209 protein-coding genes, 2 tRNA genes, 2 pseudogenes and 2 riboswitches (2 of these 215 cut by a window edge) are annotated in these 224,300 nt (G+C 62.8%); of the genes and pseudogenes, 134 read left to right on the top strand and 79 right to left on the bottom strand.

All coding sequences use genetic code 11. The annotated features are described in order from the left end of the window. The 14 genes from phrB to galE all read left to right on the top strand — a co-directional run. Window positions 1-193, top strand: the end of a protein-coding gene (gene phrB / locus I6L45_RS01590) for a deoxyribodipyrimidine photo-lyase (protein WP_216983264.1). The gene continues 1,247 nt to the left of window position 1, outside the view; the window shows 193 of its 1,440 coding nt (coding positions 1,248-1,440); its start codon lies beyond the left edge, outside the window; the stop codon is at window positions 191-193. A gap of 1 nt (window position 194) precedes the next feature. Next, entirely contained in the window at window positions 195-623 is a 429-nt protein-coding gene (locus tag I6L45_RS01585) for a nuclear transport factor 2 family protein (protein WP_216983263.1), read from the top strand. Further along, the gene (locus I6L45_RS01580) at window positions 620-1,354 is read left to right on the top strand and encodes an SDR family NAD(P)-dependent oxidoreductase (RefSeq protein ID WP_216983262.1); all 735 of its coding nucleotides are present in this window, start codon (window positions 620-622) and stop codon (window positions 1,352-1,354) included. Before I6L45_RS01585 ends, I6L45_RS01580 begins: the two co-directional genes overlap by 4 nt. Beyond that, entirely contained in the window at window positions 1,351-2,610 is a 1,260-nt protein-coding gene (locus I6L45_RS01575) for an NAD(P)/FAD-dependent oxidoreductase (RefSeq protein WP_216983261.1), read from the top strand. Before I6L45_RS01580 ends, I6L45_RS01575 begins: the two co-directional genes overlap by 4 nt. Next, complete coding sequence (locus I6L45_RS01570) at window positions 2,607-3,383, top strand: DUF1365 domain-containing protein (RefSeq protein ID WP_216983260.1); 777 nt, start codon at window positions 2,607-2,609, stop codon at window positions 3,381-3,383. Before I6L45_RS01575 ends, I6L45_RS01570 begins: the two co-directional genes overlap by 4 nt. Further along, entirely contained in the window at window positions 3,383-4,639 is a 1,257-nt protein-coding gene (locus I6L45_RS01565) for a cyclopropane-fatty-acyl-phospholipid synthase family protein (protein ID WP_216983259.1), read from the top strand. The genes I6L45_RS01570 and I6L45_RS01565 overlap by 1 nt, the downstream gene beginning before the upstream one ends. 2 nt (window positions 4,640-4,641) lie before the next feature. Further along, complete coding sequence (locus I6L45_RS01560) at window positions 4,642-5,121, top strand: DUF2878 domain-containing protein (protein ID WP_216983258.1); 480 nt, start codon at window positions 4,642-4,644, stop codon at window positions 5,119-5,121. Then, the gene (locus tag I6L45_RS01555; protein ID WP_216983257.1) at window positions 5,118-5,336 is read left to right on the top strand and encodes a TIGR02450 family Trp-rich protein; all 219 of its coding nucleotides are present in this window, start codon (window positions 5,118-5,120) and stop codon (window positions 5,334-5,336) included. The genes I6L45_RS01560 and I6L45_RS01555 overlap by 4 nt, the downstream gene beginning before the upstream one ends. After that, window positions 5,293-5,835, top strand: coding sequence for a chalcone isomerase family protein (locus I6L45_RS01550; RefSeq protein WP_216983256.1), 543 nt, complete (start codon window positions 5,293-5,295; stop codon window positions 5,833-5,835). Before I6L45_RS01555 ends, I6L45_RS01550 begins: the two co-directional genes overlap by 44 nt. Before the next feature lie 11 nt (window positions 5,836-5,846). Beyond that, the gene (locus I6L45_RS01545; protein WP_216983255.1) at window positions 5,847-6,389 is read left to right on the top strand and encodes a DUF3833 domain-containing protein; all 543 of its coding nucleotides are present in this window, start codon (window positions 5,847-5,849) and stop codon (window positions 6,387-6,389) included. 130 nt (window positions 6,390-6,519) lie between these two features. Further along, window positions 6,520-6,987, top strand: a complete 468-nt coding sequence (locus I6L45_RS01540) for a Dps family protein (RefSeq protein WP_043758554.1) — start codon at window positions 6,520-6,522, stop codon at window positions 6,985-6,987. A 230-nt stretch (window positions 6,988-7,217) separates the two neighbouring features. Continuing rightward, complete coding sequence (gene hcp / locus I6L45_RS01535) at window positions 7,218-8,867, top strand: hydroxylamine reductase (protein ID WP_216983254.1); 1,650 nt, start codon at window positions 7,218-7,220, stop codon at window positions 8,865-8,867. A gap of 101 nt (window positions 8,868-8,968) precedes the next feature. Further along, on the top strand, window positions 8,969-9,976 hold the full coding sequence (locus tag I6L45_RS01530; protein ID WP_216983253.1) for a hybrid-cluster NAD(P)-dependent oxidoreductase: 1,008 nt from the start codon (window positions 8,969-8,971) through the stop codon (window positions 9,974-9,976). 83 nt (window positions 9,977-10,059) lie between these two features. After that, window positions 10,060-11,073: a UDP-glucose 4-epimerase GalE gene (gene galE, locus I6L45_RS01525; RefSeq protein WP_216983252.1), complete on the top strand. Its 1,014-nt coding sequence runs from the start codon at window positions 10,060-10,062 to the stop codon at window positions 11,071-11,073. A 99-nt stretch (window positions 11,074-11,172) separates the two neighbouring features. Here galE and I6L45_RS01520 read toward each other — a convergent pair whose 3' ends face one another. Next, entirely contained in the window at window positions 11,173-11,922 is a 750-nt protein-coding gene (locus tag I6L45_RS01520; protein WP_210548059.1) for a DsbA family protein, read from the bottom strand. A 200-nt stretch (window positions 11,923-12,122) separates the two neighbouring features. Here I6L45_RS01520 and I6L45_RS01515 point away from each other — a divergent pair. After that, window positions 12,123-12,210 (top strand) — tRNA-Ser (locus tag I6L45_RS01515). Between the two features lie 433 nt (window positions 12,211-12,643). Here the strand turns inward: I6L45_RS01515 and I6L45_RS01510 are convergent. Next, a complete protein-coding gene (locus tag I6L45_RS01510) occupies window positions 12,644-15,772 on the bottom strand; it encodes a multidrug efflux RND transporter permease subunit (protein WP_216983251.1) in 3,129 nt (1,042 codons plus the stop codon). Window positions 15,773-15,786: 14 nt separating this feature from the next. Then, window positions 15,787-16,944, bottom strand: a complete 1,158-nt coding sequence (locus tag I6L45_RS01505) for an efflux RND transporter periplasmic adaptor subunit (protein WP_216983250.1) — start codon at window positions 16,942-16,944, stop codon at window positions 15,787-15,789. A gap of 155 nt (window positions 16,945-17,099) precedes the next feature. Between I6L45_RS01505 and I6L45_RS01500 the strand changes: the two genes are divergently transcribed. Further along, window positions 17,100-17,828, top strand: coding sequence for a response regulator (locus I6L45_RS01500; protein ID WP_216983249.1), 729 nt, complete (start codon window positions 17,100-17,102; stop codon window positions 17,826-17,828). Next, the gene (locus I6L45_RS01495; protein ID WP_216983248.1) at window positions 17,825-18,904 is read left to right on the top strand and encodes an ATP-binding protein; all 1,080 of its coding nucleotides are present in this window, start codon (window positions 17,825-17,827) and stop codon (window positions 18,902-18,904) included. The genes I6L45_RS01500 and I6L45_RS01495 overlap by 4 nt, the downstream gene beginning before the upstream one ends. 208 nt (window positions 18,905-19,112) lie before the next feature. Here I6L45_RS01495 and I6L45_RS01490 read toward each other — a convergent pair whose 3' ends face one another. Then, a complete protein-coding gene (locus I6L45_RS01490) occupies window positions 19,113-20,195 on the bottom strand; it encodes a permease (protein ID WP_216984156.1) in 1,083 nt (360 codons plus the stop codon). Window positions 20,196-20,302: 107 nt separating this feature from the next. On the opposite strand from I6L45_RS01490, the gene I6L45_RS01485 reads away from it, so the two are divergent. The 8 genes from I6L45_RS01485 (at window position 20,303) to arsB (ending at window position 27,225) form a co-directional block, all read left to right on the top strand. Further along, on the top strand, window positions 20,303-20,599 hold the full coding sequence (locus tag I6L45_RS01485; RefSeq protein ID WP_025327982.1) for a helix-turn-helix transcriptional regulator: 297 nt from the start codon (window positions 20,303-20,305) through the stop codon (window positions 20,597-20,599). 87 nt (window positions 20,600-20,686) lie between these two features. After that, window positions 20,687-21,055 (top strand): helix-turn-helix transcriptional regulator, encoded by a 369-nt coding sequence (locus I6L45_RS01480; RefSeq protein ID WP_043758581.1) that lies wholly within the window; start codon window positions 20,687-20,689, stop codon window positions 21,053-21,055. A gap of 4 nt (window positions 21,056-21,059) precedes the next feature. Further along, window positions 21,060-21,431: an arsenite efflux transporter metallochaperone ArsD gene (gene arsD, locus I6L45_RS01475; RefSeq protein WP_216983247.1), complete on the top strand. Its 372-nt coding sequence runs from the start codon at window positions 21,060-21,062 to the stop codon at window positions 21,429-21,431. Window positions 21,432-21,492: 61 nt separating this feature from the next. Then, window positions 21,493-23,301, top strand: a complete 1,809-nt coding sequence (arsA, locus tag I6L45_RS01470; RefSeq protein WP_216983246.1) for an arsenical pump-driving ATPase — start codon at window positions 21,493-21,495, stop codon at window positions 23,299-23,301. A gap of 92 nt (window positions 23,302-23,393) precedes the next feature. Further along, window positions 23,394-23,891 (top strand): tyrosine-protein phosphatase, encoded by a 498-nt coding sequence (locus I6L45_RS01465; protein WP_254204361.1) that lies wholly within the window; start codon window positions 23,394-23,396, stop codon window positions 23,889-23,891. A 10-nt stretch (window positions 23,892-23,901) separates the two neighbouring features. Further along, entirely contained in the window at window positions 23,902-24,918 is a 1,017-nt protein-coding gene (locus I6L45_RS01460) for an ArsJ-associated glyceraldehyde-3-phosphate dehydrogenase (RefSeq protein WP_216983244.1), read from the top strand. Window positions 24,919-24,925: 7 nt separating this feature from the next. After that, on the top strand, window positions 24,926-26,167 hold the full coding sequence (gene arsJ / locus I6L45_RS01455) for an organoarsenical effux MFS transporter ArsJ (RefSeq protein ID WP_216983243.1): 1,242 nt from the start codon (window positions 24,926-24,928) through the stop codon (window positions 26,165-26,167). Further along, on the top strand, window positions 26,164-27,225 hold the full coding sequence (arsB, locus tag I6L45_RS01450) for an ACR3 family arsenite efflux transporter (RefSeq protein WP_216983242.1): 1,062 nt from the start codon (window positions 26,164-26,166) through the stop codon (window positions 27,223-27,225). Before arsJ ends, arsB begins: the two co-directional genes overlap by 4 nt. A 76-nt stretch (window positions 27,226-27,301) precedes the next feature. On the opposite strand, the gene I6L45_RS01445 is transcribed toward arsB, so the two are convergent. Together I6L45_RS01445 and I6L45_RS01440 are read right to left on the bottom strand one after the other, a co-directional pair. Next, the gene (locus I6L45_RS01445; RefSeq protein WP_216983241.1) at window positions 27,302-27,877 is read right to left on the bottom strand and encodes a DJ-1 family glyoxalase III; all 576 of its coding nucleotides are present in this window, start codon (window positions 27,875-27,877) and stop codon (window positions 27,302-27,304) included. Between the two features lie 35 nt (window positions 27,878-27,912). Further along, entirely contained in the window at window positions 27,913-28,860 is a 948-nt protein-coding gene (locus I6L45_RS01440; RefSeq protein ID WP_216983240.1) for a ketopantoate reductase family protein, read from the bottom strand. Between the two features lie 213 nt (window positions 28,861-29,073). On the opposite strand from I6L45_RS01440, the gene I6L45_RS01435 reads away from it, so the two are divergent. Next, window positions 29,074-29,556, top strand: a complete 483-nt coding sequence (locus I6L45_RS01435) for a YajQ family cyclic di-GMP-binding protein (RefSeq protein ID WP_010673357.1) — start codon at window positions 29,074-29,076, stop codon at window positions 29,554-29,556. A 102-nt stretch (window positions 29,557-29,658) separates the two neighbouring features. Here the strand turns inward: I6L45_RS01435 and I6L45_RS01430 are convergent, their stop codons facing one another. From I6L45_RS01430 to I6L45_RS01405, 6 genes are all read right to left on the bottom strand, one after another. Next, window positions 29,659-30,465 (bottom strand): outer membrane protein OmpK, encoded by an 807-nt coding sequence (locus tag I6L45_RS01430; protein WP_043758617.1) that lies wholly within the window; start codon window positions 30,463-30,465, stop codon window positions 29,659-29,661. A 156-nt stretch (window positions 30,466-30,621) separates the two neighbouring features. Next, window positions 30,622-31,923, bottom strand: coding sequence for an MFS transporter (locus tag I6L45_RS01425; protein ID WP_254204387.1), 1,302 nt, complete (start codon window positions 31,921-31,923; stop codon window positions 30,622-30,624). A 186-nt stretch (window positions 31,924-32,109) separates the two neighbouring features. Next, complete coding sequence (locus I6L45_RS01420) at window positions 32,110-32,439, bottom strand: hypothetical protein (RefSeq protein ID WP_043758621.1); 330 nt, start codon at window positions 32,437-32,439, stop codon at window positions 32,110-32,112. A 112-nt stretch (window positions 32,440-32,551) separates the two neighbouring features. Further along, on the bottom strand, window positions 32,552-33,103 hold the full coding sequence (locus I6L45_RS01415; protein WP_104451740.1) for a peptidylprolyl isomerase: 552 nt from the start codon (window positions 33,101-33,103) through the stop codon (window positions 32,552-32,554). Between the two features lie 15 nt (window positions 33,104-33,118). Continuing rightward, the gene (locus I6L45_RS01410; protein WP_043758626.1) at window positions 33,119-33,691 is read right to left on the bottom strand and encodes a YajG family lipoprotein; all 573 of its coding nucleotides are present in this window, start codon (window positions 33,689-33,691) and stop codon (window positions 33,119-33,121) included. A 24-nt stretch (window positions 33,692-33,715) separates the two neighbouring features. Further along, complete coding sequence (locus I6L45_RS01405) at window positions 33,716-34,849, bottom strand: methyltransferase (RefSeq protein ID WP_216983238.1); 1,134 nt, start codon at window positions 34,847-34,849, stop codon at window positions 33,716-33,718. Window positions 34,850-35,057: 208 nt separating this feature from the next. On the opposite strand from I6L45_RS01405, the gene I6L45_RS01400 reads away from it, so the two are divergent. The 9 genes from I6L45_RS01400 (at window position 35,058) to nqrM (ending at window position 42,895) form a co-directional block, all read left to right on the top strand. Beyond that, window positions 35,058-35,366: a BolA family transcriptional regulator gene (locus tag I6L45_RS01400; RefSeq protein WP_216984155.1), complete on the top strand. Its 309-nt coding sequence runs from the start codon at window positions 35,058-35,060 to the stop codon at window positions 35,364-35,366. Between the two features lie 431 nt (window positions 35,367-35,797). Next, entirely contained in the window at window positions 35,798-37,141 is a 1,344-nt protein-coding gene (locus I6L45_RS01395; protein ID WP_216983237.1) for a Na(+)-translocating NADH-quinone reductase subunit A, read from the top strand. Window positions 37,142-37,144: 3 nt separating this feature from the next. Next, on the top strand, window positions 37,145-38,374 hold the full coding sequence (locus tag I6L45_RS01390) for an NADH:ubiquinone reductase (Na(+)-transporting) subunit B (protein ID WP_210548076.1): 1,230 nt from the start codon (window positions 37,145-37,147) through the stop codon (window positions 38,372-38,374). Continuing rightward, window positions 38,364-39,152: a Na(+)-translocating NADH-quinone reductase subunit C gene (locus I6L45_RS01385; RefSeq protein ID WP_043758633.1), complete on the top strand. Its 789-nt coding sequence runs from the start codon at window positions 38,364-38,366 to the stop codon at window positions 39,150-39,152. Before I6L45_RS01390 ends, I6L45_RS01385 begins: the two co-directional genes overlap by 11 nt. Next, window positions 39,145-39,777 (top strand): NADH:ubiquinone reductase (Na(+)-transporting) subunit D, encoded by a 633-nt coding sequence (locus I6L45_RS01380; RefSeq protein ID WP_005303545.1) that lies wholly within the window; start codon window positions 39,145-39,147, stop codon window positions 39,775-39,777. The genes I6L45_RS01385 and I6L45_RS01380 overlap by 8 nt, the downstream gene beginning before the upstream one ends. 3 nt (window positions 39,778-39,780) lie before the next feature. Next, a complete protein-coding gene (nqrE, locus tag I6L45_RS01375; protein ID WP_005303538.1) occupies window positions 39,781-40,377 on the top strand; it encodes an NADH:ubiquinone reductase (Na(+)-transporting) subunit E in 597 nt (198 codons plus the stop codon). Window positions 40,378-40,394: 17 nt separating this feature from the next. Further along, on the top strand, window positions 40,395-41,618 hold the full coding sequence (nqrF, locus tag I6L45_RS01370) for an NADH:ubiquinone reductase (Na(+)-transporting) subunit F (RefSeq protein ID WP_005330715.1): 1,224 nt from the start codon (window positions 40,395-40,397) through the stop codon (window positions 41,616-41,618). A 3-nt stretch (window positions 41,619-41,621) separates the two neighbouring features. Then, window positions 41,622-42,659 carry an FAD:protein FMN transferase gene (locus tag I6L45_RS01365; RefSeq protein WP_216983236.1) on the top strand — a complete coding sequence of 346 codons (1,038 nt, stop codon included), beginning with the start codon at window positions 41,622-41,624 and terminating at the stop codon, window positions 42,657-42,659. Window positions 42,660-42,670: 11 nt separating this feature from the next. Continuing rightward, on the top strand, window positions 42,671-42,895 hold the full coding sequence (gene nqrM / locus I6L45_RS01360) for a (Na+)-NQR maturation NqrM (protein ID WP_043758642.1): 225 nt from the start codon (window positions 42,671-42,673) through the stop codon (window positions 42,893-42,895). A 75-nt stretch (window positions 42,896-42,970) separates the two neighbouring features. Here the strand turns inward: nqrM and I6L45_RS01355 are convergent, their stop codons facing one another. Next, window positions 42,971-43,183 carry a hypothetical protein gene (locus I6L45_RS01355; protein WP_043758644.1) on the bottom strand — a complete coding sequence of 71 codons (213 nt, stop codon included), beginning with the start codon at window positions 43,181-43,183 and terminating at the stop codon, window positions 42,971-42,973. 190 nt (window positions 43,184-43,373) lie between these two features. Here I6L45_RS01355 and dinB point away from each other — a divergent pair, with 190 nt between their 5' ends. The 6 genes from dinB (at window position 43,374) to rlmM (ending at window position 50,015) form a co-directional block, all read left to right on the top strand. Then, entirely contained in the window at window positions 43,374-44,426 is a 1,053-nt protein-coding gene (gene dinB / locus I6L45_RS01350) for a DNA polymerase IV (protein WP_216983235.1), read from the top strand. Between the two features lie 67 nt (window positions 44,427-44,493). Beyond that, window positions 44,494-46,629, top strand: coding sequence for a methyl-accepting chemotaxis protein (locus I6L45_RS01345; protein WP_216983234.1), 2,136 nt, complete (start codon window positions 44,494-44,496; stop codon window positions 46,627-46,629). Window positions 46,630-46,911: 282 nt separating this feature from the next. Then, window positions 46,912-47,832 (top strand): transcriptional regulator GcvA, encoded by a 921-nt coding sequence (locus tag I6L45_RS01340; RefSeq protein ID WP_029313926.1) that lies wholly within the window; start codon window positions 46,912-46,914, stop codon window positions 47,830-47,832. A 30-nt stretch (window positions 47,833-47,862) separates the two neighbouring features. Beyond that, window positions 47,863-48,498 (top strand): alpha/beta fold hydrolase, encoded by a 636-nt coding sequence (locus I6L45_RS01335; RefSeq protein ID WP_216983233.1) that lies wholly within the window; start codon window positions 47,863-47,865, stop codon window positions 48,496-48,498. A 43-nt stretch (window positions 48,499-48,541) separates the two neighbouring features. Continuing rightward, on the top strand, window positions 48,542-48,928 hold the full coding sequence (locus tag I6L45_RS01330; RefSeq protein ID WP_216983232.1) for a DUF423 domain-containing protein: 387 nt from the start codon (window positions 48,542-48,544) through the stop codon (window positions 48,926-48,928). Next, the gene (gene rlmM / locus I6L45_RS01325) at window positions 48,921-50,015 is read left to right on the top strand and encodes a 23S rRNA (cytidine(2498)-2'-O)-methyltransferase RlmM (RefSeq protein ID WP_216983231.1); all 1,095 of its coding nucleotides are present in this window, start codon (window positions 48,921-48,923) and stop codon (window positions 50,013-50,015) included. Before I6L45_RS01330 ends, rlmM begins: the two co-directional genes overlap by 8 nt. 67 nt (window positions 50,016-50,082) lie before the next feature. On the opposite strand, the gene I6L45_RS01320 is transcribed toward rlmM, so the two are convergent. From I6L45_RS01320 to queF, 7 genes are all read right to left on the bottom strand, one after another. Then, window positions 50,083-50,526, bottom strand: a complete 444-nt coding sequence (locus I6L45_RS01320; protein ID WP_216983230.1) for a hypothetical protein — start codon at window positions 50,524-50,526, stop codon at window positions 50,083-50,085. Between the two features lie 119 nt (window positions 50,527-50,645). After that, on the bottom strand, window positions 50,646-51,653 hold the full coding sequence (locus tag I6L45_RS01315; protein ID WP_210548081.1) for an isocitrate dehydrogenase: 1,008 nt from the start codon (window positions 51,651-51,653) through the stop codon (window positions 50,646-50,648). A 143-nt stretch (window positions 51,654-51,796) separates the two neighbouring features. Next, entirely contained in the window at window positions 51,797-52,606 is an 810-nt protein-coding gene (gene xni, locus I6L45_RS01310; protein ID WP_216983229.1) for a flap endonuclease Xni, read from the bottom strand. A gap of 123 nt (window positions 52,607-52,729) precedes the next feature. Next, on the bottom strand, window positions 52,730-54,085 hold the full coding sequence (gene ppnN, locus I6L45_RS01305; protein ID WP_043758673.1) for a nucleotide 5'-monophosphate nucleosidase PpnN: 1,356 nt from the start codon (window positions 54,083-54,085) through the stop codon (window positions 52,730-52,732). 156 nt (window positions 54,086-54,241) lie between these two features. After that, a complete protein-coding gene (locus I6L45_RS01300; RefSeq protein WP_216983228.1) occupies window positions 54,242-55,843 on the bottom strand; it encodes a diguanylate cyclase in 1,602 nt (533 codons plus the stop codon). A gap of 85 nt (window positions 55,844-55,928) precedes the next feature. Beyond that, complete coding sequence (locus I6L45_RS01295) at window positions 55,929-58,199, bottom strand: hypothetical protein (protein ID WP_216983227.1); 2,271 nt, start codon at window positions 58,197-58,199, stop codon at window positions 55,929-55,931. 110 nt (window positions 58,200-58,309) lie between these two features. After that, a complete protein-coding gene (gene queF, locus I6L45_RS01290) occupies window positions 58,310-59,158 on the bottom strand; it encodes an NADPH-dependent 7-cyano-7-deazaguanine reductase QueF (RefSeq protein WP_216983226.1) in 849 nt (282 codons plus the stop codon). Between the two features lie 105 nt (window positions 59,159-59,263). Here queF and syd point away from each other — a divergent pair, with 105 nt between their 5' ends. Then, entirely contained in the window at window positions 59,264-59,812 is a 549-nt protein-coding gene (syd, locus tag I6L45_RS01285) for a SecY-interacting protein (RefSeq protein WP_134696486.1), read from the top strand. Window positions 59,813-59,890: 78 nt separating this feature from the next. Here syd and I6L45_RS01280 read toward each other — a convergent pair whose 3' ends face one another. From I6L45_RS01280 to I6L45_RS01260, 5 genes are all read right to left on the bottom strand, one after another. After that, complete coding sequence (locus I6L45_RS01280; RefSeq protein ID WP_216983225.1) at window positions 59,891-60,676, bottom strand: Zn-ribbon-containing protein; 786 nt, start codon at window positions 60,674-60,676, stop codon at window positions 59,891-59,893. A 9-nt stretch (window positions 60,677-60,685) separates the two neighbouring features. Then, window positions 60,686-60,985 (bottom strand): DNA-binding protein, encoded by a 300-nt coding sequence (locus tag I6L45_RS01275; RefSeq protein WP_134696484.1) that lies wholly within the window; start codon window positions 60,983-60,985, stop codon window positions 60,686-60,688. Window positions 60,986-61,062: 77 nt separating this feature from the next. Continuing rightward, window positions 61,063-61,299, bottom strand: a complete 237-nt coding sequence (locus I6L45_RS01270) for a DUF2789 domain-containing protein (protein ID WP_043758684.1) — start codon at window positions 61,297-61,299, stop codon at window positions 61,063-61,065. Window positions 61,300-61,344: 45 nt separating this feature from the next. Continuing rightward, window positions 61,345-61,641: a DUF3301 domain-containing protein gene (locus tag I6L45_RS01265; protein ID WP_039039421.1), complete on the bottom strand. Its 297-nt coding sequence runs from the start codon at window positions 61,639-61,641 to the stop codon at window positions 61,345-61,347. A gap of 72 nt (window positions 61,642-61,713) precedes the next feature. Beyond that, a complete protein-coding gene (locus I6L45_RS01260; RefSeq protein ID WP_216983224.1) occupies window positions 61,714-62,742 on the bottom strand; it encodes a DUF3549 family protein in 1,029 nt (342 codons plus the stop codon). 198 nt (window positions 62,743-62,940) lie between these two features. Here I6L45_RS01260 and I6L45_RS01255 point away from each other — a divergent pair, with 198 nt between their 5' ends. The 6 genes from I6L45_RS01255 (at window position 62,941) to ptsG (ending at window position 69,453) form a co-directional block, all read left to right on the top strand. Further along, a complete protein-coding gene (locus I6L45_RS01255; RefSeq protein WP_043758692.1) occupies window positions 62,941-63,276 on the top strand; it encodes a YqcC family protein in 336 nt (111 codons plus the stop codon). After that, window positions 63,273-64,052, top strand: coding sequence for a tRNA pseudouridine(65) synthase TruC (gene truC, locus I6L45_RS01250; RefSeq protein ID WP_216983223.1), 780 nt, complete (start codon window positions 63,273-63,275; stop codon window positions 64,050-64,052). The genes I6L45_RS01255 and truC overlap by 4 nt, the downstream gene beginning before the upstream one ends. A 179-nt stretch (window positions 64,053-64,231) precedes the next feature. After that, a complete protein-coding gene (locus I6L45_RS01245) occupies window positions 64,232-64,672 on the top strand; it encodes a flavodoxin (RefSeq protein ID WP_216983222.1) in 441 nt (146 codons plus the stop codon). A gap of 525 nt (window positions 64,673-65,197) precedes the next feature. Continuing rightward, entirely contained in the window at window positions 65,198-66,529 is a 1,332-nt protein-coding gene (locus I6L45_RS01240) for a maltoporin (protein WP_302054804.1), read from the top strand. A 90-nt stretch (window positions 66,530-66,619) separates the two neighbouring features. Then, window positions 66,620-67,591 carry a MalM family protein gene (locus I6L45_RS01235; RefSeq protein WP_216983220.1) on the top strand — a complete coding sequence of 324 codons (972 nt, stop codon included), beginning with the start codon at window positions 66,620-66,622 and terminating at the stop codon, window positions 67,589-67,591. Window positions 67,592-68,019: 428 nt separating this feature from the next. Then, window positions 68,020-69,453 (top strand): PTS glucose transporter subunit IIBC, encoded by a 1,434-nt coding sequence (gene ptsG, locus I6L45_RS01230; RefSeq protein WP_043758701.1) that lies wholly within the window; start codon window positions 68,020-68,022, stop codon window positions 69,451-69,453. Window positions 69,454-69,604: 151 nt separating this feature from the next. On the opposite strand, the gene I6L45_RS01225 is transcribed toward ptsG, so the two are convergent. From I6L45_RS01225 to map, 4 genes are all read right to left on the bottom strand, one after another. After that, window positions 69,605-69,988 carry a DUF3461 family protein gene (locus tag I6L45_RS01225; protein WP_042074730.1) on the bottom strand — a complete coding sequence of 128 codons (384 nt, stop codon included), beginning with the start codon at window positions 69,986-69,988 and terminating at the stop codon, window positions 69,605-69,607. 272 nt (window positions 69,989-70,260) lie between these two features. Continuing rightward, window positions 70,261-71,088: a 2,3,4,5-tetrahydropyridine-2,6-dicarboxylate N-succinyltransferase gene (dapD, locus tag I6L45_RS01220; RefSeq protein WP_025327920.1), complete on the bottom strand. Its 828-nt coding sequence runs from the start codon at window positions 71,086-71,088 to the stop codon at window positions 70,261-70,263. Between the two features lie 180 nt (window positions 71,089-71,268). Then, window positions 71,269-73,911, bottom strand: a complete 2,643-nt coding sequence (glnD, locus tag I6L45_RS01215) for a bifunctional uridylyltransferase/uridylyl-removing protein GlnD (protein ID WP_210548093.1) — start codon at window positions 73,909-73,911, stop codon at window positions 71,269-71,271. Window positions 73,912-73,996: 85 nt separating this feature from the next. Continuing rightward, window positions 73,997-74,785, bottom strand: a complete 789-nt coding sequence (gene map / locus I6L45_RS01210; protein ID WP_043758708.1) for a type I methionyl aminopeptidase — start codon at window positions 74,783-74,785, stop codon at window positions 73,997-73,999. Window positions 74,786-75,144: 359 nt separating this feature from the next. On the opposite strand from map, the gene rpsB reads away from it, so the two are divergent. The 17 genes from rpsB to accA all read left to right on the top strand — a co-directional run bounded on the left by rpsB (window position 75,145) and on the right by accA (window position 94,441). Beyond that, window positions 75,145-75,873: a 30S ribosomal protein S2 gene (gene rpsB / locus I6L45_RS01205; protein WP_005343780.1), complete on the top strand. Its 729-nt coding sequence runs from the start codon at window positions 75,145-75,147 to the stop codon at window positions 75,871-75,873. 104 nt (window positions 75,874-75,977) lie between these two features. Continuing rightward, on the top strand, window positions 75,978-76,859 hold the full coding sequence (tsf, locus tag I6L45_RS01200; RefSeq protein WP_010673404.1) for a translation elongation factor Ts: 882 nt from the start codon (window positions 75,978-75,980) through the stop codon (window positions 76,857-76,859). A 71-nt stretch (window positions 76,860-76,930) separates the two neighbouring features. Continuing rightward, on the top strand, window positions 76,931-77,665 hold the full coding sequence (gene pyrH / locus I6L45_RS01195) for a UMP kinase (RefSeq protein WP_043758712.1): 735 nt from the start codon (window positions 76,931-76,933) through the stop codon (window positions 77,663-77,665). A gap of 93 nt (window positions 77,666-77,758) precedes the next feature. Further along, window positions 77,759-78,316 (top strand): ribosome recycling factor, encoded by a 558-nt coding sequence (gene frr, locus I6L45_RS01190; RefSeq protein ID WP_043758714.1) that lies wholly within the window; start codon window positions 77,759-77,761, stop codon window positions 78,314-78,316. A gap of 72 nt (window positions 78,317-78,388) precedes the next feature. Continuing rightward, window positions 78,389-79,165 (top strand): polyprenyl diphosphate synthase, encoded by a 777-nt coding sequence (gene uppS, locus I6L45_RS01185; protein ID WP_134695735.1) that lies wholly within the window; start codon window positions 78,389-78,391, stop codon window positions 79,163-79,165. Between the two features lie 27 nt (window positions 79,166-79,192). Beyond that, a complete protein-coding gene (locus tag I6L45_RS01180; protein WP_216983219.1) occupies window positions 79,193-80,050 on the top strand; it encodes a phosphatidate cytidylyltransferase in 858 nt (285 codons plus the stop codon). A 67-nt stretch (window positions 80,051-80,117) separates the two neighbouring features. Further along, a complete protein-coding gene (gene ispC, locus I6L45_RS01175; RefSeq protein WP_216983218.1) occupies window positions 80,118-81,314 on the top strand; it encodes a 1-deoxy-D-xylulose-5-phosphate reductoisomerase in 1,197 nt (398 codons plus the stop codon). A gap of 52 nt (window positions 81,315-81,366) precedes the next feature. Beyond that, window positions 81,367-82,719, top strand: a complete 1,353-nt coding sequence (rseP, locus tag I6L45_RS01170; RefSeq protein ID WP_216983217.1) for a sigma E protease regulator RseP — start codon at window positions 81,367-81,369, stop codon at window positions 82,717-82,719. A 34-nt stretch (window positions 82,720-82,753) separates the two neighbouring features. Continuing rightward, a complete protein-coding gene (gene bamA, locus I6L45_RS01165) occupies window positions 82,754-85,177 on the top strand; it encodes an outer membrane protein assembly factor BamA (protein WP_043758723.1) in 2,424 nt (807 codons plus the stop codon). A gap of 144 nt (window positions 85,178-85,321) precedes the next feature. After that, window positions 85,322-85,834 (top strand): OmpH family outer membrane protein, encoded by a 513-nt coding sequence (locus I6L45_RS01160; protein WP_043758725.1) that lies wholly within the window; start codon window positions 85,322-85,324, stop codon window positions 85,832-85,834. Between the two features lie 3 nt (window positions 85,835-85,837). Beyond that, the gene (gene lpxD / locus I6L45_RS01155) at window positions 85,838-86,857 is read left to right on the top strand and encodes a UDP-3-O-(3-hydroxymyristoyl)glucosamine N-acyltransferase (RefSeq protein WP_043758734.1); all 1,020 of its coding nucleotides are present in this window, start codon (window positions 85,838-85,840) and stop codon (window positions 86,855-86,857) included. A 24-nt stretch (window positions 86,858-86,881) separates the two neighbouring features. Next, the gene (fabZ, locus tag I6L45_RS01150; RefSeq protein ID WP_010673414.1) at window positions 86,882-87,343 is read left to right on the top strand and encodes a 3-hydroxyacyl-ACP dehydratase FabZ; all 462 of its coding nucleotides are present in this window, start codon (window positions 86,882-86,884) and stop codon (window positions 87,341-87,343) included. A gap of 2 nt (window positions 87,344-87,345) precedes the next feature. Then, window positions 87,346-88,137, top strand: coding sequence for an acyl-ACP--UDP-N-acetylglucosamine O-acyltransferase (gene lpxA / locus I6L45_RS01145; RefSeq protein ID WP_081843632.1), 792 nt, complete (start codon window positions 87,346-87,348; stop codon window positions 88,135-88,137). Continuing rightward, window positions 88,130-89,269, top strand: coding sequence for a lipid-A-disaccharide synthase (gene lpxB / locus I6L45_RS01140; protein WP_043758728.1), 1,140 nt, complete (start codon window positions 88,130-88,132; stop codon window positions 89,267-89,269). The genes lpxA and lpxB overlap by 8 nt, the downstream gene beginning before the upstream one ends. 72 nt (window positions 89,270-89,341) lie before the next feature. Further along, window positions 89,342-89,932 (top strand): ribonuclease HII, encoded by a 591-nt coding sequence (gene rnhB / locus I6L45_RS01135; RefSeq protein WP_216983216.1) that lies wholly within the window; start codon window positions 89,342-89,344, stop codon window positions 89,930-89,932. A gap of 62 nt (window positions 89,933-89,994) precedes the next feature. After that, window positions 89,995-93,474 carry a DNA polymerase III subunit alpha gene (gene dnaE / locus I6L45_RS01130; protein WP_216983215.1) on the top strand — a complete coding sequence of 1,160 codons (3,480 nt, stop codon included), beginning with the start codon at window positions 89,995-89,997 and terminating at the stop codon, window positions 93,472-93,474. Between the two features lie 16 nt (window positions 93,475-93,490). Then, window positions 93,491-94,441: an acetyl-CoA carboxylase carboxyl transferase subunit alpha gene (gene accA / locus I6L45_RS01125; RefSeq protein WP_216983214.1), complete on the top strand. Its 951-nt coding sequence runs from the start codon at window positions 93,491-93,493 to the stop codon at window positions 94,439-94,441. Window positions 94,442-94,511: 70 nt separating this feature from the next. Here the strand turns inward: accA and I6L45_RS01120 are convergent, their stop codons facing one another. Both I6L45_RS01120 and I6L45_RS01115 read right to left on the bottom strand, forming a co-directional pair. Next, complete coding sequence (locus I6L45_RS01120; RefSeq protein WP_216983213.1) at window positions 94,512-95,909, bottom strand: MATE family efflux transporter; 1,398 nt, start codon at window positions 95,907-95,909, stop codon at window positions 94,512-94,514. Window positions 95,910-96,009: 100 nt separating this feature from the next. Then, window positions 96,010-96,918: a LysR family transcriptional regulator gene (locus I6L45_RS01115; protein WP_210548101.1), complete on the bottom strand. Its 909-nt coding sequence runs from the start codon at window positions 96,916-96,918 to the stop codon at window positions 96,010-96,012. Here I6L45_RS01115 and I6L45_RS01110 point away from each other — a divergent pair. The 3 genes from I6L45_RS01110 to yjeH all read left to right on the top strand — a co-directional run bounded on the left by I6L45_RS01110 (window position 96,917) and on the right by yjeH (window position 100,126). Further along, on the top strand, window positions 96,917-97,093 hold the full coding sequence (locus tag I6L45_RS01110) for a hypothetical protein (protein ID WP_216983212.1): 177 nt from the start codon (window positions 96,917-96,919) through the stop codon (window positions 97,091-97,093). The two genes, I6L45_RS01115 and I6L45_RS01110, sit on opposite strands and share 2 nt — an antisense overlap. A gap of 327 nt (window positions 97,094-97,420) precedes the next feature. Beyond that, complete coding sequence (locus I6L45_RS01105) at window positions 97,421-98,713, top strand: HAAAP family serine/threonine permease (protein ID WP_043758752.1); 1,293 nt, start codon at window positions 97,421-97,423, stop codon at window positions 98,711-98,713. Between the two features lie 135 nt (window positions 98,714-98,848). Further along, the gene (yjeH, locus tag I6L45_RS01100) at window positions 98,849-100,126 is read left to right on the top strand and encodes an L-methionine/branched-chain amino acid transporter (RefSeq protein ID WP_216983211.1); all 1,278 of its coding nucleotides are present in this window, start codon (window positions 98,849-98,851) and stop codon (window positions 100,124-100,126) included. 42 nt (window positions 100,127-100,168) lie between these two features. Here the strand turns inward: yjeH and I6L45_RS01095 are convergent, their stop codons facing one another. From I6L45_RS01095 to I6L45_RS01080, 4 genes are all read right to left on the bottom strand, one after another. Then, window positions 100,169-100,708 (bottom strand): GNAT family N-acetyltransferase, encoded by a 540-nt coding sequence (locus I6L45_RS01095; protein WP_216983210.1) that lies wholly within the window; start codon window positions 100,706-100,708, stop codon window positions 100,169-100,171. 72 nt (window positions 100,709-100,780) lie between these two features. Beyond that, window positions 100,781-102,514 carry an ABC-F family ATP-binding cassette domain-containing protein gene (locus tag I6L45_RS01090; RefSeq protein ID WP_216983209.1) on the bottom strand — a complete coding sequence of 578 codons (1,734 nt, stop codon included), beginning with the start codon at window positions 102,512-102,514 and terminating at the stop codon, window positions 100,781-100,783. 352 nt (window positions 102,515-102,866) lie between these two features. Then, window positions 102,867-103,304 (bottom strand): PliI family lysozyme inhibitor of I-type lysozyme, encoded by a 438-nt coding sequence (locus tag I6L45_RS01085; protein ID WP_216983208.1) that lies wholly within the window; start codon window positions 103,302-103,304, stop codon window positions 102,867-102,869. 111 nt (window positions 103,305-103,415) lie between these two features. Next, window positions 103,416-105,446, bottom strand: a complete 2,031-nt coding sequence (locus I6L45_RS01080; protein ID WP_216983207.1) for a M13 family metallopeptidase — start codon at window positions 105,444-105,446, stop codon at window positions 103,416-103,418. 128 nt (window positions 105,447-105,574) lie between these two features. On the opposite strand from I6L45_RS01080, the gene tilS reads away from it, so the two are divergent. Next, window positions 105,575-106,912 carry a tRNA lysidine(34) synthetase TilS gene (gene tilS, locus I6L45_RS01075; RefSeq protein ID WP_216983206.1) on the top strand — a complete coding sequence of 446 codons (1,338 nt, stop codon included), beginning with the start codon at window positions 105,575-105,577 and terminating at the stop codon, window positions 106,910-106,912. 31 nt (window positions 106,913-106,943) lie between these two features. On the opposite strand, the gene I6L45_RS01070 is transcribed toward tilS, so the two are convergent. Beyond that, complete coding sequence (locus I6L45_RS01070; protein ID WP_043758762.1) at window positions 106,944-107,846, bottom strand: GGDEF domain-containing protein; 903 nt, start codon at window positions 107,844-107,846, stop codon at window positions 106,944-106,946. Between the two features lie 233 nt (window positions 107,847-108,079). On the opposite strand from I6L45_RS01070, the gene I6L45_RS01065 reads away from it, so the two are divergent. Beyond that, complete coding sequence (locus I6L45_RS01065; protein WP_216983205.1) at window positions 108,080-110,032, top strand: monovalent cation:proton antiporter family protein; 1,953 nt, start codon at window positions 108,080-108,082, stop codon at window positions 110,030-110,032. Window positions 110,033-110,060: 28 nt separating this feature from the next. Here the strand turns inward: I6L45_RS01065 and I6L45_RS01060 are convergent, their stop codons facing one another. The 4 genes from I6L45_RS01060 to I6L45_RS01040 all read right to left on the bottom strand — a co-directional run bounded on the left by I6L45_RS01060 (window position 110,061) and on the right by I6L45_RS01040 (window position 113,751). Next, window positions 110,061-111,221 (bottom strand): patatin-like phospholipase family protein, encoded by a 1,161-nt coding sequence (locus I6L45_RS01060; protein WP_216983204.1) that lies wholly within the window; start codon window positions 111,219-111,221, stop codon window positions 110,061-110,063. Between the two features lie 117 nt (window positions 111,222-111,338). Further along, the gene (locus tag I6L45_RS01055; RefSeq protein WP_167576682.1) at window positions 111,339-112,196 is read right to left on the bottom strand and encodes an alpha/beta hydrolase; all 858 of its coding nucleotides are present in this window, start codon (window positions 112,194-112,196) and stop codon (window positions 111,339-111,341) included. Between the two features lie 70 nt (window positions 112,197-112,266). Then, window positions 112,267-112,848, bottom strand: coding sequence for a TetR/AcrR family transcriptional regulator (locus I6L45_RS01050; RefSeq protein WP_216983203.1), 582 nt, complete (start codon window positions 112,846-112,848; stop codon window positions 112,267-112,269). A gap of 258 nt (window positions 112,849-113,106) precedes the next feature. Beyond that, window positions 113,107-113,751 (bottom strand): response regulator transcription factor, encoded by a 645-nt coding sequence (locus I6L45_RS01040; protein ID WP_043758774.1) that lies wholly within the window; start codon window positions 113,749-113,751, stop codon window positions 113,107-113,109. A gap of 157 nt (window positions 113,752-113,908) precedes the next feature. Between I6L45_RS01040 and I6L45_RS01035 the strand changes: the two genes are divergently transcribed. Beyond that, window positions 113,909-114,535, top strand: a complete 627-nt coding sequence (locus tag I6L45_RS01035) for a glutathione S-transferase N-terminal domain-containing protein (protein ID WP_216983202.1) — start codon at window positions 113,909-113,911, stop codon at window positions 114,533-114,535. A 63-nt stretch (window positions 114,536-114,598) separates the two neighbouring features. Here I6L45_RS01035 and I6L45_RS01030 read toward each other — a convergent pair whose 3' ends face one another. From I6L45_RS01030 to I6L45_RS01010, 5 genes are all read right to left on the bottom strand, one after another. Further along, window positions 114,599-116,722 (bottom strand): alpha-amylase, encoded by a 2,124-nt coding sequence (locus I6L45_RS01030; RefSeq protein ID WP_216983201.1) that lies wholly within the window; start codon window positions 116,720-116,722, stop codon window positions 114,599-114,601. A 206-nt stretch (window positions 116,723-116,928) separates the two neighbouring features. Further along, on the bottom strand, window positions 116,929-118,095 hold the full coding sequence (locus I6L45_RS01025; RefSeq protein WP_216983200.1) for a hypothetical protein: 1,167 nt from the start codon (window positions 118,093-118,095) through the stop codon (window positions 116,929-116,931). After that, window positions 118,095-118,466: a GtrA family protein gene (locus tag I6L45_RS01020; RefSeq protein WP_043758782.1), complete on the bottom strand. Its 372-nt coding sequence runs from the start codon at window positions 118,464-118,466 to the stop codon at window positions 118,095-118,097. Before I6L45_RS01020 ends, I6L45_RS01025 begins: the two co-directional genes overlap by 1 nt. Beyond that, on the bottom strand, window positions 118,463-119,488 hold the full coding sequence (locus I6L45_RS01015) for a glycosyltransferase family 2 protein (protein WP_216983199.1): 1,026 nt from the start codon (window positions 119,486-119,488) through the stop codon (window positions 118,463-118,465). The genes I6L45_RS01020 and I6L45_RS01015 overlap by 4 nt, the downstream gene beginning before the upstream one ends. A gap of 56 nt (window positions 119,489-119,544) precedes the next feature. Next, window positions 119,545-120,090 (bottom strand): hypothetical protein, encoded by a 546-nt coding sequence (locus I6L45_RS01010; protein WP_042074263.1) that lies wholly within the window; start codon window positions 120,088-120,090, stop codon window positions 119,545-119,547. A gap of 307 nt (window positions 120,091-120,397) precedes the next feature. Here I6L45_RS01010 and I6L45_RS01005 point away from each other — a divergent pair, with 307 nt between their 5' ends. The 4 genes from I6L45_RS01005 to I6L45_RS00990 all read left to right on the top strand — a co-directional run bounded on the left by I6L45_RS01005 (window position 120,398) and on the right by I6L45_RS00990 (window position 123,776). After that, window positions 120,398-121,165, top strand: coding sequence for an ABC transporter substrate-binding protein (locus tag I6L45_RS01005; RefSeq protein ID WP_216983198.1), 768 nt, complete (start codon window positions 120,398-120,400; stop codon window positions 121,163-121,165). Window positions 121,166-121,269: 104 nt separating this feature from the next. Then, the gene (locus tag I6L45_RS01000) at window positions 121,270-122,751 is read left to right on the top strand and encodes a murein L,D-transpeptidase (protein WP_216983197.1); all 1,482 of its coding nucleotides are present in this window, start codon (window positions 121,270-121,272) and stop codon (window positions 122,749-122,751) included. 134 nt (window positions 122,752-122,885) lie between these two features. Continuing rightward, a complete protein-coding gene (locus I6L45_RS00995) occupies window positions 122,886-123,431 on the top strand; it encodes a YcbK family protein (protein ID WP_134695710.1) in 546 nt (181 codons plus the stop codon). 93 nt (window positions 123,432-123,524) lie between these two features. Beyond that, window positions 123,525-123,776 carry a hypothetical protein gene (locus I6L45_RS00990; protein WP_043758794.1) on the top strand — a complete coding sequence of 84 codons (252 nt, stop codon included), beginning with the start codon at window positions 123,525-123,527 and terminating at the stop codon, window positions 123,774-123,776. Between the two features lie 93 nt (window positions 123,777-123,869). On the opposite strand, the gene I6L45_RS00985 is transcribed toward I6L45_RS00990, so the two are convergent. Further along, a complete protein-coding gene (locus tag I6L45_RS00985; RefSeq protein WP_043808986.1) occupies window positions 123,870-124,484 on the bottom strand; it encodes a trimeric intracellular cation channel family protein in 615 nt (204 codons plus the stop codon). A 134-nt stretch (window positions 124,485-124,618) separates the two neighbouring features. After that, complete coding sequence (gene cysZ, locus I6L45_RS00980) at window positions 124,619-125,383, bottom strand: sulfate transporter CysZ (protein WP_210548119.1); 765 nt, start codon at window positions 125,381-125,383, stop codon at window positions 124,619-124,621. A gap of 213 nt (window positions 125,384-125,596) precedes the next feature. Here cysZ and I6L45_RS00975 point away from each other — a divergent pair, with 213 nt between their 5' ends. The 3 genes from I6L45_RS00975 to ligA all read left to right on the top strand — a co-directional run bounded on the left by I6L45_RS00975 (window position 125,597) and on the right by ligA (window position 132,222). Continuing rightward, the gene (locus I6L45_RS00975; protein WP_216983196.1) at window positions 125,597-128,968 is read left to right on the top strand and encodes an AAA family ATPase; all 3,372 of its coding nucleotides are present in this window, start codon (window positions 125,597-125,599) and stop codon (window positions 128,966-128,968) included. A gap of 15 nt (window positions 128,969-128,983) precedes the next feature. After that, complete coding sequence (gene zipA, locus I6L45_RS00970) at window positions 128,984-130,117, top strand: cell division protein ZipA (protein ID WP_216983195.1); 1,134 nt, start codon at window positions 128,984-128,986, stop codon at window positions 130,115-130,117. A 98-nt stretch (window positions 130,118-130,215) separates the two neighbouring features. Further along, entirely contained in the window at window positions 130,216-132,222 is a 2,007-nt protein-coding gene (gene ligA, locus I6L45_RS00965; protein ID WP_216983194.1) for an NAD-dependent DNA ligase LigA, read from the top strand. 66 nt (window positions 132,223-132,288) lie between these two features. On the opposite strand, the gene I6L45_RS00960 is transcribed toward ligA, so the two are convergent. Further along, window positions 132,289-133,272, bottom strand: a complete 984-nt coding sequence (locus I6L45_RS00960) for an ABC transporter substrate-binding protein (RefSeq protein WP_254204360.1) — start codon at window positions 133,270-133,272, stop codon at window positions 132,289-132,291. 439 nt (window positions 133,273-133,711) lie between these two features. On the opposite strand from I6L45_RS00960, the gene nrdD reads away from it, so the two are divergent. The 4 genes from nrdD to I6L45_RS00940 all read left to right on the top strand — a co-directional run bounded on the left by nrdD (window position 133,712) and on the right by I6L45_RS00940 (window position 137,201). Then, window positions 133,712-135,829: an anaerobic ribonucleoside-triphosphate reductase gene (gene nrdD / locus I6L45_RS00955; protein ID WP_216983192.1), complete on the top strand. Its 2,118-nt coding sequence runs from the start codon at window positions 133,712-133,714 to the stop codon at window positions 135,827-135,829. Between the two features lie 97 nt (window positions 135,830-135,926). Beyond that, window positions 135,927-136,457, top strand: coding sequence for an anaerobic ribonucleoside-triphosphate reductase-activating protein (nrdG, locus tag I6L45_RS00950; RefSeq protein ID WP_216983191.1), 531 nt, complete (start codon window positions 135,927-135,929; stop codon window positions 136,455-136,457). 41 nt (window positions 136,458-136,498) lie between these two features. Further along, the gene (locus tag I6L45_RS00945) at window positions 136,499-136,669 is read left to right on the top strand and encodes a YqaE/Pmp3 family membrane protein (RefSeq protein WP_005343870.1); all 171 of its coding nucleotides are present in this window, start codon (window positions 136,499-136,501) and stop codon (window positions 136,667-136,669) included. A gap of 139 nt (window positions 136,670-136,808) precedes the next feature. Then, entirely contained in the window at window positions 136,809-137,201 is a 393-nt protein-coding gene (locus tag I6L45_RS00940; RefSeq protein WP_216983190.1) for an energy transducer TonB, read from the top strand. Window positions 137,202-137,261: 60 nt separating this feature from the next. On the opposite strand, the gene I6L45_RS00935 is transcribed toward I6L45_RS00940, so the two are convergent. The 4 genes from I6L45_RS00935 to slyA form a co-directional block, all read right to left on the bottom strand. Further along, entirely contained in the window at window positions 137,262-137,621 is a 360-nt protein-coding gene (locus I6L45_RS00935; RefSeq protein ID WP_216983189.1) for an MliC family protein, read from the bottom strand. Window positions 137,622-137,816: 195 nt separating this feature from the next. Then, on the bottom strand, window positions 137,817-138,845 hold the full coding sequence (locus tag I6L45_RS00930; protein ID WP_043808989.1) for a DUF2955 domain-containing protein: 1,029 nt from the start codon (window positions 138,843-138,845) through the stop codon (window positions 137,817-137,819). Window positions 138,846-138,855: 10 nt separating this feature from the next. Then, window positions 138,856-139,911: an HlyD family secretion protein gene (locus I6L45_RS00925; protein ID WP_216983188.1), complete on the bottom strand. Its 1,056-nt coding sequence runs from the start codon at window positions 139,909-139,911 to the stop codon at window positions 138,856-138,858. A gap of 1 nt (window position 139,912) precedes the next feature. Continuing rightward, window positions 139,913-140,386: a transcriptional regulator SlyA gene (gene slyA, locus I6L45_RS00920; RefSeq protein ID WP_043758819.1), complete on the bottom strand. Its 474-nt coding sequence runs from the start codon at window positions 140,384-140,386 to the stop codon at window positions 139,913-139,915. Window positions 140,387-140,602: 216 nt separating this feature from the next. Between slyA and I6L45_RS00915 the strand changes: the two genes are divergently transcribed. From I6L45_RS00915 to I6L45_RS00900, 4 genes are read left to right on the top strand one after another with little or no spacing between them, the layout of a single operon-like run. Then, on the top strand, window positions 140,603-141,913 hold the full coding sequence (locus I6L45_RS00915) for a 2-hydroxycarboxylate transporter family protein (RefSeq protein ID WP_216983187.1): 1,311 nt from the start codon (window positions 140,603-140,605) through the stop codon (window positions 141,911-141,913). 10 nt (window positions 141,914-141,923) lie between these two features. After that, window positions 141,924-143,474, top strand: a complete 1,551-nt coding sequence (locus I6L45_RS00910; protein ID WP_216983186.1) for an NAD-dependent malic enzyme — start codon at window positions 141,924-141,926, stop codon at window positions 143,472-143,474. Between the two features lie 17 nt (window positions 143,475-143,491). Next, entirely contained in the window at window positions 143,492-145,057 is a 1,566-nt protein-coding gene (locus I6L45_RS00905) for a sensor histidine kinase (protein ID WP_216983185.1), read from the top strand. Window positions 145,058-145,060: 3 nt separating this feature from the next. Then, complete coding sequence (locus I6L45_RS00900; protein ID WP_043758828.1) at window positions 145,061-145,753, top strand: response regulator; 693 nt, start codon at window positions 145,061-145,063, stop codon at window positions 145,751-145,753. A gap of 83 nt (window positions 145,754-145,836) precedes the next feature. On the opposite strand, the gene I6L45_RS00895 is transcribed toward I6L45_RS00900, so the two are convergent. Beyond that, window positions 145,837-146,724 carry a DMT family transporter gene (locus tag I6L45_RS00895; RefSeq protein ID WP_216983184.1) on the bottom strand — a complete coding sequence of 296 codons (888 nt, stop codon included), beginning with the start codon at window positions 146,722-146,724 and terminating at the stop codon, window positions 145,837-145,839. A gap of 96 nt (window positions 146,725-146,820) precedes the next feature. Here I6L45_RS00895 and I6L45_RS00890 point away from each other — a divergent pair, with 96 nt between their 5' ends. Continuing rightward, window positions 146,821-147,612: a helix-turn-helix transcriptional regulator gene (locus I6L45_RS00890; RefSeq protein WP_216983183.1), complete on the top strand. Its 792-nt coding sequence runs from the start codon at window positions 146,821-146,823 to the stop codon at window positions 147,610-147,612. A 79-nt stretch (window positions 147,613-147,691) separates the two neighbouring features. On the opposite strand, the gene I6L45_RS00885 is transcribed toward I6L45_RS00890, so the two are convergent. Next, complete coding sequence (locus I6L45_RS00885; protein WP_216983182.1) at window positions 147,692-149,209, bottom strand: aldehyde dehydrogenase family protein; 1,518 nt, start codon at window positions 149,207-149,209, stop codon at window positions 147,692-147,694. 231 nt (window positions 149,210-149,440) lie between these two features. Between I6L45_RS00885 and I6L45_RS00880 the strand changes: the two genes are divergently transcribed. The 19 genes from I6L45_RS00880 (at window position 149,441) to I6L45_RS00790 (ending at window position 168,463) form a co-directional block, all read left to right on the top strand. Further along, the gene (locus tag I6L45_RS00880; RefSeq protein WP_216983181.1) at window positions 149,441-151,108 is read left to right on the top strand and encodes a sigma-54-dependent Fis family transcriptional regulator; all 1,668 of its coding nucleotides are present in this window, start codon (window positions 149,441-149,443) and stop codon (window positions 151,106-151,108) included. Between the two features lie 94 nt (window positions 151,109-151,202). Beyond that, window positions 151,203-152,378 (top strand): acyl-CoA dehydrogenase, encoded by a 1,176-nt coding sequence (locus tag I6L45_RS00875; RefSeq protein ID WP_216983180.1) that lies wholly within the window; start codon window positions 151,203-151,205, stop codon window positions 152,376-152,378. Next, complete coding sequence (locus tag I6L45_RS00870; RefSeq protein ID WP_216984154.1) at window positions 152,378-153,532, top strand: CaiB/BaiF CoA-transferase family protein; 1,155 nt, start codon at window positions 152,378-152,380, stop codon at window positions 153,530-153,532. Before I6L45_RS00875 ends, I6L45_RS00870 begins: the two co-directional genes overlap by 1 nt. A 120-nt stretch (window positions 153,533-153,652) precedes the next feature. After that, entirely contained in the window at window positions 153,653-154,063 is a 411-nt protein-coding gene (locus tag I6L45_RS00865) for a VOC family protein (RefSeq protein ID WP_216983179.1), read from the top strand. A 102-nt stretch (window positions 154,064-154,165) separates the two neighbouring features. Beyond that, window positions 154,166-154,855: a phosphate regulon transcriptional regulator PhoB gene (phoB, locus tag I6L45_RS00860; protein WP_043758840.1), complete on the top strand. Its 690-nt coding sequence runs from the start codon at window positions 154,166-154,168 to the stop codon at window positions 154,853-154,855. A gap of 65 nt (window positions 154,856-154,920) precedes the next feature. After that, window positions 154,921-156,216: a phosphate regulon sensor histidine kinase PhoR gene (gene phoR, locus I6L45_RS00855; protein WP_216983178.1), complete on the top strand. Its 1,296-nt coding sequence runs from the start codon at window positions 154,921-154,923 to the stop codon at window positions 156,214-156,216. Window positions 156,217-156,464: 248 nt separating this feature from the next. Then, a complete protein-coding gene (locus I6L45_RS00850; RefSeq protein ID WP_043758844.1) occupies window positions 156,465-157,439 on the top strand; it encodes a PstS family phosphate ABC transporter substrate-binding protein in 975 nt (324 codons plus the stop codon). A gap of 154 nt (window positions 157,440-157,593) precedes the next feature. Further along, a complete protein-coding gene (locus I6L45_RS00845; protein ID WP_216983177.1) occupies window positions 157,594-158,409 on the top strand; it encodes a M48 family metallopeptidase in 816 nt (271 codons plus the stop codon). Next, window positions 158,397-158,903: an N-acetyltransferase gene (locus I6L45_RS00840; protein WP_134695688.1), complete on the top strand. Its 507-nt coding sequence runs from the start codon at window positions 158,397-158,399 to the stop codon at window positions 158,901-158,903. Before I6L45_RS00845 ends, I6L45_RS00840 begins: the two co-directional genes overlap by 13 nt. Window positions 158,904-159,013: 110 nt before the next feature. After that, window positions 159,014-159,916, top strand: coding sequence for an ROK family protein (locus I6L45_RS00835; RefSeq protein ID WP_216983176.1), 903 nt, complete (start codon window positions 159,014-159,016; stop codon window positions 159,914-159,916). Window positions 159,917-159,958: 42 nt separating this feature from the next. Next, window positions 159,959-160,684 (top strand): copper homeostasis protein CutC, encoded by a 726-nt coding sequence (locus tag I6L45_RS00830; protein WP_216983175.1) that lies wholly within the window; start codon window positions 159,959-159,961, stop codon window positions 160,682-160,684. A 155-nt stretch (window positions 160,685-160,839) separates the two neighbouring features. After that, a complete protein-coding gene (locus I6L45_RS00825) occupies window positions 160,840-161,451 on the top strand; it encodes an FKBP-type peptidyl-prolyl cis-trans isomerase (protein WP_043758853.1) in 612 nt (203 codons plus the stop codon). A gap of 147 nt (window positions 161,452-161,598) precedes the next feature. After that, the gene (locus I6L45_RS00820) at window positions 161,599-162,480 is read left to right on the top strand and encodes an ABC transporter ATP-binding protein (RefSeq protein WP_216983174.1); all 882 of its coding nucleotides are present in this window, start codon (window positions 161,599-161,601) and stop codon (window positions 162,478-162,480) included. 76 nt (window positions 162,481-162,556) lie between these two features. Continuing rightward, on the top strand, window positions 162,557-163,570 hold the full coding sequence (locus I6L45_RS00815) for an ABC transporter permease (RefSeq protein WP_216983173.1): 1,014 nt from the start codon (window positions 162,557-162,559) through the stop codon (window positions 163,568-163,570). Beyond that, the gene (locus I6L45_RS00810) at window positions 163,567-163,866 is read left to right on the top strand and encodes a DUF2845 domain-containing protein (protein WP_254204359.1); all 300 of its coding nucleotides are present in this window, start codon (window positions 163,567-163,569) and stop codon (window positions 163,864-163,866) included. The genes I6L45_RS00815 and I6L45_RS00810 overlap by 4 nt, the downstream gene beginning before the upstream one ends. A 467-nt stretch (window positions 163,867-164,333) precedes the next feature. Beyond that, window positions 164,334-165,353: an amino acid ABC transporter substrate-binding protein gene (locus I6L45_RS00805; RefSeq protein ID WP_216983171.1), complete on the top strand. Its 1,020-nt coding sequence runs from the start codon at window positions 164,334-164,336 to the stop codon at window positions 165,351-165,353. 61 nt (window positions 165,354-165,414) lie between these two features. Next, on the top strand, window positions 165,415-166,602 hold the full coding sequence (locus tag I6L45_RS00800; RefSeq protein ID WP_254204358.1) for an amino acid ABC transporter permease: 1,188 nt from the start codon (window positions 165,415-165,417) through the stop codon (window positions 166,600-166,602). Window positions 166,603-166,611: 9 nt separating this feature from the next. Continuing rightward, window positions 166,612-167,706 (top strand): amino acid ABC transporter permease, encoded by a 1,095-nt coding sequence (locus tag I6L45_RS00795; RefSeq protein WP_216983170.1) that lies wholly within the window; start codon window positions 166,612-166,614, stop codon window positions 167,704-167,706. A gap of 13 nt (window positions 167,707-167,719) precedes the next feature. Then, entirely contained in the window at window positions 167,720-168,463 is a 744-nt protein-coding gene (locus tag I6L45_RS00790; protein WP_216983169.1) for an amino acid ABC transporter ATP-binding protein, read from the top strand. 101 nt (window positions 168,464-168,564) lie between these two features. Here I6L45_RS00790 and I6L45_RS00785 read toward each other — a convergent pair whose 3' ends face one another. After that, entirely contained in the window at window positions 168,565-168,780 is a 216-nt protein-coding gene (locus tag I6L45_RS00785; RefSeq protein WP_216983168.1) for a DUF1107 family protein, read from the bottom strand. Between the two features lie 195 nt (window positions 168,781-168,975). Between I6L45_RS00785 and yfcD the strand changes: the two genes are divergently transcribed. The 3 genes from yfcD (at window position 168,976) to I6L45_RS00770 (ending at window position 171,138) form a co-directional block, all read left to right on the top strand. Beyond that, complete coding sequence (gene yfcD / locus I6L45_RS00780) at window positions 168,976-169,476, top strand: NUDIX hydrolase YfcD (RefSeq protein WP_134697259.1); 501 nt, start codon at window positions 168,976-168,978, stop codon at window positions 169,474-169,476. A 96-nt stretch (window positions 169,477-169,572) separates the two neighbouring features. After that, a complete protein-coding gene (locus tag I6L45_RS00775; RefSeq protein WP_134697251.1) occupies window positions 169,573-170,046 on the top strand; it encodes a peroxiredoxin in 474 nt (157 codons plus the stop codon). Window positions 170,047-170,169: 123 nt separating this feature from the next. Next, window positions 170,170-171,138 carry a calcium/sodium antiporter gene (locus tag I6L45_RS00770; RefSeq protein ID WP_216983167.1) on the top strand — a complete coding sequence of 323 codons (969 nt, stop codon included), beginning with the start codon at window positions 170,170-170,172 and terminating at the stop codon, window positions 171,136-171,138. A 67-nt stretch (window positions 171,139-171,205) separates the two neighbouring features. Here I6L45_RS00770 and I6L45_RS00765 read toward each other — a convergent pair whose 3' ends face one another. After that, a complete protein-coding gene (locus tag I6L45_RS00765) occupies window positions 171,206-172,354 on the bottom strand; it encodes a type III PLP-dependent enzyme (RefSeq protein ID WP_216983166.1) in 1,149 nt (382 codons plus the stop codon). Between the two features lie 508 nt (window positions 172,355-172,862). Then, a riboswitch (glycine riboswitch) is annotated at window positions 172,863-172,973 on the top strand. A 107-nt stretch (window positions 172,974-173,080) separates the two neighbouring features. Between I6L45_RS00765 and I6L45_RS00760 the strand changes: the two genes are divergently transcribed. Further along, window positions 173,081-174,457, top strand: a complete 1,377-nt coding sequence (locus I6L45_RS00760) for a sodium:alanine symporter family protein (protein WP_134697252.1) — start codon at window positions 173,081-173,083, stop codon at window positions 174,455-174,457. A 103-nt stretch (window positions 174,458-174,560) separates the two neighbouring features. Here I6L45_RS00760 and I6L45_RS00755 read toward each other — a convergent pair whose 3' ends face one another. Then, window positions 174,561-175,262: a protein ligase gene (locus I6L45_RS00755; RefSeq protein ID WP_216983165.1), complete on the bottom strand. Its 702-nt coding sequence runs from the start codon at window positions 175,260-175,262 to the stop codon at window positions 174,561-174,563. A 242-nt stretch (window positions 175,263-175,504) separates the two neighbouring features. Here I6L45_RS00755 and I6L45_RS00750 point away from each other — a divergent pair, with 242 nt between their 5' ends. Then, window positions 175,505-176,644, top strand: a complete 1,140-nt coding sequence (locus tag I6L45_RS00750) for a diguanylate cyclase (RefSeq protein ID WP_216983164.1) — start codon at window positions 175,505-175,507, stop codon at window positions 176,642-176,644. A 21-nt stretch (window positions 176,645-176,665) separates the two neighbouring features. Here the strand turns inward: I6L45_RS00750 and I6L45_RS00745 are convergent, their stop codons facing one another. Both I6L45_RS00745 and I6L45_RS00740 read right to left on the bottom strand, forming a co-directional pair. Continuing rightward, entirely contained in the window at window positions 176,666-176,914 is a 249-nt protein-coding gene (locus I6L45_RS00745; protein ID WP_043758882.1) for a YciN family protein, read from the bottom strand. Between the two features lie 130 nt (window positions 176,915-177,044). Further along, on the bottom strand, window positions 177,045-178,424 hold the full coding sequence (locus I6L45_RS00740; RefSeq protein WP_043758884.1) for an MATE family efflux transporter: 1,380 nt from the start codon (window positions 178,422-178,424) through the stop codon (window positions 177,045-177,047). 120 nt (window positions 178,425-178,544) lie between these two features. Between I6L45_RS00740 and I6L45_RS00735 the strand changes: the two genes are divergently transcribed. Beyond that, a complete protein-coding gene (locus tag I6L45_RS00735) occupies window positions 178,545-179,402 on the top strand; it encodes an AraC family transcriptional regulator (RefSeq protein ID WP_216983163.1) in 858 nt (285 codons plus the stop codon). A 55-nt stretch (window positions 179,403-179,457) separates the two neighbouring features. Beyond that, complete coding sequence (locus tag I6L45_RS00730) at window positions 179,458-181,152, top strand: NAD-dependent malic enzyme (protein ID WP_043758888.1); 1,695 nt, start codon at window positions 179,458-179,460, stop codon at window positions 181,150-181,152. Between the two features lie 76 nt (window positions 181,153-181,228). Here I6L45_RS00730 and I6L45_RS00725 read toward each other — a convergent pair whose 3' ends face one another. From I6L45_RS00725 to I6L45_RS00710, 4 genes are all read right to left on the bottom strand, one after another. Beyond that, window positions 181,229-182,317: an OmpA family protein gene (locus I6L45_RS00725; protein WP_134697258.1), complete on the bottom strand. Its 1,089-nt coding sequence runs from the start codon at window positions 182,315-182,317 to the stop codon at window positions 181,229-181,231. 230 nt (window positions 182,318-182,547) lie between these two features. After that, complete coding sequence (gene ompA, locus I6L45_RS00720; protein WP_043758892.1) at window positions 182,548-183,549, bottom strand: porin OmpA; 1,002 nt, start codon at window positions 183,547-183,549, stop codon at window positions 182,548-182,550. Between the two features lie 413 nt (window positions 183,550-183,962). After that, the gene (ompA, locus tag I6L45_RS00715; RefSeq protein WP_043758893.1) at window positions 183,963-184,982 is read right to left on the bottom strand and encodes a porin OmpA; all 1,020 of its coding nucleotides are present in this window, start codon (window positions 184,980-184,982) and stop codon (window positions 183,963-183,965) included. Between the two features lie 306 nt (window positions 184,983-185,288). After that, on the bottom strand, window positions 185,289-185,882 hold the full coding sequence (locus tag I6L45_RS00710) for a hypothetical protein (protein WP_216983162.1): 594 nt from the start codon (window positions 185,880-185,882) through the stop codon (window positions 185,289-185,291). A 257-nt stretch (window positions 185,883-186,139) separates the two neighbouring features. Here I6L45_RS00710 and I6L45_RS00705 point away from each other — a divergent pair, with 257 nt between their 5' ends. Both I6L45_RS00705 and I6L45_RS00700 read left to right on the top strand, forming a co-directional pair. Next, the gene (locus tag I6L45_RS00705; RefSeq protein ID WP_005298604.1) at window positions 186,140-186,406 is read left to right on the top strand and encodes a DNA-binding transcriptional regulator; all 267 of its coding nucleotides are present in this window, start codon (window positions 186,140-186,142) and stop codon (window positions 186,404-186,406) included. Between the two features lie 195 nt (window positions 186,407-186,601). After that, window positions 186,602-187,963, top strand: a complete 1,362-nt coding sequence (locus I6L45_RS00700; protein WP_210550179.1) for a sodium-dependent transporter — start codon at window positions 186,602-186,604, stop codon at window positions 187,961-187,963. A gap of 62 nt (window positions 187,964-188,025) precedes the next feature. On the opposite strand, the gene I6L45_RS00695 is transcribed toward I6L45_RS00700, so the two are convergent. Beyond that, window positions 188,026-188,889 carry a patatin-like phospholipase family protein gene (locus I6L45_RS00695; RefSeq protein WP_043758901.1) on the bottom strand — a complete coding sequence of 288 codons (864 nt, stop codon included), beginning with the start codon at window positions 188,887-188,889 and terminating at the stop codon, window positions 188,026-188,028. Between the two features lie 34 nt (window positions 188,890-188,923). Next, the gene (locus tag I6L45_RS00690) at window positions 188,924-190,435 is read right to left on the bottom strand and encodes a sensor domain-containing diguanylate cyclase (protein ID WP_254204386.1); all 1,512 of its coding nucleotides are present in this window, start codon (window positions 190,433-190,435) and stop codon (window positions 188,924-188,926) included. Window positions 190,436-190,690: 255 nt separating this feature from the next. On the opposite strand from I6L45_RS00690, the gene I6L45_RS00685 reads away from it, so the two are divergent. The 3 genes from I6L45_RS00685 (at window position 190,691) to I6L45_RS00675 (ending at window position 197,542) form a co-directional block, all read left to right on the top strand. Continuing rightward, window positions 190,691-191,743 carry an efflux RND transporter periplasmic adaptor subunit gene (locus tag I6L45_RS00685; protein ID WP_216983161.1) on the top strand — a complete coding sequence of 351 codons (1,053 nt, stop codon included), beginning with the start codon at window positions 190,691-190,693 and terminating at the stop codon, window positions 191,741-191,743. Then, window positions 191,743-194,922: an efflux RND transporter permease subunit gene (locus I6L45_RS00680; RefSeq protein ID WP_216983160.1), complete on the top strand. Its 3,180-nt coding sequence runs from the start codon at window positions 191,743-191,745 to the stop codon at window positions 194,920-194,922. Before I6L45_RS00685 ends, I6L45_RS00680 begins: the two co-directional genes overlap by 1 nt. Window positions 194,923-195,118: 196 nt before the next feature. Then, window positions 195,119-197,542, top strand: coding sequence for a YgiQ family radical SAM protein (locus I6L45_RS00675; RefSeq protein ID WP_216983159.1), 2,424 nt, complete (start codon window positions 195,119-195,121; stop codon window positions 197,540-197,542). Window positions 197,543-197,677: 135 nt separating this feature from the next. Here I6L45_RS00675 and I6L45_RS00670 read toward each other — a convergent pair whose 3' ends face one another. Together I6L45_RS00670 and I6L45_RS00665 are read right to left on the bottom strand one after the other, a co-directional pair. Next, window positions 197,678-199,045 (bottom strand): helix-turn-helix domain-containing protein, encoded by a 1,368-nt coding sequence (locus I6L45_RS00670; protein ID WP_216983158.1) that lies wholly within the window; start codon window positions 199,043-199,045, stop codon window positions 197,678-197,680. A gap of 120 nt (window positions 199,046-199,165) precedes the next feature. Next, entirely contained in the window at window positions 199,166-199,834 is a 669-nt protein-coding gene (locus I6L45_RS00665; RefSeq protein ID WP_216983157.1) for a hypothetical protein, read from the bottom strand. Between the two features lie 256 nt (window positions 199,835-200,090). Between I6L45_RS00665 and I6L45_RS00660 the strand changes: the two genes are divergently transcribed. Beyond that, window positions 200,091-200,318, top strand: a complete 228-nt coding sequence (locus I6L45_RS00660; RefSeq protein WP_043758907.1) for a hypothetical protein — start codon at window positions 200,091-200,093, stop codon at window positions 200,316-200,318. A gap of 32 nt (window positions 200,319-200,350) precedes the next feature. Here the strand turns inward: I6L45_RS00660 and I6L45_RS00655 are convergent, their stop codons facing one another. Beyond that, window positions 200,351-200,854 carry a DinB family protein gene (locus tag I6L45_RS00655; protein ID WP_216983156.1) on the bottom strand — a complete coding sequence of 168 codons (504 nt, stop codon included), beginning with the start codon at window positions 200,852-200,854 and terminating at the stop codon, window positions 200,351-200,353. A 214-nt stretch (window positions 200,855-201,068) separates the two neighbouring features. Between I6L45_RS00655 and I6L45_RS00650 the strand changes: the two genes are divergently transcribed. The 3 genes from I6L45_RS00650 to aqpZ all read left to right on the top strand — a co-directional run bounded on the left by I6L45_RS00650 (window position 201,069) and on the right by aqpZ (window position 203,659). Then, complete coding sequence (locus I6L45_RS00650) at window positions 201,069-201,977, top strand: Gfo/Idh/MocA family protein (protein ID WP_216983155.1); 909 nt, start codon at window positions 201,069-201,071, stop codon at window positions 201,975-201,977. A gap of 172 nt (window positions 201,978-202,149) precedes the next feature. Beyond that, entirely contained in the window at window positions 202,150-202,671 is a 522-nt protein-coding gene (gene ruvC, locus I6L45_RS00645) for a crossover junction endodeoxyribonuclease RuvC (RefSeq protein WP_043758913.1), read from the top strand. Window positions 202,672-202,972: 301 nt separating this feature from the next. Then, window positions 202,973-203,659, top strand: a complete 687-nt coding sequence (gene aqpZ / locus I6L45_RS00640) for an aquaporin Z (protein ID WP_134696645.1) — start codon at window positions 202,973-202,975, stop codon at window positions 203,657-203,659. A gap of 183 nt (window positions 203,660-203,842) precedes the next feature. Here aqpZ and I6L45_RS20160 read toward each other — a convergent pair. Both I6L45_RS20160 and I6L45_RS00630 read right to left on the bottom strand, forming a co-directional pair. Further along, a pseudogene (locus I6L45_RS20160) lies at window positions 203,843-203,951 on the bottom strand (lytic transglycosylase domain-containing protein); the annotation flags it as partial. Between the two features lie 17 nt (window positions 203,952-203,968). Then, entirely contained in the window at window positions 203,969-204,730 is a 762-nt protein-coding gene (locus I6L45_RS00630) for a lytic transglycosylase domain-containing protein (protein ID WP_043758924.1), read from the bottom strand. 338 nt (window positions 204,731-205,068) lie between these two features. On the opposite strand from I6L45_RS00630, the gene I6L45_RS00625 reads away from it, so the two are divergent. Beyond that, a complete protein-coding gene (locus I6L45_RS00625; protein ID WP_043759036.1) occupies window positions 205,069-205,527 on the top strand; it encodes a GNAT family N-acetyltransferase in 459 nt (152 codons plus the stop codon). Between the two features lie 4 nt (window positions 205,528-205,531). Here I6L45_RS00625 and I6L45_RS00620 read toward each other — a convergent pair whose 3' ends face one another. Next, window positions 205,532-206,074, bottom strand: a complete 543-nt coding sequence (locus I6L45_RS00620; protein WP_043758926.1) for a DUF1439 domain-containing protein — start codon at window positions 206,072-206,074, stop codon at window positions 205,532-205,534. 96 nt (window positions 206,075-206,170) lie between these two features. Here I6L45_RS00620 and cls point away from each other — a divergent pair, with 96 nt between their 5' ends. After that, window positions 206,171-207,652 (top strand): cardiolipin synthase, encoded by a 1,482-nt coding sequence (gene cls, locus I6L45_RS00615; RefSeq protein WP_216983154.1) that lies wholly within the window; start codon window positions 206,171-206,173, stop codon window positions 207,650-207,652. Window positions 207,653-207,759: 107 nt separating this feature from the next. Then, complete coding sequence (locus I6L45_RS00610) at window positions 207,760-209,025, top strand: DUF945 family protein (protein ID WP_134696647.1); 1,266 nt, start codon at window positions 207,760-207,762, stop codon at window positions 209,023-209,025. A 60-nt stretch (window positions 209,026-209,085) separates the two neighbouring features. Here I6L45_RS00610 and purU read toward each other — a convergent pair whose 3' ends face one another. After that, window positions 209,086-209,922 carry a formyltetrahydrofolate deformylase gene (gene purU, locus I6L45_RS00605; RefSeq protein WP_043758932.1) on the bottom strand — a complete coding sequence of 279 codons (837 nt, stop codon included), beginning with the start codon at window positions 209,920-209,922 and terminating at the stop codon, window positions 209,086-209,088. Between the two features lie 206 nt (window positions 209,923-210,128). Further along, window positions 210,129-210,283, top strand: a riboswitch (FMN riboswitch). 104 nt (window positions 210,284-210,387) lie between these two features. Between purU and ribB the strand changes: the two genes are divergently transcribed. Together ribB and I6L45_RS00595 are read left to right on the top strand one after the other, a co-directional pair. Then, window positions 210,388-211,041: a 3,4-dihydroxy-2-butanone-4-phosphate synthase gene (gene ribB, locus I6L45_RS00600; RefSeq protein WP_043758934.1), complete on the top strand. Its 654-nt coding sequence runs from the start codon at window positions 210,388-210,390 to the stop codon at window positions 211,039-211,041. A 225-nt stretch (window positions 211,042-211,266) separates the two neighbouring features. Next, complete coding sequence (locus I6L45_RS00595; RefSeq protein WP_010634682.1) at window positions 211,267-211,509, top strand: Lpp/OprI family alanine-zipper lipoprotein; 243 nt, start codon at window positions 211,267-211,269, stop codon at window positions 211,507-211,509. Between the two features lie 134 nt (window positions 211,510-211,643). Here I6L45_RS00595 and I6L45_RS00590 read toward each other — a convergent pair whose 3' ends face one another. From I6L45_RS00590 to I6L45_RS00580, 3 genes are all read right to left on the bottom strand, one after another. After that, complete coding sequence (locus tag I6L45_RS00590; protein ID WP_216983153.1) at window positions 211,644-212,492, bottom strand: tetratricopeptide repeat protein; 849 nt, start codon at window positions 212,490-212,492, stop codon at window positions 211,644-211,646. Continuing rightward, complete coding sequence (locus I6L45_RS00585) at window positions 212,489-213,211, bottom strand: 4'-phosphopantetheinyl transferase superfamily protein (RefSeq protein ID WP_216983152.1); 723 nt, start codon at window positions 213,209-213,211, stop codon at window positions 212,489-212,491. Before I6L45_RS00585 ends, I6L45_RS00590 begins: the two co-directional genes overlap by 4 nt. Window positions 213,212-213,307: 96 nt before the next feature. Beyond that, complete coding sequence (locus I6L45_RS00580) at window positions 213,308-213,571, bottom strand: hypothetical protein (RefSeq protein WP_162231332.1); 264 nt, start codon at window positions 213,569-213,571, stop codon at window positions 213,308-213,310. Between I6L45_RS00580 and I6L45_RS00575 the strand changes: the two genes are divergently transcribed. The 3 genes from I6L45_RS00575 to I6L45_RS00565 all read left to right on the top strand — a co-directional run bounded on the left by I6L45_RS00575 (window position 213,489) and on the right by I6L45_RS00565 (window position 216,041). Beyond that, on the top strand, window positions 213,489-213,977 hold the full coding sequence (locus I6L45_RS00575; protein ID WP_010673526.1) for a C40 family peptidase: 489 nt from the start codon (window positions 213,489-213,491) through the stop codon (window positions 213,975-213,977). The two genes, I6L45_RS00580 and I6L45_RS00575, sit on opposite strands and share 83 nt — an antisense overlap. Before the next feature lie 151 nt (window positions 213,978-214,128). Then, complete coding sequence (rlmF, locus tag I6L45_RS00570; protein WP_216983151.1) at window positions 214,129-215,082, top strand: 23S rRNA (adenine(1618)-N(6))-methyltransferase RlmF; 954 nt, start codon at window positions 214,129-214,131, stop codon at window positions 215,080-215,082. A gap of 233 nt (window positions 215,083-215,315) precedes the next feature. Further along, window positions 215,316-216,041: a MaoC family dehydratase gene (locus I6L45_RS00565; protein ID WP_216983150.1), complete on the top strand. Its 726-nt coding sequence runs from the start codon at window positions 215,316-215,318 to the stop codon at window positions 216,039-216,041. Between the two features lie 282 nt (window positions 216,042-216,323). Here the strand turns inward: I6L45_RS00565 and I6L45_RS00560 are convergent, their stop codons facing one another. Further along, window positions 216,324-217,310, bottom strand: coding sequence for a DUF481 domain-containing protein (locus I6L45_RS00560; RefSeq protein WP_216983149.1), 987 nt, complete (start codon window positions 217,308-217,310; stop codon window positions 216,324-216,326). Window positions 217,311-217,331: 21 nt separating this feature from the next. Further along, window positions 217,332-218,249 (bottom strand): L,D-transpeptidase family protein, encoded by a 918-nt coding sequence (locus I6L45_RS00555; protein ID WP_216983148.1) that lies wholly within the window; start codon window positions 218,247-218,249, stop codon window positions 217,332-217,334. A 365-nt stretch (window positions 218,250-218,614) separates the two neighbouring features. Between I6L45_RS00555 and I6L45_RS00550 the strand changes: the two genes are divergently transcribed. Further along, window positions 218,615-218,704 (top strand) — tRNA-Ser (locus I6L45_RS00550). A gap of 243 nt (window positions 218,705-218,947) precedes the next feature. Beyond that, window positions 218,948-219,106: pseudogene (locus tag I6L45_RS20085) on the top strand (helix-turn-helix domain-containing protein); the annotation flags it as partial. A 17-nt stretch (window positions 219,107-219,123) separates the two neighbouring features. Here I6L45_RS20085 and I6L45_RS00545 read toward each other — a convergent pair. Then, window positions 219,124-220,277, bottom strand: a protein-coding gene (locus tag I6L45_RS00545) for an IS3 family transposase (RefSeq protein ID WP_216982260.1) whose coding sequence is annotated in 2 segments (ribosomal slippage) — window positions 219,124-220,040 and window positions 220,040-220,277 — 1,155 coding nt in all. Because the reading frame shifts where the segments join, the coding sequence is not laid out codon by codon here. 119 nt (window positions 220,278-220,396) lie between these two features. On the opposite strand from I6L45_RS00545, the gene I6L45_RS00540 reads away from it, so the two are divergent. Both I6L45_RS00540 and I6L45_RS00535 read left to right on the top strand, forming a co-directional pair. Further along, window positions 220,397-221,236 (top strand): BatD family protein, encoded by an 840-nt coding sequence (locus I6L45_RS00540; RefSeq protein WP_216983147.1) that lies wholly within the window; start codon window positions 220,397-220,399, stop codon window positions 221,234-221,236. Beyond that, the gene (locus tag I6L45_RS00535) at window positions 221,237-222,244 is read left to right on the top strand and encodes an HAD family phosphatase (protein WP_216983146.1); all 1,008 of its coding nucleotides are present in this window, start codon (window positions 221,237-221,239) and stop codon (window positions 222,242-222,244) included. 35 nt (window positions 222,245-222,279) lie between these two features. On the opposite strand, the gene I6L45_RS00530 is transcribed toward I6L45_RS00535, so the two are convergent. Then, window positions 222,280-224,300, bottom strand: the 3' portion of a protein-coding gene (locus tag I6L45_RS00530; protein WP_216983145.1) for a response regulator. It continues 1,417 nt past the right edge of the window; the window shows 2,021 of its 3,438 coding nt (coding positions 1,418-3,438); the start codon falls outside the window, past its right edge — the gene reads right to left on this strand; it ends in the stop codon at window positions 222,280-222,282.

Here is a 224,300-nt window from a genome sequence, read left to right as displayed (position 1 = left end):
ACGATTTGATCCACAAGGGGAGTTTATCCGTACCTGGGTAACTGAACTTGCCGAAATCCCCCCGGCTTATGTGCACCAGCCCCACGACTGGCTGCGGCTCAAGGGGCGGCAGGATTATCCGGCCCCCATGGTAGACCACGCCGTTGCACGGGTGAGGGCCATCGAGATGTTTCGCGAACTGGAGAGAAACTAGCATGGATGAGTCGCTGGCCCGCTTTGTCGCCCTCTATCAGCAGCTGGACAGAGACGAGCTGCACCGCTTGTCCGAGGTCTATGCAAGCGAGGTGCTCTTTACCGATCCCGCCCACCGCATCGAGGGGCTGGCGGCGCTCACCGACTATTTTTCCTGCCTCTATCAGCGCCTGGCCTACTGCCGTTTCGTCATCACCAGCCAGCTGCAGCAGGGGCGGCAGGCCTGGCTCGGCTGGACCATGACCTTCTCCCACCCCAGGCTGCGCGGCGGCACCCCGGTGACGGTGGAGGGGGCCACCCGCCTCGAGTTCGACGAGGCAGGCAAGGTGTGCTTGCACCGGGACTACTTCGATCTCGGCGCCATGCTCTACGAACAGTTGCCGCTGTTGGGCCCCGTGGTCCGCACCCTCAAGGGAAGGCTGGGCGCATGAGCGGCCGGGTGCTGATCACCGGTGCCACTTCCGGTATCGGCCGCCAGCTGGCGCTGGATTATCGGCGTGAGGGCTGGGAAGTGTGGGGCTGCGGCCGGGACGAGGCGCGCCTGCAGGCACTGGCCGACGAGGGGGTCACGCCCCTGGGGTTCGACACCCGCGACAGCGCGGCCATGACGGGGATCGCCGCCAGCCTGCCCCCCCTTGACCTGCTGATCCTCAATGCGGGCAACTGCGAATACATGGACCCGGCAGAGGGCTTTGACGGCGCCCTGTTTGCCCGGGTCATCGAAACCAACCTCATCGCCACCGGCAACGCCCTGGCCGCCTTTTTGCCGCGGTTGGGGCAGGGGGCACGGCTGGCCATCGTCAGCTCCTCGGTGAGCTGGCTGCCCCTGCCAAGGGCGGAAGCCTATGGTGCCTCCAAGGCCGCCCTCGACTATCTGGCCCATACCCTGCGCCTCGATCTCGCGGGCAAGGGGATAGGGGTGACCCTGATCCGCCCGGGTTTCGTGCAGACGCCGCTCACCGACAAGAATGATTTTCCCATGCCCTGTCTGGTGACGGTGGAAGAGGCTTCCCGCGCCATCATGGCGGGGCTGGCAGCGGGCCGCCACCAGATCCACTTTCCCCGCCGCTTCATCTGGCTGCTGCGCCTGCTCGGCGCCCTGCCGACGGGGCTCTGGCTGCGCCTTGGCCGCACACTCGTTTCGAAAGGACGCCCTTCATGAAGAAAAAGATCGCCATCGTCGGCTCCGGTATTTCCGGTCTCACCGCCGGTTTTCTGCTCCACAAGCTGCACGATGTCATCCTGTTCGAGGCAGCACCGACCCTGGGAGGCCACACCGCCACCGTCGAGGTGGAGCAGGGTGGGCGAGGTTACGCCATCGACACCGGCTTCATCGTCTTCAACGACCGCACCTACCCCAACTTCCTCAAATTGCTGGCACGGATCGGGGTGGGGCGCCAACCCGCCGAGATGAGTTTTTCGGTCAAGAGCCCCGAGGGACTGGAGTACAACGGCCACAACCTGGACACCCTGTTCGCCCAGCGCAGCAACCTGCTGAGTCCGCGTTTCTATCGCTTCGTCGCCGAGATCCTGCGCTTCAACCGGGAGGCGCGGGCCTGGCTGGCCGATGGGCCGCAGCAGGGGGCTGGCCTCGCGCTGACCCTGGGGGACTTTCTGCAGGCGGGGGCGTTTAGCGACTACTTCGCCCGTCACTACATCCTGCCCATGGGGGCGGCCATCTGGTCGTCCACCCTGGCGGACATGCGCGCCTTCCCCTTGAGTTTCTTCCTGCGCTTTTTCGCCAACCACGGCTTGCTCGAGGTGGCGAACCGGCCCCAGTGGTATGTGATCCCCGGCGGTTCGCGGGAATACATAGGCCCGCTCACGGCCGGTTGGCAGTCACAGATCCGCCTCGCCTGTCCGGTGCAGGGGATCCGGCGCCAGGCGGACGGGGTGCTGATCCAGAGCAGCCATGGGGAGGAGCGGTTTGACGAGGTGATCCTCGCCTGCCACAGCGATCAGGCGCTGACCCTGCTGACGGATGCGAGCGACGGTGAGAGGGCCATTCTCGGCGCCATGCCCTATCAGGCCAACGATGTCTGGCTGCACACCGATGCCTCCTGCCTGCCCGTGCGCCGCAAGGCGTGGGCGAGCTGGAATTACCGGCTCGGCGAGGATGACGGGGCGCGGCCCCTGGTGAGCTACAACATGAACATCTTGCAGGGGGTGAGTTCGGCAGAGCCCTTCTGCGTCAGCCTCAATCCCCGTGGGTGGGTGGACGAGCGCAAGGTGCTGCGCCGTTTCGTCTATCATCATCCGGTATTCAATCAGGCCTCCATAGCCGCCCAGCAGCAACGGGGGGAGATCTGCGGCCGACAGCACACCCACTTCTGCGGTGCTTACTGGTACAACGGGTTTCATGAGGACGGGGTGCGCAGCGCCCTGGATGTGGCCAGACGCTTCGGGGCCGAGCTATGAGCGGCGCCGCAGTCTTGACGCAAGGGGACGAGGAAATGGGGGAGGGGGTCAGCGCCATCTGGCAGGGCTCGGTGCGCCATCGCCGCTTCGCCCCCAGGGCTCACGCTTTTTCATACAGCCTCTTCATGCTGGGGCTGGATCTGGACGAACTGCCCGGGCTCGAGCAGGGGCGCTGGTTTGCCGTGGAACGGACGGGGCTGCTTTCGTTTCGCCGCGAGGACTACCTGAGAGGCAGCGAGGGGCCCCTCAAGCAGGCGGTCTGGGACAAGGTGGCCGAACTGGGTGGCGAGGCCGAGCCCGGGGGGCGGGTGCTGCTGCTTGGCAACGTGCGCTGCCTCGGGTTTTATTTCAGCCCGGTCAACTTCTACTTCTGCGATCGGGCGGGAGAGACCCGCTACCTGCTGGCGGAGGTGTCCAATACCCCCTGGAACCAGCGTCACTACTACCTGCTGGATCTGGTGGCGCTCGTCCCCCACGACAAGGATTTTCACGTTTCCCCCTTCATGGGACTGGCCATGCGCTACCACTGGCGCATCCGGCCGCCGAAGGAGGAGGCATTGATCCATATCGAGAGTCACCCCGTATCCGGTGAGGCGAAGCTGTTTGACGCCACCCTGGCCCTGCGCCGGGCACCGCTGTCGCGCCAGGGGCTGGCGGCGCTGCTGGCCCGCTGGCCCTGGATGACCCTGAGGGTGCTGCTCGGGATCTACTGGCAGGCCCTGCGCCTTTTCATCAAACGCATGCCCATCTTCACCCACCCGGAGAGCCGCTAATGGAACTTGCTCAATCAACCCTCTCTGCCTCTTTCATCGACAAGGTGGCCAGGCAATTGTTGCTAAGGCTGCTTGGGCGCCTCGAACATGGCCAATTGCTGCTGCGCGATGGCGGCGAGCGTCAGAGCTTCGGCGCAGTAGGCAGCGATCTGCACGCCGAGGTGGTGGTGCAGGATCCCGCGTTTTATCGTCGCCTGCTGCTGGGGGGCAGCATCGCCGCCGGGGAAACCTGGGTAGAGGGGCTCTGGACCAGCCCGGATCCGGTCGCGCTGGTGCGACTGCTGGCCCGCAACCTGGCGCTGCTCGACAACCTGGAGCGGCGCCTCGGCTGGCTCAGCTTCCCCTTCAACAAGGTGCGTCACTGGCTTAACCGCAATACCCTGACCGGGTCGAGATCCAACATCGCCGCCCACTACGATCTCGGCAACGCCCTCTATCAGGGCTTTCTCGACAGCCACATGCAGTATTCGAGCGCCATCTACCCGAGTGTCGATGCCACTCTGGAGGAGGGGCAGCAGGCCAAGCTGCGCACCATCTGCGAGCGGCTCGAACTGGGGCCGGATGATCACCTGCTGGAGATAGGTACCGGCTGGGGCGGGCTTGCCGTCTATGCCGCCCGTCACCATGGTTGCCGGGTCACCACCACCACCATCTCCCGGGCCCAGCACGACTATGCCAAGGCGTGGATCGAGCGGGAGGGGCTGGGGGATCGCATCACCCTTCTGCTGGAAGACTACCGCAAGCTGGAAGGCACCTATGACAAGTTGGTCTCCATCGAGATGATCGAGGCGGTGGGGCACGCCTTTCTGCCCGACTACTTCCGCCAGCTGTCGCGCCTGCTCAAACCCGGTGGCCGCCTGCTGATCCAGGCCATCACCATCGCCGATCAGCGTCACGCCCAGTATCTGCGCGGGGTGGACTTCATCCAGCGCTACATCTTCCCGGGGGGTTGCCTGCCCTGCGTCTCCCAGATGGCGGGGTTGCTGGCGCGGGAGACTGACATGCAGCTGGTGCGGCTGCATGATCACGGCCACCACTATGCCCGCACCCTGGCCCACTGGTGCGAGCGCTTCCTGGCGCTGGCCCCGGAGCTGCCGAGGCTCGGCTACAGCCAGGACTTCATCCGGCTGTGGCACTTCTACTTCGCCTATTGCGAAGGGGGCTTCTGGGAGCGGGCCATCAGCCTGGTGCAGCTGGAGGCGGCCAAGCCGGGGCCCCATGGCTGGACCGGAGACCTGCCAGTAAGCGGTCGCTGACCATGTGGCAGTGGGCCCACCTGCTGGGGTTCAACCTTTACTGGTTGCTGGCGGTGAAATGGCAGCAACCGGGCCTGCTGCTGGGGATGTTGCTGCTCCATTTTCTCTTCTCCCCCCGTCGCCAGCAGGACTGGCGGCTCATTTCCGTCGCCCTGGCTGGCTGCCTGCTCGATCTCCTGCTCTGGCGGCTCGGCCTGTTTCACTTCCCGTCCGGTTTCCCGCTCTGGCTGGTGCTGCTCTGGTGCGGTTTCGCCCTGACCCTCTCCCACGGCCTGCGCTGGCTTCGCCCCCTGCCGCGCTGGCAGCAGGGGCTGTTCGGCATGGTGGGGGGCGCCTCTTCCTATATGGCGGGGGCCGCCATGGGGGCAGTAAACTTACCCTGGGGCATCTGGATCAGCACAGCACTGCTGGCGGTGATCTGGATGTGGTGGTTACCCGTACTCCTGTGGGTAACGGTCAAGCTGGAGGGTGAGACGAGATGAACACCTTTTCGACCGACGCCTTGTTGTTTTCCAAGTGGACCAGGGATGGCCAGTGCGAGCTGGCCGAGCGTTTCTATCTGGTGGTGGCCTGTCAGCGCGATGCCCGGGGGCAGCTGGCGAGCGTGGTGATGCAGGATATCAACACCCTGCAGGAACAGGAGATGGACTGGCATGAACTGGAGGATCCCGCCCGTTGGCACATGGGGTGGAGCTAGCCTGCTGCTGGCGGCCTTGACTCTGCCCCTGTTGGCAGCCGCCCAGGGCTCTGCCCCCCCCTGGCAGGGACTGCGCACCGTGGGGCAGGGGGAGATGCGCTGGCTCTGGTTCAAGCTCTATGACGCCACCCTCTACAGCGAGAGCGGCCGTTATCAGCCGGGGCGCTACCCGCAGGCTCTCAGCCTCACCTATGCAAGGGCCATCGAACGTCAGGATCTGCTGGAGGCCACCGCCGCCGAGTGGCAGCGGCTCGGCCTTGGCAGCGAGAGTGAGCGCCAACGCTGGCTGGCTCGACTGGCCACTCTCTGGCCGGATGTGGTCCCCGGTGACAGGCTGGTTTTCTATGTGGACGCGCAAGGGAGAGGTCATTTCTGGTTGCGTGAACGGCTGCTCGGTACCCTCGATGATCCCGCTTTCGCCCCCGCGTTTCTTGCCATCTGGCTGACCGATGACAGCCGGGATCCCGCCCTGACACGCCGCCTGCGCGGCCAATCCTGATGGAGTTCTCCATGTCGTTGAAGCGTACCTGTCGTCTGTTGATGCTGTTGCCGCTGCTGTGGCTCTCCGGTTGTGGCGCCAGTCTCGAGGATTATCGCGGACAGCAGCCGGGCTGGGATCTCGCCCGTTTCTTTGATGGCAAGCTGGTGGCCCACGGCCTGGTGACGGACCGCAGCGGCGAAGTGACCAGTCGCTTTCGGGTCGAGATGCAGGGGCGCTGGCAGGATAGCAAGGGGGAGCTGTTCGAGCAGTTCTACTTCGATGATGGCCGTCGGCAGACCCGCACCTGGTTTTTGAGCAAGGGGGCGGACGGTCACTGGCGTGGCACCGCCGCTGACGTGGTGGGAGAGGCCGTGGGCAAGAACGCCGGTTTTGCTCTCAACTGGCGCTATCAACTCGATCTGGCGTTGCCGGATGGCGAGGTGGTGCGGGTGAGCTTCGACGACTGGATGTACCTGCTGGATGAAGATCGCCTGATCAACCGCGCCGCGATCAGCAAGTTCGGCATTCACCTCGGCGAGGTGATCCTCTATATCGAACGGCTTGAGCGATGATGGGGTGACTTTCTCTTGTTGTCGATAGCCAGTCTCTATTGATCAGCAAGGGAGGGACGATTGTCCTTTGAGTCTATGCGGGGATATGCTGACCTCATTCCCGATAATGCTTACCACCTGGAGGTGAATCATGAAGAGCCCCATTGGTCTTGATACCGTTCAATCACAAGCCCTGGCCGCCGAGCTGAACAGGCTGCTGGCAAGCTACCAGATCCTCTACATGAACGTCCGTGGTTTTCACTGGAACATCCGCGGCCATCAGTTCTTCGAGCTGCACCTGAAGTTCGAGGAGATCTACAACGATCTGTTGCTCAAAGTCGATGCTTTAGCGGAGCGTATCCTCACCCTGGACGGGGTGCCGTTGCACAGCTTCAGCGACTACCTGAACATCTCTGCCATCCCCGAGCAGAAAGGGCTGCACGACGGCCGTGCCTGCATCGAATCCCTGCTGGAAAGCTTCCGCGAATTGCTGGTGGCCCAGCGCCGCATCCTGGGTCAGGCCGCCGAGGCCGGTGACGAGGGGACGGCGTCCATCCTCTCCGACTATGTACAGCAGCAGGAGAAACTGGTCTGGATGCTGCGAGCCTACCTGGCCTGATGCTTTGAAAGAGGGGGTGGCGCCTTGATCCGGCCCGTTTCTCCACTACCCGATCCCTGAGTTGTCTCTCCATTTATCCACCCGCTTGCCGCCCCTCTGGGCGGCTTTTTTGTTTTTGATCTGCATCAATGAAATATTAATTGGTAAATTGAATGCCTATTAAGTTTCGGGCCGGAGGAATAGAATCGCCACAAAACAGACAACTGAAATGTCCAATTAGGAGAGGCATGATGTTTTGTGTGCAATGTGAACAGACAATTCGTACCCCCGCAGGCAATGGCTGCGCTTACGCACAGGGCATGTGCGGCAAGACGGCCGAAACCTCGGATCTGCAGGATGTGCTGATCTATACCTTGCAGGGCCTCAGCGCCTGGGCGCTGGCCGCCCGCGAGCACGGCATCATCGACAGCGAAATAGACGCCTTCGTGCCCAAGGCCTTCTTTGCCACCCTCACCAACGTCAACTTCGACTCTGACCGCATCGTTGGCTACGTCAACCAGGCCCTGGCCTATCGCCAGCAGCTGGCTGCCAAGCTGGTACCGCTGGCCGTGACTGTTGGCGAGCTGCCCGCTGCGGCCCGCTTCGAGCCGGGTAGCGAGCTGCTGGAACAGCTGTCCCAGGCGCCCCAGACCGCGGTCAACCGCGGCAAGAACGAGGTCAACGAGGATATCATGGGGCTGCGCCTGCTCTGCCTCTATGGTCTCAAGGGGGCCGCCGCCTACATGGAGCACGCCCGGGTGCTGGATCAGCAAGACAGCGAGGTCGCCGCCGAATTCCACCGCATCATGAGCTGGCTGGGTACGGATCCGAGCGACCTGGATCCCCTGTTCAAGTGCGCCATGGACATCGGCCTGCTGAACTTCAAGATCATGGAGATGCTGGATCTCGGTGAAACCACCGCCTTCGGCCATCCGGAACCGACCCAGGTGCGCGTCACCCCGGTGCCGGGCAAGTGCATCCTGGTCTCCGGCCACGACATGGTGGATCTCAAGCTCATCCTGGAGCAGACCGCAGGCACCGGCATCAAGGTCTACACCCACGGCGAGATGCTGCCGGCCCTGGCCTATCCCTTCTTCAAGCAGTACCCGCATCTGGTGGGCAACTACGGCTCCGCCTGGCAGAACCAGCAAAAAGAGTTCGCGAACTTCCCGGGCGCCGTGGTGATGACCTCCAACTGCATCATCGACCCGAACGTGGGCAACTACAGTGATCGCATCTTCACCCGCTCCATCGTCGGCTGGCCCGGCGTGACTCATCTGGAAGGGGAAGATTTCTCCGCCGTTATCGCCAAGGCCCAGGCGCTGGACGGCTTCAAGCACGTTGAGCTCGAGCACTTCATCACCATCGGCTTTGCCCGCAACGCCCTGATGCAGGCGGCCCCGGCGGTGATCGACAAGGTCAAGGCCGGGGAGATCAGCCACTTCTTCCTGGTGGGCGGTTGCGATGGCGATCGCGCCGAGCGCGCCTACTACACCGAGTTTGCCAAGGCGGTGCCGCAAGACAGCCTGCTGCTCACCCTGGGCTGCGGCAAGTACAAGTTCAACAAGCTCGATTTTGGCGACATCGGCGGCATTCCCCGTCTGCTGGACGTGGGTCAGTGCAACGATGCCTACTCCGCCATCCAGCTGGCGCTGGCGCTCAGCGAGGCGTTCGAGTGCGGCGTCAACGATCTGCCCCTGACCCTGGTGCTCTCCTGGTTCGAGCAGAAAGCCATCGTCATCCTGCTCACCCTGCTGGCGCTCGGCGTGAAGGACATCCGTACCGGCCCGACCGCCCCGGCCTTCCTCACCCCGGCCCTGCTCAAGGTGCTGGAGGAGCAGTTCGGTCTCAAGGGCACCACGACGGCAGAGGCGGATCTCGCCGAGATCCTGGCGGCCTGACTCGAGACACAGCCTGACACGCTCAGCATGTTGTAAGCCTTTGGCGAGCCTGATGGCTCGCCTTTTTTCGACGCCATTCTTTCAACAAGAGGAGCCTTGCGATGACTTCCACCTCTTTCACCCTGCGCTGCGTTGGCCGCCTGGCGGATACTCACGACGTGGCGAGCTGGCGGTTTGTTCCGCAGGAAGGCACCCTGCCTCCCGTGCTGGCCGGCCAGTGTGTCACCCTGCACACCGAGATTGACGGTCAGCCCCACTGCCGCGCCTACACCCTCTCCTCCAGCCCGCAGGATCCCTTCTGGCAGGTCACCATCAAGGACGTGGGGCTGGTCTCCCACCATCTGCACCAGAGCCTGCAGGCCGGGGACGAGATCCGGGTCGACGGCCCCTTCGGCGACTTCCACCTGACCGCCTTGCCCTGCGAGCGGCCGCTGCTGCTCAGCGCCGGCTCCGGCATCACCCCCATGTGGGCCATGCTGCGAGACGAGCTCGCGAGGCGGCCCGAGGCGGATATCCGCTTTATCCACAGCGCCAGATCCCCCGAGGACGTGATCTTCGCAAATGAACTCGCTGCGCTGGCTGCGGCCCATGCCGGCGTCCGGCATGCCCTGATACTGGAAGAGGCGCCGGCCGATCACCCCTGGGCAGGCCGGCTCACGCCGGAGATGCTGACGGAATTGGCACCGGATCTCTTGAGTCGCCACGTCTATCTCTGCGGGCCAGCCCCTTACATGGAAGCGGTCAGTGCCATGCTGGCAGCGCTCGGCCTGCCGGCGGCGCAGTTGCACCAGGAGTCCTTCGGTCTGCCTGCTGCGACATCGGGAGCGGTGCCAGTGGACGCCGGCAGCGACCACTTCTGGCTGACCCTGAAAAAGAGCGGCAAGAAGGTGAAGATACTGCCGGGCCAGACTCTGCTGGCCGCCCTGGAAGGGGCGGGGGAGACCATAATGGCAGCTTGCCGTGCCGGGGTGTGCGGCGCCTGCCGCTGCACTACCACGGGGGAGATCGAGCGTCAGAGCGTGGTGACTCTCAGCGCGCAGGATCTGGAGAGCGGGGTGGCACTGGCCTGCTCCTGCACCGCCAGAGGAGATATCGGCCTCGACTATTGAGGGAGTCATGGGTATCTCCTGCTTTTCCCGCCGTGGCCGGGCGAGTAAACTCGCTCCAGTTGCAACAGAAAACGGGATAGACAATGACAATTCTGGTCACCGGGGGCGCCGGTTATATAGGCTCCCACACCCTGGTTGAGCTATTGAACGCCGGGCAGCAGGTCGTGGTACTGGACAACCTCTCCAACTCCTCGCCGGAGTCCCTCAAGCGGGTCGAGCGGATCACCGGCAAGGCGGTCACCTTCGTGGAGGGAGACATTCTGGACAGGGCCTGCCTGCAGCGCCTGTTTGCCGAGCACAAGGTCGAGTCGGTCATTCACTTCGCCGGCCTGAAGGCGGTGGGGGAGTCCGGCCAGATCCCGCTCACCTACTACCAGAACAACGTGACCGGCACCCTGGTGCTGTGCGAGGAGATGGCCAGGGCGGGTGTCTTCCGCCTGGTGTTCAGCTCCTCCGCCACCGTCTATGGGGATCCCGCGTCTGTGCCCCTGCGGGAAGACTTCCCCACCAGTGCCACCAACCCCTATGGCCGCTCCAAGCTGATGGTCGAAGAGATCCTGCGGGATCTCTCCAAATCCGATCCCCGCTGGGCCATCGTGCTACTGCGCTACTTCAACCCGGTCGGTGCCCACGAGAGCGGCCTCATCGGGGAAGATCCCAACGGCATCCCCAACAACCTGCTGCCCTATATCAGTCAGGTCGGTGTCGGCAAGCTCAAGGAGCTGGGGGTCTTTGGTGACGACTACCCGACGCCGGACGGCACCGGCGTGCGCGACTACATCCACGTCGTGGATCTCGCCATCGGTCACCTCAAGGCACTGGCCCGCATAAAGAGCGATACCGGCGTCTTCACCTACAACCTCGGCACCGGTCAGGGTTATTCGGTGCTGGAGATGGTCAAGGCGTTCGAGGCAGCGAGTGGCCGCGCCATTCCCTACCAGATCAAGCCCCGTCGCCCGGGGGACATTGCCGAGTGCTGGGCCGAACCCACACTGGCCCGTGACGAGCTGGGCTGGCAGGCCGAGCGGGGCCTCGAACAGATGATGGTGGACACCTGGCGTTGGCAAAGCCAGAACCCCAACGGCTACCAGGTCTGAATCCCCGTCCCTCGCCCCCAACTTGATGGGGGATCCTAGGGCACCACGGAAACAAAACGCCCCGGCCATGCCGGGGCGTTTTCTATGGAGAGAGCGGGCTTACTGGATGCGCTTGCCTGCCCGCACGTCCTTGACGATCTCCTTGAGACTTGCCAGATCCCGGGGAGCTCCTCGCAGGATCTGATCGCCGATGATGAAGGCCGGTGTGCCCGAGATGGCCAGGGCTTCGGCCAGCGCCCGGTTGGTTCCGAGGTTCTGATCGATGCTGCCATCCTTGAACTTGGCCTCGACCTTGCTCCAGTCGATGCCGGCCGCCTGCGCCACTTGCTTCACCTGGGCCTCATCGGCCAGCGGTCCCTGATGGGCATACAGCTTGTCGTGGAAGGCCTGATACTTGTCCGGTTGACCCAGCTGCACCGCCAGGGCGACACGAGCGGCGTAGTAGGAGGTCTCGCTCAGGATGGGGAACTGTTTGTAGACGTAGCGAATGTCCTTGTCTTCGGCGAGCAGCTGCTGGACGAGGGGGTGGGCGCGCTTGCAGTAGCCGCAGTTGTAGTCGAAGAACTCGACCACGGTCAGGCTGCCCTTGGGGTTGCCGCTCTCGGGATCCTTGTTGGTGAAGAGCTGCTTGGCGTGGGCCTCGATCAGCGTCTTGTCATTCTCGGCCTGCTGGCTCTCCTGCTTGGCGCGCAGGGCATTGGACATCTCGACCAGGATTTCCGGATTCTTGACCAGATAGTCGCGCACGATCTGCTCGACATCGCTCTTGGTCAGCTCACTCGCCTGCACCGGGGCGGCAAGCAGGGTCGCGCCGCTCAGGGCGGCGAACAGGGCACGTTTGATTCTCATAAGTCCATCTTGTCTGGGGGGAATTGTAGTGGTGACTATAGTGGGTGACTCTGTTTTCAAGTCAAGCCATCCGTCTGAAAAACCCCCTTCTGGCGTGAGTTGGCCGGTTTTGTGCGCCATTTAGCCCAATAAATGGGCAAACAAACAGGGTGGGGATTTACAAGGGCGGGGGGCATGGGTAATATGCGTCGCACTGCTGCGGAGGGGTGGCAGAGCGGCTGAATGCACCGGTCTTGAAAACCGGCGATGGGCGACCATCCGTGGGTTCAAATCCCACCCCCTCCGCCACACATCAGAGCCCACCTCATTGATTGAGGTGGGCTTTTTCGTATTCGCGAGTCACATGCAGGTGTCGTTGAGTGACAACCTGAGCGGGGCTCTCCCACCCACCTGTTCCTTCAATGGCGGCCAACAAAATGCGGACGATCACGGCAAGGCTGCCCGTCAGTCCGGTGGATGTCTGGCTCGAACGCCGAGCGTGTCTCTTTCACGGTCTCGATGGACTCTGTTGTCTGAACGCTGTCAATGTCCAGGCCGCTAGATTGCTGCCGCCAGTGACGATAATCCCGCCCCCGTGCTCTCCTGCCAGCCCACCTTCTCACTTTGGCCACCACCACCGCGCCCGTGATGACACTGGAAGTGCCCGTCAGACCGAGGGCTGAGAGCCACTCCCTGCAGCCCCCAGCCGGCATTGCCGAGCGCCAGACATCAGGGGGCAACATCATGACGCTCCCCGCTGCGTGGCTCGTCTGGCCCGCCAGACCTGCAGGCGCTCCTGCGCCCCGATGATGAAGACAAAGAAGACCGGCACGAAGAAGATGGCCAGCAGGGTGCCGCTGATCATGCCGCCGAACACGCCGGTGCCGATGGCATGCTGGGTCTCCGCGCTGGCGCCGCTGGCGACCATCAGCGGCACCACGCCGAGGGTGAAGGCGAGCGACGTCATCAGGATGGGGCGCAGACGCAGGCGTGCGGCGGTCACCGCGGCATCGAGCAGCGAGCGTCCTTCGCCGTGCAACTGGCGGGCAAACTCCACGATGAGGATGGCGTTCTTGGCCGACAGACCGATGATGGTGATCATGCCCACCTTGAAGAAGACGTCGTTGGGCATGCCGCGCAACATCACCGCCGCCACGGCACCGAGCAGGCCCAGGGGGACCACCAGCATCACGGAGAGCGGGATGGACCAGCTCTCGTAGAGCGCGGCCAGCACCAGGAAGACCACCAGCGCCGACAGCAGCATCAGCATGGGGGCCTGGGCCGCCGACTGGCGCTCCTGCAGCGACTGCCCCGTCCAGGCCAGGGCAAATCCCGGCGGCAGCTGTGCCACCAGTCGCTCCATCTGTGCCATCGCGGCGCCGCTGGAAACCCCGGGGGCGGCACTCCCGGAGAGGCGCACGGCAGGGAAGCCCTCGAAGCGCATCATCTGTTGCGGCGACTGGCGCCAGATTGGCGTCACCACCTCCCGCAGGGGCACCATGCCGCCGCTGACATTGCGCACCCGCAGGCTGAGCACGTCATCGAGTTGCATGCGCGCCTTGGCATCGGCCTGCAGAATGACCTGCTGCATGTGCCCGCCGTTGGGGAAGTCGTTGATGTAGAGCGACCCCATCGCCGCCGACAGGGTGCTGCTCACGCTGGTGAACGAGAGTCCCATGGCCTCGGCTTTCTGCCGGTTGATCTCGAGGTGAATGCTCTCGCCGGGGGGCAGGCTGTCCGGATAGACATCGCTCACCACCTCGCTTTGGGCGGCCAGTGCCAGCAGTTGCGCCTGGGCGGCCAGCAGCGCGGCTTCCCCCTGGTTGGCCCTGTCTTGCAGGAATAGCGTGAAACCCGAAGAGGTGCCCAGTTCGTCGATGGCGGGCGGCAGCAGGCTCATCACTGTGCCTTCCTTGCTGTTGGCCATGGCGGCCTGTGCCAGCTCTGCCTCTTCGGCAGCCGTGGCACCATGACGCTGGTCCCAGTCTTTGAGCATGGTGAAGGCCATGGCCGCATTGGGGCCGGCGCCGGAGAAGCTGAAGCCCTGCACCACCAGGTTGGTGTCGAGCGCCTCGCGAGAGGCCACATGGGCCTCGAACTCCTTGATGACGGCCAGGGTGCGCTCGCTGGTGGCGCCGGTCGGCAACTGGATGGAGGTCATGAAGTAGCCCTGATCCTCGTCCGGCAGGAAAGAGGAGGGTAGCTGGGCGGCGGCGATGGCCAGCACGACGCAGAGGGCGGCGAAGGTGACCATCATGCGTCCGCTGCGCCCGACCAGCCGGGTGACCCGAACGCCGTAGCCTGCTGTGAGTCGCTCGACCCACCGGTTGAAGGCACCGAAGAAGCCGCGCTTCTCATGGTGATCCGGGCTGACCGGACGCAGCAAGGTGGCGCAGAGCGCCGGCGTCAGGGTCAGGGCGAGGAAGGCCGAAATGAGGATCGACACCGCCATCGACAGGGTGAACTGCTGGTAGATGACCCCCACGGAGCCGCTGCCGAAGGCCATGGGAATGAACACCGCCGTGAGCACCAGGGTGATGCCGATCACCGCCCCGGTAATCTCCTTCATGGCCCGCGATGTCGCCTCTCGGGGCGAGAGCCCCCGGGTGGCCATCAGGCGCTCGACGTTCTCCACCACCACGATGGCGTCGTCGACGATGATGCCGATGGCCAGCACCATGCCGAACATGGTCAGGGAGTTGATGGAAAAGCCGGCCAGTAGCATCACCGCGAAGGTGCCAAGCAGCGCGATGGGGGCGACGATGGCCGGGATCAGGGTGTAGCGCAGATTCTGCAGGAAGAGGAACATCACCAGGAACACCAGCACCATGGCTTCCAGCAGGGTGTGGATCACCTTGTCGATGGAGACCTTGACGAAGGGGGCCGAGTCGAACGGGATCGAGTAGGCCATGCCCGCCGGCAGGGTGGGAGCGAGCTGGGCGAGACGGGTGCGCACCGCATCGGCGGTGCGCACGGCGTTGGCACCCGGGGAGAGCTGGATGGCGGCGCTGGTGGCGGCCACCCCGTTCTCGCGGTTGGCAAAGGCGTAGGATTGCGCCCCCAGCTCGACCCGGGCGACATCACCCAGCACCAGCTTGGCGCCATCGGCACCTGCCCGCAGTACGATGGCGGCGAACGCCTCTGGGGTCGTCAGCTGCCCTTGAACCGTAAGGGGTACCGTCACACGCTGCCCCGGCAGGGCGGGTTCATCGCCGAGGCGTCCCGGTGCAATCTGCACGTTTTGCTGCTCGATGGCCTGCGCTACCTCGCTGATGGTCAGCCCGTAGGCGGCGAGCTTGCCCGGATCCACCCAGATGCGCATGGCCTGTTCGGCGCCGAACAGCTGCACCCGTCCCACCCCCTCGATGCGGCGCAGCTCCTGGACGATATTGCGCGCCATGTAGTCGTTCAGCGCTATTTCATCGAAGCGACCATCCGGTGAAGTCATGCCGACCATCATCAGAAAACCCGAAGAGGCGGACTCCACCTGCAGGCCGTTTTGCCGCACCGCCTGTGGCAGGCGAGGCTCGACCCCCTTGATGCGGTTTTGCACGTCCATCTGGGCCAGCTCCGGATCGGTGCCCGGCTTGAAGGTGGCGGTGATCTGCGCGCTGCCCGAGGCGTCCACCGACGACTCGAAGTAGAGCAGGCTCTTGACCCCCGAAAGCTCGCGCTCGATCAGGCTCACCACCGCATCGTTCAGGGTCTGCGGCGTGGCGCCCGGATAGGTGGCATAGAGGGTCACCGACACCGGCGCCACCGAGGGATAGCGGGAGATGGGCAACTTGGGGATGGCGATGATCCCCGCCAGCACGATGAAGAGGGCGATCACCCAGGCAAACACCGGGCGATGAATGAAAAACTGCGGCATGAAATGTCTCCGATTCAGCGGGTGTGGGTGCCGGCTTGCTGGCCGGCAACAAGGGGTTGCCAGGGGTGGGCAATGACCTGCATACCCGGTGTCAGGCGGTCGATCCCCTCGATCACCACCCGTTGTCCGGCGCTGAGCCCGGACGCGATGCGGTACTGGCGCTCCACCAGCTCACCGGTTGTGACAGCTATCTGTTGTGCCTGCCCATTGGCATCCAGCACCCACACGCTGGTCTGGCCCGATGTGCGCACCACCGCCTGCTGGGGCACGCTCAGAGCGTTGGCATAGCGGGCACGGGGAATACGTGCCTGTACGTAGAGGCCGGGCAAGAGCCGCCGCTCCGGGTTGTCCACCAGCACCCGCAACAGCACGTCACCGGTCCCGGCATCCACCTCGATGCCGGAGAAGAGGATGTGCCCCTGCATGCCGAGCGGCTTGCCGTCGCTGCCGAGGATCTCCACCGTCAGTTCAGGCGCCGTCGAACCAGCCTGCTGGCGCAGGGCGTCCAGCACAGAGGCAGGTTGACGCACATCGACGTAGACCTGATCGATCTGCTGGATCCTGGCCATGGGAGTGGCATCGGTGGGCGACACCAGGGCCCCTTCGCTCACCAGCGCCTGATCGATGCGTCCGGCGATGGGGGCCTCCACGCTGGCAAATTGCAGGTTCAGCTGGTTCCGGGCCAGGGTCGCCCTGGCCTGGGCCACGTCGGCGGCAGCCTGATCCCGCTGGGAGACGGCGTCGTCATAGGTCTGGCGGCTGATGGCCTCGGTGCGCAGCAGCGGCACCAGGCGGTCAATCTGGATGCGGGCACGGGCCAGCACAGCCTCGGCTCGCTGCAATGCCGCGGCGGCGCTGTCGACATCCGCCTTGAAGGGGGCCGGGTTTATCTGGAACAGCACTGTGCCTGCGCTGATTTCGGCACCTTGCTCGAACAGGCGGCGCTGCACGATGCCGCTTATCTGGGCGCGAATTTCGGCGCTGCGCACCGCGGCCACCCGGGCGGGCAGATCCTCGCTGATGACCAGGTCCTGTCCTGCCAGCGTCATCACCGATACCTGAGGAAGGGCCGGCGCATCTTGCGCTTGCGACGCCCCATCGCAACCGGCCAACCCGAATACGGCAATGACGGCGAGCAGGGCGCCCGCATACCGCTGTCTGACAAACATCATACTCACCTCGTTAAACCGTCTCCCCGGCATGGTGTTGCCGCGAGAGCACATCGAGCGGGCATTATGAAGAGAGGCTATTGCGAATGATTCGAGGCTTTGTGGAGAATCCATGGAGGCGGTGATAAAGTTCAAAACCACCATTTTCGAGTCCGACCATGTCGTATCTTCCTGCCTCCGCCAGCCCGGCGGCCCAGTCACTGGTACTGATTGCAGAGGATGAAGCCGAGATCGCCGAGATCCTCGCCGCTTACCTGCAACGCCACGGCTTGCGTACCCTGCATGCCGCCGATGGCCGCGCAGCCCTGACCATGCACCAGACATGCAAACCCGATCTCCTGCTGCTGGATGTGCAGATGCCGCAGCTCGACGGCTGGCAGGTGCTCAGCGAGATCCGGGCCCGTGGCGACACGCCGGTGATCATGCTGACCGCCCTGGATCAGGACCTCGACAAGCTGATGGGGCTGCGCATGGGGGCGGATGACTATGTGGTCAAACCCTTCAATCCGGCTGAAGTGGTGGCCCGGGTACAGGCGGTGCTCAGACGCAGCCAGGCTGCAAAACAGGCCACGGCCCGGGTGCTGCGGGTCGGCCCCTTCGAGATCGATCTGGAGAGTCACGAGGCCAGCCTTTGCCGCGATGAGGGGCAACTGGTGCTGGATCTGACCCTGACCGAGTTCAAGTTGCTCGCCTCCCTGATGCGGGCGCCGAAACGGGTGTTCAGCCGCGCCGAACTGCTGACCCACTGCCTGCCGGAGGGGGATACCCAGGAGCGTACGGTGGACAGCCACATCAGCAAGCTGCGCAAGAAGCTCGAGGCGCACGGCATCCAGGGGGTGCCCGCCAGTGTCTGGGGCGTCGGCTATCGCTTCGGGGGCGATGCATGACATCGGCCCCCGGCCTGCGCAGGCAGATCATCCGCTCCCTGGGGCTGATGGCGCTCGGCATCATCTCCCTCGCGGTGATCGGCACCTATGTGTTCTACGCCATTGCCGTGACCTATGTGCCTGGCAGCATCTCCGAGAGCTGGATACCCTCCAGGGTCGAGATGATCTGGATTGGCTCGACCATTCTGATTGCATTGGGGGTGGCGCTGTACGTGGCGGTGCGCCTCTCTCGTCGCATCCTGACTCCCCTCAATTCGGTGGCGAACAGCCTGCGCGAGGTGGCAGAGGGCAAACTCGATGCGCGCGTGCCGCTGGATGAACAGGCGATCGGGGAGACGGCGCAACTGGTGCGCGACTTCAACACCATGGCCGAACGGCTGCAGAGCATGACCCGGGAGCGGGAGTTCTGGAATGCCGCCATCGCCCACGAATTGCGCACCCCGGTGACCATTTTGCGCGGCCGCTTGCAGGGGCTGGCCGAAGGGGTATTTCCGCCAGAGCGTGAGCTCTTTGAAGGCTTGCTGCGTCAGGTGGAGGGATTGACCCACCTGATCGAAGACTTGCGGGTGCTCAGTCTCAACGACAGCGGTCATCTGGAGTTGCAACGAGAGGAGAGCAGGTTGGCCGACGAGCTTGCCGCGGTGCTCGAGGCGTTTGCCGCCTCTCTGGCCGCGAGCGGTTTCACCCTCAAGGGGGAGCTCGATGCCGAACTCCTTGTTTGTTGCGATGCACTTCGCATCCGTCAGGCTCTGATGGCGCTGCTGGAGAATGCCCAGAAGCATGGGGTGCCGGGCCTGCTGACCGTGCGCCTGCATCGCTCGGGCGCCCAGTGCATCCTGAGCGTGGAAGACGAGGGGCCCGGCATCAGTAAGGAGATCGCCGCCCATATCTTCGAGGCATTTCGCCGGGGGGACCCGTCACGTTCGCGCAAGAGCGGCGGCAGCGGGCTCGGACTCGCCGTGGTCAAGGCCATTGCCGAGGCCCACGGCGGCAGCGTCACCTGCCAACCCGGTGAGCGGGGCGGCACCACCTTCCTGCTTTCCTGGCCCATTCAGGCCGCTGACGACAGGCCATGACTCCTGCCAGCTGCCTCCTTTATCTGTTGCGGGGGTGGTGCGGTAAGCCAGATCCGCGGAGATGGGTGACCGAGGTTATGCCCTTCTCCACATACCCAAGTTCATCCGATTGATTGGGATGGCTTTTTCTGGTTTGTGAGTTTTCAGTACCCGTCCCTTCGCCCAAGCCATGCTCTTGTTCCATCTCACCGCGTCGGCGCGGCCGATCTCAGGCCAGGGCCGCAGACAGCCCTTGTGCCAGATAACCCATCAGGATGGCCATTCCCAGGATCACGGTGAGGAATGCCACTATCATGGGGGTTCTGAACATCGACTTGAGCAGGATCACCTCGGTCAGGCTGGCCCCCGCACTGCCGATGATGAGCGCCATCACTGCCCCCATGCCCATCCCTTTGCCCAGCAATACAGATGCCAGAGGGATCACGGCATCTGCCCGGATATAGAGCGGAATACCCACAACTGCGCTGAATGGGATCGCCAGCGGGTTGTCAGCCCCGGCGTGGGCGGCTATCCACTCTGCCGGAATAAAGCCGTAGATAAATGACCCGACGAGCACTCCCAGCAGCAGATAGGGCAGCACCTCCCTGAATTGCTGCCAGGCATCCGCCCGCGCTTTGGCGAACGCAGTGGGAATGACTGGCGCCTGAGTCAGGGCCGCAGAGCCGTCTGCGCAGCAAGAGAGGGCTGGCGCGGCCTCGGGTTGTGCGGGACGGCAAGATGCCTGAGCCTTTAACGGTGTGACGGACTTGATAGCCTTGCTTGAGCAGCAAGGGGTTGCGCTCACACTGACAGGTTCACTCGTCGTGGTGCCACAGCCTGTGCCACAGCTGCTTTGCTTGGCCTCTTTGGGGTCAATCACATGACGCTCGAATCCCAGCATATCCAGCAGCATGCTCGCCAGTACAGAGACGCCGGCGGCGATAACGGCATACAGGACCGTCAGTTTCCAGCCGAAGGTGACCCACATCAGGCCGACGATGATCGGATTGAGCAGCGGCGAGACGAACAGGAAGGTCAGGGTGGGTCCGAAACCGGCTTTGGCGGACAGGAGTCCGCGCAGCATGGGAATGGTCGAGCAACTGCAAAAGGGGGTCAGGGCGCCCAGTAGAGCCGAAATCAAATAGCCTCTGCCTTTTCGAGCCCCCAGCATGGCCTGAATCTTGGCATCGGGGATCTTCTGGCGGATCAGGCTGACGGCGGCACTGATCACCAGGAACAGCACCGAGAGTTCGACGGCCAGCAACACAAACATCCGAGATGCATCCGTCAGCATGGTTAACCAGTCATTCATCTTCATATCCTCTTAGCTTTTACTATATTTCCAAAATAATCGAATTATGTGGGTGATCAAGATATTTCTGGTAATATCGAAATATCATCGATGAAGAGGGTTGGAGCATGGAGTTGGAAGCGGTCGCCAAGGCATTGAAAGAGTTGGGTCATCCGACTCGCTTGTTCATTTTCAAGCACCTGGTCAAGGCCGGGGAGCAAGGCCTGCCCGTGGGAGACTTGCAAAAGCAGCTCGCCATTCCCGCCTCGACCCTGAGTCATCATATTGCGGCCCTGGTTTCGGTCGGGCTGGTCAAGCAGAACCGGGAGAGCCGCACCCTACTGTGCGTCTCTCAATACGAGGTGCTGGAAGAGATCATCGCGTTTTTCCGCGAGGAGTGCTGTGTGAACGACAAGAGGGAGTGAGGAGATCGACGATAGGCTCTGGTCGTGTTGATCATTTCAATGATTCTTGTATAGTTGAAATTATGAAGTGAATGAAGGGGAAGTTCCATGAACAAAGAGATCGCCACCAAGGTATTCGAGTCCCTCTCATCCGGCATTCGCCTCGATGTGTGGCGTCTGCTGGTCAAGGCCGGGTTGGAAGGTCAGGTGGCCGGGCAGCTGGCCAGCGAGCTCGACATCGCCCCCAATACCCTCTCGTTCCACCTGAAGGCCATGCTGCACGCCGGGCTGCTGTCGGTGGAGCAGGAGGGGCGCTTCCTGCGCTATCGCGCGAACATTCCCCTGATGCTGGACCTCATCGGTTATCTCACCGAGGAGTGTTGTGCCGGGCATCCGGAAGCCTGCGGGGTGATGAGGGCCGAGTCCGGCTGCTCGCCCCATGTACTGCCTGCGCAGCCATGCTGCAACAAGGAGTAATGCCATGTCCGTCATCCAGATATTCGATCCGGCACTGTGCTGCGCCAGCGGCGTGTGCGGTGCAGAGGTAGATCAGACCTTGGTGAGCCTTGCCGCCGACCTGGCCTGGGCCAGGGAGCAGGGTGCCACCATCGAGCGCTTCAACCTGGCCCAGCAGCCCATGGAGTTTGCCGAGACGCCGGCGGTCAGCGCCTTCCTGACGCATGCGGGAGAGGAGGGGCTGCCCCTGGTGCTGGTGGATGGCCAGGTGGTGCTCACCGGCCGCTACCCCAGCCGGGCAGAGCTGGCCCGCTACGCCGGCCTGCCCGCGCCGCAGGGCGCCATCAAGGGGATCGTCAAGAGCGGATGCTGCACCGGCAGCAGCGGTTGCTGTTAAGGGGGAGTGCCGCGCAGGCATTCCGGGTGGTCGTTGTGTCGTTTGTCGTGAGGAGTCCATGATGCCCCCGTTGATGCATTACTCGTTTCTGACGGATGCCCCCCCGTTTCTCTTCTTCACCGGCAAGGGTGGGGTGGGCAAGACCTCCCTCGCCTGTGCGACCGCCGTTGCCCTGTGTGACAGCGGCAAGCGGGTGCTGCTGGTGAGCACGGATCCGGCCTCCAACATCGGCCAGGTGTTCGATGCCGAGATCGGCAACAGGATCACCCGGCTTCCTCTCGTCGACGGCTTGTCGGCCCTGGAGATCGACCCGCAAGCCGCCGCCAGGGCCTACCGGGAGCGGATCGTCGGCCCGGTGCGCGGCAAGCTGCCCCAGAGCGTGGTGCGCAGCATAGAGGAGCAGCTCTCCGGTGCCTGCACCACGGAGATCGCCGCCTTTGACGAGTTCACCGCCCTGCTGACCGACGATAACCTGGTGGGGCAATACGACCACATCGTCTTCGACACTGCCCCCACGGGGCACACCATCCGCCTGCTGCAACTGCCGGGGGCCTGGAGCGAGTTTCTGGAGCAGGGCAAGGGGGATGCCTCCTGCCTTGGGCCGCTGGCGGGGCTGGAGAAGCAGCGCAGCCAGTATGCACACGCCGTTGCCGCCCTGTCGGACGGGCAGAAGACCCGGCTGATCCTGGTGGCCCGGGCGCAGGCCTCCACCCTGCGGGAGGTGGCGCGTACCCACGACGAGCTGGCGGCCATCGGCCTTGCCAACCAGCAGCTGGTCATCAATGGCATCTTCCCGCAAGAGGAGCGGGTGGATGACCCTCTGGCCACCGCCGTCTGGCAGCGAGAGCAGCAGGCCATGGCACAGATGCCGGCGCTGTTGACCGGGCTGCCCCAAGACAGGGTACCGCTGCTCGCGACCAATCTGGTGGGGGTGGAGAGCCTGCGCCAGCTGCTCGGTGGCGCGCCCGAGAGCGGGCCCGAAGAGGGGGGTGATGCCGCCGGGGCCGCGCCGTCCCGGCACCCCGGGTTGCAGCAACTGGTGGATGAGCTGGCCGCCGACGGCCACGGGCTCATCATGCTGATGGGCAAGGGGGGCGTCGGCAAGACCACCCTGGCGGCCGCGGTGGCGGTGGAGCTCGCGAGCCGTGGGTTGCCCGTGCACCTCACCACCTCCGATCCCGCCGCCCATCTGGGGGAAACCCTGGCAGACGCGCTGCCCAGCCTGGCGGTGAGCCGTATCGACCCCCGCGCCGAGACCGAGCGTTACCGTGCCCAGGTGCTGGCCACCAAGGGGGCGAGCCTGGATGCCCAGGGCCGGGCCCTGCTGGAGGAAGATCTGCGCTCCCCCTGCACCGAAGAGATCGCCGTGTTTCAGGCCTTCTCGCGGATCATTCGCGAGGCCGGCAGACGTTTCGTGGTGATGGACACGGCACCGACCGGCCATACCCTGCTGCTGCTCGATGCGACCGGGGCCTACCACAGGGAGATCGCCCGGCAGATGGGCAGCAAGGGGATGCACTTCACCACCCCCATGATGCAGCTGCAAGACCCGAAACAGACCAAGGTGATGATCGTCACCCTGCCCGAACCCACCCCGGTGCAGGAGGCGGCCAACCTGCAGGCGGACCTGCGCCGTGCCGGCATCGAGCCCTGGGCCTGGGTCGTGAACCACATGCTCTCCCCGGTCGGCGTGCGCTCCCCCATGCTGCGCCGGCGTGCCCGTCACCAGCAGCCATATATCGCGGCGGTGAAGGGGGAGCATGCCCGGCGCTATGCCGTGGTGCCCCTGCTGGCGGTCGAGCCGGTCGGGGCCCGGGAGCTGCACGCCTTATGCCATCCCGTCCACCCGGAGGAGATGGCTGTCGGGTGACGCCCAGGGGCCCTTCGGGGCCCTTGCGCGCACCCCATCCACCGTTTTACATCAATATGACGTTTCAACGAGCCACGGAGTCGCCGTTTATCATGCACCCTTTCGACACACTGAACCTGGATAATGGCGCCCGCCTTATCTTCACTCCCTGCCCAGGCACCAAGGAGGCTTCCTTGCAAGCCTCCCTCAAGACCCTGCAAGCCGCCGGGGCTGATGCGGTAGTCACCCTGATGCCGAGTGCCGAGCTGGCACAGTTCCAGGCCGATGCCATGCCCGCCGAGTGCGCCACCCTGGGGCTGGCCTGGTTCCATCTGCCGGTCGAGGACGACTGCGCCCCCGAGGCGCCCTTCAGCCAGGCCTTTGCCAGTCACAAGGCAGATCTGCTGGCGCGGCTTGCCGCGGGCCAGACCCTGGCGATCCATTGCCGCGGCGGCTCGGGCCGTACCGGGCTGATGGCGGCTATCCTGCTGCTGGAGGCGGGCTATGCCCCCGCCGTGGTCAAGGGGATGGTGCAGGGGCTGCGTCCCAAGGCACTGACCCTGACCCCGCATGTGAACTACCTCAACAGTCACTATTCATTCGCCGGTTAAGGAAAACAGCATGACCATCAAAGTAGGTATCAACGGCTTTGGCCGCATGGGCCGCCTCTCGTTTCGCGCCGCCTTCGACTGGGAAGACGTGGAGTTCGTGCGCATCAACGACCCGGCCGGGGATGCGGCCGCCCTGGCGCACCTCATCACCTTCGATTCGGTCCACGGACGCTGGCACCATGAGGCCGGTAGCGAGGGGGACGAGATGGTGATAGGCACCCACCGCATTCTCTGCACCCGCAACAAGGAGATAGGCCAGACCGACTGGTCCGGCTGTGACGTGGTGATCGAGGCCTCCGGCAAGATGAAGACCAAGGCCCTGCTTGACGCCTATCTGGCGCAGGGGGTGAAGCGGGTCGTGGTCACGGCACCGGTCAAGGAGGAGGGGGTCCTCAACGTCGTCATGGGGGTCAACCATCACCTCTACGACAAGGCGCTGCACCCCATAGTGACCGCGGCCTCCTGCACCACCAACTGCCTGGCACCCGTGGTCAAGGTGATCCACGAGCAGCTCGGCATCAGGCACGGCTCCATGACCACCATCCACGACATCACCAACACCCAGACCATCCTAGATGCCCCCCACGCCGACCTGCGCCGTGCCAGGGCCTGCGGCCTGAGCCTGATCCCCACCACCACGGGGTCCGCCACCGCCATCACCCACATCTTCCCCGAGCTCAAGGGCAAGTTGAACGGCCATGCGGTGCGGGTGCCCCTCGCCAACGCCTCCCTCACTGACTGCGTGTTCGAGGTGAGTCGCCCGACCACGGAGGCCGAGGTCAACGGCCTGCTCAAGGGGGCGGCCATGAACGAGCTCGAGGGGATCATGGGCTATGAAGAGCGCCCTCTGGTCTCGGTGGATTACCGGACGGATCCGCGTTCCTGCACCATAGACGCCCTCTCCACCATGGTGATCAATGAGACCCAGGTGAAGATTTACGCCTGGTATGACAACGAGTGGGGCTATGCCAACCGCACCGCCGAGCTGATGCGCATGGTGGGGCAGATGGACAAGGCGCAAGGATAATCCGGCCATGGCAGCGACCCGCCTCTCCCCCGAGATCCGCCAGTATCTGCTGGTGACCGGCAACTACTGGGCCTTCACCCTGACCGATGGCGCCCTGCGCATGCTGGTGGTGCTCTACTTCCACGGCCTGGGTTACAGCCCGCTGGCCATCGCGACCCTGTTTCTCTTCTACGAGATCTTCGGGGTCGTGACCAATCTGGTGGGGGGCTGGCTTGGGGCTCGCCTCGGGCTCAACCGCACCATGAACATCGGGCTGGCCTTGCAGGTGGTGGCGCTCGCCATGTTGCTGGTGCCGTCGGTTTGGCTGACGGTTCCCTGGGTGATGGCGGCCCAGGCACTCTCGGGGATCGCCAAGGATCTCAACAAGATGAGTGCCAAGAGCTCCATCAAGTTGCTGGTGCCGGGGGAGGCACAGGGGCAGCTCTACCAGTGGGTGGCGCTCCTGACGGGCTCGAAGAATGCCCTGAAGGGGATGGGCTTCTTCCTCGGGGGGGCCCTGCTGACCCTGCTCGGGTTCCAGGGGGCCGTGCTGGCCATGGCCCTGGCCCTGGCGCTGGTGTGGTGCGTCAGCATGCTCACCCTGACGCGGGAGCTCGGCAAGGCCAGGAACAAGCCCAAGTTCAGGGAGATCTTCTCCAAGAGCCGCGCCATCAATTACCTGTCGGCGGCCCGTCTGTTCCTGTTCGGCGCCCGGGACGTCTGGTTCGTGGTGGCGCTGCCCGTCTACCTCGCCTCCGCCTTTGGCTGGGATCACTGGTCTGTGGGGGGCTTCCTCGCGCTCTGGATCATCGCCTATGGCGTGGTGCAGACCCAGGCGCCGCGCTTTACCGGCAAGCGGGCGGGGCGGGTGCCCGACGGCAAGGCGGCCATGGGCTGGGCGCTGTCGCTGGCCCTGATTCCGGCCCTGATTGCCCTGGCGCTCCACCATGGGGTGCATCCTGCCTTCACGCTGGTGGGGGGGCTGATGGTGTTCGGCGCCCTGTTCGCCATCAACTCCTCCCTGCACAGCTACCTCATCGTCAGCTACGCCGGCGCTGACGGGGTATCGCTCGATGTGGGCTTCTACTACATGGCCAATGCCCTGGGGCGCCTGCTCGGCACCCTGCTCTCCGGGCTGGTGTTCCAGCTATATAGCCTCGAGGCCTGCCTCTGGATCTCCACCCTCTTTATCCTGGTGGCGGCGCTGATCTCCCTCGGTCTGCCCCGCCATCAGCCCCCCGTTTCATCCCTTCACGGAGACGCCCGATGAATACCGCCCCCTGCGGCGACCTGCCCGTCAGCAAAAAAATGAGTTTTCTCGATCGCAACCTTACCCTCTGGATCTTCGTCGCCATGGCCCTGGGGGTGGGGATTGGCTACCTCTTCCCCCAGGTCGCCCGGTGGAACGAGGCCATGTCGGTCGGCACCACCAACGTACCGCTCGCCATCGGCCTCATCCTGATGATGTACCCGCCGCTCGCCAAGGTGAACTACGGCAACATGGGCGCCATGACCCGGGATCGCTGCGCCATCACCCTGTCGCTGGTGATGAACTGGCTGGTGGGCCCCATCCTGATGTTCGTGATTGCCCTGGTGTTCCTCCATGACGAGCCGGGCTACATGGTGGGCCTCATCCTGATCGGTCTCGCCCGCTGCATCGCCATGGTGCTGGTGTGGAACGATCTCGGCGGCGGCAGCAAGGAGTACGGGGCCGGCCTGGTGGCACTCAACAGCGCCTTCCAGATCCTCACCTACAGCTTCATGGCCTGGCTCTTCATCACCGTCCTGCCGCCCCTGTTCGGCCTGCAGGGCTTCGCGGTGGAGATCACCATGCTGGATATCGCGAAGAGCGTGTTCATCTATCTGGGGATCCCCTTCCTCGCGGGCTTCCTGAGCCGCAAATACCTGGTCAGGGCGAAGGGGGAGCAGTGGTATCGCGAGCGCTTCATCCCGGCCATCTCCCCCATCACCCTGATCGCCTTGCTGGCCACCATAGTGCTGATGTTCAGCCTCAAGGGGGAGATGATCGTCGAGCTGCCGATGGACGTGCTGCGGGTGGCGGTGCCGCTGGTGGTCTACTTCGTGCTGATGTTCTTTGCCAGCTTCCTGATCGGCAAGCGGCTCGGCATCCCTTACGACAAGAACGCCTCCATCGCCTTTACCGCCACAGGCAACAACTTCGAGCTGGCTATCGCGGTCGCCATCGCCGTGTTCGGCCTGAGTTCGGATCAGGCCTTTGCCGGCGTCATCGGCCCGCTGGTGGAGGTGCCCGTGCTGATCGCCCTGGTGAATGTTGCCTTGAGAATGAAGCGCCAGTACGGCAATTGAGGGACAAGGTTGATAGCAGAGCCCCCTTGCCAGTGGCAAGGGGGCTCTGTCGTTTTCAGAGGAGTGCCTGGTGCGGTTATAGCGATACCGAAGGGGGGAGAACCATGGGGCCTGCGACTGCACGGGCGGCCTCGTCACCTCGCAGTACCCGTACTATCTCGAGAGCGAACTCGATGGCGGTGCCCGGGCCCTGACTGGTGATCAGGCGATGAGCTTCATCGGTTACGACCCGCGCCGTGCTCAGCTGCGCCGCAGGCAGGCGGGCCTGAAAGCCCGGATGGCAGGTGGCGCTGGCATCCCCCAGCAAGCCGTGATGGTGAAGCACCACGGCAGGGGCGGCGCAGATGGCGGCGCGCCAGCGTCCGAGGGCGGCCTGTTCCCGCAGCAGGTCGATGGCGAGAGGGGTGTCGCGGATCACTTCGCTGCCGGGCAGGCCGCCCGGCACGACCATGGCCTCGAAATCGCGGCGGGTCAGCTCATCGAGATGGCAATCTGCGACCAGCTGTACCCCCCGGGAGGCGCGGATCTGGCGTGCTCCCGTAGGGCAGCAGGATGCCAGCACCACGTCGATGCCCCCGCGCACCAGGGTATCGACGATGGCGACCGTCTCGATCTCCTCCGACCCGGGGGCCACCAATACCAGTACGCTCATGACTCGCTCCTCGACCGCAGGCCGACCGGCCGGGGTCACTGTTTCTCTTTGATGGCCTGATAGAGGCCCTGGTTGACCGGCACCGCGATGCCGTGCGCCGCAGCCTTGCCGAGCAGGAAGCCGGTGATGGCCTCGATCTCGGTCTCACGGCCCTGCTCCATGTCCTGATACATGGAAGAGTAATTGTCAGCGGTGAGCTCTACCACCATCATGACGCGGCGCAGCAGCTCGTCGCTGGCGGTCGGCTGGCCTTCGGCCTGCATCACGTCCGCCACTTCCACACAGATCTGCTGCAGGACGTCGGCAAAACGCGGGCCCGTCAGCTCGCCGTTGCGGAGTTTGTAGAGGGCGGTGAGCGGGTTGATGGCGCAGTTCACGGCGAGCTTCTGCCATTGGCGGGTCAGGATCTGCTCATCCCAGCCAGCCTGTCCGAGGGCGCTGGCGAGCTCATCCGCCAGATAGGCGTGCGCCTTGGCCGCCTCGTTGACGGGGCCGAGCCAGGTTTCGCCCTTGCCGGTGTGGCGGAACACGAAGTGGCCGCTCTGCATGGCACCGTGGCTGGTGACGCCGGCGATCACCGGGTTGTGCGGGAACAGAGCGACCACCTGTTCGGCGATACCCATGCCGTTGTGCAGCAACACTATGGGCACCCCCGCTGCCAGTTGACCCACCAGGGGGGTCAGGGCCGATACCACCTGCCCCGCTTTGGTCATCACCAGCAGGCGTTTGATGCTGCCTGGGTTGTCGAGGAAGCCGCGCTCGATGGCGAGGAGCTGGGTGTGGCCGTCGAGGGAGGTGAAGTCGATGCCGGGGTGCAGGGTGGCGCGATGCCGTTCGCGCAGCAGGACGCGGGTCGGCTGGCCGCTCTGGGTCAGCAGGGAGGCGAAGACGCCGCCCAGGGCACCGCAGCCCAGCAGGGTCCACTCGGGAGAAACAGGGTGACGGCGTGTTTTCAGGTTGTTGTCGCGTAATCCGCTTGGCATGAAGAGGCTCGATCAAGGTAAGGGCTGCAATCCGGTCAACCGCCTACCGGGATAAGGGAAGAGGTCGCTTGGTGGACACTAACGGGTCTCACCATTCCTGTGCGCAGGGGATTCTAGCAGAGCAATCCCATCGAAATCAGCAAATTTGCCCGTTTTCTGGTAGATTTGCCCACCGATAAGTACAACCTGAAGTACAGCATGAGGAGCCCGGCTATGCCGTCATTCGATATTGTCTCTGAAGTCAAAATGAACGAGGTGTTGAACGCCGTCGATAACGCCAATCGTGAACTGGCGACCCGTTTCGATTTTCGTGGCGTGGAAGCCAGCTTCGAATTGAACAAGGAAGAGGTGAAGCTGGAGGCCGATGCGGATTTCCAGCTCAAGCAGATGGTCGAGATCCTGCGCGGCGCCCTGCTCAAGCGCCAGATAGAGAACAGCTCCATGGACGTGGGTGACAGCGTTCACTCAGGCAAGCGTTTCCACCTGACCGTGAAGTTCAAGCAAGGGATCGACAAGGAAGTCGCCAAGAAGCTGGTGAAGCTGATCAAGGATTCCAAGATCAAGGTGCAGGCCGCCATCCAGGGCGACGAGGTGCGGGTCACCGGCAAGAAGCGCGACGATCTGCAGGAGACCATGGCCCTGGTGCGTGGCGCCGAGCTGGGCCAGCCGATGCAGTTCCAGAACTTCCGCGACTGATCCGGGCGGGGAGGGCGAGTCTCTCCCCTTGTTCCTGCATCAGGCCATAAAAAAACCGGAGCCATGGCTCCGGTTTTTTGTGTCCGTCGACGACAGGTTCGATTAGAACTTGTAGGTCACGGAGAAGTAGTGGCCGAAACCAGTGGTCTTCAGACCGTAGGAACCGTTCTGGATGCCGTAGATGTCGTTGAAGTACTTCAGACCGTAACCGACGGCGTAGCGGTCGGAGTGCCAGTACAGGCCGTTGAACATGGCGGTACCGTCGGTGGAAGTGTCCTTGGCATCAAACAGGTGATCCAGGTAACCCTGATAGGCTACGAAGCTGCCGTTGGAGAAGGTGTAGAAAGGCTTGAACCAGTTCATGGAGAACTGATAGCCGTTCCAGCCCTGCTCGCCGCCGCCTTCGTTGACGTGACGTGCATACAGGTTCATGCCAACTTTGCCGAACCAGGGCACTTGTACGTCGGCACCCAGACCGGTCATGGCCTCAAACAGACCATCCGGACCACCTACGTTGACCAAGTTGGCGATGTAGACTTCCTGGATCGGACCGAAGGAGAGATCTTTGCCGGTCATGGCATCGATGGAGATACGCGGTGCGAACTTGATGAACAGGTTGTCTTGGTTGTGCTTGTCGTCGTGACGGTTCTGGAAGATGTCGAAGACGTCGACGTAACCGTACAGATCGAAGATACCGGAACGGCCACCAAACTCCATTTCGAAGTAGGTATCGTTGTAACCACCTTCAGACTCGCTGTAGGGCAGCTGGTCGATGGTGTGCATCACGTTGAACTGGAACCACTTGTAGTCGTTCTTGTGGATGTCGCCGCTGTAATCGGCAGCAAAGGCCGGAGTGGCGGAGGCAGCCAGCAGACCGGCAGCGATCAGAGTCTTGGTAAATTTGGCCATTTTATTGGTCTCTTGTGCGTTAGTTGAGGTTTTCCGTAGCCTGCCCACAAGGAGCGGGAGGGATTCTAGCCAAATAAATTCAACGGATAAACAAGCACCAGGGAACTTTGTCAGGATTTGTGAATCTAATCACCCCCAAAAATTAGCAAACGCTTGCTATTTGCTCGTTTGTGGTGACAAAGCACTGTTTCGTTTGGCAACGATGATGATCAGAATCATCACCGGCACGCCGAGCAGACTGGTGCCGATGAAGAAGCGGCTGTAGCCGACAAGCTCGACCACCTGACCGGAAAACCCCGCCAGCAACTTGGGCAACAGCAGCATGATGGAGCTGAACAGCGCGTACTGGGTGGCCGAGAAGGCGACGTTGGTCAGGCTCGACAGGTAGGTCACAAACGCAGCCGTGGCGATGCCGGCACTGAGGTTGTCCAGGGAGATGATGAGAGTCAGCAACTCCAGGTTGTGGCCCACCTCGTTGAGCAGGGCGAACAGCAGGTTGGTGCTGGCGGTCAGCACGGCGCCGAGAAAGAGGATGCGCAAGGTGCCAAAGCGCATCACCAGCACCCCCCCGAGCGCCGCCCCCACCAGCGTCATGATGACGCCGTACACCTTAGTGATGGTGGCCACCTCCGTCTTGCTGAATTGCAGGTCCACGTAGAAGCTGTTGGACATCACCCCCATCACCACGTCCGAGATGCGATAGCAGGCGATGAGCCCGAGGATCAGCAGGGCCGAGGTCCCGTAGCGGCGGAAGAAGTCGGCAAACGGGCACCAGATGGCCTCGTAGGTCCAGGCACCGAGCCCGGCCAGGGAGGATGACCAGCCCCGCGCTATCAGCTGCGCCTTGCGCTCCGCTTGCTGTTCATTCTGGGCGGCAATGTCGATGACGGGCTCGTGACAGAATAGGGTAGTGATGACGCCGAGGGACATCAGGCCCCCCATCAAGAGATAGGTGAGCTGCCAGCCGCGGTAGTCATAGCCGCTGTTGCTGCCGAGCCAGGCGGCCAGCGCCAGCGCCCCCGCTCCGGCCATGATCATGGCGAGTCGGTACCCTGTCATGTAGGAGGCGGCCATGGCCGCCTGCAACCGCTCTGGCGCCGACTCGATACGGTAGGCGTCGATGACGATGTCCTGGGTGGCGGAGGCGAAAGCCACCAGCAGGGCGAACAGGGCGAGCTGGGCGAGCTGGGTCTTGGGGTCGCAATAGGCCATGCCGACCAGGGAGAGGGCGATCAACACCTGGGAGAGCAGCATCCAGCTGCGCCGCCGTCCCAGCAGCCGGGAGAGCAGGGGCAGGGGCAGTCGATCCACCAGGGGTGACCACAGCCATTTGAAGCCATATGCCAGCGCCACCCAGCTCATGTAGCCGATGTCGGTCAGGCTGACATCCGCCTCGCGCAGCCAGAACGAGAGGGTACCGAAGACCAGCAGCAGCGGCAGACCGGAGGAGAACCCCATGGCAAACAGGATGAGCACCCGCGCTTCGAGATAGACGGCGAGGGCATCTCGCCAGCGGGTGGCGCGACCTGGGGTGTGGCTGGGCGGGCGGAGGTTGTTCAACTGCCTGACTCCTCGGAGAAAAGGGGGTCATTTTGTCAGGTTCGGGAGGCATAGCCAAGGCAAGCCGAGCGGGACCGGCAGGATTCAGGGGCGCGAGCCGATGCAGTGACCCGGGCAGGGTCCCTCGGCGGCGAGGAAGTTGGCGCAGGCCATCAGCTGCAGGCGCAGCCAGGTGTCGCTGACGAGTTGCTGCTCATCCCACAGATGCAGGCTGTGCAGCAGGTGCCAGAACACCCCTTCCCGTTCGTTGGCGGGGGTCTTGTCCATGGGAATGACGGGGAGGGCCTGCCAGTGGGAGAGCAGTTGCCAGCTCAGATCTTCCAGCTGGTGATAGGGAATTTCCCGTGCCAGGAAATGACGAACCGCCTGGGCCAGCGGGCCGGCGTGTTGGGCAATGTAATCGTGACAGGTCACCGGCTCCTCCTCGCTCTGCTTTCGTGTCCCGCAATCATCGGGCAAGGGCAGAGTATAGAAAAGGAGGGCGGTGACCCGTTCAAGGTCGCGGCGGAATGTGATCCGGTCCGCGTTATTTGTCCGCCAGCAACACCACCTTTTTCAGGATGATGGGGCTGGTGGGCACGTCGTTGGCGCGCAGGATGGAGCTGTAGCCGGTCTGCACCTGGGCCAGCTTGTCCAACACTTCCATGCCCTTCACGACCTGGCCGAACACGGTGTAACCGGCGCCGGCATTGGCGTTGAGGTTGTCGTTGTCCACCAGGTTGAAATAGAACTGGCGGGTGGCGCTGTCCACCGCCTGGGTACGTGCCATGGCGATGGTACCGCGCTTGTTGGGCAGGCCGCCCCGGGATTCATTGACCACGGGATCGAAGGTCGGCAGTGGCTGGAACTGCTGGTTGTAGCCCCCACCCTGCACCACGAAGTTCTGGATCACCCGGTGGAACAGGCTGCCGTCATAGCTGCCGTCCGCCACGTAGCGCAGGAAGTTCTTCACCGTCTGGGGCGCCTGCTTGGATGCCAGCTCCACGACGATGGTGCCATGATTGGTCTCCATCTGGACTTTGGGGCCGGCGAAGGCCAGGGGGGCGATCAGGGTGGCCAGTAGCCAGAGTTTTTTCATCTATTCGCTCCTTGCTCAGCTCGGTTGGCCTTTGAGATAACCGCGCAGTGCGGTATCCGCCATGATCTGTTGCAGCACGCTACCCAGCTGCTGGTTCAGGGTCGACTCGAGGTCGGCCATGCTCGGCTCACCCGGCTCTTCCTTGCTGGAAGACATGTTGAACTGCTTGGTCAGCTTGCTGCCCTGGAAGTCGGCGATCACCTGCAGGCTGACGCGGGACTTGGTGACATAGGTAAAGGTCTTCTCTTCCACGGTGACGGCGGCAGTGGTGATGGCCAGCGTCAGGTTGGTGGTGCCGCTGTTGCCTACTTCCAGGCCCTGGCTGCGCAGACCCTCGGCGAGCTTCTCCGCCAGCAGGTTGTTGAGGGGCTGGCTGCTGTTGACCAGCACAGGGGCCTTCTCTTTCTTCTTGATGGAGAAGACATAGGCGGCTTCACGATTGTCCACTCCTTCCATGGTGATGCGGTTGCCAGAGTAGTACTGCTGGTTGGAGGGGATGACCTGCGGGTTGATCAGTGCGCTCTCCGGCCAGTGAGTGGCACAACCACCCAGCACCAGGGCGGCCAGCAGCAAGAGTGACTTTTTCATCATGGGTTTCCTTTAGCTTTGTCTTTAGCGTTTGATGGCTTTCAAAATAACGAATTTGCTGTTCGACGCAACGACTTGTGCGTTGCCAAACAGGCGCTTGAGTTTGTTGTGATAGTCCAGATGACGGTTGCCTACTATCCAGAGTTCCCCCCCCTGAGGCAACACCCGGTGCGCATCGCTGAACATCTGCCAGGCGATGTGATCGGTGATCGCCTGCAGCTGGTGGAAGGGGGGATTGCAGAGGATCCTGTCCGCTGCCCCGGCGGGCACGTCGTCGAGACAGTTGTTGACCAGGAAGCGGGCCCGGGGCAGGGCATCCGGCAGGTTGTGCGCGACGTTGAGGCGGGCCGAGGCCACCGCCATGTGGGATTCGTCGATGAATGTCACCTCCACCTCGCTGTCCCGCGCCAGCAGGGAGAGCCCCAGCACGCCGTTGCCGCAGCCCAGATCGATCACCTTGCGGGCGCTGTGGATTGGCAGGTTGTCCAGCATGAAGCGGGCACCGATATCCAGGCTGGTGCGCGAAAACACGTTGGCGTGGTTGTGGATCTGCATGGTGGTGCCTTCCAGCGGCCAGACGGTCGGGAAGGGATTGGCCAGCGTGGGGCGTTCGGCCGCGGGCGTGCAGTGAATGAGGCGCGCCTTTTTCCAGGCGAGCGAGGTGCGGGTCTCCCCCAGATACTTCTCGAACAGCTTGAGGGTGGAGGTGTGGATGTCCTTGGCCTTGCCGGCGGCCAGCACCCGGGTGGCCGGGGTGACCACCTGGCGCAGGGCCAGCAGCTGCTGCTCCAGCAGCGCCTGATACTTGGATACCTTGATCACCACCAGGGCGGGCGCCTGGGGCAGGGGGGCCAGGGCATCCTGCAGGGTGACAGTCCCGCTGTCCAGGCCGTTCTCCGCCAGGTTGGCCAGGGTGGCCCGTTCGCTGATGTGGGAGTCGGTCACGCAGACGGGAGAGTGGTCGTAGAGGTAGGCCGCCAGGGCGCCGAAGCCGTCGTTCATGATGATAACGGGGCCGTCCGGCTCGAGGGGCGACTCGGCGAGCTGGTTGATCAGGTACTCGTCCGCCGCGTCCCAGGCCTGCAGAGGATCCTGGTTCTGCCGCGGGTAACGGTACAGGGTCAGGCGGCAGTGGGCCATGTCGAGCAGGGTTTGCATAATAAAGAAGTCCAAGGTGTTGCTGAATGGATGACGACCGCCCGCACCGTGTTGTCCGGCGGGCAGGAAAGTGGCGCTATTCTAGCGGCGGCGGAGAAATTCACCAGCCCGCAGCGAAGAGGCTGGCCATTTCCCGTCCCCCTGATGCATCCGGTACGCAACCCTGGCTACAATGGCGGGACATTCGAGAGGAGTCTTCACTGTGAGCATGCAACAACAGATAGAGGCCAAGCTGGCCGCCGCCCTCGCCCCCACCCACCTGGAGGTGATCAACGAAAGCTACATGCACAGGGTGGCCCCGGGCTCCGAGAGTCACTTCAAGGTCGTGGTGGTGAGCCAGGCGTTCGAGGGCCAGCGCCTGCTGGGCCGTCATCGTCAGGTCAACGGGGTGCTGGCGGAAGAGCTGGCGGGGGCCATCCATGCGCTGGCGCTGCATACCTATACAGAAACCGAGTGGCGGGCCCGGGAAGAGGCCCCCAGGACGCCGGGGTGTGTCAGCAAATCCCCCTTCGCCTGAGCCCGCCACCGGGCGGTTGTGCGCGAGGCTAACGATTTTGTCACGAGCATGCCGCCCTCTTGCCTGGCTGTTTTCGTGGGGTCGAAGGCGCGGTTGGATTATTTTTTCTAATCCATGCTCGCGGCAAGTTTGATTACCCATATTTGGGTATTAAAACAAAAAATCCTTTAAAACCACGGTGTGCAAGGGCGTGGGCGAAATATTCAGTGAGGGTTAATTTTGTGATAGGACGGGGATTTTCCCCATTTGGCGTGGCGGCAAACTTGCCTAAGGTGGTAAACTCAGGCGCTTTTGAATGATCCTGTATGTTGCTGATTTGTTTATTTCTTCGACAGTTATTCGCGATGTTGACGGGCTCATTCAACAACTCGTCGTGATGTATTTCTCGGCGCTAACCAACCTGTCTTCCCTTAACGGTAGTGCAAGTGAGTATGATTACAATTAAAAGAGGACTGGACATCCCCGTGCTGGGTGCTCCGGAGCAAGTAATCTACGATGGCCCGGCCATCACCCGTGTTGCTACACTCGGCGAAGAGTTCGTGGGGATGCGTCCTACTATGTTTGTCAAAGTAGGTGATCGCGTCATTAAAGGTCAGGAGCTCTTCGAAGATAAGAAGAATCCCGGCGTTAAATTCACGGCCCCCGCCACCGGTGTGGTATCTGAGATCAACCGTGGTGCCAAGCGCATTCTGCAATCCGTTGTCATCGACATCGATGGGTCCGACGAGCAGGTGACCTTCGAGCACTTTGCCTGTGCCGAGCTGCCTAAGCTCGAACGCAGCAAGGTGCAGGAGATCCTGGTCGCATCAGGCCAATGGACCGCACTGCGCACCCGCCCGTTCAGCAAGGTGCCGGCCGTGGGTTCCACCCCGCGCGCCATCTTCGTCACCGCCATGGACACCAACCCGCTGGCCGCCAGTGCGGAGCTGATCATCAAGGAACAGGCCCAGGCCTTCCTCGACGGTCTGGCCGTGCTGACCCGCCTGACCGATGGCACCGTCTACGTCTGCAAGGGCGAAGGCAGCCTGCCGCACGCCTCCCTGGCCCAGGTCAAGGAAGAGGTGTTTGTCGGTCCGCATCCTGCCGGTCTGCCGGGCACCCACATCCACTTCCTGGATCCGGTCGGTGCCAACAAGGTGCAGTGGCACATCAACTACCAGGACGTGATCGCCTATGGCAAGCTGTTCACCACTGGCCAGATCTTCACCGACAAGGTGATCTCCCTGGCCGGCCCGAACGTGATCAAGCCGCGCCTGCTGCGCACCCGCATGGGCGCCTGCCTCAGCCAGTTGACCAACAACGAGCTGCGCGCAGACGAGAACCGCATCATCTCCGGTTCCCTGCTGAGCGGTGCCAAGGCTGAAGGGGTCCATGACTACCTGGGGCGCTTCCACAATCAGGTGAGCGTGCTGGGCGAAGGTCGCGAGAAAGAGTTCATGGGCTGGGTCAAACCCAGTGCCAACAAGTTCTCCATCACCCGTACCACCCTCTCTCATCTGATGAAGGGCAAACTCATCAACTTCACTACCACCACTAACGGTAGTGATCGCTCCATGGTGCCTATTGGTAACTATGAGCGCGTGATGCCGCTCGACATCCTGCCGACCCTGCTGCTGCGGGATCTGATCTCCGGCGACACCGACAGCGCGCAGGCGCTCGGCTGCCTGGAGCTGGATGAGGAAGATTTGGCGCTCTGTACCTTCGTCTGCCCCGGCAAGACAGAGTACGGCCCCGTCTTGCGTGAGTGCCTGACCAAGATCGAACTGGAAGGTTAAGCGATGAGTTTCAAGCAACTTCTTGAAAATATGGAACATCACTTCGAGCCGGGTGGCAAGTACGCCAAGTACTATGCCCTGTTCGAAGCGGCGTACACCCTGTTTTATACCCCGGGTTCCGTGACCCGCAATGCCGCCCACGTCCGTGACGCCATCGATCTGAAGCGCATGATGATCATGGTGTGGCTGGCCGTGTTCCCGGCCATGTTCTGGGGCATGTACAACGTCGGCAACCAGTCCATCGCCGCCATCGCCCACCTGGGCAGCGCGGCCGGTGCCGATAGCTGGCAATACGCCCTGGCCACCCTGTTCGGTGCCTCGCTGGATCCGGCCGTGGCCGGTGTCGGCAGCAAGATGCTGATCGGTGCGGCGCACTTCTTCCCGATCTACATCACCGTCTTCATCGTCGGTGGTTTCTGGGAAGTGCTGTTCGCCATGGTGCGCAAGCACGAGATCAACGAAGGCTTCTTCGTGACCTCCATCCTGTTCGCCCTGATCGTGCCGCCCGAGCTGCCCCTGTGGCAAGCTGCCCTGGGTATCACCTTCGGCGTGGTGCTGGCCAAGGAAGTGTTCGGTGGTACCGGCAAGAACTTCCTGAACCCGGCGCTGGCGGGTCGTGCTTTCCTGTTCTTCGCCTACCCGGGTCAGATCTCCGGTGATGCGGTCTGGGTTGCCGTCGACGGCTTCTCCGGCGCAACTGCACTGAGCCAGTGGGCACAGGGCGGCCAGATGGCGCTGATCAACGGTGCCACCGGTGAAGCCATCAGCTGGATGGACGCCTTCCTCGGCAACCTGCCGGGCTCCATCGGCGAAGTCTCCACCCTGATGATCCTCATCGGTGCGGCCATGATCGTCTACATGCGTATCGCCTCCTGGCGCATCATCGCCGGCGTGATGGTGGGCATGGTTGCGACTTCCCTGCTGTTCAACGTCATCGGTTCCGACACCAACCCCATGTTCAACATGCCGTGGCACTGGCACCTGGTGCTGGGTGGCTTCGCCTTCGGTATGGCCTTCATGGCAACCGATCCGGTCTCCGCTGCCTTCACCAACAAGGGCAAGTGGTGGTATGGCGCCCTCATCGGCGTGATGGTCGTGCTGATCCGGGTCGTGAACCCCGCGTTCCCGGAAGGCATGATGCTGGCCATTCTGTTTGCCAACCTGTTTGCCCCCTTGTTTGACCATTTCGTGGCGCAGGCGAACATCAAGCGGAGGATCGCACGTGGCGTTTAATAAAGACTCTACTACCGGCACCCTCGCCGTAGTGACCGGTCTGTGTCTGGTCTGCTCCATCGTGGTCTCCGTGGCCGCCGTGGGTCTGCGTCCGGCCCAGCTGGAAAACAAGGCGCTGGACAAGCAAAGCAACATCCTGTCCGTCGCCGGCGTCGACGTCAGCACCGTGGCCAAGCGTGACCTGGCCAAGCTGTATGGCGACAAGATTGAAGCGCGTCTGGTGGATCTGGCCACCGGTGAGTTCGTTGACGGCGACGCCGACAACTTCGACACCAAGGTCGCTGCCAAGGATCCTGCCCAGAACATTCGTCTGGCTCAGGCCGACGACAAGGCAGGCCTGCGCCAGATCTCCAAGCTGGTCCCCGTGTTCTTCGCGAAAGATGCCGAGGGCAAGGTCGACAACATCATCCTGCCGATCTACGGCCAGGGTCTGTGGTCCACCATGTACGCCTTCGTGGCGGTCGCGGCCGACGGCCAGACCATCAAGGGCATCACCTACTACGATCACGGCGAAACCCCGGGTCTGGGTGGCGAGATCGAGAACCCGGCCTGGCGTGAGCTGTTCGTCGGCAAGAAGCTGTTCGACCAGAGCGGTCAGCCTGCGCTGCGGGTGATCAAGGGCCATGCTCCGGCTGGCTCCGAGCATGAAATCGACGGCCTGTCTGGCGCAACCCTGACCGGTAATGGTGTACAGCACACCTTCGACTTCTGGATGGGCCCCAAGGGCTTCGGTCCCTTCCTGGCCAAGGTACGTGCAGGAGAAATCAACAATGGCTGACAAGAGCGAAATGAAGAAGTTGCTGTTGACGCCTGTGCTCGGCAACAACCCCATCGCACTGCAGGTGCTGGGTGTCTGTTCCGCGCTGGCCGTTACCAGCCAGATGAAGACGGCGTTCGTGATGACGCTGGCCGTTACCGCGGTCACCGCCTTCTCGAACCTGTTCATCTCCCTGATCCGCAACCAAATCCCGAACAGCGTGCGGATCATCGCCCAGATGGCGGTGATTGCCTCGCTGGTTATCGTGGTTGACCAGGTGCTCAAGGCGTATGCCTACGACATCTCCAAGCAACTGTCGGTGTTCGTCGGCCTCATCATCACCAACTGTATCGTGATGGGCCGTGCCGAAGCCTACGCCATGAAGAGTGCCCCGCTGCCCTCCTTCCTGGACGGTATCGGCAATGGTCTGGGTTATGGCGCCGTGCTGCTGACCGTGGCCACCGTGCGTGAAATCCTGGGCTCCGGCACCTGGTTCGGCATCGAACTGCTGCCGCTGGTGAACAATGGTGGCTGGTATGTGCCGAACGGCCTGCTGCTGCTGCCGCCGAGTGCGTTCTTCATCATTGGTCTGATCATCTGGGGCGTGCGCACCAAGGATCCCAAGCAGGTGGAGGCGAAGGATTAAGGTATGGAACACTATATCAGTCTGTTGATTCGCTCGATCTTCATCGAGAACCTGGCGCTCTCCTTCTTCCTGGGGATGTGTACCTTCCTGGCGGTGTCCAAGAAGGTCAAGACTGCCATGGGCCTGGGGATTGCCGTTATCGTGGTTCAGACCGTTGCCGTCCCGGCCAACAACCTGATCTACAACTACGTGCTCAAAGACGGTGCCCTGGTCTCCGGTCTGGATCTCAGCTTCCTGAGCTTCATCACCTTCATCGGGGTGATTGCGGCCCTGGTGCAGATCCTGGAGATGGCGCTGGACAAGTACTTCCCGGCGCTCTACAACGCCCTCGGTATCTTCCTGCCGCTCATCACCGTGAACTGCGCCATCTTCGGTGGCGTCTCCTTCATGGTGCAGCGTGACTACAACTTCGTGGAGTCCGTGGTGTATGGCGTGGGTTCGGGTGCAGGCTGGATGCTGGCCATCGTCGCGATGGCAGGGATCCGCGAGAAGATGAAGTACTCCGATGTTCCGGAAGGCCTGCGTGGCCTCGGCATCACCTTCATCACCGCGGGTCTGATGGCGCTGGGCTTCATGTCCTTCTCTGGTATTTCCCTGTAATCGGAAAGGAAATATAGATGGAAATTATTCTGGGTGTGGTCATGTTCACCGTGATCCTGCTGGCCTTGGTGGCAGTCATTCTGTTCGCCAAGTCCAAGCTGGTGACCGCCGGTGACGTGACAATCAGCATCAACGGCGACCCGGCCAAGGCTGTGACCAGCCCGGCGGGTGGCAAGCTGCTCGGCGTGCTCGCCGGCAGCGGTATCTTCGTCTCCTCCGCCTGCGGCGGCGGCGGCTCCTGTGGTCAGTGCAAGGTGCGTGTGAAAGCCGGCGGCGGCGACATCCTGCCGACCGAACTGGATCACATCAGCAAGGGCGAAGCCCGTCACGGCGAGCGTCTGGCTTGCCAGGTGACCGTGCGCTCCGACATGGACATCGAGCTGCCGGAAGAGATCTTCGGCGTGAAGAAGTGGGACTGTACTGTCATTTCCAATGACAACAAGGCCACCTTCATCAAGGAGCTCAAGCTGCAGATCCCGGATGGCGAGAGCGTGCCGTTCCGCGCCGGTGGTTATATCCAGATCGAAGCCCCTGCCCACCACGTGCAGTACAAGAACTTCGATATTCCCGAGGAGTATCGCGGTGACTGGGATCGCTTCAAGATCTTCGAGCTGGAGTCCAAGGTCAACGAGCCGATCATCCGTGCCTACTCCATGGCGAACTATCCGGAAGAGTTCGGCATCATCATGCTGAACGTGCGGATCGCGACCCCGCCGCCCAGCAACTGGACTGCCCCTCCCGGCCAGATGTCTTCCTACATCTTCAGCCTGAAGGCGGGTGACAAGGTGACCATCTCCGGTCCGTTCGGCGAGTTCTTCGCCAAGGACACCGACGCCGAAATGGTGTTCATCGGCGGTGGTGCGGGCATGGCGCCGATGCGCTCCCACATCTTCGACCAGCTGCGCCGTCTGAAGACCAAGCGCAAGATGAGCTTCTGGTACGGTGCCCGTTCCAAGCGCGAGATGTTCTATGTCGAAGACTTCGACATGCTGGCCGCCGAGAACGACAACTTCCAGTGGCACGTCGCCCTGTCCGATCCGCAACCGGAAGACAACTGGGATGGCTACACCGGCTTCATCCACAACGTGCTGTTCGAGAACTACCTCAAGAACCACGAGGCGCCTGAGGATTGCGAGTTCTACATGTGCGGACCTCCCGTGATGAACGCCGCCGTCATCAACATGCTGAAAAACCTCGGCGTTGAAGACGAGAACATCCTGCTGGATGACTTCGGTGGTTAATCCATGCACAGCGTTGTAAAGACCTGGCTAGCCTTCGGGCTAGCCTTTTTCTTGACTGGGTGCGGTCAGGAAACGGTCCAATCCAAGCCGGAGATCCACATCACCGGCAGCACCATGGGTACCTACTACTCCATCAAGGTGGCGGATGACGCCGTCCAGGATGGGGCCAAGCTGCAGGCCGAAGTCGATGTGCTGCTGGAGCGGGTCAACGATCAGATGTCGACCTACAGGCCCGACTCCGAGCTGTCGCGTTTCAACCAGCACAAGGATTCGACCCCTGTGGTGGTCTCCCGCGATACCGCGCGGGTGGTGACCGAGGCCATTCACATTGGCCGCGAGAGCCGGGGGGCGCTGGACGTCACCGTCGGTCCCCTGGTCAATCTGTGGGGCTTTGGGCCGGACGCAAAACCGACCAAGGTACCGAGCGATGAGCTGATCGCCCAGACCCGGCAGAAAACGGGCCTTGGCAATCTGCATGTGATAACCTCTGTCGACGCCGATACCCTGCAAAAGGACATCCCGGATCTTTACGTGGATCTCTCCGCCATTGCCAAGGGTTTCGGGGTGGACAAGGTGGCCGAATACCTGGAGTCCCAGGGGGCGCGCAACTATCTGGTGGAGATCGGCGGCGAGCTGCGGATCAACGGCGTCAACGGCAAGGGGCATCCCTGGCGCGTGGCCATCGAGAAGCCCACCGCCAATGCCGGCACTGTGCAGGAAGTGATAGTCCCGGGTGACAACGGCGTGGCCACCTCGGGGGACTATCGCAACTACTACGAGCTGGATGGCAAGCGCTTCTCCCACACCATGGATCAGCTGACGGGCAAGCCCATCACCCACCGCCTGGTGTCGGTGACCGTCATCCACCCCTCCTGCATGACCGCAGACGGGCTGGCGACCGTGTTCATGGTCATGGGCACGGAGAAGAGCCTGGCCTATGCCAAGGAGCGGGGATTGGCCATCTTCACCATCACCAAGACGGACGACGGTTTTGAAGAGGCGTATTCGGATGCCTTCAAACCTTATCTGGTCAAGAAGTAAGGGGTAACGACATGCAGATCTTTCTGATCACCTTCGGGGTGTTTCTGATGGTCGTGGTGGCCATGGCCATCGGCTACATCTTCCAGCGCAAATCCATCTCCGGATCCTGCGGGGGCCTCGGCACCATAGGCATCGAAAAGGAGTGCGACTGCCCTGAGCCTTGCGACAACCGCAAGAAGAAGATGGCCAAGGAAGAGGCCCGTCGCAAGATGCTGGTGGATAACCGCATCATCTGACGGCACACATCTGCCCCGGCAGGAACATCCCGTGCAAGCGAGCCGACCCTGGGTCGGCTCGCTTTTTTATGGCGTTCAGTAATCGTATTGACCGCACGCCTTCTTCTTGAACTCCGCCTTCCTCTTCGCCAGCTCTTCCCTGGTGCCCAGTTCATCTCCCTGCCTGATGGCGGTTTCCAGTATCTCGATGCGCTCGTACAACCAGCTGCACTCGGCCGTCGGGTGATCCTTGGCCATGGTCGCCAGTGGTAACAACAGCAGGCAGAGCCCCGCCCGGATGATGCTCATGCTCTCCTCCTTGAGTCTCGTGTGGATGTGGCCCTGAGAGTCTATGCCGCCGCGTCCGCTCGCAGACTGGTAGAAATGACAGGGCTGGGGTAGCATGAGTCAACAAACTGGTTATCCATACAGTGGTGTCGCCGGCAGGCCGCCCCGCCCGTGGCCATATGGCCGGCATCGACACGACAACAGACCCGACATGCGAAAGATCATTCACATCGACATGGACTGCTTCTTCGCCGCGGTGGAGATGCGGGACAACCCGTCCCTGCGGGACGTGCCGCTCGCCATCGGCGGCGCCGCCGATCGGCGCGGCGTCATCTCGACCTGCAACTATGTGGCGCGCCGTTTCGGGGTGCGATCCGCCATGCCGAGCGCCCTGGCCAGGAAGCTCTGCCCCCCGCTGGTGTTGATCCCCGGGCGGATGGCCGTCTACAAGGAGACTTCCCGCCAGCTGCAAGCCATCTTTAGGCGCTACACCGAGCAGGTGGAGCCGCTCTCCCTCGATGAGGCCTACCTCGATGTGACGATGAGCCCCCACTGCGGCGGCAGCGCCACCCTGATGGCGACGGAGATCCGCGCCGCGATCAACGCCGAACTGGGGTTGACCGCCTCGGCCGGGGTGGCCCCGAACAAGTTCCTGGCCAAGCTCGCCTCGGAGCAGCGCAAGCCGGACGGCCTGTTCGTGATACGGCCCCGGGAGGTGGACGAGTTCGTGCGCCAGCTCCCCCTCGGCAAGCTGCCCGGGGTCGGTCGCAAGACGGCGGATCGGCTGGAGTCCCTCGGGCTCTACTCCTGCGAGGATGCGCGCCAGCTCGGCAACGAGGAGCTGATCGCCCGTTTCGGCAAGCTCGGGGAGATGCTGGCCGGCCGCATCTGGGGCCACGACGAGCAGCCGGTGCAGGCCCAGCGGGTGCGCAAGACCATAGGCGTGGAGACCACGCTCGCCAGCGACGTGCTGGACGAGGCAGCCTGCTGGGAGGTACTGAGCCGGCTCATCCCCGAGCTGGAGCTGCGTTTTGCCAAAGCCTGCCCGGCGGAGATGCTGATGGGGCAGGGGATCAAGCTCAAGTTTGCCGACTTTCACCAGACCACCGTCTACCGCAAGGGCAGCTATCAGGCCGTCCGCTTCCACGATCTGTTGCACGAGGGGCTGCAACGGGCTCAAGGAAAACCCATCCGTCTGCTGGGTCTGGTGGTCGGTCTGCCCGGGGCCGGGGAAATTAATCAACTGAGCCTGGATCTGAGTTGATTTAGTTAAGTTTTTGTATCCAAAACCGATACAGTGTTCACCTCCGTAAACGATAGGAAATCGTGGCATGAGTTCTCTTTCCGTTCAGGGGCGGATCACCCTGATTGCCGGTTGCTGCCTCCTGGCCAGTGCCGCCGCACTGGTTGCCTCTTCTCTCTTCAACGCAGCCCGCATGCAGGAGCAGGTGCTCACCTCCACCACCCTTGAGGGACAACACGCGGCAGAAAACTGGATGCAGGCCATAGGCGCCACCCAGGCGGCCAGGGTGACCAGCTACCTCGACGAGGCCTACTTCAGGGCCAGCCTCTTGGCGGAGAGCATACTGTTCCAGCGCAAGAACGCGGCAGACAACTTCGTTCACTCCGAGGCGCTGCGCAATGCGGTGAACCAGCAGCTGCAGGATGCGGCAGAGTCGTCGACCAACCTGCTCGGCGTCTATGCGGTGTTCGAGCCGAACCAGCTCGACGGGGAGGATGACAACTACCAGGGATCGACGGCGCTCGGGGCCAACGACAAGGGACGTTTCTCCAGCTATTGGGCCAGGGTCGATGGCAAGGTGACCCTGGAGGTGATGGACGAGGCGATGCTGGCCGACGACAAGCCATCCGAGCACGGCAGCCCGAACAACGAGTGGTACGGTTGCAGCGTGCGCAGCAAGGCGCTCTGCCTGCTGGAACCCTATGTGGATGACGTGGGCAACCAGCAGGTGCTGATGACGTCGGTGACCGTCCCCATGCTGGAGGAGGGGAACCTGCTCGGCATGGTCGGGGTGGACATCTCTCTCGCCACGTTGCAGAGCCTGGTGGAGGAGATGGACAAGACGCTCTATCAGGGGCAGGGCAAGGTGCTCCTGCTCAGCAGCGAGGGGCGGGTGGCCGGCGTGCAGGGCTTCAAGGTCGAGCTCGGCAACCTGCTGGAGCAGCAGAACCTGGCGCAGGATCTCAAAGGCTGGCTCGCCAGGGGGGAGGTGGCGACCCGCTGGAGCCCGGACGGTGCCCTGCTGCAGACGTTCGTGCCGGTGAGCATGCGCGGCACGGATCGCAAGTGGGGCATCTACGTCGAACTGCCCCGCGCCGTGGTGCTGGCGTCGGCCCTGCAGCTGCAAGGGGAGCTGGAGGATCAGTCCCAGCGCAGCGTAGCCACCCAGCTCCTGATTGGTGGGGGGATCTCGGCCTTCGCCCTGCTCTGCATCTGGCTGATGGCGCAGCGCATCGTTGCACCGATCCGCACCGTGGTGGCCCGCCTCAAGGACATCGCCAGCGGCGAGGGGGATCTGACCCAGCGCATCGTGCTGCAGCGGGATGACGAGATAGGCGAGCTCGCCAAGTGGTTCAACAACTTCCTGGACAAGCTGCAATCCACCATCAGCCAGGTGATCGACACCGTGTCCGGTACCCGGGCCAGTGCCGTCCTGGCGGCCCAGGGGGCCGAGCGAACCAGCGCCGGCATGCAGTCCCAGTATCAGGAGGTGGACCTGGTGGCGACGGCGTTCGAGGAGCTGAGTGCCACCGCCCTGCAGGTGGCTGGCAACGCCAATTCGGCGGTGAGTGCGGCCAACGAGGCGGACATGGCAGCACAGGAGGGCAAGGCCGTGGTGGCGCAGACGCAGGAGGCCATGTCGAAACTGATGACGGTGATCAGCGACGCAAAACCTGTGGTGGAACACCTGGCCGCCAACAGCGACAACATCAACGACATCCTGGTGGTGATCCAGGGGATCGCCGAGCAGACCAACCTGCTGGCGCTCAATGCCGCCATCGAGGCGGCGCGGGCGGGCGAGCAGGGGCGCGGCTTCGCCGTGGTGGCGGACGAGGTGCGCAATCTGGCGGGCCGCACCCAGAACGCCATCGTCGAGATCCAGAGCCTCATCGGCCAGCTGCAGTCGGGGACGGAGGCGGTGGTGAAGGCGATCCTGACCGGCCACAGCCAGGCGGATGTGACCCTCACCAAGGTGGAGCAGTCAGTCAGCGTGCTGGAGCAGATCATCCAGGCGGTCGGCACCATTCACCAGATGAACGAGCAGATTGCGAGGGCCGCGCAGGAGCAGAGCGGGGTGGCGGACGAGATCAACCGCAACGTCAGCAATATCCGCGACGTGAGCCACACCATCAGGGCGGAGGCGGCCACCTCCGCCGACAACGGACGGGAGCTGTCGCAGCTGGCGGACAAACAGCAGCAGCTGGTGGGGCAGTTCCGGGTGTAGACATAAGAAAAAAGGCGCCATCCAAGGGGAGGCGCCAAACACATTCAGATGACAGACTGGGTTAAATCGCACTGATTTAGCCCTTCTTCCCGCAGAGGAAGAAACACAACACCACAATCTTTGTCGACTCACTCACAAAAACCACATGTAAACCAACATGGAAGAAAAGGTGTGAGCCATATGACAACGAATTGCAGGGCGAATTATGTTTATTCACTGGTCGACCCGCAACCGACAATTTATAATGCGCCCCATTAGAAAAATTCATCGTCGGCCGATTCCATGTCTCGTCGTTTACCCCCGCTCAATGCCCTGAAAGCGTTTGAAGCCGCGGCTCGTCACTTGAGCTTTACCCGTGCAGCAGAAGAGCTGTTCGTGACCCAGGCCGCCATCAGCCACCAGATCAAGGCGCTGGAAGAGTACCTCGGCATCAAGCTGTTTCGCCGCAAGAACCGCTCCCTGCTGCTGACCGAGGAGGGGCAGAGCTACTTCCTCGACATCAAGGACATCTTCGCCTCCATCTCGGAGGCGACCGACAAGCTGCTGGCCCGCAGCGCCAAGGGGGCGCTCACCGTCTCCCTGCAGCCGAGTTTCGCCATCCAGTGGCTGGTGCCCAGGCTGGTGAAATTCAGCGAGCGCCACCCCGACATCGACGTGCGGATCAAGGCGGTGGACATGGACGAGGGGTCGCTGACCGACGACGTGGACGTGGCCATCTACTATGGCCGTGGCAACTGGCCGGGCCTGCGCTCGGACAAGCTGCACACCGAATACCTGATCCCGGTCTGCTCGCCCTTGCTGCTGACGGGCCCCAAGCCGCTGCGTACCCCGGACGACCTGACCCGCCACACCCTGTTGCACGACACCTCCAGGCGCGACTGGAAGGCCTGGTTCCGCCAGCTCGATATCGATGCCCCCAACGTCAACCAGGGGCCCATCTTCAGCCACTCCACCATGGTGATCCAGGCGGCGATCCACGGCCAGGGGGTGGCGCTGGGCCACAGCGTGCTGGCCCAGCCCGAGATCGAGGCCGGGCGCCTCATCTGTCCGTTCGAGCAGGTACTGGTGAGCAAGAACGCCTTCTATCTGGTGTGCCAGGAGCAGCAGTCCGATCAGGGCAAGATAGTGGCCTTCCGCGACTGGATGCTGGAGCTGGTGGAGCAGGAGGAGGCCCGCCGCCGGGCCCGTCTCGCGGATGCCTGACGGGCAACGCCATTGTCGAGGGAGAATTGGATGAGTGACCTGACAAGAGAGGGGGCGAGCGACGCCCCCGTTCGCATTCTGCTGGCCCACGGCGCGGGAGCGGGCATGGAGCACGCCTTTCTCGCCGAGCTGTCGCGCCTGCTGGCGGGGCCGGACATCGAGGTAGTGCGTTTCAATTTCCCCTACATGAGCAAGCGGGCACAGGATGGCAAGCGCAGTCCGCCGGACCGGCAGCCCGTGCTGCTCGCGCACTGGCGCGAGATGGTGCGGGAGTTTGCCCATCCCAGGCTGTTTCTGGCGGGCAAATCCATGGGGGGGCGGATGGCGGCCGAGCTGTTTCAGGACGGGGACGGCGAGATGAATGCTGCAGGATTGATCGTTCTCGGGTATCCTTTCCACCCCCCGGCCAAGCCCGATCGCTGGCGAGGGGAGGTGCTCAAGCAGATCACGACGCCCACCCTGCTGCTGCAGGGGGAGCGCGATACCTTCGGTTCTCGCGCCGAACTGGCCGATTTCCCCTTCTCACCCGCCGTATCGGTCCACTGGCTGACCGATGGGGATCATGGTTTCAAGCCGAGGAAGGCGAGCGGCCTGAGTGAGCAGGAGAACCTGCGCCTGGCCGCAGAGCGGATCAAGGGCTTTGTCGCGGCGACGGGCCACTCCTGATGCAAGCTGGCGAGTCGCGGCGATAAGAGAGCAAGGAGAGAGGATGCAGATCCATCGACATTGGCTGATGCTGGCGGGCTTCTTCGGCCTGACGGCCACCATGCTGGGGGCCTATGGCGCCCACGGACTGGCGGCGACCGGTATCGCCCCCGCGCTGCTGGCGGCGTTCAATACCGCCGTGCAGTATCAGTTTTTCCACGCCCTGGCCCTGTTGGTGCTGGGGTGGTGCGGTGTGCGCAGCAAGGTGATTACCTTCGCGGGCACTGCCTTTGTGCTGGGGATCCTGGGGTTCTCCGGCAGTATTTATGCCATGGTGCTGCTTGGCAGCAAGGGGCTGGGGCTTGTCACCCCGGCCGGTGGCCTCTGTTTTATGTTGGGATGGGCAGCCCTGATCTGGGCTGGCTGTCGTCTTGGAGGAAAAAATGAATAATCTGCTGCTTTATTGCCGCCCGGGTTTTGAGAAAGAGGCGGCGGCAGAGATCACCGAGCGCGCCAGCAACATGCAGTGCTACGGTTTTGCCCGGGTCAAGGACGACAGCGGTTATGTGCTCTTCGAACTGTATGACGAGGAGCAGGCCGACCTGCTCGCTCGCAAGCTGCCGTTCCGGGAGCTCATCTTCATCCGCCAGATGCTGGTGGTGACCTGCGAGCTGAAGGATCTCGATCTCTCGGATCGCGTCACGCCCATTCTGGAGGCAGCCCGGGACTACGCCATCTGCGGCGATCTGCGGGTGGAGACGGCCGATACCAACGAGGCGAAGGAGCTCTCCGCCTTCTGCCGCAAGTTCACCGTGCCGCTTCGCCAGGCGCTGCGCAGCAACGAGATCCTGACCAAGAAGGAGACGCCGCATCGCCCGGTGTTCCACGCCTTCTTCCTGGCCAATGATCATGTGATGCTGGGTTACTCCTACTCCTTCAACAACTCCACTTTCCACATGGGGATCCCGCGTCTGCGCTTCCCGGCGGACGCCCCGAGCCGCTCCAGCCTGAAGCTGGAAGAGGCCTTCTATGTCTTCGTGCCGCGGGAAGAGTGGGACTTGCGCCTCTGCTCCGGCCTGAAGGCGGTGGATCTCGGGGCCTGCCCCGGCGGCTGGACCTATCAGCTGGTGCGCCGCGGCATGATGGTGACCGCCGTGGACAACGGCATGATGGCCCAGTCCCTGATGGATACCGGCCAGGTCAAGCACATCCGTGACGACGGCTTCGTCTGGCGTCCGAGCAAGAAGAACACCTACTGGCTGGTGTGCGACATGGTGGACAAGCCGGCTCGGGTGACCCACATGGTCGCCGACTGGTTCCGGGAGAACGACTGCCAGGAGGCCATGTTCAACCTCAAGCTGCCGATGAAGAAGCGTTACGCCGAGGCGGTGCACAACATCGAGGTGCTGCGGGAGATGCTCAGGGAGATCGACAACAGCTTCGTGATCCAGGCCAAGCAGCTCTACCATGACCGCGAAGAGATCACGGTGCATGTCTTCAACAAGTATTGGGTCTCCAAGCTGACGCCCAAGGCCTGATGTTGCGAATGTGCTCCTGAACAAAAAAACCGGACGGCAACGTCCGGTTTTTTTGTGGGCGATGCCCTCAGAAGCGGTAGTCAAAGCGCATCATGGACTCGTCATCGGTGATCTTGACCTCGATCTGGAGGGGAATGGTCTTGTCGGTGGGATTGAACTGCATCTTGACGCCATCGCCCCGCAACTTGACCGAGGTATTGATGCCACCGGCATTGAACTTGATCCTGGGTCTTTGCTTCTCGAAGGAGAGGCTGACGCTCTTCTCGGCGGTCAGGTTCAACTTCTGGTAGGCGCTGATCTGCTTGCCGCCATTGCTGTCGGTGATGATGTCCACGCCCAGGGAGAGCGGCTTGGGCGTCTTGAGCAGATCGTTGGTATCCAGGGTGGACTGCCAAGTCTGCTTGGCCGGTTGTTCATGCTGGGGTGGCGGTGTCAGCCAGGCGTTCTCGATGGGCCTGTCTAATGCCATGGTACTGCTGCTGACGATCAGCAAGATGAAAGTAGCACGCATAGTGGATCTCCTTATCCCTCATAAGAACATAGTATTCATCTGGCGAGGGAGGAAGGCGGATCCGGCATAAAACAAAGGGAGCCGAAGCTCCCTTTTTAAATCAATAGGTTATACCTGTTTTACAGACGTTCTATGATGGCCTGGGTGAATTCGCTGGTGGACGCGGAGCCCCCCAGATCCCGGGTCACCCGATCACCGGATTCGATGGTCGCGCGAACCGCCTCGCGAATGCGCTCGGCCTTGTCCTGCATGCCCAGGTACTCCAGCATCTGGATGGAGGCGAGGATCACCGAGGTGGGGTTGGCGATGTTCTTGCCGGCGATGTCCGGTGCAGAGCCGTGCACCGCTTCGAAGATGGCGGCGCCATCCCCGATGTTGGCACCCGGGGCCATGCCCAGACCGCCTACCAGACCGGCGCACAGATCCGAGAGGATGTCGCCGAACAGGTTGGTGGTGACCATCACATCAAAGCGCTCAGGGTACATCACCAGGTTCATGCAGGCGGCGTCGACGATCATCTCTTCGCTCTGGATGTCCGGGTAGCGGGCCGCGATCTCGCGAGCCACTTCCAGGAACAGGCCTGAGGTGGATTTGAGGATGTTGGCCTTGTGGATGATGGTGACCTTCTTGCGTCCCTCCTGACGGGCCAGCTCGAAGGCGAAGGTGACGATGCGTGCAGCCCCTTCCCGGGTGATGATGCTCATCGCCTCGGCGCTCTGGTTGTCGTCGCTGCGCTTTTGTCCGGCACCGGAGTACATCCCTTCGGTGTTCTCGCGCACCGTGATGATGTCGATGTTCTCGTAGCGGCTCTTGGTGCCCTTGAAGGAGAGCACGGGGCGCACGTTGGCGTAGAGGTTGAACTTCTTGCGCAGGGATACGTTGATGGAGGTGAAGCCACCGCCGACCGGGGTGGTGAGGGGGCCCTTCAGGCTGACCTTGTTCTTCTCAATCAGGTCCAGCGTGGCCTGGGGCAGCAGCTCGCCGTGCTTCTCCAGCGCCACCAGACCGGCGTCGGCATATTCGTATTCGAAATCACAACCGGCGTGGGTCAGGATCTGGATGGCGGATTCGATGATGCTGGGGCCGATGCCGTCGCCCGGGATGACGGTAATTTTTCTTTTTGACATGAGACGTATCCACTTCTAGGGAACAGAGGGAGAGGATTCGGCGGATTTATACCATTTTTGCATCACTTCCTCCATGTTTCTTTACATATATCCCATTTATGTCAACAGGTACGGCCTCCCACTGTGCCATGGCGTGCTGGGGATCACGCCTGTGCACCGGCGTCGGGCGGATAGCGGATCTCCTTGAGGTTGAACCCCAGGGGAATGTCACGCTGGAGTTGCACCAGCCGCCGGGCCAGCAGGGCCTCTTCCTTGTGCTGGCGCAACTTGAGCAGGGGCCTGGCGGCATCCTCCTGCTCGCAGACGGTCAGCATGGCGGCCAGGTCCCCGTATTGCAGCAACAGCTGGGTGGCAGTCTTGGGGCCTATGCCCGGCACCCCCTTGATGTTGGAGCCGCCGATGCCGGTCAGGGCCCAGAAGTCCACGAGCTGCGCCGGGGCGACGCCGTACTGCTGCTGCACGAAGGCGGCGTCCAGCCAGCGCTTGTTGAAGTAGTCGCGGATCCGGATCTGCGGGCAGATGAGCTGGCAGAAGCCCTTGTCGGTGGAGATGATGGTTGCCCTGCCCCCATGCTGGGCAAGGCCGCTGGCCAGGGTGGCGACAAGATCGTCCGCCTCGTCGGTCTGGGAGAGCAGGGCATCGACGCCACACTCCCAGAAGGCATCCTGCAGATCGGCCAGCCCCTCTCTCAGCTCGTCCGGCATGGGCGTACGCCCCTCCTTGTAGGCCGGATAGACCTCCTTGCGCCAGCTGTGCACATCGCAGCCACTCTCTCCGTCAAAGACTGCGATGGCGTGGGTCGGCTCGCTGCTGGCCAGCAGCTTTCTGGTGGTGTTGATGAGGTTGGCGCGGGTGGCGATCAGAGCCTGGGCCGGAGTCAGCCCTTGCTGGTTCTGCACCGCGTGCAGGCGGCGGATGAGGTTGAGGGCATCGATGATGAGCAGGTGTGGCATGGGGCATTCTCGGGCGTCGGGGGGCTCATTGTAACAAGGGATGGACACCATGCTAACCCTGCTGGGAGGAAGGGGCGGACATGAAGAAGGGGCCTTGCGGCCCCTCCTTCATCTGGTGACATCTCACTTCACGATTTCGTAGCAGGGGATGTACTGGCTGCCCGGCAGCTTCATGCGCTGCTGCTTGACGAAGCTCTCCAGCAACCTGTCCATCAGGTGCATCAGCTCCTTGTCGCCGTGCAGTTTGAAGGGGCCCTTCTTCTCGATGGCCCGGATGCCCCCTTCCTTGACGTTGCCGGCGACGATGCCGGAGAAGGCGCGGCGCAGGTTGGCCGCCAGCAACTGGGGCGGCTGGTTACGGTGCAGATCCAGGCTGGCCATGCTGGCGTGATCCGGCTCGAACGGTAGCTGGAACTCCGGTTCGATGCGCAGGGACCAGTTGAAGGAGTAGGCATCCCCCACCGACTTGCGGTATTCGCGGATCTTCGGCATCGCTTCCTTCATCACGCGGGCCACCTCGGGGGCATCGCCGATGATGATGCGGTAGAGGCTGGTGGCCGCTTCCCCCAGGGTCGCCTTGACGAAGTCATCGATGGCACGGAAGTAGTCCGCGCTCTCCTTCGGGCCGGTCAGCACGATGGGGATGGGTTGGCGATCGTTGGCCGGGTGCATCATGATGCCGAGCAGATAAAGCAGCTCCTCGGCGGTGCCGACCCCGCCCGGGAAGATGATGATGCCGTGCCCCAGGCGCACGAAGGCTTCCAGCCGCTTCTCGATGTCAGGCAGGATGACCAGTTCATTGACGATAGGGTTCGGCGGCTCGGCAGCGATGATGGAGGGTTCGGTGAGGCCGATGTAGCGGCCATTGCGCACCCGCTGCTTGGCGTGGCCGACGGCAGCCCCCTTCATGGGGCCCTCCATGGCGCCCGGACCGCAGCCGGTACAGATGTTCAGCTCGCGCAGCCCCAGCTCGCTCCCCACCGCCCGGGTGTACTGGTATTCCACCTCGTTGATGGAGTGGCCGCCCCAGCAGACCACCAGGTTGGGGTCGGCGCCGGGCAGGATTGCCTTGGCGTTGCGCAGGATGGCGAACACCACGTTGGAGATGTGGGTGGAGCTGGTCAGGTTGACCAGGCGGTTTGATTCCAGCTGGGTCGACACATAGAGGATGTCCCGCAGCACGGAGAAGAGGTGCTCCTGGATGCCGCGGATGATCTCGCCGTCGACGAAGGCATGCTCGGGGGCGTTGAACAGCTCTAGCTTGACCCCGCGCTCGCGCCGGATCACGTGAATATCGAAGGACTTGAAGCGCTCCAGTATCTCTTTGGAGCTGTCGGTGTGGCTGCCGGAGTTGAGCACCGCCAGCGAGCAGTTGCGAAACAGTTGATAGATATCGCTGGAGGCGGTCTGCTTGAGGCGATCCACCTCGAGCTGGGACAGCAGGTCCATGCTGCCCACTGGATTGATGTGTGTAATCATAATTCCCCTTTCACTCGCTTGTTATCGTTGTGCTTTCCCTGGGGAGAAAACGGGATGCCTGGGCATCCCTCTTTTCGATAGTAGAGGCAAGGGGGTGGGCAGGGGAATAGGGGACAAGTGCGTTTGCCGGTTTTTTAGCCTCAGTTAAGCCCGGATTCAGGCGAGATTGACCTGATCCCGACCCGAGTGCTTGGAGCTGTAGAGCGCCTTGTCGGCACGCTCGAATGCGTCCGTGGTATGGTCGCCGGTGCGAAACAGGGTGGCACCGATGGAGATGGTGATCTCGACCCTGGCATCGCGGAAGCGGAACGGAATGCTCTTGACGGTCTGGCGCAGGTTCTCCAGGGGCTTCTGGTACTTGTCCGGATTGATGTTCGGCAGCAACACCACGAACTCCTCCCCCCCGAAGCGGGCGATGAAGTCGGTATCCCGCAGGGCATTCTGCAGCGCCTTGGCGACCACCTTCAATGCCTTGTCGCCGGCCATGTGGCCATAGTTGTCGTTGATGTTCTTGAAGTGGTCGATGTCGATGATGGCCAGGCACAGCGGGGTGCCGTAGCGCAGCCATCGCTTGTATTCGAGCTCGAGCCGCTCGTCGAGGGCCGCCCGGTTGTGCACCTGGGTCAGGCTGTCGAGGAACAGCTTGTGCTTTTGAATGGTGAGCCGCTTCTTGTATTCGGCCGTCTCTTCCTTCATGAGGCGCAACTTGGCCTCCATGTTGGAGAGGTGGGTGAGCAGGTGGCGCTCGCGGTGGCTCATCTCGTCGCGCTCCTGCTGCAGGCGGCGGATGGTGTTCAGGTGGCCGGAGATGGCCCCCTTGAGCGTCTGTGGCGAGTCGTGGTCGGCCATGGTGCGATCGATGGCGGTGAGCTCCCGCTCCAGCGCCTGACCGCTCAGGTGGGAGGCATTTTGCAGCGCACGGCCCTCGTCCAGGGACTCGGTAAAGTTGAAGTGGACCGCGGAGAGGCTCTCGTTCAGGGTGCTGAGAAACGCCTGGGAGGCTTTGCGCTCCTCCCGGGTGCCTTCGATGATGAGTTCGATGATCTGCAGGCAGACCTCGGCCAGCAGGGCAGGGCTGATCCCCCCGAGCAACTGGCGGCGAATGTCGGCCAGGCTCTCGCCCACGGCCCCGGCGAAATCCAGCTCGGTGATGAGGCGCTGCAATTCATCGGAGATCTGGGCATGGGCCTTGATGTCGAAGGAGTCGGCAGGCGCCGGGCTGGAGAGCTCGGTGGTCATCTCCGGGGACGGCGGGATCAGCGGCTGGCGCGGCAGCAGCTGGATCTTGATGGCCTGCTGGTAGAACTCCAGCAGCCGGATCACCTTCTTCTGGTGATCGCCGATGCCATAACACTCGGGACTGGCGAGAAACTCCTTGAGGGAGCGCCGGGTCTCTTCCGGAAACCCCTTGATGGCCTTGAGCTGCTTGCTGCCCAGATCGATGGCGGTCCGGGTCAGGCTGATGGACTCTTCCATGGTATGGCTGTGCTGCTGCAACAGCTTTTCGATGGTGGCGAGTTCGGCATCTATGGTGGTGAGCGGGGGATTGCCATCCAGCTTCTGCTTGAGCTTGGCGAGGCGGTTGTCCAGCTCGCGATCGTGGCCACGGCAGGCCTGCATCAGCTTGGCGATGAACTGGATGCTCCGGGCGCGCTCGGCGTCTGAGAACGTGGCCATGCCATCGAGCTCCTGCTGTTTCTGCTGGAGGGATTCCCTGAGTCTTGCCAGTTGTCCTGTTACGGCAGCCATATCATTCATTGTTCAGGTCGCCCTGTCGTCATTATCGTTTTTGTGTCGTCCAGCAACAGTAAGCCAATGAAAGACCCCGTTGAGTACCTTGTTGTCACGGATTGTCCGGCGCTTTCGTCCGTGAAAGGGCAAGCCAGTTAACCCATTGCTTTTCATGAGAAGAATTTACTTTTACCAGTCCCTTGTCAATTGCCATCAAGCAGCATTGCCACACATCTCCATTAAAAAATGCGGCCTGCTGGCAATCGATGGCGGCCAGCTCCAGCCAGACACTTTGCTGGTATTTTTCGCTGAGCTGCATGGCCCCCGACAGCGCCAGGTAGCAGAGGTCGAACAGGCCGTGGTGATCGAGGGCGGTGGCGGCCTTGGGCAGGAAAGGATGGCTGACGATGCCGAGGCTGATGCGCCTGTCCAGTGGGTGCTCGCAGGGGAAGGCGGCCAGGGTCTCCAGCAGCTCCTGTGCCAGCTGGTGCAGCTGGGTCACGTGGCGCTGGGGCACCACATAGAGGAGGTGCCCCTCGCGCAGATCGTAAATGCGGCCATCCTGCGGGGTCAGCTTGGCGACGTAGCGACCGAAGGCTTGCTCAATCTCGCGGCTGACCTGGTAGCCATGTTGCTCCAGGCTGTTGATCAGGAAGGGGACCCGGAACAGCAGGTAGTGCAGCTTGTCATCAAACTCGCTGGTGGGACGCTCGCTCAGATACCAGCGCTCGGATTTTTGCTGGCGCTTGGCCATCTCCCTCGGCCAGCGGCTCATCAGTCGCTGCCAGTTGGCCAGGCCGCTGCGCGGTTCCACCAGCAGGGCCTCTCCCAGCTGCTTGGCATTCAGGCGGGCGACCCTCAGCTTGAGCCAGAGGGTAAAGAATAGGTAGATGAAGAGTGCCAGCAGCAACCCGGTGCTGACGCTGGACCAGAGGTAACGCTCCTGCTGGTGCTGGCTCTGGTCGAGCTGCTGCTCCAGCTCCTTCACCTGCTGGGCCCGCTCCACCTGGGCATAGTTGTCGCGCACCGCCTCCTGCTCCAGGGCGATCTGCTGCTGGCGTACCAGCTCGCTGCGCTGGTGGAAATTCTTGTAGCTCTGGAGGGCCTGCTGGAGGTAGCCCTTCTGCTCGTAGGCGATGGAGAGCAGGCGGAAGATCTCGAACTGGCGCCGGATGTCCCCGGTCCGGTTGGCCAGGGTCAGGGCGTTTTCCAGCTGCAGGATGGCGATCCCCGCCTCCTGCTGCTTGAGGTGAAGCTCCCCAAGGAGCAGCAGGGTGTCTATCAGCGACTCCTTGTCGTCCCCCAGCTCGTGGGACTGGCGCGCCGCGTTCAGGTAGTTGCGTGCCAGGTTCAAATTGCCGGTCTGCAGGTAGGTCTTGCCTATCTCGAACTTGAGGTGGGCGATGCGGGTGCGGTTGCTGTTCTCGTCCAGCAGATCCAGGGCGTTGAAGAAATAGACCAGCGCCATGTTCATCTCCCCCTGATCGCGGTTGAGACGGGCGAGCACGATCAGGGCATCGCTGAGCAGGGAGGGGTTGCCGAGGGCATGGAAGTAATTGGCCGCCTCGTTGGCGTATTGCAGTGCCTTCTGTGGCTCCTGCTCCGCCTGATAGAGGCTGATCATCTGGTTCGACAGCAGACCGAGGAAGAGGGGATCCTGCAAGTCCCTGGCCTGCTGCTGGGCATCGATATATTCCCCCAGGGCGAGCTGGGGCTGGCCAAGGGCCTGATAGAGATCCCCCCCGACTGCGCTGGTCCAGGCCCTGGCCAGGGGGTTCTTGGCCTGCTCGGCCCACTGGTGGGCTTCAACCAGCTGGTGCTTGGCCAGATCGAATTGCCGCTCCTCGATGCTGGCGTTGACGTGCAGCAGCCGGCTGTAAACCTGCAGCTGGCTCTCCTTGAGGGTGGGGCTGGCGAGCAGCTGGTCGAGCTTGCCGAGTTGGGCGGCGCTGGCCCCATGGGAGTGTTGCTGCAGGTTCTGGCTGCGGATCTGGAGGTAGAGGCCGTGAGCCTGCAGTTCGAACTGCTGCTCCTTCTCCGCCATGGCGATGCCCTGTGCGAAGGCCTCCTGGGCCGGCTTGAACTGGCCGAGCTGCTGCAGGCACTCCCCCTTGAGCAGATAAGCCCCCGTGGTCTGGGTCGCCGTGCCGTAGTTCAGCATGGGCTCCCGATAGCCGTACTCCTGGCGACTGCTGATGATCTGCTTGGGGTTGTTGGCCGTGCGTTCGAGGAAGGAGGTGGCAATCTGCACGCATCTGGCGGGATCGGTCAGCACCAGGGTCTGGGCCTGCTGCAGATCGATGGACAACTGCTCCTTCGCCAGATCCAGATCCGGAGCCGACAGGGAGGACATCATCATTGCCAGAAAAAACAGTTGATTCATTGGATTAAGAACGGCACGGAGGTGCAGGCATGTTATCCAAGCCCACCCCCGCACGTCCAGAGTTTACTGAGGGGGGCGTGATGGGCCGGATGCCTTCAGGGGGGCCGGATTTACTGGCGGATGAGGCGCAGATTCTCGGGTACCGCTTCCCAGTCGCTGCGGAAGGGATTGATGTCCAGGCCACCGCGGCGCGTGTAGCGCGCATAGACGGTCAGCTGGGTCGGGGCACAGAAGTGCTTGAGATCGGTGAAGATGCGCTCGATGCACTGCTCGTGGAACTCGTTGTGCTGGCGGAACGAGATGAGGTAGCGCAAGAGCTTCTCCCGGTCGAGGCGCGGGCCGCGATAGCGGATCACCACTGAGCCCCAGTCCGGCTGGCTGGTGACCAGGCAGTTGGACTTGAGCAGGTGGCTGTGCAGGGTCTCCTCCACCACCTCGGTGCCTGCCGCGCCCTGCAGCAGGGTCTCGTCGAACTCGTAGTGGTCGACTTCGATGTCCTGGTCGTCGATGCACTCGCCCGGCAGCTGCGCGATGCGGTGGGGAGCCTGATCGAGGGGGAAGAGGGTGACGCTCACCGGGGCACCGGCACAGGCGCTCAGATCCTGGGTCAGCAGCGCCTGTACCGCTTCGATGGAGTCGCACCGGGTCTGGTTGAAGGAGTTGAGGTAGAGCTTGAACGACTTGGACTCGACAAGGTTCGGGCTGGCGGCGGGCACGGCAACCTCGCCGAGGGCGACCACGGGCTTGCCCTTGGCATTGAGCCAGGAGAGTTCATACAGGGTCCAGACGTCGCAGCCCTCGAAAGGCAGCGTCTCCCCCAGGCCCAGATCGTCGCGGTTCAGACTGCGTGGCACGGGTTGAAGCAGGCTCGGGGTGTACTGGCTGATGTAGGCGGACTGCTGGCCCAGGCTCAGGCCCTTCAGCGCACTGGCGCCTGCGTATCTCTCTTGTTTGCTCATGCTGGTTTGCTCACGCTTGTCTGACAAAGGGTTTGATGGTGCAATGCCCGGATTTTTCGGTCACTGTCTTGCGGCCATCAGAGGCCGCTATTGTGGGGAATATCGATGTCGGATCAAGTCCTGTCTGCCCTGGAGCAGTTCTTTTTGCGCTGGCAGCGCGATGGCGAGGCGCGGCGAGGGCTGCCCCTGTGCGAGTGGGAAGCCGAGTGGCGCTCTCCCTGCGAACTGGATGAACCCAGGGAGGGGCGGGTCGCCTGGCGCGTGCACCGGCGTGCCGATCCCGCCGATTTCACGTCGATGAACGAGGCGCTCGAGCTGACCCTGCACCCGAGCGCCCTCGCCCTGTTTGGTCACTGGTTCAGCCGCCCCATCCCCTGTTCATACAAGGGGCTGCGTATCGAATTCATCCTGCCCTGGAACGACGCTGACCTGGACCTGCTCAAGGAGAACCTCATCGGCCATCTGCTGATGCTGCGCAAGTTGAAACGCTCTCCCTCGCTCTTCATCGCCACCACCCGCAACGAAATGACCCTGGTGTCGCTCGACAACGAGAGCGGCCAGGTGTGGCTGGAGTGGCTGGACTCCGGGCGTCGCCTGGTGCTGGCCCCCTCGCTGCCGGCGTTTCTGGCGCGGCTGGAGACGCTGCCGCAATAAGGCGGCATAGCCCCTCAAACGTGAAGAGCCTTGCCTGGCGGCAAGGCTCTTTTTCATGGTCGACCGTTGGATGAGGGCTCAATCCTTGAAATCCCAGGAGAGGTTGGAGACCAGGCGGCAGGGATCGCACTTGAAGTCGAAGATTTCGTGCAGGGGCTCTGCCAGTGCCCAGTCGCCGCCACAGCCCGGACAGGGGCGGGCCCGCTCCGCGGCGGCGCTCAGACCGCCGACCCGATAGAGATAGTAATAGGTGGGGATGCCGCTCAGGGCCTCCAGCCGCTTGACGAGATCGCTGCCCCGGCGATGGAGGCGGCTGCCCACCTCGCCGATCTCGTGCAGCGCCGCATGTTCGGCGATGGAGCCGTTCATCTGCAGCTGATCGCAGGCCTCCCAGTCCTCCTGCCACTTGATGATCTGTTTGTGGTCGCCATTGGCGACGGCAGGCAACCGGTAGAGCGGGATGGGGGCGAAGTGGTCGCCGCAGCGCAGGGGGGAGCAGCTGTGCAGGAAGCTGGTGTAGAGCAGCATCCAGCTCGGCCGTTCGCCCTGCTCGCCGCACGGATCCGTGCTGTCCGAGAGCAGATCCATCCCCTGAAGCTGGAGCTTGGGAGCGAGCAGGCCGGCCTGATGCAGACCCTGTTCGGCCAGGGCAACGAGTTCGCTCTGGTTGTCCGGGTGCAGGCTGTCCTGCTCCGGGCAGACCACCCGGCTGATGAAGTGTCCCTGGTGCATGCTGGTAGGAAACTCCCGCCCCAGGATCTGCCCCTGGTAGCGCAGCATGTCGAGGTAGTGGACGATGGCCCGCTCGGCTGCGCCGAGGGAGGTGTCGCGGTAACACTCAAAGGTGAGTTCGAGAATGTACATGGGGGCGAATCAGTCCGGCTTGTGGCTGAGCAGCAGGGCGGTCAGGCGATCGACCTTCTGCTCGAGCCGGTTGAGCTGCTCGCTCAGCTGTTGCAGGTCGACGGCGGGGGCGGCCTCGGGGGACGTCGCGGGGGCGCTGGCAGGGGCGGGGTCCGCCGGCTGGGGGTGCTGCTTCCACTGGCTCAGCACCTTGAGGAGCTCGGCCATGGGCACGGGGTGGGTGAGGCGTGCCTTGACCATGGCGGTGGAGGGGGTGATCCCCTTCGCGCTCAGTTCGTTGGCTATCTGGATGATCTCTTGGGCTGACATCTTGGCTCCTGCGCGGCCGTCTTGCTGGCTGGGGGAGAGAGCTTAACCAAAGCCCGGCGGCCAGGAAAGTGCGAGGCTCAGTTTGCCTGGCGCAGCATCACGTCCAGCTGGTCGATGGCTTCCGCCCAGTCTGAGTCATGCCAGAGCGCATCTCGCAGGAAGCCGGCCTGGGACGCAGTCCAGAAGGTGGCGTCCGGCAACAGGGTCTGGTTGTCCAGCGGGTGCTCCCGAATGAAGCGGTGTAGGCTGATGTCGTCATTGGCCAGCCCCAGCTGGGCAAACAGGGCTGTCATGTCATGGGTCAACAGTTCCATCTCGGCGCTCCTGGCAAGGGGATTGTCGAGAATTATAGCCAGTCCCTAGGAGGGCAGACGATGGGGTGGCAGCTCGACCCCGGCGACGTGCAAGCCCTGCATGCAAAGCTGGCCCTGGTAATGACTCTCCCCGTCACTGGAAAACTCGAACTGGTAGTAGGTGAGCAGGCGCAGGGGCTTGTGGCCCAGGGCGCGGTGGGTGCGTGCCAGCGACAGCAGTTGCAGATCGTGGTGCTGGCAGTAGCGGCGCATGTATTGCCATGCCAGCTCCGCCTGGCGGCGCTGTTGCCAGAAGGCCCAGCCGACGAGGCCGAGCAGCAAGATCCCAAGCATTTCTCCCATCAACGGGTTCCTTCTGTGATGCATGAGCGGGGCCCGGCTCCCGCGGGGGCCGGGCCTTGGTATCGGATATCCCTACGCCGAGGTGAACAGGCGGCCGATGGCCTGACCCAGTGCCTCGCTGCGTTCGGGGTCACGCAGCCTTGCCAGCATATCATTGCGCAGGGCCGGCAGGGTCACGAGTTCGGCAAACACCTGGTTGAAGAACTGGGTGGGTTGCAGGGCGAGCTGTTCCAAAAACAGGCCGAGCAACTCGGGGCTCTTGAGATCGGGCCAGAGACGGCCTGCGATGGCAAGCAACAGGGACGGGCTGGAGCGGGTCTGCAGCAGAGTCAGCAGCTTGTTGCTGCGCAGGGCATTGCCGGGGCAGGAGGCCAGTGCCCGGCACAGATAGGCCAGGGTCTCGGCATCGGGGTCGGCGCACTCCTGCTCCTTGCCGATGCGCTCCAGCAGGGCGCCCTGCAGAGCCGGGGGCAGGGGGGCGTTTTCCAGGCTCTGGCACAGGGCATAGAGGGGCGCTTGCGGCAGCTTCGGCAGGGCCTTGCATACCAGGGCAAGATTGCGTTCATCCTGCAGCCGCTCCGCGAGATCGGCGAAGCCTTGCAATCCCAGGTTCTGCCATCCCTCTTCCCCGGGCGCTGCCAGGTAGTGGCAGAGCGCCTCGTAGTAGGCGGACGGTGCCTGCTCCAGCTGGCGGGCCAGCTTGGCGTGCAGGCTCGCCATCTTGGCTTCGGCCGGCCGGAAGGTGTAGGGGTTGTCGGCGAGGCGCTGGGCCTTCTCTTCATCCAACTCCCCGGTGAGCTTGTAGCCCAGGGTCTCGACCACCTGATCCATGAAGTGCTTGGGGCCGCTCGAGATGAGCAGGCCGCGCTCATCGAGCGCAAACTTGAGGAACCAGAGATAGTGTTTCGACTCGGCTGGCTGGAAGAAGTGCACGCCGAGCCAGGCATGCTGCTGCAGCGGCCAGGGGTAGGGCTCCTGCTGCTGCTCGATGCGGATGAAGAGGTCGTTCGCCAGCGGGCGCACCTGGCGGCCCATGTCGAACAGTTGGAACTGGGTATCGGCCTGGGTCAGAAATTCGGTCAGCGTGTTGATGGAAGACATGGGGAGATCCGGCTTGAAGGTGATGCGGGGGATTATAAGGAGGCTGCACCAGATAGCCAGTGGTGGCCACACCGGGCACGGTGGCGACGGCAACATGGCAGCCACCCCGGGGGCAGTGTATAGTAGCGCCCCTTTTTGATGGCTGTATTGAGTGGGGCGCCGGCATTCGCCGGCCGCACGAATGAGGAAGTGAGCGAGATGAATCAATATCTGCTGGTGGCCGGCCTGCTGGGAGAACTGACCGCCGAGTTGCAACGTCTGGAACGCTGGCAAGCCGAGCATCCGGGGGAGGAGGCGCTGGCCAGCGAGCTGCCGTTTTGCGTCGATACCCTGAGTTTCGATCAGTGGCTGCAGTTCGTGCTGATCCCGCGCATGGAGCAGCTGGTGCTGTTGCAGGCGCCGCTGCCGACCAGCGTCTCCCTCTATCCCATGGCGAGTGAAGTCTATAAGGAAGAGCTGGCCGAGGTGGAGGCCCTGCTGCGCCTGATCGCCCGTTTCGATCTGCTGCTCTCCGGCAAAGTGGTTGACCAATGATGGCGGAGCAGACCGATGTCGAGAAAGCCTTGCCCCTGACCCTGCTCTATCAGGATGACTGGCTGGTGGCGGTGAACAAGCCGTCCGGCCTGCTGGTGCATCGAAGCTGGCTCGACAAGGGGGAGACCCGCTTCGCCATGCAGATGACCCGGGATCTCATCGGGGGCCGCCACGTTTATCCGGTACATCGGCTCGACCGGCCCACCTCGGGCGTGCTGCTGTTTGCGCTGGATCCTGCCGTCGCCCGCACCCTGACCGAGGCGTTTGCCGCACGCCGGGTGCACAAGGAGTACCTGGCCCTGGTGCGGGGATGGGCGCCGGAGGAGGGGCTCATCGACTATCCGCTCAAGGAGCAGCTGGACAAGATTGCCGATGCCTTCAGCGACTCGGATCGCCCCGCCCAGGAGGCGGTGACCGCGTTTCGTCGCCTGCATCAGGTCGAGCTGCCCCATGCGGTCTCCAAGAAGCATCCCACCAGCCGTTACAGCCTGGTGCGGCTCTTTCCCAAGACAGGGCGCAAGCATCAGCTTCGCCGCCACCTGGACCACCTGTTCCATCCCATCGTCGGTGATACCACCCATGGTGATGGCCGGCACAACCGCTTCTTTCGCGAGCACTACGGCTGCGACAGGCTGCTGCTGATCGCCCACCGCTTGAGCTTCGAGCACCCCGTGCTCAAGGTGCCGATGCGGATCCAGGCGCCGCTGGGTTCCCAGGTACTGCAACTGTTCGCCGAACTGGGATGGCCCGCCAGCGAGAGCGACTACGGCGGCTGATCCCCGTCTCCATCTGTTGCCTCTGACCGGGCTGTGGCATGCTGTAGGCCACGCCCGTCAGAGGAATGACTCATGGTTTCACACGCATTTTCCTTCGCAATACAGTGCGCACCTGCTTTGCCGGCGTGCGCCCTCCTGAGCTTGGAACCGGGCCCGCGAGCGCCTCTGGGGAGGCGCTGATGGCCGAGATCGACATCCTGGTCGGCACCGTCTATGGCGCAGCCATGCTGGTGGCCGAGACCCTGAGTGACCACCTGGAAGCCAATGGCCATGTCTGCCACCTCCATGAGGAGGCCGAGTTGACGGACATCGATGCCTCCCGATTCCTGCTGATCGTCAGCGCCACGACTGGGCAGGGGGATATACCTCCCAATCTTCAGCCTTTCGCCAGCGCCCTGGCGGATCGCGCACCTTATATGAAGGGGTGGCGCTATGCCCTCATCGCCATGGGCGACAGCAGTTATGAACACTTCTGCGGGGCGGGACGGCGGCTCGACGAGCTGTTGCAGGAGCTGGCTGCCGAGGCCCTGGTGCCGCGTCTTGAGATAGATGCGACCGTGGAGGATGAACCCGAGGTGGCTGCGCTGGCCTGGCTGAAAACCTGGGAGAATAGGCTGTAGCCGGATTGGGTCTGGTTTTTTAATTTCTCCCCCGGGATACCGATGACGGGGGAGCATTATTTCGGTGTGTTTTTCCTCATTCCCTCAAATATTCTCCGCCTTTTTCTCCGTTATTTTTCTCGCCGGTGAAGCCCTTTGTCAGGCTGATATTCATCAGAATGGCGACAAATCAGAAAATTAAAAGTTCCCCATTGAAAGCGATTTCAGTCATGTTTTTGTCACTGAGTGGTGATGCTCACACTTAATCATCATCGCGAATTAATGTTTGAAACCGCTTTCCTTGGTTTGTGATTGCTTCTTTTTGTTGTTTTTGGGTTTTTATATTCCTTTTTTGTTCTTACATCATCTTCATTTCGCTCACCCGGCGCTAAGCGGGCGATTTGTCACCATTTTGTGAATCAGCTCATGTTTGTACCGAAATTGGGTACATATAATCGACCCCGGTTATCACCAAAACGTTTTTCCGGTGATAAGAACTTGAATATCAGGATCACACTCCTCTCAGCGGGAATAAGGAAAATGAAAATGAAAGCAAAGTGGCTCCCGATTGCTGCAGCAGTTACCGCAGCCCTGGCTTCCCAAGCCGCCTTCGCCGTTGATTTCCACGGCTACTTCCGTTCAGGTGTCGGTGTTTCCGAGGATGGAAGCATGCAGACTGGTCTGTCAGATAATGCAAAACAGAAAGTTGGTCGTCTGGGTAATGAAGCGGATACCTATGGCGAAATCCAGCTGGGTTCTGAGGTCTTCAACAAAGATGGTAAAACCTTCTATGTGGACTCCATGGTTGCAATGACATCCAATGGGTCTAATGACTGGGAGTCCACAGAGTCTCGATTCCAATGTACCTCTGCCGATGGCTCAACATTGGACGGATGTGAAAATAAGGAAGACGCTACTTTTGCTCTGCGTCAGTTCAACGTACAAGCCAAGGGGCTGCTGGGCTTCGCGCCGGAAGCCACCCTCTGGGCCGGTAAGCGCTACTACCAACGCCATGACGTCCACATCTCTGACTTCTACTACTGGAACATCTCCGGTGCCGGTGCCGGTATCGAAGGCATCCAAGCCGGTCCTGGCAAGGTTTCCTTTGCTTGGGTTCGCAACGACCGCAGTGGTACGAGTGATGGCTGGACATACAATGATGAAATGAATGTCAACACTCTGGATCTGCGTTATGCCGGCATCCCGCTGTGGCAAGACGGTTCACTGGAAGTTGGCGTAGATTATGCGATTGCCAATCCATCCGACGCCCAAAAAGATTCGGCCAATCCGCAGTATAAGAATGCCAAAGATGGTGTCATGCTCACCGCCGAGCTTACCCAAGGCATCTTCGGGGGCTTCAACAAGACCGTGCTGCAGTACGGTACCGAAGGCTATTCCAAGGCGTTTGCCTTCTGGGGTGACGGCTCCTGGTACGGTGCAGAGGCCAAAGATGGTGCCGATGGCTTCCGTATCATCAACTGGGGCGTCATCCCGATGGGCAACTCCTGGGAAATGGGTCACCAGCTGGTTTACGGGGTAGGCAACGAGATGTGGGTTGGCAATGACAAATGGGAAACCATGTCCGTCGTTGCTCGCCCGATGTACAAGTGGGATGACTTCAACAAGACCATCTTTGAAGGTGGCTACTTCAAGGACAAGAACAAGTCCACCAATGGTTCTTCCCTTGAGGATTCTGGTTACAAGCTGACTCTGGCGCAGGCCTGGTCTGCCGGTTCCAGCTTCTGGGCTCGCCCGGAGATCCGCGTGTTTGCCTCTTACCTTGCCCAAGACAAGCAGGATATGAAGGGTAATGCGTTCAATGGTGGTACATCCGATGACACTTGGAACTTCGGCGTACAAGCAGAAGCTTGGTGGTAAGCAGTATCTTCAGTTAAGTTAGTCACTGCCCCCTTATGGGGGCAGTTTTGTTTCGCTGGATTTGGCAACCGGGTTATGGAGATAAGAAGAATGAAACTGGTAAAGATGTCTATCGCGGCCGTGGTTACCGCGCTGTTGGCCGGCTGTTCCGGTAGCATGGTCGTGCCCGTGCAGGAGCACGCCTCCATCCTGAGCAATGCCGACCAGGCCAAGCAGGCGCTCTCCCAGACGACGAGCTGCTGCCAGGATTTCAACGAATTCAATTATGTTTCTCTGCCGGAAGGCGAGACGCTGCTGGCCATCGATGGCAAGCAGCCCAGTTATCAGTTTGACGAGGGGATGAGCTACTTTGCCGCCTATCGTCTTCCGGCCAATACCGGCAACCTGGCCATCACGCTGGCCTCCCAGGTGAGCAAGACGGTGCTGGTTCCCAAGGTGATCATGCTGGATGCCCAGTTCAAGGTAACGCGCGTGCTGGGTGAATCGGTATTTGCGTACCAGCCTGCCCACCTGCTCGACAACGACAGGATCGAAGGCCGGGTGTTCGTGGATCGCAGCATGCCGGGCAATCCCGCCACAGAAACCTATATGGTTGTCTACGCACCGGCCGATGAGCTGTCCAGCAGCACCACCATCCTGCACCCCGCCAAGGCCTTTGCCCGCGCCAATGGTACGGTCGAGCCAGATATCAAGGACCCCGTGATCCCGCATTCCCCCTGGGGCCTGGTACAGATCAAGGTGACGGACATGGCCAAGGGGCAAGGCCTGGAGGCCGTATTCAAGCCGGAATACGCCGACAAGGTTGCCATGAGCCAGGCCAAGCCGGCCGCGACTGCCGTGGCTGCGACAGCGACTACGGCTGCAGTGGCCGCAGCTCCGAGCACGCCGGCTCCCGCCATGCTGAGCGAGACCGAGAGCTTCTACAACGCCCAGATCGAGAAGGCCGTGAAAGCCGGGGATATCGACAAGGCGATGCAGCTCGTGAGCGAGGCCGAGCGTGCCGGTTCAACCAAGGCGAAGTCCGTCTTTATTGATGCGGTTAAGCGCTCACAAAAGAACTAAATAACCGGGGTTATTTAAATTAATATTTGTTGGAGGCCTCCCTTGTTGGAGGCCTTTTTAATCGGTAGACTGGATAATATAAAACTGCAATAAGTTACATATAGTTACAATGAGTTTCGTTGGGTATTGTTTTGTTTCTGTATGATTTATTTTGAAGTGCTTTTTTTCTTTTTGCGGTGAAACCATAACAATACGAAATAATATTCAAGATAGTCCCCTTCCTGCTTATTTATTATCTTGTGATCTCTCCTCCAAATTTATTATTAGCTTGCTCTGGGCTAAGGCATTTCTAATTCTTCTGGGTTATATTCTGATGGTCAAAATAAGCAACCCGGGAAACGTCTTCGGTACTATCGCGGATGAAGAATATCGTCATCCATAACCTGTACTGTGTCGTTGTCGGAAAAAATCCATTCAGGAGCGCACACATGTTCAAAAATGCTTTCTCTAATCTGCAAAAGGTCGGTAAGGCGCTGATGCTGCCAGTATCGGTCTTGCCCGTTGCAGGTATCCTGCTGGGGGTGGGTGCTGCCCACTTCAGCTGGCTGCCGGAAATCGTCTCCCAACTGATGGAGCAGGCCGGTGGTTCTGTCTTCGGTCAGATGGCCCTGCTGTTTGCCGTGGGCGTGGCCCTTGGCTTCACCAATAACGACGGTGTATCCGGCCTGTCCGCCATCGTTGGTTACGGCATCATGGTTGCCACCCTGAAGGTGATGGCCCCTGTGATGGGTGTCGAAAGCATCGATACCGGCGTACTGGGGGGTATTCTCGCCGGTGGTGTCGCTGCCTGGGCGTTCAACCGCTTCTACAAGATCCAGCTGCCCGAGTACCTCGGCTTCTTCGCTGGCAAACGTGCAGTTCCCATCATCACCGGCTTCGTTGCTATCGGTCTGGGTGTTCTGCTCTCCTTCATCTGGCCGCCGATCGGTGGTGCCATCGGTGCCTTCTCCGACTGGGCTGCCAACCAGAACCCGGTACTGGCCTTCGGCATCTACGGCGTGGTTGAGCGCTCCCTGATCCCGTTCGGTCTGCACCACATCTGGAACGTGCCGTTCTTCTACCAGGCTGGTACCTGTGTCAACGCCGCCGGTGAAACCGTACACGGCATCATGACCTGCTTCCTGACCGCTGATGATGCTACCCGCGCTGCCGGTAACGGCTTCGGTCAGCTGGCCGGTGGCTACCTGTTCAAGATGTTCGGTCTGCCTGCCGCTGCGTTTGCCATCGCACACGCTGCCAAGCCGGAAAACCGTGCCAAGATCGTTGGTATCATGGCCTCCGCAGCCCTGACCTCCTTCCTGACCGGTATCACCGAGCCTATCGAGTTCTCCTTCCTGTTCGTGGCTCCGGTGCTGTATGCCATCCACGCCCTGCTGGCTGGTCTGGCTTACGTGCTGACCAACATGCTGGGTGTCGTGCACGGCCACACCTTCTCCAACGGCTTCATCGACTTCATCGTACAATCCCCGCGTGCCAGCAACATGCTGCTGCTGGTGGGTCTGGGTCTGGTCTATGCCGCTGTCTACTACGTCGTATTCAGCTTCGTTATCCGCGCCATGAACCTGAAGACCCCGGGTCGCGAAGATGAGACCGCACAAGAGTCCTCTGCCGCTCAGAGCAAGGACGAGATGTCTGCCGCTCTGGTCTCTGCCTTCGGTGGCAAAGAGAACATCTCTTCCCTGGACGCCTGCATCACCCGTCTGCGTGTCGGTGTGAAGGACGTGGCCAAGGTTGACCAGGCTGGTCTGAAGAAGCTGGGCGCTGCCGGTGTAGTGGTTGCAGGTTCTGGTGTACAGGCCATCTTCGGCACCAAGTCCGACAACCTGAAAACCGACATGGACATCTGGATGAAGAGCAACTAATCCCTGCTTTCATACCGAGTTCCGAAAAGGGAGGCGCAAGCCTCCCTTTTTGCTGGGCGCGAGTCAGGAGAATCGCCGAGACGAGGTAGTCTGATCCCGGCGAAGAGGAACAAAAAAGGCGCCTGATGGCGCCTGATGCATTGGGAAGAGGCTAGAGCTTCTCGAGATCCCGCTCAATCTCGCTGATCTTGTTCTGTACCACCTTTTCCAGATGGCGCAGGTCGCGCAGTATCTTCTGCTTGATATCCGGGTCGGCCTGGGTCTGTCCGCCCTGGGTCAGACTGTCCAGCTCGTCCACCACGTATTTGAGGTTGGCGTTGATCTCGGTGACATCCTTGTATTCATGGGTGCCCGAGTTGACCAGCATGGTCTTGCGCTGACGGGGATACTTGAACTTGACGCTCTTGGCGAAAAACTCGCCCTTCTGCTTCTTGAAATAGATCTTGAGGATGTCGTGGTTGGCTTCCTGGCGCAGGGTGTAGCTGTCCACCGAGGTGGGCTCCTGGATCCCCAGGCTCTTCAGATTCTCGTACATCGGGCTTCCTTGGTTTGAAACGATCCTGACCCGTATATCTTACCCGAGTCGCGCCCGCTTGCCTGTGACAGGTGCGCCAAATTCAGGATGGCTTCAAAGCGGTCTTTTGTATCGACGAGCAAAGGGGGAGGGGAGTGCCTCACCAGCACGGCCATAGGCGGCATTGCCTGGCAAGAGGGGCGTAGTGATAAAGGGGCAGGGAATCTGGCGGGCCTATGAGACCGGGCATGAAAAAGGGCACCAGAGGTGCCCTCGATGACATCGGCGAGGAATTACTCGTCGATGGAGCGCAGCAGGGCGTTGATCCCCACCTTGGCGCGGGTCTTGGCATCCACCTTCTTGACGATGACGGCCGCGTACAGGCTGTACTTGCCGCACTTGGAGGGCAGGGAACCGGAGACGACCACGGAACCGGCCGGGACGCGGCCATAGTGGATCTCGCCGGTCTCACGGTCATAGATGCGGGTGGACTGGCCGATGAAGACGCCCATGGAGATGACGGAGCCCTCTTCCACGATCACGCCTTCCACCACCTCTGAACGGGCACCGATGAAGCAGTTGTCCTCGATGATGGTCGGGTTGGCCTGCAGCGGTTCCAGCACGCCGCCGATGCCGACGCCGCCGGAGAGGTGCACGTTCTTGCCGATCTGGGCGCAGGAGCCCACGGTGGCCCAGGTGTCGACCATGGTGCCTTCATCGACGAAGGCGCCGATGTTGACGTAGGAGGGCATCAGCACGGTATTGGGGGCGATGAAGGAGCCCTTGCGTGCGGTGGCCGGCGGCACCACGCGCACACCGGCGGCCTTGAACTGCTCGGCGCTGTAGTCGGAGAACTTGAGGGGAACCTTGTCGTAGTACTGGGCGTCGTCGCCCTTGATGATGCCGTTGTCATTGATGCGGAAGTAGAGCAGTACGGCCTTCTTCAGCCACTGGTGGACGACCCACTCGCCGGCGATCTTCTCGGCGACCCGGGCCTTGCCGGAGTCCAGCAGGTCGATGGCTTCCAGAATGGCGGCCTTGGTGGCGGCATCGACGGAGCCGGGAGTGATGGAGTCACGGCGCTCGAAGGCCGCTTCGATGGTCTGTTGCAACTGGGTCATGACAGGTTTCCTTTAAAAAATTCTGTTTGTTGTATCACACTTTTCCAATCGTTTTTAAGGGCTCTTGCCGATTTCTTCCGAAGAAAGGCGTTTTATTGTGCTTGAGTGGCCCAACCACTTGTTATGATTGAGAAATCAATACCATGAAAAAGCCTCTTATGAGGCTTTTTCATGGCCTGTTCAGCCCGCCTCATCACCGGGCTCCCTGGGATTGAGCTGGTTGACCAGTCTCTCTTCCAGCGCCTGCTGCTCGGCCTGGCTGAGGGGCTCCCCGGCCAGGGTGGTGAGGCTGAAGAAGTCCTCCACCCGTTCGCCAATGGTGGTGATCTTGGCCGCGTGGAGCGACAGCCCGCACTGCTGGAACACGGCGCCGATGCGTGCCAGCAGGCCCGGGGTATCCAGTGCCGTCAACTCCAGCAGGGTGTGGCGGTTTTCCCCCTTGTGGGGCAGAAACACCACCCGGGTCGGCACGCTGAACTGGCGGTGGCGCCGTGACAGGGGTTTGCTGCGCAGCACCAGCTTGCCCGGCTCCTGCAACGCCTTCTCCAGCGCCTTCTTGATGGTGGCGGTGCGATTGGGGCTGATGGGCTCGCCGCTCGGCTCCAGCACGATGAAGGTATCCAGCACGTAGTCGTTGCGCGAGTTCATGATCTGGGCGTCATGGATGCTGAGGTTCTTCTGATCCAGCGCCGAGGCCACGGTGGCAAAGAGGTTGGGCATGTCGCGGCAATAGATGAACACCTCGCTGCCGCCGCGGATGGGGTGCTTGCCGATGAGCACCAGAGGGGCCGGGTTGTCGCCATGGGCGATGATCTTGCGGCAATGCCAGGCGATCTGCTCCGGGCTGTGGCGCAGGAAGTAGTCGGCCTTGAAGTCGTTCCAGAGAGTGTTGACCGCCTCCAGAGGCACCTCGCGCTGGGCCAGGATCTGCCTGGCCTGGCGCTGGTTCTCGCGGATCTTGAGGCGCATGTCCGGCGGGTTCTCCAGCCCCTGGCGCAAGGCTTTCTGGGTGGCGAAATAGAGCTCCCTGAGCAGGGTTCCCTTCCAGTCGTTCCACAGGGTGTCGTTGGTGGCGCAGATGTCGGCCACGGTCAGGCAATAGAGCAGATCGAGGTGCAACTCGTCGCGCACCTTCTGGGCAAAGTCGGTCACCACGTCCGGATCGTAGATGTCGCGGCGCTGGGCGGTCACCGACATCAACAGGTGATGGCGCACCAGCCAGGCGACCAGGCGGCTCTCGTAACGATCCAGCCCGTGCAACTGACAGAACTCCAGCGCATCCACGGCGCCGAGTTCGGAGTGATCCCCCCGCCGTCCCTTGGCGATGTCGTGGAACAGGGCGGCAATGCTGAGCAGCTCGGGTTTGCGCAGCTGGGTGAACACCTCGTGGCAGAGCGGGTGTGTCTGGCGGCTGGCCGGGTTGGGGAAACGGTGGATGTTCTGGAGCAGGCGATGGGTGTGTTCGTCCACCGTGTAGGCGTGGAACATGTCGAACTGCATCTGGCCGACGATGAGATTCCATTGGGGCAAGTAGGCCGCCAGGATCCCGTATTTGTGCATGAGCGTGAGCGGCTGGCCGATGCCGTTGGGGTGGCGCAGGAGCGCCATGAAGAGGCGGCGGCACTCGGGCAGATCCTGCAGCCAGCAGCTCAGGGTACGCCTGGCCTCGCGCAACTGGCGCAGGGTGGCGGAGTGGATGCCGGCGATCTCCGGGTGCTGGGCTATCTGGTAGAAGAGGCGCAGGATGGCGGCGTGATCCCTGCCGAACAGCTCGGAGTCCACCGCATCGATGAGGCGGCCACGCAGCTGGAATTCGTCGCTGATGCGGCGCACGTCCATGGCAGTGTTGCCGAGGATCGCCTCGTCAAACAGCTGCAGCAGCATCTCGTTGAGCTCGGCTACGCGCCGCACCGTCTGGTAGAAGCGCTTCATCATCTGTTCTACCGGGCCGTTGCCTTCCCCCTCGAAGCCCAGCATCTGGGCCACGGTGCGCTGGCGGTCGAACAGCAGGCGGTTGTCCCCCTTGTTGATGGCCATGTGCAGGGCGAAGCGCACCTTCCACAGGAAGTTCTGGCAGTCGAGCAGCTCGCGATACTCGGCGCGGTTCAGAAAACCGTGGCTGGTCATCTCGAACAGGGTGGTGGCGCCAAAGTGGCGGCGGGCGACCCAGGCCAGGGTCTGGATGTCGCGAAGACCCCCAGGGTTGTTCTTGAGATCCGGCTCCAGCTTGTAGGCGGTGCCGAGGAACTGCTGGTGACGCAGGGTCTGCTCTTCGCGCTTGGCCCGAAAGAAGGATTCGCTCGGCCAGAAGTGCTGGGGCTGGGTGGCGGCCTGCAACTGCTCGAAGCCCGCCAGACGGCCGGTGATATAGCGTGCCTCGATGAGGTTGGTGGCGACCGTGATGTCGGCACGCCCCTGCTCGATGCACTCGGCCACGTTGCGCACCGATTGGCCGACCTCCAGCTTGAGATCCCACAAGAGGGTGATGAACTCGCCGATGCGCAGCCCCAGCACCTCGTCCAGCTCATCCCCTTCGTAGAGCAGCAGCAGGTCGATATCCGAGTGGGGGTGCAGCTCGCCCCGGCCATAACCCCCCACCGCGATCAGGGTGAGTTCCGTCTTGTCGAACCCGAACTTGTGCCACAGCCGGGTCAGCAGCGCATCCATGTATTCGGAGCGGGTGGCCACCAGTTCGATGATGTTGTCACCGGCATCGAAGCGCTCGTGCAGCCAGCCGAGAAAACGGCTCAGGTACTCCTTGCAGTTCTCGCGGGTGAGCTGATCGTCGGGCAGCAGATGGGGGGAAAGCAGGCTGGCGTCCATGGCGTCTCACACTCTTGTCGCAGGCCGCCGTGCGGGGCCTGCGGCTGATAAAAACAAAACCCCGGCGAGGGGCCGGGGTTTGATGTTAACCGTGTTTGATGAGACGGTCGATAGTGTCGTCCGGGCGCAGGGTCAGCACCTCGCAGCCATCCTCGGTCACCAGCAGGGTGTGCTCCCACTGGGCGGAGTCGCCGCCGTCCTTGGTGGTGACGGTCCAGCCGTCCTTCGGATTGACCTTGCAGTGGTACTTCTTGCTGTTGACCATGGGTTCGATGGTGAAGCACATGCCGGCCTTCAGCTCCAGCTTGCCGCCGTTGCGGTAGTGCAGGATCTGCGGCTCTTCGTGGAACTCGGCACCGATGCCGTGGCCGCAGTAGTCGCGCACCACGGAGAAACCGGCCTGCTCGACGATGGGCTGGATCACGGCGCCGATCTCGGTGATGCAGGCACCCGGACGCACCTTCTTGATGGCGGCGTAGAGGCTATCCTGGGCAATCTTGCACAGCTGGCGGCGCAGGGGCGTGGTCTGGCCCACGATGAACATGGCGGAGGTGTCGCCGTGGTAGCCATCCTTGATGACGGTGATGTCCAGGTTGATGATGTCCCCTTCCCGCAGCTTCTTGTGGTTCGGGATGCCGTGGCAGATCACGTCGTTGACCGAGGTGCAGATGGACTTGGGGAAGCCGTGGTAATTGAGCGGTGCGGGAATGGCCTGCTGTACGTCGACGATGTAGTCATGGCACAGGGTGTTCAGTTCGTCTGTGGTGACGCCTGCCTTGACGTGGGGGGCGATCATGACCAGCACGTCGGCAGCCAGCTGGCCGGCAACGCGCATCTTTTCAATCTCTTCCGGTGTCTTGATTTTAATGGACATGGGATCTCTCTTGGGGCCCGGTTGCGCATCCTGGCGATGACCAGCAACCGGGTAATGAAAAATAGATGCGTTTGCAATCAGGGCGAAATTTTATCCCCAACCCCCGTTTACTTCCAGTGTGATCGTCATCGCAACGTCATCCAGCGGTCGCACACTGTGCAGGGATCCATTTTTAGCGCTGCCGCTGGTGGTGTCGTGACCAAACTTATGGTATAAAGCGCGCCGGAATGGGGAACTCGTGTCCCCCTCCATCACCCTTACTTAAACAACACACACACATCGACACCTGTACCGGGGTGCCCCCTTGGGGTCGGTTACATGGGATGTGTGGAGGCCTAACCCCAATACAGAGGTATAAAATGGCTAAAGTTTCTATGCGCGACATGCTGCAAGCCGGCGTTCACTTCGGTCACCAGACTCGTTACTGGAACCCGAAAATGAAGTCCTACATCTTCGGCGCCCGCAGCAAGGTTCACATCATCAACCTGGAAAAAACCGTTCCGATGTTTGACGATGCCATGAACTTCATCAGCTCCGTAGCTGCCAAGAAAGGCAAGGTACTGTTCGTTGGTACCAAGCGTGCCGCGTCTGAAGCCGTTAAAGAAGCCGCTGAGCGTTGCGACCAGTTCTATGTTAACCACCGCTGGCTGGGCGGCATGCTGACCAACTGGAAAACCGTTCGTCAGTCCATCAAGCGCCTGAAAGATCTGGAAACCCAGAGCCAAGACGGCACCTTCGACAAGCTGACCAAGAAAGAGGCGCTGATGCGTACTCGCGAAATGGAAAAGCTGGAGAAGAGCCTGGGTGGTATCAAGAACATGGGCGGCCTGCCTGACGTTCTGTTCGTTGTCGATGCCGACCACGAGCACATCGCTATCAAAGAAGCCAACAACCTGGGTATCCCGGTAGTTTCCATCGTTGATACCAACTCCAACCCGGACGGCGTTGACTATGTCATCCCGGGTAACGACGACGCTATCCGTGCCGTACAGCTGTACCTGAACGCTGCTGCTGACACCGTTCTGGAAGCCCGCGAGCAGGACATCGTTGTTCAAGCCGAACAAGATGGCTTCGTTGAAGCTGAGTAATTGATAAGGACTGAAAAGCCCTTATTAACCAAGCTGATGTAATTGGTTAGCAGGGGCCCTTGTGGCCCCTGTTTCTTGTCAATTCAAGACCGAGGATACTGGACATGGCAAACATTTCTGCCGCCCTGGTAAAAGAACTGCGCGAGCGCACCGCCGCTGGCATGATGGATTGCAAAAAAGCGCTGGAAGAAGCCAACGGTGATATCGAGCTGGCTATCGAAAACATGCGTAAATCCGGTCAGGCCAAGGCCGCCAAGAAAGCGGGCCGTATCGCCGCTGAAGGCGTGATCTTCGCCCGTACCGAAGGCAACGTTGCCGTCATGATCGAGCTGAACTGCGAGACTGACTTCGTTTCCAAGGATGCCGGTTTCCTGGCCATGGGTCAGAAGATCGTCGAGATCGCTGCTACCCAGAAAATCGCTGACGTTGACGCGCTGAAAGCCGCCGACTTCGGTAACGGCGAGTCCGTAGAGCTGACCATCACCAACCTGATCGCCAAGATCGGTGAGAACATGAACCTGCGTCGCGTGATGCTGGTTGAAGGTGACAACCTGGGCACCTACGTTCACGGCTCCCGTATCGGTGTTATCACCAAGCTGGTCGGCGGTACCGACGAGCTGGCCAAAGATCTGGCCATGCACGTTGCTGCCAACAGCCCGCAATTCGTCAAGCCCGAAGACGTGTCTGCTGAAGTCGTTGCCAAAGAGCGCGAAATCCAGATCGACATCGCCATCAACTCCGGCAAGCCGAAAGAGATCGCCGAGAAGATGGTTGAAGGCCGCATGAAGAAGTTCACCGGTGAGGTTTCCCTGACTGGTCAGCCGTTCGTGAAAGATCCTTCCATGACCGTTGCCGAGCTGCTGAAGAAAGAAGGCGCTGACGTTGTTTCCTTCACCCGTTTCGAAGTGGGCGAAGGCATCGAGAAGCAAGAGACCGACTTCGCTGCTGAAGTAGCAGCCCAGATCGCGGCCGCTCAGAAGGCCTAATCGAACCGGTTTTTCCGTTTCCCCAGACCGCGACTTATGTCGCGGTCTTTATATGACCAGGAATCAGTGACATGAGTACCAATCCCAAGCCTGCATACAGACGTGTTCTTCTGAAGTTGAGTGGTGAAGCCCTGCAAGGATCCGAGGGTTTCGGCATTGATCCGGCGGTGCTGGAACGGATGGCCCAAGAGATCAAAGAGCTGGTTGAGCTGGGTGTTCAGGTCGGTCTGGTCATCGGCGGCGGCAACCTGTTCCGTGGTGCCGGTCTTGCCAAGGCGGGCATGAACCGCGTGGTGGGTGACCACATGGGCATGCTGGCGACCGTCATGAACGGCCTGGCCATGCGTGATGCCCTGCATCGTGCTTATGTGAATGCCCGCCTGATGTCTGCCATCTCCCTGCAGGGGGTCTGCGACTCCTACAGCTGGGCAGAGGCCATCAGCCAGCTGCGTGCCGGCAAGGTGGTGATCTTCTCCGCCGGTACCGGCAACCCCTTCTTTACCACCGACTCCGCGGCCTGCCTGCGCGGCATCGAGATCGAAGCCGACGTGGTGCTGAAAGCCACCAAGGTCGATGGTGTGTTCACCGACGATCCGGTCAAGAACCCGGATGCAGTGCTCTATCAGGAACTGAGTTATGATGAAGTTCTTGAAAAAGAACTCAAAGTGATGGATCTTGCTGCTTTTACCCTGGCCCGCGACCACGATCTGCCGATCCGGGTGTTCAACATGAACAAACCGGGCGCGCTGCGCCGGGTGATCATGGGCGAGCCGGAAGGTACCCTGATCCACCAGGGCAGCAAGTAAGGCAAGTGTGAGCCCTGCTCGCTTGTCCATTACGCCAGTCAACAAGATAGATACGGGCCGCCCGCCGGCTCGTTCGCCAAAAGGAAAACCACTGTGATCAACGAGATTAAAAACGACGCCAAGGACCGCATGGGCAAAAGCGTAGAGTCGCTCAAGACCCAGATGTCCAAGATCCGTACCGGCCGTGCTCACCCGAGCCTGCTCGACGGCATCCAGGTGGAGTATTACGGTGCTGCCACTCCTCTGAAGCAGTTGGCCAACGTGGTGGCAGAAGATGCCCGTACCCTCTCCATTTCCATTTTCGATCGCTCCATGATCCAGGCGGTGGAAAAAGCCATCCTGACCTCCGATCTGGGCCTGAACCCGTCCAGCAACGGCCAGACCCTGCGCGTGCCGCTGCCGCCGCTGACCGAAGAGCGTCGCCGCGATCTGACCAAGATCGTCCGTGCCGAAGCCGAAGGTGCCCGCGTCGCCATTCGTAACATCCGTCGCGATGCCAACGCCGATCTGAAGGCCCTGCTCAAAGACAAAGAGATCTCCGAAGACGACGACCGTCGTGCCCAGGAAGAGATCCAGAAGCTGACCGATACCTTCATCAAGCTGGTGGATGACGCCCTGGTTGCGAAGGAAAAGGAGCTAATGGAAATCTAAGCCTCCGACAGGTATATTACGAGCGCCGTGTAGTGCCCCTGCACGGCGCTTTTGTCTTTGTGGGAGAAATGAATGTCGCTTTTGGCTGCGCTTGGCGATAGCGCCGGCTCGTCCTTGCCTCGTCACGTCGCCATCATCATGGATGGCAATGGTCGCTGGGCCCAGAACCGCGGCAAGATGCGGGTCTCCGGTCACAAGGCGGGCGTGAAATCCGTGCGTGAGGCCGTGTCCTTTGCCGCCCGTGCCAAGATGGAGGCGCTGACCCTGTTTGCGTTTTCCAGTGAAAACTGGCGCCGCCCCGAGGGGGAGGTCAATGCCCTCATGGAGCTCTTCATGACAGTGCTGGGGCGTGAGGTACAAAAACTGCACGAAAACGGGATCCGTCTCAAGGTGATCGGCGATACCTCTCGTTTTAGTGAACGATTGCAGGCCAAGATCGCCAAGGCCGAGGCCCTGACCGCCGACAACCGGGGGCTGACCCTCAACATCGCCGCCAACTATGGCGGTCAGTGGGACATCGCCCAGGCGGCCCGCAAGCTGGCTCGGGCCGTGGCCGCAGGCGAGCTGGATGCCGAGGCGGTCGACGAGGCTGCACTGGGACGCGAGGTCTGCATGGCCGACCTGCCGCCGGTGGATCTGCTGATCCGCACCGGTGGTGATCATCGCATCAGCAACTTCGTGTTGTGGCAGCTTGCCTATGCGGAACTCTATTTTACCCCGGTCCTGTGGCCCGATTTCGACGAGGCCGAGTTCAGTGGGGCAGTTGCCTCCTTCGTTGCTCGCGAGCGTCGTTTCGGGTGTACGGGTGAACAGATCCGGGAATTGATCGCCGCGCAACAGACCGGCTAAACCCCGCTCCCAAGAGAGAGGTTTCTTTTGCTAAAACAACGAATTATTACAGCACTACTGTTAGTGCCCCTGGTGTTGGGGGCGCTGTTTTTCCTGCCATTGAAATTCTTTGCCCTGCTTGCTGCCCTGGTCTTCCTGTTGGCGAGCCGTGAGTGGAGTGCCTTCGTTTCTGCCCAGCCGCAGCAGTGGCTGCCGCTGGTGTTCTGCCTGTTGCTCGGAGCCAGCCTGTTCTGGGTGCCGGTGGAGCAACTCTGGATCCCCCAACTGCATCCGCTGGTGATGGGCGTGCTCTGGACTGCCGTCAGCTGGTGGCTGCTGGGGCTGCTGCTGGTGCTGCGCTACCCGCGCAGTGCCAGGCTGTGGCGAGAGTCCATCTGGCTCAAGTCCCTGTTCGGCCTGGTGACCCTGGTGCCCTTCTTCTGGTCCCTGGTGGCCATCCGTGGCTACAACTTCTACCACGACCCCATGATGGGGGCCTGGATCCTGCTGTTCGTGATGGGACTGGTCTGGGCGGCAGATTCTGGCGCGTATTTCTTCGGCAAGGCGTTCGGCAAGCACAAGCTGGCACCGTCCGTCAGCCCGGGCAAGACCATCGAAGGCATGCTGGGCGGCATGTTCACCGCCAGCCTTCTGGCCGTGGGCGTGACCTGGTTCATGGGGTTCGTGCCTGCCAAGATGGTGACCGTGCTGCTCTGCTCCCTGCTGGCGGTGCTGGCATCCGTACTCGGCGATCTCACCGAGAGTATGTTCAAGCGGGAGGCCGGCATCAAGGATTCCGGTACCCTGTTGCCAGGCCACGGCGGCATCCTGGATCGCATCGACAGCCTGACGGCGGCCCTGCCGGTGTTCCTGCTCAGCTACCTGTTGCTCGGTCAGGAGTTTTGATGCCTCGCGCACTGATGATCCCGGGAGCGTCCCGCTCCATCAGTCTGATACCCATTCAGGAGTCTTGATGCATAACCTGGTGATCCTGGGAGCGTCCGGCTCCATCGGTCAGAGCACCCTCAAGGTACTGCGACAAAATCCCGGGCGCTGGCAGGTGCTGGCGCTGACCGCGGCCCGCAGCGTGGACGCCATGCTGCGGGCCTGCCTCGAATTCTCTCCCCGCTTCGCCGTCATGGTGGACGAGGCGGCTGCCAGCGATCTGGCGGGCCGGCTCAAGGCCCATGGCTGCACCACCCGGGTGCTCTCAGGCCAGGCCGCCCTGTGCGACGTGGCCGCTCATCCCGAGGCACACAGCGTGATGGCGGCCATCGTCGGCGCGGCGGGTCTGGCGCCCACCATGGCTGCCGTGCGCGCCGGCAAGCGGATCCTGCTGGCCAACAAGGAGGCGCTGGTGATGTCCGGGGCCTTCTTTATGGAGGCGGTGCGCGCCCACGGTGCCGAGTTGCTGCCCATCGACAGTGAACACAACGCGATCTTCCAGTGTCTGCCCGAGGCCATCCAGCGCCAGCCGGGCTTTTGCGATCTGGCAGGCGCCGGCATCAGCAAGATCCTGCTGACCGGCTCCGGCGGCCCCTTCCGCTACACCGACATCGGCGAGCTGGCCCACGTCACCCCTGCCCAGGCGGTGGCGCATCCCAACTGGTCCATGGGGGCCAAGATCTCGGTGGACTCCGCCACCATGATGAACAAGGGGCTGGAGTACATAGAGGCGCGCTGGCTGTTCAATGCGGCGCCCGAACAGATCCAGGTGGTGATCCATCCCCAGTCGGTCATCCACTCCATGGTGCAGTACAAGGATGGCTCCGTCCTGGCCCAGCTTGGCAACCCGGACATGTGCACCCCCATCGCCCACGCGTTGGCTTACCCGGCCAGGATTGAGTCTGGCGTGGAACCTTTGGATTTCTTCAGTGTCGGAGAATTCAGCTTTATCCGGCCCGACTACGCGCGCTACCCCTGTCTGCAGCTTGCCATGACGGCCTGCCAGCAGGGGCAGGCGGCGACCACTTCCCTCAATGCCGCCAACGAAGAGGCCGTCGCGGCTTTTCTTGCAGAGCGGATTGGATTTATGGATATTGCCAGAGTCAACGAATCCGTCATGGCCGAGCTGGGCACGAGTGCCGCAGGCTCGCTGGCGGATCTCATCGCCCTGGACGGTACGGCCCGTGCCCGTGCCCAGCAACTGATAGAGGTACTTGCCCGATGAATGAACCGCGTTGGTGTGACGCCCCTCTTGCTGCCGTTGAGGTGACGCACTGATGGGCGGCGTGTTGTGGAATATCGGCGCCTTCATCGTCGCCCTCGGGCTGCTGGTGGCGGTGCATGAGTTCGGTCACTTCTGGGTCGCCCGTCGCTGCGGCGTCAAGGTGGAGCGCTTCTCCATCGGGTTTGGCAAGGCGATCTGGCGCCGGCTCGGCAAGGACGGTACCGAGTACGTGCTGGCGCTCATTCCCCTCGGTGGCTACGTCAAGATGCTGGATGGGCGGGTCGACGAGCTCAAGCCGGGCGAGGAGCAGTACGCCTTCAACCACAAGAGCGTCTGGGCACGAATGGCCATCGTCGCGGCCGGCCCCATGGCCAACTTTGTGTTCGCCCTGTTCGCCTTCTGGCTGATGTTCATGATCGGGGTGCCGAGCGTCAAGCCGGTGGTCGGCGAGGTGCGCCCCGCCTCCATCGTGGCTCAGGCCGGCATCGAGCCCGGCATGGAGATCGTCGGCGTCGGCGGCGAGGAGACAGGTGACTGGGAGAGCGTGACCTATGCCCTCATCAGCCACCTTGGCGATGATTCGGTCCAGCTCAAGCTCAAGGCGGCCAATACCAGCTACGCCGTGGACAAGACGCTCCAGCTCGAGGGCTGGACGTTCGATCCGGACAAGGAGTCCCCCATCGGGAGCCTCGGGATAGTGCCTCTCGGCGGCAAGGTGCTGCCCGTGGTGGAGGCCGTGGTACCGTCGAGCGCCAGCGAGAAGGCCGGTCTTCAGATAGGGGATCGCATCAAAGGGGTCGATGGACAAGCCATCACCGAATGGGCAGAGTTTGTCGAGCGGGTGCAGCAGTCGCCGGAACAGCAGATGCAGGTGACCGTCGAGCGGGCGGGCAGCGATATCACCCTGCCCCTGACCCCGGATGCCAAGAAAGTACGTGGCCAGCTGGTCGGCTTTGTGGGGTTGTCGCCGCAACTGGTTCCATTACCGGATGAGTATCGAACTCTGTTACAGTATGGGCCTTTACAGGCCTTGTGGCACGGGGTCCAGAAGACCTGGAGCCTGATCACCCTGACCTTCGACATGATAGGCAAGCTGATCGGTGGCATCGTCTCCCTGGACAATCTGAGCGGCCCCATCTCCATCGCCAAGGGGGCCGGCAGCAGCGCCGATTACGGGTTGGTCTATTTCCTCGGGTTCCTGGCACTCATCAGCGTCAACCTGGGGATCATCAACCTGTTTCCCCTGCCGGTACTGGATGGTGGCCACTTGGTCTATTTCCTCATCGAGGCGGTCACCGGCAAGCCGGTACCGGAAAAAATTCAGGAAGTTGGGTTCAGGATAGGCGCCGCCATTCTGATGTTACTGATGGGCATTGCGCTGTTTAATGATTTCGCTCGCCTCTGAGGCCAGAGCATCAACAAGGACACATAAGAACAAAATGGCTGTTAAAAAAGCATTGGTGTTGAGTTGCCTGCTGGGGGCTAGCTTCCTGGCTCAGGCTGCCCCGGCCTCTTTTGTGGTGCAAGACATTCAGGTCGAGGGCCTGCAACGGGTGACCCTGGGTGCCGCCCTGTTGAACCTGCCGGTGCGGGTAGGTGATTCCGTCGATTCCGTGGCGCTGGCGAACGCCATCAAGAAGCTCTATGCCTCAGGCAACTTCGAAGACGTCAAGGTCTATCGTGACGGTCAGGTGCTGCAGGTCGTGGTCAAGGAACGCCCGACCATCTCCAGCATCGAATTCTCCGGCAACAAGGACATCAAGGAAGAGCAGCTGACCCAGAGCCTGGAGTCCTCCGGCATCCGGGTCGGTGATCCCCTGGATCGCACCGTGCTGAGCTCCCTCGAGAAGGGGCTGGAAGATTTCTACTACGGCGTGGGCAAGTACTCCGCCAAGGTCAAGGCCATCGTCACCCCGCTGCCGCGCAACCGGGTCGACCTCAAGTTCACCTTCGTGGAAGGTCAGGCCGCCAAGATCCAGCAGATCAACATCGTCGGCAACAACGTCTTCCCGGAAGAGAAGCTGCTGGCCCAGCTCTCCCTCAAGGACGACGTGCCCTGGTGGAACTTCACCGGCGACCAGCGTTATCAGAAGCAGAAGCTGGCGGGTGACCTCGAAGTGCTGCGCTCCTACTACATGGACCGCGGCTACATCCGTTTCACCCAGGAGTCCACCCAGGTCTCCATGACCCCTGACAAGAAAGGGGTCTACGTCACCCTCAACATCAAGGAAGGGGATCAGTACAAGGTCTCCGGCGTCCAGCTCAAGGGCGACCTCATCGATCGCGGTGGCGACATGAAGGGGCTCATCCCCATCGAGGCCGGCAGCGTCTATTCCGCCAGCCAGGTGACCCACACCGAAGAGGTGCTCTCCAAGTTCCTCGGTCGTTACGGTTACGCCTATCCGAAAGTGGTCACTTTCCCCCAGATCAATGACCAGACCAAGGAAGTCGAGCTCATCGTCAACGTGGAGCCGGGTCCTCGCGTCTACGTGCGCAACATCAACTTCAGCGGCAACGTCACCACCAAGGACGAAGTGCTGCGTCGCGAGATGCGCCAGATGGAAGGCACCTGGCTCTCCTCCGACAACGTGGAGCAGTCCAAGACCCGTCTCAACCGCCTCGGCTTCTTCGAAACCGCAGAAGTGGATACCAAGCGGGTACCGGGCAGCGATGACCAGGTTGACCTCGACTTCAAGGTCAAGGAGCAGCCTGCCGGCTCCATCAACGCCGGTGTCGGCTACGGTACCGAGTCAGGCCTGAGCCTGCAGGCGGGCCTGCAGCAGGACAACTTCATGGGGACCGGCAAGAAGATCGGCATCAACGCCAGCACCAACGACTACTCGAAGAACATCGATCTGAGCTACAACGATCCCTACTTCACCGTCGATGGGGTCAGCCTGGGCGGCCGCCTCTACTACAACAAGTTCAGTGCGGCCGACGCCAACATCGTGGATTACGAGAACACCACCATCGGTTTCCGTCTCTCCAGCGGTTTCCCGGTCAACGAGAACAACCGTCTCGACTTCAGCCTCGGCTACGAGAACAACAAGCTCTCCCAGCCCAACCCCTATGTGCAGGTGGATGAGTTCTGGAAGGTGTATCAAGCCAACCTGGATGGCGACAACCGCATGGTGTTCAACACCGTCGACGTCACCGCCGGCTGGACCCGTTCCACCCTTAACAAGGGCCAGTTCCCGACTGCCGGTGACCGTCAGCGCGTGAATGCCAAGGTGACGGTGCCGGGCATGGATCTGCAGTACTTCAAGCTCAACGCCGAAGACTCCCATTACTTCCCGCTCGATGCGGACCACAAGTGGGTCATGCTGGCCAAGGCCCGCGCCTCCTACGGCAACGGTTATGGCAGCAACGGTGACTATGAGCACGTCCTGCCGTTCTTCGAGAACTACTATGCCGGTGGCTTTGACACCCTGCGCGGCTTCAAGAGCAACACAGTGGGTCCGAAGGCGCTCTACTACTACAACCTGGGCGGTAACGACGTGATCCAGGGTACCGACAGCTCGGTGGGGGGCAATGCCCTGGCGGTCGCCTCCTTCGAGATGATAGTGCCGACGCCGTTCGCCTCTGAAAGCTATCAGCCCCAGCTGCGGACCAGCTTCTTCGTCGATGCGGGTACCGTGTGGGACACCACCTTCGACTACAGCGATTACGAGAACCGTTGCTTCAGCGGCTGTAGCTATCTGATGGACTACTCCGACCCCAGCAACATCCGGGTGTCGACCGGCCTGTCGCTGCAGTGGCTCTCCCCCATGGGGCCCCTGGTGTTCGTGTTGGCGAAACCGATCAAGAAATACGAAGGGGACGATACCGAAGTCTTCTCCTTCAACATCGGCCGTACCTTCTAAAGGCGGATGACCCCCCGCTGCGGCGGGGGAAATATGATGGGTCACGCGCTGTGCGTGCCTCACCAGGTAACAAGACGGTCATGTGGATCGCTTGCACAATCAGGTAAATCAGGTAGCCCTCTACCGAGGGACCAAGGAGTTAGTGTGAATAAAGCGTTGAAAGTAGCTGGTTTGAGTTTTGCACTGATGGCTGCCGGCATGGGTTCCGCCTGGGCCGAGACCAAGATCGCCGTGGTCGACATGGCCGAAGTGTTCCAGAAGCTGCCCCAGCGTGAAGCCGTTGCCAAGAAGCTGAAAGGTGAATTCGAGCCGCGCATGCGCGAGCTGCAGAAGCTGGAGTCCGACGGTCAGGCACTGGTCGAGAAGTTCAAGAAGGACGAAGCCTTCATGAGCAACGAGCAGAAGAAGCAGAACCAGGAGAAGCTGGCCAAGCTGCAGATGGAGTTCAACCAGAAGCGCCAGGCATTCGAGCGTGACAATGGCCGTCGCCAGTCTGAAGAGCGCAACAAGATCCTGACCAAGGTACAGGCTGCCATCGACTCCATCGCCAAGAGCAATGGCTACGATCTGGTGCTGGAGCGCAACGCTGCCCCCTATGCCGCCAGCAAGCTGGACATCTCCGGCCAGGTTATTTCTCAGGTTAGCAAGAGCAACTAATTGATGGCATTTACTCTCGCACAGCTGGCCCAGCAACTGGGGGCCGAGGTCCATGGGGATGGGACCCGGGAAATTCGCAAGGTCGCGACACTGGAAAAAGCCGGGGAGGGGGAGATCGCCTTCCTGTCCAACAAAAAGTACCGGCATTTCCTGGAGCAGAGCAAGGCGACAGCCGTGCTCATCACCGAGGCAGACCTGCCGTTTTGCCCCACCAATGCCCTGGTGCTCAAAGACCCCTATGTGGGCTTTGCCCGGGTAGCCCAACTGCTGGACACCACGCCGCAGCCGGCCATGGATATCCATCCGAGCGCCGTCATCGCGGCGGACGTGCAACTGGGCGAGAGAGTGGCCATCGGTGCCAATGCGGTCATCGAATCCGGCGTGGTGCTGGGTGACGATGTCCGCATCGGTCCGGGCTGTTTCGTTGGCAAGAACACCCGACTGGGCGCGCGCTCCCGGTTGTGGGCCAATGTCACCCTCTATCACAACGTGACCCTGGGCACGGATTGTCTGGTGCAAGCCGGAACCGTGATCGGGGCCGACGGTTTTGGCTATGCCAACGAGCGTGGCGAGTGGATCAAGATCCCCCAGCTCGGTGGCGTGACCATCGGCAACCGGGTCGAGATCGGTGCCTGCACCACCATCGACCGCGGTGCGCTGGAAGATACCCGCATCGCCGACAACGTCATCATCGACAACCAGTGCCAGATCGCCCACAACGTCGAGATCGGCTACGGCACCGCCGTGGCGGGCTCCACCGTGATGGCCGGTAGTCTCAAGGTCGGCAAATACTGTATCATTGGCGGCGCCTCCGTCTTCAACGGGCACATGGAGATCTGCGACCAGGCTACCGTCACCGGTATGGCCATGGTCATGCGTCCCATCACCGAGCCCGGTATCTACTCTTCCGGCATCCCCCTGCAAACCAATAAAGAGTGGCGCAAGACCGCTGCCCGGGTGATGCGTATCGAAGAGATGCACAAGCGGTTGAGCAAGCTTGAGAAAAAGCTGGATCAAGAATAATCACGATTGGTATAGGGTACTGTTTTGACTACTGAAAAGAAGAGCCTGGGCATCCAGGAAATCATGGATCTGCTGCCCCACCGTTATCCGTTCCTGATGGTGGACAAGGTGGAAAATTACGAGATCAGCGATGAGCGCAAAACCCTGCGCGCCATCAAGAACGTCTCGTTCAACGAGCCGATCTTCCAGGGGCACTTCCCGGCCAAGCCGGTGTTCCCCGGCGTGCTGATCCTGGAAGCCATGGCCCAGGCCACCGGTATCCTGGCCTTTACCATGGTGGGCAAACCGTCCCCCAACGAGCTTTATTACTTTGCCTCCATCGACAACGCCCGCTTCAAGCGCCCTGTCGGACCTGGCGATCAGCTGGTGCTGGACGTAGAGTTCCTGAAGGAGCGCCGCGGCATTGCCAAGTTCACTGGTGTCGCCACCGTCGACGGTGAAGTGGTCTGTACTGCCGAACTGATGTGCGCCAAACGCGAGGTATAACCGTGATCGACCAGACTGCCATCATCCACGATACCGCCATCGTCCATGAGTCTGCCGTCATCGGTAAAGGGGTTGAAATCGGCCCCTTTTCCGTCATCGGTGCCGAGGTGGAAATCGGCGACAACACCTGGGTCAGCTCCCATGTGGTGATCAAGGGGCCGACCAGGATCGGTCGTGGCAACAAGATCTTCCAGCACACCTCCATCGGTGAGGATTGCCAGGACAAGAAGTACGCCGGCGAGCGCACCTTCCTCGAGATCGGCGACAACAACGTGTTTCGCGAGAACTGCACCGTGCACCGTGGCACCACCCAGGATCAGAGCCTGACCAAGGTGGGCAGCGGCAACCTGTTCATGGTCAACGTTCACGTGGCCCACGACTGCATCATCGGTGACAACTGCATCTTCGCGAACAACGCGACCCTGGCGGGCCATGTGCACATCGGCGACTTCGTGATCTTCGGCGGTCTGTCCGCCATTCACCAGTTCGGCCGCGTCGGCTCCCACGCCTTCGTCGGTGGCTGCGCCGCCCTCAACAAGGACGTGCCGCCTTACGTGATGGCCGCTGGCAACTACGCCAAGCCGTTCGGGGTCAACTCCGAGGGGCTGCGCCGCCGTGGCTTCACGCCTGAGGCGATCTCCGCCGTCAAGCGCGCCTACAAGGAGATCTTCCGCTCTGGCAAGACCATCGAAGAGGTGCTGCCGGTGCTGAGCGAGATGGCCCAGTCCGAGCCTGCCGTCCAGCTCTACGTCGATTTCCTCAAAGACAACGAGCGCGGGATCATCCGTGCCTAAGCCCATTCGCATCGGCATCGTCGCCGGAGAGGCCTCCGGCGACATCCTGGCCGCAGGGCTGGTGCGCGAACTGCAGCGTCGCTATCCGGACGCGCAGTTCGAGGGGATCGCCGGGCCGCGCATGCAGGCCCTGGGCGTCAAGGCGCTGTTCGAGATGGAGGAGCTCTCCGTCATGGGCATCGCCGAGGTGCTGGGCCGTCTGCCCCGCATCCTGCAGGTGCGCCGCGAACTGCTGCGCCACTTCATTGCCAATCCGCCCGATGTGTTCGTCGGCGTGGATGCACCGGATTTCAATATCGGGGTGGAGCTGAAACTGCGCCGCGCCGGTATCAAGACGGTCCACTATGTCAGCCCCTCCGTGTGGGCCTGGCGTCAGGGCCGCATTCACAAGATCAAGGCGGCCACCGACATGGTGCTCGCCTTCCTGCCGTTCGAGAAGGCCTTCTACGACCGCTTCGACGCTCCCTGCCGCTTCGTCGGCCACACCATGGCGGACGACATACCCCTGGTGCCGGATCAGGCGGCCGTGCGCAAGGAACTCGGCATCGATCCCGCCCGCCGCTGGCTGGCGGTGTTGCCGGGCAGCCGTCACGCCGAGGTAGACTTCATGTCGCCGGTCTTCCTTGAGGCCTGCAAGCACCTGACGGTGCACTGCCCGGATCTCGGCTTCATCGTGCCCCTGGTCAACCAGAAGCGGCGCGAGCAGTTCCTGGCCATCAAGGAAGAGATTGCGCCGGATCTCGACATGGTGCTGCTGGACGGCCAGGGTCGCGAGGCCATGATCGCCGCCGACGTGGTGATGCTCGCTTCCGGCACTGCGGCCCTCGAAGCCATGCTGGTGAAAAAACCCATGGTGGTGGGCTACAAGCTCAAACCCTTCAGCTACTGGCTGGCCCAGTGGCTGGTGAAGACGGACTATGTCTCCCTGCCCAATCTGCTGGCGGACAGGATGCTGGTACCCGAGCTCATCCAGCACGAGTGCACCCCGGCCAATCTGGTGGAAGAGGTAAGCAAGTTGCTGGAGCACGACAACAGTGAACTCATCGCCACCTTCACCAAGTTGCACGAGAAGATCCGCTGCAATGCCGACGTTCAGGCCGCCGAGGCGGTGGCCGCGCTGCTGGAACGCTAGCCGGCCCTGTGCGCCACGCGATATTGTGCTGACACTGGCCCTGCGGGGCCGGTTTTGATTCAAGGCTATGAGATGACGATCGATATTCCCGAAGACAAGCTGATTGCCGGGGTGGACGAGGTGGGCCGCGGCCCCCTGGTGGGTGACGTGGTCACCGCCGCGGTGATCCTGGATCCCGCCAATCCCATCGCCGGCCTTGCCGACTCCAAGAAGCTCTCCGAGAAGAAGCGGCTGGCCCTGTTCGACGAGATCCGGGAGAAGGCGCTGGCCTATGCCATCGGGCGCGCCAGCCCGGAAGAGATCGACGAGCTCAATATCCTGCACGCCACCATGCTGGCTATGCAGCGCGCCGTGGCGGGGCTCAGGGTCACGCCCGAGCTGGTCTTCATCGACGGCAACCGCTGCCCGGCTCTGCCAATGGAAGCGCGCGCCGTGGTCAAGGGGGACAGCCTGGTGGCCGCCATCAGCGCCGCCTCCATCCTCGCCAAGGTGACCCGGGACGCCGAGATGAGCGCGCTGGACGCCCGCCATCCGGAGTACGGCTTCGCCCGTCACAAGGGCTACCCTACGCCTGAGCACCTCGCCATCCTGGCCGAGCGCGGCCCCCTGCCCGAGTACCGGCAGAGCTTCAAACCGGTGCGCCGCGCCCTGGGGATCGAATAACCCATGCCACGCTGTCTGCATGACGACATTCGCGCCAGCTGGCGCCACGAGAGGGGATAACCATGGCTGACCCCCGTTTCATCCACCTGAGGGTGCACTCCGACTTCTCCATGGTCGACGGCCTGCAGAAGATCGGTCCCATCGTCTCGGCCGCCGCCGCCAACAACATGCCGGCCCTGGCCCTGACCGATCAGATGAACATGTGCGGCCTGGTGCGCTTCTACGGCTCTGCCCACGGCAAGGGGATCAAGCCCATCGTCGGGGCGGATTTCTGGGTGCAGAGCGACGAGCTAGGGGACGAGCAGTTCCGCCTCACCCTGCTGGCCATGGACAACGACGGCTACCAGAACATCACCCTGCTCATCTCCCGGGGCTATCAGCGCGGCCACGTGCAGGGGCGCCCCGTCATAGACAAGGCTTGGCTCGCCGAGCATGCCAAGGGGGTGATTGTGCTCTCCGGCGGTCGCGAGGGAGACGTGGGCAAGTTCCTGCTCAAGGGCAACCGCCAGATGGTGGAGCAGTGCCTCGCCTTCTACCAGGCCCACTTCCCCGACGCCTACTATCTCGAGCTGCTGCGCACCGGTCGCCCCGACGAGGAGGTCTACCTCCACATGGCGGTCGCCCTCGCGACCGAGTTTGCGCTGCCCGTGGTGGCCACCAACGAGGTGGTGTTCCTCGGGGCCGACGACTTTGACGCCCACGAGATCCGGGTGGCTATCCACGATGGCTACACCCTGATGGACAAGCGCCGCCCGCGCCGTTACAGCCCCCAGCAGTACCTGCGCAGCCAGGAAGAGATGTGCGAGCTGTTCGCCGACATCCCGGAGGCGCTGGAGAACACGGTGGAGATCGCCAAGCGCTGCAACGTGACGGTGCGCCTCGGTGAATACTTCCTGCCGAACTTCCCCACCGGCGACATGACCACCGAAGACTTCCTGGTCATGAAATCGAAAGAGGGCCTCGAGGAGCGCCTCGAGTTCCTGTTCCCGGATCCCGCGGTGCGTGCCGAGCGCCGGCCCGAGTACGACGATCGTCTCGACATCGAGCTCAAGGTGATCAACCAGATGGGCTTCCCGGGCTACTTCCTCATCGTGATGGAGTTTATCCAGTGGTCCAAGGACAACGGCATTCCCGTCGGTCCGGGCCGGGGCTCGGGGGCGGGCTCGCTGGTGGCCTACGCCCTCAAGATCACCGATCTGGATCCGCTGGAATTTGACCTCCTGTTCGAACGTTTCCTGAACCCCGAACGGGTATCCATGCCCGACTTCGACGTCGACTTCTGCATGGACAGGCGCGACGAGGTGATCGAACACGTCTCCGAGATGTACGGCCGGGAGGCGGTCTCCCAGATCATCACCTTCGGCAGCATGGCTGCCAAGGCGGTGGTGCGGGACGTAGGAAGGGTGCTGGGCCACGCCTACGGTTTCGTCGATCGCATCTCGAAACTCATTCCGCCGGACCCCGGCATGACGCTGGCCAAGGCGTTCGAGGCCGAGCCCAAGCTGCCGGAGCTCTACGAGCAGGACGAGGAGGTCAAGGACCTCATCGACATGGCGCGCCGCCTGGAAGGGGTGGTGCGCAACGCCGGCAAGCACGCCGGCGGCGTGGTCATCGCGCCCACCAAGATCACCGACTTCGCGCCCCTCTATTGCGACGACGAGGGACACCACCCGGTCACCCAGTTCGACAAGAACGACGTGGAGTACGCGGGTCTGGTGAAGTTCGACTTCCTGGGGCTTCGCACCCTCACCATCATCGACTGGGCGCTCGGCATGATAAACCCCCGTCTTGCCAAAGAGGGCAAGCCGCCGGTGGACATCGCCGCCATCCCCATCGATGACAAGAAGTCGTTCGCCCTGCTGCAGCGTTTCGAGACCACGGCGGTGTTCCAGCTCGAATCCCGCGGCATGAAGGACCTTATCAAACGCCTGCAGCCCGACTGCTTCGAAGACATGATCGCTCTGGTGGCCCTGTTCCGTCCGGGCCCGCTGCAGTCCGGCATGGTGGACAACTTCATCGACCGCAAGCACGGTAATGAGGCCATCTCCTATCCGGACGAGAAGTGGCAGCACGAGAGCCTTCAGCCCATCCTGGAGCCCACCTACGGCATCATTCTCTACCAGGAACAGGTGATGCAGATTGCCCAGACCCTGGCGGGCTACACCCTGGGGGGCGCGGACATGCTGCGCCGGGCCATGGGCAAGAAAAAACCCGAGGAGATGGCCAAGCAGCGGGCCGGCTTCGAGGAGGGCGCCATCAAGAACGGCGTCGACGGTGAGCTGGCGATGAAGATCTTCGACCTGGTGGAGAAATTCGCGGGTTACGGCTTCAACAAGTCCCACTCCGCCGCCTATGCCCTGGTCTCCTACCAGACCCTCTGGCTCAAGACCCACTTCCCGGCGGAGTTCATGGCGGCGGTCATGACCGCGGACATGGACAACACCGACAAGATAGTGACGCTAGTGGACGAGTGCCAGCGCATGGGGCTGACCGTCATTCCCCCTGACGTCAATACCGGCCGCTACCGCTTCAGCGTCAACGAGGACGGCCACATCGTCTACGGCATCGGCGCGGTGAAGGGGGTGGGGGAAGGCCCCATCGAGGCGATCCTGGAGGCGCGGGATCGGGACGGCCCGTTCCGCGACCTGTTCGATTTCTGCAACCGGGTCGACATCAAGAAGCTCAACAAGCGGGTGATGGAGAAGCTCATCCTCTCCGGCGCCATGGACAGGCTCGGCCCCCACCGCGCCGCCCTGATGGCGACCCTGGAGGAGGCGATGCGCGCCGCCGAGCAGCACGCCAAGGCCCAGGCGGTGGGGCAGGTCGACATGTTCGGCGTGCTCACCGAGGAGATCGACGACGTCAAGAAGGCGTTTGCCAACGTGCCGCACTGGCCCGACAAGGTGTGGCTGGAAGGAGAGCGGGAGACGCTGGGTTTGTACCTCACCGGTCACCCCATCAACCAGTACAGCGGCGAGCTGCGTCGCTACACCTCGGGCCGTCTGTGCGATCTGCATCCCACCTCCCGGGATACGGTGACCACGGCGGCGGGCCTGGTGATCGCGGCGCGCAGCATGGTGACCAAGCGTGGCAACAAGATGGGGATCTTCACCCTGGACGACAGATCCGGCCGTCTGGACGTGACCCTCTTCAGTGAAGCGCTGGAAAAATACGAAGAATTGATGCAAAAAGACCGTATTTTAGTGGTTTCTGGACAGGTCAGCGTTGATGACTTCTCCGGTGGCCTTAAAATGTCGGCCCGCGAATTGCTGGATATCAACGATGCGAGGGAGCGTTTTGCCAGGGCAATCCGTATTTCCCTCGATGAACAACGCATTGACGAGCGCTTTTTCCCGCGTTTGTGCGAGATTTTGGAGCCCGCCCGTGCCGGAGTCTGTCCGGTTCAGGTAAACTATCGTCGCCCCGGCTCCCGGGTGCGATTGACGCTCGGTACCGAGTGGCGGGTGACGCCCACCGATCAACTGATAGATGACTTGCGAGTCCTGCTTGGACGAGAGCGGGTTGAATTGGTTTTTGATTAGAGGATCTATTGTCCCTATGAGTCTTTTTCTGGATTTTGAACAGCCGATCGCCGAGTTGCAGGCACAGATCGATGAACTTCGCCATGTGAGCGAGCACAACAGTGCCGTGGATCTGAGCGAAGATATTCGCCGGCTGGAGAAGAAAAACGAAGAGCTGACCAAGAAGATCTTCGGCGATCTGGGTGCCTGGCAGGTGTCCCAGATGGCGCGTCATCCCCAGCGCCCCTATACCCTCGACTACATCGAGCAGATCTTCACCGACTTCGACGAGCTGGCCGGCGATCGCGCCTACGCCGATGACAAGGCTATCGTCGGCGGCATCGCCCGTCTGGACGGCGAGCCCGTGATGATCATCGGCCACCAGAAGGGTCGCGAGACCAAGGAGAAGATCAAGCGCAACTTCGGCATGCCGCGCCCAGAAGGGTACCGCAAGGCCCTGCGCCTGATGGAGATGGCCGAGCGCTTCAAGATGCCGATCATCACCTTCATCGACACCCCGGGTGCCTACCCGGGCGTGGGTGCCGAGGAGCGTGGCCAGTCCGAGGCCATCGCCCGCAACCTGAAAGTCATGGCCGGTCTGACCGTGCCGGTCGTCTGCACCGTGATCGGTGAGGGTGGCTCCGGCGGAGCCCTGGCCATCGGCGTGGGCGATCGCGTCAACATGCTGCAGTACTCCACCTACTCCGTTATCTCCCCGGAAGGCTGCGCCTCCATCCTGTGGAAGAGCGCCGAGAAGGCCTCGGTGGCGGCGGATGCCATGGGCATCACCGCCCAGCGCCTGAAAGAGCTCAAGCTCATCGACAACATCGTCGAGGAGCCCCTTGGCGGCGCCCACCGCGACGTGGAGAAGATGGCCCAGCACCTCAAGGCACGCATCAAGCAGGACCTCGATGCCCTGCGTCCCCTCGACAGCGAGCAGCTGTTGGAGCAGCGCTACCAGCGCCTGCTGGGTTACGGCTACTGCTAAGCCCGCTTCGCCCTCGTCAAAAGTCCCCGCTTGCGGGGACTTTTTTATGGGCGATCGTCTGGGGCCGGGGTCAGGAGGTCGCGGCCTGCGTCCTCATCCGGGCAGGGGAATGGCGCCTGGGGGCGACGGGGAGCAGAGCCCGCCACTCCCGCCACAGCAGCCAGCACAGGGGCGGGGTCAGTAGCAGTACGGTTGCGGGCTGGGCCACCAGGACGCCCTCGCGCCCCCACCAGAGGGGCAGCAGGAAGATGAGCGGCAGCAGCAGCACCGTCTTGGCCACCGAGAGGACGAGGGCCTGCCGGGTGCGGGCCATGGACTGCAGCAGCACGATGCCGAACATGATGATCCCCTCCAACGGAATGGCGCCAAGGTTGAGGGTCAGGCTGCTGATGGCAGCCGCCAGCAGCTCGCCATCCTGATCGCCGGTGTAGAGCATGGCCACCTGGCGCGGCAGCAGCTGGATCAGCAGCCAGACCGCCAGACCGTAAACGAGCGTGATCTTGAGCCCCATCTCCATCAGGAACTTCAGGTCGCGATGGCGTTTGGCGCCGGCCGCCTGGCTGACCAGGGGCTGGATGCCAAATGCCAGCCCCTGCAGGATGACGATGAACACCGCCTCGGTATAACCGGCCACGGTGAAACCCGCCAGATCCTTGACCGAGCCGTGCACCATCAGCTGGCTGTTGTGCAGCAGCAGCAGCAGACCCAGGTTGAACTGGGCGATGAGGCTGGGCAGCCCGGTGTACAGCAGGTTGGGCATGGCCGGCAAGTTGGGCACCAGCTGGCGCCACGCCAGACGCAGCCTGGCATGGCGGGTGAAGAAGTAGCCCAGACCGATGAGGCTGACCAGCCCCTCGGAGAGAAGAGTCGCCTGGGCCGTGCCGGTCAGGCCCAGCCCCAGTCGGCCCACCATGATGTAGTTCAGGAGGATGTTGAGCACGGCCCCGCCGCTCACCAGCACCATGGCGAGGCGGGGGCGGCCGTCGTTGCGCAGCAAGTAGGGGACCGCCAGATTGCTGGCCAGTAGCAGGGTGCCTCCCCCTATCCAGGTGAGGTAGTCGCTGGCCTGATACCAGGTCTCGGTGCCGGGGTCCATCCCCAGGGCCAGCAGGATGTCAGGGTGCCAGTGGTGCAGCAGCAGGGGGGCCACTGTCCCCAGCAAGAGCAGCAGCCAGAGCCCGTTGACCAGCGCCTGGCGCGCCCGATCGAGGTTCCTGGCGCCCTGCTGGAAGGAGATGGCGGTGGCCGCCCCCATGGCGATCATGGCCGCGAGGCCGATCAGCACCATGATGACCGGGTAGACCAGATTGATGCCGGCGAGGCCGGCGGCCCCCACGTAATGGCCGACGAAGATGCCGTCCACCAGGTAGTAGGCGCCGGAGACCAGCATGGCCATGATGGAGGGGAGGGCATAGCCCCAGAAACGGCGGGTCATGGCCCGCTGGCGTCGAATGAAATAGGCAGACATCGCTGTGCTTCTTTGGATCGAGGATAGAAGTCACAGTGTAAATTCACGTCATTTTATTGATAATCGGCCATTTGCTTGATGAATTGATGAGTACGATTCATCAGTAATGCCTCTGATAGTGGGCCTTCAGCATGTCGATGAGGGCACGCAACCCTTGTCCCAGCTGGTGCCGACCGGGATAGAAGAGGTTGAAGCCGGCGAAGGTGGGGCTCCACTCATCCAGAACAGCGACCAGCCGACCCGTCGCCAGGGCATCCTTTACCTCCCCCTCCTCGCAATAAGCCAGCCCGAGCCCCGCCTCTGCCGCCCCCAGATAGAGGGCCGGCGTGCTGGTGGTGAGGGGGCCCGCCACCTCTATCTCCAGCAATTCGCCGTTGGCGGCGAAGTCCCAGCGATAGTGATGATGGGGAGTGAGCCGATAGCCGATGCAGTCGTGCTGGCTCAGCTCCGAGGGGTGTCGGGGCGTGCCGCGCCTCGCCAGGTACGCGGGGGAGCCCACGACCAGATAACGCTGCGGGGGCCCGAGGGGCACGGCGATCATCTCCTGGGGCAGCAGATCCCCGTAGAAGAGGGCTGCGTCGAAACCGTCCTCGATGAGGCGGGGCATCAGCTCCTGCTCCACCACCTCCACCTGCATGCGCGGGTAGCGCACCAGATAGTCGATGAGCACCGGGGTCAGTATCTCCTGAATGGCGGCCCGGGGGGCACAGATCTTCAGCTTGCCCACTGGCTCGCCTGCGTGGTGCTTCAGCTCGTCCAGGGCCTCCTCCAGCTGTCCCAGGGTCGGCAGCAACTGTGCCAGCAGGCGCTCGCCAGCTTCAGTCGGCACGACAGCCCGAGTGCTGCGATTGAGCAGTCGTACCGCCAGGCGGCTCTCCAGCCCCTTCAGGGAGTGGCTCAGGGCCGAGGCAGAGACCCCGAGTTCGAGGGCGGCCTTGCTGAAACTGCGATGGCGGGCGACGGCGGCAAATACCGCCAGTTCGGCAAGATCGGTGCGAGAGATGGTCATGGTCGGCACGCAGGAAGAGGGCGAAAGGCAAGGGTACGTCAAGGGAGGACGGGAGACAATCGGCACGCAGGTAGCGGGGTTTGTAATGGGTTTGTTTCTGTTTTCCGAGGGCAAGGAGATGCCAAGAACAGTTTATTTGTTAAAAAAAAATCGCAATATGGCGATTGCAATGTGATCTAACGCGATTGAAAGGCGACTGCAATCAAACTTTGGTTGATTAATTCAAAAAAACGCTGTGATTAATAGGGCCTTTTAACTAGAGTCTGCTCATCGGATGAGGCGACCGTTGTCAGCTTGTTAACGACGGAAGGCGCCGCCATCAGGTTCAGGATTTCATGCCGCAGTATGTTGCAATTCGGTTGTCGCGGGACGCGATGGCCCCATTGCCCTGGCGTGAGAGCACAACCACAGGGATGAACAGCAGCAGTTCCAGGGACGCGGAACCGGCCAGATGGCCAATAAGCAACGAGATTCCACTTTCCTTGATGACAGGAACACCCCTATGTCTGACATGAACATTGCAGTTGAAGGCAGCTTAAGCAAAGCCTCCTCCCGTGGCATCAACAAGGCCGATGTGGTCTGGATGCTGGGTCTGTACGGTACCGCCATCGGTGCCGGTGTCCTCTTCCTGCCGATCAATGCCGGTGTAGGTGGCCTGTGGCCGCTGGTCGCCATGTTGATCCTGGCCCTGCCGCTGACCTTCTTCGCCCACCGCGGCCTGACCCGCTTCGTGCTGTCCGGCTCCACCCGTGATGGCGACATCACCGAGGTGGTGGAAGAGCACTTCGGCAAGACCGCAGGCAAGTTCATTACCCTGCTCTACTTCTTCGCCATCTACCCCATCCTGTTGATGTACTCGGTCGCCATCACCAACACCGTCGAGAGCCTGATGGTGCACCAGCTGGGCATGACTGCTCCTCCCCGTGCCATCCTCTCCCTGGCGCTGATCCTGGGTCTGATGGCCATCGTACGCCTCGGCGGTCAGGTCATCGTCAAGGCGATGAGCGTGCTGGTCTTCCCGTTCGTGCTGACCCTGATGGGCCTGGCGCTCTACCTGATCCCGCACTGGAACGGTGCCATCATCACCGAAGCACCGGCGCTGGGCGATGCCTTCAACGGCGACTTCCTCAAGACCCTGTGGCTGGCCATCCCGGTCATGGTGTTCTCCTTCAACCACTCCCCGATCATCTCCTCCTTCGCGGTGGACAACAAGGGTCGTTACGGTGAGAACGCCGAGAAGAAGTGCAGCAACATCCTGCTGGGCGCCCACGTCATGATGGTGATGACAGTGATGTTCTTCGTGTTCAGCTGCGTGCTGAGCCTCTCCCCGGCCGATCTGGCGGCCGCCAAGGAGCAGAACATCTCCATCCTCTCCTACCTGGCCAACCACTTCGACAACCCGGTGATCGCCACCGTGGCGCCGCTGATTGCCATGGTTGCCATCAGCAAGTCCTTCCTGGGTCACTACCTGGGTGCGCAAGAAGGCATGAACGGCCTGATGGCCAAGTCCCTGCGCGAGAAGGGCAAGAACGTCGACGTCAAGCAACTGAACAAGGTGACCGCGATCTTCATGATCCTGACCACCTGGGCCGTGGCTACCATCAACCCGAGCATCCTCGGCATGATTGAAGACCTGGGCGGCCCCATCATCGCGATGCTGCTGTTCCTGATGCCCATGTACGCCATCGCCAAGGTGCCGGCCATGCGCAAATATGCTGGCAACCTCAGCAACGGCTTCGTGACCCTCATCGGCCTCATCGCCATGTCCGGAATCCTCTACAAGCTGATTGCCTGATAACGCCGGTCAATCCGTTGAATGAAAAAGCCGCCTCGCCAGAGGCGGCTTTTTTGTTTGCGGCGCAGAGTGCTTAACAAAGGGGCGGGGGAGGCCTAACATGGCGGGATGTTTTTCTAGACAGGACAAAAGGATATGTCTGGGTTGAAAAAGGATCTCGGGCTCTGGCAGGGGATGGGACTGCTCGCCACCTCATTGCTCGGCACCGGGATCTTCGTGGTGCCGGCGACGGCCGCCTCCCTGGCGGGCGGGGCGTCCCTTTGGGCCTGGTTGCTGCTGATTGCGCTGGTGCTGCCCATCGCCTTTACCTTCGCCCGCCTCGGCCGTCGTTATCCCCACGCGGGAGGCGCCCCCCATCTGATTGGCCTTGCCTTTGGCAACGGCGCCGAGCGCTTCTCCGCCTTCCTGTTTCTGGCGGTGCTGCCGGTGGGCCTGCCCGCCGCCCTCACCATCGCCGCCGGTTTCTGGCACGCCCTGTTCGACATGGGGGAGTGGACCCTGTGGGGCATCCAGCTGCTCACCCTGCTCGGGGTCTTCCTGCTGGGGCTGCGCGGGGCGCGCTCCTCCGGCAACCTGCAACTGCTGATCGCGCTCGCGATCCTGGGGCTCACCCTGCTCATCTGGTTCAAGGGGGATCTGAGCTGGCACGATGCGGCCCGGCCGCTGCCGACGACGGACGAGTGGCCCGCCATGGGATCTGCGCTGGCGGTGATGTTCTGGTGTTTCGTCGGGCTCGAGGCCTTCGCCCACATGGGGGAGGAGTTCAAGCGGCCACAGCGGGACTATCCGCTGGCCCTGCTGGGCGGCGTGCTGCTGGCGGGGCTCATCTACTGGGTGCACTCCCTGGTGGTGCTCAAATATGGCCTCTACGGGGACGAGGCGACCAATGCCACCGCCATTCCGGCCCTGCTCTCCCTGCTGTTCGGCCCCACCGCCAAGTGGCTGGTGGCGGTGCTCGGCTACCTCTCCTGCTTCGCCAGCATCAACATCTACCTGCAAGGCTTCGCCCGGCTTATCTGGAGCATGGCGCGGGAGGGCAAGCTGCCCGCCTCCCTGGCCCGGCTTTCGGCCCGGGGCGCCCCTCTCCATGCCCTTGCCTGGGTGCTCGCCATCTGTTTCGTCTCCATCACCCTGATCCTCTGGCTGCGGTTGCCCCTCGACGAACTCATCCGCTACGCCAACGGCAACTTCGTGCTGGTCTACCTGCTCTGCATGGCGGCGGGCTGGCGCCTGCTCGGCGGGGTGGGCAAGGGGCTGGCGGGGGTGAGCGCTATGCTCTGCCTTGCCGTGCTGGTGGCCCTCGCCTCCCAGGTGCTCTATGCGGTGGCGCTGAGCGCGGGGTATGGTCTCTTCTCCCTGTGGCGACGCAGACGCCGCCGCACGTTGGTTGGCGACGTCTGCGCCATCAAGTAACCCCCGAAAAAAGCCCCGCAGTGCGGGGCTTTTTGTTGCCGTTCAGCGGCGGGCTGGCAGGTCGCTTCGCAAGATGGCGTAGTGGCGCAGGGAGATGAAACCATCCCCCTTGCGTTCGCACTCCCGCGCGGTGCCCTCGTAGTGAAAGCCGGCCCGCTCCAGCAGGCGGGCGGAGGGGAGGTTGGGCTCCTCCACCACCGCCAGCAACCGGTGCAGCGCTGTGGTGCGATAAGTGAGCGGCAGCCACAGTTGCAGCGCCGCGCTCATCACCCCCTTGCCCCAATGCTCGGGATAGAGCCAGTAGCCCAGCTCGGCCCGCCGGTGAGTGGGGTCGGCATCGTTGTAGCCAATGGCGCCGAGCGGCTCGCTGGTGCGCCGGTCGCGTACCAGGTGCCAGGCGCCACGGCCGGTGCGGGTCAGCTCGGCATACCAATCCATCTGGACCTGGCAGGCCGTCAGGCTGTCGTAGCTGACGCCGTAGTAGGCGACGACCCGCGGATCGGAGAGGCCGCGGTAGATGTGGGGCAGGTCAGCGTCGGTGACGGGATCGAGCCGGATCTCGGGAAACATTGAGTCAGTCATGATGGTTCCTTGCGGCCAGCCGTGGCTGGCCGCGTGAGTTGAGTGTTAAAGGATGGGTGGTGCTGGCTGGCGTCAGACAAAGCCGAGCAGGTCGGCAAGGTACGCCAGCTCGTCACGCCACTGCTGCTGCAGGCGCGGAGTCTGGTGCCTGGGCTTGCGGGCCAGATCGGCGGCGAGCAGGGCATCGAGCTCATACCAGCGTGCCAGCAGTGCCTCTTCGTCATCCGTCGGGCCGGCCGGGGTCTGCCCCATGGCGGAGTCGGTCAGGCTTGCCTTGTCTGCTGCCGGCAAGGGCGGGTTGCCAAGCAGCTCGGCATAGGCCCGCTCGGCGCTGTGAGCCTCCTGGATGCGCCCGTCCCTGATCAGCCAGAAGCGGTTGCAGCTGCGCTCGATCAGATCCCGATCGTGGGAGACCAGCAGCACGCCCCCCGGGAAGGCGGCAATGGCCTCGGCCAGCTCCTCCTTGCCCGCCAGATCCAGGTGGTTGGTGGGCTCGTCGAGCCAGAGCATGTGGTGGCTGCCGAGGGACAGGGCGAGAAACAGCAGCCGTGCCCGCTCGCCGCCGCTCAAGGTGCGCACCTGCTGGCCGTGGCGGACATAGGGGAAGCCCGCCCGGATCAGCGCCTGACGCCGAGCCCCTTCAGGAAGGGGGGCCAGCGGGTAGAGGGCGTCGCTCAGGGTGGCGTCGTCAGCCAGCTGCTGCAGGGACTGATCGTAATAGGCGATGCTGGCGCCGGGGTGGCAGTACCAGCCCGTCAGCGGACTCTGGGCGGTCAGTTCGCGCCAGCACTGGCGCAGCAGGGAGGACTTGCCGGTGCCGTTGGCACCGAGCAGGGCGACCTTGTCCCCCGCCCGCAGCCAGAGTCCCTCGGCCCGCAGCAGCGGCGGCAATGATGGCGCCGGCGCCACGTCGAGGGCCTCCAGTCGCAGCAGGGTGTCGGCAGGCAGGCTCAGCCCGCGCAGCTCGAGCCGCCAGGGGGCTAGCGCCGCGACCTGGCTCTGCTCCTCCTGCAGGCGGGCGATGCGTTTTTCCATGGACTTGGCCTGGCGTACCAGCTTCTCGTTGTCATGCTCCCGCCCCCAGATGGCGAGGCGCTTGCTGCTGGCGCTCAGGCGATCTATCTCCTTTTGCTCGTCGGCCCGGCGCAGGCGGGTCTGCTCATCCTCGGCGGCCAGGGTCGCTCTGGCCTGGCTGCAGGGCAGGGCGAAACGGTGCAGCTGGCCATCTCGCAGGATCAGGGTCTGCTCGGTGACCCTGTCCAGCAGGCGACCGTCGTGGGAGACCAGCACGAAGGCGCCGCGCCAGCCCAGCAGAAACTGCTCGAGCCAGAGCAGGGCGGGCAAGTCCAGGTGGTTGCTGGGCTCATCGAGCAGCAGCAGGTTGGGTTGGCGCAGCAGGGCGCGCCCTATCTGCAGCCGGCTGTGCTGGCCGCCGCTCAGGGCACTGACCGGCAGCGCGGCCTGGGCCTCCAGCTGCAGCTCGGCCAGCAGCTTGTCCACCTGCCATTCGGCGGCGGGGTCGTTGCCCAGGGCATCCAGCAGCACGGCGCGGGTGCTGAGGGTTGAAAGCCTGGCGGGCAGTTGCTGGGCCACGAACTCGCAGCGGCAGGCAGCGGCCTGCACGACCTGGCCGGTCTGGGGCGTGCGCTCGCCCGCCAGCAGCGCCAGCAATGTGCTCTTGCCGCAGCCGTTGGCGCCAATCAGGCCGAGCCGGTCGCCTGCGCGGATGCCGAGTTCGAGGTGGTCAAATAACGGAAGGTGCCCCGCACTCATCTGCAGGGAATGGGTACTCATCAGGGTTGTCATGCTCTTGCTCTCTTAAATCGCGGGATCAGAAATCCCTGTCATCAGGAGCGCTGGCGACAACGGCAGAGTCGAGAAAGGTCTCGGTATGGAAGGGAGTCGGCTTTGCTCGAACCCGCTATCGCAGCGCGATGGTATGCAGGCAAGAGCAGGCAAATGTGCCGAACAGGCGAGCCGAGAACATCGGACACGCTTGGATAACCATTTTTACCTCCTTGTATGTTGTGATGGCTGGGTGCGGCGATTATAGGCTCATAAAAAATGAGCGTCTATCCGTGGTATGGGGGGCCGTGGGCGCCGCATCGGAAGGCGCGGAAAAAAACGCCCCGCTGGACGGGGCGTGGTGATGGGGGGATCAGTCGTGAGGGGTCTTGAGCGCCTCTATCACATCGTCATTGGGGGCCAGCCCCTCCACGTGGTTGAAGTTCTCCAGCCCCTCCCGGGGCTTGATGGTGAGGGCGTCGGCGCTCAGGTAGCTGCCGCTGCCGGCACTCTCGATCACGACGATGAGCTCGGGCTGCTTGTCGCCGTCGAGATCCAGCAGCTTGAGTTCCTTGATGCTGCCATCGCGGGGCAGCACCTTGCCGTCGATGAACTGATCCAGCGGGAACTGGGGGTTGGCGCCGGAGTAGAGGCGCACGTCGTAACTGCCGGTGGAGGCCGGCTCGCCGCGCCCCTCGCTGACGGTCACTACCTGGCCCGAGGGGAGCGTCAGCTGTTTGAAGAACCCGTCCGCCGCCTGGCTGGCGAGGGGCAGGGTGAGCAGGCCGAGTGTCATGAGCAAGGCTTTCATCGGTTTGACCCTTGTTACTGCGGTGGCGGCTGCCCGCCACCAGTGTCACTGTGCGGGCCGGCCGGGCAATCCCCGTCGGCCCGCGTCATCCGCCCCTCATCGGGGCCGTCATTACCAGATTTTGACCCGTTTGGCCGGGTCCAGATAGAGCTTGTCACCCGGCTGGATGTTGAACGCCTCGTAGAAGGCGGGGATGTTCGGCACCACACCGTTGACCCGGTACTCGGGCGGCGAGTGGGGATCCGAGGCGAGCAGCATCTGCATCAGTTCGGGGCGATACATGCCCTTCCACACCTGGGCCCAGCCGAGGAAGAAGCGCTGCTCACCGGTGAAGCCGTCCAGCACCGGCGCCTCCTTGCCATCCAGGGACAGCAGGTAGGCCTTGTGGGCGATGGTGAGTCCGCCGAGATCGCCGATGTTCTCCCCCAGGGTGAACTGGCCGTTGACGTACTGGCCCTTGATGGGTTCGAAGCGGTTGTACTGGGCCACCAGCCGGCTGGTGCGGAACCTGAACTCCTTGAGATCGGCCGGCGTCCACCAGTCGCGCATCACCCCGTCGCCGTCGGATTTGGCCCCCTGATCATCAAAACCGTGGCCCATCTCGTGGCCGATCACCCCGCCGATGGCACCGTAGTTGACCGCGTCATCCGCCGTCATGTCGAAGAAGGGAGGCTGCAAGATGGCGGCAGGGAAGACGATCTCGTTGTTGCTCGAGTTGTAGTAGGCGTTCACCGTCTGGGGTGACATGTGCCACTCGTCCCTGTCCACCGGCTTGCCAAGGCGCGCCAGGTTGTCGGCGTATTCGAAGGCGCGGGCGCGCAGCAGGTTGCCCACCAGATCGTCGGCGCGGATCGCGATGGCGCTGTAGTCCTTCCACTTGTCCGGATAGCCTATCTTGGGCCTGAACTTGGCGAGCTTCTCGAGGGCCTGGGCCTTGGTCGCCGGCGACATCCAGTCCAGCTCCTGGATGCTCTGGCCGTAGGCGGTGCGCAGGTTCTCCACCAGCTGCTCCATGCGGGCCTTGGCCGCTGGCGGGAAGTAGCGCTCCACGTAGAGCTTGCCCACCGCCTCCCCCAGGTTGTTGTCCAGCACGCCGAGGGCCCTCTCCCAGGGGGCGCGCTGCTTGGGCGTGCCGCTCAGGGTGGTGCCGAAGAAGGCGAAGCTCTGATCATCGGTCTGGCTGTCGAGGTAGGGGGCGTAATCGGTGATGAGCTGCCACTTGAGGTAAGCCTGCCAGTCGCCCATGGGGGTCTGCGCCATCAGGCCGTTCAGGGCCGCGAGGTAGCTCGGCTGACCGATGACCAGGCTCTGCTGTCCCGCGAGGCCGGCCTGGCCGAGATAGGCGTCCCAGTCGATGGCGGGGGCGAGGCGCTTGAGTTCGCTCACTGGCCCCTTGTTGTAGTTCTTCTCCCGATCCCGCAGGGCCACGTTGTCCCACTGGATGCGGGCGATCGCCGTCTCGAGGGCCAGGATGCGTTTGGCCTTGGCCCCCGCATCCGCCTCACCGAAGCGGGCCAGCATGGCGGCGATGTGCTGCTCGTATTTTTGCAAGAGCGCCTGACTGTTGGCGTCGGTCTTGAGGTAGTAGTCCCTGTCCGGCAGGCCGAGCCCGGACTGGTAGAGGTAGACTGCATAGCTGTCCGGCGCCTTGGCGTCCGCGTCTATCCAGAAGCCGAAGGGGGCGTTGCCACCGGTGCGGGCGCTCTGGGCGAAGGCGCGGGCGAGCTCCTGGCTGCTGCCGATGCGGTCGATGGCGCTCAGCATGGGCAGCAGGGGGGTAGTCCCCTTGGCATCCCGGGTCTTCTTATCCAGGTAGCTCTGGTAGAGATCGCGGATCTGCTGGGCCGGGGTGCCGGCGGCGGCCTTGCCGTCCAGCCCTTCCACCAGCACCCGCACGTCCGCCAGAGATTTGTCCCGCAACAGGTAGAAGGCACCGTCGGCGGGCCTGTCGTCCGGGATCTTGGCGGTGGCCAGCCAGTGGCCGTTCACATAACGGAAGAAGTCGTCACCGGGTTTGACGCTGGTGTCCATGTTGGCCAGCGCGAGGCCGGAGTGCTTGTCTGCGCCATCCGGTGCCTGACTGCAGCCGGCCAGCAGGGCCAGCCCGACGAGGGCGGCCAGTATGCTTTTCTTGTTGTTCATTATGTTGGATTCCAATTCGGGTTATACGGCGTCCTTGCCCACGCAGGGAGCGCCTCACTCTAGCAGCCGGGTTAGCGCTTGATAAGCCCGACTCTGCTAAGATCGGCCAGGTCGTATTGGGGAAGCCTATGATTTCTCGTATTTATTCTCGTTTTTGTCAGACCCTGCCCGCGCCGGAAGGTTCCCGTGGCCTGCTGGTGGCCTTCAGCGGCGGGCTCGATTCCACCGTGCTGCTGGTGCTGGCGGCCCGCTTCGCCCGGGAGCACGGCCTTGCCCTGCGCGCCCTGCACGTGCACCACGGCCTGAGCCCCCATGCCGACGAGTGGGTGGCCCACTGCGAGGGGGTGTGCCAGCAACTGGCGGTGCCGCTCATCACTGCGCGGGTGCAGCTGCAACGGGGCAGTGGGGACAGCCTGGAGGCTCAGGCCCGCGAGGCCCGCTATCAGAGCCTTGCCGCTCATCTGGGGGAGGGGGAGTGGCTGCTCACCGCCCACCATCAGGACGATCAGCTGGAGACCCTGCTGCTGGCGCTCAAGCGCGGCGCCGGTCTGCGCGGGCTGGCGGGCATGGTGCCAAGCCAGCCCTTTGCCTGTGGCATGCTGCTGCGCCCCTTGCTCGAAGTGAGCCGGGCCGAGCTGGCCGACGCAGCCGCCACCCTGCCCCATGGCTGGGTGGAGGACGAGAGCAACCAGGACACCCGCTATGACCGCAACTTCCTGCGCCAGCAGCTCATCCCGCTCCTCAAGGCGCGCTGGCCCGCCATGGCCCAGACGGCGGCGCGTACCATGGCGATCTGTGCCGAGCAGGAGGTGCTGATAAACGAACTGGCCGAGTCGGATTGGCAACGGGCCGGTGAGGGGGAGGCACTGCGCATCGCCCCTCTGCATGCATTATCCGCAGCCCGTCGCAACAACCTGCTGCGTTACTGGATCCGTCGCCAGGGGGGGGAGATGCCGTCCCGGGAGCTGCTCGGTCTGCTGTGGCAGGAGGTGGCGCTGGCGCGGGACGACGCCAACCCCAGGCTGGGCCTGCAGGGGCTGGAGTGCCGCCGCCATCAGGGGAGACTGCATCTGGTGGCGCCGGATCTCGCGCCCCGTGAGGAGGTGTTGCCCATCCGGCTCGGGGAGGCTGTCCCCCTGCCGGATGGTCTGGGGACGTTCAGGTTGTGGCCATCGGGCGGGGAGGGGCTGCGGGCGCCGCGCGCGGACGAGCCGCTGTCGGTGCGCTTCCAGGTGGCCCCGGGCATCATGCTCAAGCCCACAGGACGAGGGGGGAGCCGGCGGCTCAAGAAGTTGTTGCAGGAGTACGGGGTGCCCTCCTGGCTGCGGGGGCGCATTCCCATCCTCTATTACGGGGAGCAGGCGGCGCTGGTGGCCGGGCTCTTCGTCTGTGACGGATTTATGACGCCCGAGGGCGGGGTGGGGTGGGAGTGGCGGCGAGCCGCTCCCGCGGACGGCGAGGCATGAAGGGCGCCCCTGACAGGGGACGCCCTGGCCCCTAGTCGGGGGTGCCGGTTCCCCCGGCTTTCTTGCGGGCGTAGAGGTGGGCATCCGCCGCCCCGTAAAGCCGCTCCACATCCATGCCGGCGTGCCAGCTCGCGGCCCCCAGGCTGCATCCCACCGAGAAGGCGCTGAGCTCCTTGTGGCTCTGCAGCACATGTTGCAGCCGCAGCCAGACCGGGCGCCAGGCCTCGGGATCGGCGGGTTGCAGCAGCAGGGCGAACTCATCCCCGCCGAGGCGAAACGCCTGGTCCGTGCCGCGAATGCACCCCTGCAGCAGCTGGGCGAAGCGGCTCAGCACCAGATCGCCCACCGGGTGCCCCCAGGTGTCGTTGACCTGCTTGAAGCGATCGAGATCCAGCAGCACCAGCACCAGGCCGTGGGGCTCCCGGCAGTGCTGTTCCACCGCCCGGCCGATGGCCTCGTCGAAGTAGGCGCGATTGCCGAGCCCGGTCAGGTGATCGAGTCGTACCTGGCGCTCCAGCTGAGCCAGTCGCAGATAGAGCGGCAAGGGGAGGCAAAGCAGCCGGTGATACTGCTCCAGCTGTCGGCGCTGGCCATCTCCCAGGGGCTGTTCCAGCTCGTATTGCAGCTGGCCGAGCAACTGTTCGTGCTGGCCCCGCAGCTCGAAGCGATAGCTGTGCAGCACCAGTCTGGCCTGGGGGGGGCGAGAGATGAGAGCGTGAGGCTGGCCGCAGTCGAAATGGAGCGTATGGATCCGGACAATGCTTGCCACCCGCGCGGCAAAGATTGCCAGCAGGGCGTCAAGATCCCGTTGTACCAGCAACTGCTCGAGCTGCTGATAGCCATCCTGGCCGCTCAGGGGCGCAAGCCGCTCCATCTGCTGTACCCACTGCTCTATGCCATGTCCGAAGCCGTTCAATGACGATGTGTTTTCCACCTTGCAGCCCTTACACCTCTCTACTCGTTGGGCTGGTTCCTGCAATCCTTGTGCCCAAAATATGTCCGATGCCAAACAAAAGGGCTGGCTAGGCTTAACGGGATGAAACGGGGAGGGAAATGAAGGGGGCACTCTCCCTTCTGGTACCAGCCCGATGGCGTCAGAAGGGGCGGGAGCGTGCCGTCTCGCAGGCCCTGGCCACCGGGCCATCCACAGCAAAAAGGGAGGGATGGGTGTACACAGACGTGTTGATCCTGCTGCTGTTCGCAGTCCTGCTGGTGGCTATCTTCCGGCGCCTCGGCCAGCCGGTGATCCTCGCCTATCTGTTCGTCGGCATGCTGCTCGGTCCCCATGGGGCGGCCATCGTCACCGGGCAGGCCATGATGCAGACCATAGGGGAGCTTGGCATCGTCTTTCTGATGTTCTCCCTCGGCCTCGAATTCTCGCTGCCGCGCCTGCTCGCCATGCGCAAGCTGGTGCTGGGGGTCGGCAGCCTGCAGGTGCTGTTCACCTCGTTGCTGTTTTTTCTGCTCGCCTGGTGGTGGGGGCTGAGCCTCCCCCAGTCGCTGGTGGTGTCGGGCACCCTGGCACTCTCTTCCACCGCCGTGGTGATCAAACAGCTCGGCGAGCTCAAACAGATGCATACCCGGCGGGCCCAGCTCGGGGTGAGCGTCCTGCTGTTCCAGGATCTCGCCGTGGTGCCCCTGCTGGTGATGATCCCCATACTGGCCCGGCCCGAGGTGCAGGGCAGCGCCCTGCTGGCGGAGGTGGCCTGGGCCTCGCTCAAGGGGCTGCTTGCCCTGTCGGTCCTGCTGGCGGTGGGCAAGTGGCTGCTGCCCATGGTGTTTCACGAGGTGGCGCGGGCCCGCTCCGACGAACTCTTCGTGCTCTGCACCCTGCTGGTTGCCTTGCTGGCCGCCTCGCTCACCCAGTGGATGGGGCTATCCATGGCGCTGGGGGCCTTTCTCGCGGGCATGATGCTGGGGGAGTCCCACTATCGTCACCAGCTGGAGGTGGACATCAAGCCGTTCCGGGACGTGCTGATGGGGCTCTTCTTCATCACCATCGGCATGACCATGGACTGGACGCTGGTGGCGGGGGCCTGGTGGCAGCTGCTGCTGTGCGTGGCTGGCCTCATCCTGTGCAAGTCGCTGCTGGTGCTGCTGGCGGGGCGCCTGATGGGGGAGCGCAAGCTCGACGCCATGGCCGCCGGCATCATGCTGAGCCAGGTGGGGGAGTTCGGCTTCGTGCTGCTGGCGCTGGCGAGCCACCACGGCCTGCTGGATCACCGCCTGGTCTCCCTGCTCATCGGCATCGGCGTCATCTCCATCGCCCTCACTCCCTGGCTGGTGCTGCGGGCCCAGGGGCTGGCCCGCTCCCTCACCGATGCGTCTCTGCTCTCCCGCTCCGAGGTCGCCCAGTCGGGGCTGAGCAAGCACCAGCACGTCATCATCGCCGGGTTCGGCCGCACCGGGCAGACCTGCGCCCGCTTTCTCAAGCTCGAGGAGATCCCCTTTCTCGCGCTGGATCTGGACCCCGAGCGGGTGAGCGAGGCCAAGCAGGCGGGAGAGCAGGTGGCGTTCGGCGATGCCAGCCGCCGCGACATCCTGCTGGCCGCCGGCCTGCTGCGGGCGAGGCTGGTGATCATCACCTTCGACGATCGCAAGCGGGTCGACGCCATGCTGACGCTTATTCGGGAACTGGCGGGGGATCTCAAGGTGCTGGTGCGCACCCGGGACGACAGCTTCCTCGAACACTACAAGCAGGCCGGCGCCTTCGAGGTGATCCCCGAATCCCAGGAGGGGGCCCTGATGCTGGTCTCCCACCTGCTGGTCAATTGCGACATCCCCATCGGCCGGGTGATCCGGCGGATGGAGCACGAGCGCAGCAGCCAGTACCGCTTCCTGCACGGCTTCTACTGGGGAGGGCAGAGTGCCGGCAACCTGGAGACGGATCAGCTGCTGGAACGGCTGCACCCGGTGCTGCTGCACGATCAGGCCTGGGCGGTGGGGCGCAGGGTGCGGGAGCTCGTCCTGGACGAGGTGCGGATAAAGGCGGTGCATCGCGGGGAGCGCAGCCTGGAGCCCAGGGCGGATTTGCGGCTGTTGGCGGGGGATACCCTGGTGCTCTTCGGAACCGCCGTCGCCATGGAGCAGGCAGAGCAGCGCCTGCTGGAGGGGCGCTAGGGCCTGGTCTGCGCCAAGGCCCCGGGGCTCAGGCGCCTTCGCGCAGGCGGGTCTCCTCTTTTTGCCCTGGCAGGTCCAGAAAGTCTTCGATGCGCTGGCGCTGCGCCAGCGCATCCTGGTAGCCCAGTTTGATCAGCCGCTGGCAATAGCCGGGATCAAACATCAGGAAGCTGGCCAGGCTGCTGCTCTCCTCACCGTTGACCCCGAGCACCCGCAGCAGGCGCCGCAGCTGGGTCGGGAGCCTCGGCAGATAATCGAGGGCGATGAGATCCAGATCCTGGCTCGGGCGGATGACGCAGGTCTCCACCTGGCGCAGTTTCAGGCGGCTGCGCTCCCGGGCCGGAATGAGGGAGAGAGTCTGGTTGATGCGCCCGAGGCGCTCCAGATCCGAGTTCAGGGTGTCGGAGAAGATGGTGTTGAGCAGATGGCCGGCGATGTTGGAGCTGGTCAGGTGCCCCTGACGGGGGGTCGGATTCTCCCCGTGGGGTGAGTCCAGGGTCACCAGCAGGATACGCTCCGCCCCCAGGTGGATGGCGGGGCTGAGCGGGCTCAGCTGGTGGATGGAACCGTCGCCATAGACCCTGTCCCCGATGGCGGTGGCCGGAAAGACGAAGGGCAGGGCGGCGGAGGCCATCAGGTGATCCGAGGTGAGCAGGGTGCGCAAGCCGCGTCGCCTGGCCCGCTCCCAGGGCTGATGCTCGGCCCGCCCCTGGAAGAAGGTGGTGGAGAGCCCGTCGTCGTAGTCGGAGGCGGTGATGGCGATCGCCTCCAGGCTGCCGTAGAGGATGTTGTCGTCGATGCGATGGTAGTCGATGAGCTGATCCAGCAGGCGGCGCAGGGGCGCGTTATCGAACAGGTGGAAGGCCCGGTTGCTCTGGGGCGTGATGAGGCCGGCCGAGCCCTGATAGAGGGTGCGCCACAGCAGCTGGCAGGGGTGAAAGTCGAAGATGTGGTGGGTCTCGAAACGGCGCCAGACCCACTCCAGCTTGCGCACCCCCAGGTGGAAGCAGGAGGCGTAGCACGCCAGTGCCGTGATGTTGAGGGCCCCTGCCGAGGTGCCGCACAGGATGGGGAAGGGGATGCCGATGTTGCGGGGGTAGAGCTCGGCCACCGCCTTGAGGACGCCGACCTGATAGGCGGCGCGAGCACCGCCACCGGTCAACAGAAGAGCTGTATTGGGTCTGGCCATGATGGTGCGCCTTATTGTGATCGCCAGGGCGGGTTGCCACCGCGCAATTTAACTATAAGACGCTGTATCGCGGATAAAAATGGGCCGCGCGCGCATTTTTTGCAGCCCGTTTTTAACTCAGTCCCGGGCGAGGGGCTGGCTCAGCTGGTCGAAGGCGGCGAAGACGGGGGGGCTCGCCAGAATGCGCCCATGGCCGAGGCCCCGGGTGCTCACCAGCCGGGTGCGGCCATCTTCCACCGCGCGCTGGGAATCCCGGTGCGGAGCGAACCTGTCCTCCTCGTCGTGGACTATGATGGCAGACCCCGCTCGGCTGGCGAGCCGGCCAAGGGGATCCACTGTGCTGAGCGGGTGCTGATATTCATGCTCTATCTCCTTGACCACCGCATCGAACAGCCGGATGGAGTAGCCGGAGCGGGCCACCATGCCGTAAAGCTGGGGCACGTAGTCGAGCACGGGGGAGATGAGCAGCAGCGGCAGCCCGTCGAGGGCGGGGTGACGGCTGCTGAGGGTAACGGCGCCCCCCATGCTGTGGGTGATGACCCCCTGAACCGGGCCGACGCGCTCGAGGATCTCGTCGAAGGCGCGCACGAAGCGGGGCAGGTGTCCCGTTTTCCCCTCGCTCTGGCCGTGGGCGGGGTGATCATAGGCGAGCGCCGTGTAGCCCTGGGCGGCGATATGGCTCATCAGGGGATAGAACTGGCTGGCGCTGCCAGACCAGCCGTGCATCAGCAGCCAGACCGGTCCCTGGCCGAGCCGATAGCTCATCAGGGTACCCTCGCCGGTGTGGATGGCCTGCTGCACCAGGCCGGCCGGTGGTGGTGTATCCCTCGCGGGGCGCTGCGGAGTGAGCAGCAGCTTGCTGGCGGTGCGCCTGGCGTGGGCGGGCGCCAGGGCGTGATGCAACCGGGTGCCGAGGCCCAGCAGCAACTTGCTCGGGCTGAAGCGGCGGGTGTTGAAGTAGATCTTGCTGCTCATGATGGTCCTGTTGTTTTTATGTGCGAACGGTCGTGCTTTTTTGTCGGTTTTTAAAAATCAGTGTCAATACTCAGTGCCAGCTGGCCAGCAATTGTTCCACTTCGGGCCAGAAGTGGCGGCCCGGATCCTGGCTGAGATCCAGCGCATGGAACACCTGATCCCCCAGATAGAGGCCATAGAGGCGGTAAACCGCGCGCCAGGGATCGAGATCGGCGCGCCACTCCCCCCTGGCCTGCCCCTGCACCACCTGGCGAGCCAGGTAATCGAGCCAGAAGCGCACCAGCCGGCGGGCGGCCTGCTGGACCTCCCCCTCCTGGGCCGACGTCCAGGCGTCGAGGAACATGCAGCGCCCGGCGAAGCTCTGGTTCCAGGCCAGCCAGGCCTGCAGCAGGGCGAGCAGCTTTGCCTGCTGGGTCTGGTGCTGCTGCTGGCGCACCGGCTGGATCACCCGCTCCCGAAACACCTCGGCGGAATGGGTGAGCACGGCGATCTGCAGGTTGTCGCGGGACTGGAAGTGGGCGAACAGACCGCTCTTGGACATCTCGCAGGCGGCGGCGAGCGAGCCTATGGTCAGGCTCTCCAGCCCCTGCTGGCTCGCCTGCTCAAACGCGGTCTGCAAAATCGTGTCACGGGTCAGGCGCCCCTTGCTCATCCTGCTCTCCTTCGATGAAGAGTGGCAGCATAAAGTACGACCGTGCTATTTGTCGAGGAGCAAAGGCCGCACTCAGGGTGCCAGGGTGCGGTTCCTGGCGTCTGGCTTGCGGAAGATGGCAGTGAGATGGAGCAGCCGGGAAAAAACTCAGTCGTCCTTGATGCCCATCTGCTGCAGGGCGATGACCGCCTGGGTGCGGTTCTTGACGCCGGGTTTGCGGAAGGACATCGGGGATGTGCGCCTTTGGTACACGGAGGCTCAGTCGTCCTTGATGCCCATCTGTTGCAGGGCGATGACCGCCTGGGTGCGGTTCTTGACGCCGAGTTTGCGGAAAATCGCCGTGATATGCGCCTTGATGGTGGCCTCGGAGACGTTGAGCTCCCAGGCGATCTGCTTGTTGAGGCTGCCGTCCCGCAGCATGATCAGCACCTTGTACTGCTGGGGAGTGAGGCTGGCCAACTTGCTGGCGAAATCCGGGCCGTCGACGGGCTCGGGGTGGAGAGAGATACCCTCGGGCACCCAGTTGTCCCCCCCGATCACCGTATTGAGGGCGTTGACCAGCTCCTTCATGGGGACGGACTTGGGGATGAACCCCAGGGCCCCGAGGCGCAGCACCTGCTGGATGATGGCGGGATCTTCCGACGCCGAGACCACGACGATGGGCAGATCCGGATGGTGGCCGCGCAGATAGGCCAGCCCCTCGAACCCGTTGGCCCCGGGCATCTTGAGATCCAGCAGCAGCAGGTCGACGTCCGGGTGCTCGGCGAGCAGGTGACTCAGGCTGTCGATGGAGTCCGCTTCCAGCAGCCTGGCGTCGTCGATGGCCATGTGCACCGCTTGATAGAGGGCTCCCCGAAACAGGGGGTGGTCATCTGCGATGACGATGGTAAATTGGCTGTCCATTGCTCACATTGTTGCTAACTGATTGTTTTGAAAAATCAAACTAGCACTGCTCCCCAGGTGGGTCAAACCTGCGGGTGCGCAAATGTGAGGCGGCCATCGGATGTCGTGCCTGCCTGGCCGATACCGGGTCATGAACAACCCATGCAGGAGGCAATAGATGGGATCTCTGGTATTGACGGTGGGCACGGGCTCCACCTGGGCGATGAGGGCCGCACTGGTGCTGGCCATGAGCGGTCTGGAGTGGCAGGAGCAGGTATTCGATCTGGAGGATACCAGGGCGCTGCAACGGCTCAAGCGGGTGGCGCCGGCCGGCCTGGTGCCCTGGCTCGATGACGGGGCGCTGCGCATCCACGACTCCCTGGCCATCGCCGAGTACCTGCACGAGCTGTGTCCGGAGCGTCGCCTCTACCCGACCGTTCGGGCCGAGCGGGCGCTCTCTCGCAGCCTGTGCGCCGAGCTGCACGCGGGCTTTGGCCAGATCCGCAGCCTGCTGCCCTTCTTTCTGGGGGCGCCGACCCAGAGCGAGCCACCGGTGGAGACCCTCGGCGAGCTGGCCCGGCTGCAGACGATCTGGTCCCAGGCCAGGGGCGCCTTCTACTTCGACGAGGCGGGCATCCTGGATGCCTTCTATGCGGTGATGGCCTATCGGCTGGCGAGTTACGGCATCCTGTTGCCCGGTCAGGCCGGTGCCTATCAGCAGGCCCTGCTGGCCTGGCCCCTGTGGCAGGAGACCCTGCTCAAGGCCCGCCTGCAGTGGCCGGTGGCGGCCCGTCACCCGGAGTAACCGGCGGGAATGAAGCGAAAAAAGGGGGAGCTCATGGCACCCCCTTTTTGCGTGTACTCAGCCTTATTTCTGCCGGCCGGCAAAGACCACCACTACCTTGTCCTCCCCCTTCTCCCGCACGAAGCTGTAGGGGGTATCGGAGATCTTCTGGTGGCTGCCCGCCGCAATGGCCGGATGGGCGGCGCGGAACTGGCCGATGCGCTGCCAGTGTTTGACCAGCCCGGCCTTCTCGCCGCTTGCCAGCTCCTGCCAGTTCATGTCCGAGCGCACGCTCTGATCGAACACGCCGCCGTCTTTGGCGAGCCCCCGGCCCGACTCGTCCCCGTAGTAGATCTGGATCCCCCCCGGCAGCATCATGAAGCTGCTCGCGACCCGGCGCTGCAGCGACACGTCCTGATAGTCGCCGAAGAAGAGCTTGGTGTCGTGGGAGCTGATGTAGCTCAGCACGTTGAACTCGGGATCCTGGTTGATGCGGCTGGCGTAGCCGGCATAGGTGGGCTCGGCGCCTGCCATGCACTGGGCCTGGGGCAGGGCGAATTCACGCTGATAGTCGAAGTTGATGAGGGAGTCGAAGCCGTTCTGATACCAGAAGTCCTTGGCGACCCCGTGATCCCACACCTCGCCCACCATGTAGAAGGGGAGGTCATCGAGAGCCTTGTTCGGGTTGGCGGCCTTCCATTCCTTGAGCGCGGCGGTGCCCGCCTGCTTGAGCTTGGCCCAGACCGCGGGCTCCAGGTGCTTGACGGTGTCGGCCCGGAAGCCGTCGATGCCAAAGCGGCGCACCCAGTCGGTGTGCCAGGCGATGAGGTAATCGCTCACGGTGGCGTCGGGCAGGGCCTTGGCCCGCGTGTCTTTTTTCGCGGCCAGCAGCGGCGGCAAGCCCACCGGTCTGGTGGATTCGGTCAGGAAGTCCGGCAGCCCGGCCACCGAGCCGGTGACGTCGTCGGTGCCGGGTTGCGGGTAGCCGGGCAGACCGGCGCGCACCCAGTCGGGCCCCCACCACTTGCTCCACTCGCTGGACTGGTAGTCGATAAACTGGTTGTAGCCATGCCAGTTGAGGCCGCCGCTCGGGCGCCATTCGTTCCAGCGGGTCGGCAGCTTGCCGGTGTTCTGGGTGAGCTCGGTGAGCCCCAGATCCTGCAGATCCGCCAGGGTGGCGTAGCCCGCGTGGTTCATCACCACGTCCAGGATGATCCGCATGCCGCGCTTGTGGGCCTCGTCCACCAGGGTCCTGAGGCTCTCCTCGTCGCCGTAGTTGGGGTCAATCCTGGTGAAGTCCAGGGCCCAGTAGCCGTGGTAGGCATAGAAGGGGAAGTTGCCCTGCTCGCCGCCGCCGATGAAGCCGTGAACCTGCTCCACCATGGGGGTGATCCAGATGGCGTTGATACCGAGCTGCTTGATGTAGTCGAGCTTCTCGGTCAGCCCCTTGAAGTCGCCGCCGTGCCAGGTGGCCACCTCGTCCTGTCCATCCTTCTGGCGGCCGAAGCTGTGATCATTGGTCGGATCGCCGTTGTGGAAGCGGTCGGTCAGCAGGAAATAGACGCTCGCCTGATCCCAGCTGAAGGGGGCGGCCTTGGCGGTCTTGACCGGTTCGAGCAGCAGCAGGCCGCCGCTCTCCTTGCTCGGCGTCAGGGTCACCTTGCCTCCCTTGACCACGGCTTCCTGTCCCGAGTAGGCATCCCGCAGCCGGGTGCCGTCTGGCCAGACCCCCTTGAGTGAGGTCGTCACCGGGCCGCCATCCCAGCTGATGCAGGACTCTTCCGGGGGCAGGCGTTTGAACTCGCTCTTCTTGGTTGCCCGCAGCACCTTGAGGCTGGGAGTATCCGGGTTGAAGGTGAACTCGTAGTCCCCCGCCAGCATCACCCTCAGGTTGAAGTTGGCCCCTTTGCTGCACTTGTCCATGGGCTGGGCGGTGCCGAAGGGAAGGGGCCTGGCCTCGGTCGGCCCAAAGCTGGTGCCGCAGCTGTTGCCTGCATCGCTGATGCGGATCTGGTGGCTGCCCTTGTCCAGCCTGTGGGTCAGGGTGACTGTGCCCTTGTCCAGCGTCAGCGCCCCGGCCACCGGTTTGCCATCCACGTGGAGATAGACCTCGGGGGCGGCCATCGCCTGACCAATGAACAGCGGTGTGGCGAGCACGGCAAGCCACAGGGGTGATGGGCGAAGAGCGGGGCGCGAAGAGAGACGCATAGGCCATTCCTTGAGCAGAGTGTGGAGTTCGGGTTCCGTTGAGGCACTCATTCTAGGGGGCATGACGGCGGGCTTGGACGGGCAAGATGCCGATTTGTGACGTCAGTTCAAATGGTTACGTTTTCAAGAATGGAAAAATGTGAGCGGGATTCGCGCCCATGAAAAAAGCCGGTCAGTGGACCGGCTTTGTGGGGTGCGGGGGAGCGTCACACGGTGAAGAACTTGAAGTTGACGAAGGCCACCGCGATGAAGGAGGCAACCATGCCGCTGATGCAGAGCACCGCCGGGCGGATGGCCGGCCAGCGATGGGCCATCAATATGATGGCCAGCAGGGTCGGGTAGAGGCCGAACATGTAGCGGGGCATGGCGTTGAGGCCCGTCATCAGCGGTATGGTGCAGCAGATGAACATCAGGGTTGCCTCGGCCCAGCGCTTCTGGCTGAACAGGTAACCGTTCAGGCACCAGCCGAAGATCACCATGATGGAGAGATAGGCCTTGCGACCGCCCAGCTCGAAGCCGCTCAGCCACCAGTCCAGCGGGCTGTCCATGTAGCGGCCCCAGGCGACCTGGATATGCTTGAAGGCGAACGCATCCCCGGTCAGATGGTAGAGATAGACCATGTAGGAGAAGAGGCCGAGGGGAATGAGCCAGAGGGTGAACACCACCTTGAAGGCCCGCTCGGTGAAGCGGAAGAACTCGCGCCAGCCGTAGGCCTGCAGGGCCAGGATCAGCACGGGGAACACCATCATGACCCCCAGATTGCGGGTCGCCGAGATGAAGACGCCGAGGAAGGCCACCATCAGCCACTGCTCGCGATAGGCGAACAGGAACATGCCCAGCATCAGCGCCATGAACATGGACTCGCCATAACCGGAGACGAAGTAGGCGGAGAAGGGGGAGAAGGCGAGCAGCCAGACCCCGAAGCGGGCGGTCTCGTCCCCCAGCTTGAGCTGGCGCAGCACCAGCAGCATCAGGGGCAGGCTGATGAAGAAGGCGACATTGGTCACCAGCATCAGGCCGAACAGGCTCTCCATGTTGAACAGGCTGGAGATCCCGCCGGCGAGCATGGGATAGAGGGGCATGAAGGCCCAGTTTGCCGCATTGCCCTTACTCAGCCAGCGCGGGTAGAGGTCGTAGCCGTTCTCGATGATGCGCTGGAACCAGACGCAGTCGAACTGGCAATAGGCCTGCAGCGGCCCGATGTCGGGTGCGCCATAGAGCTGGACACCGAAGTAGCCCATGCCGTACAGGGCCACCCGGCTCAGTACGAAGGCGGCGACGATCATCAGCCAGTCGCGGCCGCTGATGCGCAGTGACGGGCGATAGGGGAGAGCAGCCCCAGTTGGCGGGGCAGTATTGGTCATATCATTCATCAGGCAAATACCCAGACGCGGGAGAGTATGTAGGTGAGGATGGTCACGGTCAGGGTGGCGATCACCACCGGCAGCAGGCCCTGAAGCCCTGCAAACAGCAGGCCGCTCAGGATCAGGTTACGCACCGCCAGGGAGAAGAGCGCGACCAGCAGGAACTTGCTGGCGGCACCCTGCTTCTGGAAGGTGATGTAGCGGTGACCGAAAAACGAGAACCAGAACGCGACGGCGAAGGCCAGGGTCGTGACCAGGTGCTCGGAGATGCCGGGCCAGGTATGGAACAGGGCGACCGAGGTGCCCAGATCGACGAGGGTGGCCCCCCCGCCGACAAAACCGAAGCGCACCAGCCGCCAGAATTCCTCGCGGGAGATCATCGGGACGCCGGCTCCTGCTTGTCTGCATCCGGCTGCGCGGCAGGCGCCTGCGGCTGCTCACCGGCATCCTGGCGGGCATACTGGCCGTAGACCCCCTCGATGAGGTAGACGGGGCGCTGCTTCACTTCCACAAACATGCGGCCGATGTACTCGCCGATGATGCCCAGCGACAGCAGCTGGATGCCGCCGAGGAACAGCACCACCGACATCAGGGAGGCGTAACCTGGCACGTCGATGCCGAAGAAGACCACCTGGGTGACGATCTTGAGGATATAGAGGAAGGCGATGAAGGAGACGCCGACCCCCACATAGCTCCAGACGCGCAGCGGCCAGCTGGAGAAGCTCATCAGGCCGTCGAGGGCGAAGTTCCACAGCTTCCAGTAGTTGAACTTGGTCTCGCCGGCGTGGCGGGCGGGGCGCTCGTAAGGCACGCCGACGGCGCGGAAACCGGCCCAGGCAAAGAGCCCCTTCATGAAGCGGTTGCGCTCGGGCAGCTGCTTGATGGCCTCGACCACCTTGCGGTCGATGAGGCGGAAGTCACCGGCGTTCTCCGGCAGCTTGGTGCTGGTGGAGAGGGCGTTGAAGAAACGGTAGAAGCCGCCGGCGGTCAGGCGCTTCATGGGGGTGTCGGCGCTGCGATCCACCCGGATGCCGTAGACGGTGTCATAGTCACCGGTCTGCCACAGCTTGACGAATTCCAGGATGAGGGCCGGGGGATCCTGCAGATCCACGTCCATGGGCACGATGGCATCGCCCTTGGCATGGTGCAGACCGGCGGTCATGGCCGCCTCCTTGCCGAAGTTGCGGGCCAGGTTGACCAGGGTGACGCGGGGATCGCGGGCGATGGCCTGCTCGACCACGTCGCGGGTGCGGTCGCGGCTGCCGTCGTTGACGAACACGATCTCAAGCCGGTCTTTGAGGGGGGCCAGTTCGTTGTCTATCGCGCTGATGAAGGCGTCTATGCTCTCTTCCTCGTTATAAACGGGCACGACCAGAGAGAGTCGAAAATCGGCATGCGACATGGAAACTTCCTTATTGAAAGAATTATTTTATAAAACAGCGTGTTGAGAATTCAGCTTCACTGCGCGACTGTCAGACGCACCGACTGGACGTTGAGCGGTGTCGGGGCGGAGAGCGCCAGGAAGTTGGGGTGCTTGGGATCGGCAGTCAGGGAGTCGCCCGGCAGGCTGAGGCGGATCTCGTTGATGCCCGCCTTGGCCAGTTTGACCGTGGTGGTGAAGTCGTGACCCAGGGCTACCTTCAGCAGGGCGCCGGCTTCGGGGCTGTTGATCCTGGCCTGGATGGTGAGCTGCTCCGGCTGGGCCTGCTGCTTGGGCAGCACGAAATAGAGACCGCCCTGACCACTCAGCTCGGTGCCTTGTTCGCTCGGCTTCTTGGCCCAGCCTTCGCTGGAGAGGAAGCGGCTCGGCTTGGTCAGGTTGAGTTCGTTACCCGGCTGGTAGGTCATGCTGGAGTTGTGCTCCCAGAAGCGGGTCTTGCCTTCCAGGTAATAGAGCTTGTAAGCCAGGCTCACGTTGGGGTGAGCGGCCAGGTAGAGGGTGTACAGATAAAAACCGCTCAGTGCCAGGATGGCAGCCAGAAAACCGAACTTTTTGTAGGTCATATTACTCACTCGACGCCTGACAGATGGGTAGGCAGATTTCGCGCATATGCTAATCCAATTGCAAAAAAAGCATAGTGGATCACAAAAATATATTTGCTCACATATTAACCCTTGATATCCCTGTACTCCAAGAGGCTTTGGGGCCGTTTGTCACCTGGGTTTGTCGCCCTTTCTGCGGGGCCTCCCGCCGGCCCGGGGCTTGGCCGCCTCAGGCAAATGGCTGAAATTATCCATTGCTGTGGCAGGATCTGTCGCCATTTTGGGCGGCCACCATTAAGATGGCTTGTCCCGCTGTCAAGGATGACCCATGAGACTGCTATCTCTGTGCGTGCTCTGCTGCCTGCCCCTGCAATCCCTGTGGGCGCAGTCCCTCTGTCCTGTGCCGCTTCGCGTCGGTTTCGATGACTGGCCGCCCTATCACTATTACCAGCAGGAAGGGGAACACCGTCAGTTGCGCGGGTTCGCTATCGATTACCTCAACGCCGTCTCGGCCCGGCTGGGATGCCGCCTCCACTATGTGGAGCTCCCCTGGAAGCGGGGACTGCACGATCTGGAACTGGGCCGACTGGACATCCTGATGGAGGCCTACTTCTCCGACGACAGGGCGCGCTATGCCTGGTTCTCCATTTCCTACAATCCCGGCCGGACGGCGCTCTGGGTGCGCAAGCCCGATACGGGTGATGAAATGGATCTGGGTCGCTGGCTGGACCGCGGGCATCGGCTGGGGGTCACCCGGGATTACTACTATGGCCCCGACATCGCCGAGCAGCTGCGTCGTTATCCTGATCGGGTGAGCGCGGTCAACGATGTGCAGAATTACCGCAAGCTGGTGCTGGGACGGATAGACGGGTTTCTCGGGGATAGTTTGGCCACTTCCTGGGGTCTGAAAAAAGAGGGGCTGTCGGACAAGGTGGTTCCCCATGCCATGGGGATTTACGAGACGCCGACCTCTTTCATGCTGAGCAAGAAGACGATATCGAGTGAATTTGTGCAGCGATTCAACCAGGCGATCGTGGCCGTGGGCGAGAGCGGGGAGCATGAGCATATCTGGCGTCGCTACACCTCCGTGCGCTAGCAAAGTCGCCGGCATTCACGCATCATGGGCACCTGACCGTCGCGCCTGACAGGCCGAATTGAACCGATTTGAGGCAAGCGTGGTAAGAAGCATGGGTAAGAAGCATGGGTAAGAAGTATTGGTTGGCATTGGCGAATCTCATCTGGCTTGGCTGCTGGCCGGCCAGCATGGTTCAGGCAAGCCCCGAGCAGACGGTGGTGGCCAGTCCCAGCATTCAGCATGACTGGTATCAGAACAGCACAGCGGAGCAGGCGCGCCATGAGCTCGAGCAACAGCTGCAGGAGGCGGTGCTGGCCCAGCTCCATCCCGACTTCTACCGGCTCTGGCAGCGACTGCAGAAGGCCCCGGCGGATCGGCGCGGCGCCCTCTATGACGAAGCCTTTGGCAAGCTGGCCCGTTTCCAGCAAGCCTGGCGGGCCATGGATCTGGTCGCTCGCGAGCAGATGCAGACCCTCAAGCTCGATCTGAACCAGCCGCTGGCCCACGAGCCCGTGGGCGACAACCTGCTGGATCAGGTCAAGCAGCTCAGACCCCAGGTGGCGGAGTATGACGCCGTGCGCGAGGAAGTGCGCAAGTTGCTGGCCATGCCCATGGCCAAACGCTGGCCCAACCTGGAGATGCCGACCCTGAGGGCCGGCGAGAGTTCGGCCGAGCTCGGCCAGATCCGCACCATCCTCAACGAGCTGGGGGATGGCGCTCCCACCCACCAGGATGCCCTCTACGATGCGGACACCGAACAGGCCATCAAGCAGTTCCAGCGCCGCCATGGCCTGACCGCCGATGGCATCATCGGTCGCCAGACCCGCACCTGGCTCAATACCGGGCCCGAGGTGCGCGCCAGCCTGCTGCTGCGCAACCTGTGGCGCCGGGATCTGGTGGATCACCTCGCCGGCCGCTATGTGCTGGTCAATATCCCGGATTACCGCCTGAGCGTGGTGGAGTCCGGCAGCGAGGTCTTCACCAGCCGGGTCATCGTCGGCAAGGAGCAGCGGGCCACCCCCATCTTGGCGAGCGAGATCCGCTCCATCGTGCTCAACCCGGCCTGGCACGTGCCACGTTCCATCCTGAGCAAGGACATCCTGCCCAAGCTCGGGCGCGATCCTGCCTACCTGGATCGGGAGCAGTTCGAGGTGATCGACGGCGAAGGCAACCCGGTACAGTTCAGCGAAGATGGCTGGCACCAGGCGCTGGCCTCCGGCTTCCCCTACCGGTTGCGGCAAAAGCCGGGGGATCACAACGCCCTGGGCCGCTACAAGTTCTACCTGCCGAACAACGACGCCATCTACCTGCACTCGACGCCGCGCAAGGCGCTGTTCGAGCAGGGGGCCCGCGCCTTCAGCTCGGGCTGCATCCGGGTCGAGCACGCGGACGATCTGGCGGAGCTGCTGCTGGCAGACTCCCGCTATCAGCCTGACAAGGTGGCCAACATCCTGAAAGAGACCCAGACCAAGTGGCTGCCCCTGACCAGCCCGATCCCGGTGTTCACCGTCTACTGGAGCAGCTGGATCGATGAAGAGGGTCGCCAGCAACTGCGCAACGACATCTACGGATTCGACAGAGTCAGCTATCAGAGTCGCTTGTTGTGATCCTCGCCACAGAGTGAACAGCCCGGCCTGCGCCGGGCTTTTTCATGGGCGCTTGCGGTTTGACAGGGCTTTTTCCGGCAGGTAGTTTCGGCCTCTGTATGACTTTCATTCACCATGAGATGGACGGACAACGGATGCTGGAACAAGAGATGAGCCGACGCCGTCTGCTGCTGGGAGCCGGCTGCCTGATGGGCGCCAGCCTGCTGTCGTTTCCGGCGCAGGCGAGCCGCAGCACCTCGGGGCGGGAGCTCAGCTTCTTCAACCTCAATACCGGCGAGCGGGTGCGGGCCAGTTATTGGGAAGATGGCCGCTACCTGAACGACGGGCTGGCGGAGCTCAACCACATTTTCCGCGACTATCGTCGCAATGAAGTGTTCAACATCGACAGGAAGCTGTTCGATCAGCTGTTCCTGCTGCAGCACAAGCTGGGCCGCAAGGGGGAGATCCAGCTCATCTCGGGCTACCGTTCCCCACGGACGAACGACCAGAAGCGGCGCAAGAGCCGCGGGGTTGCCAAGCATAGCTACCACACCCTGGGCCAGGCGGTGGATGTGCGCATGCCAGACGTGCAGCTGGCCCATCTGCGCAAGGCGGCCCTGAACCTCAGGGTCGGCGGGGTGGGTTACTACCCGTCAGACAACTTCGTGCACCTGGATACGGGCCCCGTTCGTAGCTGGTGACGGCGGTTGAGTGGTGCCGTATGCCGCTGGTGGGCGCTGGCAATGAGGGGGTTTCTGCTGCTAGGCTCTGGACTCCAGCAAGAGGAGAGAGAGATGAAGCAGATTTTGATCGGGGGAATGATCGCCCTGCTGCTGACCGGTTGCAGCAAGCTCAACCGCGAGAACTACGAGAAGCTGAAGGTCGGGATCAGCTATGCCGAAGCGAGCGCCATCCTCGGCAAGGCCGAGCGTTGTGACGATGCCCTCGGCACCACCAGCTGCATCTGGGGGGGAGAGGACAAGAACATCAAGATCCGCTTCATCGCCGACAAGGCGACTTTCTTCAGCTCCGAAGGGATCAACTGAGCCAGATTTTCATGAGCTCAGCCAACAAAAAAGCGCCCTTTGGCGCTTTTTTGTTGGTCGTTATCCGGGCGATGCGGCCAGAAACTGGCGCGCTCAGTGGGCCGCGTACTGGTAGTTGAAGGTGGGCAGCCCCCACTTGAAACGCACCGCCAGCAGACGCAGCACGAAGCCGATGCCGATGGCGCCGAAGGCGGCCCAGTCCGCCGGGATCCCCTGATCCAGCGCAAAGCAGTAGAGGGCGGCCGTCACCAGGGAGACGGCGGCATAGAGTTCGCGTTTGAACACCAGCGGGATGCGCTGGCACAAAAGATCCCGCAGCACGCCGCCGAAGACGCCGGTCACCACGGCCATGATGCAGGCGATGCCGGCCCCGTGCCCCATCTCCAGCGCCCGGGCGGCCCCGAAGATGGAGAAGACCACCAGTCCGAGGGCATCCAGCGCCAGGAACAGCTTGCCGAGGTAGCGCATCAGCGGGGCAGAGATGACCCCGGCCATGGCGGCGCCCGCCACCAGCAACACGTATTCGGGGTGTTCCACCCAGAGCAGGGGATAGTGTCCGAGCAGCACATCCCGGATGGTGCCGCCCCCGATGGCCGTCGCCGAGGCGATGATCACGACGCCAAACAGATCCATCCGTCGCCGACCCGCCGCCAGCGCGCCCGTCATTCCTTCGGCCACCAGGCCCAGCAAGAAGAGTGCATGTAACATGAGATATCCCAGGGTGCGAGAAAGGCCCGCATCCTAACAACCCAGTGTTGGTGCGGCAAGCAAACTCATACATGCATTAGATTAAGTAATGAAAAGGGGGCTTTCGCCCCCACTTTTTATCATGGTTGCCCAGGTCAGCGGCGCAGTTGCTCTGCCCGGTACTGATCCACCCACATGGCGGTGGCGCCACAAATGGCGACCGGCATCACGAAGAGGTTCACCACCGGGATGGCGGAGAAGAGGGTGACCAGGGCACCGAAGCTCAGGCACTTGCCACGGCGCTGCTTGAGGGCGTCGCGCATGGTGATGAAGTCGATCTTGTGGTTGTCGAACGGATAATCCACGTACTGGATCGCCATCATCCAGGCGCTGAACAGGAACCAGAGCACCGGCGCCAGGGTCTGGCCCACCACGGGGATGAGGAAGAGGATCAGGCAGCCGATGGCCTTGGGCAGGTAGTACTTCAACTTGGTCCACTCGCGGCCGAAGGTGCGTGGCACGTCCTTGACCACGTCCAGCATGCCGGTGTCGTTCATGGTTTCGCCGGTGAGCACCTGCTCCACCTTCTCCGCCAGCAGGCCGTTGAAGGGGGCCGCGATCCAGTTCGTCACCGAGCTGAAGATGAAGGAGAACACCACCAGTATGGTGACGAGGGCGATGGGCCAGAGCAGGTAGTCGAGCCAGGAGAGCCAGGACGGGATCTGCTGGTGCAGCCAGGCGAACAGGCCGTCGAGTTGCAGCAGCAGGGCGTAGAAGGCGCCGGCGAACAGCACCACGTTGACCAGCAGGGGGATCAGCACGAAGGTGCGGATGCCGGGCTGGCGAATGAGGGAGAAGCCGCGCAGGAAGTAGTCCGCGCCGCTGACAGAATCTTTGACCATGTGGGGTGATTGGCTCATATGAGCTCCATCAATGAATGGGGAAAGTGCCAGCATATTACAAACAAGCCCTTGATTTGGTAAAGTCGCCGACTATTCCTTATCGCTTGCCCGTTGCGACTGCGCGCCGGGTATTGAGGGGATGCCGCCTGCCATGACAGGCAAGGCCGGGTCTGGATTTGTGACAGTCGCCGACCGCCACCCCTCTTTATTTCGTGACCCACATAGGCCGCCATGCGTCTGAAATTGATCAAACTCGCCGGTTTCAAGTCGTTTGTCGAGCCGACCCGCATCGAACTCAACGCCGACATGACCGCCGTGGTGGGCCCCAATGGCTGCGGCAAATCCAACGTCATCGACGCCGTGCGCTGGGTGCTGGGGGAGAGCTCCGCCCGCCACCTGCGCGGGGAAAACATGACGGACGTCATCTTCAACGGCTCCATCAACCGCAGCGCCCACGGCCGCGCCTCGGTGGAACTGGTATTCGACAATCCCCACAACCGGGTTCCCGGCGAATTCGGCCGTTTCACCGAGATCTCGGTGCGCCGCGAAGTGCTGCGCGACGGCTCCAACCACTACCAGATCAACGGCCAGAAGTGCCGTCGCAAGGACGTGACCGACCTCTTCCTCGGCACCGGCCTTGGGCCGCGCAGCTACGCCATCATCGAGCAGGGCACCGTCAGCCGGCTGGTGGAGTCGCGCCCCGCCGATCTCAAGCTGTTCATGGAAGAGGCCGCCGGGGTCTCCCGCTACAAGGAAAGGCGCCGGGAGACCGAACAGCGCATCCGCCATACCCAGGAGAACCTGGAGCGCCTCGGCGACATCCGTGGCGAACTGGGGTCGCGCCTCGAGCACCTCAAAGCCCAGGCCGAGACCGCCGAGCGCTACAAGCAGCTCAAGAGCCGTTCGCGCGCCGCCCGGGCCGAGCTTATCGGTTCCGAGCTGTGGGCGCTGGAGACGCGCCTCGGGGAGGCCAAGAGCGAGCTGGCCCAGGCCGAGCAGGCGCTGGCGGCCCTCGATGCCAAGCGCACTTCGGACGAAGGGCGCCACGTCACCCTCTCGGTGGCCCGCCAGGAGGCGCAGGCCGAACAGGCGAGCCGCCAGCAGCAGATCTTTCTCGGCGGCCAGGCCATCGCCCGTCTCGAGCAGCAGCAGTTGCACCAGACCGAACTCGGTCGCGACTGGCAGGCGAGGCGCCAGGCCCTTTGCGAGCGCATCGAGGGACTCAAGACCCAGCTGGCGAGCCAGCAGGATCAGCTGAGCGAGGGGGCGCTCAAGGCCGAGGTGGAGTCGGCGCGGCTCGAACAGTGTGAGCAGTTACTCGCCGACCAGCAGGGCGTGCGCGCGGCGGCCGGTGAGCGGCTCGAGCAGGCGCGTCAGCGTCAGCAACAGTGGCAGCAGCAGCTTGGCCAGCTGCAGGGGCGGCTCAACCAGACCCGCACCGAGGTGAACGGTCTGCAAGAGCTGCAAGCCAAGACCCGGCTCGCCCGTCTCAAGCTGGAGGATGAACAGGCCGGCCCCCTCGGCGGGGAGGATAGCCTGCAACCCGCCCTCGATGCGCTGGCGGCGGAGCTTGCGCTCTCCCGTGCCCGTCATGAGGAAGCCGAAGCGGCGTGGCAGGCCGGTGTGGCCCGTCACGAAGGGCTCAAGGCCGAGCTGGGTCGTCAGCAGGGCTCGCAGCGGGAGCTGGAGGCCCGCCTCGCCACCCTGGATCAGATCCTGGGGGAGCAGATGGTGGGCGCCACCCTGGCGGATCGGCTGCAGGTGGCCCCCGAGTGGGCCCAGGCCCTCGACAAGGTGCTCGGCCGCTGGCTCACCGCAACGCCTGCGGACGAGTGCAATCTGGCGCAGCCCGGGCTCTGGATTGGCCCGGCCCACCCCGCCGTCCCCGGCACCCTGGCGGCCCGGCTAGGCGGCGAGCATATTCCGGCCTTCCTCAATGCCATCTGGTTGGCACAGAGCCGGGAGGAGGCGCTGGCTCGCCTGCCCGAACTCGCCGCCGGTGAGTCGTTGCTCACTCCCGCCGGGGACTGGTTCGGCCCAAACTGGGCGGATCTGGGTGAGGGGGGCGCCCTCGGCACCCTGGCGCTGCTCGGCGAGCGTGAGCGGTTGCACACCGAGCAGGCCGCAGGCCGGCAGACGCTGACCCAGCTGGACAGGCAACTGGCGGAGGCGGATGCCACCCGGGCCCAGCTGCACGGCGCCCATGAGCTGGCCCAGCGTACCCTGCGGGAGCAGGAGCTGCAGTGGCAGCAGCTGCGCGAGGCCTGGAGTCTGCAAGAGGGGCAGCGCCAGGCGCGCATGCAGCGCCTCGGCCAGCTGGGAGAGGAGCTGACCCGGCTGGATAAGGAGCAGGCCGAGGAAGCCGGACGGCTGGACGCCGCCAGGGCCAGGCTCGAGCTGGACGAAGCGACCCTGAGCGAGCAGCAGGAGCAGGGGGAGGCGCTGGCCGAGGCGCTGTTGCTCGCCCAGGAGCAGGTGAGCGGAGCGGAGCGGGGGCTGGAAGAGGCCCGCCTGCGCCGGGAGCAGCAACAGGCCAGCTGTCAGCGGTTGCAACTGGAGCAGCAGAATCTGTCCCAGCTCATCGCCGTGCGGGAGCAGGAGCTCTCGCGCCTCGGGCTGGAACTGACCGCGCTCAAGGAGCCGGGGGCCGAACCCGGCCAGGATCTGACCCCCCTGCTGGCGGAGCAGCGCAATCTGGAGGCGCAGCAACTGGCCTGCCATCAGCGGCTGGCGGAGCTGGAGCGCCAGTTAGGAGAGCTGGAGCAGGCCAGAGGTGCCGATCACAAGCAACTGGTGCAGATACAGGAGAAGCTGGCAACCCTGCGTCTCGAGCGCGAGCGCAACCTCACCCGCCGGCAAGGGCTGCACGAGCAGTTCGAGGAGCTGGGGGTGAGGCTGGTGGATCTCGATCAGGCCGTGCTGATTGCCGCCGATCGCGGCAAGCTGCGCCAGGAGATCCAGACCCTGGAGGCGCAGGTGGAGGCGCTTGGCGCCATCAACCTGGCGGCGCTGGAGGAGTACGAAGAGGCGAAAACCCGTTCGAGTTACCTGGAAAACCAGTGCCAGGATCTGGAGCAGGCCCTCGATACCCTGAGCCAAGCCATTAAAAGAATTGATAAAGAAACACAAATACGCTTCCGCGACACTTTCGATAAGGTCAATGAAGATTTAAAATCCCTGTTTCCAAAAGTGTTTGGGGGAGGCAGTGCCTGGCTTGAGCTGACCTCGGATGATCTTTTGGAGGCCGGAGTGAGCATCATGGCAAGACCTCCGGGCAAGAAGAATGCTACCATTGCCCTGCTTTCCGGGGGGGAGAAGGCGCTAACCGCCCTTGCGCTGGTTTTTGCCATCTTCAGACTCAATCCAGCACCATTTTGTCTGCTGGATGAGGTGGATGCACCGCTCGATGAAGTGAACGTCGGTCGCTTCTGTTCTCTTGTCAAAGAGATGTCGAGCACAGTACAGTTCGTTTACATCAGTCATAATAAGGTCTCCATGGAGATGGCCGAGCAGCTGGTTGGCGTCACGATGCAAGAGCCCGGGGTTTCGCGCATAGTGTCGGTCGATATCGGTGAAGCCGTCGCTTTGGCTGAGCAAAACTAGAAAGAGAAGCAGCTAATGCAGGAATTGCGTTACATCTTGGTTGCCCTGGGCGGTATTGCCATCGCGGCATTGCTCATTCACGGGTTGTGGAGCAACAGAAAAAATCGTCAGGCACCGATCAAGGAAAAACCCCTGGGTCGGATGGAATCCAAGTCGCGGGAACGTGACAACGATGCGTTTGACAGCGATGGTATCGGTCAGGTGCGCGTGGTCAGTGGTGGTCGCCGTGCCGAGCCCAAGCTGCGTGGGGAAGAAGCCCGTCAGCCAGAGCCCCGCCGTGTCGCCCCCGCACCCGCCTTCGATGACGAAGATGACGACGCCGATCTGCCGCCTCCCGTGGTGCGCAAACCCGCCGCACGTCCGGCGCCGCAGCCCGTCTATCAAGAAGAGGACGAGTACGAGGAACCGAGTGCAGAGCCTGTCGAAGAGGTGCCTGCCGCCCCGGTGCGCAAGCCTGCCCAGGTGATCCGCCGTACGCCGGTGCACCGTTCCCGTCCTCAGCGCGAACCCATGATGCAGCCGCTGGACGAAGAGCCGCTGGTGGAGCCAGCCTATGCCCAGGCCCCGACCTTCGGTGCTCGCGAGGCCGCTCCTGCGCCGCAGCAGGCTCCCCGCTATGCCCAGCCTGCCCCTGCGTATGAAGAGCCCGTCTACGATGACGAGCCGGCCTACGAAGAGCCGATCCGCGCGGTCGAGCCTGAGCCTGCTCCCGCCCCGGTCGAGAAGATCTGGCAGGACGTTTACGTCATCAACCTGATGGCGCGTCCCGGCCACGATCTGCAAGGGGCGACCCTGCTCTCCTCCCTGCTGGCGCTTGGCTTCAAGTTTGGCGAGATGGACATCTTCCACCGCCACGAGGATCTCGGCGGCAAGGGCGAAGTGCTCTTCTCCATGATTAACATGGTCAAGCCGGGCACCTTCAACCCGTACCGGATGGAGCAGTTCAGCACCCCGGGGGTGTCGCTCTTCATGCAGCTGCCCTTGCGCAGCAACGCGGCCTTCGCGTTCGAGCACATGTTGCAGGCGGCCGATCAGCTGGCCAGCGATCTCGATGCCATGCTGACCGACGCCTCGCGCAGCCCGCTGAGCGACGACGACATCGCCCGCTATCGCCACGAGCTGGCAGCCTACGAGGCCAGCCGCGACTGATGCGCTCCTGGCGTTGACCATGAAAAGTGCGGTACCCCGGTGCCGCATTTTTATTTGTGCCCCAGACTGAATGTTCCATCACACTTCGAGACTCTTCCATGAGCGATATCCTCTCCCGCCACCGTCAACTGTGTGAACTGCTCACCGAATACGGCCACCAGTACTATGTGCTGGACAATCCCACGGTACCGGACGCCGAATACGATCGCCTGATGCGCGAGCTGATTGAGCTGGAAGCGGCCCACCCCGAGCTGAAGACCCCGACCTCTCCCAGCGTGCGGGTGGGTGGGCAGCCGCTGTCCGCCTTCAATCAGGTGCGCCACGAGATCCCCATGCTGAGCCTGGACAACGTGTTCAGCGACGAGGAGCTGCTGGCCTTCGAACAGCGCATGCGCGATCGCCTCAAGCGGGAGGTGCGCTTCACCTTCTGCTGCGAGCCCAAGCTCGACGGTCTGGCTGTGAGCCTGCTCTATGTGGACGGCCAGCTGGTGCAGGCCGCCACCCGGGGCGATGGCACCACGGGGGAGGAGATCACCGAGAACGTGCGTACCATCAAGGCCATCCCCCTTGCCCTGCGCGGCACGGGGTGGCCGGTGAGGCTGGAGGTGCGCGGCGAAGTCTTCATGCCGAAGGCCGGTTTCGAGGCGATGAACGCCAGGGCGCTGGCCGCTGGCGAGAAGGTGTTCGTCAACCCGCGCAACGCCGCCGCCGGCAGCCTGCGCCAGCTCGATTCGCGCATCACCGCCTCCCGCCCGCTGGCCTTCTATGCCTATGGCGTCGGGGTCGGTGGCGACGAGCTGGGGGCCTCCCACTTCGGCCGCCTCACCCAGCTCAAGGCCTGGGGCCTGCCGCTCAGCCCCGAGGTGAAGCTGAAAGAGGGCGCCGCCGGTTGCCAGGCCTTCCACGACGACATCCTGGCCCGCCGTGGCGAGCTCCCCTACGAGATCGACGGCGTGGTCTACAAGGTGGACGATCTCGCCCTTCAAGGGGAGCTCGGCTTCGTGGCTCGTGCCCCGCGCTGGGCCACCGCCCACAAGTTCCCGGCGGAGGAGGAGATGACCCTGCTCGAGAACGTCGAATTCCAGGTCGGCCGCACCGGCGCCGTGACCCCGGTCGCCAAGCTCAAACCCGTGTTCGTCGGCGGTGTCACCGTCTCCAACGCCACCCTCCACAATGCGGACGAGATCGCGCGCCTCGGCGTCATGGTCGGTGACACCGTGATCGTGCGCCGGGCGGGGGACGTGATCCCGCAGATCGTCGCCGTGGTGGAGGCCCAGCGCCCGGCAGATGCCCGGGAGATCCTGTTCCCGACCCAGTGCCCGGTGTGTGGCTCCGCGGTGGAGCGGCTGGAAGGGGAGGCGGTGGCCCGCTGCTCCGGCGGTCTCTTCTGCGAGGCGCAGCGCAAGGAGGCGATCAAGCACTTCGCCGCCCGCCGCGCCATGGACGTGGACGGTCTCGGCGACAAGATCGTCGAGCAGCTGGTGGACAAGGGGCTGGTGAAGACCCCGGCGGATCTGTTCAGCCTCAACGCCATCCAGCTGGCCGGCCTCGAGCGGATGGGGCAAAAATCTGCCCTGAATCTGGTGGCGGCCATCGATGCGGCCCGCAGCACCACGCTGCCACGCTTCCTGTTTGCCCTCGGCATCCGCGAGGTGGGGGAGGCGACGGCGCTGAACCTGGCCAACCACTTCCTGACCCTGGATGCCCTGCGTGCGGCGTCCGTGGAGCAGCTGCTGGCAGTGGCGGACGTAGGCGAGGTGGTGGCCAAGCACGTCTACTACTTCCTGCGTCAGCCCCACAACGTGGAGGTGCTGGAGGCCCTGCTGGCCGCCGGCATCCACTGGCCGGCCATCGAGAAGAAGGAAGCCGCAGAGCAGCCGTTTGCCGGCAAGACCTTCGTGCTGACCGGCACCCTCACCCAGCTCTCGCGCAATGACGCCAAGGCGGCGCTGCAGGCACTTGGTGCCAAGGTAGCGGGATCGGTGTCGGCCAAGACGGACGTGCTGGTGGCCGGCGAGGCGGCGGGCTCCAAGCTCGCCAAGGCCCAGGAGCTCGGCATCACCATCTGGACTGAAGAGGAGCTGCAGCAGGCGCTGCAGGGCTGAGGCGCTCCCCTTCACACTTGAAAAGAACCCGGCCTTGTGGCCGGGTTCTTTGTTTGGGGCGGTGCGTCACTCACGCCAGAGGATCTTGTAGCGCCACTTGTCGGGCAGGGTGAGCCGCCAGCGGGCCAGCTCCCCCTTGCTGAAGACATATTCGCCGCGCAGGGCAGCGCGCGGTGCCAGGGTCCTTGGCTGGGCCCCCGCCAGGATGGCGTTGACCAGCTCGGCCGCCTTGGCCCCCTGATCGCGGCCATCCAGCACCAGGCCGCCGATGGCCTTGCCCTTGCCCACCGTAAATTCCCAGAAACAGAACAGTGGCACCGGGCTGTGGGCGCTGGTCCACGCCAGCACCTGCTGCTCGTCCACGTGCCTGCCCTGATCGTCGGTGAGGGTGTGATAGAGGCCGACGAAGATGGCGTCATGGCCACTCTGCCTGGCGCCAAGCACGGCCTCCTGCCACAGGCCGTAGTTGCCGATCAGCTGGCTGTTGACCAGGGTCTGGCCGATGCGCAGCTCGGTCTGGCTCCTGAACTCGTCCTCGATGGCGGTGAGGGAGACATTGCTCGAGTCGAACAGCACCAGTGCCTTCTTGATCCCCCCCATCATCTGGCTCATCTCGCTGATGTTGCGCTTGAGCAGGGGGCGCTCCAGCACGCCGGTGATCATGGGATGGCCGACCAGCCCCTTGTGGCGCGGATTCTCGTTCATGCCGAGAAACACCACTGGGGTGCCGAGCGCGGCGATGTCTCTGGCCAGGTAGTTGATGGCGTTGTCATCGCCGAGGATCACCAGATCCGGCTTGCTCTGCCGGTAGTAGGCGAGCGCCTGCTCGGCGATGCGCTCGAAGTCGTCAGGAGAGCGGCGCTTGGTGTCCATGTAGAAGTAGTCGAGGCGGTGGTGGTCACCCAGGTGGGCCTCCAGGCTGGCGCTGTAGCTTCTGTCCCACAGGTATTCGGGGTGGTAGCTGCTGATCACCAGGATCTCGGCGGCCCACAGCCGCAGCGGGAGGGCGCACAGCAGCAGTAACAACAGCCGCAAGGGAGGGTTGGTCATGTCGCTTCCAGATGGACAGGGAGAGTCGTCACCCATTATGTCCATTTTGGTGCAGCGCTGTCCCGGTCAATTACTGTCGGAGGGGGATTCTTTTTCTGGCCGGGCGGAGGAAGCGCCAGCCCGCCCCCCGTCTGGGGTAGGCTCAGAAAGCCCCTTTTGACGCTGGTTGTGAACTGCCCCACTCCTCTCAAAACCTGTTCTGGATCAAGAAAAAGGGTATCGCTTTGGTGCCTAATAGCCCCCACATATAGGGGTTTGTGCAATAAAAACACCCATATGTTGTGTTGTTAAGCTGTGTATAAGTCGTCACCCTCTCAGTGTCAGCCCAGGTGTTGCAAGCCCCGGCTGATTTTATTTGCGCCGGGGACAGGTGCGGGGAAGGGGACTCCACAAGGGCGAGCCGAGGGTGGCCGCCAGGCCTTTAATACGGGGATATTCGATGAAACCGGTAGTGATCAAACGCGATGGATGTCGTGCACCATTCAATGGCCAACTGATCGCCGAGGCGGTGAGCCGGGCGGCGGAAGCGGTCAATCAGGCCAACCCGGCGCTGGCTGCGCGCATCGCAAACGCGGTCTGCCAGGAGCTGGAAGGGCGCGGCGAGGTGGACATCCACGAGATCCAGAACCGGGTCGAGAACCACCTGATGGCGTCCGACGACAAGGCCATCGCCCGCGCCTACATCGAGTACCGGCACGACAGGGATCAGGCCCGCGAGGCCCGTGGCCGCCTGGCCCAGGAGATCCGTGGCCTGGTGGAGCAGACCAACGCGGCCCTGCTCAACGAGAACGCCAACAAGGATTCCAAGGTGATCCCGACCCAGCGCGATTTGCTGGCGGGCATCGTCGCCAAGCACTACGCCATCAGCCACATGCTGCCCCGGGAGGTGGTGCAGGCCCACGAGAGCGGCGATCTGCACTTCCACGATCTCGACTACTCCCCCTTCTTCCCCATGTTCAACTGCATGCTGATCGATCTGCAGGGGATGCTGACCCACGGCTTCAAGATGGGCAACGCGGAGATCGACACCCCCAAATCCATCAGCACCGCCACCGCGGTGACCGCCCAGATCATCGCCCAGGTGGCGAGCCACATCTATGGCGGCACCACCATCAACCGCATCGACGAGGTGCTGGCCCCTTATGTGACCATCAGCTGGCACAAGCACCGGGAGGTGGCCGAGGAGTGGGGGATCCAGGATGTGGATGCCTACGCCATGGCCCGCACCGAGAAGGAGTGCCACGACGCCTTCCAGTCCCTGGAATACGAGGTGAATACCCTGCACACCGCCAACGGCCAGACCCCCTTCGTCACCTTCGGCTTTGGCCTCGGGGACAGCTGGGAGTCACGCCTGATCCAGCGGGCCATCCTCGGCAACCGCATCGCCGGCCTTGGCAAGAACAGGAAGACCGCCGTCTTCCCGAAACTGGTGTTCGCCATCAAGGACGGCCTGAACCACAAACCTGGGGACCCCAACTACGACATCAAGCAGCTGGCCCTGGAGTGCGCCTCCAAGCGGATGTACCCGGACATCCTCAACTACGACCAGGTGGTCAAGGTCACCGGCTCCTTCAAGACCCCCATGGGGTGCCGCTCCTTCCTCGGTGCCTACGAGGAACACGGCGAGCTGGTGCACGAGGGGCGCAACAACCTGGGGGTAGTGAGCCTCAACCTGCCGCGCATCGCGTTGAAATCCCGCGATGAGGCGGACTTCTGGGACAAGCTGGATGCCGCCCTGCGGGTGGCCAAGCAGGCGCTGATGTACCGCATCGAGCGTCTCAAGGGGGTCAAGGCCAGGGTCGCCCCCATCCTCTACATGGAGGGGGCCTGCGGCGTGCGTCTCAAGGCAGACGACAACATCAGCGAGATCTTCAAGCACGGCCGCGCCTCCATTTCCCTGGGCTACATCGGGGTGCACGAGACCATCAACGCCCTGTTCGGCACCGACACTCATCTGTTCGACAGCGAGGTGTTGCGGGAGAAGGCCATCGCCATCATTGCGCGGCTCAAGGCGGCCACCGACGAGTGGAAAGAGGAGACCGGCTACGGCTTCAGCCTCTACTCCACCCCGAGCGAGAACCTCTGCACCCGCTTCTGCCGCATCGACGCCAAGGAGTTCGGCGTGGTGGCCGGGGTGACCGACAAAGGCTACTACACCAACAGCTTCCATCTGGACGTGGAGAAGCAGGTGAACCCCTACGACAAGCTGGACTTCGAGGCGCCCTATCCGCCCATCGCCAGCGGCGGTTTCATCTGCTATGGCGAGTACCCCAACATCCAGCACAACCTGGAGGCGCTGGAGAACGTCTGGGATTACAGCTATGACAAGGTGCCCTATTACGGGACCAACACCCCCATCGACGAGTGTTACGACTGCGGTTTCACCGGCGAGTTCGAGTGCACCTCCAAGGGCTTCACCTGCCCGCGCTGCGGCAACCACGACCCGGCCAAGGTGTCGGTGACCCGCCGGGTGTGCGGCTACCTCGGCAGCCCGGATGCGCGCCCCTTCAACGCGGGCAAGCAGGAAGAGGTGAAGCGCCGCGTCAAGCACATGTGAACGCAGTGGCGATGTAGCACCGGCCCCTGACTCCAGGGGCCATTTTCATGGGGGGGCGGCCCCTGGCGCCGTCCCGTGAGGAGAGCGGAAGCAAGCGATGCACTACCACCAGTACTATCCGGTCGATGTGATCAACGGTCCCGGCACCCGCGCCACCCTGTTCGTGTCGGGCTGCGAACACCAGTGCCCCGGCTGCTACAACCAGAGCACCTGGCGGCTCGATGGCGGCAACCTGTTCGATCAGGCCATGAGCGATCGCATCATTGCGGATCTTAACGACACCCGCATCAAGCGGCGGGGGCTGTCGCTCTCCGGCGGCGATCCGCTCCACCCTGCCAACGTGCCTTTTGTGCTGGCGCTGGTGCAGCGGGTGCGCGCCGAGTGCCCGGGCAAGGACATCTGGTGCTGGACAGGCTATCTGCTCGGCGAACTCAGCCCGGCCCAGCGGGAGCTGGTGGCCTTGCTGGACGTGCTGGTGGACGGCAAGTTCGAGAAGGGGCTGGCGGATCCCGGCCTGCTGTGGCGCGGCAGCAGCAATCAGCAGATCCACGACCTCAACGCCTGGCGGGAGGGGGTGAACGGATACCCTGTCTGGTTTGCAGTTGAGGCCAGGGATGTTTATGGTTAGCCCATTCCAATTCCTGCGACATCGTTACGAGGAGATGCGCGATGAACAATCTGCTCAAGATCCTGCTGGCCATTTTTCTGCCCCCGGTCTGCGCCTTCATCCAGGTGGGCTTCAGCCTGCATTTCTTGATCAACATAGTGCTGACCCTGCTCGGCGGTCTGCCCGGCATGGTCCACGCGCTCTGGCTGGTGGTGAGCGACAAGCGCGGCTGATCCGCCCGATTGAAAAAGGCCAACCCCGGGGTTGGCCTTTTTGTTGCCCGCCAGATGGGGGCTTCCCGTATGAGCCCTTTCATCTGACACTGGCACGCCGTTCAAGGAGCCGAACGGTGCAACGAAGAGGGAGTGTCGAGTGCGTTTGAAGGTGTTGTTGCTGTGGGCCAGCCTGGGCCTGCTGGGGGGCTGTGCCAGCCCGAGTCCGACCGTGAAGCTGAACCAGCCTCCGGTGGATGTCACCTGGGAAGAGCTGCCCAGATACTGGGTGCTGGTGGGGGACATAGGTGTCTTCCGCCCGGTCGGGGGGCTGCCGGAGAGGCGGCCGGTCAAGGGGTATGTGACACTCCGCTATCTCATCGATTCCAATGGCAATCTGTTCAGCCCTGAAGTCCTGGCATCCGAGCCCCCGGGCGTGCTGGATCTCATCGCCATCTCCGGGCTGGCGAAGATGCGCTACCGGGCATCCGAGCAGAATCCACAAGCCATCCCGGCTCGGGTTGAGGCCCGATTCGAAGTGGAAGTGAAATGACAAACACCCCGGCCTGGCCGGGGTGTTGCGTGTCTGCAATGCGCCATGGCGGCGCCAGGCTTACTGCTCCTTGCAGTCGTTGTAGCGGCTCTGCCACTCCCCGGCCTCATCGCGCATCTCGACGAACCCCTCCTTGCCCTTGTTCCACCAGACCACCTCGTGATCGTCGGTGTAGCGGGCGCCGGAGGCGGAGACGGCCTGGGGCAGGGTGTAGTCCTTGCCATCGGGCAGGGCGAGCTTGACGAAGTTCAGACTCTCGTCCGAGAGGGAGAAGTAGCGTACCTGCACCTTCTGGTTCTGTTCACACAGGTAGGTGACGGTATCCCCGCCGGTGACACCCAGCTTGCCGGTACCCAGATCGCAGCCGCTGAGCAGGGTCAGGGCCCCGGTTCCCAGTAGAAAGAGCTTGGCGTGTTTCATGTTGCATCCTTTGATCGGTGTCATATGGCATTGAGCCTAACAGGATGAGGATCAACTGCAACCTCATCAGGGGCCGCCTGCGTCGGGATGCGTCCTGCCGGCGGCTGCTCGCGTCATTTCCTGTGCAGCGGGCAAAAAAACGCCCCGGCAGGCAAGCGGGGCGAAAGGGAGCCGTCCTTTGGCTGCAGAAAAGGGTCAATGGCCGAAGCGGGTCGCCTCGAAGTGGTTGAGCAGGCGATGGAGGAGGTAACAGGCCAGCAGGGTGACGACGATGGCAAAGAGGATGCTGCTCACCCGGTAGAGGGCGCTGAACACCAGATCATTGCCCGGCGTCAGGTACTGGCCGAACAGGATGCCGAGGGTGGTGAGGGCGCCGAAGCCGACCCCGGAGCCGCTCGCCTCCTTCACGTGGGCATGGCTGAACAGCATGGCCCCGAGCCAGAGCAGCGGGGTGACCAGCAGCAGTTGCCCTGACCAGTCGTAGAGCACCAGCTGGCCGACCAGGCCGAAGCTGACCCCGAGCAGGGTGCCCATGGCCCGCTTGCGGGCATAGCCCAGGGCGCCGTTCCAGTGCATGGGGAAGAGCAGCAGCAGGGTGGTGGCCTGGGCCGACATGGAGTCGCGCAGATCGAAGATCTGGAACACCAGGAACGACAGGGTGGCGATGCTGGCCCCCAGCAGGGCCTCGTGGCGCATCCGGTGCGGCGCCTTGGGGGAGGGGGTCGGCAGGGGCCTGGCCTCCACGTCCGGGATCAGGGCCGTCATCAGGTAGGCGATGAGGACCGACAGGACGCTGGCCCAGATGTTGCTGAAGATGAGGTCGTTCAGATCGGTCCCGGGGTAGCTGGCAAAGTGCAGCATGATGCTGAGGCTCAGCACCCCGTTGGCACCGAACAGGAACAGGCTGCCCCGGGACATGGCGGCGAAACGGTAGAGGAACAGCAGGAAGACGATGGGCAGCATGAGCCCGGGGTGTCCCCCGAACAACCCGCCGAGCAGCCCCACCTCCAGCCCGCACATCACGGAGGAGGCGATGAGCTGGCGGGCGGCATGGCCGTTCATCACGGGGATCATGCCGAGCAGCAGCACAGGGGTGACGGTGAAGAAGACCCCGTTGCTCCAGCCGAAGATCTTGCACAGCACAAACCCCAGGGTGCAGCCAAAGGCGATGCGCAGGCACTGGCGCAGTTCATTGGCGGTGAGGGGTCTGTGCCACAGGTTCATGGTCGTCATCTCAGTAGATGTAGTGCAGCAGGCTGAGCAGGCGGATCTGGCCGCGGGCAAACAGGGCGCTCAGGGAACCCTCCGGCAGCAGCTGGACGGTGGCACGGGCCCCGGCCGGCAAGTGAGCGGGCAACTGCTCCAGGGTCAGGTGCAGGCGCAGGCGCTGGGCATCGCGCACCCAGCGATCCGATTCGACCGGCGCCGCCAGGGTGCCGTTGGCATCGAACTGGCCGGCGCTGACACCAGCATCCAGGCTGGCGACGCGGGCCGGGTAGAGGCGGCCGGGTTCACCGTCGAAGGCGATCAGGGCCTGGCTGCCCGGGCTGATGTGGCGCAGGCTCTTCTCGCGAAAATCGGCGATCACGTCCACCTGCTCGGAGACCAGGGCCAGCAGGGGGGAACCCGCGTTGGCCACGCTGCCCGGCTTAAGCTGCAGGTTGGTGATGATGCCATCCTGACTCGCGTGGACCCGGCTGTAGGCGAGGTTGAGCTCGGCCTGGGCGAGGCGGTTGCGGGCCTGGCGCAGCAGCAGGTTGTCGTCGCCGGGCAAGCCCCGGTTGACGCGCGCCTGCTCCACCCGGGCCTGGCTGCCGATCAGGTTGGCCCGGGCGGTGCGGGCGGCGCTGTCGGCGTCGTCCTTCTGCTGTTCCGACACCATGTGGCGGCGGTAGAGGGCGTCGATACGTGCCGCTTCCCGCTGCTTCTGGTCGGCCTGGGTCTGCAGGGAGCTGAACTCCGCCTCATAGGCGGTCAGGGTGGCATCCAGCTGGCGGTTCTGCTGCTGGGCCTGATCCAGGGCGAGCCTGGCCTGCTCGACCGCGAGCTCGAAGGGGACGGGATCCAGGGCAAACAGCAGATCCCCCTGCTTGACGTGCTGGTTGTTGGTCACGGCCACCTCGGTCACCTTGCCGCTGACCTGGGGCGCCATCTTGGTGACGACGCGGGTCGCCATGGCCTGGGGCGTCAGGGGCATCTTGATGTCGGCCAGCAGGAAGTAGCCAAACACCAGGGTGAAGCAGACGATGGCCCACTTTATCCAGCGTTTGAATTGTTGATCCGGGGTCATCTCATTCTCTCTCTTCGTGATGTGCGGCTATCTTGCCGAGGGCATTGGTGGAGATGCGGTGCACAATGTCTTCAAACTGGGACAGCTCCTGCTGGCTGATGCCGACGAGCAGCTCCCGGCGGATCTCCATGATGCGATCCTCGATCTGGTCGAGCAGCGCCTTGCCGGCCGGGGTCAGGGTGACGATGCGGGCCCGCTTGTCCTGGCTGCAGCAGTGGCGTTCGATCAGCCCCTGCTCCTCCAGCTGACCCAGGGTTCGCATCAGGGAGGGGAGTTCGATCTCCAGGGCCTCGGCCAGGGTCTTCTGGCTGAGGTGGCCGCCGAGCCGGCTCAGCTTCCACAGGGCGGTCCAGCGGGGGTGAGTCAGTCCCAGGGGCGCCAGCTCCAGGTCGGCCACGGTGCGCCACAGCCGGTGCAGCCGCCCCAACTGCTCGGCGAGGGAGAGCTCTCGCAACATCTCCAGATCCTTTCCCATGACGGGCTCCTCATTTACTTAGCTTGCGAAGCATTATAGTTATTTCGCAGGCTAAGTAAATAGTGTGATACAGGTCACGTTCAGTTTCTGGCGGGAAGAGGGCCGGGAATGGTGCTTAAGGTTTCAATGTTTTTATATGGCTTTGTAAGGCCGCTAACCGACAGTGTCCGGGGGGAGCAGTAGAGTGGCGCCACACCACAATGCTGGAGCATAACAATGACAAACCTCTCTACCCCCCGCGCACAGGCCAAGTCCCCCTGGGGCGACCAACAGATCGCCGGCATGCCCATGATGATCTTCCTCGGGCTCGCCACCTGCGTCCTCTTCTCGGGCTGGAACGGCTCATTGCCGCTCGGCATGGTCGGCGCCCTGGCACTGATGTTCGTGCTGGGCACCCTGCTGACCGAGCTCGGCGAGCGCATCACCCCCATCCGTGAATACCTGGGGGGCGGCACCATACTCGCCATTTTCGGCGGCGCCGCCCTGTTCGAATACGGCGTCATGCCGGCCGAGGCGGGCCAGGTGATCACGAACTTCATGAAGGAGGGGGGCTTTCTCAACTTCTTCATCGCGAGCCTGGTGACCGGCTCCGTGTTCGGCATGAGCGGTGCCCTGCTCAAGAATGCCGCCATGCGCTACCTGCCGGTGATCCTGGGGGGCGTGGTGCTGGCCCTGGTGAGCGTCGGCCTGGTCGGCGTGCTCCTGGGATACGGCTTCAAGAACGCCGTGCTGCTCATCGGCCTGCCCATCATGGGCGGCGGCATGGGGGCCGGCGCCGTGCCGCTGGTGGAGATCCTCTCCGGGCCGCTGCAGATGTCGAGCGCCGATCTGCTGTCGCGCATGGTGCCCGCCGTGGTGATCGCCAATACCCTGGCCATCCTGGTGGGTTCCCTGCTGGCGCGCCTCGGCCGCCGCTACCCCTCCCTGACCGGCAACGGCAAGCTGATGGTGAAAGAAAGCACCGACAGGGTGGCCGAAGAGAAGGCGCAGGCGCCGACCCTGGAGAGCCTGGGGCTCGGCCTCTTCATCAGCTCCAGCATGTTCGTGCTGGGCTCATTGCTCGGCAACTTCATCCCCATGCACCCCTTCGCCCTGATGATCCTGGCGGTGGCCATCATCAAGGTGAGCGGCCTGCTGCCACGCCGCTACGAGCAGGCGGCCGCAGACTGGTACCAGTTCGTGGTGGGCAATCTCACCCCCTCCCTGCTGGTGGGCATCGGGGTCGCCTACACCAGCATTCCCGAGCTCATCGGCGCCTTCTCGGTCAACTACTTCATCATGGTGCTGACGACAGTGGTGGGGGGCGCCCTGGGAGCGGCCATCGTGGGCCGGATGATCGGCTTCTATCCCATCGAGGCGGCCATCACCGGCGGCCTGTGCATGGCCAACATGGGGGGGACCGGCGACGTGGCCGTGCTGTCGGCGGCCCAGCGCATGACGCTGATGCCGTTCGCCCAGATCTCGTCCCGTCTCGGAGGGGCCTTCATGCTGATCCTGGCCACCCTCATCATCTCCCTGCTGGCATAAGGAACAGACAATGAACGACACCATGATGGGCACCAGCCTGCCCTATGCCGAGCGCAAGCGTCAGGGCCTGATGGGGCGCATGCCCCACAAGGAGGAGTCCCTCTCCCAGCAGCGGCGCCGGATCTACCGTTTGGTCAGCGCCATGCAGAGCCCCTTCGATCAGCACCTGCTGCTGCGCCAGCTGCAGGAGGACAACCCCGTGCTCTTCTACGATCTCGTGCGCCACCACCTGCCCGAGCTCCTGCCCATCATCTACACCCCAGTGGTGGGGGAGGCGTGCCAGCGCCACAGCGATCTCTATCTGCGCAGCCACGGCCTCTACCTCTCCTGGCACGACAGGGACGATCTGGACGACATCTTCGCCAGCGTGGAGCAGGAGGTAGACGTCATCGTCATCTCCGATGGCGAGCGGGTGCTGGGGCTCGGGGATCTCGGCATCGGCGGCATGGGGATCTGCATCGGCAAGCTGGCTCTCTACAGCGCCGCCGGCGGCATCAACCCGGCGCGCACCCTGCCCCTGTGCGTGGACGTGGGCACCAACAACCCGGAGCTCCTGGAGGACGACTCCTACCTCGGCTGGCAGGCGCCTCGCGTGGACGGGGAGGCCTACTACCACTTCATGGACAAGGTGGTGGCGGCCATTCGCAAGCGCTGGCCTGAGGTAGTGCTGCAGTTCGAGGACTTCGCCGGCAAGCACGCCGCAAACCTCCTGGCCCGCTATCGGGACGAGCTCTGCATGTTCAACGACGACATCCAGGGCACGGCGGCAGTGGCCTCGGCCTGCGTGCTGGCGGGCTTGCAACAGGCGGGTACCCGGCTGGCGGATACCCCGGTGCTGATCGTCGGCGCGGGCTCGGCGGGCTGCGGCATCGCCGCCATGCTGGCCCAGCTGGCGGGCAGTCCAGCAGGGATCTGGCTGTTCGATCAGGACGGCCTGGTGTGCCGGGATCGCGCCAGCCTCACCCCGGCCCAGCAGCCCTTCGCCCGCGCACCTGAGGAAGGGGGGCTGACCCTGCCCGAGCTCATCAGGCAGCGGCGCCCCGGGGTGCTCATCGGGGTGAGCGGCCAGGGGGGCCTGTTCGACGAGGCGGTGCTGACGGCCATGGGGGAGGCGTGCGAGCGTCCCGTCATCCTGCCGCTCTCCAACCCCACCCGCAGCGCCGAGGCGACCCCGGCCGAGGTGTGGCAGGCTACCGGCGGGCGGGCCCTGCTCGCCACCGGCAGCCCCTTCCCGCCGGTGGCGGTGGCAGGGGAGATGCGCGGGGTCTCCCAGTGCAACAACGTCTATGTCTTCCCCGGCATCGGCCTCGGTGCCTGCGCCGTCAAGGCGCGCCGCATCAGCGATGGCATGCTGCAGGCGGCGGTGCGGGCGGTGGGCGCCTACCCGCTCGCCGAAGGGCGGCTGCTGCCCCCCATCGAGCAGGTGGGGGAGGTGGCGCGCGCCGTGGCCCGGGCCGTGGCGCTCTGTGCCCGTGACGAGGGGCTGGCGGAATTTGCCGGTGATCCCGCGCCCATGATTGACCAGACCTGGTGGCGCCCGCACTATTGGTCCGCCTCCTGACGTTGCAAGGTAACAAGATGAAACTGCGCCACCAGCTAGTCACCCTCTCCCTCGGTCTGTCGCTGCTGCTGATCCTGATCCTGGGGGGCCTGCTCGCGCTCTTCATCCGCCACCTGCTGGAGAGCAACCTGGAGGATAAAGGCAGCGATCTGGCGCGGGTGCTGGCGGCGGATACCCGGGTGGTGCAGGCGCTGCAGCAGGGGCAGGATCCGGGGCTGCGGGACTATGTGCAGGGGATCTGCGACCGCACCGATGCCGCCTACATGGTGGTGACCGACGAGCACGCCATCCGTCTCAGCCACCCCTCGCCGGAGCTGGTGGGCGCGAGCTTTCGCGGCGAGGATATCTGGCCGGCGATCCAGGAGCGGCGCAGCTACTGCTCCAGGGACGTCGGCACCCTGGGACCGGCCATCCGCTGCTTCTCTCCCGTCATCGGGGCGGACGGCCGCGCCATCGGCGCCGTGGTGGTGGGTTACCTGATGCGGACGGTGGAGGGCATCTACCTGGAGCGGATCGCCCTGCTCATCAGCGCCATCGGCGCCGTGCTGGGCTGCGGCCTGCTGCTGGCGTTCTGGGTGCAGCATCGGCTGCGCCGCACCCTGCTGGATCTGGAGCCGGAGACCATAGCAAACCGCTTCGCCCAGCAGGATCTGGTGCTGGAGGGCATCTCGGAGGGCATCGTGGCCCTGGATGCGAGCGATCGCATCCGGATGATCAACAGCGCCGCCTTCTATCAGCTGCGCCTGCCCGGCACCGGCCGTCATGCCCTGCTGGGACGCTCCCTGGCAGAGCTGGCCCCCAGCCTGCTGCCGACCCTGACCCAGGAGGGCGGGGTGCGTTTCTCCGTGCAGGGGGAGGACTTCGTCGGTCACTGGCAGGATCTCGGCGGGCGGGAGCCGGGTCGCATGCTCATCTTCAGTCGGCCGGATGGCACCGGCAGCCTCGGCATGCAGGTGACCCACCTGCGCCAGTACGCCGAGATGCTGCGGATCCAGACCCACGAGTTCGCGAACAAGCTGGGCAGCCTCTCCGGTCTGCTCCAGCTTGGCCACGTGGATCAGGCGGTGGAGCTCATCCAGCAGGAGAACGAGGCCTGTCAGACCATGCTCCAGGATGTGCTGCGGGCCATAGAGAACAAGCCGGTGGCCGGGCTCATCCTCGGCAAGTTCAGCCGGGCGCGGGAGCTGGGGGTCGAGCTGGTGCTGGATCCCGGCTCGGCACTCGGGGAGTATCCGGCGGAGGTATCGGCGGATCTCATCACCTGCCTTGGCAACCTGCTGGACAACGGCCTGCGCGCCGCCTGGGTGAACCGTGCCCATTGCCCCCCCAGGGTGCTGCTCTCCCTCGATGACTTCGGCCGGCGCCTGGTGATCGAGGTGGAGGACAGCGGCGAAGGGGTGGACGAGGCGCTGGCGGACCATTTGTTCGACTACGGCGTGAGCCGTCAGACCGGCGATCATGGCGTAGGTCTCTTTCTGGTCAAGAAGACCGTGGCCCGTCGTGGGGGTGTGATAGAATGGCGGCGCACCGCCGAGCAGACGACACTGTTCGGTATCTATTTGAATAAAAACCAATTGGTGTAAGTCATGAAGCCAATTTTCACGCTGATTATCGAGGATGACGAACGGATCGGCGCCATTCTGGCGGAACTGATCTCCTCGACCCCGGGATACTCATTGCTGGGGCGGGCCGGCAGCCTGGCCGAGGCCGATCTCATGCTGCGTGCCACCGAGCCCCAACTGCTGATCGTCGACATCTCCCTGCCCGATGGCTCGGGCCTGGAGTGGGTCAACCAGCTGCGCCACCACAACCGGGAGGTGTTCGTGGTCATGGTCACCGCCTCCTGCGACGTGGAGACCATACAGCAGGCCCTGAACCTGGGGGTGCAGGACTACATCATCAAGCCGCTGCGGCTGTTTCGCATCCAGCAGAGCCTGGACGAGATACTGACCCTGCACCGGCGCCTGTGCGAGCGCGGCCTGCTGGAGCAGAGCGACCTCGATCGGCTGATGGGCAAGGGGCGGGTGCAGCCGAGGGAGGTGCGCGACACCCCCAAGGGGATCGACGCCATCACCCTGCGCCAGGTGCTGGAGCTGCTGGCGGGGGAGCCCGACAACGCCTTCTCCACCGATACGGTGGCGCTGCGTCTTTCACTCAGCCGCACTACGGCACGCCGCTATCTGGAGTTTCTGGAGTCCGAGGACAAGCTGGACGTGGATCTCAACTATGGCCAGCGCGGTCGCCCGGAGCGGCGCTACCACTGGCGGCGCAGCAACTGAGCCTAGGGGCTCGCAAGCAACGCAACGCAAAACAAAAAAGGGAGCCTGGGCTCCCTTTTTTATTGGCCGTGTTCGGGCCCGCCTCAGGCCTCTTCCGCCAGAACGGGGCGGGCTCTTGGCTTGAGCTGGGCGAGCATGACGCCCCCCAGGATGAGGCCACCCCCCAGCAGGTGATAGCCGTGAATGGGCTCCCCCAGGGTGATGACGGCGATGAGCGCCGTGCACAGGGGCATCAGGTTCATGAACACCGAGGTGCGCTCCGGCCCCAGGCTCGCCAGGCCGCGCATCCAGCAGTAGGCGGCAAAGAGGGAGGAGGCGATGCCGGCGAACAGCACCATGCCCCAGCCCTCCCGGGGCACCGCCAGCGACTCGGCGCTGAGGGCGACCGGGACCAGCAACAGCACCGCCAGCAGGATCTGCAGGTAGAGGTTGAGCCAGGGGCCGAACGGCAGTTGCCAGCGGCGGATCAGCAGGCCATAGAGCGCATAGCTGGCGGCCCCCAGCAGCATCATGCCATCGCCGGGATTGATGCCGGTGTGCAGCAGCGCCAGCGGCTCGCCCTGGCCGAGCAGCCAGAACACCCCAAACAGGGAGAGGATCATGCCGAGCAACGCTTGCTTGCCGGGGCGCTGACCGAAGAAGAGCGCCCCCTGCAGCAGGGTGAGCAGGGGCAGCAGGGAGCCGATGACCCCCATGTTGGTGGCCGAGGTCGAGTGGGCGGCGTAGTAGGCGAGGCACTGGTAGAGCACCATGCCGAGCAGGGAGAGAACCAGCAACTTGCCGAACCAGGGGCGGATCTCGCTGCGCCGGCGCCAGAGAGCGGGCAGGCAGAAGGGGCTCAGGGCCAGGGCGGCGATCACCCAGCGGTAAAACGAGATGGCGGCAGGATCCAGCACGCCGGCGGCGGCCTTGGAGACCACGGTATTGGCGGCCCAGATCAGGATGGCGAGCAGGGGGAAGAGAAAAGGCATAGGCACTCCTTGGTATGATGGGGAGAGTCTAGCCTTGTCTTGAACGATGTAAGTAGCGTAAATAAGACATGTCATAACCGCTTTGGGACAATCTGCATGGGCACCCTCACCCTGGCCGAGCAGGATCGCCTGCTGGCCCCCCCCAACCCCCTCTATTTTCGCTACAGCCAGATCCAGGGGGGCAACGCCTGTGCCGAGCACGCCCACCCCTGGGGCCAGCTCAGCCTCATCAGTCTCGGGGTCATGGTGGTGGAGGTGGGGGGGCAGCGGCTGGTGGCGCCGCCGGACTACCTCATCTGGGTGCCGGCCAATCTGCCCCACAGCGCCTTCAACGAGCAGACCCTGGATTACACCTCCATCTACGTGAGCCACGCGCTGGCCCCGCGCCTGCCGAGCGAGCCCCAGCTGCTGGCGCTCACCCCCCTGCTGCGCGCCCTGCTGGACGACTTCACCCAGCGCCGGGTCGGCCATCTGGAGGACGAGTGGGACGCCCGCCAGGGGGAGCTCTTCATCGAGAAGCTGGCGCGTACCCGCTGCCAGCCGAGCTACCTGCCCCAGAGCCGGGATCGCCTGCTCGCCCCCCTGCTGGCGGCGCTGCAGGCGGCTCCCGAGGATAACCGCACTCTGGCCGAGTGGGCCAGGGCGCTGCACAGCACGGAGCGCACCCTGGCGCGGCACTGCCAGAAGGAGCTTGGCATGAGCCTCGGCCAGTGGCGCACCCGGCTGCGCCTGGTCAAGGCGCTGGACTGGCTGCGCGGCGACATGCCGGTGCAGGAGATCGCCTGGCGCCTGGGCTACACCTCCACCTCGGCTTTTATCGCCATGTTCCAGCGCGAACAGGGCTGCGCCCCCCAGCGCTATCGCCAGCAGCTGGGTCAGCCCGGGTGATCCCGGTGGCAGCCGGACAGAGTTCGGCGGAAAAAGAGAGGGCGCCTGACAGGCGCCCTTTTTATCAGCGATGACCGGCTTAGAAGAAGCCGAGGGGGTTGATGTCGTGGCTCACCAGCAGGTTCTTGGTGTTCTGGTAGTGGTCCAGCATCATCTTGTGGGTCTCGCGACCGATCCCTGATTTCTTGTAGCCGCCGAAGGCCGCGTGGGCCGGGTAGGCGTGGTAGCAGTTGACCCAGACCCGGCCGGCCTGGATGCCGCGCCCCATGCGCCAGGCCAGGTTGCTGTCCCGGGTCCAGAGGCCTGCCCCCAGGCCGTACTGGGTGTCGTTGGCAATGGCCAGGGCATCCGCCTCGTCCTTGAAGGTGGTGACCCCGAGGGCCGGCCCGAAGATCTCCTCCTGGAACACCCGCATCTTGTTCTGGCCGTGGAAGATGGTGGGCTGGATGTAGAAGCCCCCCTCCAGCCCGCTCACCTTGGCCGCGCCGCCGCCGATCAGCATTTTTGCCCCTTCGCCGCGGCCTATCTCCATGTAGCTCAGGATCTTGTCGAACTGCTCGCGGGACGCCTGGGCACCCACCTGGGTATTGGTGTCGAGGGGATTGCCCTGGACTATGGTGCGGGCACGGGCCAGCACTCTGTCCATGAAGTCGTCATAGATGCTCTCCTGCACCAGGGCGCGGGAGGGGCAGGTGCACACCTCGCCCTGGTTGAAGAAGGTCATCAGCATGCCTTCCACCGCCTTGTCGATGTAGTTGCTCTCGTGCTGCATCACGTCGGCGAAGTAGATGTTGGGGGACTTGCCGCCGAGCTCGACGGTGGAGGGGATCAGCTTGTCGGCGGCGCAGCGCAGGATATGGGCCCCCACCTCGGTGGAGCCGGTGAAGGCGAGCTTCTGGATCCGGTTGCTGGTGGCGAGCGCCTGGCCCGCCTCGGCGCCGAAGCCGTTGACCACGTTGACCACACCGGGAGGCAGGATGTCCTTGATGAGATCCATCATGAGCATGATGGTGACCGGGGTCTGCTCGGCGGGCTTGAGCACGCTGCAGCAGCCGGCCGCCAGCACGGGGGCCAGCTTCCAGGCGGCCATCAGCAGGGGGAAGTTCCACGGGATGATCTGGCCGACCACGCCGATGGGCTCTTTGAAGTGGTAGCTGACGGTATTCTGATCCAGCTCGGCGGCGGAGCCCTCCTGGGCGCGGATGCAGCCGGCGAAGTAGCGGAAGTGATCCACCACCAGGGGCAGGTCGGCGGCCAGGGTCTCGCGCACCGCCTTGCCGTTTTCCCAGGTCTCGGCGATGGCGAGCCGCTCTATGTTCTGTTCGATGCGATCGGCGATGCGCAGCAGCAGGTTGCTGCGCTCGGTGACGCTGGTCTTGCTCCAGGCCGGGAAGGCCTTGTGGGCGGCATCCAGCGCCAGCTCGATGTCGGCGGCGTCGGAGCGGGCCACCTCGCAGAACACGCGGCCATCCACCGGCGAGATGTTCTCGAAGTAGCGACCGGCGCGCGGCGCGACCCAGTCGCCACCGATGAAGTTGTCGTAACGGGACTTGAAGCTGACCAGGGCACCTGCCTGACCGGGAGCGGTATAAATCATCTCATCATCCTTATGTGTGTGGTCCTGACCGGCCGGAGAGGCCGGCTGCACTCCTGCTTTCGCAAGGGGCGTGCCAGAGGGTCTGACCAGCATCACAAAAGTTACAAAAACGTTATCAAGCGGGGTGCGGCGGCGTATCTTGATTAACCAGTGACCCCGGCGACGACCACAGGAGTGTGCCGTTTCTGGACAGGGGTCGTGACACTGTGCCCTTTGTGAACAGGAGGCGTGATGAGCGAGTTCCCCCAATCTGGTTCCAGCCCGATCCAGCGTTCCTGGCAGCGCTGCCTGCATCAGGGGCTGCACCGCCAGCAGAGCGCCGAGCTGGATCTGCTGCCCCTGGGGGAGCTGTCTGCCCGCCAGGAGGAGCACAGGCTGCTTATCGCCAGCTTCCAGCGCTTCGTGCTGCCCCTCTTCGAACAGCTGCTGGCGGGCCGCCCCTGCCGCCTGCTGCTGTGCGACGGCGAGGGGGCCATCCTGGCCGCCAGCGGTGACGACGGCTTTGCCCGCCACGCCGAGCGGGTCTTTTTGCGCAGCGGCGCCCGCTGGGGAGAGGCAAGCAAGGGCACCAACGCCATCGGCACTGCGCTGGCCGAGCAGAGCGAGGTACAGGTGCTCGGCGCCCAGCACTTCTTCGCCCAGCACAGTTTTCTCAGTTGCAGCGCCTGCCCGCTGCTCGGGCCGGACGGCCGCCTGCTCGGGGTGCTCGACATCTCCACCGATGCGGCCCACCACGACGGCGACATGCTGGGCACGGTGCGCCTCCTGGCCATGACCCTGGAGAACGCGCTGCTGACGAGCCAGCCGGGCTGGCTGGTGGATCTCGATCCCCAGAGTTTCTGGTCCGCCCGCCTGCTGCTGGGGGAGGCCGGCGAGCTGCTCGGGGCCAACCGGGCTGGCCGGCTCTGGCTCGGCCAGCACCCCTTCGACGGCAAGCAGTGGCTGCGGGAGGGGCGCGCCCTGCGGCTGGTGCCGGAGCCTGCCTCCCCCCGGCCCCGCAGGCAGGATGACGCCAGGGAGTTGAAGGCGCCCGGGCAGGTGCCCCTCAAGATGCTGGAGCGCGGCATCTCCCTGCTCATCGAGGGGGAGACCGGCAGCGGCAAGGAGCATCTGGTGCGCGATCTCCATCGCCGCTCGAGTCGCCACGAGAAGCCCCTGGTGTGCGTCAACTGCGGCGCCCTGCCGGCGGATCTGGTGGAGGCCGAGCTGTTCGGTTATGTGGGCGGGGCCTTCAGCGGCGCCCGCAGCCAGGGCAGTCAGGGATACCTGCGCGCTGCCCACGGCGGCATCCTGATGCTGGACGAGATTGGCGAGCTGCCGCTCTCGGCCCAGACCCGGTTGCTGCGGGTGCTGCAGGAGCGCGTCGTCACCCCGGTCGGCAGCACGCGCCCCGAGCCGGTGGATTTCTGGCTGGTGTCGGCGAGCCATCGGGATCTGGCGGCCATGGTGGCGGCCGGCACCTTCCGGGAGGATCTCTACTATCGCATCTGCGGCTGGCGCCAGCAGCTGGCCCCATTGCGGGCCTGGCCGACACAGGATCGGCGGGCACTGATCCTGCGCCTGCTGGCCGAGATGGATCCGGCGCTGCAGCTGACCCGGGAGGCCGAGCAGCAGCTGCTGACCCACCCCCTGCCCGGCAACGTGCGCCAGCTCAAGCAGGCGCTGGAGGTGGCCTGCGTGCTGGCGGAGGGAGAGGGCTGGATTGAACTCGCCCACCTCCATCTGCCGGAGGCGACCGCCGTGCCGGCCCCTTCGGGCGAGGGCACCACCTTGCGCGCCCAGAGCCGCCAGCGGGTGCAGCAGACCCTGGCGGAGTGCGGCGGCAACGTGAGCGAGGCGGCGCGCCGCCTCGGCATCAGCCGCACCACCCTCTATCGGGCGTTGCGAGGGGAGGCGTGACACAGGTGTTGTCCACCCGCTTCCCTGGTCAGGCAGGGTCTGCAAGAGACCCGTTTGTTACGGTTTGATTCTTTCACATGGCATGGAGTGCCTTATGACGCGTACCCCCTTCGATTGGCAAGACCCCTTCTTTCTGGATGACCAGCTGAGCGACGAGGAGCGGCTCATCCGCGACGCCGCCCGCGACTACTGTCAGTCCCGCCTGATGCCGAGGGTGCTGGAGGCCAACCGCCGCGAGCAGTTTGACCGCACCATCATGAACGAGCTGGGGGAGCTGGGGCTGCTCGGCGCCACCTTGCCGGAGCAGTATGGCTGCGCCGGGGTCAATCACGTGGCCTACGGTCTCATCGCCCGGGAGGTGGAGCGGGTCGACAGCGGCTACCGCTCGGCCATGAGCGTGCAATCGTCCCTGGTGATGCATCCGATTTTTGCCTACGGCGACGAGGCCCAGCGCCAGCGCTGGCTGCCGGGGCTGGCCCGGGGTGAGCTGGTGGGCTGCTTCGGCCTCACCGAGCCGGACGCGGGCTCGGATCCGGGCTCCATGAAGAGCCGCGCCGAGCGGGTCGACGGCGGTTATCTGCTCACCGGCAACAAGATGTGGATCACCAACTCCCCCATCGCCGATCTCTTCGTGGTGTGGGCCAAGCTGGACGGCGAGATCACCGGCTTCGTGCTGGAGCAGGGGATGGCCGGGCTCTCTGCCCCCAAGATCGAGGGCAAGTTCTCCCTGCGCGCCTCCATCACCGGCGAGATCGTGATGGATCGGGTCTTCGTGCCCGAGGCCAACCGGCTGGCCGGGGTGAGCGGCCTCAAGGGGCCGTTCGGCTGTCTCAACAAGGCGCGCTACGGCATCGCCTGGGGGGCGCTCGGCGCCGCCGAGTTCTGCTGGCACGCCGCCCGCCAGTACGGGCTGGATCGCCAGCAGTTCGGTCGCCCCTTGGCCGCCACCCAGCTGTTCCAGCTCAAGCTCGCCAACATGCAGACCGAGATTGCCCTCGGCCTGCAGGGCTGCCTGCGCGCCGGGCGCCTGATGGACGAGGGGCGCTGCCCGGTGGAGCTGGTGTCCCTCATCAAGCGCAACAGCTGCGGCAAGGCGCTGGAGATAGCCCGCGTCGCCCGCGACATGCACGGCGGCAACGGCATCAGCGACGAATTTCACGTCATTCGCCACCTGATGAACCTGGAGGCAGTCAACACCTACGAGGGGACTCACGACATCCACGCCCTGATCCTGGGGCGTGCTCAGACCGACCTGCAGGCGTTCGAGTGATGGGGCCCCTTGCCGGTGTGCGCGTGCTGGATCTCAGCCGCGTGCTGGCCGGCCCCTGGGCCAGCCAGCTGCTCGCCGATCTCGGCGCCGACGTGGTGAAGGTGGAGGCCCCCGGGCGCGGTGATGACACCCGTCACTGGGGGCCGCCCGAGCTGGTGGCGGGGGAGGCGGCCTACTTTCACGCGGCCAACCGGGGCAAGCGTTCCATCGCCCTGGATCTGGCGCGCGACAGAGACACCCTGCTGGCTCTGGTGGACAGAGCCGACGTGGTGATCGAGAACTTCAAGGTGGGGGGGCTCGCGCGCTACGGCCTCGATTATCCGAGCCTCAAGGCCCGCCGCCCAGAGCTCATCTACTGCTCCATCACCGGCTTTGGCCAGGACGGGCCCTGGGCCCAGCGACCCGGTTACGATCTGCTTATTCAGGGGCTGGGCGGGTTGATGAGCATCACGGGTCAACCCGATGGGGTGCCCGGCGGCGGGCCGGTCAAGGTGGGGGTGGCGCTCGTCGACATCCTCACCGGCCTCTACGCCACCATCGGCATCCAGGCGGCCCTGCGCCACCGGGAGCGAACCGGGGAGGGGCAGCAGATCGATCTGGCCCTGCTCGACGTGTCGGTGGCTGTGCTGGCCAACCAGGCGATGAACTATCTCGCCACCGGTCAGGCCCCCGGACGCCTTGGCAATGGTCACCCCAATATCGTCCCCTACGATGTCTATCCCAGCCGGGATGGCCACCTCATCCTGGCGGTGGGCAACGACGGCCAGTTTGCCGCCCTGGCGGCCCTGCTGGGGGCCCCCGGGTGGGCACAGGACCCTGATTTTGCCACCAACGCCGCCCGGGTGCGCCAGCGCCACCGGCTCAACGCCCTGATTGCCGAGCGGTTGCTGGCACGCACCAGCGCCGAGTGGACGGCCATGCTGGAGGCGGCCGGGGTCCCGGGCGGCCCTATCCTCACCCTGGATGCCCTGTTCGCCCTCGAGCAGGGGGCGGTACGCGGCTGGGTGCAGCAGGTGCAGCGCGGTGAGCAGACCTTGCCGACCCTGGCCAACCCGCTCCATCTGTCGGCCACCCCGGTGCGCTACGGGCGCGCCTCGCCGGCGCTGGATGGCGACCGGGATACGGTGCTGCGCGACTGGCTCGGGCAGGGCTGAGCAAGGGCGAGCGAGCCTGCCCGGCGGCAGGATCTGCTCGCCATTGTCCCGGATCGCTGGAGCCAGAGCGACGCGCCCGCTATGATGCGCCCCGTTCATTCATCTGTGGAGGCACCTCCCATGGCACAACATCTTGGCGCCCTGACCCTGCTGGTGGCCGACTATGACGAGGCCATCGCCTTCTTTACCCGGGGGATGGGCTTCGCGCTGCTGGAAGACAAGACGCTCGATGAACCGGGCAAGCCGGGCAAGCGCTGGGTGCGGGTTGCCCCCAGGGGGGCCCCCGGTTCCGCCCTGTTGCTGGCGCGGGCAGCCAGCGAGGAGCAGCAGGCCGCCATCGGCCGGCAGGGGGGCGGCCGGGTCTTCCTCTTCCTCGAGACCGATGACTTCTGGGGGGACTACGAACGCATGCGGAAATACGGCGTTCATTTCTGTGAAGAACCCAGGTGCGAGCCTTACGGCACCGTAGTGGTGTTCGAGGACATCAGCGGCAACCGCTGGGATCTGTTGCAACGCACTGCTGCCAACTGAATCTGAAAACGTTTATCATCCCGCCCGTCATAAAGTCATAAAAGTGTCACAGAAAGTTCTAATAATTGGCGCACCCATCTTCACAGAGGAGAGAGAAGGGATATGGCTAAGCGAATTCTGGTGGTCGAGGACGAGGCACCGATCCGCGAAATGCTCTGCTTCGTGCTCGAGCAGAAGGGATATGAAACAGTAGAGGCGGAAGACTACGCCGATGGACTGGCAAAGGTGCGCGAGCCTTACCCCGAACTCATCGTGCTGGACTGGATGATGCCCGGTGGCAGCGGCATCCAGTTCATCAAGCAGCTCAAGCAGGATGAGATGACCCGCCAGATCCCGGTGGTGATGCTGACCGCCCGCGGTGAGGAAGAGGACAAGGTCCGCGGCCTGGAGGCGGGTGCCGACGACTACATCACCAAGCCGTTCTCCCCCAAGGAGCTGACCGCCCGCCTGCATGCGGTGATGCGCCGTGTCTCTCCCACCTCGGTGGACGAGGTGATCGAGGTGCAGGGGCTCAAGCTGGATCCGGTGTCTCACCGGGTCAGCGCCGAGGAGAAGGCCCTCGACATGGGGCCGACCGAGTTCAAGCTGCTACATTTCTTCATGACTCACCCGGAGCGGGTCTACAGCCGCGAGCAGCTGCTCAACAACGTCTGGGGGACCAATGTGTACGTCGAGGACAGAACCGTGGACGTGCATATCCGCCGCCTGCGCAAGGCCATCGAGGAGACGGGGCACGACAGGCTGATCCAGACGGTGCGCGGGGCCGGTTACCGCTTCTCGACCCGCCTCTAGGGACCCCATGCCGGACGCGCCTGCTGGCGCAGCTCCCTGCTCTTTGCCGTCTCTAGGAGACCTGAATGTTGCAACCTTACGCCTGGCGGCGACAGTTGTGGCGAATGGCGTTCTTCTACGCCCCCTTCGTCTTGGTAGGTTGGTTAATCGATCATCTTGCGCTCTGCCTGCTGGTGGCGACCGTGCTCCATCTGGGCTGGCACTATCGCTTCCAGAAGCGGCTGTCGGACTGGCTGTGGCACGATCGCAGCCTGGTCCCCCCCCATGGCAGCGGTAGCTGGGAATACATCTTCAACGGCATCTACAAGTTGCAGCAGCGCCACCGTGCACGTCGCCGGGAGCTGGCGGGTCTTATCCGCCGTTTCCGGGAGGGGGCAGAGGCGCTGCCCGACGCCGCCGTGGTGTTTCGCACCGATGGCAGCATCCTCTGGTGCAACCGGCTGGCGGAGCAACTGCTCGGCTTTCGCTGGCCGGAGGACGCCGGCCAGCACATCGGCAACCTCATCCGTCACCCGGCCTTTGCCGCCTACCTCGGCAAGGGGCAGTACGACGAACCGTTCGAGATGGCGTCTCCCATCAACGAGGAGAAGTTCCTCGAGTTTCGCATCATGCCCTATGCCGAGGATCAGGCCATGCTGGTGGCGCGGGACGTGACCCGGCTGCGCAGCCTGGAGAAGACCCGCAAGCATTTTGTTTCCAACGTCTCCCACGAGCTGCGCACCCCCCTCACCGTGCTCAAAGGTTACCTGGAGATGACCGAGGAGCCGCCGCCGCCCGCCATGTGGGCCAAGGCGCACAGGGTAATGATGGAGCAGACCATCCGCATGGATAACCTGGTCAACCAGCTGCTCACCCTGTCGCGCATCGAAGCCGCCCCCACGGTGGATCTCTCCCACCTGGTGGACATGCCCGCCATGCTGGGGCTGCTGGAGCAGGAGGCGCGCGCGCTCTCCGGCGAGCGGGGCCACGAGATCGTGTTCAACGTGCAGTCGAACCTGTTCGTGCGCGGGGATCAGGATCAGCTGCGCAGCGCCGTCTCCAACCTGGTATACAACGCCATTCACTACACCCCGGCGGGACGCAAGATCACCGTGGAGTGGCGCAAGCAGGGGCAGATGGCGCTCTTCGTGGTGCAGGACGAAGGGGAGGGGATTGCCCCCGAGCACCTGTCGCGTCTCACCGAGCGCTTCTACCGGGTGGACAAGGCACGCTCGCGTCACACCGGGGGGTCCGGGCTCGGCCTTGCCATCGTCAAGCATGCCCTGAGCCATCACGATGCCCAGCTGGAGATAGAGAGCCGTGTCGGAGCGGGCAGCCGCTTCAGCTTCCTCATTCCCGCCCGCATGGTGGTGATTAAATAGTCTTTCACAGCAATGGGTTAGCAACGAAAAGAGGGCTGCGTTCGCAGCCCTCCTTGCATTTGTGCAAAACCTTGCTCATGTCATTAAAGTGTCACATTAAATCCATAAATTTGTCACTGCCAGGTCAGATACTGGCGCCGTTTCAAGAACGGACCTTCTGTAACTGTGGAGAGGGTGATCGGGTTTGAACCATGTATCGACGTCATACTGACGATTGCCTTCTGCAACCTTGGACTTGGAGAGATTGGATGAAACTCAACAAACTGGCTGGTGTCATCGGATTCACCGCTGCAACCCTGTTTTCTGTCAGCGCACTGGCCTACGGTGTAGACAAGGATCTGCCGGAATACGCACCGACCAGCGGCATCTCGGGCAACCTGTCCTCTGTCGGCTCGGACACCCTGGCCAACATGATGACCCTGTGGGCCGAAGAATTTAAGCGCATGTACCCCAACGTCAACGTGCAGATCCAGGCCGCCGGTTCCTCTACCGCGCCCACTGCCCTGACCGAAGGCGTCGCCCAGTTTGGCCCCATGAGCCGTGCCATGAAGGCCGGTGAAGAGGAAGCCTTCGAGAAGCGCTACGGCTACAAGCCGACCGCCATCCGCGTCGCGGTCGATGCCCTGGCGGTGTTCGTCAACAAGGACAACCCCATCAAGGGTCTGACCATGTCGCAAATCGACGCCATCTTCTCCAGCACCCTCAAGTGCGGCGAACCCAAGGCAGCCACCAAATGGTCCGATCTGGGTCTGGATGGCAGCTGGTCCGGCAAGGATCTGCAGCTGTTCGGCCGTAACTCCGTGTCCGGTACCTACGGTTACTTCAAGGAGCACGCCCTGTGCAACGGTGACTTCAAGAGCGGCGTGAACGAACAGCCGGGCTCTGCCTCCGTGGTGCAGTCCGTCTCCTCCTCCCTGAACGGCATCGGCTACTCCGGCATCGGTTACGTCACCTCCGGCGTGCGCGCCGTGCCGCTCTCCAAGGATGGCAAGACCTTTATCGAGGCGACCTCGGACAACGCCATCACCGGCAAGTACCCGCTCTCCCGCTTCCTGTACGTCTACGTGAACAAGCATCCGAACAAGCCGCTCTCCCCGATGGAGCAGGAATTCGTGAAGATGATGCTCTCCAAGGCGGGCCAGAGCATAGTGGCGAAGGATGGCTATGTGCCGGTACCGGCCAAGGTGGTGCAGGCCGACCTGAAGAAACTGGGCATCATGTAATCACTCATGTCCCAGCAGCAAAAACGAGCCCCAAGCGGGCTCGTTTTTATTTTGGCGCCCCTGGGATCTTTTTGGTCGCAGGGCGCGGTTGCTGGCTTGCACCGGACGGCGGCATTTCCGAAAATAGGGCAACTTCATGGTTAAGGACCTTTTCATGCGCGCCTCCTCCCTGTCCCTCTTCGCCCTGACGGCCCTGTGCAGCGCCCTGCTGGCCGGTTGTGCCCAGTCGCCGACCGGCCGCAGCCAGATGCTGCTCTTCTCCCCCCAGCAGATGAGCCAGCTGGGGGCCGACTCCTTCGAGCAGATGAAGCAGCAGGAGAAGGTGAGCAAGGATGCCAGGATGAATGCCTATGTCTCCTGCGTGGCCAGGGCGGTGACCGCCCAGGTGCCCGCCAGCTATGGTATCACCAGCTGGGAGGTGGTGGTGTTCGACTCCAAGGAGGTCAACGCCTTCGCCCTGCCCGGCGGCAAGATCGGCGTCTACAGCGGCCTGCTCAAGGTGGCCAGGAATCAGGATCAGCTCGCCACCGTCATCGGCCACGAGCTGACCCATGTGCTGGCCCAGCACTCCAACGAGCGCCTCTCCCGCGACCAGCTGACCGGCCTCGGGCTGGCGGTGGCCGATGCGGCCATCGGCAGCAGTAGCAGCCTCGGGGGGGCGGCCACCATGGCGGCCCTGGGTCTCGGGGTCCAGGTGGGGATCGCCCTGCCCTATGGCCGGACCCAGGAGAGCGAGGCGGACAGGCTCGGTCTCGAGCTGATGGCGCGCGCCGGTTTCAACCCGGCCGAGGCCATTCCCCTGTGGCAGAACATGAGTGCCGCCTCCGGGGGCAAGGCCCCGCCCCAGCTGCTCTCCACCCACCCCAGCGACCAGAGCCGGATCGCGGAGTTGCAGGCCCAGCAGGGCGAGGTGCAGCCCCTGTATCAGCAGGCGAGAGCCTCAGGGCTGGTACCCCAGTGCAAGGCATAACGCTGCGCCTGGCCCGGGCTGCCGACGCCGCCGCCATGACGGTGATGCAGCGGGCCAGCTGGCTGGCGGCCTATGGCGGCGTGCTCGGCAGCGACATGCTGGCCCAGCTCGCCGTCACCGATCATCTTCACATCTGGCGCCAGCGGCTCGCCGAGGCCGGCCCCATCCCCATGCTGATCTGCCGGGACGAGGTGGTCATCGGCCTGCTCTACTGGCAAACGTCCGTGGAAGAGGGGCTGATGACTGCACGCATCCGGGCGCTCTATCTTCACCCGGATCACTGGCGTCAGGGCCATGGCAAGCGGTTGTGGCAGGCGGTGGCGGTGCAGATGCGCCGGGCCGGCTGCGAGTGCGTCAGGCTCTGGCTGCTCGACGGCAATCACATCGGCGAGGGATTCTACCTGCGCCGCGGCTTCGTGTTCGACGGTCAGGAGCGTACCCTGACCAGCCTTGGCCAACCTTGCCAGCAACGACAAATGTTCCGCTTGCTTTGATCTCTCTCCCGTTTTTCGCCCCAGGTCACTTTATTTTTTTTGCGAATTAATACAATGTGCCCCATCTGGACAGACTGGGGTGGACGGGTCCACCGGCAAGGGAGTGTGGCATGTATTACGGATTTGATATCGGTGGCACCAAGATCGCGTTCTCGGTGTACGACGGCGCCCTGGCTCTCTGCCATGAGGAGCGCATGAGTACGCCGGGCAACGACTATCAGGCGCTCCAGCAGGCGATCCGTGAGCGAGTCGAGGCGGCCGACGTGCGTTTTGGCGTGAAGGGGGCCGTGGGGATCGGGTTTCCCGGCATCCTCAATCGTCTCGACGGAAGCATAGTGGCGGCGAACCTGCCCGCCATTCACGGTCGTCACCTGGGAGCGGATCTGGCCGAGCTGCTGGGTCGACCGGTCAGGGTGGACAACGATGCCAACTGCTTCCTCTGGTCCGAAGTACACCAGGGTGCGGCCGAGGGGGCCGACAGTGCGCTGGGCGTCACTATCGGTACCGGGATAGGCGGCGCCGTCTATCTGGCGGAGCGCCTCATCCAGGGGCGCAACTGGCTGGCCGGCGAGATTGGCCACTACCCGCTGCCGGCCACCATCCTGATGAAATACCCCGACCTGCCCCGTCCCCGTTGCGGCTGCGGCCGTCTGGTCTGTTTCGAGACCTACGCCTCGGGCACCGGCCTGGAGCGGCTCTATCACCACTTTCGCGGGGAGCGCGCCAGCGGTCACCAGATCGTCGAGCGTGCCGAGGCCCGGGAGCCTGCGGCGCTCTCGACCATCGACTGCTGGCTGGAGATCCTGGCAGCCGGCATCGCCACCGCCATCTCGGTGATCGATCCGGACGTGGTGGTACTGGGGGGGGGCCTTAGCGCCCTGCCAGCCCTTTATGAAGAGCTGCCCAAACGCCTGCCCGGCCATCTGCTTCCCGGCGTCGCCCTGCCCGAGATTCGCGAGGCCCGCTTTGGCGGGGCCGGCGGTGTGCGTGGGGCCGCCCTGCTCAATCTGTGAGATCGGACCGCGGGTCTGATCTCCCCGAATCAAGGAGTCATCATGACCCGTCTTGAAATCTGTATCGACAACCTGGAATCCCTGTTTACCGCCCAGGAGGCCGGTGCCGATCGCATCGAGCTCTGCTCCGCCCTGGGCCTCGGCGGCCTGACCCCTTCCTACGGCTTCATGCAGCAGGTGGCACGCCATGCCACCGTTCCCGTCTACGCCATGATCCGTCCCCGTGCCGGGGATTTCTGCTTTGGCGACGACGAGTTCGAGATCATGCTGCAGGACATCGCCGCCGCCCGCGCCGCCGGCCTGCAGGGTGTGGTGGTCGGCCTGCTGGATGAAGAGGGGCGGGTGCCCGCCGCCAGGCTCCGCCAGCTGGTCGAGGCGGCAGGGCCGCTCGGAGTCACCTTCCACCGCGCCATCGATCTCTGTTCGGACTGGCGCGCCGATCTGGAGGTGATCGTGGCCACGGGCTGCGAGCGCATCCTGAGCTCGGGCCATGCGCCGACCGCGCTGGCGGGGCTCGAGACCCTACAGGCCATGCAGCAGGCACTGGCGGGCCGCGCCAGCCTGATGCCGGGGGCCGGGGTCAATGCCGACAACGTGCGCACCATCATCGAGTTCACCGGGGTGAGCGAGGTACACATGTCCGGTATGGGCTGGCGTGGCGGCATGGTGCCGCATGGGGTCAACATGGGCACCTCGGACGACGGCCGCGTGAATATCACGGATGGTGCCAAGGTGGCCGCGGTGCGGGCCCTGATTGACCGGGCTTGAAGAAAGTACCTAAGCAAAATGTCGCCAGCCTGTTGCCCGCTTGTGTGAACTCTCTCCCACGGGCGGGCAAATCAGGGCTGCCGCCCGCAGCACGGCGCCCAAAAGTCTGTTATCATCCCGTCTCTTTTACCATCAGGACCCGGAGCAATCTCTCAATGTCCCAATACGACTCTATCGAACAGAAGGCCAGCTACGGCATCGGCCGCAACATGGGTGATCAACTGGCGCAGCAAGCCTTCGCCGGTCTGGATATCCCGGCCCTGCAACAAGGTCTGGCAGATGCCCTGAACGGTCTGGAGTTCGCGGTCAGCCGTGACGATATCAACGATGCCTTCCAGGTCATCACCGCCCGCATGCAGGAAGAGCAGGAAGCTGCCGCCAAGGCCGCTGCCGCCGAAGGCGAAGCCTTCCTGGCCGACAACGCCAAGCGCGCCGAAGTGAACGTGACCGACTCCGGTCTGCAGTACGAAGTCATGGTTGAAGGCAACGGCGCCGTGCCGGTAGCCGGTCAGTCCGTGCGCGTGCACTACCACGGTACCTTCACCCACGGTGGCGTCTTCGACAGCTCCGTCGCCCGCGGCCAGCCGGCCGAGTTCCCGGTGACTGGCGTCATCGCCGGCTGGGTAGAAGCCCTGCAGCTGATGCCGGTTGGCTCCAAGTGGAAGCTCTACATTCCGCAGGATCTGGCATACGGTGCCCGTGGCGCCGGTTCCATCCCGCCGTACTCCGCTCTGGTGTTCGAAGTGGAACTGCTGGACATCCTGTGATCCGGCTGATGTGATGAAAACGGCGACCCCAGGGTCGCCGTTTGTTTTTGTGCGCTTCTCCGCCCTCTCCGCAATGGGTTTTGTGTCTGCGCGGGGGATTTGGATATAGTCAGAGCGTCGCCATCCGGCCGCACGAGGAGAGACGCCATGGCAGCCATCATCGAGGTCGTCGATCTCGTCAAGCACTTCCCCGGCGTCAGGGCGGTGGACGGGCTCAGCTTCGCCATTCCTGCCGGCTGCTGTTTCGGCCTGCTCGGTCCGAACGGTGCGGGCAAGACCACCTGCATAGAGTTGCTGGAGGGGATCCTCACCCCGGACAGCGGCGAGATCCTGTTTCACGGTGCGCCGCGGGGCCCCGATTACCGCTCCCGCATCGGCATCCAGTTCCAGCACACGGCGCTACAGGACTTTCTGACGGTACGGGATACCCTGCGCCTGTTCGCCAGTCTCTACCCCAATCCTCTGCCGCGGGAACTGCTCATCGAGCTGTGCACCCTGGGCGAGTTCATCGACAGGGACAGTCGCAAGCTCTCCGGTGGTCAGCGTCAGCGCCTGCTGCTGGCCCTGGCCCTGCTCGGCGACCCCGAACTGCTGTTTCTGGATGAACCCACGACGGGGCTGGATCCCCAGGCCCGCCACCATTTCTGGGAGCGTATCGAGGCGATCAAGGCCCAGGGCAAGACGGTGGTGCTCACCACCCACTACATGGATGAAGCGCAGCAGCTGTGCGATCAGATTGCCATCGTCGATCACGGCCACCTGCTGAGCCTGGATACCCCGGCGGCCCTGTTGGCCCACCACTTCGACGGCGTGCTGGTGCGCCTGCCGGATCACCCGGCCTTGGCCGGGCTTGGTTACCCCCTGCGCCCGGCGGGCGATCAGGTGGAGCTGAGCTGCCCCGACGTGGCGGCCTTGCTGCCGCGGCTGCTGAGCCTCGGCGTGCCGCTCACCGGCATGCAGGTGCGCTCCCCCAATCTGGAGGATCTCTTCCTCCACCTGACCGGCCATAGCCTGCGGAGCGGCGCATGAAGGGGCGCATTTGCTGTGAGGGGGGAGGTGTGTGCCAGGTGGTTGCCCGACGGGTGCCAGGTGCGAGGAGCAGAAGATGACGGGAGCCATTAAGCGCATCGGCGCGCTCTTTTACGCCAGAACCCTCGAATTCGTGCGCGATCGTGCCGCCCTGGTGTGGAACCTGGTCTTCCCGCTCTTGCTGGTGATCGGTTTCTCCCTCATCTTCTCGGGTCCCCCCAAACCCCTGGTGCAGATAGGGGTGGTGGGGGCTCTGCCTGCCACCTACGCTCCCCTGCACGATGTCCCGCTGCTCAGGATCATCCCCTATGACGAGGCGGAGAAGGGGCGGCTCAAGGTGCGCCACCATCAGCTGGACCTGCTGATCTCGCCGGGGGAGGGGCGCTACTGGATCAACCCGGATGCTCCCCAGGGGGCCATGGCGGAATACCTGCTGCACCAGGCGGTGTCCGTGCCGCTGCACAGGGAGGCCCTGAGGGGCAGAGCCATCCGCTACGGCGACTGGTTGCTGCCCGGGGTCATCGGCATGAACCTGATGTTCTCCGGCCTGTTCGGCGTCGGCTTCGTCATCGTGCGCTATCGCAAGAACGGGGTGCTCAAACGACTTGGCGCCACGCCGCTCTCGGCCGCCGAGTTTCTCTGCGCCCAGTTGCTGTCGCGGGTGATGATTACGCTGGTCGTGAGCCTGCTGGTCTTTCTGGTGGCCTATTGGCTGCTGGATGTGCCTCTGCTCGGGTCGGGCTGGTTGCTGCTGCTGATCGCCCTGGTCGGCGGGACAGCCATGGCCTCCCTCGGCCTGCTCATCGCCGCCCGGATCCAGAACGAGGAGCTGGCGAGCGGTTTGCTCAATCTCATCAGCTTGCCCATGATGTTCTTGTCCGGCGTCTGGTTCTCGCTGGAGGGCTCTCCCCCCTGGTTGCAGGCCCTGGGAGCCCGTCTTCCCCTGAGCCAGATCATCGAGGCGGCCCGCGCCGTGATGCTGGAAGGGGCGGGGTGGCAGGCGGTGGCGGGGAGCCTGGGTCAGGTCATGCTGTTTGCCCTGGCGTGTATCGCGCTGGGTTCGATCCTGTTCAAATGGAGTGCAAAATGAAACCGATTCTGTGGTTGCTGCTGGTGGTGGTTTTACCCGTGCATGCCGGCACCCTGCGCTGCAAGAGCGCCTTGCTGACCGAGGGTGACACCACGGCCGAGCTCTTGATCCGCTGTGGTCAGCCCCTGCTCAAGGAGGATCTCACCCGCTACGAGGAGAACGGCTTCGGGGCGCGGATGACGGTCAAGTATGCCGAACGCTGGACCTACAACTTCGGCAAGAGCGAGTTCATGCAATTCGTTACCGTCGAGAACGGCGTCATCACCGAGATCGAAGACGGCCCCCGCGGCGGTTGAGCCCTCCCGACCCGGGGGAGCACGCCAAATGTGGCAATGTGGCTCCGGCCTCCCTCCCGGCTTGTGCCACCCTCGCCCCCACGTTTTCATGTTCTCTCCCCAGATTGCCCGATATTGGTTCATCCCCCCCAATGGTGGGCCCCGTGGGCAGAAATGTGAGCCTGATGAGTGAGTTGTCAGCGCGTTTTTATGCCCCATCCCGGTGCGCCCGATTTTTTTGCGAAAAAAAATCCTCACACTACGAGGGGCTTTTAACAGCAGGCCATTTTGTAAATAAGGGTCTATTTTTGATTCTAAGAGTGCATATCGACCCGCTTGCCTATTTTGTGCTGTTGCACCAGATTTGGGCCGGTTTGCACCGATTGACAGGTTTTTGAGTTGCTCGATAAGCTGCGAAAAAGCAGGTAAATAAAGGCATCTTGCCAGGTTTTGGTGCCTATTTGAATCAAACCACAGGGAAGAGTGAGATGAAGCAGATACACAAGGCAGGTATGGTAATGGTGCTGTCGCTGGTGGCAGCCAATGCGTGGGCCGACGGCACACTGGATGCGGTCAAGAAGAAGGGATTCGTGCAGTGCGGGGTGGGTGATGGTCTGCCTGGCTTCTCCAATCCGGATGCCAAGGGCACCTGGACCGGTCTGGACGTGGACGTGTGCCGGGCCGTGGCTGCGGCCGTGCTGGGGGATGCCGGCAAGGTCAAGTATGTCTCCCTCACCGCCAAGGAGCGGTTCACCGCCCTGCAGTCCGGTGAGGTGGATCTGCTCTCGCGCAACACCACCTGGACCCTGACCCGGGACGGGTCGCTGGGTCTGACCTTTGCCGGGGTGAACTACTACGATGGCCAGGGCTTCCTGGTCAAGCAGTCCCTCGGGGTCAAGAGTGCCAAGGAGCTCGACGGCGCCGCTGTCTGCATCCAGTCCGGTACCACCACAGAACTCAACCTGGCGGACTATTTCCGTGCCAATGGCGGCATGAAATATACCCCTGTGGTGTTCGATACCTCGGATCAGACCGTCAAGGGGTTCGAGGCGGGGCGCTGCGACGTACTGACCTCGGATCAGTCCCAGCTCTATGCCCTCAAGATCAAGCTCACCAAGCCGGCGGAGGCCATGGTGTTGCCTGAGGTGATCTCCAAGGAGCCACTGGGGCCTGCCGTGCGCCAGGGGGACGATCAGTGGTTCAAGGTGGTGCGCTGGAGTCTGAACGCCATGCTCAACGCCGAGGAAGCCGGGGTCACCAGTGCCAACGTGGACGAGATGCTCAAGTCCACCAACCCGGATATCCGCCGTCTGCTGGGGCTGGAAGAGCCCAAGGGCTCGGTGCTCGGGCTGGATGACAAGTGGGCCTACAACATCGTCAAACAGGTCGGCAACTACGGTGAATCCTTCGATCGCAACGTCGGTGCCGGCTCCCCCCTCAAGATCGAGCGCGGTATCAATGCGCTCTGGAACAAGGGTGGCCTGATGTACGCGCCGCCCATCCGCTGAGTCGACAACCATCGGGGGGCCGAGGCCCCCCATTTCCCCTGGCTTTGTCGGAGTCATCCTCATGGCGTTACACGCATCAAACCATAGGAAAGAACAGGGCCGCTGGTGGTATGACGCCAAGGTGCGGGCATTGATCTTCCAGTGCCTGGCCATCGCGGTCGTGGTCGGGTTCCTGTTCTACATCATCAACAATGCCCTGACCAATCTGGCCACCCGTGGCATCACCACCGGCTTCGGTTTCCTGGGCAACACGGCGGGCTTCGGTATTCTGCAGAGCCTGATCCCCTATGACGAAACCTATACCTTCGGTCGTACCTTCGTGGTGGGGCTGCTCAACACCCTGCTGGTCTCCGTGCTCGGCATCCTGTTTGCCACCCTGCTCGGTTTCATGCTCGGGGTGGCGCGTCTTTCGCGCAACTGGCTGGTGGCGCGGATTGCGGCCGTCTACATAGAGACGTTTCGCAACATCCCGCTGCTGCTGCAGATCTTCTTCTGGTACTTCTCGGTACTGCGTACCCTGCCATCACCGCGCCAGAGCGTGGATCTGGGGGGGCTCGCCTTCCTCAACGTGCGGGGCTTCTATCTACCCAAGCCGGTGTTCGAAGAGGGATTCGGTTACGTGCTCTGGGCCCTGCTGATCGCCGTGGTGTTGAGCTGGGGACTGAGCCGCTGGGCACGGCGCCGTCAGGCCCTGACCGGCAGGATTTTCCCGTTCTGGCGCTGTGCGGCAGGGTTGGTCATTCTGCTCCCGGCCGTCACCTTCCTGCTGGCGGGCAGTCCGCTCAGCTGGAGCGTGCCAGCGTTGCAGGGATTCAACTTCCGGGGAGGGATGACGGTTCTGCCCGAGCTTGCGGCTCTGCTGCTGGCGCTGACCATCTACACGGCGGCCTTCATCGCGGAGATAGTGCGCTCCGGCATCCTGGCCATCAGCAAGGGGCAGACGGAGGCCGCTTCCGCACTCGGGCTCTCTCCCGCCAAGACGTTGCGGCTGGTGATCATTCCCCAGGCGATGCGGGTCATCATCCCTCCCTTGACCAGCCAGTATCTGAACCTCACCAAGAACTCCTCGCTGGCCACGGCCATCGGCTATCCGGATCTGGTGTCTGTCTTCATGGGCACCACCCTCAACCAGACCGGGCAGGCCATCGAAGTCATCGCCATGACCATGGGGGTCTATCTCGTCATCAGTATCACCACCTCGGTGCTGATGAACATCTACAACCGCAGGATGACGCTGGTGGAGCGCTAGGGAGCTGTCATGTTCGTGAACGAATTGCAGGAGGCCCTGCCGCCTCCCAGTCATCGCCGGGGCCTGGTCGCCTGGCTCAGGCAGAATCTGTTTCCCAACTGGTGGAACGGCCTGCTGACCCTGGCGCTGGCCTATCTGCTGCTGCCACTGATCTGGTCCGCCCTGGACTGGGCGCTGTTCTCTGCCACCTGGCAGGGGAACAGCCGTGAAGCCTGCGCCGAGGGAGGGGCGTGCTGGATCTTCATCGAGAGCCGGCTGGGGCAGTATCTCTATGGCTTCTATCCGGCCGATCAGTACTGGCGCATCAACCTGACCTTCGCCGGTCTGGCGGTGCTGCTGGCCTTGCTCATCTGGCCAAAGACCCCTCACAAGGGGTGGCTGGCGCTCTTTACCCTGCTGGTGTTTCCTGTCATCGCCTTCTTCCTCATCCATGGTGGGGCGGGGTTGGAAGTGGTGGAGACGAACCGCTGGGGGGGGCTGATGCTGACCCTGGTGCTGGCGGTGGTAGGCATAGTGGTCGCCCTGCCATTCGGCATCCTGCTGGCGCTGGGGCGTCGCTCCCACATGCCGGTCATCTCCAGTCTCTCCACCGTCTACATCGAGTTCTGGCGGGCGGTGCCGCTCATCACTGTACTCTTCATGGCGTCCGTCATGCTGCCGCTGTTCATGAGTACCGAGGTGGAGCTCGACAAGCTGCTGAGGGCCCTCATCGGCATCATCCTGTTCCAGGCGGCCTATGTGGCGGAAGTGGTGAGAGGGGGGTTACAGGCAATACCCAAGGGGCAGTACGAGGCGGGGGATGCCCTGGGGCTCTCCTACTGGAAGGTGATGGGGCTCATCATCATGCCCCAGGCCCTCAAGATCACCATCCCCTCGCTGGTGAACACCTTTATCTCCCTGTTCAAGGACACCAGCCTGGTGCTCATCATCGGGCTGTTCGATCTGTTGGCCATCTCCAAGGTGGCGCTGGCGGATCCGGCCTGGCTGGGGTATTCCACCGAGGCGTATGTCTTTATCGCCATGATTTTCTGGATGTTCTGTTTTGGCATGTCCCGCTACTCCATCTATCTGGAGCGCAAACTCAACACGGGCCACAAGCATTAGGAGTAGTTTCGAGATGAAAACGGACGCTGTCGTCGAACTGAAAGCAGTCAACAAGTGGTACGGTGAATTTCATGTGCTGCGCAACATCAACCTGCAGGTGGGCAGAGGAGAGAAGATCGTCATCTGCGGCCCATCTGGCTCAGGCAAGTCCACCATGATCCGCTGCATCAACCGGCTGGAGGAGCACCAGAGCGGACACATCCTGGTCAAGGGCACGGCCCTGACCTCGGATCTCAAGAACATCGAGGCGGTGCGCCGGGAGGTGGGGATGGTGTTCCAGCACTTCAACCTCTTCCCCCATCTGACCGTGCTGGAGAATTGCTGCCTTGCCCCCATCTGGGTCAAGCAGTCGCCACGCAAGGAGGCCGAGGAGATCGCCATGAACTTCCTGCGCCGGGTCCGGATCCCGGAGCAGGCGCTGAAGTACCCGGGCCAGCTCTCCGGCGGCCAGCAGCAACGGGTCGCCATCGCCCGCAGTCTGTGCATGAACCCCCAGGTCATGCTGTTTGACGAGCCCACCTCGGCACTGGATCCCGAGATGGTGCGCGAGGTGCTGGACGTCATGGTGGAGCTGGCCCACGAGGGGATGACCATGCTCTGCGTCACCCACGAGATGGGGTTTGCCAAGCAGGTGGCGGATCGGGTGATCTTCATGGACCGGGGGCAAATCATCGAAGAGAACGTGCCGGATCAGTTCTTTGACAACCCCCAGTCCGATCGGACCAAGCTCTTCCTCTCCCAGATCCTGCAGCATTGAGCCCATAGGGTGCGACGTCGCCCATAAAAAAAGCCCGCATGCTCCGGTGAGCGGCGGGCAACTAAGAGCATGGAAGCAGACTACAGACAGAAAGGAGTATGTCAGCCCGGCAGCAGGGTGGTGGTGCGCAGGTCGCGCACGGCCAGGTTGATCTGCCGGGCCAGACGCAGGGCCTGACGACAGCTCAGCCCCGTCACATCGATGACGCCCCCCTGAAACTCGAACCGTCCCAGCGCCTCTACCATGAAGCTTCCATGATGGGAGCTCTTGATATAGCGGGCGATTCGACGGGGAGACAACTGCTTGAACACCTTCATGACGAGAGACCCTGTTGCTTGGACAGGGCACACTATGCCCAGCAACGGTGACAGTGATGTGACAGTTGTGGGTGGTTTGTATGAATCCGCTTTTCGGCATGACGGCCTCAGAGACAGGGGAGGAAAAAGTAGTGCCGTACAAGGCCCTGGCCCCGATATACTGCGGCCATCTCTGGATTGACGAAGGTGCCGCGCGTGGAGTGGGTGGACATAGTAGATGAACAGGACCGGGTGATCGGGGTGGCGGAGCGTGCCAGGGTGCGTCAGGAGAACCTGCGCCATCGTGCCAGCTATATCCTGGTGCTGGATGATGCCGGGCGCGTGCTGGTGCAACGGCGTACCCTGGCCAAGGACTTCTGTCCCGGCATGCTGGATGCCTGCGCCGGTGGCGTGGTGACCACGGGGGAGGCGATGGCGCCTTCCGCCCGGCGCGAGCTGGCGGAGGAGCTGGGGATTCGTGACGTCCCCCTGCAGGATTTCGGCACCTTCTATGCAGAAGGGGAGGCGAGAGGCGGGGCTTACCGGGTCTGGGGCGGCCTCTTCAGCTGCCATTATCAGGGGCCCGTTCAACTGCAGGCGGAGGAGGTGAGCGAGGTGCACTGGATGAGCCTCGACGAGATTGCCGGGCGGGCAGAGGAGTTCACGCCGGACTCCCTGCTCGCGATCGCCACCTGGCAGGCGCGGCGCTCGCCATAGGGTGATGTCGCCAGACGCCGGCGTCTGTGACCTGTGTCCTTGCCCTCCGGCCTGGAGTAGACTGAGCCTCTTTCGGTCACCTAAGGATGCGTCATCATGATCACGGTCGGTCAATCCCTGCCCGCAGGGGAATTTACCTTTATCACCGCCGAGGGCAAGCAGGTACTGGATACCCGGGCCCTGTTTGCAGGCAAGCGGGTGGTGCTGTTTGCCGTCCCCGGCGCCTTTACCCCCACCTGCTCCAACGCCCATCTTCCTGGCTACGTGGTGCTGGCGGACCAGTTCAAGGCCAGGGGCGTGGATGCCATCTGCTGTCTGTCGGTCAACGATGCCTTCGTGATGAAGGCGTGGCAGCAGGCCCAGAACGCCGATGCCATCACCATGCTGGCGGATGGTGACGGCAGCTGGACCCGGGCACTGGGTCTTGCCAAGGAGACCGGTGCCTTTGGTGGCATGCGCGCCCAGCGCTTCGCCCTCATCGCCAACGACGGTGTGGTGGAGCAGCTCTTCGTGGAGGCGCCCGGCAAGTTCGAGGTCTCCGATGCCCAGAGTCTGCTGGCGGCGCTGTGAAAGATTAATCGTTGTTTGATTAGTCCTTGAAATAGCAAGCGGCCTCGTTACACTGAGCCCGTTTTTGGATGGAGCCAGGCTTGCGCCTGGCTCTCGTGTTTGCCGTGGATGAGATGGAAGAATATGACCCTGGCTTTTGTTGCCTTGATTGCCGGACTGGCGTTGCTGGTCTGGAGTGCGGACAAGTTTGTGGACGGCGCCGCCGCGACCGCCCGTTATGCCGGCATGCCGCCGCTGCTCATCGGCATGGTGATCATCGGTTTTGGTACCTCTGCTCCCGAGATGGTGGTGTCGGCCCTGGCCGCGTCCCAGGGCAACCCCGGGCTCGCGCTCGGTAACGCCTATGGCTCCAACATCACCAACATCGCCCTGATCCTGGGCCTGACGGCCCTGATCAGCCCCATTGCGGTGGCCTCCCAGGTGGTGCGCAAGGAGATCCCCATCCTGCTCGGCATCACGCTGCTCTCCGGTGCCCTGCTCATCGACGGCCATCTGGGCCGCACCGATGCGGTCATTCTGGGGGTCGTGTTCGTGGCGCTGATGGGCTGGTCCATCTGGGCCGGCATGAACGGCAAGGGCGATGCGCTGGATACGGAGACCGAGGAAGACATCGAGAGCGAGGGTATGTCCCTCAAGGTCGCCTTGTTCTGGCTGGTGCTGGGGCTGGTGCTGCTGATCGGCGCTTCCCGCCTGCTGGTGTGGGGGGCGGTGACCATCGCCCAGGGCTTCGGCATCAGCGATCTGGTGATTGGTCTCACCATCGTCGCCGTCGGTACCTCGTTGCCGGAGCTCGCTTCCTCCCTCATCGCCATTCGCAAGAACGAGCACGATCTGGCCCTTGGCAACGTGCTGGGCTCCAACCTGTTCAACACCCTGGCGGTGGTGGGCATCGCCGCCGGCATCCAGCCGCTGGACGTGGCGCCCGAGGTGCTCTCCCGGGACTGGAGCCTGATGATGGGTCTGACCCTGGTGCTGCTGGTGATGTGCCTGGGCCGCAAGGGACAGGGGCGTATCAACCGGCTGGAGGGGGGCGTGCTGCTCGCCTGCTTCGTCGCCTACACCGGTTGGCTGCTGACGAGCCAGTTCATCTAGCCTGACGATGAAACGAGAGAGGGGAAGCCGATGCTTCCCCTCTTTTTTGTGCGCTGTGTTGTGCCCGTCAGGCCACGGCGACCAGTTTCTGTTTCTGGGCGCTGTCCAGGATGAGGATGCTCGCCTTGGGGAAGAAGTTGAAGGTGGAGGCCGACGCCCAGGTGTAGGCACCCATCACCCGGCCCACGACCAGCTCCCCAATCTCGAGATCCGGCAGCATGATGCCATCGCGAATGACGTCCACGCTGTCGCAGGTCGGGCCGGAGAGCACGGCATTGTGCAGCGAGCCCTGGGCGTAGGGGGTGCTTACCGGGTAGGTGACATGGTCGTAGAGCTGGCCGTTGTAGCTGCCGTAGAGACCGTCATCCAGGTAGTACCAGATCTTGTCGCCGCGATGGGCCTTGCCCATGACGCTGGCCACCGAGGTCATGGCCGGCGCACTGATGAAACGGCCCGGCTCGGCGATCTTCTGCACGGTGGCGGGCAGCTTGGCCAGGGCCTCGCGGATCGGAGCGCAGAAGCCGTCGATGTCGAACTCGCCCCCGTCATAGTCGACCGGGAAACCGCCGCCGATGTCCAGCACCCAGGGCTTGAGCCCGAGCGCCCAGGCCTGCTCCATGATCTCGCGGCAGGCGTCGATGGCCTGTACGTGGCGACGGGGGTGGGGGACCTGGGAGCCGACGTGGAACGACAGCCCCATCACCTTGATCCCCTTGGCCTGGGCCAGCTGCAGCAGCGGCAGTGCCTGCTCCGGCGTGCAGCCGAACTTCTTGGAGAGGTCGACCTTGGTCTCGGGGTTCGGGAAGCTCACCCGCAGCAGCAGTTTCACCTCGTCCTTGTAGGGCAGGAATTTCTCCAGCTCCAGCGGGTTGTCGTAGACGAACACGGTGCAGCCGTACTCCAGCGCATAGCGGATGTCGCTGTCGCGCTTGATGGGATGGGTATGAATGCAGCGTCCCGGGCGGACACCCTGACTGCGCACCAGATCCACTTCGCCATTGGTGGCCAGATCGAAACAGGCCCCCTCTTCCTTCAAGACAGAGACCACTGCCTCGTGGGGCAGGGGTTTGAGTGCATAGTGCAATCGTACATCGGGCAGGGCGGCCGCCAGGGCCCGATACTGTTTGCGGACGGCTGCCTTGTCGAGCAGCAGCAGGGGGGAGCCGAATTGTTCAACCAGCTGACGGTAATCTTGTGCAACCAGGGTCTCGTTCATTCTCTTTTGGTCATCCTTAGGGGGCGTGATATGCCCAAGCCATATGCGATTGAACCGGCGACGGCCGGGTCAGGCGAGCGGTCCGGTGGGACCAACCAGGCACACTGCATAACTTCCTTGCGAAGTGCTTAGTTATGCGATGGATTATCGGCTTATTGAGTTTGTGTGCAACCCTTTTGATTGAATATGTCGTCAAGTTTTTCTGGTCGAGACGAAAGGGGCTATCGATATAAACCCCCCTGTCGAGCGTCGGAAGGAACCGAATCCGGTGGTGAGAGGTAAAGCATTGATAGTTAACAAACATTTAGCATTTTTCCCTGTTCAGGGGGGAGAACGGAAAAAAGCGGTGGAGCAGGGCACGAGTGGGAGACAGCTCACATTTTTTGGATTACCATGCCCGCTTCCTAATCCAAACTAGTTCGGATGAAGGTAGCAGGAGAGCGATGGGCAACCATCCACCGAAGAAGTGAATCTTTCAGGTACCGGGAAACCGGTGTGGACTGCTACTGGACGATACTCTGGAGAGACCCGTTGAATCGGGCGCCGAAGGAGCAAGGCACCGTGATTGCATCGCAATCTGGCGCCGGAAACTCTCAGGCAAAAGGACAGAGGGGATGGGATGGTTGTACCTGGGCTTGGCCCGCATCCGATCGCCTCTGGCCGATCGCGACACCTATGGGAAGATCATCCTTCTCCTCCTTAATCGTTGTTTTTTAAGGAGGATGCATGTCATCAATTCAATCGGCGCTCGCCGCCATCGATAGCTTTGTCTGGGGACCACCCCTGCTGATCCTGCTGGTCGGGACCGGCATCTATCTTACTCTGCGTCTGGGTCTGCTTCAGATCGTGCGTTTGCCGCTCGCTCTCAAGCTGGTCTTTGGCCGCGATCAGGGCCAGGGCAAGCAGGGGGATGTCTCCAGCTTCGGCGCCCTCTGCACCGCTCTCTCCGCCACAATCGGCACCGGCAACATCGTCGGGGTCGCCACCGCCATCAAGCTGGGCGGCCCGGGCGCCCTGTTCTGGATGTGGATGGCCGCCCTGTTCGGCATGGCCACCAAGTACGCCGAGTGCCTGCTGGCGGTGAAATATCGCCAGCAGGACGCCAACGGCCAGATGGCGGGCGGCCCCATGTACTATCTGGAGAAGGGGCTCGGCTCCAAACCGCTCGCCAAGCTGTTTGCCCTGTTCGGCATCGGCGTCGCCTTCTTCGGCATCGGCACCTTTCCCCAGGTCAACGCCATCAGTGATGCCATGAGCCTCTCCTTCTCGGTACCCCGTGAAGTGACCGCCGTGGTGCTGACCCTGATCGTGGCGCTGGTGACCCTGGGGGGCATCCAGTCCATCTCCAGCGTGTCGAGCAAGGTGGTGCCCTTCATGGCCATCTTCTACATCGTCGCCTGTCTGGGCGTGCTGGTGAACAACGCCAGCGCCCTGCCGGATGCCGTCATGCTGGTGATTGAGAGTGCCTTCACCGGCCATGCGGCGACCGGCGGCTTTGTCGGCGCCGGCATCATGCTGGCGATCCAGTCCGGGGTGGCGCGCGGGGTCTTCTCCAACGAGTCGGGGCTGGGGTCGGCCCCCATCGCGGCGGCAGCGGCCAAGACGGATTCCTGCGTGGAGCAGGGGCTGGTCTCCATGACAGGCACCTTCATCGACACCATCATCATCTGCACCATGACCGGCCTGACCCTGGTGGTGACCGGGGTGTGGAGCGGCGATGCGAGCGGCGCGGCCATGACCAGTCTGGCCTTTGCCCAGGGGCTGGATGCCCATGTCGGCCAGTACCTGGTGAGCATCGGCCTCCTGTTCTTCGCCTTTACCACCATCCTTGGCTGGAACTACTACGGCGAGCGCTGCACCGAGTACCTGTTCGGGGTGAAGGCGATCAAGCCCTATCGCCTGGTCTATCTGGTGCTGGTGGCGAGCGGTGCCTTCCTGCATCTGGACATGATTTGGCTCCTGGCCGACATCGTCAACGGCCTGATGGCGGTGCCCAACCTCATCGGCCTCATCGGCCTGCGCCACGTGGTGATCGCCGAGACCCGCGCCTACTTCAGTCGGGACCGGGATACGGAGTCCGAGCCCGAGCCGCAGACGGCCTGATGCCACGACCATCCATTCAAATAAAAAAGCCACGACCCGGGTCGTGGCTTTTTTGTTGGACCGTTGAAGGGAATGGTCACTCAAGGGGGCCACGGAAGAGCACTTAATCAGCCGTCAGCTGCTGCCGCAGCCGGTGGCTGACCTCGGCCACCAGCTCGCCATGGTTCCCTTGCCAATGGATGGCTTGCGCCAGGGTGGTGGAGGTGCCCGGCAGAAAGCGCAGCTCCCCGCCTGCCAACTCGTAGAAGCGGCTCGCCATCCGGGTGCCTTCATCCACGTTGCCGGCCACCAGCAGCATGGCCTGAGCCAGCACGGCGCCACCGTGATCCTGCCCGGGGGCCAGCCAGCGCTGGGCGGTACCAGTCACCTTGCGCCCCCCGATCACCAGGTTGTACTGGCCGTCGCAAAACGAGCCGGGCACGAAATCATAGCTTCCCTCGAGGCCGTATCCGGCCAGCACGCTCAGCAGCGGTGCCCCCAGCAAGCGGTAGTAGTGGGCGAGATCCGTGGTGGTGCGGGGCAGCATGAGGGACAGATTGAGGATGCCGGCGCCGTGGGGCACGGCGGTGCCGCCGCTGTCGCGCACGAACACGGGCCAGCCCTCGGCGGCAAGCTGTTCGCAGGCGTCCTGGTAGCGGGGCAGGCGGGTGTCCTTGCGGGTGACGATGAGGCATTGGGGGCCCTGCCAGAGGTGGGCGCGGGGCTGACCGTCCCGGGCGCACTCCCGCAGCCAGAGTTGCTCCTGGGCGAGGATGTGATCCGGCGTGTGACCTTCAGGCTGAGGGGGAAGCAGGCGATAGGGCATGGCAGGATCCTGAAGATTGACGGGTCTTGCACACTACCCGTCGCGAGCAGGCAGGTAAAGCCCCACACGGCGGGGCTTTACCTGTGACATGGCGGGGCGTCAGGCCTGGGGAGTGTGTTCTGGCAGCAGCAGGTTCATGATGATGGCGGTGAGGCCGCTTCCGTCACAAACCGGGCGCATGCTGATGCATCCCGACGGGGACGGTGTAGAATGAGCCCTCAGTTGGAAGATGGAGACTCTGGATGCTGAAGCTGTCGGAGTTCTGGAGTGCCCGTGCCCACTCCGAAGACTTTACCCTGACCCGCATGGGCTTCATGACGGTGCGACTGCGGTTGCTCACCTGCCTGCTGATGGTGGGACTCCCCACCTGGGCGCTGGTGGACTGGCTGACCCTGCCTGCGGCCCAGTTCGAGGCGCTGTTCCAGCTTAGGATCTTCTGCCTGCTTGCCCTCTCGCCGCTGATCCCGCTCTCCTATCTCATCCACTTCAGGCGCGAACGCATGAAGCTGGCGCTGGGTTATCTGATGGCGGTGATGATGCTCTTCTCCCTCATCTGCCTGCACAGCTTCGGTGCGGATCAGGAGCTGCAGGCGGGCTACATGGCGTTTCCCTACCTGCTCATCAGCCTGTTTGCCATCTTCCCCATTCCTCTCTCTCTCAGCCTGCAGCTGGCGGGAGGCATCCTGGTCACCATGCTGGCCGGCAACTGGCTGCTGGTGGGTCAGCCGGTCTGGAGCGTGCAGACCCTCAACCAGATCTGGCTGCTGGGGCTCTTTGCCATCGCCAGTGCCTGGGTGCAGTGCGGCCAGCTCAACATGCTGTTGCAGCTCTACCGGGAGTCCACCACGGACGAGCTGACCGGCATGATGAACCGCCGCCTGCTGATGAAACAGCTGGAGAAGGCGAGGGCCGCCATGATCCGTAAACAGACGCCGTTTGCCGTGTTGCTGCTGGATCTGGACCGCTTCAAGCGCATCAACGACACCTTCGGCCATCTGGCGGGGGATGCGGTGCTCAAGGAGGTGGCGGCGACCCTGGCGGAGCAGCTGGAACCCGGCATGGTGCTGGGGCGCTATGGTGGCGAGGAGTTTGCCATCCTGCTGCCCCGCTGTCCGGATCAGGCCCAGGCAACACGGGTGGCGGAGCGGCTGCGAGTGGCGGTGGAGGCGCGGCTGGTGAAGAGCCCGACGTCCGACGAGCTGCTGGAGGTGACGGTGAGTATCGGCCTGACCCTGGCCCGGCGAGGCGAGGGCATCGAGGCGCTGCTCAACCGGGTGGACGAGAGCCTCTACATGGCCAAGATGGCGGGGCGCAACTGTGTGGTGGGGGAAGCCGGCAAGGTGCCCGACGAGCCTTCTGTCGCCGGAGCGGATGCCGCCTGAGGGCGGCATCCCGGGGCGGGATCAGCCCAGCCGGTATTTGCCAGAGAGCTGCTGGGCCAGCAGCTTGAACATGTTGAAGACGGCCATGGTCTTGCCGGTCGGGGTGCCATCCTCGGCCAGGAAGAACTCCCCCTTGAACACCAGGATGTCCCCCTTCTGCTCCACCGTGTCGGCGCGCATGCCGTGGATGAAGTCCTCGTGTTCCCGGATGATCTTGTTGGCCATCTCCAGCAGGGCCGTCTCGGTGATCAGCTCTTTTTGTGGTTGCATGTGCATCTCCTTTAACGACTGCTGACGGGGCGGGGCGCGCCCCGTCGCTGATTGAAGAGGCGGCCAGCATACTGCAAAGGGGGATTTTCTGTCATTGATATGACCCCGCATTTGCCCGGCTTGCCCCCTCTCAGCCCATCACCAGGTTGCGAAGCCAGCGGCGCTGGCGAATGCGGCGCTGCACCAGCAATACCTTGGAGAGCTCCTCCAGCAGCACCACGGCCACCACCCAGGAGAGGGGCCAGCCGAGCAGGCTGACCGCCACCCAGGCAAGCGGCAGACCGATGCACCACATGCCGACGATGTCGATGAAGATGCTGTAGTTCACATCTCCCCCCGAACGCAGTACGCCGACGATACCCACCATATTGAATACCTTGAGCAACATGCCGAGACACAGGATGGCAAGGACCTGGCCCGCCTCTCCCATCAGCTCGCCGGGCAGATTGCCGACCCACTGCAGCAGGCTGGCCTGCATCAGCCAGACGGCGATCCCCACCAGCAGGGCCCCGACGGGAGCAAGCAGCAGGAAGAGCTGGGAGTGCTGCCAGGCCTCGTCATACTCCTCGGCCCCGAGCCGGTGGCCGAGCAGGGTGGAGCAGGCCACCGCCAGCCCGAAGAAGAGGGAGATGAGGATGCTCTCGAGCGTCCCGAGCGTGGTCATGATGGCCAGGGAATCGGTACCGAGGTGAGCGTAGAGGAAGCCGTAGAGCAGCATGCCGAAGGCCCAGAGCCCGTCGTGTAGCAGCAACGGCAGGGCGATCAGGGTGAAGCGCACCACCTCCTTGCGGCGAAAGGCCGCCCACCAGTCTGCCCTGCGCGGCACCAGACGGGGTTCGATGCGCCACACGTAAAGGAGCAGCAGTGCGGTCTGCAGCAGCCGTGAAATCGTGGTGCCCCAGGCCGAGCCAGCCACCCCCATGGCCTCGAAGCCGAAGTGGCCGAAGATGAGGGCATAGTTGAGGATGACGTTGGCAAGGATGGCGACGATGCCAATCCGGGTCGGCGCCGCCGCATTGCCGACCGAGCGCAGGGCCGCCTCCAGGGGTACCACCACGGCGGTGCAGAGGATGGTCGCGCCGGTGATCATCAGGAACTCGTCGGCCAGGGCGCGCAGTGCGGGATCCTGGCTGGCAAAGCCCAGCACGCTGCCCGGCGAGAGCAGATAGACGAGGGCAAACGGCAGGCTCACCGCCAGGGCGCCCACCAGGGCCAGGGCCAGGGAGCGGCGCACCCCGGCCATCTCGCCGCGACCATAATACTGCGCCGCCAACACAGAGACCCCGCCCGAGAGGCCCGCTATCACCAGCAGATTGAAGAAGAAGACCCGGTTGCCCAAGCCGACCGCCGCCACTGCCGTGGTGCCGAGCTGGCTCACCATCATGATGTCGATGAGACCGAGCAGGGAGAACATCATGGACTGCAGCGAAACCGGCAGGGCCAGCCGCCACAATCGGGTCATGAACTCACGATCGGTGGTTTGTTTTAAAATCGCTTGCCAATAATTCATGTATGTTAACCGGGTATATGAAAATCAAGGTTTGTCGTGGGTATGATAAGGAAGGTAAGGGACGGCTTCACTGTGAGCCTCTCTCTGCTTTCTTGTGCAAAACTATCCTGTTGAGGTGTTATGCCTTTTGCGAACGAATGTCTTGAGATAGCCCCCTCCTGCGAGGAGCGCATGCTGGGGCGTGAAGGCCTGCCCCTGCTCGGCGAGGCGGGCATCTTCCTGACCGGGTTGTCGAACATACGGGAGCACTACCTGATCCGTCGCAACCGGCCCGAATTTCACATCCTCATGATGAGCCACGACGAGGGGGGCGCTCTGCTCACCGATGATGGGGAGCGGGTCATTCCTGCCGGGGCCCTGGTCTTCTTGCCCGCGGCCGTACCGGGGGGGCTCAAGCTGGTGGGGGAGCAGTGGCGCACCAGCTGGATCCTGCTGGACGACGTGCCGCGCTGGCAGCACCTGCACCGGCTCGGTCACCGTATCTGGCAGGGGGAGGAGGGAGATCAGCTCTATCATCTGCTCAGCCTGATGCAGGGGGAGGGCATACGCTCGCCGCTGCAACCCCAGCTGCTGAGCCTGCTGCTCGCCCTGCTGGACAGGACACTGCAGGGGGAGGGGAGGGGCACACCGGAGCTGCGGCTGCAGGCGCTGTTTCGCCGGGTGGAGGCACGTCTGGACGAGCCCTGGAGCGTGGCCCTGCTCGCGGATCAGATGGCCTGCTCCGTGCCCCACCTGCATCGCCTCTGCCGGCAGGCGTTCGGCATGGGGCCCATGGCCTGGCTCACCCAGTTGCGCATGAACAAGGCGCGCCAGCTGCTGCTCTACACCAACTGGCCGCTGGCCGAGCTGGCCAGCCGGGTCGGATACAGCGACGGCGCCAACTTTGCGAACCGCTTTCGCCGGCTGACTGGTCAGACCCCAGGGGCCTTTCGTCGCCTGGGTCGCAAACCTTTCGCCACGGACGCGCAAACCCTTTGAAATTGTTGCCCCAAGCCCATAGGATCGACGGGCCACACAGTCAAGGTACAGATCCATGTTTGAAGATAATAATCAGAAACGTCCCCTCTATATTCCCTATGCAGGCCCGGCCCTGCTGGAGACGCCCCTGCTCAACAAGGGCAGCGCCTTCACCAGCGAAGAGCGCAGCAGCTTCAACCTGGAAGGCCTGTTGCCCCAGAACATCGAGACCATCGAGGAGCAGGCGGAGCGTGCCTATCGCCAGTTCATGGGCTTTGGCAACGACATGGACAAGCACATCTATCTGCGCAACATCCAGGATACCAACGAGACCCTGTTCTACCGCCTGCTGAACAACCACCTGACCGAGATGCTGCCGGTCATCTACACCCCGACCGTGGGCAAGGCGTGCGAGGAGTTCTCCAACATCTATCGCCGTGCGCGCGGCCTTTTCATCTCCTATCCGGACAAGGACAGGATCGATGACATGCTGCAGAACGCCACCAAGCAGAACGTCAAGGTGATCGTGGTCACCGACGGCGAGCGGATCCTGGGCCTCGGCGATCAGGGCATCGGCGGCATGGGCATTCCCATCGGCAAGCTGTCTCTCTACACCGCCTGTGGCGGCATCTCCCCGGCATACTGCCTGCCGGTGGTGCTGGACGTGGGCACCAACAACCAGCAGCTGCTGAACGACCCCTTCTACATGGGCTGGCGCCACCCGCGCATCTCCGGGGAGGAGTACGACGAGTTCGTCGATGCCTTCATCCAGGCGGTCAAGCGTCGCTGGCCGGATATCCTGCTGCAGTTCGAGGACTTCGCCCAGGGCAATGCCACCCCGCTGCTCAACCGCTACAAGGACGAGCTGTGCTGCTTCAACGATGACATCCAGGGCACGGCCGCCGTGACCCTGGGCAGCCTCATCGCCGCCTGCAAGGCCTCCGGTGCCAAGCTCTCCGAGAAGCGGGTCGCCTTCCTCGGGGCGGGCAGCGCCGGGTGCGGCATCGCCGAGCAGATAGTGGCGCAGATGAAGGCCGAAGGGCTGACGGATGCCGAGGCGCGCGGCCGGGTCTTCATGGTGGACCGCTTCGGTCTCATCACCGACAAGATCCCGAACCAGCTCGACTTCCAGCGCAAGCTGTCCCAGCCGCTGGAGCGCATCAAGGACTGGCCGGTGGGGGACAACATCTCCCTGCTGGAGGTGATGGAGCACGGTCGCCCTGACATCCTGATCGGGGTCTCCGGTCAGCCTGGCCTGTTCACCGAAGAGGTGGTGAAGACCATGCACAAGCACTGTGCCCGTCCCATCATCTTCCCGCTCTCCAACCCCACCTCCCGGGTGGAAGCGACCCCGGCGGATCTCATTCGCTGGACCGACGGCCAGGTGCTGGTGGCCACCGGCAGCCCGTTCGCGCCGGTGGAGTACAAGGGTCAGCGCTACGTCATCGCCCAGTGCAACAACTCCTTCATCTTCCCGGGGATCGGCCTTGGCGTCATCGCCTCCGGTGCCAACCGGGTGACCGATGCCATGCTGATGTCGGCCAGCCGCGCCCTGGCGGACTGCTCCCCCCTGGTGAAGGGAGAGGAGGGCTCTCTGCTGCCGGATCTCGCGGACATCCACCAGGTCTCCCGCTACATCGCCAAGATGGTGGCCAAGACCGCCATGCTGCAGGGCAAGGCGGTGCAGACCCCGGACGAGGTGATCGATCAGGCCATCGAGGCGAACTTCTGGCGTCCGGAATACCGCCGCTATCGCCGTACCTCCTTCTGATGTTGGAAGGGTAAAGAAACGCAGAAGGGATGCATCAGCATCCCTTTTTTGTGCACGGCTGCGTGGAGAAGAGGGATTATTGTGCCGGCTCTTCGGCGGGCATGGGCTCGGCGGGGGCGGGTTCGGTGGGCGTATGGACACCGGTCACCCGGATCTCGACCCGGCGATCCGGGGCCAGGCAGTCGATGAGGGCGGCCCTGGCCTTGACGGCATCACACTGGGTGCCGGTGACAGGGTTGCTCTCGCCATTGCCCTGGGTGCTCACCTTGTCGGCAGGCAGCCCCTTGCCGATGAGGAAGTCCGCCACCGTCCTGGCCCGTGCCTCGGACAGCGCCTGGTTGTTGGCGTCCGAGCCGATGCGGTCGGTGTACCCCATCACCAGGGCGTTGCCGTCCTTGGGCTTGACGTCGGCTATCTGCTGATAGAGATCATCCAGGGCGGCCATGCCTTCCGGCTTGAGGTCGGCCTTGCCAAAGGCAAACAGCACGTCCGAACTCAGGTTGAAGGTCTGATCCACGGGCTCGGGTGCCGGGGGCGGAGCCGCTACCATGGGGGCGGCCACCGGGGCTGCGGCGACGGTACGGTTGGGGTGCAGCACCAACTCGATGGTGGCGGTACTGATGTCGCTGACCCAGCGATGGGTGCCGCTGTCCACCTTGTCGTTGTCCGAGTCATCCCCCACTCGCACCAGATAGCGGTAGCGGGCCTGGATGTCGACCCAGTCGTGCAACCTGGCGGTCAGCCCGAGCCCTGCCAGCGGCGCCAGGTTGTCCTCGCTGCCGTTGATGGACTTGACGCTGTAGAGGTAACCACCCCCTTCGGCGAACACCGAGAAGATGTCCCCCAGGGGCAGGCGGCCTATCACCGACAGGGTGGCCCCCTGGTTGCTGAACTCGTGGCCGTTGACGTCCCAGTCGCCTCCCGACAGATAGCCCAGCTCGGCCCCCAGGTTTTCGGTGAAGTTGTAACCCACGAAGGCGTTGTAGGCGTTGTCGCTGTCGTCGACGCCTTGAACCGTTTGCGTGCCTATCTTGAAGTCGTCGATGTCATGGGCCCACGCCCAGCCCGCCCCCGCGCCTATGTACCAGTCGTGAGCAGGGGCCGCCTGGGCGGCTCCCGTCGCCAATGCCAATGCAATCCAGATTGGTTTCAGTCTTATGTTCATCGCGTATCCTCGTCGATGTTGGGTGTTATAGGGCTCCCAGCCCTTTGTTATGTATAACCAACACTATGTATAGGCGATGTGGCCGCTTTAACCACTTAAGTGGCGCATCTATATGGAAAATCTGTGAGAGCGGCGGGCAATTTTTCTGCGTGGGAGCGGGAGGGTGACAGCCCCGGCAGGCAATAAAAAAGGGACCGTATGGTCCCTTTTTTTGCATGGTGCTTAAGCGATTACTGCTGTACTTCCTGCACGCCGGTGACGCGCACTTCGACGCGGCGATCCGGTGCCAGGCAGGAGATCAGCTCGTTCTTGCCCTTGACGCCGTCACACTGGTTGCCGGTGACCGGGTTGGCTTCGCCGCGACCTTCGATGGAGACCTTGCCTGCCGGCAGACCCTTGCCGACCAGGAAGTCAGCCACGGTACGGGCACGGGCTTCGGACAGCTTCTGGTTGTAGGCATCGGAGCCGATGCGGTCGGTGTAACCTACCACCACTGCGCTGCCATCTTTCGGCTGAACGTCAACGATCTGCTGATACAGGGTGTTGAGGGCCTCGGAACCTTCCGGCTTCAGGGTGGATTTGCCGAAGGCAAACAGCACGTCGGAGCTCAGGGAGAAGTTCTTGTCGACCATGACGGGCTCAGGTGCCGGCTCCGGGGCCGGGGCAGGCACAGGTGCGACATAGGAGGTGCGGTTCGGGTGCATCACCAGTTCCAGGGTGGCGACGCTCATGTCGGTCTGCCAGGTCTTCTGATCGTCACCCAGATCCCACATGTAGCGGTAGCGGGCCTGCAGATCGAGGAGGTCGGAGAGCTTGGCGGTCAGACCCAGGCCGGCCAGCGGGGCAGTACCGTTGTCGCTGTCACCATTGCCGTTGACGTGGTTGAAATAGGCACCGCCTTCGGCAAAGACGGAGAAGATGTCACCCATGGGCAGGCGGGCGATACCGGACAGGGTCGCGCCCTGGGTCTTGAAGTCGACGCCGTCGACGCCAGCCTTGCCGGCATAGAGGTAGCCCAGCTCGGCACCGAAGTTTTCGGTGAAGTTGTAGCCGCCGAACAGGGAGAGCGCGGTGGCGTCCTTGTCGGCATCCAGGCCGAAGGAGTCCAGGTCATGGCCATATGCCCAACCAGCACCCATACCGGTGTACCAGTCGTTGGCCGCCTGAGCGGTGGTAGTTCCCATGGCTGCGATAGCCAGAGCAATCAGGGTTGGTGCCACTTTCATTTTCATCGTTTTATCCTCGTTGAGTTGCCGTGCTACAGGCGAATGCGCACTCTTTGTTATACCGGTCGCAGATGACACTTCATGTTGCGACTCCGTGATGGATCACGGACGGCTTGAATAAAAAACGGATGGAAACCTGGATACTCATGAAGCTGCTCTCCATGGACAACTAACCGGGCGTTCAGCACTTTTAATAGTTCATCCAATGTCTTACAAGCGTTGCTACTGTATTCTTTTGAATCGGCATGATCAAGTTTCTGCTCAGATATGCAGCGCAGGCCCGGGTGCCAGGGGACAACCACGAGAGCAGAGGGAAAGAAGACAAACGGGGATGAGACAGGGGCTGTCGCTGGGGGAGATGACAAAGCAAAAGGGGATGCCGTGGCATCCCCTTTTTGCGTTATCTGAGCGAGGTCAGATTACTGCTGAACTTCTTGTACGCCGGATACGCGAACTTCTACGCGACGGTCCGGAGCCAGGCAGGAGATCAGCTGAGCCTTGGCCTTGACGCCGTCACACTTGGTGCCGGTGACCGGGTTGGCTTCGCCGCGACCTTCGATGGCAACCTTGCTGGCAGCCATGCCCTTGCTGACCAGGAAGTTGGCAACGGTGCGCGCACGGGCTTCAGACAGCTTCTGGTTGTAAGCGTCGGAACCGATACGGTCGGAGTAACCAACAACAACGGCGTTACCGTCTTTCGGCTGGAACTCGATGATCTGCTGGTACAGCGCGTTCAGAGCTTCCACGCCTTCAGCCTTCAGGGTGTCTTTGCCAAAGGCAAACAGCACGTCGGAGTTCAGGGCGAAGTTCTTCTCAACAACTTGCGGAGCCGGAGCCGGAGCTTCTTCAACAACCGGGGCCGGAGCCGGAGCTACGTAGGAAGTGCGGAACGGGTGGTAAACGGCTTCCAGGGTCGCAATGCTCTGGTCGGCTTTGTAGCGTACGTTGCCGTCGTGCAGATCAGCCACGTCCCACATGTAGCGGTAGCGAGCTTGCAGGTCCAGAGCGTCGTTGACCTTGTAGGTCACACCGGCGCCAGCCAGCGGGGATACCTTGCTGTCGCTGGTACCCAGGCCGTCGGTGTGGCCCCAGTAGGCGCCGCCTTCAGCGAACAGGGAGAAGTCGTAGCCCAGCGGCAGACGAGCGATACCGGACAGGGTGGCACCCTGGCTCTCGTAACGGTTGCCATCGGTGTTACCACGGCCGGTGTACTGGTAGCCCAGCTCGGAACCGAAGTATTCGTTGAAGTTGTAACCGACGAATGCGTTGGCAGCAGTCGCGTCTTCTTCACCAGAGGTCACGCCTTCGATCTTGTTCAGACCGTTGAAGTGAGTTGCACCAACACCGGCACCGAAGTAGATGTCGTCAGCGGCGTGAGCTGCAGTTGCACCCATGGCAGCCATGGCGATGGCGATCATGGAAGGAGCCATTTTCATCATAAAATAATCCTCGTTGAGATGGCACGTTGTTCACGTGCTTCGCACTTGTAATTTATTTAAGCTGCTGGCTCTGTCGACCAACCTGAGTTGGCACGAACAGGGATCCTAGATCCATCCAGGAGGCACGCATCTGGGTGCACAAGTGATCGGGTTGCACTGTCGACAGTGCACAAACGCCGTCACGAACAGCCGAGTCATTCCGATGACGTGGCGCACTTTATGCCCATTTCAAAACATGATCAAGCTCACAGATAAGGGATGGGGCAAATTGTGTCGTATGGATAACTGGCTGTTTCTTCGAATTTATTAGTGATCCAAGTAGGCGCGGTGCAGCTTTTTCTCAAGCTTCATATAGGCCTGAACCCAGTCATTCTGCGGGGTGGCGCCATTTTCCCTTGCCGAGAAGACTGCGAGATAATCGGCCTCAGTTGCTTCGCATAGCAAGGGTGTGAAACTGAGCAAAAAATGGCGGGCGAGATAGGGGTCGAGGGGCCAGATATTGAGGATGGCCCGCGCCACAGGCTGAACCGCGGCTGAACAGATGAAATGCAGGTGTCCGGCAGCCAGCCAGGTGTCCATCTCCTGAAGACCCTGCTCGGGGACTATGCCCCCATCTCCTCTCTCCATGGAGAGCTTCATCTGGTTGCCATTTCCGAGTTTCAGGGTGCCATCCTCCTGCAGGATCCCGTCGTGGCTGCGCAGTGTCAGTGTCGTCGGACCTTCGAGATAGAGACTGCATTTGTCGGACAGCGCGGCCAGCACGGTGGCGGCGTCACCCTGCATGGTCGCGGGCAGCCAGAACGCCTCGGCCCGGGTCTGCTGGCCTTGGCTGAGCTGACGGTGGAGAGAGTCTGGCCCCGAACCGGGATGAAGGCGGGAGATGATGCCGGGAAATGCCATATTGGTTACTCCTGAAGGGATAATCGGCGAATTATACGAGCTAAGGCGGGGCAAGAATAAAGGTTTCTTTTCGAGACTGTTTACCTGAAGCGGCTCTGCGATTACCATCCCCGAGGTTTGTTAGGGTTGTCGTCGAAAGACGCTGATTATAGATAGAGACTCGACCATAACGAGTCCGTTCAAAACTGATACACTTGACTACGAGTCGTCGCGAAAAATAAAGGTGGAGTCAATCCGCCGAACGGAGTATGGAACACATGAATTCAAATATCGTAACTGTTGGCAAGAAGATCCGTCAGATCCGCGAAGCGGTAGGCCTGAGCCGTCCCAAGTTTGCTGATCTGCTGGGTGTCCCCCCAACCACGCTGAAGAACTATGAACTGGGTTACCGTGAAGTTGGAGGCGCCTTCCTGGTTGCCCTGGCTCACCACCCGGAACTGCACAAGTTCACCCTCTGGCTGCTGGCTGACAAGAAAGTCGCCGAAATCGGCCAGATTGGTCCGGACGATATTGCCAAGGCCTGATCGCCAGCCCTTGGATAAAAATGCCGCCTTCGGGGCGGCATTTTTTATTTATCAAAAAGATACTCCGTTTAAATAAATATTAAACCGTGCTCCATGAGTAAATATTTCAACTGAATCAATTTGTTGAACTGGATTAATCCCCGGAATATTCCGACGCTTTGAGTTCATATCCCTGATGCATGTGACGAGACAAATATGAGTCATTCCACTCCCAAGGCAAGAGATGGTTTCACCAGTACCTTTGGCGTGCTGGCCGCGACCCTGGGGTCGGCCGTCGGGCTCGGCAATATCTGGAAGTTCCCCTACCTGACCGGGGAGAATGGCGGCGCCGGTTTTCTGCTGGTCTATCTCCTCGCCACCCTGCTGGTGGGGCTGCCGGTGATGATCTCCGAGATCATGCTGGGGCGTCAGGCGAAGTCCGATGTGGTGAGCGGGCTCATCAAGCTGGCCCCCAAGGGGCAACCCTGGTGGCTGATTGCGGCCATGGGGGTGACGGCGGCCTTCCTCATCATGTCGTTCTACTCCGAGGTGGCGGCCTGGGTGTTTGCCTATATCTTCAAGGCGGCCAGCGGCGACATCCTCTCGACCGATCCCGCCGTCACCGGCGCGGCCTTCAACGCGCTCATCACGGATCCCTGGCAGAGCCTGCTGTGGCAGTGGCTGGTGCTGGCCCTGATGGGAGGCATACTGCTGATGGGGGTGGCCAAGGGGATCGAGGCGGTCACCAAGAAGCTGATGCCGCTGCTGTTCATCCTGTTGCTGGTGATAGGCATCCGCAGCCTGACCCTGCCCGGGGCAAGCGAGGGGTTGCGCTTCCTGTTCTCACCGGATTTTTCCAAGGTGACCGCCGGCGTGGTGCTGACGGCCATGGGACTGGCGTTCTTCAAGCTCTCCATCGGCATGGGCACCATGATGACCTATGGCAGCTACTTTCGGGATGATCAGCACATCCCCCTCACCACGGTTCGGGTGATGTGCGCCGATCTCTTCGTCTCCATGCTGGCGGGGATCGCCATTTTCCCGGCCGTGTTCGCCTTCGGCTTCGAGCCAAGTGCCGGCCCCTCCTTGCTGTTCATCACCATCCCGGCGGTGTTTGCCAGCATTCCGTTTGGCCACCTCTTCATGGTGCTCTTCTTCGTGCTCTCCGCCATTGCGGCCACCGGGGCCATGCTCTCGATCCTGGAGGTGCCGGTCTCTGTGCTCTCCGAGCGCTTCCAGATGAGCCGGCGCAAGGCGACACTCATCAACCTGCTGGTGCTGGGGGCGGTCGGCTCGACCTGTGCGCTCTCCAACAGCACGCTGGCGCAGGTGCAGATCGCCGGCAAGACCTTCTTCGATCTGTTTGACTTCATCTCCTCCAACGTACTGATGCCCCTTGGCGGCATCCTCCTCTGCCTGTTCGTCGGCTGGGTCTGGGGTTTCGAGCGGATGAAGGGGGCGCTGACCAATGGCGGCACGCTGGCGCTGCCCATCCTCAAGCCGCTCTTCTTTATCATCCGGTACGTGTCGCCGCTGCTGATCCTGGTCGTGATGCTCAAGGGGCTGGGGCTGTTCTGAAACTCTGGGCCAGAGAGCAAAAGAGCGCCTGATGGCGCTCTTTTCATGGGTATCCCCGAGTGTCAGAGCAGGCCGAGCCGGGAGAGCTCCTCCTTGAGCTGGTCCAGGTTGCGCTCGACGCAAGCCTCTCCCTCGCTGATGGCCTCGCCTGCGCGGTGAAAATCCATGATGGAGAGGTTGCCAAGGCGGGGGCAGAGCTGGATCTCGGGGGGATCACCGGCCATCCGGGCCCGGGTGATACGCTCCTGCATGATGTTGATGGAGCCGGTCATCACCCCCCACATGCCCGGGGTACTGGGCTCGCCGCGGCCCAGCCACTGGCTGAAGAGGCCGCCCGGGGCGGGCTCGTCCGGTTCGTCCGTCCAGGGTTGGTGCAGGTCGGTGTTGAGGTTGACGGCGATCACTACCTCGGCCCCCATGGCGCGGGCCAGCGAGATGGGCACGGGGTTGACCACGGCGCCATCCACCAGCCAGCGGTCGTCGATCCGGGTCGGGGTCAGAATGCCGGGCATGCCGCAGGAGGCGCGCACGCACTGGCGCAGGGGGCCTTGCTGCAACCAGATCTCGCGGCCGGTATCGAGCTCGGTGGCGACGCAGGCGAAGGGGAGCGGCAGACTCTCCATGGGGGGATCCCCCAGATGGGCGGCGGCGATGCCGAACACCTTGTCACCGCGGAACAGGCCGCCGGAGAGGGCGGGATCGAGCAGCCCCATCACCTGCAAGCGGTTGAAGCCGCGTACCCAGCTCTCCAGCTTGTCCAGTTCACCGGCGGCATAGGCGGCGCCGACGAAGCTGCCGATGGAGCAGCCCGCCACCAGATCCGGTTTGACGCCGAGGCGCTCCAGCGCCCGTATGATGCCGATGTGCGCCCATCCTCGGGCGGCGCCGCTACCCAGGGCCAGGCCCAGGCGGGGTTTTCGTGACACAGTGCGTCTCCTGATGGTGAGTTGGGGGTCCAGCTTACCCCGACTGTTCCTGCCCGTCATCCCGCCAGCCTTCGCTTCGATTGCGACCCTTGGCCTTGGCCTGATAGAGAGCGAGATCGGCGCGGCGAATGGCCTCCTGCAACGTGGCGGCCTGACTCTGGCGGCAATGGCCCAGGCTGACCGTGACCCTCAGGTCGGGTGCGATGTCAGTCCAGGGGTGCGCCTCGATGGCAAGGCGCAGCCGCTCGGCGAGGGGGGCCAGGGGGAGGCGCCGGTCGGTGACGAGCAGCAGAAACTCCTCGCCCCCCCAGCGGATCAGGTGGCACTCCCGGGGCAGCAGGGTGTGGCACAGCGCCACCAGCCGGATCAGCACCTCGTCCCCCACCTCGTGGCCGAAGCGGTCGTTGACCTGCTTGAAGTGATCGCAGTCGAACATGATGGCGCCGATCTGGCGGGTGCCGGCCTCGGCATGACTGTGTTCGAAGGCATCGAAGTAGTGGCGGTTGAAGGCGCCGGTCAGGGCATCGTGGCGGGAGAGGTAGTTCAGGCGCTGGTTGAGGCGGCGGACGTGCAGGCCCGACAGGGTCGCGATCACCAGGCAGAGCACGGTGAGCAGCGCCGTGGCCGACTCCCACAGCAATATCTGCAGCAGGGGCAGCAGCGCAATGCGATGGATCAGGGTGAGCGGGGTGCCGGGGATGGTGTGCGTGAGCTGCAAGGCTCCCTGCTGCCAGTGATACGTCTCCTGTTGCGCCTGCCGGGTGAGGGGCGGGGCCGTGCCGGACTGGCTGCTGGCGAGGATCTGCTGGTGCGCATTGACCAGGAACAGGGTACCCACCTGGGGGGCGAGCCGGCGCAGGGTCTGCGCCAGGGTGGCGGTCTCGATGTCGATGCTGATCAGGCCGGTGATCTCGCCGGTCTGGGTAATGGGTTGGGAGAGGGTGACCATCCGTCCCTGGCCCGCAAGATCCTGATAGGGGCGCGACAGGATGGCGTGCTCCGAGGGGGAAAGTTGAGTAAGAGCCTCTTGCCAGTAAGCCGTGTTGTAGATGAGGGGGCTGAAGCGAAACTGACTCGATGGCACCCAGGGGTAGAGATAGATGAAGTTGTCCTTGCCGGTGAAGTAGATCCAGGCCGCCTCCTTGCCCAGCAGCTTGCTGGCGGTGGCGAGCAGGGGCGAGAGGCTGAGGGCCAGGTGCATTCTGGCTTCCCGCTGACTGTCCGCCGGGGGCCGCGGGCTCAACCCGGTCAGATTGCCGATAAGGGCGGGAGGCAGGCCGACGGGGATGCGATCCAGGGTGATGCCGTGTTCCCCGTCGACCTGCAGCGCCTGATACAGCTGGTGGGAGAGCACGGATCTGGGGTCGGTGCGCAGGCGCTCTTCCGCCTGGCCGCGCATGGCTTCAAGAAAGGCCTCCATGCGCTGGTACTGGCTGCTGAAATGGGTGGCGGCATTGATGGTGTCGCGCTTGTTCAGCTCGGTGACCTGATGAAAGGCGTGCTGCAGGGCGAGCAGCAACAGAAGCAGGCTCAACCCCAGCAGCAGCCACTACAAGCGATATCTGGCAAAGGCAGGGGAAGGTATGGGCATGAGCGTTCCGGGCTGATGGCAGGAATCGACGTTCAGTCTAAGGTACAACACCCCTTATCGTCCCGGGAAGATGACATTTTGTTGATCCTCTGCCGCCCTGTTACGTTTTGTCACATTTATACATAGTCACGGCATAGTCAGGGAGTAACATGGTGCCATCCTTGATGAAGTTCCTTCTCTTCTTCTCATTTTGACGGCATGGATCCCTTGATGAAAACGCGCGTGTGGCTGTGGCTCTTCCCTCTTCTTCTGTTGCTGGCGGCGGGTGCCTGGCACCTGCGCCAGGATGCTCCCACCAGCAAGCCTGCGCCAAAGCAGATCAACATTCGGGCCGAGACGGTCAGGCAGAGCCTGGCCGAGCCCTCCATCAAGCTGGTGAGCAAGCTGGCGGCCAATCGCTCCGTGGTGGTGAGCCCGGAGGTGACCGGCCGCATCGTCACCATAGCGGTGCGCTCCGGCCAGCAGGTCAGGCAGGGGGAGACCCTGATCGCCCTGGACGCGGGCAAGCAACAGGCGGAGCTGGCCGAGCAGAGCGCCAGCGTACGTGACGAGGCGCGCAAGCTGCGGGACATGCGCAAGCTGGTGGCCCGCGGCGCCGTCACCACCTCCGAGCTGGAGGGGCAGGAGGCCACGGTGGCCCAGGCCCAGGCCCGGGTGGACGCGGCCCGCTACGAGCTCTCCCTGCGCACCCTGGCCGCCCCCTTTGACGGTACCGTCAGCCTCATCGACTTGAGCGAGGGCGCCCTGGTCAACAGCGGCGACGTGCTGCTGCACCTGGACGAGCTGGCCAAGCTGCGCCTCGATCTGGCGGTGCCGGAGCGCTACCTCTCCCTGCTGCGCCCCGGCATGACGGTGACGGCGACCAGCTCCGCCTGGCCGGATCAATCCTTCTCCGGCGTGCTGGAGACCCTCGACAGCCGAGTTTCCAATGACACCCAGAACATCAAGGCGCGGGTGATCCTGCCCAATTCCGGCGGCCAGCTGCGCCCCGGCATGCTGATGAACGTGGAGCTCTCCCTGCCAGCCCAGAAGATGACCCTGATCCCCGCCCAGTCGGTGGAGTACGCCGGCGAGCAGCGCTTCGTCTATCGCCTGGAGGCGGACGGCCGGGTGAAGCGCATCCCGGTGGAACTCGGTGACACCCACGGCGAAGAAGTGTGGGTGCTGAAGGGGTTGAACGTCGGCGATCGCATCGCGGTCGAGGGGCTGGTGAACCTGCGCGACGGTGCCCTGGTGCACGACCTGAGCGAGGTAAAAGGCTGATGTGGCTCTCCGATATCTCTGTGCGTCGCCCGCTGGTGGCGGTGGTCATCAGCGCCCTGCTCACCGTGTTCGGCTTGGTGGCCTTCAGCAAGCTGACGGTCAGGGAGATGCCGGACGTGCAGACCCCGTCCGTCTCCATCACCACCACCTATGAGGGGGCCGCTCCCGAGGTGATGGAGAGCCAGGTCACCAAGCCCATCGAGGACCAGCTCTCCGGCATCAGCGGCATCAAGAACATCAACTCGGTGACCCGCAAGGGGCGCTCCTCCATCACGGTGGAGTTCAAGCTCGGCTGGAACATGCTGGAGGGCACCTCCGACGTGCGCGACGCCATCTCCCGCGCGAGGCCCAGGCTCCCTGACGACGCCGACGAGCCCATGGTGACCAAGGACAACGGCAACGGCGACGTGGCGATCTGGCTGAACTTCAGCAGCACCCAGATGGACCGCACCGCCCTGACCGACTACGCGAACCGCATGCTGGTGGATCCCCTGAGCCTGGTGGACGGGGTGAGCGAGGTGTCGCTCTCCGGCGATCTGACCCAGGTGATGTATGTGCGGCTGCGCCCCGCCGACATGGCCGCCCGCGGCATCACGGTGGCGGACGTGCAGGACGCCCTCAAGCGGGAGAACATCGAGCTGCCGGGGGGGGAGATCCGCAACAACAGCATGACCATGGCGGTGCAGATCGCGCGTCTCTATCACAGCGCTGAGGATTTCCGCTCCCTGCCGGTGACGACCGCCGCCAACGGCGAGAGCATCTACCTGGCCGACATCGCCGATGTGGAGGTGGGGGCCAAGAACGAAGACAGCGCCTACCAGCGCAATGGCCGCGAGAGCTTAGGGATCGGCATAGTGGCCCAGTCCACCGCGAACCCCCTGGCCGTGGCCCAGGGCATCGAGAAGAAGCTCGTGGAGATGCAGCGCTTCCTGCCGGAGGGGGCCAGCCTGGAGGTGGACTACGACTCCACCATCTTCATCAAGCAGGCCATCGACGAGGTGTACGAGACGCTCGCCATCTGCGCCGTGCTGGTGGTCGCCGTGCTCTATCTCTTCCTCGGTCAGGGGCGCACCACCCTGATCCCCGCCATCACGGTACCCGTCTCCCTGATCTCGGCCTTTATCGGTGCCTGGTATCTGGGTTTTTCCATCAACCTCATCACCTTGCTGGCGCTGATCCTCGCCATCGGCCTGGTGGTGGATGACGCCATCGTGGTGGTGGAGAACATCCACCACCACCTGCAGCGGGGGGAATCCCCCCTGATGGCGGCCTGGCACGGCACCCGGGAGGTGGGCTTCGCGGTCATCGCCACCACCGCCGTGCTGGTGATGGTGTTCGTGCCCATCGCCTTCATGGACGGCATGGTGGGCCGGCTCTTCACCGAATTTGCCATTTTGTTGTCGCTCGCCGTGCTCTTCTCCTCCCTGGTGGCCCTGACCCTGACCCCGGCCATGGGCTCCTGGCTGATGCGCGCCGTCCATAAACCCAACGCCCTGACCGCCACCCTGGACCGGGGCCTTGGCTGGGTGGAGGAACGCTACCGCCGTCTGCTGGGCTGGGTGCTGCGCCGTGCTATCTGGATGCCCCTGGTGCTGCTGCTCTGCCTCGGCGGCATCGGCGCCCTCTTTGGCAAGCTGCCCGCGAGCCTCACCCCGACCGAAGACAGGGGCGTGCTCTACGTCTTCGTGAAAGGGGCCGAGGGCACCAGCATCGAGCGCATGAAGCGCAACATGCAGCAGGTGGAGGCCGCCATCCTGCCGCTGCTCGGCCAGGGGGTGGTGCAGGCCATGAGCTTCAGCACCCCGGCCTTCGGGCGCGGCGGCGATCAGACCGGCATGGCCATCATCCAGCTCACCGACTGGGCCGAGCGGGATGTGACCGCCACCGAGTTTGGCCGCAGCCTCAGCGGCCTGCTCGCCGGCATCCCGGACGTGATGATCCGCACCTTCCAGCCGGGTTTCAGGGGTGGCTCCACCGCCGCCGTCCAGTTCGTGCTGCAGGGCTCCGACTATGGCGAGCTCTACCAGCAGGGGCTGGCGCTCAAGGAGGCCGCCACCCAGAGCGGCCTGATGCTGAGCCCGGATCTCGACTACGCCGAGAAGACCCCGGAGCTGCAGGTGACCATAGAGCGGGAGCGGGCGAGCCAGCTCGGCATCCCGGTTTCGACCGTGGCGAACTCCTTGCAGGCCCTGCTCGGCGGCGTCAGCCAGACCACCTATGTGGACAGGGGCGAGGAGTATGACGTCTACCTGCGCGCCAACCAGACCCAGTTCAACGGCATCTCGGACGTCAGCCGCATCTATCTCAAGGCCGCGAGCGGCGAGATGGTGAGCCTCTCGACCCTGGCCACCGTCACCCAGGTGGCGAGCCCCCAGCGCCTCAACCACTACCAGCGCCAGAAGGCGGTCGCCCTCACCGCGGACGTGGCCCCCGGCCACACCCTGGGGGAGGCGCTGGACTTCCTGGACGGCTGGGCGGTGGATCACCTGCCCACCGGCATGTCGGTGGATTACGCCGGCGAGTCCAAGGACTATCGCGACAACCAGGGGGAGATGGTGCTGGTGTTCGGCCTCGCCCTGCTGGTGGTCTACCTGGTGCTGGTGGCCCAGTTCGAGAGCCTGCTGACCCCGGCGGTGGTGATGATGACGGTGCCGCTCGGCATCTTCGGCGGCCTGCTCGGCCTCTGGCTCACGGGGCAGGAGCTCAGCATCTACAGCCAGATCGGCATGATCATGCTGATCGGCATGGTGACCAAGAACGGCATCCTCATCGTGGAGTTCATCAACCAGCTGCGCCAGCGCGGCGAGGGGTTTGAGGAGGCGATCATCGCAGGCTCGGTGCGCCGTCTGCGCCCCATCTTGATGACCTCGCTCACCGCCATCATCGGCGCCGTGCCCCTGATGATCTCCATGGGGGCGGGCTACGAGAGCCGGATGGCCGTGGGCACCGTGGTGTTCTTCGGGTTATCGCTGGCGACCCTGGTCACCCTGCTGGTGGTGCCCGCCATCTATCAGCTGATCGCCAGACGCGCAGGCATGACGGGGGCGAGGGACAGGCTGGTGGACGAGGTGCTGGCGGGCAAAGTGCTTGCGGGCGATGCGCTGGCGGCGACGCCAGAGAGCCAGCCCCTCCCGGACGAGGGAACGCCCCAGAAAGGGCGGGACCAGCCGGCGGCCTAGCTGGCCGACCCACGATGACATAAGCAGGGCACCAATAGGCGCCCTGCTTGTTGATGAGATCCGACTTTGCCACGCCGGCCTGCCACGTCTGTGCGAAGGGGCCCTTTCCCCTCGCGTTCTGTGGGGGCAAAAAGCCGTCGCCCCCGCCTGACTCTGCCGGTATAATGCGCGACCCGAATTGTTCCAGGTGGTCAAAATGCAGCCGGTTACCAACCTCTTCTCCTATCCCCGCTACTGGGCCGAGTGCTACGGCACGGCGCCCTTCCTGCCCATGTCCCGCGCGGAGATGGACAAGCTCGGCTGGGACAGCTGCGACATCGTGCTGGTGACAGGCGACGCCTATGTGGATCACCCGAGCTTCGGCATGGCGGTGATCGGCCGCATGCTCGAATCCCAGGGCTTTAGGGTCGGCATCATCGCCCAGCCGGACTGGTCGTCGAAGGATGACTTTATGCGCCTGGGCAAGCCCAACCTCTTCTACGGGGTGACGGCTGGCAACATGGACTCCATGATCAACCGCTACACCGCCGACAAGAAACTGCGCCACGACGACGCCTACACCCCGGGGGATGTGGGCGGCAAGCGGCCGGACCGCGCGACCCTGGTCTATACCCAGCGCTGCAAAGAGGCCTATAAAGAGGTCCCGGTGGTCATCGGCGGCATCGAGGCGTCCCTGCGCCGCATCGCCCACTACGACTACTGGTCCGAGACCATTCGTCGCTCGATCCTCATCGATGCCAAGGCCGACATCCTCATCTATGGCAACGCCGAGCGCCCCCTGGTGGAGGTGGCTCACCGCATCGCCGGTGGCGAGACCATCGAGACCATGCAGGACATTCGCGGCACTGCCGTCATCCGCAAGGAGCCGCTGCCGGGCTGGCGCGGGGTGGATTCGAGCAAGCTCGACCAGATTGGCCGCATCGACCCCATCCCCAACCCCTATATGGAAGGGGCCCCCTGCTCGGACGACGAAGGGACCGCGCCGGTGGAGCAGGAGGCCAAGCCCATCCTGGTGCAGCCCCCTAAGCAAAAACCCTGGGAGAAGACTTACGTCAAGCTGCCGGCGTTCGAGCGGGTGAAGGAGGACAAGGTGCTCTACGCCCATGCGTCCCGCATCCTGCACCACGAGACCAACCCGGGCTGCGCCCGCGCGCTCTCCCAGGCCCACGGCGATCGCATCATCTGGGTCAACCCGCCCGCCTTCCCCCTCGAAACCGACGAGATGGACGGGGTGTTCGGCCTGCCGTACCAGCGGGTGCCGCACCCGGCCTATGGCAAGGAGAAGATCCCGGCCTACGACATGATCAAGACCTCGGTCAACATCATGCGCGGCTGCTTCGGCGGCTGCTCCTTCTGCTCCATCACCGAGCACGAGGGGCGCATCATTCAGAGCCGCTCGGAAGAGTCAATTCTGAAAGAAATCGAAGAGATCCGCGACAAGGTGCCGGGCTTTACCGGCGTCATCTCGGATCTGGGCGGCCCCACCGCCAACATGTACAAGCTCCGCTGCAAGAGCCCCAAGGCCGAGCAGACCTGTCGGCGTGCCTCCTGTGTCTGGCCGACCATCTGCCCGCACATGGACACGGACCACAGCCCGACCATCAACCTCTACCGCAAGGCGCGCGACCTCAAGGGCATCAAGAAGATACTGATCGCCTCCGGGGTGCGTTACGACATCGCGGTGGAAGATCCGCGCTACATCAAGGAGCTGGCCAAGTACCACGTCGGCGGCTACCTCAAGATCGCGCCGGAACACACGGAAGAGGGCCCGCTCTCCAAGATGATGAAGCCGGGCATGGGCAGCTACTACAGCTTCAAGGAGCTGTTCGACAAGTACTCCAAAGAGGCGGGCAAGCAGCAGTACCTGATCCCCTACTTCATCTCGGCCCACCCGGGCACCACGGATGAGGACATGGTGAACATGGCGCTCTGGATCAAGTCCAACCGTTTCAAGCTCGATCAGGTGCAGAACTTCTACCCGTCGCCGCTCGCCAACGCCACCACCATGTATTACACGGAGAAAAACCCCCTCAACAAGGTGAGCCGCCAGGGCGGGGACGTGTTCGTGGTGAAAGGGGAGCGTCGCCGTCGCCTGCACAAGGCGCTGCTGCGCTATCACGATCCGGCCGGCTGGCCGATGATCCGCGAAGCCCTGCTGGAGATGGGCAAGGGTCACCTCATCGGCAACGGCCCCGACTGCCTGGTGCCGCCGGAAGGCCGCGGCGAAGCCAAGGCCGAGCGCAGCCGTAACAAGGGCCTGAAACCGGCCCTGACCCGCCACAGCGCCATCACCCATCAGCGCAGCAACGGGGCTGGCAACAAGGCCGCCCGCAGCGAGGCTGGCGCAGCCAATGCCCCGGCGGCCAGCCGAAACGGCGGCAAGGCAGGCAATGGCAAACCGGTGGGGTCTCAGCTCCAGAAAGGGGCTGGCAACGGCAAGCCCACCGCACAGGGTACTGGGCAGGGCGCAGCCCAGGGCAAACCGGCAGGGCAGGGGAAACCCGCCCACAAGGGCAAGGCCCCGACCCGAGCTGGCTCCGCCAAGCCGGGTGCCAAACTCGCCACTCAGGGCGGCAAGCCTGCGGCCAAAGGCAATGGTGCCAAGCGACCGGCTCGGTGAGTTTTCCTGATTGGAAAGCGATAGATATAAAAAGGGCGACCAGATGGTCGCCTTTTTGTTGGCTGGTGTAGAGATTTGCTAATCCAACATGTGAGGCAGTGCCACTCTAAGTGACCGTATTGCTTTACATGATTTTTATATGTTTTTAATCTTATTGAATCCCCAAGCCTCAGTATCATTTATAAAATCTTGTACATTAGAGACAATTCCTGCAGCCTCAAATATGCGAAAAACAATAGGCATTGAAAATACATACGGAATAGGTTGATACTCTTCATAAGAGCTAAAATTTACATTGCGCCTTGAAGCCTCATGAAAGAACATGTTTTGCTCACTTGGTTCCTTTGGTATGACAATGTCTCTTTCCAGTGTCAAGGGAATGGAGTTTTCATTTGCCCTTTCGATAAAAGATGCTGAATCTATGAAAGGTGATGTATGAAATACATTTTTTAGAGTAAAACATGAGTATATATCTCGGGCATCTCCCGTCACATTAAGCATGTGAAGATAATAATTCACCAGAGAGGCTACAGCTTGAGCTAACATTGAATAGTCAACAATTTTTATTTTAGAGTAGCCTGATTTATAAGCTAACTGGCAGAAACTAGAACTATATTTATTTTTATCATGAGACTTTTCAAATTCCTCAAAATTAAAAGAGCTCAATGGTATGTCAAATCGGACTACGCCATCATGCCACCACCTTAAAGTTAGCGTGGCCAAGCTGGGATCATTGCCAATTATTTGTCGAGCAACAAACCCATCAGCTGTGGAGTGCACTCCTTGCATAGGTGCTTGTACACCTAAAATGCTATTATCGGAGTTTCTTACAATATTTGAAAATTCTTTGAATGATAAATTTTTTGATGGTTCTAACTGCCCTTGGGCAGGTTTAAAATAAATATAGGCCCATGATGATTCTGACTGACTATCGGGAAGAATAGGAACGTTAGTTAAAAACTCAGCAACTTTTTTTCTTTTTTCATTGCCCCGTTTCCATAAGTCATCGAGTATGTACCGGTCAGTTTCCTCCTTAGGTTTTGATTGGTCTGCTAGCCTTCTATAGATCCTGCCAGAAGAGTGAATATGCGGAGTGTTGAGGCTTGAAGGGATACCAATTATTATGATTGATCTATCATTAGGTAATCCGATCTCTTCTATTGGCCCATTTATCACCCTTTCTTCATACAAAACTTCTGGGTTAATATGTGCTGAGGAAGCCTCACGCACATCTCTGGATATTTTTTCAACTTCAGATCTATGAATGCCCACAAATTCCAACGCGGTTCGACTTCCGTCAGGATTTTCGTTAACACCGAGGATTAACCATCCACCATATTGATTCGCAAAAGCAGATATGTGTTTTGCGAAATCGGGAATTTTAAGCCCCTGAATCTTATAATCAATATACCATCCCTCAGAAACCTCTCTTAATAAGAGTAAATCTTCACCACAAATATCTTCAAGGTTATTTCTGAAAGGATAATAAGAGTAATTTAGCAAGCTCCCTCCTAATTCCATCATGACATATATATAAATTTTAAATGAGCCCTCGCAAGCTCAGAATAAATTTACGGACATAGTACTTCATGCTCATAATCGAGTATTGATATACCTTAATGTTTATGGGAATGTCTCCATGCGAGAATTCATAATACTATTTGCAAACGCTCGAATTAGAAGCGCCTCTACTCTATTAATCATGTCAGTATGCGCTTCATATGCGGAAAAATATGTGGCCAACTGGCATAGTTGGAGGTGTTTCCACTCGATCTTTCGCGGTGAGTCGTAGGCAGGAATAAAACCGGTTCCTGTATCAGGGTGAAAGACAGTTCGTATTTTCTGTGTTTTACGGTCCCGATTAAATGCACTTTTCATTTCGTCCCATAGACTCTGATCTTTTGCCTTCCCGATGTACAGGGGAGTGCCACGCGAATCATAAAAAACGTAGACACCATTGGTGCTTTTCAGAACTGTCTTCAGTTTTTCTTGCCGTTTGTTCCCTGACACTTCAGAGTTGAACAGCTCCCAAGATGCTCCGTACTTAGATTCACTGGCTTCTATTGGGTAGTACTCCACAATTGGGCGAATAGAAGATGAATGAGCTTCTCGTATTCCCGCCAGCTTCGCCTTTTCGAGCAAGTTGCACACCTGTTTCACCGTTAAAGTAACAGGTGTGTTACTCCATTTATTGATGGTTTCGTACGAAATACCAAGGTGCTTTGCTAGGAGCCGATTATTTGGTTCACCAAAGCGTCGGCGAAGTTCATTAACTAACTCTTTTGAATCCACATGATCCTCAACTATTTAATATGCATTGAAGGGGTAGAGTAGGCCAAACGGAGCCGCTTTTGCGAGCATCGGCAGCGATATCACCAGCAGAACGTTGCGGTTTTTTGAACCCTGTCATTAAAGCGCCAGCAGGCTGCCGATAAAGGCAGCCAGGCGGGGGCGGTTTTGCTATCTTGGCGGCCGATTAATTTTGTGTGGGGGCGCCATGGCGCACCCGCACTAGCACCTATAAAGACACCGGCACAGGAGCAATGAGATGGCAGTCAAAAGCAAGTCCAGAAACGAGAAGATAGGCAGCGGGCTCGGGCTGGTGTTCGGGATCATCGGCTTCAATATGCTGGTGCCCGTGTTGTTCGGGCCCCAGGCCGGGTTTGAGCTGGCGCCGATGATCCTGGCCATGGTGAGCGCCGTGGTCGGCTCCGAGCTGGGTGCCCGAATTGGCAAGTGGGTCGATGCCAGGGCGCAGGCCAACTCCCCGGAGTAAAGGGCGACATCCGCCGCCCGCGCATGGCGGGATCAGCCGCCCCGTCGCCCGGGTTCGCTGCGATGCAGGAAGGTGGTCAGGGTGTCGCGGGGCGGCGTGATGCCGCACTGCACCAGAATCCGCCCGATGGCTCCCCTGTGATAACCGCCGTGAGTCACCAGATGCAGCAGCATCTCCTCGCGGCTCATCTGCCCCCTGTCCCCGTCCACGAAGTGAAACGAGAGCACGGCCTCCCCCTCTGCCTGGCCAAGGCTTGCCACGTAATCCAGATACCAGGCATCCAGCGCGTGGATGGCGGTGCGCAGCGTCGCCAGGGTCGGCGTTTCCGGGGTATTGGTGGCGCTATAGCCGTGGGGCTCCCCCAGCAGGTTGCCCTTGAAGATGGCATCGACCACATGGATATGGTTGAAGATGCGAAGGGCCGTGTGGTGCGCCTCGGGGTGCTGTTGCTGGTCCAGGGTGGCGAGGGCATCCAGCAGCTCGCCGTCGGCCCAGGCCTTGTAGCGAAAGAGGGATGGCAGGGTCGAGTGGCTCATGGTCTTCCTTGATGGGTGGGCGTGCAAGGCTGGCATCTTAGCCAGCCGCCCGGGGCTTGGGAACCTCGGCGCCTGAGCTTGGAAGCTGACCTTCGTCTATTTTTCCTTGTTAATCAGTGGGCTGTGAAGCATCTCCCATACGGGGGCTTGCCCGGTTCGCCCAGGGGCGGGGACATGCTACCTTGCGGCCATCACACCCAGAGAAGGAGTTCCCATGCGCATTGCCCTGATTGGCCTTGGCGATATCGCCCAGAAGGCCTATCTGCCGCTGATTGCCAGCGACGAGCGAGTCACCCCGCTGCTCTGCACCCGTAACCCCTCCGTGCTCGGCAAGCTGGCCCGTCAGTACCGGATCCCCGAGTGCTTTACCGAGGTCGATGCGCTGCTCGCGAGCCGCCCGGATGCGGTGATGATCCACGCCACCACATCGGTGCACTTCGCGCTGGCGCGGCAATGCCTGGCGGCGGGCATCCCCACCTTTGTGGACAAGCCGCTCTGCTTTGATTACGCCGAGGTGGAGGCGCTCGCCAATCTCGCCATCGTTAAGGATTGCCCGCTGTTTGTGGGTTTCAACCGCCGCTATCTGCCCGCCATGGGCGCCGCCCGCAGTCAGCCGCTCACCGAGATCCACTGGCAGAAGCACAGGCACGATCTGCCTGGGCGGCCTCGCTCGTTCCTGTTCGACGACTTTATCCACGTGCTCGACAGCCTCTGCTTCTATGGCGGCGTGCCGGACGGCGACATCCATGCCGTGCTGCGGCGCAGTGCGCAGGATCCGGACATGCTGGTGAGCGCGAGCGTCGCCTGGCAGAGCGGGCAGGTGGCGGTGAGCGGCAGCATGAATCGCAGCGCCGGCATCACGGAGGAGCGCATCGACGCCTATGGGGACAACCTCTCTCTGCATATCGAGAACTGCACCCGGGGCACGCTAGCCCGAGACAAGGCCGTGCAGACCCTGGCACCGGACGACTGGCAGCCGGTGCTGGCCCAACGGGGCTTCGTTGCGATGCTCGATCACTGGTATCGGCAGGTGGAACTGGGGCGTGCCGACGGGCGACTTATCGAGAGCTACCTGCACGGCCATCGGCTGGCGGAGCGACTGGTGGTCATGGCGGGGGAGTGAGCCTCGCCAGCGCTTGGTCCTGGCAGGCCAGTTGGCGAGATAACCGACAGACCACTGTACAAGATGGCGCATCCCTGCGCAGTCAGGCACCCGGGGCGTTGCCGCGCGAGCCAAGCGGGGGGGAGTTTGCTATCTTGGCCGCCATGAACAGCCTTCAACACAGCAGAGTCTCATGAGCATTATCCTGGGGATCGACCCCGGCTCCCGGATCACCGGTTACGGCGTCATCCGCATCGTGGCGGGCAAGGCGCAGTACCTGGGGTCCGGCTGCATCCGCACCGACCTGGGGGAGCTGCCGTCCCGCCTCAAGCAGGTCTATGACGGGGTGAGCGAGATCATCACCCAGTTCAAGCCGGACGAGTTCGCCATCGAGCGGGTCTTTATGGCCCGCAACGCGGATTCCGCCCTCAAGCTCGGCCAGGCGCGCGGCAGCGCCATCGTCGCGGCGGTCAACGCCCTGCTGCCGGTGAGTGAATACTCGGCCACCCAGATCAAGCAGGCGGTGGTGGGGACCGGCGGGGCGACCAAGGAGCAGGTGCAGCACATGGTGACCCATCTGCTCACGCTCTCGGCGACCCCCCAGGCGGATGCGGCGGATGCCCTCGGGGTGGCGCTCTGCCACTTCCATACCCGGCAGAGCCTGATCCGGATGGCGGGGCGCGCCACCGGCGCGGTGCGCGGCCGTTACCGCTGATCCCCGCAGGCCCCCGGCAGGGGGCCGTCCTTCCCCGCCAAGTGCCCATGTTGCCGACAAAAGCGCTATTTGAGTCACTTTCTGTCGCACCTTCCGGACGGGACTCTCATGGAGAAGGGGGCGGCAATGGGGGATATCTTCCTACCTAATCAACAACTTGTGACTTGCGTCACACATTCTTCATGAAATGAGGCGGCTTCGTCTTGTTCCGCCACACTCCCATAATATGGCGCCTGTTTAATAACAGTGTCCGTACGAGCCCTTTTGGGCTCCTTGTTCGTCATCATCGGGAGAGACAAGAGTGAAACCTTTTGCTGCTGAATTTATGGGAACCTTCTGGCTGGTGCTGGGTGGGTGCGGCAGTGCCGTGTTGGCCGCCGCGTTTCCTGACGTGGGTATCGGCCTGCTGGGTGTGGCCCTGGCGTTTGGTCTGACCGTGCTGACCATGGCCTTCGCCATCGGTCATATCTCAGGCTGCCACCTGAACCCGGCCGTGACCGTGGGGCTCTGGGCCGGTGGTCGCTTCCCGGCTTCCAACGTGCTGCCCTACATCGTCGCCCAGGTGCTTGGCGGAATCGTGGCGGGTGGCGTGCTCTATGTCATTGCCAGCGGGCAGGCGGGGTTCGATGTGAGCGCCGGCTTTGCCTCCAATGGCTATGGTGAGCACTCCCCGGGCGGTTACAGCCTGCTGGCGGCCCTGGTGTGCGAAGTGGTGATGACCGGCTTCTTCCTGTTCGTCATCATGGGTGCCACCGACAGCCGTGCTCCGGCCGGTTTCGCCCCGATCGCCATCGGCCTGTGCCTGACCCTGATCCACCTCATCAGCATTCCGGTGACCAATACCTCGGTCAACCCGGCGCGCAGTACCGGTGTGGCGCTGTTCGTGGGTGACTGGGCCGTCGGCCAGCTCTGGCTGTTCTGGGTTGCCCCCATCGTCGGTGCCATTCTGGGTGCATTGGCCTATCGTGTGGTCGCCACGAAAGAGTGATGTGTTGCTAAATAACGTGTGGTATCGACACGCCTTCGGGCGTGTTTTTTCGTTTGAGGGGGAGGGAAAACGCGCCGCCAGGGCGCGGGAAGAGGGGAGACAGGAACCCGTGATCGTCACAGGCCCTGCGGCCCAGCCTCGTTCCGGGTGCTGATACCGCCGTGTTGGTGCCTTGCCTGGGCGCTACAGGCCCTTGGCGCTCAGCATGTCCTTGTAGCGCTGGTGCAGCAGCTTGACCCGCGCCACATAGGCCCGGGTTTCGGCAATGGATGGGAGGGATGTCGCCATGCTGTTGCCTTGCCCGAATGCTTACAAGCCCTTGGCGCTCAGCATGTCCTTGTAGCGTTGGTGCAGCAGCTTGACCCGTTCTACATAGGCCCGGGTTTCAGCGTAAGGGGGGATGCCGCCGTGCTTTTGTACCGCCCCTGCCCCCGCGTTGTAGGCGGCGGTGGCCAGAGCCACGTTGCCGTCGTACTGCTTGAGCAGCCCCGCCAGGTATTTCACCCCGCCGAAGATGTTCTGCTCCGCCATCAGGGCGTTGCCGACCCCGAGCTCCCGCGCGGTGGCCGGCATCAGCTGGGTCAGCCCCATGGCCCCCTTGCGGGAGACCGCCAGCGGGTTGAAGGCGGACTCGGCGTGGATCAGCGCCCGGATGAGGGCGGGCTCGACCTGATAGGCCTTGGCCGCCGCCTTGATGGTGCTGGCGTAGTCGTAGAGGAAGAGCCCGGTCGTGCGCCAGTTGACCTTGGAGGCGGGGTCGCAGGCGTAGCAGTCGTTGAACAGCAGCAACTCGTAGTGGCCCTGCTCCGGCATCATGTCGGAGTAGCGCACCACCCCGTTCTTTTGCACCGACTTGTAGACCTGGATCTGGCGCGTGGCGGGCTCGGGGGCGGGCGCAGATGCCTGGCGCGTGGCGTCGGGTTCGTCGGGTAAAGAAGAGGGGGCCGGAGGTGCCACGTCGGGTTTGTCGGGCAAGGGGGAGGGGGTGGACGTCAGGATCACCACCTCGGCCGGTGGCGGCAACTGGCCCCAGGCAAGGGGGGAAAACAGCGGGATCATGCCCAGCAACATCCATGCTTTCAACGGCTTGCTCCTTAAGCCTCGTTCGCCACGTTGAGTAAAGCATTCTGGGCGCGGCAGAACAAGTGCGCTGGCGGGGCGGCATCAGAAAAGTGCGCGGTGGAAGGGGAGCCGGGATGCCGAGCGCAGCAGGGGTTGCGAAGGTGACAATGCCCGGTGCGGCGGGCCTGGAGTCAACCCTGCTTTCTCTCTGGCTATTGGCTTTTTTGTAAGTTAAAGGCGTGTTATCTTGCTGCTGCTCTACTCTGGTCTGATCTCTTCGGGTCTGATCGCTTGGTGGGGCCGAGTGACGGGGCAGGAGAAGGCCGGGTGGCCATAACGACATGGGCATGACAAACAGGCGAGCGATGGAGCTCAGATTCGAAGAGTACTGTGATGCGGATCTTTCCCTGATCAGGGACTATTACGAGACGACGTTTTCCCACTATGTGCCGGATCTGGCCGAGCGGATCTTCGTGGTGCGTGATGCCCATTGGCTGGTGGGCGCGGTGCGCCTTAGAGACGAACAGGACTACTACCATCTGTGCGGTTTTCGACTGCTGCCCCACTACCAGTCCCTGGGGCTGGGCTCCAGACTGTTGCAGCATGCCTGCAGCAATCTGTCGGACAAGCCCGTGATCTGCCATGCCTTGCCCTTCGAGAAGCCCTTCTACCTCAAGGCCGGTTTCGCCCACCTCCCTCTGAACGAGCTCAGCGGGCCGCTTCATTCCCTCTATCACCAGCAGCACGAACAGGGTTACCAGATCGAGCTGCTGGTGCGTCAGGCCAAAGCCCCCGTTTTCAACTGACGTCTCATTGGGGCTTGGTCAGCAGGTGGATCTTGCCCGGTGACAGCTCCAGCCCCAGCAGATTCTCCTTGAGCCAGGCCTGGTTGGGATCCTTGTCATCGAGTTTGTAGACAGGCTGGGTCTCCAGCCGTTTCTCCATGCTCTGCAGCAGCATGCGCAACATGAAACCGAACTTCTGCTCGGCCGCCGCCGGCTCCAGCTTGTAATCGATGAGCTTCATGTTATCGAGGAAGAGCGCGCTCTGGGCCTTGTCGTAGCGGGGTCTGGCCTCATAGGTCATGTTCAGCAGGGCGTCATACTCGGTCTGGTCCGGCAGCGCTATCTTCAGCTTGCCCTTGCCAAACACCCTGGCGGTGTCGGGGCTCTGGCGGCCGATCTGCACGTCGCTCTGCTCGAGCCGCACGTGAGCCTTGATGATGCCGGGCAGTTCCAACTGTTTGTCCACTTGTACCTGGGATTGCAGGTACTGATTTATCTGCTGCTCATTGATGTCATATGAGCCTTGGCCTAGCATGGCCAGACTCAGCAGCATAGATTGCAGGATCATGCTAACGACCTGATAGAATGGGTGTGTCCTACAGCATACCATCCCGGCCTTGTGGGATCTGCCCATGCCATTTGCCCAATACACCAAGGAGTCGTCTTGCTCGACGGTCTGGAATACGACATTCAGTTGCTGTTTTCCCGCTTTCTCGGCTGGCTGTTGCTGTTGTTTCACACTGTGATAGTGGCGGGGATCTCCCTGCGGGTGGTGATGAAGCGGCGTCCCATCGGGGTCTCCCTGGCCTGGCTGGCCCTCATCTATGCCATCCCCTTCGCGGGGGTCGGCTTCTACGTGTTGTTTGGCGAGATTCGGCTCGGCCGCAAGCGGGCGGAGCGCGCCCAGGCCATGTACCGCCCTTACGCCATCTGGATCCGCCAGCTGGCCCGTCTCTTCCCCCAGCACTGTTGCGAGGTGGGCAGCAAGGCACGCCCGCTCCACGACCTTATCCAGGGACGGCTGGCCATGCCCATGCTGTCGGGCAACCGGATGACGCTGCTGCACAAGCCCGAGACCATCATCCAGGAGATAGTGCGCGACATCCGGGGCTCCTCCCAGTCCTGTTATCTGGAGTTCTATATCTGGCATCCCGGCGGGGATGTGGACGAGGTGTGCGAGGCGCTCATGGAGGTGGCGGCACGCGGCGTGGATTGTCGTGTGTTGCTCGATTCCATCGGCAGCAAGACCTTCTTGCGATCCCGCTGGCCCAAGGCGCTGCGCGCTGCCGGCGTCAAGGTGGTGGAGGTACTGCCGGTCGGTGCCTGGCGCATCCCCTTCCAGCGCCAGGATCTGCGCATGCACCGCAAGCTGGTGGTGATCGATGACAGGGTGGGATACACGGGCTCCATGAACATGGTGGATCCCCGCTACTTCAAGCAGGACGCCGGTGTGGGCCAGTGGGTCGACATCATGATCCGGGTGCAGGGGCCCGTGGTGCCGCTGATGTGGTCCACCTTCGTCTGGGACTGGGAGATGGAGACCGGCGAGCGCCTGCTCGACAGCCTGCAGCACGAACCCGAAGCCTGGCCGCAGACCAACTACCGGGCCCAGCTCATCCCCTCCGGCCCCTTCGTGGGCGGAGACTGTATCCAGCAGAGTCTGCTGCTCGCCATCTATCAGGCCCGCCACCACCTGGTGCTGACCACCCCCTATTTCGTGCCAGATGACCCCCTGGCGGCCGCGCTCTCCTCGGCGGCGGCGCGCGGCGTGCTGGTGCAGCTGGTGCTGCCGGCGCGCAACGACTCCCTGATGGCGAACCACGCCAGCAACTCCTTCATGGAGGATCTGCTGGCGGCCGGGGTGGAAATCTACCGCTACGACGCCGGCCTGCTGCACACCAAGAGCGTGCTGGTGGACGATGACTTCGCCCTGGTGGGCACGGTCAACCTCGACAGGCGCAGCCTCTGGCTCAATTTCGAGATCACCCTGCTCATCGACAACCCGGTGTTCGTCGCCGAGATGAACCAGCTTGTACAGGGCTACATGCTGGAGGCGACCCCCATGTCCCTGACCAGGTGGCGTGCGCGGCCCTGGTACAAAAAACTGCTTGAGAACATCTTCTACCTGTTCAGCCCCTTGCTGTGACAGCCAGAGAGGGAACCCTGAGCCGCGATCCGGCTTGCGTGTGTTCCCATCCTCCCCGTAGAGTGCGCCCATGCACCCGCCATTGATAATGTGGAGAAAAAGAACAGATGAAGAAAAAAGTGGCCTTGGCCGTCGGGGCCGTCCTGGTGGTGGGGGGGCTTGGTGCCTGCTGGTACACGGGCAACACGTTCGACCGGATCCTGGCCGAGCAGATTGCCAGGGCGCAGCAGGAGAGCGGGGTCGAGATCAGCTGGCATCCGGCCACGGAGAACCTGTTCGTTCGCGACGGCCTGCTCAAGGTAGTGGTGCCGCCCCAGACGCTGGAGAGCTTTGATCCCCAGCTCGCGGGGAGCGAGGCCATCGAGATGCAGTTCGCGTTCAACAGCCGCATGTTGCCGCTCTATATCAAGAGCCACCTCTTGCTGGACACCGCAGAGGGCTCCCTCGCGCCCGTCTTCACGGCCCTCGGCATGGAGAAATGGCAGCTGGGGGCGGAGTCGGCCAGCAGCCTCTGGACCATGAGCAACAGCTCCCGATTCTGGGCCAGCGACTTCAAGGTCAAGGAGGGGCTCAACGAGTTCCAGTTCCTGCCCCTGAACGGCGACTACCGCGGCGATCTCGATGGCAATGGTCATCTGACCGCCCACTGGCTGGGCATGACGGTGCACGATGCGCAGAGCAAGACGGATCTGGCCCTGGCCGATCTCAAGGGCAGCGCCGACATGGCGGAGATTAGCGGCCTCTGGCTCTCGCCCCGCAGCGATGCGACCCTCTCCGCCCTCTCCCTGACACAAGGGGATCTCAAGGTCTCCCTGCAGGGGATGACCACCGCCACCCAGCTGGCGGGGGACGATGTCCAGACACTCTCCACCCGTTATCAGATGAAGGTGGCGTCTCTCAATCTGGAAAACGAGGAGGACAGCCTGGCGCTGACCGAGGGCAACCTGGATCTGGCGCTCAACGGGCTGGATCTGGAGGGGTACCAGCGGCTGCAGGAGGCCAGCAGCCAGCGGGTGGACGAGGCCGCCATCCAGGAGGCGCTGGACAAGATGCTCCAGCGGGGGGCCACGCTCCTGCTGACGGACCTCAGCGCCCGCCTCAACGGCGAACCCGTCAATCTGCAGGGGGAGGCCAAGCTGGCCCCCACGACCCTGGCAGCGCTGATGGAGAGCGAGGAGGGGATGCAGGCCCTGTCAGGTCTGCTCCATGCGCGCCTTGGCGACAAGCTGGGCCAGGCGGTTCCACAGCTGGCCCCCATGCTGAGCCAGTTTACCGACCTGGGTTACCTCAAGGCGGAGTCGGCGGTGCTGAGCGCCGAGCTCAAGCTGGAGAAGGGGCAGGTCACCGTCAACGGTCTGCCACTGCACCAGTGAGTGCCCCCGCAATGAAAAAAGGCTCCTTCGGGAGCCTTTTTTCTGGGGTCGGAACGCCGCTTACTTGAACACGACCGTCTTGTTGCCATAGACAAAGACCCGTTCGTTCAGTACCAGCTCCAGGGCGCGGCTCAGCACGGACTTCTCCACGTCGCGACCGGCCTTGGCCATGTCGTCGGCGGTGAAGGTGTGGTCGACGTGGATGACGTCCTGCTCGACGATGGGACCCTCATCCAGATCGTCGGTGACGAAGTGGGCGGTGGCACCGATGAGCTTGACCCCGCGATCGAACGCCTGGCGATAGGGACGGGCACCGATGAAGGCGGGCAGGAAGGAGTGGTGGATGTTGAGGATCTTGCGCGGGTAGGCCGCGACGAAGCTCGGGGTCAGCACCCGCATGTACTTGGCCAGGATGACGTAATCCGGCTGGTAGCCATCGATGAGGGCGCGTACCTGATCTTCGTGTTCGGTGCGGCTGAGATCCTCGTGGCTCACGCAGTGGAAGGGAATGTCGAACTTGCCCGTCAACTCGCCCAGGGTGTCGTAGTTGCCGATCACCGCCACTATGTCCATGTCCAGGGCGCCGGCGTAGTTCTTCATCAGGATGTCGCCAAGACAGTGGGTCTCCTTGGTCACCAGGATGACGATGCGCTTCTTGCCCGCCTTGACCAGGCGGCGCTGGGCGCCCGCCGGCAGGGCATCATCGAGATCCGCCAGCAGGGTCTCGTCGTTGAAGCGGCCTTCCAGCTCGGTGCGCATGAAGAAGCGGCCGTTTTCGTGATCCACGAACTCGTCGTTCTTGTTGATGTTGAGCTGGTGCTTGTAGCAGATGTTGGTGATCTTGGCGATGAGCCCCTTGGCGTCGGGGCAGTCGGTCAGCAGTATTTTCTTTTCCATCTCTGTCATGATTCCGTTTGTGTTGTTGGCGCCCAGTCTGCGCGGGCAGCACGTTTTTTTGGCACTATGCCACAAACAAAATCAGAAAAGACAGCGTGCCGTGCATCGGCGTGACCGGTTGGCAGAGGCGGGCCGCCGGGAGCAACCGTTTGTCGTTGATGGGTTTTGGGCTGGCATCCTGCGGCGATTTTCTTTAGGCTGTCTGCGCTTATTCTCAGGGCGGGGTGAAATTCCCCACCGGCGGTATCCCGATATGACTCGGGGAGCCCGCGAGCGCCCGACCCGGTTTGACGGGGCGGGGTCAGCAGATCCGGTGAGATGCCGGAGCCGACGGTCACAGTCCGGATGAAAGAGGATAAGACAGATATTGCTGGCAAGCCCCCTGCGGGCCGGCCGCTGCATGCCTATCTCTGTCTGCCTTTCCATGCCCTGATTCTGGTCCTTGTCTTTTTTAGGAGTCTTACCATGAATCAGTCTCTGCTCAGTGAATTCGGTGATCCCATTGCTCGCGTCGAGGCCGCGCTGGCCGCACTGCGTGCCGGCCAGGGTGTGCTGGTGGCCGACGATGAAGATCGGGAGAATGAGGGTGACCTCATCTTCGCCGCAGAATCCATGACCAACGAACAGATGGCCATGATGATCCGCGAGTGTTCCGGCATCGTCTGCCTCTGCCTGACCGACGAGCGTGTTCGCCAGCTCGAGCTTCCCATGATGGTGGAGGCCAACTCCAGCCACTACCAGACCGCCTTCACCGTGACCATCGAAGCGGCGCAGGGGGTGACCACCGGGGTGTCCGCCGCCGATCGCATCACCACCATACGTGCCGCCATCGCCGACGGGGCCAGACCGTCCGACCTGCATCGCCCCGGCCATGTCTTCCCGCTGCGTGCCCGTACCGGGGGCGTGCTGACCCGGCGCGGCCACACCGAAGCCACGGTCGATCTGATGCAGCTCGCCGGGCTCAAACCTTACGGTGTGCTGTGCGAGTTGACCAGGGAGGATGGCTCCATGGCCAGGTTGCCGGACCTGGTGGCCTTCGGTCGCCAGCACCAGATGCCGGTGCTGACCATCGAGGATCTGGTGCAATATCGTCAATTGCTGTCAGAGCGTTCAGCCTGAGCCTCATACGAAATTGTAATAAGCCGAAATTTTGGTTACGCTTTGCACGAACCTCATCCGGAGACACTCTTTTTTGATTAAAGTTTGCGCATAAAGTGTGCAACTAAAAAAAAATGAGGGTTTTAACGCATTTATCTGTGATGGGGCCTATCCAAAGTATGATTTTTTTGTGCCATAATCACGCCGCTTGCTAAACGTCTGGCGAGTTAAAGGGAGCTTTTAAAAATGAAAAAAATGTTGTTGGTAGGTGTTGTTGGTCTGTCCGCTCTGCTGGGCGGTTGTGCAAACACCAGCGAACTGGAAACTTCCGTTCAGAATCTGTCTAACAAAGTTGACCAACTGGCTCAAGATGTTAGCGCTGTTCGTGCTGATCAGTCCAAGATCGCTGCTGATGTTGCAGAAGCCAAGCAAGAAGCTATGCGTGCTAACCAGCGCATCGACAACATGGCTACTTCCTACAAGAAGTAATCCATGCGAAAAAATGGCGCATTTTAATGCGCCATTTTTTTTTGCCTGAAATCTGGCAATTCCCCGTGTTTGACTCCCGCCTGAACAAGGCAATGCCGACTGATCGGCATTCCCCGTCCTGAATATCCCTTCGATCAATAAAGCAGGCTGTAGAGCTTGCGGCGGTAATTCTGCGCTGCCGGATGTGCACCCATGGTGGCCAGCACATCGAGATAGATCTTCTTGGCATCCCCAAAGGCCAGATCCCGCTTGAGAATGGTGAACAGCAAGGCCAGAGCCTCTTCCTGTCGACCGACCTGGCTGTAGAGTACCGCCAGCTCCTGGGCGAGGGCGTCATCTGCCGGTTGTTCGGCGTGACGCAGCTCCAGGGCGCGCAGTTCAGGGCTGTCACTGGCCTGCAGCGCCAGCGAGAGGCGAGAGCTCAGGGTCTGATAGTGATCGTCCTGTGCCACCATGGGGATGGCGGCGAGCAGGGCTTGCGCCTCGTCCAGCAGGTTCAGATCCAGGGCGGCCTGTACCAGCCAGAGGCTGATGTCGTGACGCTCGGGGGCGAGGCGGTGGGCCTTGCTCAGGTGGGCGTGCGCCACATCGGCCTGCTCTGCGGCCAGTGCCTGCTTGGCCTGCTCCAGCAGCAGCTCTTCTTCCTTGGGGGCGAAAGCAGCGAAATACTGGCGCAGGGTCGCTTCATCCTGCGGGCCTTCCAGGATGGCCTGCTCATCCGGGCGACCCTGATGGAACAGCACCAGGGCGGGTAACGCACGCAGGGCCAGCTGGCTCGCCAGCGGCTGCAGCTGGGGATCGTTCATGTCGACTTTGGCCAGGGTGACGCCAGGATTGGCCTGACCAACCAGGGCTTCCACCAGGGGGGTCATGGCCTGACACTCCGGCATCTGCGGGGCGTGGAAGTAGATGACGACCGGCTTTTTCAGGGACGCATCGATCAGTTCGGCGTGAAAATTCTGGGGAGTGATGTCGACGATCATGAGGCTGACTCTCGGAAAATGGTGTGGATCAACATGGGGTCCAGCGGAGTGGATTTCAAGCTCCCGTCCAGTAGATAGGCATCGACCTGGCGGGTCGGGGCGGCGAGGCTGAGCCATCCTCTGCCAATTGGCCAGTCGCTCACTTCATAGATGCGGGTATCGAGCAGGTTCTCCAGCCGCCACCCTTGCTCCGGCAAGAAGCAGACCTTCTCCAGCCCGGCGGCGATGCCGGCGCCGTGGGCCTTGAGCACCGCCTCCTTGCGCGACCACAGCCGATAGAAGGCCGAGTCCTGCTCCTGCACTGGCAGGGTGCGCAGCCACAGGTATTCCCCGGGGGCATAGAAACGCTCTGCCAGGGGCAGTATGGGGCGGCGGCGCAGGCCCATTTCGATATCCACGCCGAGGGGACCCTCCCGACAGAGGGCGAGCACCAACCAGTCACCGCTGTGGCTGAGGTTGAACTGCCAGTGGTGGTTGCACAGCATCGGTTTGCCATGCTCGCCGATGTGAAAGGCCAGAGCGCCGGCAGGACAGTGTAGGCGCTCGGCCAGCAGGCGGCGAAGCAACACGCGTCCCAGCAGGTACTCCCGCTGGCGGCCGGGCTGGCGGATCTCGTGCCAGTGGCGGTATTCCTCCGGGGAGAGCCCGGATGACAGCCCGATCAGCTGTTCAGTATCGACGAGCGCGGTATTTAACAAATAGAGATCCGCAGAAAGCATAATATTTCACTTAAAAATGGGGTCGAAGTAGCGATAACAATCCGTTTGGAGAGGCCGAAACCGATGCTTTCAAGATTGTATATTGTTTGGCCATGATCACATAAATTGCGCTAAACAGAGCATTTCCTTGCAAAAATGTGAGTTCGATTGGGATTTTCGCTTGCCTCGATAGAATTCTTGGATATAGTCGGGTGCTGTTGCCTTATAAATTGCCCTGTCGGGCTGCATTTTAACAAGTTTCACTCTTTTTTGTGGGGATAAAGGATTGCGCCACCTGATGCTACTGCTGGTCGCGCTCGGAATGGTAGGTTGTGCTTCGGCACCCCAACCCGAGGTCGCGAGCAAGATCGAGGTTTCCATGATGGAACCCGTGATTGAACCCGAAGTTTCGCCTACCCCGGATGTCAACGAAATCCTGACCGTATACAAAGAGTGGCGTGGTACCCCCTACCGTTATGGCGGTACCACAGAACGAGGCATCGATTGCTCGGCGTTTACCCGTGAAGTGTTCCGCAATGCCATCGGCATCGAATTGCCCCGCGATACCCGCTCCCAGGTCCACGAAGGCTCTCGCGTCTCCAAGCAGGATCTGGTCGAGGGGGACCTGGTCTTCTTCAAGATCAACCCGCGTCTGAACCATGTCGGCATCTATGTCGGCAACGGTGAATTCATCCACGTCTCCTTCCGTGCCGGCGTCACGCGCTCCAAGCTCGACAATGTGTATTGGCGCAACAAGTTCTGGCAGGCACGCCGGATCGATATCTGAGTCAGGCTGGACAAACGGCTCGCAGTACGGACTGTTTTTCCAACCTCACTTGAACCGGGCCCTCAGGGTCCGGTTTTTTTATGGCCCTCTTTTAGACTTTCCCTGGCTGACTCTCTATAGTGTGGCCCCCTTGATCCTCGGCAGGTCCAGCATGACACCCCAGCAGAAAACCGGATTGCACCCGCGCAATCGCCATCAGACCCCCTACGACTTTGACGCGCTCTGCCAGCGCACCCCGGCGCTGTCGCCTTTCGTGTTCGTCAACGAGCACGGCACCCGGACCCTGGATTTCGCCGATCCGGCCGCCGTCAAGGCGCTCAACCGGGCGCTGCTGGCGCTGCACTATGGTATCGAACACTGGGATCTGCCGCCTGGCTACCTCTGCCCGCCCATCCCGGGGCGGGTCGATTATCTGCACCGCGTCGCGGATCTGCTGGCGGAGAGCGCGGGCAAGGTGCCGATGGGCAAGGGAGTGCGGGTGCTGGATATCGGTGTCGGGGCAAACTGCATCTACCCCCTGCTGGGAGCCCGCGAATATGGCTGGCGCTTCGTGGGGTCAGACATCGACCCGGTGTCGGTCAAGGCGGCGACCCTGCTGGCTGCCAGCAATGGCCTGGGGAGCCAGGTTGCCTGTCGCCATCAAGGCAACCCGAAACACATCTTTCGCGGCATTCTGGGGCCGAAGGAGCACTTCGCCCTGACCCTGTGCAACCCTCCGTTCCATGCGTCTCTGGCCGAGGCGAGCAAGGGGACGGAGCGCAAGCTGCGCAACCTGGGCAAGGGGGAGGGCAAGGTGGTGACAGGGGCGCCCGTGCTCAATTTCGGCGGGCAGAAGGCCGAGCTCTGGTGCGAAGGGGGCGAGGCGGCATTTCTGGCCGGCATGATAGAGCAGAGCAGGGAATTTGCCGCCCAGTGCCTCTGGTTCAGTTCGCTGGTGTCGAAGAAGGAGAACCTGCCGGCCGCCCGCAAGGCGCTGACCCGGGCGGGGGCGCGGGAGGTTCGTGTACTCGATATGGCGCAAGGCAACAAGGTGAGCCGGATCCTGGCCTGGAGTTTCCTGGATGAGGAGAAGCGGGCAGCCTGGTGGTCTGCCATGGGCCGATGAGCAAGACCGGGGCACTGGCAAGGGCCCCGGATCCCTTTTTCCGGGCTGATTTATTCCCGCTTGCAGCCCTCGATTCAATCGTTTTCCCACCTGATTTTTCCAGCATGTTAGTGACCACTCCCGCCCTCGGTACAGTTGTACGCCGAGATTTTTTTGTACTTACTGCTGAAACTTTCATAAAATGGGACTGGTTAGACCTCTTCACAGGCTGTTAATCGAATAGGGATCGGTACATGAAAGTTGTCGATTTTCTGAAGCACAAGCGCGAAATTCTGGCGCAGCACCCCTTTGAGCTCAAGGATTGGCTCTCCCCGGCTATCCGCGACTACTGGCGTGAGTTTCAGCAAAAGGCACACCTTCACCCCTTGCTGGGGCGAGTGCTGGATCTGCAAGGGGAGTCCCAGAACGCCCAGCAGCAGGAGAGCGCCAGAGTGGCACAGGTGGCCAACGGCCAGCCGGCCATGACGCAGGATCCTGTCGTCGAGCTCGACGGGGAGGCCGCCGCACTCTATGCCGAGCTGCAGCACCGGCTCGGGGAGGAGACCCATGTCGGCGAGTGGTTGCAGGTGACTCAGGCGCTGATCAACCAGTTCGCCACCGTGACCGGGGATCACCAGTGGATTCACACCGATCCCGAGCGCGCGGCGGCCGAGTCCCCCTTCAAGACCACCATCGCCCACGGCTTCCTGACCCTGGCCCTGCTGCCGCAGCTGACCGGCTCGGTGGATGAGACGACGCCAGAGTTTCCCACTGCCCGCATGGTAGTGAACTTCGGGCTGGAGCAGGTACGCTTCCCCTATCCCATCAAGGTGGACAGCAATATCCGGGCCCGCACCAAGCTGTCCCGGGTCACCCCCATCAAGGGCGGGATCGAGCTGCTCAAGGAGATCAAGATCGAGATCGAGGGGATCCGTCGTCCGGGGTGCGTCATCGAGTCGGTGACCCGCATCTATTTCTGATCACGCCTTCACTGTTGATGGTTGAACGGGCTCGCTGTTGCGGGCCCGTTTTTGTATCCGGCACAGATGGCCAGCCCCAGGACAAACGGATCCGCTGCTGGTTCTGACTCATAAAACCGGTGCTGTCGCAGCTAGCCGGTTTTCTTTTGATAAGGTTGTGAGCTGGTGAGATAGCACTGCATGCCGCGATTGAAGCTTGCATCTGACCCTGGAGAACATCGCGCCTATTAATGAAAAAGAGGAGCCGCTATGACTCCCCTTTGCATGTGACTGGTCACTGGTTCAAAAACTGGCACCCAGGCTGATCAGATGGCGGACCTCGCTCTCCTTGAGACTCTGCCCTGCCCCCTCAAAATGGAACTCCCCATCTTGCCAGTCGAGTTCGCTCGACCAGGAGAGGCGAACGTTGTCGTTGAAGTAGTAGCGTAGTCCTAGGCTGCCATTGATGTCCTGATCCAGGGTGAGATAGGGGGACTGCTGTGACAGGTATTTCAGATAACTGCCCTTGCTGAACAGCTCGAACTGCTGCCGCCAGAGCGAGAATGGCTGGCGATAATCCCAACTCAGACTGCCGATGGGGTAGCTGATGATGCGCGAATCAAACAGAAGCAATCCTGCCCAGCCGCCATCGCGAAAATAGGCGCGCTGGACACCTGCTTGGGCAATCAGTTCCAGTCGCCTGCGCTTGTCATTCCAGAAGCGGTAACCGGGACCGGAGCTGAAATCGAGCTGGAGATAGTTTTCATCGAGCATGTTGTATTCGGCATTGAGAGAATTGCGAACAAACCAGTGATCGTTGAAGAAATAGTCCAGGGTCGGGTTGACGGTATAGTCGTGGCTGTCGGTCTCGCCATTGGCGGTTTCGTAGTTGTATTCCCCTGACAAGCTGTAACGCCAGTCGAGATTGGCGACCTCCGTCTTGCCCTTGATGTTGATGTCGTTGGTGCGGGTTTCATTCTTCTTGAGCTTGATGTTCAGGTCGCCATTGCCGGTCCAGAGCCAGGCGTTGCCCTCGTCCCCCTCAGCCTGAAACAGCGATATTCCCCCCTTGGCCGTGGCCTTGGGCTTGTCCTGCTTTTCCAGTCGCCAGCGTTTGACTGCTTCCCGTTTGACCGTTACTGCCTGGCTGTAGGGGAGGGCAATACGCACCGACTCTGGAGTGATCTCTTCTATGGTGCCCGTCAGACGATCGCCGTTGCGCATCCAGAGAATGTCCTTGGCCCACGTCAGCGGGCTTGCCAGGATAAACAGAAGAAGCAGGTATCTCATGAGCGATGATGACTCCGGTACTTAGCCGCTGATAGGGCGGGGTAGTCCATTCTTGCTGTCCAGTGTGGCGGTGACGTCGGCCTGGGTAACCTCGGGCGCGCTGATAAATTGCTCGACGGCCGGTGGCAGGATCAGGGGGGCGCCATTTTCGAGTTCGTCTTCGGTACGGGAGAGAGGGGAGTGCACCTCCAGCCAGCGGCGTCCATCGGGCTCCACTGCCATCTTGACCGGCTGGTTGATCACCCGCACCGGCGTGCCGACCGGCACCAGGCCGAACAGCATCTCGATGTCATCCGGGCGCAGCCGGATGCAACCGGCGCTGACCCGCAGGCCGACCCCGAAGTCCTTGTTGGTGCCGTGAATGAGGTAATCCTTGTTGCCATAGCCCAGGCGCATGGCGAACTTGCCGAGGGGGTTGTCCGGGCCGGGCGGTACCACGGCGGGCAAATCGATCCCCTTCTGCTCCAGCCAGGATTTGCGCACCATGGGGCCGGGCACCCAGGTCGGGTTGGGATTCTTCGCGATGACGGTGGTGGTCATCTCCGGCGTCTCGCGCCCGATGTCCCCGATGCCGATGGGCAGCACCATGACCTCGTTTTTGCCCTTGGGGAAATAGTAGAGGCGCAGCTCTGGCAGGTTGATGACGATGCCTTCCCGCGGCACGTCGGGCAGCAGCATCTGGGTCGGCAGGGTCAGCCGGGTGCCCGGTTTGGGCAGATAGGGGTCGACGCCGGGGTTGGCCTCGAGCAGGGCCAGAAAACCGATCTGGGTATATTTGCCCACGAGCTCCAGATGATCGCCCGGCTGGACTATGTAATCTTCCAGCTCGCCGATGAGCCGGCTGTCGGCGGGCGGCAGGGGATAGGTTTTGGACCAGGCCGGCGCGGCCCAGAGGCTGACGGCGGCCAGCAGCAGTGAGACGATACGTGTATTGAACATGGTTCTTCCTATCGACAGTGGGTGAGGGAAGCCCTCCTTCCCAAAAAATGAGCTGGGATTGTCAACCAATCGTCCGGGGATTACCAGCCTCGCACCCGGGTCTGCCGGGTGGGATGGCGGCAGTTTGCATCAGCGTTGTAGCGAAGAACCCGTGTTGCCGGGAATGACGGCCCATGGGAAGCCGCGTCATGGCTCCCTGCCCAGTGACTGCTACTGACACTGCGGATCATGTTTGCCATGTGGTCGGCGTGAGCAGGGGAGGGGCGCAAGGTGTGGAAGGGTGGCGTTTTTATCGCCAGTTGTCTGATCTGCAACGAGATTTACGTTGATTTCCCGGCTTGGGTTGAGTCAATATGAGGGCCCGTGGAGAGATGCCGGAGTGGCCGAACGGGATTGACTCGAAATCAATTGTGGCAGCAATGCCACCCAGGGTTCGAATCCCTGTCTCTCCGCCACATACCAAACCCAACCTATTGATTAGGTTGGGTTTTTTCATTTTTTATTTTTTATGGTATGCCATCCAGTGTGCCAATTGGTGTTGGCTGCTCTACTCCTTGATAGCACTTCTTTGGACAGATCATCGTCATTACTCCTTTCAGTTTAACTAAACCAAGAGAGGGCCAGCGGCCCCTCTGTAGTGGTCAACTAAATCTGGACACTCAGTTGAGGCGTTTTTCGTCTTCTGCTGGAGGTGCCCCGTGCAGGGAGCGTCAGCCAAAGCGGTGAGCAGAATCATTGCTTATCAACGCCAACAACGGCGAATGACCCAATAGGAAGTCGCTGAACGGCTGCAGATTGGAATGGAAGCGGTATCGCGTATGGAGCGGAGCATTGTGGTTTCCACTATCGTTCGACTTGAATCGCCCCGGCTTCTCTAGACACTTTTGAGCCGTTCGAAATATTGCTTTTCACACTCTACTGGCGATAGCCCGTTGTTGAAACTGTGCCGACGCTTGGGGTTGTAAAACATTTCAATGTAATCGAACACATCCCGCCGGGCCTCCTCGCGATCCGCATAGGTTTTACGTCGGATCCGCTCGCGTTTTAGGAGCTGGAAGAAACTCTCCGCCACCGCGTTATCATGACAGTTACCACGTCTGCTCATGCTGGCCTTGAGCCGGTGCTCCCGCAAAAAATCCTGCCAGTCATAGCTGCTAAACTGGCTACCTTGGTCGGAATGAACCAACACTTCCTGCTCAGGTCGCCGTCGCCACACCGCCATCAGTAACGCGCTGATGGCTAGCTCTCGGTCGATCCTTGGCCTCATTGACCAACCAATGACTTGTCGTGAAAACAAATCCAATACTGCGGCCAGATAGAGCCAGCCTTCATGGGTTCGGATATAAGTGATGTCCGTTACCCAGACCTTATTTGGCTCAGTCACATCGAACTGGCGCTCAAGATGATTCGGTGCAACCACTGCCGGCTGGCCACCATAATGACCGGGACGGCGACGATAACCGGTTTGTGAACGTAAACCCTCATGACGCATTAATCGCGCCACCCGGTGTTTCCCGCAGGTCTCTCCCATCTCTCGCAGGTCATCCCGGATCTTACGATAACCATAGACGCCCCCGCTTTCTAGCCAACATTGCTTGATCTGGCCCAGGAGGCGTTGGTCTTCCAGGGCTCGGGCAGATAAAGGCTGGAGCTGCCAGGCGTAATAACCGCTCGGGTGGACATTCATCATTCGACACAGTCTGCGGATGGGATATGTGGACGCGTGCTCCCGGATGAAGGCGTACCTTACCCTGACAGCTTGGCAAAGTACGCGGCGGCCTTTTTTAAGATATCTCGCTCATCGGTGACGCGGCGCAGTTCAGCCTTGAGGCGCCTAATTTCGGCTTGCTGGCTGGAGTCATGCTGTTGCTGCACGTCGGGTTGGCTGTAGCGCCTGATCCAGGCGTAAAGACTATGGCTGGAAACACCAAGCCGCTCAGCAACCTCTGCCACTGGGTAATTCCGCTCAGTCACTTGCTTGACGGCGGCCAATTTGAATTCTTCCGTGTAACGTTGCTGTTTGCTCATAACACCTCCTGAATGACCTCAGTTTGAGGCTCTTGGGGTGTCTAGGAAAGTAGGGGCGATTCACCGTCACCTTCTGGACTGACTCCTGGTTCAACCCACCTCCCGAATGGCCTGACCAGGTGGTGAGAAACGGCGCCCTGCTGACCACGCCCCTGCCGAACCAGCTGTTGACGCGCCAGCAGGATGGCAAGAGCTGGAGCGGCGTGCGGATGGAAAGGCTGGTTTCCGCCTGGGATCCCGGCACGCTGAGCCTGCCGGCGCTGGAGGTGACCCTCTCATCGGCGGGGCAAGCCCCCCACACCGCCTCCCTGCCCGCCGTCGAGCGACCCGTGGCCTGGCCCCCGGACGTCAAACAACCGGACCGCTTCCTGCCGGCCAGCGCCCTGACCCTGAGCCAGAAGCTGGTGCTCTACCGCAGCGGGGAGGGGGACGAGCTGCATGTGGGGGATGCCATCGAGCGGCAGGTGACGGTCAAGGCCGAAGGGGTCGTGCCGTCCCAGATCCCGCAACTGCTGTACGCCATTCCCGGTCAGGACAGCCAGCGACTGCCCCCCGTCAACAGCCTGCTGGATTCGGGGCGTGGCGACTTTGGCGGTGGCCAGCGGGAGGAGCGCCTGCGCTATCTGCCCACCCGGCAGGGCAAGCTGGTGCTGCCGCCCTTGACCCTGAGGTGGTGGGATACCTCGGCGCAGCGCTGGCAGTCGGCCGAGCTGCCGGGGGCCGACTACGAGATACAGGGGCCGCGTGCGGCCGGTCGAGAGGCCGAACTGCGGGCCGGCACCACCTCTCACCTCTGGCGCTACCTGTCTATGCTGGGAGGCCTGGCCATCCTGGCGGTGGCGGGCTTCTTCGCCCGTCATTCGCTGCTGCGTGGCTGGCAGTTTGCCCGCCTCGCGGTTGCCCGATTCTGGCGTCCCGTCCCGTTGCCGGACCTGACGCCCTCACATAAGGAGAATTAGATGAAACTCAACCCTCTGCTTGTTGCCCTGCTCGTGAGCACCTGTGCGGGCGCCAGCGAACAAGGCACGGCCAACCCCCTTGCCGCCTGGCAAGACACGGCGCCCAAGAAGGCGATCGAGGCCTGGGTCAAGGGCGCCACGACGGAAGGCTCCAAGACCTTTATCCCGGTCAGCAAACGCTATGTGGTCTTCGACAACGACGGGACCCTCTGGCCGGAAGCCCCATTGACGTTCCAGCTGCAATTCGCCCTCGACGTGATCAAGCGACTCGCTCCCGAGCACCCGGAGTGGAAAGACGATCCCATCGTCAAGCTGGTCCTGGCCGACGATCTGGCCGGGCTGGTCAAGGCGGGCAAACCGGGGCTGACCAAGCTGGTGGCGTTGACGCACAGCGGCATGAGCACGGACGACTATGCGCAGCGGGTGCGCCACTGGCTGGACACGAGCAAGCATCCCCGCTTTGGCTGTGGCTATGACAAGCTGGGCTACCTGCCCATGAGGCAGTTGCTGGAGTATCTGCGGGCGAACGGCTTCAAGACCTGGATAGTGTCCGGTGGCGGCATCGACTTCATGAGGGTGTTCGCGCAAGAGATGTACGGCATCCCGCCGGAGCAGGTCATCGGCTCCTTCGCGCTGTCCGACTATGCCTTGACGGCGGATGGCTCAGCCATCACCAAGACGATGAAGGGGGCCTACTTCGACGACGAGGCCGCCAAGCCCGCCGCCATCCACCTCTTCATGGGGCAGCGGCCGGTGGGGGCCTTTGGCAACAGCGACGGCGATGTGCCCATGCTGCAATACACCTCCACCCAGCCCGGCTTCAAGACCTTCGGCCTCATCGTGCATCACACGGACGCGAAACGGGAGTATGCCTATGACGGCCATCCCCCGAGCAGCGGCACCCTGGTCAAGGGGCTGACGGAGGCGACCAAATATGGCTGGACCCTGGTGGACATGAAGCAGGACTGGAAGAGCGTGTTCGATCCCGCCCTGTGTCAGACCCCTTGATGACCGCGCCCTGAGAGCATCAGGGCGTTTGCCATTCAGCCCTTGCGGCTCGCGAGCTGGCGCAGCCGCTGGGTGCTCTGGTGCAGACTCTGCTGCTGTGCCTCGCTCAGGGGGCACTGCCTGAGGACGTACTCTGCGCTGGCCACCACCGTCTTCCAGCGCGGGGCCTTGGGCAGGGTATCCAGGCTCAGGTACTTGTCGAGGGTGCGGGTCTGGGGGCTGGACCTGTCCATGTAGACGCGCCACAGCTTGCTCTTCTCCGCCAGCACTATCTTGCCCTTGCCGGTGCTCTGCTGCCAGGTGTCCAGGGTGAGCCGCATAGTATCCACCAGGGCCCGGCGCAGGGGCTCGTCATCCTGCTGGCGGATGAGGTTGTCCGCGAGCGATCTGAACTCTCCCCCCAACCGGCTCAGCTCCCCGAGCAGTTGACCATCCTCGATGATGGCCTGGCGTGACAGGCTCTTGAGGGCGTTTTCCAGCGCCATCACCCGGTTGTCATCCTGGCGTTGCTCGGTGCTGAGGGTCAGCGCAAAGGCGTGCTGCCCGGCCAGGTTGATGGGCAGGGCGCGGGCATTGAGGCCATCTTTCTGACCCGCCACCAGGAAGTCCAGATCCTGCTCCGGGCGCGCCGTCATGTCGGGCCACTGCTGGGCCAGCGGGCTGGCCAGCCACTCGTCCAGTGGCTGCCCCTCCATGGCTTCGGGCTCCTGACCCAGCAGACGGGCCAGCGCCCGGGAAGCGAACAGCACCACGCCCTGGCCGTCGATGAAGACCATGGGGTCGGCCCCTTCCCCGAGCAGGGCCAGCAGCCGCTCCTGGTCCTGATGCAACTGCTCCTGCAACATCAGGCGGTGCTCTATCTCCTGCTTGAGCAATCGGTTCTCCACCAGGGAGGCGCGACCGGCGCTCGCCTCCAGCAGGGCCCTGACCCGGGCAAACAGCTCCTCCTTGCAGAAGGGTTTCACCAGGTAGTCGTTGGCCCCGGCGTTGAAACCCTCCTCGATATCCTTGGGCTGGTTGAGGGCGGTGAGCAGCAGCACCGGCAGCGTCTCCTTGGGGTGCTGCTGGCGCAGCCGGCGGCAGACGTCGAAGCCGGAGAGGGTCGGCATCATCACGTCCAGCAGGATGAGATCGACCGGCTCCTGGGCCAGCTTGGCGAGGGCGTCGTGGCCGTCGCTGCTCGGCAGGATGCGGTAGCCGCAGGGCTGCAGCAGGTGGCGCAGTATGTGCAGGTTGATGGGTTCGTCATCCACCACCAGGATGAGGGGGGCGCCGGGTGGCGGAGGCGGCAGATCCTCGCTCTCCCAGTCCGGCAGGGTGAGGGGCTGCTGGCGCACCAGCTGGATCTCCATCTGGCGGCTGTCCAGGGTCAGGGTGCCCGCCTTGCCGCTGGCAAGCGGCAGGGTGAAGGCGAAGGTGGAGCCGACGCTCGGTTCGCTCTCCACGAACAGTTCGCCCCCCATGAGATGCACCAGCTGGCGGGTGATGGAGAGGCCGAGGCCGGCCCCCTGTTTGCTGACCTCCGGGCTCATCTGAACCAGAGGCTCGAAGATGTGCTCCAGGTGATCCCGGGCGATGCCGATGCCGGTGTCGGTCACCTTGATGCGTAGGAAGTTGCCCTCCACCAGGGCGCTCAGCACCACCTTGCCCTGGGGGGTGTACTTGATGGCGTTGCCCACCAGGTTGTAGAGCACCTGTTCGAGGCGCTGCTCGTCCGCCAGCACCGGCGGCAGTTCGGCCGGGCTGATGTCCACCAGGGTGAGGGGCTTGGCCTGCACCAGGTGCTGGCAGAGATCCAGCACCAGCCGGATGACCCCCTTGGAGGAGACGGGCTGGGGGTGGATCTCCAGCTGGCCGTAGCGCATCTGGTGGTAGTCCAGCAGATCGTCCACGAGGCGCGCCAGGCCGTCCGCGCTCTTGATGATGAGGCCGAGCTGCTTTTGCTGCCCCTCGGTGAGATCCTGCTGGCTGGCGAGCATGGACTCCGCCATGCCCTTGATGCCGTGGATGGGGGTGCGCAGCTCGTGGGAGGTGTTGGCCAGCAGTTCGTCCTTGA

The sequence above is a fragment of the Aeromonas sp. FDAARGOS 1415 genome (assembly GCF_019048365.1).
Classification (GTDB): domain Bacteria; phylum Pseudomonadota; class Gammaproteobacteria; order Enterobacterales; family Aeromonadaceae; genus Aeromonas; species Aeromonas taiwanensis.
This window is presented reverse-complemented; position numbering and strand designations above follow the sequence as displayed.

Excerpts from the sequence above, each read along its gene's own strand:
- I6L45_RS01010 (WP_042074263.1), bottom strand. The coding sequence starts at position 120,090 with ATGACCTACAAAAAGTTCGGTTTTCTGGCTGCCATCCTGGCACTGAGC.
- pyrH (WP_043758712.1), top strand. The coding sequence starts at position 76,931 with ATGAGTACCAATCCCAAGCCTGCATACAGACGTGTTCTTCTGAAGTTG.
- nrdD (WP_216983192.1), top strand. The coding sequence starts at position 133,712 with ATGAAACCGGTAGTGATCAAACGCGATGGATGTCGTGCACCATTCAAT.
- I6L45_RS00535 (WP_216983146.1), top strand. The coding sequence starts at position 221,237 with ATGAAACTCAACCCTCTGCTTGTTGCCCTGCTCGTGAGCACCTGTGCG.
- I6L45_RS00990 (WP_043758794.1), top strand. The coding sequence starts at position 123,525 with ATGAAGCAGATTTTGATCGGGGGAATGATCGCCCTGCTGCTGACCGGT.
- I6L45_RS00825 (WP_043758853.1), top strand. The coding sequence starts at position 160,840 with ATGTCCCAATACGACTCTATCGAACAGAAGGCCAGCTACGGCATCGGC.
- I6L45_RS00565 (WP_216983150.1), top strand. The coding sequence starts at position 215,316 with ATGAAAGTTGTCGATTTTCTGAAGCACAAGCGCGAAATTCTGGCGCAG.
- I6L45_RS01055 (WP_167576682.1), bottom strand. The coding sequence starts at position 112,196 with ATGAGCAGCAAGATCTACTTCAACACCCGCCGCTTCAGCCCGAGCAAG.
- nrdG (WP_216983191.1), top strand. The coding sequence starts at position 135,927 with ATGCACTACCACCAGTACTATCCGGTCGATGTGATCAACGGTCCCGGC.
- I6L45_RS00935 (WP_216983189.1), bottom strand. The coding sequence starts at position 137,621 with ATGAAACACGCCAAGCTCTTTCTACTGGGAACCGGGGCCCTGACCCTG.
- ompA (WP_043758892.1), bottom strand. The coding sequence starts at position 183,549 with ATGAAAATGAAAGTGGCACCAACCCTGATTGCTCTGGCTATCGCAGCC.
- I6L45_RS01465 (WP_254204361.1), top strand. The coding sequence starts at position 23,394 with ATGCACCCTTTCGACACACTGAACCTGGATAATGGCGCCCGCCTTATC.
- I6L45_RS00975 (WP_216983196.1), top strand. The coding sequence starts at position 125,597 with ATGCGTCTGAAATTGATCAAACTCGCCGGTTTCAAGTCGTTTGTCGAG.
- I6L45_RS01095 (WP_216983210.1), bottom strand. The coding sequence starts at position 100,708 with ATGACTGACTCAATGTTTCCCGAGATCCGGCTCGATCCCGTCACCGAC.
- arsA (WP_216983246.1), top strand. The coding sequence starts at position 21,493 with ATGCCCCCGTTGATGCATTACTCGTTTCTGACGGATGCCCCCCCGTTT.
- slyA (WP_043758819.1), bottom strand. The coding sequence starts at position 140,386 with ATGGGAAAGGATCTGGAGATGTTGCGAGAGCTCTCCCTCGCCGAGCAG.
- I6L45_RS01415 (WP_104451740.1), bottom strand. The coding sequence starts at position 33,103 with ATGAAAAAACTCTGGCTACTGGCCACCCTGATCGCCCCCCTGGCCTTC.
- ribB (WP_043758934.1), top strand. The coding sequence starts at position 210,388 with ATGAATCAGTCTCTGCTCAGTGAATTCGGTGATCCCATTGCTCGCGTC.
- I6L45_RS01530 (WP_216983253.1), top strand. The coding sequence starts at position 8,969 with ATGACTTCCACCTCTTTCACCCTGCGCTGCGTTGGCCGCCTGGCGGAT.
- I6L45_RS00620 (WP_043758926.1), bottom strand. The coding sequence starts at position 206,074 with ATGATCCTGCAATCTATGCTGCTGAGTCTGGCCATGCTAGGCCAAGGC.
- I6L45_RS01510 (WP_216983251.1), bottom strand. The coding sequence starts at position 15,772 with ATGCCGCAGTTTTTCATTCATCGCCCGGTGTTTGCCTGGGTGATCGCC.
- I6L45_RS00835 (WP_216983176.1), top strand. The coding sequence starts at position 159,014 with ATGTATTACGGATTTGATATCGGTGGCACCAAGATCGCGTTCTCGGTG.
- I6L45_RS00865 (WP_216983179.1), top strand. The coding sequence starts at position 153,653 with ATGGCACAACATCTTGGCGCCCTGACCCTGCTGGTGGCCGACTATGAC.
- I6L45_RS00655 (WP_216983156.1), bottom strand. The coding sequence starts at position 200,854 with ATGAGCCACTCGACCCTGCCATCCCTCTTTCGCTACAAGGCCTGGGCC.
- I6L45_RS01295 (WP_216983227.1), bottom strand. The coding sequence starts at position 58,199 with ATGAATCAACTGTTTTTTCTGGCAATGATGATGTCCTCCCTGTCGGCT.
- I6L45_RS01270 (WP_043758684.1), bottom strand. The coding sequence starts at position 61,299 with ATGGAACTGTTGACCCATGACATGACAGCCCTGTTTGCCCAGCTGGGG.
- rseP (WP_216983217.1), top strand. The coding sequence starts at position 81,367 with ATGGGCGGCGTGTTGTGGAATATCGGCGCCTTCATCGTCGCCCTCGGG.
- I6L45_RS01430 (WP_043758617.1), bottom strand. The coding sequence starts at position 30,465 with ATGGCCAAATTTACCAAGACTCTGATCGCTGCCGGTCTGCTGGCTGCC.
- I6L45_RS00815 (WP_216983173.1), top strand. The coding sequence starts at position 162,557 with ATGACGGGAGCCATTAAGCGCATCGGCGCGCTCTTTTACGCCAGAACC.
- I6L45_RS01580 (WP_216983262.1), top strand. The coding sequence starts at position 620 with ATGAGCGGCCGGGTGCTGATCACCGGTGCCACTTCCGGTATCGGCCGC.
- I6L45_RS01560 (WP_216983258.1), top strand. The coding sequence starts at position 4,642 with ATGTGGCAGTGGGCCCACCTGCTGGGGTTCAACCTTTACTGGTTGCTG.
- I6L45_RS01520 (WP_210548059.1), bottom strand. The coding sequence starts at position 11,922 with ATGAGAATCAAACGTGCCCTGTTCGCCGCCCTGAGCGGCGCGACCCTG.
- I6L45_RS01225 (WP_042074730.1), bottom strand. The coding sequence starts at position 69,988 with ATGTACGAGAATCTGAAGAGCCTGGGGATCCAGGAGCCCACCTCGGTG.
- I6L45_RS00945 (WP_005343870.1), top strand. The coding sequence starts at position 136,499 with ATGAACAATCTGCTCAAGATCCTGCTGGCCATTTTTCTGCCCCCGGTC.
- I6L45_RS01245 (WP_216983222.1), top strand. The coding sequence starts at position 64,232 with ATGGCCGAGATCGACATCCTGGTCGGCACCGTCTATGGCGCAGCCATG.
- I6L45_RS00700 (WP_210550179.1), top strand. The coding sequence starts at position 186,602 with ATGAGTCATTCCACTCCCAAGGCAAGAGATGGTTTCACCAGTACCTTT.
- I6L45_RS01355 (WP_043758644.1), bottom strand. The coding sequence starts at position 43,183 with ATGAGCATCATCCGGGCGGGGCTCTGCCTGCTGTTGTTACCACTGGCG.
- I6L45_RS01260 (WP_216983224.1), bottom strand. The coding sequence starts at position 62,742 with ATGTCTTCCATCAACACGCTGACCGAATTTCTGACCCAGGCCGATACC.
- lpxD (WP_043758734.1), top strand. The coding sequence starts at position 85,838 with ATGGCATTTACTCTCGCACAGCTGGCCCAGCAACTGGGGGCCGAGGTC.
- I6L45_RS01280 (WP_216983225.1), bottom strand. The coding sequence starts at position 60,676 with ATGTACATTCTCGAACTCACCTTTGAGTGTTACCGCGACACCTCCCTC.
- I6L45_RS01445 (WP_216983241.1), bottom strand. The coding sequence starts at position 27,877 with ATGAGCGTACTGGTATTGGTGGCCCCCGGGTCGGAGGAGATCGAGACG.
- I6L45_RS00800 (WP_254204358.1), top strand. The coding sequence starts at position 165,415 with ATGGCGTTACACGCATCAAACCATAGGAAAGAACAGGGCCGCTGGTGG.
- ligA (WP_216983194.1), top strand. The coding sequence starts at position 130,216 with ATGAGCGATATCCTCTCCCGCCACCGTCAACTGTGTGAACTGCTCACC.
- I6L45_RS01315 (WP_210548081.1), bottom strand. The coding sequence starts at position 51,653 with ATGTCAAAAAGAAAAATTACCGTCATCCCGGGCGACGGCATCGGCCCC.
- I6L45_RS00845 (WP_216983177.1), top strand. The coding sequence starts at position 157,594 with ATGCGCGCCTCCTCCCTGTCCCTCTTCGCCCTGACGGCCCTGTGCAGC.
- I6L45_RS00995 (WP_134695710.1), top strand. The coding sequence starts at position 122,886 with ATGCTGGAACAAGAGATGAGCCGACGCCGTCTGCTGCTGGGAGCCGGC.
- purU (WP_043758932.1), bottom strand. The coding sequence starts at position 209,922 with ATGGAAAAGAAAATACTGCTGACCGACTGCCCCGACGCCAAGGGGCTC.
- I6L45_RS00745 (WP_043758882.1), bottom strand. The coding sequence starts at position 176,914 with ATGCAACCACAAAAAGAGCTGATCACCGAGACGGCCCTGCTGGAGATG.
- I6L45_RS00740 (WP_043758884.1), bottom strand. The coding sequence starts at position 178,424 with ATGAATTATTGGCAAGCGATTTTAAAACAAACCACCGATCGTGAGTTC.
- ispC (WP_216983218.1), top strand. The coding sequence starts at position 80,118 with ATGCATAACCTGGTGATCCTGGGAGCGTCCGGCTCCATCGGTCAGAGC.
- zipA (WP_216983195.1), top strand. The coding sequence starts at position 128,984 with ATGCAGGAATTGCGTTACATCTTGGTTGCCCTGGGCGGTATTGCCATC.
- nqrE (WP_005303538.1), top strand. The coding sequence starts at position 39,781 with ATGGAACACTATATCAGTCTGTTGATTCGCTCGATCTTCATCGAGAAC.
- I6L45_RS01115 (WP_210548101.1), bottom strand. The coding sequence starts at position 96,918 with ATGACCATCTCTCGCACCGATCTTGCCGAACTGGCGGTATTTGCCGCC.
- I6L45_RS00820 (WP_216983174.1), top strand. The coding sequence starts at position 161,599 with ATGGCAGCCATCATCGAGGTCGTCGATCTCGTCAAGCACTTCCCCGGC.
- accA (WP_216983214.1), top strand. The coding sequence starts at position 93,491 with ATGAGTCTTTTTCTGGATTTTGAACAGCCGATCGCCGAGTTGCAGGCA.
- I6L45_RS01460 (WP_216983244.1), top strand. The coding sequence starts at position 23,902 with ATGACCATCAAAGTAGGTATCAACGGCTTTGGCCGCATGGGCCGCCTC.
- glnD (WP_210548093.1), bottom strand. The coding sequence starts at position 73,911 with ATGGACGCCAGCCTGCTTTCCCCCCATCTGCTGCCCGACGATCAGCTC.
- arsD (WP_216983247.1), top strand. The coding sequence starts at position 21,060 with ATGTCCGTCATCCAGATATTCGATCCGGCACTGTGCTGCGCCAGCGGC.
- I6L45_RS01585 (WP_216983263.1), top strand. The coding sequence starts at position 195 with ATGGATGAGTCGCTGGCCCGCTTTGTCGCCCTCTATCAGCAGCTGGAC.
- I6L45_RS01495 (WP_216983248.1), top strand. The coding sequence starts at position 17,825 with ATGACATCGGCCCCCGGCCTGCGCAGGCAGATCATCCGCTCCCTGGGG.
- I6L45_RS01120 (WP_216983213.1), bottom strand. The coding sequence starts at position 95,909 with ATGTCTGCCTATTTCATTCGACGCCAGCGGGCCATGACCCGCCGTTTC.
- I6L45_RS00925 (WP_216983188.1), bottom strand. The coding sequence starts at position 139,911 with ATGACCCCGGATCAACAATTCAAACGCTGGATAAAGTGGGCCATCGTC.
- arsJ (WP_216983243.1), top strand. The coding sequence starts at position 24,926 with ATGGCAGCGACCCGCCTCTCCCCCGAGATCCGCCAGTATCTGCTGGTG.
- I6L45_RS01240 (WP_302054804.1), top strand. The coding sequence starts at position 65,198 with ATGAAAGCAAAGTGGCTCCCGATTGCTGCAGCAGTTACCGCAGCCCTG.
- I6L45_RS00765 (WP_216983166.1), bottom strand. The coding sequence starts at position 172,354 with ATGAACGAGACCCTGGTTGCACAAGATTACCGTCAGCTGGTTGAACAA.
- I6L45_RS00930 (WP_043808989.1), bottom strand. The coding sequence starts at position 138,845 with ATGAACCTGTGGCACAGACCCCTCACCGCCAATGAACTGCGCCAGTGC.
- I6L45_RS01410 (WP_043758626.1), bottom strand. The coding sequence starts at position 33,691 with ATGAAAAAGTCACTCTTGCTGCTGGCCGCCCTGGTGCTGGGTGGTTGT.
- phoR (WP_216983178.1), top strand. The coding sequence starts at position 154,921 with ATGTTGCAACCTTACGCCTGGCGGCGACAGTTGTGGCGAATGGCGTTC.
- I6L45_RS00775 (WP_134697251.1), top strand. The coding sequence starts at position 169,573 with ATGATCACGGTCGGTCAATCCCTGCCCGCAGGGGAATTTACCTTTATC.
- I6L45_RS00560 (WP_216983149.1), bottom strand. The coding sequence starts at position 217,310 with ATGAGATACCTGCTTCTTCTGTTTATCCTGGCAAGCCCGCTGACGTGG.
- I6L45_RS00830 (WP_216983175.1), top strand. The coding sequence starts at position 159,959 with ATGACCCGTCTTGAAATCTGTATCGACAACCTGGAATCCCTGTTTACC.
- ppnN (WP_043758673.1), bottom strand. The coding sequence starts at position 54,085 with ATGATTACACACATCAATCCAGTGGGCAGCATGGACCTGCTGTCCCAG.
- I6L45_RS00985 (WP_043808986.1), bottom strand. The coding sequence starts at position 124,484 with ATGTTACATGCACTCTTCTTGCTGGGCCTGGTGGCCGAAGGAATGACG.
- dinB (WP_216983235.1), top strand. The coding sequence starts at position 43,374 with ATGCGAAAGATCATTCACATCGACATGGACTGCTTCTTCGCCGCGGTG.
- cysZ (WP_210548119.1), bottom strand. The coding sequence starts at position 125,383 with ATGAGCCAATCACCCCACATGGTCAAAGATTCTGTCAGCGGCGCGGAC.
- I6L45_RS00725 (WP_134697258.1), bottom strand. The coding sequence starts at position 182,317 with ATGAACATAAGACTGAAACCAATCTGGATTGCATTGGCATTGGCGACG.
- I6L45_RS01320 (WP_216983230.1), bottom strand. The coding sequence starts at position 50,526 with ATGCGTGCTACTTTCATCTTGCTGATCGTCAGCAGCAGTACCATGGCA.
- I6L45_RS00610 (WP_134696647.1), top strand. The coding sequence starts at position 207,760 with ATGAAGAAAAAAGTGGCCTTGGCCGTCGGGGCCGTCCTGGTGGTGGGG.
- I6L45_RS01440 (WP_216983240.1), bottom strand. The coding sequence starts at position 28,860 with ATGCCAAGCGGATTACGCGACAACAACCTGAAAACACGCCGTCACCCT.
- I6L45_RS00555 (WP_216983148.1), bottom strand. The coding sequence starts at position 218,249 with ATGTTCAATACACGTATCGTCTCACTGCTGCTGGCCGCCGTCAGCCTC.
- I6L45_RS00785 (WP_216983168.1), bottom strand. The coding sequence starts at position 168,780 with ATGAAGGTGTTCAAGCAGTTGTCTCCCCGTCGAATCGCCCGCTATATC.
- I6L45_RS00905 (WP_216983185.1), top strand. The coding sequence starts at position 143,492 with ATGAAACTGCGCCACCAGCTAGTCACCCTCTCCCTCGGTCTGTCGCTG.
- I6L45_RS01085 (WP_216983208.1), bottom strand. The coding sequence starts at position 103,304 with ATGAAAGCCTTGCTCATGACACTCGGCCTGCTCACCCTGCCCCTCGCC.
- I6L45_RS01345 (WP_216983234.1), top strand. The coding sequence starts at position 44,494 with ATGAGTTCTCTTTCCGTTCAGGGGCGGATCACCCTGATTGCCGGTTGC.
- I6L45_RS00805 (WP_216983171.1), top strand. The coding sequence starts at position 164,334 with ATGAAGCAGATACACAAGGCAGGTATGGTAATGGTGCTGTCGCTGGTG.
- ompA (WP_043758893.1), bottom strand. The coding sequence starts at position 184,982 with ATGATGAAAATGGCTCCTTCCATGATCGCCATCGCCATGGCTGCCATG.
- I6L45_RS00895 (WP_216983184.1), bottom strand. The coding sequence starts at position 146,724 with ATGCCTTTTCTCTTCCCCCTGCTCGCCATCCTGATCTGGGCCGCCAAT.
- rlmM (WP_216983231.1), top strand. The coding sequence starts at position 48,921 with ATGAATAATCTGCTGCTTTATTGCCGCCCGGGTTTTGAGAAAGAGGCG.
- I6L45_RS01255 (WP_043758692.1), top strand. The coding sequence starts at position 62,941 with ATGAATCAATATCTGCTGGTGGCCGGCCTGCTGGGAGAACTGACCGCC.
- nqrM (WP_043758642.1), top strand. The coding sequence starts at position 42,671 with ATGCAGATCTTTCTGATCACCTTCGGGGTGTTTCTGATGGTCGTGGTG.
- I6L45_RS01030 (WP_216983201.1), bottom strand. The coding sequence starts at position 116,722 with ATGCGTCTCTCTTCGCGCCCCGCTCTTCGCCCATCACCCCTGTGGCTT.
- I6L45_RS00590 (WP_216983153.1), bottom strand. The coding sequence starts at position 212,492 with ATGATCGTCGACATCACTCCCCAGAATTTTCACGCCGAACTGATCGAT.
- I6L45_RS01330 (WP_216983232.1), top strand. The coding sequence starts at position 48,542 with ATGCAGATCCATCGACATTGGCTGATGCTGGCGGGCTTCTTCGGCCTG.
- I6L45_RS01265 (WP_039039421.1), bottom strand. The coding sequence starts at position 61,641 with ATGGGAGAAATGCTTGGGATCTTGCTGCTCGGCCTCGTCGGCTGGGCC.
- I6L45_RS01555 (WP_216983257.1), top strand. The coding sequence starts at position 5,118 with ATGAACACCTTTTCGACCGACGCCTTGTTGTTTTCCAAGTGGACCAGG.
- I6L45_RS00580 (WP_162231332.1), bottom strand. The coding sequence starts at position 213,571 with ATGGAAACCTCGATCTTGCTCGCGACCTCGGGTTGGGGTGCCGAAGCA.
- I6L45_RS01025 (WP_216983200.1), bottom strand. The coding sequence starts at position 118,095 with ATGAATGATATGACCAATACTGCCCCGCCAACTGGGGCTGCTCTCCCC.
- rnhB (WP_216983216.1), top strand. The coding sequence starts at position 89,342 with ATGACGATCGATATTCCCGAAGACAAGCTGATTGCCGGGGTGGACGAG.
- tsf (WP_010673404.1), top strand. The coding sequence starts at position 75,978 with ATGGCAAACATTTCTGCCGCCCTGGTAAAAGAACTGCGCGAGCGCACC.
- I6L45_RS00630 (WP_043758924.1), bottom strand. The coding sequence starts at position 204,730 with ATGTTGCTGGGCATGATCCCGCTGTTTTCCCCCCTTGCCTGGGGCCAG.
- I6L45_RS01335 (WP_216983233.1), top strand. The coding sequence starts at position 47,863 with ATGAGTGACCTGACAAGAGAGGGGGCGAGCGACGCCCCCGTTCGCATT.
- hcp (WP_216983254.1), top strand. The coding sequence starts at position 7,218 with ATGTTTTGTGTGCAATGTGAACAGACAATTCGTACCCCCGCAGGCAAT.
- I6L45_RS01550 (WP_216983256.1), top strand. The coding sequence starts at position 5,293 with ATGAACTGGAGGATCCCGCCCGTTGGCACATGGGGTGGAGCTAGCCTG.
- I6L45_RS01235 (WP_216983220.1), top strand. The coding sequence starts at position 66,620 with ATGAAACTGGTAAAGATGTCTATCGCGGCCGTGGTTACCGCGCTGTTG.
- I6L45_RS01060 (WP_216983204.1), bottom strand. The coding sequence starts at position 111,221 with ATGGCCAGACCCAATACAGCTCTTCTGTTGACCGGTGGCGGTGCTCGC.
- I6L45_RS01500 (WP_216983249.1), top strand. The coding sequence starts at position 17,100 with ATGTCGTATCTTCCTGCCTCCGCCAGCCCGGCGGCCCAGTCACTGGTA.
- syd (WP_134696486.1), top strand. The coding sequence starts at position 59,264 with ATGTCGGATCAAGTCCTGTCTGCCCTGGAGCAGTTCTTTTTGCGCTGG.
- I6L45_RS00650 (WP_216983155.1), top strand. The coding sequence starts at position 201,069 with ATGCGCATTGCCCTGATTGGCCTTGGCGATATCGCCCAGAAGGCCTAT.
- galE (WP_216983252.1), top strand. The coding sequence starts at position 10,060 with ATGACAATTCTGGTCACCGGGGGCGCCGGTTATATAGGCTCCCACACC.
- dnaE (WP_216983215.1), top strand. The coding sequence starts at position 89,995 with ATGGCTGACCCCCGTTTCATCCACCTGAGGGTGCACTCCGACTTCTCC.
- I6L45_RS01480 (WP_043758581.1), top strand. The coding sequence starts at position 20,687 with ATGAACAAAGAGATCGCCACCAAGGTATTCGAGTCCCTCTCATCCGGC.
- I6L45_RS00770 (WP_216983167.1), top strand. The coding sequence starts at position 170,170 with ATGACCCTGGCTTTTGTTGCCTTGATTGCCGGACTGGCGTTGCTGGTC.
- I6L45_RS00960 (WP_254204360.1), bottom strand. The coding sequence starts at position 133,272 with ATGACCAACCCTCCCTTGCGGCTGTTGTTACTGCTGCTGTGCGCCCTC.
- I6L45_RS00915 (WP_216983187.1), top strand. The coding sequence starts at position 140,603 with ATGACAAACCTCTCTACCCCCCGCGCACAGGCCAAGTCCCCCTGGGGC.
- I6L45_RS01300 (WP_216983228.1), bottom strand. The coding sequence starts at position 55,843 with ATGAATGATATGGCTGCCGTAACAGGACAACTGGCAAGACTCAGGGAA.
- I6L45_RS00705 (WP_005298604.1), top strand. The coding sequence starts at position 186,140 with ATGAATTCAAATATCGTAACTGTTGGCAAGAAGATCCGTCAGATCCGC.
- queF (WP_216983226.1), bottom strand. The coding sequence starts at position 59,158 with ATGAGCAAACAAGAGAGATACGCAGGCGCCAGTGCGCTGAAGGGCCTG.
- I6L45_RS00890 (WP_216983183.1), top strand. The coding sequence starts at position 146,821 with ATGGGCACCCTCACCCTGGCCGAGCAGGATCGCCTGCTGGCCCCCCCC.
- I6L45_RS00880 (WP_216983181.1), top strand. The coding sequence starts at position 149,441 with ATGAGCGAGTTCCCCCAATCTGGTTCCAGCCCGATCCAGCGTTCCTGG.
- I6L45_RS01485 (WP_025327982.1), top strand. The coding sequence starts at position 20,303 with ATGGAGTTGGAAGCGGTCGCCAAGGCATTGAAAGAGTTGGGTCATCCG.
- I6L45_RS00795 (WP_216983170.1), top strand. The coding sequence starts at position 166,612 with ATGTTCGTGAACGAATTGCAGGAGGCCCTGCCGCCTCCCAGTCATCGC.
- uppS (WP_134695735.1), top strand. The coding sequence starts at position 78,389 with ATGTCGCTTTTGGCTGCGCTTGGCGATAGCGCCGGCTCGTCCTTGCCT.
- I6L45_RS00595 (WP_010634682.1), top strand. The coding sequence starts at position 211,267 with ATGAAAAAAATGTTGTTGGTAGGTGTTGTTGGTCTGTCCGCTCTGCTG.
- phoB (WP_043758840.1), top strand. The coding sequence starts at position 154,166 with ATGGCTAAGCGAATTCTGGTGGTCGAGGACGAGGCACCGATCCGCGAA.
- I6L45_RS00885 (WP_216983182.1), bottom strand. The coding sequence starts at position 149,209 with ATGATTTATACCGCTCCCGGTCAGGCAGGTGCCCTGGTCAGCTTCAAG.
- I6L45_RS00750 (WP_216983164.1), top strand. The coding sequence starts at position 175,505 with ATGCTGAAGCTGTCGGAGTTCTGGAGTGCCCGTGCCCACTCCGAAGAC.
- I6L45_RS00585 (WP_216983152.1), bottom strand. The coding sequence starts at position 213,211 with ATGCTTTCTGCGGATCTCTATTTGTTAAATACCGCGCTCGTCGATACT.
- I6L45_RS00790 (WP_216983169.1), top strand. The coding sequence starts at position 167,720 with ATGAAAACGGACGCTGTCGTCGAACTGAAAGCAGTCAACAAGTGGTAC.
- I6L45_RS01110 (WP_216983212.1), top strand. The coding sequence starts at position 96,917 with ATGGTCGGCACGCAGGAAGAGGGCGAAAGGCAAGGGTACGTCAAGGGA.
- I6L45_RS00900 (WP_043758828.1), top strand. The coding sequence starts at position 145,061 with ATGAAGCCAATTTTCACGCTGATTATCGAGGATGACGAACGGATCGGC.
- I6L45_RS00625 (WP_043759036.1), top strand. The coding sequence starts at position 205,069 with ATGACAAACAGGCGAGCGATGGAGCTCAGATTCGAAGAGTACTGTGAT.
- I6L45_RS01505 (WP_216983250.1), bottom strand. The coding sequence starts at position 16,944 with ATGATGTTTGTCAGACAGCGGTATGCGGGCGCCCTGCTCGCCGTCATT.
- truC (WP_216983223.1), top strand. The coding sequence starts at position 63,273 with ATGATGGCGGAGCAGACCGATGTCGAGAAAGCCTTGCCCCTGACCCTG.
- I6L45_RS01105 (WP_043758752.1), top strand. The coding sequence starts at position 97,421 with ATGTCTGACATGAACATTGCAGTTGAAGGCAGCTTAAGCAAAGCCTCC.
- tilS (WP_216983206.1), top strand. The coding sequence starts at position 105,575 with ATGATTTCTCGTATTTATTCTCGTTTTTGTCAGACCCTGCCCGCGCCG.
- I6L45_RS00755 (WP_216983165.1), bottom strand. The coding sequence starts at position 175,262 with ATGCCCTATCGCCTGCTTCCCCCTCAGCCTGAAGGTCACACGCCGGAT.
- I6L45_RS01015 (WP_216983199.1), bottom strand. The coding sequence starts at position 119,488 with ATGTCGCATGCCGATTTTCGACTCTCTCTGGTCGTGCCCGTTTATAAC.
- I6L45_RS01400 (WP_216984155.1), top strand. The coding sequence starts at position 35,058 with ATGCAACAACAGATAGAGGCCAAGCTGGCCGCCGCCCTCGCCCCCACC.
- I6L45_RS01425 (WP_254204387.1), bottom strand. The coding sequence starts at position 31,923 with ATGGGGTTCTCCTCCGGTCTGCCGCTGCTGCTGGTCTTCGGTACCCTC.
- I6L45_RS00710 (WP_216983162.1), bottom strand. The coding sequence starts at position 185,882 with ATGGCATTTCCCGGCATCATCTCCCGCCTTCATCCCGGTTCGGGGCCA.
- I6L45_RS00685 (WP_216983161.1), top strand. The coding sequence starts at position 190,691 with ATGAAAACGCGCGTGTGGCTGTGGCTCTTCCCTCTTCTTCTGTTGCTG.
- I6L45_RS01020 (WP_043758782.1), bottom strand. The coding sequence starts at position 118,466 with ATGATCTCCCGCGAGGAATTCTGGCGGCTGGTGCGCTTCGGTTTTGTC.
- I6L45_RS01365 (WP_216983236.1), top strand. The coding sequence starts at position 41,622 with ATGCACAGCGTTGTAAAGACCTGGCTAGCCTTCGGGCTAGCCTTTTTC.
- I6L45_RS01340 (WP_029313926.1), top strand. The coding sequence starts at position 46,912 with ATGTCTCGTCGTTTACCCCCGCTCAATGCCCTGAAAGCGTTTGAAGCC.
- I6L45_RS00730 (WP_043758888.1), top strand. The coding sequence starts at position 179,458 with ATGTTTGAAGATAATAATCAGAAACGTCCCCTCTATATTCCCTATGCA.
- I6L45_RS01080 (WP_216983207.1), bottom strand. The coding sequence starts at position 105,446 with ATGAACAACAAGAAAAGCATACTGGCCGCCCTCGTCGGGCTGGCCCTG.
- I6L45_RS01390 (WP_210548076.1), top strand. The coding sequence starts at position 37,145 with ATGAGTTTCAAGCAACTTCTTGAAAATATGGAACATCACTTCGAGCCG.
- I6L45_RS00660 (WP_043758907.1), top strand. The coding sequence starts at position 200,091 with ATGGCAGTCAAAAGCAAGTCCAGAAACGAGAAGATAGGCAGCGGGCTC.
- I6L45_RS00675 (WP_216983159.1), top strand. The coding sequence starts at position 195,119 with ATGCAGCCGGTTACCAACCTCTTCTCCTATCCCCGCTACTGGGCCGAG.
- I6L45_RS00735 (WP_216983163.1), top strand. The coding sequence starts at position 178,545 with ATGCCTTTTGCGAACGAATGTCTTGAGATAGCCCCCTCCTGCGAGGAG.
- rlmF (WP_216983151.1), top strand. The coding sequence starts at position 214,129 with ATGACACCCCAGCAGAAAACCGGATTGCACCCGCGCAATCGCCATCAG.
- I6L45_RS01570 (WP_216983260.1), top strand. The coding sequence starts at position 2,607 with ATGAGCGGCGCCGCAGTCTTGACGCAAGGGGACGAGGAAATGGGGGAG.
- ptsG (WP_043758701.1), top strand. The coding sequence starts at position 68,020 with ATGTTCAAAAATGCTTTCTCTAATCTGCAAAAGGTCGGTAAGGCGCTG.
- I6L45_RS01490 (WP_216984156.1), bottom strand. The coding sequence starts at position 20,195 with ATGAATGACTGGTTAACCATGCTGACGGATGCATCTCGGATGTTTGTG.
- I6L45_RS01050 (WP_216983203.1), bottom strand. The coding sequence starts at position 112,848 with ATGAGCAAGGGGCGCCTGACCCGTGACACGATTTTGCAGACCGCGTTT.
- dapD (WP_025327920.1), bottom strand. The coding sequence starts at position 71,088 with ATGACCCAGTTGCAACAGACCATCGAAGCGGCCTTCGAGCGCCGTGAC.
- I6L45_RS01565 (WP_216983259.1), top strand. The coding sequence starts at position 3,383 with ATGGAACTTGCTCAATCAACCCTCTCTGCCTCTTTCATCGACAAGGTG.
- I6L45_RS01545 (WP_216983255.1), top strand. The coding sequence starts at position 5,847 with ATGTCGTTGAAGCGTACCTGTCGTCTGTTGATGCTGTTGCCGCTGCTG.
- I6L45_RS01040 (WP_043758774.1), bottom strand. The coding sequence starts at position 113,751 with ATGGACAGCCAATTTACCATCGTCATCGCAGATGACCACCCCCTGTTT.
- xni (WP_216983229.1), bottom strand. The coding sequence starts at position 52,606 with ATGCCACACCTGCTCATCATCGATGCCCTCAACCTCATCCGCCGCCTG.
- I6L45_RS00810 (WP_254204359.1), top strand. The coding sequence starts at position 163,567 with ATGAAACCGATTCTGTGGTTGCTGCTGGTGGTGGTTTTACCCGTGCAT.
- I6L45_RS01035 (WP_216983202.1), top strand. The coding sequence starts at position 113,909 with ATGGGATCTCTGGTATTGACGGTGGGCACGGGCTCCACCTGGGCGATG.
- yjeH (WP_216983211.1), top strand. The coding sequence starts at position 98,849 with ATGTCTGGGTTGAAAAAGGATCTCGGGCTCTGGCAGGGGATGGGACTG.
- map (WP_043758708.1), bottom strand. The coding sequence starts at position 74,785 with ATGTCCATTAAAATCAAGACACCGGAAGAGATTGAAAAGATGCGCGTT.
- I6L45_RS00760 (WP_134697252.1), top strand. The coding sequence starts at position 173,081 with ATGTCATCAATTCAATCGGCGCTCGCCGCCATCGATAGCTTTGTCTGG.
- ruvC (WP_043758913.1), top strand. The coding sequence starts at position 202,150 with ATGAGCATTATCCTGGGGATCGACCCCGGCTCCCGGATCACCGGTTAC.
- rpsB (WP_005343780.1), top strand. The coding sequence starts at position 75,145 with ATGGCTAAAGTTTCTATGCGCGACATGCTGCAAGCCGGCGTTCACTTC.
- I6L45_RS01090 (WP_216983209.1), bottom strand. The coding sequence starts at position 102,514 with ATGACAACCCTGATGAGTACCCATTCCCTGCAGATGAGTGCGGGGCAC.
- I6L45_RS00680 (WP_216983160.1), top strand. The coding sequence starts at position 191,743 with ATGTGGCTCTCCGATATCTCTGTGCGTCGCCCGCTGGTGGCGGTGGTC.
- I6L45_RS00575 (WP_010673526.1), top strand. The coding sequence starts at position 213,489 with ATGCTACTGCTGGTCGCGCTCGGAATGGTAGGTTGTGCTTCGGCACCC.
- I6L45_RS01275 (WP_134696484.1), bottom strand. The coding sequence starts at position 60,985 with ATGTCAGCCCAAGAGATCATCCAGATAGCCAACGAACTGAGCGCGAAG.
- I6L45_RS01405 (WP_216983238.1), bottom strand. The coding sequence starts at position 34,849 with ATGCAAACCCTGCTCGACATGGCCCACTGCCGCCTGACCCTGTACCGT.
- I6L45_RS01380 (WP_005303545.1), top strand. The coding sequence starts at position 39,145 with ATGGCTGACAAGAGCGAAATGAAGAAGTTGCTGTTGACGCCTGTGCTC.
- nqrF (WP_005330715.1), top strand. The coding sequence starts at position 40,395 with ATGGAAATTATTCTGGGTGTGGTCATGTTCACCGTGATCCTGCTGGCC.
- I6L45_RS01005 (WP_216983198.1), top strand. The coding sequence starts at position 120,398 with ATGAGACTGCTATCTCTGTGCGTGCTCTGCTGCCTGCCCCTGCAATCC.
- I6L45_RS00850 (WP_043758844.1), top strand. The coding sequence starts at position 156,465 with ATGAAACTCAACAAACTGGCTGGTGTCATCGGATTCACCGCTGCAACC.
- I6L45_RS01540 (WP_043758554.1), top strand. The coding sequence starts at position 6,520 with ATGAAGAGCCCCATTGGTCTTGATACCGTTCAATCACAAGCCCTGGCC.
- I6L45_RS01395 (WP_216983237.1), top strand. The coding sequence starts at position 35,798 with ATGATTACAATTAAAAGAGGACTGGACATCCCCGTGCTGGGTGCTCCG.
- I6L45_RS00870 (WP_216984154.1), top strand. The coding sequence starts at position 152,378 with ATGGGGCCCCTTGCCGGTGTGCGCGTGCTGGATCTCAGCCGCGTGCTG.
- I6L45_RS01435 (WP_010673357.1), top strand. The coding sequence starts at position 29,074 with ATGCCGTCATTCGATATTGTCTCTGAAGTCAAAATGAACGAGGTGTTG.
- arsB (WP_216983242.1), top strand. The coding sequence starts at position 26,164 with ATGAATACCGCCCCCTGCGGCGACCTGCCCGTCAGCAAAAAAATGAGT.
- I6L45_RS00910 (WP_216983186.1), top strand. The coding sequence starts at position 141,924 with ATGAACGACACCATGATGGGCACCAGCCTGCCCTATGCCGAGCGCAAG.
- I6L45_RS00875 (WP_216983180.1), top strand. The coding sequence starts at position 151,203 with ATGACGCGTACCCCCTTCGATTGGCAAGACCCCTTCTTTCTGGATGAC.
- bamA (WP_043758723.1), top strand. The coding sequence starts at position 82,754 with ATGGCTGTTAAAAAAGCATTGGTGTTGAGTTGCCTGCTGGGGGCTAGC.
- I6L45_RS01000 (WP_216983197.1), top strand. The coding sequence starts at position 121,270 with ATGGGTAAGAAGTATTGGTTGGCATTGGCGAATCTCATCTGGCTTGGC.
- I6L45_RS01575 (WP_216983261.1), top strand. The coding sequence starts at position 1,351 with ATGAAGAAAAAGATCGCCATCGTCGGCTCCGGTATTTCCGGTCTCACC.